Source organism: Dyadobacter linearis, assembly GCF_907165045.1.
In the GTDB taxonomy this organism is placed as follows: domain Bacteria; phylum Bacteroidota; class Bacteroidia; order Cytophagales; family Spirosomataceae; genus Dyadobacter; species Dyadobacter linearis.
On record NZ_CAJRAU010000005.1, the window covers coordinates 230,687 to 461,372 of the forward strand.

A 230,686-nucleotide genomic window follows, 5' to 3' on the forward strand; every position below is an offset into this window, starting at 1 on the left:
CGAGGCACTTTTGGAAAAATTTGGTGACCAGGTTTTTGATTTTGAAGAACCTTACGGGCTTCTGACACTTTCTACAACCCGGGAAGAAATCCTTTCGATACTTGGCTTTCTTCGGGACCATAAAACATACCAGGTTATTTTCATGACAGACCTGTGTGGAATACACTATCCTGACAATCAAGGCAAAGAATTTCAGGTAGTTTATCATTTACACAGCTTCATTCACAATTTCCGGCTAAGAATTAAAGTTTCTCTTGCTGAGTCGGATCTGCATATTCCTACTGCGACCGGGCTGTTTGCCTGCGCTAACTGGATGGAGCGTGAAACATACGATTTCTACGGTATTCTGTTTGACGGACACCCAAACCTGGTCAGGATTTTGAACATCGAAGAAATGGACTATTTCCCGATGCGAAAAGAGTATCCGATGGAAGATGCCACGCGTGAAGACAAAACTGATGCCCTTTTTGGCCGTTGACCTTATATTGAGTAAAATATGGCAGATATTGAATTATTACCTCATAACGTCCCTTCTCAAACCGAGCTGCCTGAACTGGTTGAAGAATTAACAACCCTTAACCTCGGCCCTACTCACCCCGCGACCCACGGTATTTTTCAGAATATCCTTAAAATGGATGGAGAAAAGATCGTTTCCGGAGAGCAGACGATTGGATATATACACCGCGCTTTTGAGAAAATTGCTGAAAGAAGGCCATTTTACCAGATTACGACGCTTACTGACCGCATGAACTATTGCTCTTCCCCGATCAATAACCTGGGGTGGCACATGACGGTTGAAAAGTTGCTGGGTGTGGAAGTTCCTAAGAGAGCGCAATACATTCGGGTAATCATGATGGAGCTGGCCCGGATTACGGACCACATCATTTGTAACAGTATCCTCGGCGTAGATACCGGTGCATTTACCGGTTTCTTGTATGTAATGCAGAAGCGCGAGGAAGTTTACGAGATTTATGAAGAAGTGTGCGGTGCACGACTTACTACTAATATGGGCCGCCTGGGTGGTATGGAAAGAGATCTTTCCAATACAGCAATCCGCAAAATCCACGAATTTATTAAATCATTCCCTGCGGTATTACGCGAGCTGGAAAAGCTGCTGAACCGCAATCGGATATTCATGGACCGTACCATTAACGTCGGTCCTATTTCAGCAGAAAGGGCATTATCATACGGTTTCACGGGGCCTAACCTGCGTGCTGCCGGTATAGACTATGATGTGCGTGTAATGAACCCTTACTCTTCTTACCAGGATTTTGAGTTTGATGTACCTATCGGCCAGTCCGGAGATACTTTTGACCGTTATATGGTTCGTAATGAGGAAATGTGGCAGAGCCTGAAGATAGTAGAGCAGGCAATCAATAACTTACCGGAAGGCCCGTATTACGCGGATGCTCCGGAATATTACCTTCCTCCGAAAGACGAAGTATACAGGAATATGGAGGCATTGATCTACCACTTCAAAATTGTGATGGGAGAGATAGATGCACCGGCTGGCGAAGTTTATCACGCGGTGGAAGGCGGAAACGGAGAGTTAGGATTTTACCTGATCAGTGACGGCGGAAGAGCACCTTACCGTTTGCATTTCCGTAGGCCAAGCTTCATCTATTACCAGGCTTATCCTGAAATGTGCAAAGGAAGTACACTTTCCGATGCGATTTTGACAATGAGTAGCCTCAATGTGATAGCCGGAGAACTGGACGCCTGAGTTTTTCTAAAACAGATTACATTTAAGAAATGACCGAAACACCCAATCTCGTAGCCTTTACACCCGAGCGGCTGGAGAAAGTAAAAGAAATCATTGCACGTTATCCGGAAGGCCGCCAGAAATCGGCCCTTTTACCTGTTTTGCACGTAGCACAGGAACAGTGGGGCTGGCTGAACAGCGAGGTTATGGATTATGTCGCCGGCATTTTGAGCATTCAACCTGTTGAAGTATACGAGGTCGCTTCATTTTACACCATGTACCATCTCGACCCGGTTGGAAAGCATGTGATCGAATATTGCAGGACAGGACCTTGCTGCTTAATGGGCGGGGAAGATGTATACGGACATTTGAAACAGAAACTGGGTGTAGAAGCGGGACAAACTACTGCCGACGGACTTTTTACATTGAAAGAAGTGGAATGTCTGGCAGCTTGTGGCTGGGGACCCGTTTTTCAGATCCGCGAGCAGTTTTATATGAACCTTACCAACGATAAGGTTGATCAAATAATTGAAGATCTAAGCAAATAGGCTTTAGGCTTAAAATAGTATCCTGAAAATGGCTAAGAAAATATTAACGGAGCACATCAATGTACCTGGTATAGAAACCTTCGATGTATATCGGAAGCAAGGTGGCTATACCGCCGTTGAAAAGGCTATTAAAACCATGACGCCCGAAGAGGTGGTGGAAGAGGCGAAGAAATCCGGTGTGAGAGGAAGAGGCGGCGCGGGTTTTCCTATGGGTATGAAATGGGGGTTTCTGGCCAAACCGGAAGGTGTACCCCGCTATCTGGTTTGCAATGCAGATGAATCGGAGCCGGGTACATTCAAAGATCACCATTTAATGAAATCGATCCCTCACTTGCTGATTGAGGGAATGATCATATCAAGCTATGCCCTGGGCGCGAACAAATCGTTTATCTACGTACGTGGTGAGCTGATGTACGTGATCCGCATTCTTGAAAAAGCAATTGAAGAAGCGAAAGCACAGGGTTTTCTTGGCAAAAACATCCTTGGTTCCGGTTATGATCTGGAACTGATTGTGCAGCCAGGCGGCGGTGCATATATATGCGGTGAAGAAACTGCATTGCTGGAATCTCTGGAAGGAAAACGTGGTAATCCGCGTAATAAGCCACCATTTCCAGCAGTAAAAGGCTTATACCAAAGCCCGACTGTTGTGAACAACGTGGAGTCCATCGCCAATATGTCGTGGATTATCAATAATGGTGGAGATGCTTATGCAGCGATCGGTATTGGTCGCAGCACGGGTACGAAACTGATTTCTGCCTCGGGACATATTGAGAAGCCCGGCGTGTATGAAATTGAGCTGGGTGTAAGTGTGGAAGAATTTTTGAATTCAGATGAATATTGCGGCGGAATCAGGAAGGGCCATCACTTGAAAGCATTAGTAGCCGGTGGATCTTCAGTACCCATTTTGCCAGCCCACCTGATCATGAAAACCGCCAATGGTGAAGACAGGCTCATGAGCTACGAGTCACTTTCCGACGGCGGATTTGCGACGGGTACCATGTTGGGTTCAGGCGGTTTTATTGTTTTTGATGAAACAGCTTGTATCGTCAGAAATACCTGGAATTTCTCCCGCTTTTATCACCACGAATCTTGCGGCCAATGCAGCCCATGCCGTGAAGGTACCGGCTGGATGGAAAAGGTACTGCACCGCATTGAACATGGTCACGGCAGTATGCACGACGTGGATTTGCTGGTAGATATTTCAAAGAAGATTGAAGGAAATACAATTTGTCCGCTTGGAGATGCTGCGGCCTGGCCTGTTGCCAGTGCGATACGCCATTTCCGCGACGAATTTGTTTGGCATATAACAAACCCTCACGAAGCTACGCAACCAGGGGCCGTTTACCGAGGTGAAATGGAGCTGGCGTAACAGCTTTGACCGAGACTTTTGAACATTGTTTGGAATGGAAGATATAAAACCCCAATTAGTAAAAATTACCTTCGACGGCATTGAGGTCGAGGTGGAACCTGGTACTACGATCATGCAGGCTGCGCGGAAAATTGCGGAAGCCGATGAAAGTCAGGCTGCGCTTGTTCCGCCGGCAATGTGCTATTATAAGCCGCTCAATGCCTCAGGAGGAAAGTGCCGGGCTTGTCTGGTAAAGGTGGCACAGGGATCGGCCAAAGACCCGCGGCCAATGCCAAAACTGGTTCCTTCTTGCATTACGCAGGTTCAGGAAGGAATGGTAGTGGAAAATACAACCAATCGGGGTGTATTGGATACGCGCAAAAGCATTGTTGAATTTTTGCTGATTAACCACCCGCTGGACTGTCCGATATGCGATCAGGCGGGAGAATGCCATTTGCAGGATTTTGCATTTGAGCACGGTTCCGCTAAAACCAGGTACGAGGAAGAAAGGAGAACTTTTGATAAAATTGATATCGGCCCGCACGTGCAGCTGCACATGACGCGCTGCATTCTTTGTTACCGCTGCGTTTACACGGCCGATCAGATTACTGACAAGCGTGTGCACGGTGTAATGAACCGCGGAGATGCTTCTGAGATCAGTACCTACATTGAAAAAGCGATTGATAACGATTTTTCAGGTAATGTGATCGACGTTTGTCCGGTAGGTGCATTGACCGATAAAACTTTCCGTTTCAAGCAAAGGGTGTGGTTTACCAAACCGGAAGACGCGCATCGGGATTGTGATAAATGCTGCGGAAAAGTGACCTTATGGTATCGTGGAGATGAAGTGCTCCGCGTAACTGCCCGCAAGAATACCTGGGGTGAAGTCAATGATTTCATTTGTAATACCTGCCGTTTTGACAAGAAAAAAACAAGCGACTGGGTGTTGGAAGGTCCGACTAAGGTGAAACGCAGCTCAGTGATCTCTGCCAACAAATACCGGGCTGATCTCGTTAAAAAGCCTGATTTCGCATTGAAACTGGCAGCTTCACAATACAAACCTGTGGACGATGACCGCGCTTATGTGACTGACGAAGATACGATCCGTCAACAAAGCATCGAAAATAATGACAAAGCGAACCACCGTTCGTTACTGGCGAAAAACAACTGATAAGCTGATTAATTGTTTATAAATGGATTTAACCGAATTTCTAGTTAAGACCGCAACGATATTCGTTGTTTTCGTGCTCACCCTGGTTATTGCAATGTATTCAACCTGGGCAGAACGTAAGGTTGCAGGCTTTATCCAGGACAGGATGGGCCCTAACCGCGCTGGCTGGGGAGGCTTATTGCAGCCGCTCGCTGATGCAGGTAAGATGTTTTTCAAGGAAGATTTTATCCCTGCTTTGGCAAATAAGTGGCTCTTTATCGCTGGGCCAAGCTTGGCAATGCTAACTGCTTTGCTGGCAAGTGCCGTAATTCCTTTTGGGAGTACTTTCCGGATAAATGGGCATGAAATTGTTCTCCAAGGCGTGGAATCGAATATTGGGATTCTTTACGTTTTCGGTGTGGTAGCACTGGGAGTTTATGGAATAATGGTCGGTGGCTGGGCTTCCAACAACAAATTCTCGCTCCTGGGTGCAATCCGCGCGGCTTCTCAGAATATCAGTTATGAAGTAGCAATGGGGCTTTCTCTGATCGCCATATTAATGATGAGCAGTTCCCTTTCATTGGGAGAGATCGTGGCTCAGCAGCACGGAATGAACTGGAACATTTTCTACCAGCCGCTCGGATTTTTGATCTTCATTACCTGCTCATTCGCAGAATGTAACCGTGTTCCTTTTGACTTACCTGAATGCGAAACTGAGCTCGTAGGCGGATATCACACGGAGTATGGAAGTATGAAGCTGGGTTTCTACCTTTTTGCTGAATACATCAACATGTTCATTTCGTCGGCGATTATTTCAGTGTTGTACTTCGGTGGTTATAACTATCCAGGAATGGACTGGGTTTACAGCCAGCTGACCAGCGCATTAGGATCAGAGACCGGACATAATATTGCGACATTGATCGGAACTGCTGTATTCTTTGGAAAAGCGTTGTTCTTCATATTCTTCTATATGTGGGTACGCTGGACAATTCCTCGTTTCCGTTATGACCAATTGATGAACCTGGGCTGGAAAAAATTGATACCTCTGGCCATTTTCAACATTATCATCACAGGTGCTGCTGTGCTTTTTCTTAAGCCGGTGATTACAGCCTGGTTGAACTAATATAAAAATACATTGCTATGCAATTGACAAATCGCTCCAAACAGGTTAGCAATAAAGAAATGACGCTGATGGAACGCGCCTACATCCCGGCAATTGCGACGGGTCTGGCAATTACCATTAAGCACTTTTTTGCTAAAAAAGTAACTATCGAATACCCAGAGGTAAAAAGATACCTGGGGCCGGTATTCAGGGGCAGACATATTCTGAAAAGAGATGAAGATGGTCGCGAGCGCTGTACTGCGTGCGGACTTTGTGCTGTGGCCTGTCCTGCGGAAGCTATTCAAATGGTGGCTGCCGAAAGAGAAAAAGGAGAGGAAAATCTGTACCGGGAGGAAAAATATGCGGCTGTTTACGAAGTGAATATGCTTCGGTGCATTTTCTGCGGACTTTGTGAAGAAGCTTGCCCAAAACAGGCAGTATACCTTCGTCACGACGAATTTGTTCCTGTTTTCACCGAGCGTGACCAGGTGATCTGGGGTAAAGATCTACTTGTTGAAGATATGACAAACCGTTATACCCGCGAAGCCTGGACGAAGGAAGAGGCACGTGCGCTGGACGCTAAAAGAGCGAGCGGCGAATCTACTAATGTTGTCCCAAGAGCTATCCCCTGAAAAGAAACCAGGCTGTCCGGCAGCACTACTACTATGAATTCAACTGTATCGTTTTTCTATTTCTTGTCCTTCCTCACCATCCTCAGCGCAGTGATGGTGGTAGTATCGCGTAATCCTATTCACAGTGTTCTTTATCTGATTCTGGCCTTTTTTACATTATCCGGCCACTATATCTTATTGAATGCGCAGTTTTTGGCAGCCGTAAATATTATCGTCTATGCGGGGGCAATCATGGTACTCTTTCTATTTGTGATCATGTTTTTGAATATGAAGCAGGATAATGAAGAAGCCAAGACCAACATTGCTAAAATTGCAGCGACGATTGTGGGCGGGACTGTATTTGTGATTCTTTTTGGAGCCTATCGCAAAAGCGCAATTCCTGCGTTCAATCCAGAAAATTTTGATTCTCAGGTTGGTATGATTGAAAATCTCGGACATATACTTTTCCGTGAATATTTGCTTCCATTCGAGCTGGCTTCCATTTTGCTGCTTGTGGCGATGGTAGGAGCTGTGATGTTGGGTAAACGAGAAATCGGAGAAAGACACTTTTAATATTTTCAATAAGACATAAAAAAACGGGCGGCACTGAAATTTCAGCGCCGCCCGTTTTCATTTATAACAGCTATTATTTACTCAACTTCAGAGTAGGCTTCAACAGGAATGCAAGAGCAGATCAGGTTACGGTCGCCGTAGGCACTATCGACGCGGCTCACACTTGGCCAGAACTTGTTGAAACGCAGATAAGGAAGCGGGAATGCAGCTTTTTCACGGCTGTAAGATCTTGACCAGTCTTCGCTTAACAATACGCGGGAAGTGTGCGGCGCATTCTTAAGTACATTGTCTGAACGATCCGCGGTACCATCTTCGATCTCCTGGATTTCTTTCCTGATCGAGATCATCGCATCACAGAAGCGATCCAGCTCAGCTTTTGACTCAGATTCAGTAGGCTCGATCATTAACGTACCAGCCACCGGGAAAGATAATGTAGGTGAATGAAAGCCGTAATCCATCAAACGTTTTGCCAGATCCTCAGCTTCCACACCAGCCGCCTTGAATGACCGGCAGTCGAGGATCATTTCATGAGCGCAACGTCCGTTTGTACCAGTGTAAAGTACATCAAAGTACCCGCTCAAACGCTCTTTGATATAATTTGCATTCAGGATCGCATATTTCGTAGCATTCGTCAAACCTTCTCCGCCCATCATTGCAATGTATGCGTAAGAAATAGTGAGAATACTTGCGCTTCCGTAAGGTGCGGCAGAAACTGCGCCCGCTTCTCCGTCAGGAAGATGTTCTCCCTGGGTATTGAAATTGACGTGCCCTGGCAAGAAAGGCATCAAATGCTCGGCAACTCCGATCGGGCCGACACCTGGTCCGCCGCCGCCGTGAGGAATACAGAATGTTTTGTGCAGGTTAAGGTGACAAACATCCGCACCGATCGTGGCAGGGCTGGTTAGTCCAACCTGTGCATTCATATTCGCACCATCCATATAAACCTGGCCACCGTGCGAATGGATCATTTCACAGATCTCAATGATACTTTCCTCATACACACCGTGCGTGGAAGGATAAGTTACCATTAAGCAAGAAAGATCGTTGCTATATTGTTCCGCTTTCGCTCTCAGATCGGCTACATCGATATTTCCACGCTCGTCACATTTTGTTACCACCACCTTCATTCCTGCCATTACCGCAGATGCAGGGTTGGTTCCGTGAGCAGATGAAGGGATCAATGCCACATTTCTGTGTTCTTCTCCCCTGCTCGCGTGATAAGCACGAATTGCCATTAAACCAGCATATTCGCCCTGGGCTCCTGAATTAGGTTGAAACGACATCGCCGCAAAACCTGTGATCTCGCAAAGCCAGATATTCAGCTCACTTACAAGCTGCGCATATCCTCCAACCTGATTCGTTGGCGCAAAAGGGTGAATTTCACCAAATTCCGGCCAGGTAAGCGGGATCATTTCGGCAGTTGCATTCAATTTCATAGTGCAGCTACCCAGCGAGATCATGGAATGAACCAGAGATAAGTCTTTGTTTTCCAGCGATTTCAGGTAACGCAGCATTTCGTGCTCCGTATGGTGGGTATTGAATATCGGGTGTGTCAGGTATTCAGATGTGCGGGTCAGGTTTTCTGGAAAAGAAAATTCTAACTCTTCATCAATCACCATTTCACCCTGAAAACCGGATACTTCTGCAAATACATTCAAAAGTGAAATTACATCGTCAAAACTCTTCGCTTCGTCGAATGCAACCGTAACACTTTCATCTTTATTATAACGTAGATTGATACCATACTTCAATGCCTGCTCACGCACTTTTCTGGTCAGCGGCGTCTTGATCGTTACTGTATCGAAAAACTCAGTTGTAACAACTTCGTAATGGAATTTCTTGATCGTATCTACAAACAAAGTAGCAAGACCGTGCACGCGCGAAGCGATCGTTCTGATACCTTCTGGGCCGTGATACACCGCGTAGGCGCCGGCAATTACAGCCAGTAATACTTGCGCGGTACATATATTGGAAGTTGCTTTTTCACGGCGAATATGTTGCTCACGCGTTTGCAGCGCCATTCTCAACGCACGATTTCCTTCTCCGTCAACAGAAACGCCGATAATACGACCGGGGATATTTCTCTTAAAAGCTTCTTTGGTTGCGAAATATGCAGCGTGCGGCCCGCCATAACCCATCGGAACACCGAAACGTTGGGAAGAACCTACCACTACATCAGCGCCCATTTCGCCGGGCGATTTCAATAATGCAAGTGCCAACAGATCGGCAGCGACAGCAACAGAGATATTTAGCTCGTGCGCCGCACTGATAAAGTCAGTGTAATCGATTACATCTCCATTTGTAGCAGGATATTGAACCAAAACACCATAAATATTTTCGTCTGTCAGGTCAACCGTCGCGTGGTCGCCCACTACTACTTCAATGCCGATCGGCCTTGCGCGCGTGTAGATCAGGTCGATCGTTTGCGGGTGACAAAGCTCGGAGACAAAAAACGTGTTGGCTTTCTTTCTGCCGCCCGCACGCAGGCTGTGCAGCATTGTCATCGCCTCAGCTGCCGCAGTAGCTTCGTCCAGGAGCGACGCATTTGCAATCTCCATCCCGGTCAAATCTGTCACAACAGTTTGAAAGTTAAGCAGCATTTCAAGTCTGCCTTGCGCAATTTCAGCCTGATAAGGCGTATAAGCAGTATACCAAGCTGGATTTTCGAGGATATTGCGGAGAATTACATTTGGCGTAATAGTATCATAGTAGCCTGTTCCGATATACGATTTCAAAACCGCATTCTTGCTGGCTATCCTTTTAATCCCTTCCAAAAATTCCCTTTCCGATTTTGGGTTGGGAAGATTAAGCGGCTTTTGCAGGCGTATTGCCGAAGGAAGCGTCTGGTCTATCAGTTCGTCCAGCGATGCAGCTCCTATCTTGTTCAACATTTCCTGTAATTCCTGCGCATCCTTACCGTGGTGACGGTTTTCAAATTTATCCTGGTTTCGAAGGTTAATTTTCATTCGAGTGAGACCGAAAACGTTCGTGTTGATTAGTTTTAAAATACAAAAGTAAGCAAATCCGACCGAATCTTTTTGTGATTGGCCTCAATGCTTACTCTTGAATATGTACAAATTTTGATAGTCTGAAAGAATCAATGATTAGGGCAGCCGCAGTCGCTTTTCCGCTTGAATATGCCCAGTATCTTTTTTGACTTAGGCTTCTTGTAGCCTTTGAATTTTTTCTTTTTCCCCATCAGCTCCATCTTGGAATTAACGGGCTTTGCATGGAGTTGCTCAATGCCGGAGAAGCCAAATGTCAGGCCGAGTATCAGAAGCCAGGGAGTGATTTTCTTCATCATTTTTATATTAGTCAACACAATGTCACTTATTCAACGTAGCGAATACAAATACCGTATAGCATCCGGCTGCATTCGCAAATATTATGCTTTTACTAACTCCAAGATAGTGATTTCAGGCAGGATACCCACTCTTCCAGGATAGCCTAGGTAGCCGAAACCGCGGTTTACATACAAAAACTGCTCATTTTGTTCATATAACCCAGCCCAGCGCTTGTACCTGTATTGTACCGGGCTCCATTTCAATTTCCCGATCTCGACACCAAACTGCATTCCGTGCGTGTGACCGGCCAGGGCGAGGTCAATGTCTTTGTATCGTGGCAAAACCTGCTGGTCCCAGTGACTGGGATCGTGTGAAAGCAAAATTTTAACGGGGTAGTCGGCTGTATTCTGGTATGCTTTTGCAAGATTTCCATATTTGGCAAAATTCCCCGCGCCCCAATTCTGAATGCCGATCAACCCAATTTCCTCTCCGTCGACGCGGATCGCGCGATTTTCATCCAGCATCAGATTCCAGCCCAAAAGCTTGTGCGCCCTTTGCAGATCGGCCAGGTTGTCGGTTTTCGCTTTCAGGTCAGGCCACTGGAAATAATCGCCGTAATCGTGGTTTCCAAGAATCGAATGCACGCCCAGCGGCGCCTTCACTTTATCGAATATGGAAATATAATCCTGCACTTCCTTCGCCCGGTCATTGACGAGGTCGCCGGTGAAAAAAGCAATATCCGGTTTTTCCTTCATCAACATTTCCACGCCGCCTTTCACAGCTGTTTTATTGAAAAAACTTCCTGAATGAATATCTGACAATTGTGCAATTTTGATTCCGTGAAAAGCGCGCGGCAAATTCTTTAAAGGCACCTTTACCCGCCGGATGCGGTAATCGTGAGCGCCCGACAAAATACCGAATGCAAACGTGCCAATTAATCCTGTCCCAGCCACTACTGCGGTGGTAGCCAGAAATTGCGAACGTGGAATAGTTGGCTCGCCTGTTTCAGGTGAAATTGTAGCTGCGGAAGGAAAGAAATAGCTCGCGATCCACTGTAAAAAGCGGCGAATATCATCCACCAGCAATATCAGTACCGCCAGCAGTTTCGACAAATATGGTATCGCTATGAATGCGACCACGAAAGTCCGGGTAGAACTTTTAAAATAATCGGCAGGTAGCAGCTGCATTCCCACGTAGGCTAAAAGTGTAAGCAGCGTAAAAGCCCAGTAGGCGCCTCCGATCCAGCGTTGTGTGACGGGAGAAAGATTGCGGATCGCAAATCTCAAACCTTGCCAAACATAAAAATCTATTGCAAGAAGGATGAAAGTCAGTAATAAAAAAAAGACGGATCTTGGCATTTTAAATATTCGTTTTCATATTGAATCGTAAACGTTTGTCCGGATTTTCTCGTTCGGTAAGTTTGTGCGATAATTTCAAGATCCAGTTTTATGCCCAATTACGATTTCAAGAGATTTCATATCCGTTCCATGAATGCGGCCTCGGCAGAAGAAAGGGCCGGCATTAATCAGGAGCTGAAAGAATTATACGATTCTCTTTCGGAGAGCGACAAAAAAGTATTTAATGAAGAGCTGCAATACTTTCTGACAAAGGAAGTAAGCAGAATTAAGTCGGATTATGAATCTGTAACGGGAATGGACCAGCCCAATTAAGTAGCCGCTAGTTTAGTCGGGGGTCGATCGGGTAATGCGCGATTGACTTGTATTCGCCTCCCATATTTCGCAGTACTTCGCGCCAGAAGTTGCTAGGTGGCGTCGAAAACAGGAAATCAGAGGTCGTGTTGGTGATAATCCAGGAATCCTGTTCGAGCTCATCGTCCAGCTGCCCGCCGCCCCAACCTGAATAGCCGATAAAAAAGCGGATATCTTGCTGCCCCAAAGTATTGATATTCAACAGCGTTTTCACACTCGTGAAATCTCCGCCCCAATACACACCATCCATAATTTCCGCCCCTCCATGAATCAGATCGGGCCGGCGATGAATGAAATGCAGCGTGTTTTTCTCAACCGGTCCGCCCAGGTGAAGGGTGATATCCTGGTAAATGGTTTCTTCGAGTACGTCGCCGAGATATAGTTCAGTAGTCTGGTTCAGCACAAATCCAAAACTTCCCTGCTCATTATGCTCGCACATCAGAATAACTCCCCTTTCGAAATTGGGGTCACCCAAAAATGGTTTTGCAATCAACAGGCTACCTTTCGCGACATTCATACTAGCAGACATATTCCCGGCTGAAATTTTAATACAAAACGAATATATTTATTTTTTGGTGACAATTTTGAGCGAAACAAGAATTAAAAGCTGAAAAAAGTTACCCGTTCTTCAACTGAAAAACGACCTCAATCATTACTCAATTTCTAAAATAAAATATGGCACTTATAAAATCGGTCCGGGGATTTCAGCCTGTTTTTGACGATAGCTGCTGGTTTGCAGAGAATGCAACGATTGTCGGTGATGTGGTTTTGGGAGAAAATTGTACAGTTTGGTTCAATTCGGTGATACGCGGCGACGTGAACAGTATTCGTATCGGCCACCATTCCAATGTGCAGGACGGCGCAGTTATCCATTGTACCTACCAGCGATTTGCGACTACGATCGGAAATTATGTTTCCGTCGCTCATAATGCAATCGTGCACGGCTGTACGATCGAAGATCACGTGCTGATCGGAATGGGCGCGATCGTGATGGACGGCGCTGTAATTGGTGAAGGTTCTATTGTGGCCGCCGGAGCGATCGTGACGCAGGGTACCAAAGTGCCGCCGGGGACTATCTATGCAGGAAATCCGGCGAAATATCTGAAAGACGTTTCCACAGAATTGAATGCAGCTATTGACAGAACTGCCAATAACTACATTATATATTCAGGTTGGTTTAGGGAAGAAGAATAGGGTTGAATCTAAAACTCAGCCCATTTCTTTTCTTGCATTCAAATATCCCTTAATCACTGTAAATGTGGTGATTGCGAGGAAGAAGAGAATGATATATTGCACGTAATCCACAATCCACGGGAATCTTTCACCGAAAAGAAACCCACCGCCAGTGAGCGTACCGATCCAAATTACTCCTCCTGCTACATTATTTAACAGAAAAGAAGGAAAAGGCATTTTCACAAGTCCGGCCAGGATAGGAGCAAAAGTCCTGACCACCGGCAAAAATCTGCTGATGATCAGGGTGCGGCTTCCGTACTTTTCGAAGTACTTCCGTGTAGTATCAATGTGTTTTTTCTTGAAAAAGAATGAATCCGGCCTATTTTCGAAGATATCCCCAAAATATTTACCAAAAATATAACCCACCAGAGAGCCCAGTACCGCGGCAGTGAACATACACAACAGCAAAATGCCGATCGGTACATCCAATATCCCTGTTCCGCAGAATACACCGGCCAGAAAAACCAGGTAATCGCCGGGCAGGAAAAAGGCGAAAAACAGCCCATTCTCAGCAAAAACGATAAATGTGATCACCAGCAGCCCGCCGGTACGGATGATTTCTTCTGAATTAAGTATATACTGGAAAAATTCGGTGATTGAATTCATAATCAGCTATTAAGAAATGAAGGGTAGTGAGCAAAGAACGTTACCGGCCAAATTTAAGCATTTTCCGATAGCTCAAGCCAGCGCATTTCCTTCTCCGCCTGGCTATCTGTAAGCTGCTCAATCTCCTTTGACCAGCTCGCCAGCTCGTCGTGCGTTCCGCCGCTGTTCAACTTTTTGACTAAAATCGCCTTCCTTTCTTCCATTTTCGCGATATCAGTTTCCAGCTGCTCCATTTCTTTCTGCTCCTTATAGCTCAGCTTTTTCTTTGCCGGCGCATTTGCAGCTGGAACAACCGGTGCAGGTACTTTTTCAGCCACAGGCGCCGGGGCAGTATTTACAGGTAATTTATTGGCCACTGATGAACTGGTTTTCTTGTCAGATTCCTGTTCGTCCTGGTAATCGCGCAGCTCTGTATAGTTTCCTGGAAAATCGCTGATCTTACCTTCACCTTCAAAAACAAATATGTGCTCTACCAGCCTGTCGAGGAAGTACCTGTCGTGGGAAACGATGATCAGACAGCCCGGAAAATTCATCAGGAAATCTTCCAATACATTCAGGCTCGCAATATCCAGATCGTTGGTAGGCTCATCGAGGATCAGGAAGTTGGGCTGTTTAATAAGAATCAAAAGTAATTGCAACCGCCGTTTCTCTCCACCGCTCAGCTTGGAAATAAAATCATATTGTTTGGAAGGCGAGAATAGAAATGCTTCCAGCAACTTACCTACTGTGACCGTTTCGCCGGTTCCGAGCTGCACTACTTCGGCTACATCTTTTACAATATCAATTACCCGCTGATTTTCGTTGAATGCGAGATCTGTCTGTTTGTAATACCCAAACTGCACGGTCTCCCCTTTTACGATCTGGCCTTTGTCGGGAGACAATTCGCCGGTGATCATATTCAGCAGCGTGGATTTGCCCATTCCATTTTTACCCACAATACCGATCCTGTCGCCTTTTCGGAATGTATATTCGAAATCGTCGATCAGCTGGCGCTCGCCAAATCCTTTGCTCACGTGTTCCAGCTCAATGATCTTGCTACCCAGTCTGGACGTCCGCACATTCAGTTCCAATTTGGTATCAAACTTCTTCTGGCTTGCTTTCTCTTTTAATTCCTCAAAAGCATCCACGCGGTATTTCGCCTTCGTGCCCCTCGCTTTGGGCTGTCTTCTGATCCAGTCCAGTTCTTTCCGCATTAAATTTCTGGCTTTATCGATGCCGGCTGCTTCCAGTTCTTCCCGCTCCGCCTTTTTTTCGAGGAAATAGGAATAGTTACCCTTATAGGAATATGCTGACCCGTGATCGAGTTCGAGTACCTGATTACAAACTGTATCGAGGAAGTACCTGTCGTGGGTTACTACTAATAATGTAGTATTGGACGTATTGAGATAGTTTTCCAGCCACTCCACGGTATCGAGGTCCAAATGGTTGGTCGGCTCATCTAGGATGAGCAGGTCCGGATCTTCCAGAAGAACCTTTGCCATCGCAACCCTTTTTTTCTGTCCACCCGAAAGTGTACCGAATGCATTATCGGTGTGGTGAATACCTAATCTGCCCAAAACCTCTTTCGTGCGGTACTCAAAATCCCACGCATTGTACTTGTCCATATCCTCCATTACCTCGGCAAGCTCGTCGTGGTCATCCGTTTCGATCGCGTGCTCGTAACGTTTTACAACCTGTGCTACGGGGTTATTGGAAGAAAAAATGACTTCGAGTACCGGCAAACTTTCGTCAAATGCAGGACTCTGGTCCAGATAACCAATGCGGATATCTTTTCTGAAACCGACTTCGCCTTCGTCGGGCGGCATTTTACCTGTGAGTATGTTCAGGAATGTAGTTTTGCCGGTTCCGTTCGTTCCGATCAGAGCCACTTTGTCTCCCCTGCTAATACCAAAACTGATGTTCCTGAATAACCATTTGTCACCAAATGATTTTGCTATGTTTTCTGCTGAAAGGTAATTCATAATGAATGCTAAAATTCGAAGTCTGCAAAGTTAGAACAGATATCAAACAACTAAGAAAAAATTCGTTTTCATTGGGTAAATAGGCTAATATTGCCGCTTATATTCAGTTAAATGGTACCAACCGACCCGTTTTATTATTATGTCTAAACAATCTCTTTTCTTACTCTCAACGCTTCTTTTTTGTTTTAATGCGCTTGCCCAGGATGCAAACTTCAAAAATTACACACAAAAAATTGGTGGCAGTCCCCAGGTCTATGAAATGGTCGCTATTCCGGGCGGTGAATTTATGATGGGCAGCCCTGCCGCAGAAAAAGGCCGCAGGGCCGACGAAGGTCCTCAGCACAAAGTGAAAATCGAACCATTCTGGATGGGGAAAACCGAAGTGATCTGGGACATTTATGATCTGTATTCTTTTAAAAATATGGAAAAGGAAATGGCAGCCCGCCACCCTGATCCAGACAAATCAGTCCAAAAAACGGATGCGAGCACGCGCCCAAGTCCGCCTTACGTAGATATGTCCTTCGGAATGGGAAGAGCCGGCTATCCTGCGATCAATATGACGCAATATGCTGCTATCCATTTTTGTAAATGGCTTTATGAAAAAACCGGGATCTTCTATCGTTTGCCGACAGAAGCGGAATGGGAATATGCGGCCCGGGCAGGTTCTAAAACCGCTTATTCATTCGGAGATGACGCTTCTAAATTGGGCGAATATGCCTGGTTCAAGGGTAATAGCGATGCGGCTTACAAAAAAACCGGACTGAAAAAACCAAATGCCTGGGGACTTCACGACATGCATGGAAATGTAATGGAGTGGACCTTGGACCAATATATTCCTGACTATTATGCTAAAAAGCCTGCTGGTGAAAAATTTGCGCCTGTAACCGAGCTTTACCCGAATTCAGTAAGAGGCGGATCCTGGGATGACGAGCCAACTGATTTGAGAAGCGCTGCGCGGATTCCTTCAAAAGCAGACTGGAAAATACTTGATCCGCAATTGCCGAAAAGCGAATGGTGGCTCACAAGTGCGTCTTTCGTTGGGTTCAGGGTTGTAAGACCTTTGAAAACACCTTCACCGGAAGAAATAAAGGCATATTACAGCCCTGCACTGATTGAAGACTATTGATCAACTTAAAACTCTTAATCTCTTAAAGAATGGAACAAAACCGACGTAATTTCTTGAAAGCATCTGGCCTCTTCGCGGGCGGTGCGCTATTGAATCCCCTCACGGGATATGGTTTCAATAGTTCTGTAAACGAAACAATCAAGGTCGCGCTGATAGGTTGCGGGGGAAGAGGTTCCGGTGCTGCTGCGCAGGCATTGAGTACTTCTCAGAATGTACAGATTGTAGCAATGGCGGACGCATTTAAAGACCGTCTGGATGATGCTTATAAGAATTTGACTTCAAAAAAATACAAAGACGCAACTGGAAAGATCGTTGACACGAAATTAAAGATCGATGTTCCTGAGGATCGCAAATTTGTCGGTTTTGATGCATTCAAAAAAGCGATTGCGTTGAAAGATGTTGACGTAGTTATTCTTGCTACTCCTCCGGGTTTCAGACCTTTACACTTTGAGGAGGCTGTTAAAAACGATAAGCATATTTTTATGGAAAAACCGGTAGCAACTGACGCTCCCGGAATTCGTAAAGTGCTTGAAGTAGCGGAAGAAGCGAAAAAGAAGAAATTGAACGTGGTAGTTGGTCTGCAAAGACACTATCAGGCTAATTATATCGAGGCGATCAAAAGGATCCACGACGGCGCGATTGGCGATGTAGTAGGCGGCCAGGTATATTGGGTAGGAAGCAGCCCCTGGATGAAGGAGCGCAAGCCTAACCAAACTGAAATGGAGTACCAAATGAGAAACTGGTACTACTTCAATTGGTTGTGCGGAGACCACATTTCTGAGCAGCACGTACACAATATCGACGTTGCAAACTGGGTGAAAAGAGCTTATCCAGTAGAAATTCAAGGAACCGGCGGTCGCCAGGTTCGTACCGGCAAAGCTTATGGTGAGATTTACGATCACCATACTTTGGACCTTATTTATGCTGATGGAACTGTCATTTCAAGCCAGTGCCGCCAGTTCGAAGGAACGTGGAACAGGGTTGATGAGGCATTTGTAGGAACAAAAGGCCGCATTGACAGCTTTGAAGGAAATAAGGCCGTTTTGAAAGATTACAAAGGAGGCGTTATTTATCAACACGATGGTAAAGCTGACAAAAACCCTTACCAAGTAGAGCACGACGAACTATTCGCTGCTATCGCAAAAGGAGAATATAAATTTGCTGATGCTGAAAACGGAGCGAAAAGTACGATGACTGCTATTATGGGACGTATGGCGACTTACTCCGGTAAAATGGTTACCTGGAAAGAAGCGCTTAACTCCGACATTAATCTATTCCCGGACAAACTTGCATGGGATGCTATGCCGAAAATTGTTCCAGGCGCAGATGGTCTTTATCCGGTAGCAGTACCAGGAAAAAGCCAGGTTATCTGAGAAAATAATTTTATTAAGAAACAAAAAATGGCTCCTCGCGAGCCATTTTTTGTTTCTTAACTATTTAAATATCAAACCAATCTTTCTATATTAGATAATAGATCCCCATGCTGGTTTTAATGTCGAACGAAACATATTGCTGGTGAAGCTTAGTCTCACAAATGCCGGACTTATTTTGCTCGCCGGGATGCTGGTTGTGTTAACCGGCGTGTTCTTACATTCTTCAAAGGCCGAAATGAGTAACCCCGTAATCCTTGGCGGACTTGCTATTGAATTTATCGGTACGATCTGGCTGGTATTAAGTTTGAATCAGCGTCGCAAAAAGCACCGGTTATAACAGGCTATATCTTGCTCGATTTATTCCGGAGATAGAAATCGGCCAATACTAATGCAGCCATTGCTTCTACAATTGGCACAGCTCTTGGCACAACGCACGGATCGTGCCTTCCCTTTCCCTGAACCACCACAATATTCCCGTCCTGATCCAAGCTTTCCTGATCCTGCATGATCGTCGCAACGGGCTTGAATGCGACATTGAAATAAATATCCTGACCATTTGAAATCCCACCCTGCACTCCGCCGGAATGATTGGTACGGGTACGAACAGCACCGGTTTCATCGGTATAGAATGCATCATTATGCTCGGAGCCGAGCAAATTCACTCCTTCAAAGCCGCTACCATATTCAAACCCTTTAACAGCATTGATACTTAGCATTGCCTTCCCTAATTCTGCATGCAGCTTGTCGAAAACCGGTTCTCCCAAACCAACCGGCGTACCGGTGATCACACAGCTCACAACCCCACCTACGGAGTCGCCAGATTTCCTGACGCTATCAATGTACTCGAACATTTGTTCGGCCATTTCAGGATCAGGGCAACGAACTGCATTCTCTTCCGCTTTGCGCAGGTCCAACTCCTGGTAAGGTTTTCCCAATTTCATCCCGCCAACCTGCGACACATAACCGGTAATTTCAATACCGATTTTCCTGAGTAACAATTTAGCCACAGCACCGGCTGCAACCCGCGCCGCAGTTTCACGGGCGGAACTCCGGCCACCTCCGCGATAATCTCGCACGCCGTATTTTTCCTGGTACGTAAAATCGGCGTGTGACGGGCGGTATTGCGTTGCAATGTGAGAATAGTCCTTGCTGCGCTGATCTTCGTTTCTGATGATCAATGCAATGGGTGTACCGGTTGTTTTTCCTTCGAATACGCCCGACATCACTTCGTATTCATCAGCTTCTTTGCGCTGCGTGGTAATCCTCGATTGCCCTGGCTTGCGTCTTGTGAGCTCACTCTGAATGAAATCAGCGTCAAATTCGAGCCCGGCTGGGCAACCCTCAATTATAACTCCGATACCCACACCGTGCGATTCGCCGAAGGTCGATATCTTAAAAATCTTTCCGTAAGTGCTTCCCATCAGTTTACTTTCTAAATACCCAGATCAGCGTGATCAACAATACAATCACAACTGCATTCGTAATTTCTCTTAATATCTTTTTGTAATCGAAACCTCTTTTACTACTGTCGAGGTTCTCGATATTATCGTACAGACCGGAAGATCCGGTTAATGACAAATTAGCAAGCTTATAATCTTCTCCTTTTACTTCCAGCGACTTTTCCGACCGCAAAGTGTCATATGCTGCCTTCTGCGAATTGAAAAATACCCACTGAAAATACCTTCCAAGCGGAAAAGTACCATCTTTCCGGGGCACAACAAAGTAGTCGAAAGTCTTTTCTCCCGTTACATTCTGGTAGCTTCGCTTGATAATCTGACTGACTTCCGGCGGATATATATCAAAATTCGAATTTCCCTGCACCGCCGGAGCTGGAATAGCCGCAATATTTCCGATTCCCTCGACCTTGAACATGTAGCGGATGCTTTCTCCGGGGTATACGAGTGTAGAGGAAAGCGTTTCTCTCAATGTATATTGCCCAACTGCTACCTGATCCCGCAGTGGATGTTCAGGTAGTTGCTTTACATTCACGATCATCGCCTTGGAGCGGAAAGTCCTGACTACCTTTTTCTCAACATTCACTGCGGCCGAATTATCAGTTACCAACATATCCAGCTTGATACTGGGGAACACTATATTCTCGGTCGTAATAGGAAATAGCCTGGCCTGGTACATGTTGTACTCGGTGTAGTTTTTCCCTTTTATCTTGATTTTTCTTTTAACAATTTCTTCAATTCCCACATTTTCCTCCCAACAATTCGCAGGACGTAAGGATTTCAGAATAGACTGAAGCTGGATATTAAATCTATAAAATTCCATTTCGACAGGCGCATTTTCTGCTATGTAAAGTGAAATGCGCAGTGCAAAACCCTCCCTGATAAATACAGTTTTCTTGTCAGTCAGAACAGAGAGAAATACTGCCTCGTTTATAGATTGAAATTCGTTTCCCTGCGCCTCAGGTGACGCCTCTCTCTCAGTTATTGTAGCAGCTTCGCCAAGTGCAAAAACCGCCATGGTTTCCTCGGAGTGGAGACGGTACCCATTTACAGTGATTGTGAATTTAGGAATCAGATAGTTCCCGGGCTTTGATGCATAATATTCCTGCGTGATAGTCTGGATAACAACTTTCTTCCCGTCTACCGTACTTATTGAGCTGGTAGCAGATTTGCTGCGCTTTTCCAGGTCTTTTATCTCCGGAAACAAAACAGCAGGCCGGTTTTCTGCATCTCTTAAAACTACGGAAATCGTGAAAGGTTGGTCGATTGACAAATTTTTCGGACCAAGCTCAATTGTTGCAGACTCATTTAAACCCTGGCAAAGAGCGATACCAGAATAACACAAAAAAATATACAATAACGCATATAATTTCATTAATATAATTCGTTATCTTTAATAGCAATTGCTACGTCCGGTCATTGATTGACCTTCCCTAAACCAAAATTACGTAATGATATGGCCTCGATGCTTGAATACATAAAAATTATTCTGCAAAAAGTTAGCTTCGATCGAAGACTCTTTGAAAAAGAATTGAGAAAGGCGATTCGGATGTTAATGCCATTTGAGGTAAAACGTTTGAAACAGTGGTGCTACGATAACTATGCAACAATGCATTTACCAGTTCTCAATACTTGTTTTTCACGAGTAGCTCCTATATAGGACAACTGATTGTTATTTGTTTATTAATCAAGCTAATATTTACTCTCCTCATTAACGAAAGTTGGTGAGGAGTTTTCTTTTCTGAGGTATCAAATTGGTAGACTCAGCATTGTTATAAAAAACAATAGCCGCCCGGAAAATCCAGGCGGCTATTATTTCTATATTGAATTATTACTTCTTCTTAGGTGCTGGCGCTTTCGCTTTTCCGGTAGTAGCTGCTGGCTGAGCCGCCGGCGTTGCTACCGCAAGGCCTAACGCTTCTTTCGCCGCAACGTTATCGGGGTCTACCGCGAGAAGCTTCTCCCAGTAAGTCTTGGCCTTCGCCGGATCATTTAACGTAGTCTGGCTGTAAAATGCCAGGTAGCTGTATGCAAGCTTCAAATAAGACTTGAATTTCGAAGGATCTGGATCCTTTTCAACAAGCTCAGTCAACTTTTGATAGTAAGGAGCAGAAATACCCTTATCTACGTTTTCTTGTCTGTCATAAGCGTTATACAATGAACTCGCTCTCCAATAGTAACCGTAAGGCCAATCTGGCAGTTTCTGCGTCACTGTTGCAAATATTGAATCCGCTTTCAGATACAGGCTCCTTTTGTCCATCGCGATTTTCGCACTGTCAGCAAAGTTAGAATCTGCTGCGGTTGGTACGATGAAGCTGGAAGCATATTGGAAGTTTGAAAGACCATTGTAATAATAATCATTCGCGCTTGCCTTCGCAGTATCTAAGGCTATCCCTTTTGCAAATGCAGTAGCTGCATTAGGGAAATCCTTAGCGGCAAAGTAAAGTGCTCCTACTTCCTTGTATGTTGTTGCAGCCTCAGCTTTGCTTGTATCCATATCAGCACCTTTCAGCATGTAAAGCACACCAGTTGAATCATAACCTTTTTCTCCACCTGCTTTCTGATTGTAAGCGCGACCAAGATATTTGTAGTCATCTCCAATTAACTTGTCAGGAGCAACTTTCATAAACTCGTTCAAGTTTTCAATCGCTTTGTCTGGATCATTTTGTTTGAAATATGACCAGCCATACATACGCAATGTGATCGGGTTATTGATCTTTCCTTTGATCTCATCAAGTAGCTGCAATGATTTTGTATAATCGTCAGCAGTAAATGCAAACTGAGCTGCACGCAATTTCATTTCAGGATCAGTAGTTCCGCTTTTCTGAATAAACAGATCGAAGTTTTCAGCAGCTTGCTTGTATTTCTGAGCAAAGAAATAAAGCTCAGCTAAATCTTTGTAAGCAGGTGCAAAATTCGGGTCAGCCTCAATTGCTTTTTTATAATTTTCAAGAGCCAGGTTATAGTTCTTTCCACGAAGATAAATCTGACCAATGCGATTATGAGCTACTGCATAATTTGGTTTTGCTGTCAACGCATATTCATAAGCAGTTACAGCATTTCCACCCTCATTACGAAGCATTAAAGCATCACCTTTTGCGATATAAGCGTCAGCCAGATTTTTGTCTCTTTTTACAGCTTCATCCAAAAGTCTGATCGCTTCGGCAGGATCGTTGTTCTTCTCGAACAGCGTGTAAGCTTCACCTATACGATAAAGAACTTCCGCATCTTTCTTTTTCTTCTTTTCAGCTTCGTCAAATAGCTCTTTTGCTTTCGCTCTGTCGCCTTTGCCCAGCGCTACTGCACCCTGACCTACTTTATTCAGATACGATTTATCATCTACCTGCAAACCTTTATCAAACGCAACTTGCGCTGAATCCAACTGGTTGGTTTTAAGATAATAATAACCAAGATAAAACTGGTTATCACCAGACGGTGTGCCTTGAGCAAGCTTTTTAAACAATGCGCCTGCTTCATTGTAACGTTCTCCGTGTATCAATGCTAAGCCATCCTGAACCGTTTGCGCCTTCAAATTCACAAACGCGAATAATCCAAATACCAGTGCAACTAATTTCAATCTCATGTTTCTGTTCATTTTTTACCCGGTTAAAATAGTGATAAAAAATTTGGCTTTTTCAATAACAAATCCAAATCTATTACAATTGTTTACTCTAAAAGTTCTTGCCAGTAGTGATTTCCAACTCTCTGGGATAAGGTATTGTCGGCAATAATCCCATTTTCTGAATAATCAAACCGCCCACGTCCCGCGCAATATAAGTCATCAGCCCACCACCTAATCCTGAATATCCCTCCCTGCTAATTATATATAAATCTCTGAACAAAGGATACCTTTTAAACTCTAATCCGCTCTGAAATGGCTGTATATAGTCCGATAGCGAATCTGGGTTTACTTTCTTGGCAACTCCCATTACATGAATTCCCTTTGATAGTTCCTCGGATGCGAGCGAATGACCGTCGCTTATCCAGTTAACCCCGATAAATCCAAGATGCAACGGATCTTTTCGCACATCCTCAATTACCTTTTCATTGGAACCTGCTGAAATTATCCTCAGTTTGCTAATATCCCTCACCTTAAACTTTTCAAGAATGTAGTTCAGGTTACTTGCATTTGCATTGTCGAATACCAGCGTGATAAGTCCCTTTTGATTTCCACCTTTTAGTTGGGACCAATCCTTAATCCTTCCTTCCATAATGGCCTGGATTTCGGACATCGTAATCAGACTGTCAGCGTTTCCCTTACTTATGACCAGCGCAAGTCCGTCTGTGGCAATATGCTGATACTTCTGACTTCCTTTTTGTCTTTTGATTATTTCCAACTCCTTCTCATTGAGCTGCCTGGTCGCGAAAATAATGCGGGCGCTGTCGTTGAGAAGTTGTCTGATTGCCTCCTGCTCAGGTTTGTAATCAATTTCAAAATGCGTATTTGGATAAATTCCCTCGTAAGCATTCGTGAGTGCGCTAACCAAAGGTTTGAAGGATTCGTCGGAAGCTATGGTAATAGTACCTTGTCTGGGATTGTCCAGACTCTCATTGCCAGAACTGCATTTCGTAAGTGCAAATACACCTATTAAGCCACACGCAAACAGTCCTATTACCCTTAATTTCATAGATCTTCCTGATTTCTGCGTCTCCAAACCCTATATCCTCTGTAAGCTCCGTACAAAATAAGTATGCCAGCAAACGCATACCTTTCAACACTTCCGATAGGTAACAACCTAAAAGACAAAGAGGAGAGGATCAAAAAGACCCCTCCTCCTATGTATGTCACAGCCATTACCACAGAGGTTAGATCACTGATCTTCTCATGCAATGGTTTCTCCTTCATGAGTTACTCCAGTTGGAAATTGATCGGCAGGTTGTACTTTACACGAACTGCACGTCCTGATTGCTTTCCTGGCTTCCACTTCGGCATTGCTTTCACAACGCGGATAGCTTCTTCATCGCAACCAAAACCAAGTCCTTTCAACACTGACACATCCTGGATACTTCCATCCGTATTAACTACGAATGACATAAAAACCCTTCCGGAAACGTTAGCACGAGAAGCTGCACTAGGATACTTAATATTTTTGCTTAAGTATTTATACATTTCTGTTGTACCACCTGGAAATTCTGGTTGCTGCTCAACCACTGTAAATACCTTTTCTGGTTCAGGTGCCGCTTCAACAACGGTTCCTTTACTTGGAGCTGCAACAGCTTCCGGCGCTACAATGATCTCGTTTGCATTAGGATCACCTTCGATTGTTTTGTCCGCAACAACAGCTTCCTTAATCTCTTCAACTGTTGGAGGTGGAACTTCCTCAGGTACTTCCTCATCCTTTTTAACTTCCGGAGGCAAGAACTTCACTGTGTTCACCTTAGGCTGCTCAACTGGCGGCGGTGGTGGCGGTGGCGGTTCTGCCGGGTCAATTGGCGGCGGTGGTATTTTCATTAAATCCACTTCAACCATCACTTCCTCTACCTCCTCACCCGCTGTCAATTTGTTTATGATTGACGGCGTAAACATTGCAAGAATAAAGAGTACAGCTCCGATTAGAGTAGCCTTCGTAACATCTGCACGATAGCCTTTACGAAGTTCAAATGCACCGTACGCCTTATTACGATCAGCAAACACTATATCATCAAGTGTTGCATTCGGGCCTAGTTCTGCCATGGCGCGTATTGATTGATAGTTAGTTAAATAATTATTGATCTGCTGGAACAATCTTGTCGCCCAATAGCTTCTTTTCCGAATCCGTCAAAGACTCTACTAACGCATACCTTTTTGATTTCGTAATCGCCATTTCGTCCAATACATCAACCATGTTCTTGTAAGTTGAAACCGGAGTCGGCTTGATCACGACCACAAATGGATCGTTCCCTTTTTCATCTTTTGGATTCGCTGCATTGATGCGTTTCTGTGAGGCAAAAATCACGCTTCTCAAATCAAATCCGTAACGGACAGTTTTCAAAGATGCTTCTGCTTTATCATCATCAGCTGCTACTCCGTCGAGATAGTAAACATCATCATTACTACCCATAAACAGGGTCAATACTTTTGATGCTTTTAAAGGTTCGGTTTTTTCCTGATCTTCCTTATCAGTCTTATCCGGCACAGCCAGCGACATGGAAGTAGGTTTCGACATGGTCGTTGCTAGCATAAAGAATGTAATTAGCAAAAATCCCAAATCTACCATTGGTGTCATATCCACACGGGTGGACATCTTTTTACCCCGAACCTTACCGTCGCCTTTGCCACCACCACCCGATTCTTCAATTGCTGCCATTTCTTGCTTTAATTAAAAATGATTACTAATAACAACCCTTAATCGTTGGTGTAGCCGGCAGGCGCCTGCTCACTACCTGTGATCAGGTTAAACTTGTTAATGTTCTGAGATTGCAAATTTGACAATACATCCTTGAAAACAGGGAATTTTGACAAATTATCTCCTTTCAGAGCAATACGAAGCTGGCTGTTAGCTTTACGAGCTGCATAAACCCAGTCAGCAAGTTCGCTGGCACCAGTCGAGTCCACCGGAATACCCGGTTGTTTCACATTAGGCATTTGCTCTTTTGACATGTTCAGCCAAGGCTTCAACTGATTCAAAGGAAATCCAAAGCTGCTCTGTAATGCAAACTTAGCTTTCTCTGTTTCAGTGAATGTAATGCCTTTGGATTGACCAATATTTTCAAGCATTGCCGCACGAACAGGTTTCGCATCCACTCCGAAGAACACTTTGCCCGCTTTGTCGATACTAATGACCATGATATCATCATCTGGAACCTTGATTTGCGAAATCGAAGATGGAGTAGTAATCTCAGCATCATTCGACTTAAAAGTCGCGGTCATAATGAAGAAGGTCAATAGTAAGAACGCCACGTCAGTCATCGCCGTCATATCCGTATGCGGGGCGTGCTTCTTAGGTCTTACCTTTGCCATATATCAAATATATAAGTTTTTTTTATATTAACGAAACTTCACTATTAAATAGTTCAAGGAACTATCAATAATGTGCAGCAAAGTTTGACTGAAGGCTCATGCCAATTTCGTCAATGCTGTAAGTAAGATCGTCAACACGGCTGTTCAAATAAGCGTATGAGATTGTTGCGATTGCAGAAGTACCAATTCCAAGTGCCGTGTTAATAAGGGCCTCAGAGATACCAGTTGCAAGTGCAGCAGAGTCAGGAGAACCAGAAGTACCAAGAGCCGCGAAAGCTTTGATCATACCGATTACCGTTCCAAGAAGTGCAAGAAGTGTAGATGCACCAGCAAGCGTTGCGATAATCGTCAGGTTTTTCTGAAGCATTGGAAGTTCAAGCGTAGTTGCCTCTTCGATCTCTTTCTGAAGAGCAGCGAGCTTTTGTTCTTTGTCAAGTGCAGTTTCAGTAGTTAGTTGTCTGTATTTCAAAAGACCAGCTTTAACTACGTTACCAACAGAACCTTTTTGTCTATCGCATTCTTTGATTGCTTCTTCGATTTGGTTTTTGTCAAGCAGAGTTCTCACTTTACGAACAAATGCATCGATGCTTCCTGAGCCACTCGCTTTGTTCAATGTGATCAAACGCTCGATTGTAAAAGTTAATACGATTAGGAAACAGGTCATCAAAATTGGTACGATAGGACCTCCTTTGTAAACGATTCCATAGTAATCACCATCTATTGGGCCTTTTGCGTGATCGCCATCTTTAAAGTGCTCGGGAGCTCCTAAAACGAAAATGTAAACGCATAATGCAATCGCAAATAGTAGAGGGATTACCAATGCCGGGTTTAAACCGCCTTTGCCTTTTGTTGCCGCCGCAGCAGGCTTTGGAGCAGGTGCCGGACTTGTAGCTTTCTTTTCCATCAGACTTACTTTTAAAGGTTAAATTGAGATTTTGGTTGTGAATTAAATAAAATTATTGGTAAAAACTGGATTTGGTAAAATAAAATTTCGATTGCCATTTTCAGTTATCGACATCTACAAAAGTATGAGTTTTCCTTTTAAAAAAAAGCAAGCATTTCGTCAGATTTTTTCTTCCTTTTTCGAACTGAGATATTCTAAATTGTATATTTTGAAGATTTGGCCGCAAGCAATTTTAGTAAAAATTCTAAGTTTAATACCCATTTGAGCCAAAATATACCGCAGTATCAAACAGTTACAAAATTGTACTCTTTAAGCGAAAGTCAGCCGACATGTTTTTCAAAGTGACAAATAGCGTTTCAAAATATTTCAAGATTAACTCAGAAAAGCAAATAATATTTTCCTCCTACTAAGTGTCTTAGCAACAATTTAAAATATGGAAGCCTGCAAGTCCCCTTCTTTCCGAGGATTTTGACAGAAAACAACATTGGGTACCGCTTTGACTTCCTCAACAATCGTCTTCAAAAATTTGAAAGCACGCCCTATAACAAGAGTCGTTTGACAAAAATGAGGTAAATTTGGGTTTCAGCTATGCCGAAGATCTTATCTTAACAAAACCTTAATACAATGAAAATTGACCGGGAAGCGCTTTATAAAGTTGCCCACCTTGCGCGTTTGGACATCCGGCCGGAAGAGGAGGATGCAATATTGAAAAGTATGGACTCCGTACTGAACTGGATGGATCAGCTGAATGAAATCGATACGGAGGGTGTTGAACCGCTCACACACATATCGGACGAAGTGAACTCCTGGCGCAGTGATAATGCTTCCAATACCCTTTCGAGAACCGAGGCGCTGGCTAATGCTCCTTTGAAAAACGAGCGGTACATTATGGTACCGAAAGTGATTGAATAAATTGATTGTGTGCTAACCTATTGTAAACTGATCTGAGTCAGCGAGCACGGGAAAGGAAGTACGGTATTCCTTCAAATCTGTTTTTGAGAAACGGGCGATCTTGATTACATCGCTATCGCCCAGCATACAGGCTGGCTCTCCAAGATAATCAAGCGCGGCAGAATCCCCCTGATATTTCAAACCGTTTCCATCTTCTCCTATTCGGTTAACTCCCGCCACATAACATTGATTTTCAATGGCGCGGGCTTTAAGTAAAGTATTCCACGCGTGGGCACGTTTTGAAGGCCAGTTGGCTACATATATTAACAGGTCATAAGGATCCGAAGCTGAGTTTCTGCTCCACACAGGAAATCTGAGATCGTAGCAGATCAGTGGCGTGATTTTCCAACCCTTCCAATCGACCGTGAGCCTTTTCATTCCCGGCTGAAATGCCAGATGCTCTTTTCCTAATGTAAATAAGTGCCTTTTGTCACTGTAAAAGAGGGTCGAATCGGGTCTCACACACAGAATCCGGTTATAAAAGTGTCCCGCTTCACTAACTGCAAAACTTCCTACAACCAGTGCCTGCGTTTGCGCCGCGATCTGTTTCATCCACTTTGTAGTAGTCAGGTTCATCGGTTCGGCCAGCGCACTATTCATCGTGAAGCCGGTATTAAACATCTCTGGCAGCACGATCACATCAACAGCCTCACCAATGCCCGCAATCTTTTCTTCCAGGGAAGATAGATTCGCTGTCACATCTTCCCAATACAGATCCGACTGGACCAATGCAATTCTCAGAATTTCTGTGCTGTCTTCAGACATTTGTCAAAGCTGAAAGATGTACTATATATATATGTACTATTTGCGATTTGGAAAACGCATTCTGTAATCTGCGTCCACGTTACCTTTCGAAATATCCGTCAATTTCTTTTTGATAAATTGCTTTTTCAGGACTGGCAGGTAATCAACGAAAAGCTTCCCGAGTAAATGATCATATTCGTGCTGAATGATCCTGGCAGCCATTCCTGAATATTCTTCTTCGTGCTCGTTCCATTCCACATCCCGGTACCTGATCCGCAGGTTCGACGGTCTGTACACATCGCCGCGAATACCCGGAATGCTCAGGCAGCCTTCTTCAAATGGCCACTCGGCACCACTTTCTTCCAGAATCTCGGGATTTATAAAAGTCTTCTTAAAGTCGACAAGTGTCAGATCCGGCTCATCGTCTTCGTCGTCGTCCTTCTCGCTGAACGGGGTTGCATCAACAACAAAAACCCTGATATTCAAACCGATCTGCGGAGCCGCCAGTCCGACACCATTGGCCGAATGCATGGTCGCGAACATATCCTCCGAGAGTTTTTTCAGATCAACCTCGTTTTGTTCTATAAAACGGGTTGCTTTTCTTAAAATCGGATCTCCGTAGGCTACAATTGGGTAAATCATCTTATTAAACTTGAATTGACATTATAAAAACCTCTTGCTATTAGCTCTGCTTTCCATAAAAGATTGCAGGATAATAGTCGCACTGATCTTGTCTATATTACCTTTTTCTCTCCTGTCACTTTTCTTCGAACCTCCCGAAATCATCGATTGCAGCGCCATTGAAGAGGTAAACCTTTCGTCGTGCGCGTGCACAGGTATTTCAGGAAAATCTTTTTGGAGCAATTTGATGAAAGCGGTAACACGGGCGGCATTCTCACTCGCTGTATTGTCCAGCTTTTTTGGCATACCTATAATGAACGCTTCCAGCTGCTCTTTTTCAGTGTATTTCTTTAAAAAATTCCTGAGCTCGTGGGTGGCAACGGTATCCAGCGCTGTTGCAATGATCTGTAAAGGGTCAGTAACAGCAATGCCGCTGCGTTTAGATCCAAAATCGATTGCAAGTAGTCGCCCCATATCTTAAAGAATGTTAACAGGTTGCAAAGATAAGACCTTTCAACTAGCTTTTCCTGTTGATCTAACGGATAATCGGAATTGAACAGGCGTGATATAATCCAACTATATTTGTCTTATGATTGATAAGCGCTGGATACACCATCCTGAATTTACGCCCGACGAGCAACGGATAGTCGAAGAACTCGCAGAGTCTTTAAAAGTAACTCCCGCTTTGGCTTCGCTGCTTGTCCGCCGCGGCATTCTGAATTTCGAACAATCCCGGAATTTCTTCCGTCCGGACCTGAGTCAGATACACGATCCATTCCTGATGAAAGACATGGATCTGGCGGTTGAGAGGCTGACCAAGGCGATCTCAAATGGTGAGAAAATACTGATTTACGGAGATTACGATGTAGACGGGACTACGTCAGTCGCCCTTTTTTATGGGTTTTTGAAAAAAATATATGCTAATCTCGACTACTATATTCCAGACCGCTATGAAGAAGGTTACGGAGTTTCCTGGCAAAGTATTGATTGGGCGGAGCAAAATGGCTTTTCTCTGATAGTAACCCTGGATTGTGGTATAAAGTCTTTGGATAAAGTAGAGCTGGCGGCGACAAAAGGCATTGACTTTATCATTTGTGACCACCACAGGCCAGGAAATATATTGCCTGCGGCAGCGGCTGTGCTGGATCCAAAAAGAGAAGATTGCCCTTATCCTTATAAAGAGCTGACCGGCTGCGGCGTTGGTTTCAAACTGTTACAGGCATTTTGCATTCAGCATGATATTGATCTTGAATCGCTCTATCAATACCTCGATCTGCTTGTTGTGAGCATTGCTTCGGATATTGTTCCTATTACCGGTGAAAACAGGATACTCGCTTATTATGGTCTGAAAAGGCTCAATGATTCTCCGCGAACCGGTATAAAAGCTTTGATCCAGGTTGCGGGCATAACCGGAACGCTGGATATTACGAATGTGGTTTTCGGACTGGGCCCGCGGATTAATGCGGCAGGCAGGATCAAGCACGCCAAAGAAGCTGTTGCATTGCTGCTTTCTGAAATTGATGAAGAGGCGCAGGAGTTTGCGATGGAAATTAACAAACACAACAGCGAGCGGCGCAATTTCGACACAAGTATCACCGAACAGGCGCTTTTCATGATAGAAAGCGATTCCTGGTCGGCCACCGCGAAGAGTACCGTTTTGTTCAAAGAAGACTGGCACAAAGGCGTGATCGGAATTGTAGCAAGCCGGTGCATTGAAAAATACCACAGACCAACCATTATCCTCACGCAATCTCACGGAAAAGCAGCAGGTTCGGCCAGGTCAGTTCCGGGATTTGATGTGTATGAAGCAATAGAGGAATGTGCAGATTTGCTGGAACAATATGGTGGTCACACCTTCGCGGCCGGCCTCACAATGCCGCTGCAAAATCTGGAAGCATTTAAGTCGCGTTTCAATGAAATCGTGAGCAGTCGCATTCTACCCGATCAGCTAGTGCCGATGATCAATATCGATATGCTGCTGCATCTGGAAGAGATCTCACCGAAATTTTACAATATCCTCAGACAAATGGGACCGTTTGGCCCGGGGAACATGACGCCGATGTTTGAGTCCACCTACGTTACACTGGCAGGCAAGCCTTCTCTAATGAAGGAAAAGCATATCAAATTCGATGTGAAACAGGGTAGCTCGCAGGTTTATACCGCCGTAGGATTTGGTATGGCACATTTTTATCCGGATATCAGTATGGGCAGGCCGTTTTCAATCTGCTATTGCCTGGAAGAAAATAACTTTCGCGACAAAAAAACGTTACAACTCTCTTTGAAAGACATTAAGCTGCACTGAAATGCAGGTCAGCTATTTGAAAAACCGCTCATGATACTCAGAACAGAAAACCTTGTCAAGAAATACGGGGTAAGGTTGGTTAATAATAATGTAAGCTACCAGGTTGAACAAGGCGAGATTGTGGGATTACTTGGGCCAAACGGAGCAGGTAAAACCACTTCCTTTTATATGGCTGTGGGACTGGTGAAGCCGAATAGCGGGAAAGTTTTTCTGGATGATAAAGATATCACCAATCTGCCGATGTATAAACGGGCGAGATTGGGATTAGGTTACCTCGCGCAGGAAGCATCTGTGTTCCGGTCGCTAACTGTGGAGGAAAATATCAAGGCGGTTCTGGAAATGACAGATCTTTCCAGAAGCGAACAAAAAAATAAAGTAGAGGAGCTGATCGAAGAATTTCACCTCGCCCATGTTCGGAAAAGTAAGGGTATGGTACTGTCCGGAGGCGAGCGACGAAGAACTGAAATTGCCCGTGCCCTGGCCGTCGATCCCAAGTTCATTCTACTAGACGAACCTTTTGCCGGCGTTGACCCGATCGCGGTCGAGGATATTCAGAGTATTGTGGCCAAGCTGAAACACAAGAATATCGGAATCCTGATCACCGATCACAATGTAAATGAAACACTTTCCATTACCGATCGTGCCTATCTCTTGTTTGAAGGAAAAATCTTGAAACAGGGATCTGCGGAGGAGCTGGCAGAAGATGAAGTAGTGCGCCGTGTATATCTGGGCCAGAATTTTGAATTAAAAAGGAAGGTTTAGCCCAAAATAGAAAAGGGAACGCTACAAGGCATTCCCTCTCTTATAATTATTCACCATGAACTGTATTACAATTTAATACGGCCCAACTGTCTTATTTCTTCGGGCATTTTTTACAATGCTTTCCCTTCTTTTTGTACTTCTCGCAGCACTTTTTGAATATACATTCCGAATTATCAGGAAATGATTTCATCCAGAGACTCGCTTGATCAGAAACCGTATTGCATTCGCTAATTCCAAAAACACTCATTCCGTCGACAGTTAAACCTGAGCAAATGTAATACCTATTTAGAATGATTCAAATGTTTGGAGATATTTGTTTTGAACAAATCTAAATAACCATGAACTTTTATTTGATTTTCTCCCAAATCTCATGGATCGCTTTCCCATCACTGCTCTTCCCGCTGTGATCCCACCGGCCGTTTTCGAGCTTGTGATTAAATGTAAGAGAGGTTCCTACCCTGTTGTTATCTTTCGAGAAAAACTGAATATTCTCAGTATACTTTCCATTCTTCACCGTATAAGTCCCGCCGCCGGTTGCATAAAATCCTTTCACCGCCGGGTCTATTGCAAACCATTGAAAACGGGTTGCTGATAATAATTTCAGCGTTTTCCTTGTTCCTTCCAGGTGAATCTTAACCAGTTCACCCCCTCCCGGCTCTGCGCGTTCGGTAATGTGCCACGCACCCGCCATCGGTGTACTCGCCGCATCATCGACCTGCATCCAAACCATCGCTTCTTCGTACCTCAGAGTTAATATCTTATCTTTTACAGTAACAGTAAATACAATAGGAATACCAATTTTGGCTGTGTCAGCAGAATTGAATTCCGGCGTATAAGTCATTTGATCGCCGCTCATGGTAAAAGGGCCACCTTCCGTGCGCTCGAAGTATTTGTTACCTACACTATAGGATGCAATAACCAGATAATTGTCAGCCACGATCAGTGTGGAAGCGCTACCAGTGGGCTCCTGCGATTTCCAGGCACCTTTGGGAACCTGTCCAAACGTAATTAATGAAATGAATAGCAGGGTGGTTGTCAGTATGTATTTCATTTTTGCAGCATTTAAATGTTGGTATATACGTTATCAAAATTATGCCAAGTCTGGTTGCGCCCGCGGCAGCTACCGCATAATTTCCCTTAACACTTCCAGCGATTTGATTTCCCCCAGACCGTCCATGTGGATTTTATAAAAGAAAATAAGCTTCTCTAAAATCCTCGTCCTGCGGGTTCTGTCGAGTGGAACAATAGTACCAAATTGGGAAACCAAAAGCTGCCTGGCTGCTTCCAGTTCAATAAGATCCATTGTTCGGGGATAATTATTTTCATTCAATTCATTTTCCAGATCCTCCCCGGTTTCGGTACCAAAGCCCAGGTAAGACGACAATTGGAAAAGAAATTGGATGTGAAAGTTCTCAAAATTGGCCTCTGCTTGATCCAAAAAGAGTACTGATTCCTGTATAAAATGAAATAAGGGTTCGTTGCTTTCTTCTTCCCGGAGTGTTTTACCCAAAATTTCAGTCACAAATAACGCAAGACTAGACTTGACCACGTCAAATGGGATCGATGCGAATGGCGCGTAACATTTTATTTCCGATAACCGGTGAATGGTGTCCTCTTTGCTTTTGTGGTAAACGACCATATCCAGCAGCGTAAGTGGCTGAAAGAAAGCGATTCTGTTCGTTTTTGACTTTGCGCTCCTAACCCCATTAACAATATAAGTCTGGATCCCGAAAGACTCCGTATATATTTTCGCGATGATAGACGATTCCCGATAACGAATGTAGCTCAGTGCAATCCCACGGGTTTTATGAAGCATATTGAATCACTTTTTAATCAAAAATACTTATCTTTCTGTTAGATAGATTCTCCGGCGGCCTCAATGCGATTGAAACTCAATTTATCCTGCGGCTGTCCCGAAAAATTTATCGGCGTTTCGAAGTGATCAGTGACGGGAGTAAAAATCCAACTGATTTTGAAGTTTTTTGAGCTAAAGGATTTGTACCTTTGTAAGAAATAACGAACTAAACAGCAGTTCAGATTCGTTGTGTTAACATTGAGGTAATACGCTTTGCATAGCTGCAAACATTCATATTTGTAACGCATTTCTCTTCCTATGAGCGACGCCATTAAGCATGAGTGCGGCATAGCACTTATCCGTCTTAGAAAGCCTTATCAATACTACATCGACAAGTACGAAACGCCCATGTACGCCGTACACAAGCTTTCGGTGATGATGGAAAAACAGGTAAACCGGGGGCAAGATGGAGCCGGTGTAGCCAATATTAAAATTGAAGTTCCTCCCGGCAAAAGATACATCAGCCGTTACAGGTCCGTTGAGCCACAGCCACTTACGGATATTTTCTCTAAAATACATAAGAAGTTTCGCAAAGGTTTGAAGAACCACCGCGACCGGGCTATGGACGCTAAATGGTTGCAGGAAAATCTTGCGTTCACCGGAGAAGTCTGGCTCGGCCACCTTCGCTATGGAACCCACGGGACCAACGAAGTGGAGAACTGCCACCCAATGCTTCGGCAGAGCAACTGGAGGAGCCGTAACCTGGTGATGGCGGGTAACTTTAATATGACCAATGTTGACGAACTTTTCGGAAAACTGGTGTCATTAGGTCAACATCCAAAAGAGAAAGTTGATACTGTGACGGTCATGGAGAAAATAGGACATTTTCTGGATGAAGAAAATCAGCGCGTATTCGAACGCTTCAAAGGAGTTTACGAAAATCCGACACTTTCGGACGTTATTGAAGATAATATTGACCTCCAACGTGTATTGTACCGTTCATGCCGTGATTTTGATGGCGGCTATGCCATGTGCGGATTGACGGGATATGGCGCCTCGTTTGTAATCCGTGACCCGGCAGGTATTCGTCCGGCATATTATTACGCTGATGACGAGGTTGTTGTAGTTGCATCCGAGAAACAAGCGATCAAAGCTGCATTCAATGTGGATTATGATCAAATTCTTGAAATTACGCCAGGATCTGCGTTGATCGTCGATAAAAACGGAGAGTACAATGAATTCCCAATTCTGCCGAAACTCGAAAAACGCTCGTGCAGCTTCGAAAGGATCTATTTCTCAAGAGGAACTGACCCGAATATATATTACGAAAGAAAGCAGCTCGGGAAATTATTGATTCCTCAGATCTTAAAGGAAATCGATTACGATCTCGAAAACACCATTTTCTCTTATATTCCAAACACTGCTGAAACCGCATTCCTTGGAATGATCGAAGGTTTGGAAGAATACCTTGCGAAGAAGCGCAAACAGGCAATTATGGAAGGTATCTTGTTCGAGGAGGATCTGGAAAAGGTATTATCTTTCCGGCCAAGAATTGAAAAGCTGGTTACCAAAGATGTAAAATCCCGGACATTCATTACAGCCGATGCTCTGCGTGACGATATGGTATCGAGTGTTTACGATACTACTTTTGAAGTGGTGCGTAAGAATGTAGATACCGTCGTGATTATCGACGACTCGATCGTGCGTGGTACTACACTGGAAAAGAGCATATTAACTATGCTTGACAGGTTAAAACCGAAGAAAATCGTTGTCGCTTCGTCGGCTCCGCAAATCCGTTTCCCCGACTGCTACGGTATTGATATGTCAAAAATGAAGGATTTTGTAGCATTCAGGGCCGTATTGAAGCTTCTGGAAGAACGCGATCTGGATTATCTGCTGGAAGATGTTTACACAAAAAGTGTAACTTCAATTGCTACCAAAAATCCTTATCATACAAACTTCGTAAAAGCACTTTACGAACCGTTTACAGACGAAGAAATTTCACAGAAAATAGCTGAAATTATCCGTCCAAAGGATTTGAATGCAGAAATTTCAGTTGTATTCCAGACTGTGGAAAACCTGCATAAAGCTTGCCCTGAGCATTTGGGTGACTGGTATTTCACTGGAAATTATCCTACCCAAGGTGGAAATAAAGTTGTTAACAAAGCATTCTCCAACTCGTACGAAGGAAAATTGGAACGTGCCTATTGATATTTGAGAATAAAAATTAGAAAATCAGCCGACCTGGAAACAGGGCGGCTATTTTTTTAAAGACCTGATTCGGCTAACTTGCCGGCTTAAAACTATCCTGTAACCAATGCTACATTTTAACAAAATCCGATCCGTTAAGATCTTTTCATTACTTTTTACATTCCTGCTTCTGGGCGGTGTTTCGAATGCGCAAACCGCCACAGGAACCCTCAATGATCTCAATTTCCTGGAAGGTCACTGGCTCGGAACATACAACGGCGGCCCGATCGAAGCTTCCTGGACTGCGCCGGCAGGTGGCAACATTATGGGATATATTCGAATGATTAAGGACGATAAGCCTGCACTTTACGAGGTTTTCGCATTTGAACAGACAGAAAAAGGACCGGTTGCGAGAGTTAAACATTTCAAACCCGGGCTTATCGCCTTGGAAGAAAAAGACGTTTCAGATACCTACAATTTTATTGAAGCAAAAAAGAACCAGGCATTATTTGAAAAAGATGATATCTCTGTGAGAATTATCTATGAGAGACGTTCTCAGAATCAACTGGTTATCCAGAGAGGAAAGATGGAGAACAACAAATGGGTATTTGTAGATCTTTTCGTTTTTAACAGAATCCCTTAATGTTTGCCCGAAAATAAAAAGAGGCGGCAAGTTGTATATTCAGCTGCCGCCTTTAATTTTTTATGATCAGGTAAACTCCTGCAACCAGTAATATCGCACCCATAATTCTCGGGAAAGAAATCTGATGAACTACAAAACCCTGCAAACCAAAATGGTCGATCGTCATCACCGCGACCATTTGTCCGGCCACTACCAGGCAGATCATATTCGCCGAACCAATGTGCCTCACGATCATAATTACGGTCAGAACGTAAAAAGCACCGAGCGCGCCGCCCATAAATCTGGTCCACGAAATTTGCTTTAAATCGCTGAGAGAAGGTACTGGATTTTGGTTAAAACAGGCAAACGCGATTAGCAGTATCACTAATCCAACAAAGAAAGAGCTGATCGCAGCGAGGATAGGATTGTTAATCGATTCGCGGAGCTGCACATTGACCCCCGACTGCACGGCATTAGAAATTCCGATCAGAAAAGCCAGAAACAGGAAAAGCCAATTCATTTATAAAGGATTTATACAGCTTCGCAACAAATGCATTGCCTATCTTTTCAATTCGTCCAGTTTGTCCGGGTCGACAGTCTTGAAATGACCATATACCCGCAATACAATCGCAAGCGCAACCGTAACTTCTGCGGCGGCAACCACCATCACAAACAAAGCGAAAAGTTGTCCGCTCAGCCGATCAGAATCATATCTGCTAAAAGCAACCAGATTCAGATTGACTGCATTCAGCATTAATTCAATACCCAATAAAATTCCGACAAAGTGCCGTTTTGTGATCGCCACAGCCAATCCTGTCGAAAACAGTATCGCAGCGACAATTAAGTAATGATATATGGAAATAGCGCTCATTGTGCCGGATTACGGTTTAGGGCAAGATAAGCAGCACCAATCAATGCTACAAGAAGTAAAATAGCGGCGATCTCAAAAGGTAACAAATGTGACGTCATTAATTCCACGCCGATTGTTTTGATCGTCGATTTCCGACTCACTGCGTCACCTGACATTCGGAAATTGGCGGAGAAAATGATTTTTGCAAGCACACCCACAATTCCGATTCCAATCACAAAACCCCACACTTTCCGAGTGATCGGTACCTCTACCCTATTGTGCCGGGAAGGTCCTTCCTGCTGAATGGCGCGTTGGGTTAACATGATTCCAAACATCAGCAATACAAGAATACCGCCTACGTAAATCATGATCTGGGCAACTCCCAGAAAATCAGCGCCCGCGAGTACAAACAATGCGGCAATGCCCAGAAAAGCAAGTAGCAATGCAAATGCACCATATATCAGATTTTTGGAAAACAGAATGAAAAGCGCGGCCAGAATCGCAAGTGCTGAAAATCCATAAAACGCGGCTACCTCCATTGTTTCCAATATATTAATCTCTTAAAACTACTTATTCCTTCGCTTTCGGCTTCATTGTTGGCTTAAAAGCCGGCTTCGCAGGTGCCGGCTTTTCCTCATCCTTCCCTGCGGCAACTACCTTCGGTTTCATCGATGGTTTGAATGCAGGCTTGGCTGCAACAGGTACTTCCGCCGGAGTCTCAGCCACGGGCTTTTCCTCTGCTTTTTCTTCCGGTTTTTCTGTCGGCACTACCCTCGGCTTCATCGATGGTTTGAATGCAGGTTTTGGAGTAGCAGGTGCTTCCGCCCGAGTTTCAGTGACGGGCTTTTCCTCTGCTTTTTCTTCCGGCTTTTCTGTCGGAACTACCCTCGGCTTCATCGATGGTTTGAATGCAGGTTTGGCAGCAACAGGTATTTCCGCTGGCGTCTCGGCAACTGGCTTTTCTTCCTCCTTTTGCTCAGAAACAACCTTAGGCTTCAAAGTGGGACGAAATGCAGGCTTCGCGACAGGCGCTTCTTCCGACTTTTCAGCCTCTATCTTCGGTTCACTATCTGCTACAGGAGCCGCGGGATTTTTCGGTTTAAAAATGGGTCGCGCAGCTGATTTTACTTCCTTAGCTTCTTCAATCGCAGGCGCAGGATTTTCATCACTTACTACTGGTTTGGGCTTTGGTTTAAATACCGGGCGAGTAGCAGGAGCTGCTGCGGCCGACGTTTCAGCCGGTTCAGGCTTGGCAGCAGGTTTTGCAGCAGCTTTCAGTGCTTCTTTTTCCTTTTGGAACTGATCAAGCAACTGGCGCTTTTCATCGGCTTGTTCGGCAGTCAGGTTGGAATAGTTGTAAACCATATCCCTTACATCGAACTCACTGTAATCAAAAGTCTTGGTCATTGTCAGACATTCCGTCGGACAAACTGTTGTACAAAGGCCACAGTAGCAGCACTTTGCCATATCAATGTCGAATTTAGCTGCGTAAAGCCGGATCGGGGAACCGTCAGACGCGCGGCCAACTTCTTCAATGGCGCGGATAGGCTCGATTTCAATGCAATCGACCGGACAAACTTTCACACATTTATCGCAAACAATGCAATCGTCCATCTCATTATGCAATCGGTAACGCCCGTTGTCAGGAATAGGAATACTTTCCTGCGGGTATTGGATCGTGACCATTCCATCCTGCTGATCGTAAAAATCGCCTGATCGAATGTCTACAAGGCTGCGTCGCTTCCGGGCATTCCAAAAATGCCGGAGTGTGAGGCGCATCCCCGTGACCGTGGTCGAGATCCCTTCTGATATATTTTTAAAGTAGGTTGACAAATCAATCTATATTAACACACTATCTATGCCCTGTGGCAAAGATAGAGTAACTGGTTTAATACTGTTTATTTAAAAACTTACTGATCCGCTTTTCGGTTCAATAATATTGCCTGATTTAGGTGAAATCAAAGGCTGAGAAACTCACCTTCGATCATTTGAATAATATGCGTCAAATACTGCTTTGCAATAACTTCCCTGTCAAAATGCTTTTTTGCAAATAAATATCCATTCATTCCGTGGCTTGCCGCCACGCTCGGGTCATCCATATAATATCTTATTTTTCCAGCAAGGTCCTGCGGATTTTCGGGCTCAACGAAAATTCCCGCATTGGCCGATTCAACCAGTTCACGGGAAGCGCCGTCGATCGCCAGTAAAACTGGTTTTTGACAGGAGAAATAATCGAAAGTTTTGTTGCTGTAAATCGTTTTGAAAATCTCCGCCTGCTTCAAAACCGACATTCCGGCATCCGCTGCACATATATATTTCAACACTTCAGGCTTTGGAAGCGGATCTATAAATGTAATATTGTTCAATCCTTTTGCGTGAGCTTCTGCGATCAAACTGCGTTTTTCCGGCCCGTCTCCAATCAATACGAAGTGTGCATTGGTATCAGAAAGCAAAGCTGCGGCTCGGAGAATTTGTGTCAGGCTATATGCGACACCGTGTGCACCCGCATAAATCAGCACAAAACGATTTTCCCAACCCAGGTTATTTCTAAATGCATTTCTGTCTTGCCCTACATGAATTTTATCTGCCAGAACAAAATCCGCTGCATTTGGGATCAGGATAATCTTCTCAGTGCTAACTCTTTTTGTATTGATTAAAAAATCCCTGAAAGCTGGTGTTACTACATTAATCAGGCTTGATTTTCTGTATAAAATCGCTTCCAGCCAAAATGATAACCGGATCAAAAGGCGATTTTTCAATACCCCCGTTTCTATCGCAGATTCCGGCCACAAGTCCCTGACTTCAAAAACAAAGGGAATGCGTTTCGCAATAGCAATCCACCAGCCTGCCACACCAACAAACAGAGGTGGAGAAGTCACGATTACAGCATCGCATTTGATTTTTACTAAAAATAAACCGGCGAACAATGCGCTCAATACGAAAGATAAGTAACTCCAAATCCGGCCCACAAAGCCGGAATGATACCCGGGCGCAACGTAGCAACTGATTACGCGCGCGCCACCGGCACTGATATATTCCGAAAACGCCGGCTGCCTTTCGTTACCCGGCCCCGACATATAATGTACATTTCCAGCCACAACAGTTACATTATGCCCGCTTTCGATCCAAATTCTTGTCATCTCGTTCCACCGAGCGCCGCCACCTTCGTGGTCTTTGAGAAAAAACTGGTGTATCAGAAGTATATGCATTGCGTCTAATCTAGCTTTCTGATTATCGTGCGGATATAAGTGCCGCGTAGTAAAAATGTCACCCTCGGAGTTTCCACTTTTTTTCCGTAAGTCTCTGAATACCAACCACACACCGTTTCTGGAATGACCTTATTTCCCGCAGCATCCTGAGCATAAATCGTGTACTGTTCAAAAAAACACTCTGCGGGGTGCCAGATCTGTCGCATCGGAATGTTCTCAGGGGCGTTTTCAAGCCAGTCCTCTACCAGCCAGGACAATTCATTATGTCGCTTTGAGACTTTTCTTTTGTGCACAATACCCTTTTTTAAAAAAGAATATCCCTCAAATTCGCCGTCAATAATCACAAGTCCATTCTCTTCGCTGATCGATCCTTTTGCTTTTCTGATCCAGTGCGTCCAGGTGAATCTGGGTCCTTTTTTCATTTGATTATTGTCGCCTAGCTGGATCGTATTATGAGAGGCAGTTCCGGCGAAATAGTGCGTCAGTTCAGGAGTGGTGTTATATAGATAAGTGCCCGCATCGAGCAGGATATTTTCGCCATTTACCCAAATATCCAGGTGCAGATTATCCGCCTGAAACGGGCGACTTGAATACTTTGCGCAACGTAAAAAGGTAGTACAGTGTGTATCGCCGGCAATATAATAGCCGCCGTCGGGATAGCTGAAAACTGCCTCAGTTGAACCAGTATGCACTTTCGGCAGGGCTGTCTGCTGTATGCCAAACCATTCACATTCCTCTTCCCAATCTCCTTGTGAATAACCCAGATCTAAATTCAGAATAGCAGCCAGCGCATTAAGTTGCGGTCGGAAATCGCGGAAATGAGATGTGGTGAGCGGGAAGAACAATGCGCCGTCATTGTTACCTGAATTGGGAAGCCAGCCGCTCGTTTTGTCCTGACAAGATGATAGAAAAGCCAGCGATTTTCGGGCCTTTTCGTAAACTTTTTGATCGAACTGGTCACCATTGATTTCACTCAGCCTCAGTGCCCACGAAAGCAACTGTACTGCGACCCGGTGATAGTTCATCGAAAATTGAATGTAAGTCCCATCTTCAAAAATTTGAGAGCAAATCTCTGATTCAAACCATTGTTTTCCATTCTTTTTCCAAACATAGCTTTCTTGAAAAAAAGGAAATAATAGGCCAGTTGTATACAGCCCAAGTGCCTCGGTGAGTGTGTGATTATTGTGTAATGCAGTCAGTGAAAAGCGCATATTTGAATACACATGACGCATTTGACAATAGATGCTGTAAGTAATTTTATTAAAGATCCGCTGATCTAGAATGGTTGAAAATTGATAATAGTGAAGCGCAAAAATCCAATTGAGTACCCTCAAAGAAATTTCCTGACTGCACTTCCAATTTGGTCCCAGATTTACGGGATTACTATCAATCCAATCTTCGATTCTGCTCAATACGAGCTCTGCCTGATCATCGGCAAAGTGATAATCGTAGCGGATCAGGTCGTATAAAAAGCAAAATCGTGACTTTTCCCAAACGTATTTGATATCTCCCGCCTGCTCCCGGAAATCAGGAATTCTGGTCCAGTGTATCCTTGGTTTATATGAAAAGCCGGATTTTGGATTAGTATGCCAGTCCGGCATTTGTAACCATTCGTGAGAAAAAAACAGGTATTGATTGTTTCTGATTCTTCCAACGCTCTCCTTCAAATTCCGCAGGTTCTGCTTTTTTGTAATATTCTCGTTTCTTGGATTGATAAAACACTTAACCTTCTGATCGCGCCACTTGGAAAGATCAATAGCATGAACTTCTCGATAGCTTTTCGGAAATCGTAGTGCTAACAAGCCTGTCCTACGTTGAATTTCGTAGCATATACGAAAGATTACGTAGCTAATTCCCATTAACCTAATCATTTGAAATGCAGCGCGAATGAGGAAAGGGTAATTCAAAGGTAGATCCAGCCGGATGTTGACAAACTTTCAACCGCGGCAAATGTTGCCCGGGTAGGATTAATGATATCCTGGCTTGATACAGGTGGGTTTTCACCGTTTTTAACACAACTTAAAAGCTGTGCAAACTGATTCTTGTGTCCCTTGTCCTGTGCCGATTTTATTTTACCAAATGATTTGAATCCATAACCTGTAAGGCATTTGAAATCATCTAAAATCAATGTGCGACCCATCGAGCTGACTTCAATCCGTTCCTTTTGATAATGGTGATGACCGTTTGAGAAGTAATTCACAACTCCCGTGGATCCGTTTTCCTGCCGCAGCAAAATGCTTACATTCTCGTGATCCTGCCCGGGCGATAGCGGAAATGCATTGCTGCACACGGCCGCAACAGGCGATTGGGTTAGGAATGCGATCAGATCAATGAAATGGCAGCATTCACCCAGCATGCGTCCGCCCCCAACCTGCCGGTCTTTCAACCAGGCGTTTTCCGGTAAATGTCCTGCATTAACGGAAATCGTCACATGCATTAAATTATTTCCCAACAACTCCCTCATTTTTACAACATAGGGAGAGAATCGGCGATTAAAGCCCACAAAAACCATTTTTTGAGAAGCATGCCAGGTTGCTATCACTTCATCCAGTTCGCTTGGAAAGATTGCCAGTGGCTTTTCTACAAAAACGTGCTTACCAGCGTTCAGAGCCTCTATTACTTGCCGCGCATGCTCATTGTGCCTGGTTGCAATCATCACCAGGTCGACCTCATTGTCTTCCAGAATATCCCGACTGCCAGTCGTCGCAAACGGTATCCTGTACTTTTGGGCAAGTTCAGAAGCAGTCAGCCCATTTGCACTGGATATGTACTTGATGGCAGCCCCTTTGAGCAGCGGCAGCATGGTTAGCCGGGTAAAATTCCCGGCGCCTATAATGCCAATAACCGCTTCCGTAGGTTTGAAAAACAACTGTTTCGGCGGCATAACACGCTCTTTTATCGAAGCAGGATAATCAATTACAGTGGCCAGATTGGATTGGAAATCATTTCCATAAATCAAAGGCGCATTTTCAAGAGTGATTGTTTCCGAAATCATTCCTTTTACATGGAGGGCGCCAGACTCAAACAAATGCAGTACCGACTGAAAATTCCGGTTCTCGGTCCAACGCACGTACGAATAGGGATAATCAACGCCCTGCTCTTCATATTGCCGGTCGTAGCGCCCCGGGCCGTACGAACAGGAAACCTGAACAGTCAGCTCTTTCTCATAAAAATCAGCCCGACGTATATTCATACCAACCGAACCAACAACAACGATTTTTCCGCGTTTTCTTGAAATCAGCGCGGCTTGTCGCAAGATCGAATCGGAAGTAGAGGTAGCAGTTATCAACACACCATCAACACCGTTTCCTCCGTTCAAACCTAAAATTTCGTTTTGAAGTGGATTCTTTGCCGGATTGATAACCTGCAATCCCCTGTCTCGCCCCAGCTGTATTCTTTTTTCATCAGTCTCCAAGCAAATTACCCGACAGCCGTTGATCCGAAGCAGCCCGGCCGTCAACAGACCTATTAAACCAAGTCCAATAACCGCTACCGTTTCGCCCAGTGCCGGTTTCAGCAGCCTTATCCCCTGCATTCCCACCGCAGCCATTACCGTAAAAACGGCATCTTCGTCGCTGACATTTTCTGGCACTTTCGCTACCAGATTGGTCGGAATGCACACTGCTTCTGCGTGGCAACCATTATTGACAACGCGATCGCCGACCCGAAAACCTTCCACGCCCTCTCCAATCGCTATTACCTCGCCAACCTGACAATAACCGAGCGGCATCAATTGATCCAATCTGCTTGAAAGCATATTCACGGTATTGATGAACCCGTGCGACCGGATTTTGGCAAATGCATCGTCCAGTTTCTCAGGCTGCTGGCGGATTTTGGAGAGTAGTGAAGATTTGCCGAAGTTGACCAGCGTCCGCTCTGTCCCGGCGGAGATCAGGCTTTTTCGGGTTTTGATCAGGATGTAACCTTTCCTGATGGTGGGCACCGGGACTTCCCGAAGGGTAACTTTTCCCGTGCGAAGGTTTAGCGCGAGCTGTTTCATAGTGTTTGTGTGTGATTTGTTTGCAGGAGGCGACTAATTTGTCTGCCAATACAATGAACTCTGCTTTATAATTTTCCTAAATTCCCCTTTCCATTTTCCAGTACAACTGACATTTTAATAATGAATAAACAGCTCAATATCGGTATTATAGGTTACAAATTCATGGGCCGTGCACACAGCAATGCGTGGCTGAAAGCGCCATTATTTTTTGATATTCCCGCTCATCCGGTACTCAAAGTTGCCTGCGGAAGGCAGCAGGAATCGGTATCAGATTTTGCTCAAAAATGGGGCTGGGAGGAAACTGAGACGGATTGGAGGCGACTTATTGAACGCCCCGATATTGATGTGATCGACATCGCATTACCCCAAAATCTACACTATGAAATTGCACTCGCAGCGGCCAAAGCGGGGAAGCATATATTTTGCGAAAAGCCGCTATCAATGAGCAGCCGGCAAGCTGAGGAAATGCTGAAAGTGTGCGAAGACAATAAAGTTGTCCATTATCTCAACCATAATTACCGGAGAGTACCCGCTGTTGCACACGCAAAAAAGATGCTCGAAGACGGTAAAATCGGCCGCATTTTTCATTGGCGTTGCTGTTACCAGCAAGACTGGATCGTGGACCCGGAATTTCCGCTTACCTGGCAATTGAAAAAGGAAGTGGCTCAGGCCGGGCCGCAATGGGATTTGAATTCACACGCCGTCGACCTCGCGCATTTTCTGGTGGGCGATATTTCGACTGTTTCCTGTTTAACCTCCAATTTCATCACTGAACGTCCGATTGCTAATGAAAATTCGTCGGGAAATTTGTCCGCGGAAGCATTGGGAAGTGAAAAAGGCGAAGTGACTGTGGAAGATGCGGCTCTAATGATGGTACGTTTCAAAAACGGCGCTGTCGGCTCTTTTGAGGCAACGAGGTTTGCTACGGGCAGAAAAAACCGACTTTCCTTTGAGATTTATGGAAGTAAGGGCAGTCTGGTTTTCGATATGGAAAAAATGAATGAGCTACAATACTTCTCACTTGCAGATCCGGAAGGCGACCAGGGATTCAGGACCATATTGGTAACCGAATCGGCGCATCCTTATGTAGGTAACTGGTGGCCGGCCGGGCATATTATTGGCTACGAACATGCATTTGTGCACGCAGTTGTGGATTTTGTAAAAGCGGTGGAAGAAAAAACGCCTATCAGCCCGGACTTTTCTGACGGTTTGAAAATCATGCAGGTATTGGAAGCCGGACTACAATCTGCTGAATCAGGTCGGCAAATTCTTTTATAACAAAAACAAAACCGGGATGAACAGGCGCAAACTCATGAGAAAAACAGCAGCATTTTTGATACAATGCATTCTTATATTAATGTTGATGCCAGGTTCATCCCAGGCTCAAAAAAGCGTTTTTCGGAAGGATAATCTGATCGCCTGGTGTATTGTCCCTTACGATAGCAAGAACCGGGGGCCGGTGGAGAGGTCGGAAATGCTTAATAAGCTGGGGATTAAAATGCTGGCTTATGACTGGCGTGAAAAGCATATTGCAGAGTTTGATGCTGAAATGGAAGCGCTTAAAAAGCACAATATCAAATTGCAGGCATTCTGGCTGCATTCGGGATCAAATCCGGAGAATGACAAAACGCTGCCTATCATACTGGACGTTTTGAAAAGGCACAATATCAAAACAGAGATCTGGTGCATGATCGCCGGGATTAAGGATCTCGATAAAATGACGCAACAGGAAAAGGTCGAAGCGCATGCAAAACCACTGACGTATATAGCAGACAGGGCGGCTGAGATTGGTTGTAAAGTGGGCGTTTACAATCATGGAGGCTGGTATGGAGATCCTGTAAATCAGTTGGAATTGATCAAATATGTGAACAGACCGAATATTGGCATCGTATATAACCTGCATCACGCCGAAGCTGACCTCGAAACTTTCCCCAAATTTTATCCCAAAATCCTGCCGCATTTGCTGGCAATTAACCTGGCTGGCTTAATAAAAGGTAATCCGGTTAAAGTGGTACCGGTTGGTCAGGGCGACTCGGAGCTGGAAATGATGCGGATCATTCATAAAAGCAGCTATCGTGGTCCGATAGGTATTATCAATGAGGAATTTGCGCCGGATGCAGAAGATGGATTGAAGATTAATATGGCGGGTTTGAAAGAGATATTGAAGGAGCTGGGAGATGAGGAAGGATTGAAAAGCTATTGAAATAAAAAGATTTAATATGATATAATGAATATAGTCAGTTATCGTTGACTGTTTATATTCCTCTTAATCAAATCCTTGGCCTCATGAAAAACATTATTCTTTTGCTCTGTCTTGGCTTTGTGGTAACAAGCGGCTGTAAACGATCTGGGCCCGCCGACCCCGAGTCATTTGAAATGCCTTATTTTAATCAGGTCAATATTATTTTTAGGGAAACTCAAATTCAATGCCTGCTGGATCATTGGTATGCGGAAACTTACAAAGAAGAGCAGCCGATCGTGTTCCGGGTAATTAATGATGTTGCGGCTTACAATGCATTTTTCAGCTGCAAACCTGGTTCCATAGTCAGAACCATAGATTTTTCTAAAAATTCTCTGTTGGTAGGGATGAAAGCTGATCTGGGAAAACCGGTTAATTCGCCGGTCAACATTCGTAAAATGGAGCAGAATCTTACTCAGGAAGCGAATGGGGATTACTTATTACAAGTTACCGTAACCGGCCGCCAAGGAGGATCAGCGGGAGGCGGCGAATGGTTCGGCTTTGCCTCGCTGGTGCCAAAAATTCAGAATGATGTGAAGTTGGAGATGAAGTATGAGTTTGATTGAGCTTTTAAGGCAGATGCTCTGACATTGTATCAGAAACGAAAAAAGGCGCTAAAACTAGCGCCTTTTGTAATCGTGGGAGTTGAGGGATTCGAACCCCCGACCCTCTGCTTGTAAGGCAGATGCTCTGAACCAACTGAGCTAAACTCCCTTTTCCCCGTCGTTTGGGAGTGCAAATATGTGCGACTAATTCTTCCTCTGCAAATATTTTAGACAAAAAAATTAAAAAAACTTGCAAATAACTGAGAATCAAATACCAATCATTCGAAGTTTAAATACAGTGTCACGGTATGTGTGGACAGTTTATTAATGCCGGAACCGATAGAATTTTTAGAAGGCTGAAACATATTCGTTAATCCATGAGAAAAACGAAGCTCCGGCGCAAACTTGAAGAACTCGAAAAACTGCTCATAACCTACACCATAATCTATTGAAAAATCGGTCGATTTCGTGTCCAGGCGCGAAGAGTTACCCCTACTTCTTTTCACATTCGTCTCAATTCCGAGCGTTACCCCGGCGACCATATACATTCTGGAATTGACGCGGCGGAGCGATTTATATTTAAGCAGCAAAGGCACTTCGATCCAGGTAGACTCCCGTTTTTCGACTTTGTCCGTACCATTTGGATAACTGAACTTAACCTGTCGCTCATACAAAGAGACCGATGGAGTAGTGCGCAGGTCAAAATGTTCGGTTAGGAATGCATTAACGGTAAAGCCCATGCGGAACGAAGCCTGGGTAGGCGACTGGATCACAAACGCCGAATCCTTTGCCAGGAAATCACTATTATGCTTGATATTAAATCTGGTAAAAGGCACCGCAAACAAAATCCCGTAATGGATTGGCTTGTCGTCGTAGTATTCCAGGTGTTTCCTTCTGTAACCAACACCCTGCGCCTTAATATCCTGCGCCGCGACCAATAGCAGCAGCATTCCGAAAACTATTTTTGCCCGATGTAAATGGAGCAGATCCCGAAGGTGAGTGATATGCATTTGGTATTAATAAAACCTGCTTTCTTATAAATTTCAAGGAAGGCTTCTCCATCCGGAAACGCCTGGACCGACTCCGGCAGATAAGTATACGCTGCGCTGTCCTTTGAGACGGTCTTTCCTATGATTGGTAATATGTATTTGAAATAAAAATTATAGAACTGCTTGAACGGGAAGCTGCGCGGCTTGGAAAATTCCACGACCACACAATTTCCTCCTGGCTTCATCACGCGGTTCATTTCTGTCAACCCTGCCAGCAAATTCTGAAAATTGCGTACTCCAAACGAAACGATTATGGCGTCAAAATAATTGTCTGCAAAAGTCAAACTTTCCGAATCGCCCGTTTGAAGGGATATAATGTCCTGTTTACCAATTTTAGCGATCTTTTCCCGACCAACTGCAAGCATTCCCTCCGAGATATCGACTCCAATAATTTTGTCAGGATTCAATGCCAGTGCCTCGATCGCGAAATCGCCTGTACCAGTGGCAATATCCAGAATAATCTTTGGCTGCTGTTTCCTCAGCAATTTGATCGCTCTTTTTCTCCAATAGATATCCACACCCGCGCTGAGGACGTGGTTCAGCAGGTCGTATTTGGGAGAAATATTGTCAAACATTTCTGCCACCTGCTCACGTTTGCTGCCTTCTTTGTCTTTATATGGTACTACACTCATTTCGTTTTCGGTAAATACAACTATGAACAAATCTAACAGATAATTGCGGTTCCGCGTTTACGGGCCGAGCTATATTACGGTAACTGGTTGACGAAAAGCGTAAACCGGCGTCTAAATAGGTAGATGGTCAATGCTAAAACCAATACCTATGCGACAATTATATTCCACTTTCCTGGCAATTTTTTTAACGGTCACACTCTACGGACAACCGGCTTCTAACCAGTATTCAACGAACGGTATTAGTGGCAAAAAGAGTTACGATCGAAAAGCAAAGCATCCTGTATTTGTGAACCTGCGCGGCGGTATGACGCAGTTTTTTGGTGAATTGAATGAACAGGATATGCAAACGGTGGTCGGGGTGAGTTTGGGGAAATGTTTGAAAAAAGAGTTTGCTATTCAAATAGATTACAATGCAGGTAAAGTCGGAGGCCAGAAATCGCGATTTTTCAACTCCTATTTTATCAATGAGTTTAATACAATTGAACTGCTGGCAAAGTGGGATTTGACGGAACAATTTAACAGGCTGGAACCCGGTCCGCTGCATTTGACAGTTTATGGAGGGTTTGGGCAAATCTATTTTTCTGCAAATGCATTCGATCTGGACAATAATGAAATTGTGCGGTTCACGAATAGTAAGTTAAGCGCACGAAATCCGCTTTTTCTGCGCTGGGGACCTGCAAGTGGCCCTCGGGGAATTAAGAAAACGCGGGAAGGTATATTGCCGGTCGGCACTACTTTGGAATTTTCCTTGTTGCCTGCTATGAAATTGAGCATCGATTACCGGTTCTATTTTGTGCGGACTGATAAAATGGACGCCACTTCGGGCCAGAGGCTGCTCAACCCGGAAGAAGCCGAATCTTATAGTAACACGCCCAACGACAAGTTCAGCTTTCTTTCATTTACTTTGAATTGTAAATTTGGGAAGCCAAAATAGCCAGAATATAACATCAACAAAATGCCATTTAACACCGTTAACTACAAGCTTTATCCGTCCTTACTGAACTGTTATGATCGCTTTGAAAAAGGCTATCTGACAGAACAAGAGCTGATTAACAGAGTTAACCGCGTGCCGACTCCGCAAACCGACGCGCAGAAAAAGGGAGTGTCTTTTGAAGACGCTGTGATCAAGGGTATTGATGAAGAAATGTTCGACCCGGAGATCCTGTCACAAGTCCGGGCGTTGCTCCCGCGCCCGATGTTACGCACTCAATTTTACTGCGAATATCAACTCAACGATGTGTTACTTTATGGTTATGTGGATGTTTTGGGAAAAATGTTAGCCGTAGATATTAAAACAACAAGCAACTATAAACCAGGCAACTACGCAGTAAATCACCAGAATTTTTACCTCCCAGCATTACGCCCGAAAGGTATCCGCAGCCTGCGCTACATTATCACTGATTTTACCCAGGTGTACGAAGAAGAATACGACCACTCCCTCGACCTTTCCCAACAAGAAATGCAGATCAAATCGTTTTGTGATTTTCTTGAAGCACACCGGGCGGAGATTACGGATCGGCGGGTTTTTGGGAGTTAGTTTGTCCAGATTTTCTCTTCTTTTAGACAGTTCTGTAAAAATTCTTTCGCCGACACTTCCGAATAATCTGCCACAAATCGTTGCGCACAACTCGCATTGTTAAATTTCGCCTGCGTTCCCAGCATTAACTCCGTTCCCGCGGAGTTAGTTACAAAAGTCTTGATACAAACAATTTCTTGCCCTTCTTCATTACAATCACGGTGGAGGCAGATTTCGGTTTGAGTTTCTGGGAGGGCGATGATTTTGAAGTTCATAGGATGTATAGTTTTAATTGGTTCACAAAGATAAGCATGCCACCCAGAATACAACGCATTCGTTGTGTAAATAGTGTAAATTTCCCTTGTCCTTTATCCGATATGGAAAATGATGCTTTACTAAAACAGCTTGGACTTAGAATACGCGAACTGCGTAAAGCAAAGAATATTACTCAGGCAGAGCTCGCTCATGCAATAGGGAAAGATCAGCAATCCATCCAGCGATTAGAGGCAGGAAAGATCAACCCGTCGTTTCTTTACTTACACGAAATTGCAATTGGCCTAGAAATGCCAATTCACGAGATCACGCAGATACCTTCATAAAGCTTAAAATAGCTCTTCTTAGTTTAGATATGTGCCCAAAAACTAAACTTACCATTTTCTTATTTTAGTTTTGAAGCCAAAATCTAAACTAAGTAAATTTTTAGTTTAGATTTACATCACTTTTCTAAACTAAGCAATTTGTTAGTTTAACTTTTGATGTCATGAAGAACTTTAAAGCAGGCGGGGTCACCAACCAGGGTTACTACAAAAGTTTTCAACCCGAAAACATAAATCGCGATTGGCAAGTAGATGATATGCAGCTACTTAGTCTGCTAAGCAAAGCCGACAGAGACCTTGGACGATTGGATATGTATTCTGAATACGTTCACATTGACCTGTACATTCGCATGCACATCGCAAAGGAGGCTACCCAATCATCCAAAATTGAGGGTACGCGAACCAATATGGAGGAGGCTTTTCTGGAAAAAGACGAAATTTCAATGGAAAAACGCGATGACTGGGAAGAAGTGCAAAACTATATCAGCGCGATGAATGAGGCTGTAAAACAATTGCAGACGCTCCCATTTTCGTCGCGGCTTATCAGGCAGACCCATAAAATTCTGCTTCAAGGTGTGCGAGGCAGGCACAAGCAGCCAGGCGAATATCGTACGAGCCAAAATTGGATTGGCGGGGCAAGTATCAACGACGCTGTATTTGTACCACCGGTTCATACTTCGATTGCAGACCTGATGTCGGATATTGAAAAATTTGCGAATGACGAACTCAATCCTTTACCTGATCTGCTGAAAATTGGGCTTATTCATTATCAATTTGAGACGATTCACCCATTTCTGGATGGAAACGGTCGGGTTGGCCGATTGTTGATTACACTATATCTCGTTAATAAAGGAATACTTAAACAGCCGATTCTTTATTTGTCGGATTATTTTGAGAGAAACAGGACTTTGTATTATGATAATTTGATGCGCGCGCGGACACACAACGATATTAATCAATGGTTAAAGTTTTTTCTGGTCGGTGTTATTGAAATCTCTAAGATAGGCGTGAAGACCTTTGATGGGATTTTGCAGCTAAAACGAAACCTTGAAATCAAACTTCAATCTTTCGGCACACGCGCCGCGGAAGCCAAGAAAATTGTAGAGTACCTATATGAGCAGCCGGTTATAGATGTGGCCAGAATTGAAGCGATTACCAGTAAATCGAAGGCAACTAATTACAAGCTATTAGCTGATTTTGAGAGATTGGAAATACTGCAAGAGGTTTCAGGTGGGCAGCGGAATAAGCTGTATGTCTTCAAAGATTATCTCGACTTGTTCCGGTAGTTGAAGCATTCACATTTGCTTCAAAACCAAACAAAAAAGCCGCTGCGATTGCTCGTAGCGGCTTTAAGTTGTGGTGATGGACGGAATCGAACCGCCGACACAAGGATTTTCAGTCCTTTGCTCTACCGACTGAGCTACATCACCAGGCTCAATTGGTTCCCTTTGGGACTGCAAAACTAGAAGTTTGGTTTTGCTTTACAAATTATTTGTGAAAATATTTCCGCGATATTATCGTGCCCATAAGTATTGAGCTGAAAATCTTTCTGTTACAAAATCAACTTCATATTTATTTTAAAACCATTTGCTTCAAAATACATTTTTGCCATATTTGCTATGGTATGCTTGCATACTAATTTACATGCAGATTACCATTTCTTATATGGCAGTATTACAGCAAGTTATCTTTATAGTTCTCCTTGCAGGCGTTTCGTGGCTGGTTTACAGGCGGGCGAATCTGATCCGGCGAACTATATTAATTGGCAAAAATGAGGACCGTACCGATGAGCCGGGAAAACGTCTGGCCACGATGCTACGTGTCGCATTCGGGCAAAAGAAAATGTTCGACCGGCCGCTGATCGGCTTCCTGCATTTTGCCGTTTACATCGGTTTTATATTGATCAATATCGAAGTCCTGGAAATTGTGCTGGATGGAATTTTGGGTACCCACAGGATTTTCGCGCCTACACTCGGAGGATTTTATTTGTACCTGATCGGCTTTTTCGAAATACTTGCATTCGGCGTTCTTACTGCGTGTGTCATATTTCTAATACGAAGAAGCGGCGTAAAAGTGGAAAGATTCCAGCCCGAAAGACACCGGGAAATGAACGGCTGGCCGCAGCTCGACGGTAAAATAATCCTCGTTTTTGAGATTGTTTTAATGCTGGCAATCCTGACCATGAATGCAGCTGACAGCGTTTTACAGGAAATGGGAAATCCGCATTATGCGCAGACGGGCAGTTTTGTGATCAGTCAGTTTTTTAAACCTTTATTCACCGGCTGGAACGAGAATACCCTTGTGATCTACGAGCGTTTTGCGTGGTGGTTGCACATTGCCGGGATTTTCGCTTTCGCGGTTTACCTCACCTACTCAAAGCATTTGCATATTGTCCTCGCTTTCCCGAATACCTATTATTCGAGGCTGTCGCCAAAAGGGAAAATGAACAATATGCCAGAGATTACCAGCGAGGTGAAAGTAATGCTGGGGCTGGAAAATCAGAATACAGAATCAGTAGTGCCGGAGCGTTTTGGGGCGAAGGATGTGATGGATCTGAGTTGGAAAAACCTGATGGACGCGTATTCCTGCACAGAATGCGGCCGGTGTACCGAAGCGTGCCCTGCCAATATCACTGGCAAAAAGCTATCGCCGCGCAAGATTATGATGGATACCCGCGACCGCCTCGAAGATGTGGGCCGGAATATGCAGGCAAATGGCGGAGAATTTGTGCCGGATAACAAAGCCCTGATCGGCGATTATATTCTGGAAGAAGAGATACTGGCTTGCACTACCTGCAATGCGTGCGTGCAGGAATGCCCGGTACTGATTAATCCGCTCGATATTATTTTACAATTGCGGAGGTATAAGGTAATGGACGAGGCGCAGGCGCCAGGTTCCTGGAATATGATGTTCCAGAATCTGGATACCAATCAGGCGCCGTGGAAATTTTCTCCTGCAGATCGTTTTAACTGGGCCGAGGGAGTTAAGTAAGGCTTTTAACTGGACTAAACGTCCTGGATTTTATGGATCAAGAAGTATATAAAGTACCTACAATGGCCGAAATGGCTGCCAGCAATGAAACGCCCGAAGTTTTGTTCTGGGTAGGCTGCGCCGGATCTTTTGACGATCGCTATAAAAGGGTGACCGTGGCTTTTGTCAAGATATTAAACAAAGCAAAGGTGAAATTTGCTGTACTCGGCACGGAGGAAAGCTGCACAGGCGACCCTGCGCGGCGGGCTGGAAATGAGTTTACATTTCAAATGCTCGCGATGTCAAACATTCAGGTGCTTGATATGTATGGGGTTAAAAAGATCGTAACTGCCTGCCCGCATTGTTTTAATACTTTAAAAAACGAATATCCCGAGCTGGGCGGCAATTATGAAGTGCTGCACCATTCGGAATATTTACAGCAACTTATTGACGAAGGAAGAGTGAGGCCTGAGAATGGGGAAACTTTCAAAGGCAAAAAAGTCACTTTTCACGATTCGTGCTACCTCGGTCGCGCGAATGACATTTATGAAGCGCCGAGACACGTTTTGGAAGCGCTGGACGCGGATTTGACCGAAATGAAAAGGTCCAAAGTAAAAGGACTTTGCTGCGGAGCGGGAGGCGGACAGATGTTTAAGGAACCCGAAAAAGGAAGGAAAGATATTAATATCGAGCGGATAGAAGAAGCGCTGGCTACCGGCGCAGACACTATTGCAGTAGCCTGTCCGTTTTGTATGATTATGATGACCGACGGGCTTAAAAATAAAGAAAAAGAGGATTCAGTGAAGATATTTGATATTGCCGAACTAGTCGCGCAGGCAAACGGGCTCTGAGTTTGAGGGTATTCTTGAGAACTTAGTCGCTCCGGCTGTTGTTGAAAAATACGAGCATAATGCTCTTTTAATTTGCTTAACATTTGTAGTATGTATATTCCATTTAGCGATATCGATCTTCAATCCAGAGTTTGGGTTTATCAGGCAAACCGAAAACTGACCGACTCTGAAACCGGCATTATCACAGAAACTTTAAAAGCATCTCTGGATTCCTGGGAAGCACACGGAAAGGCGCTGACAGCCTCTGGAAAGATATTTGAGCACCGTTTTGTAGTAATTGCGGTAGACGAAAGGAATGAGCTACCGAGCGGCTGCTCAATCGACAAATCGGTGCATTGGTTACAGGAAATAGGGAATCGCATGCAAATTGATTTCTTCGACAGGTCACTTGCCTATTTTGACACCAATGGAGAAGTACAGACCATACCTGTTGCCAAAATAAAAGCATCGGTGCAGGATGAAATCATTCAGCCTTCCACAACTGTTTTTGATCATCAGATAGTGACCAAAGCGCAATGGATGAACCGCTGGAAAATCCCGGCTTCCAATTCCTGGCTGAACCGTTATTTCAAAGAGCAGACCAATTTTTAGTAAAAATGGATAGTTTTGGAAGTTCAATCGCCGATCTCAAATGAAGTTTTCCGGAATTTTTGCCGTTTTATTGCTTTGCCTGTCTCTGGTTTCCTGTGATGATAGTATTGTTTATAAAGCACATGAAGATATTGATGACGGACTTTGGTATATCAAGAACAAACCTTCATTTAAAGTAGAGATAACGGACACCACGCAGGTCTACAATCTGTATTATTTGCTGAGAAACACACTTCAGTACCCTTATTACAATCTATATCTGACCCGGAATTTCACCGGCCCTGATCAAAAACTGATCTCTAATACGCTGGAAGAAGTGTATTTGTCCAATGAAGTTACCGGCAAACCTTACGGCCACGGACTAGGCGATCTTTTTGACCATAAAATACCTTTCCTGAAAAATTACCGCTTTTCGAAAGCTGGCATTTACACGATCACCCTATCACAATCGATGCGGCAAAATCCGCTTCCTTTCGTAATGAGCGTAGGTATTAGTGTTGAAAAAGTTAAAGCCAAAGAGTAATTACTAAACCGTGGGCGCATTGCCGGGATGAATTGGAGAAGTGCTTTCCGGTTTCTTTCTTGGCTTGTTACGGTACCGCCGGTAAGGCTTTTTCTTAAACTCCTGAACCGGTTGCTGCCGCTGAATTTCTTCTTTTTCCTCTGCCACCTCGTGTACCGGCTCGCCGAGTAGAAAGCCGTAAGGTTCAAGGCTTGGAATTGTGTCCATAATTACTTTCAGAATCGCTGTTACCGGCAATGCTAAGATTAATCCGGAAAGTCCCCAGAGCTGCCCGCCCAGAAATAAGGCGACAATTGCAGCCAGCGGATTCACACTTACTTTCGACCCGACTATATTAGGTGTAATAAAATTGCCTTCCAGAAACTGCACAAAACTCATAATACCGATAACACCGACCGCGTACCAGGGAGAGTCCATCGTGACAATACTCAGTAATGCAGGCAGTACCGAGCCGATCAGAATGCCGATATAAGGTATTAAAATAAGGAACCCGGCCAGGAAACCAAAGAAAATAGCGTGGGGAATCCCGAGTAGCAGCAAGCCAATGCTATTTAAAACCCCAACTATTAATATTACCAGGAAGAGACCCGACAGGTAACTCTGGATCACTTCATAGATTTTTCTCAATAAGAGATTCAAATCCTCATTCGGAACATTCTTCACTGCTTTATGTACGAACATCCTGAAAAAGTCGCGGTAGAGCATGAAAAAGAAAATGTACAGCGGGATTAAAACGAATGTGGAAATAGCGCCGGTTGTCGTTACAAGCGTATTTAACAAGAATGCGCGGCCTTCGGTCAAAGCATTCACCAGATATTTCTTTCCTTCACTTACCTGCTGGGTACGGCTGATATTGAGGTACCTCTCCCCCATTGCCAGCGTCTGGTCCATGATAATCTCCGCTTTTTCGGTAATGCGCGGCAGCTCTTCGGCGAAGCTGCCGATCTGGATCGAAACGACGTATAGCAGGATCACGATGACGACAAACAGGATCAGGATACTAATCAGAATTGCGCCTATTCGTGGTACCCTGCGCCTTTCCAGCCACGCACAAACGGGGTAGAGCAGAATGGCGAGAAGAATGGAGAATGCAAGCGGAATGATTGTTTCGCGAAGCACAAAAAGAATGTATACCGTCGCGATGAGCGCAACGAGTGTACTTGCTAACTTTATGTAAATCGGGGTTTCTCTATCTTTGTCAGGAAGAGGGCGTAATGTTGAACTCATGAATAAATTAATGTATGTATGGTTTGCTGTCAAGACACTGTTTTGTACCTGCCAGTCGGATCACAAAGTCAACAATTTCGAGAAAGTACGGTCTCAATACAAAATTAGCAAAATAGGCAAGCTTCCCAGCCTGATATCTGAAAGTTCAGGCTTGGCCAGGTCCAGTAACGAGCACATTTTCTGGTCACATAACGATAGCGGAGGAAAGCCAGCGCTTTACGGATTTGATCTTAATGGCAAACTTGTTTCAATAAAAACCATACCGCAGGCAAAAAACGTCGACTGGGAAGATCTGGCAGAAGATAAGGTCGGGAATATCTATATTGGTGATTTCGGAAACAATTCAAATACCCGCTCCAATTTGGAGATCTACAAGTTCAGTACGCTTGACTCCACTACCCAGGTGATCAAATTTAAATATGCAGAGCAGCAACGGAATAAGAGCCGCATTTTTGACTCAGAAGCATTTTTTCATCATAAAGACAACCTCTATCTTTTTTCCAAAAACTGGGAGAAAGGTGAGATTGTGAAAATGTATCAGCTTTCTGACAAAGCCGGCGACTATACGGTAAATGCGTCAGACAGCATTCCGGTTGACAGCCAGGTTACTTCCGCAGATATTAGTCCCGACGGTAAACGATTTGCATTGCTGACTTACGGTAAAGTGCTCTTGTTTGAAGTCTCCGGTGAGGGTATTAATTTTAAGAAGCCGCTGGGTTGTTTTCGTTTGGTAAAAAAGCAGAACGAAGCGATCCTTTTTTTGAACAATACCGATATGCTGGTTACAAATGAGCAGGGGGATATGTACCGCATTACTTATCGTTGATATTAAGTTTGTGTTAATATTGGCGGGACGCATGTAATCTGAACATCACATATTCTAATTTCGAACCGCGTTTTAATCATAAAAACAATGAGCACCACGAAATCCGCTGTTTCAGCACCGAAAGTACTAGTAGTGGATGATGATTCAGATATCGTTGAACTCCTCGAATATAACTTAACTAAGGAAGGCTACTCTGTTCAAACAGCCTCAAATGGCAGGAAAGCTATTGAGACAGCCAAGACATTTTTACCCGATCTGATCCTTCTTGATATTATGATGCCGCAGCTCGACGGTATTGAAACCGGCCGGATCCTGCGTCAAAATCCTGATATTAAAAATACTTATATCCTGTTTCTGACTGCACGCTCGGAAGAGTATTCTGAGGTAGCTGCATTTGACGTGGGCGCTGACGATTATATTACAAAGCCGATCAAGCCAAGAGCTTTGATGAGCCGCATTAATGCATTGTTTCGCCGGGAAGCTCAGAAAGCTGAGTCCGGAGATACGATCGAAATCCTGGACTTGTCCATTAACCGCAAAAATTACACGGTTACGCAGGCTGGTGAAAAAGCAACGGTACTGCCTAAAAAGGAGTTTGAACTGCTATTCTTTCTGGCACAAACGCCTAATAAAGTATTCAGCCGGGACGAATTATTGCAAAAGATCTGGGGCGCGGATATTTATGTCCTGGAAAGAACGGTGGACGTACATATCAGAAAGCTGCGCGAAAAACTGGGCGATAACTATATTAAAACGCTCAAAGGAGTTGGTTACATGTTCAGTAACGAGCCCGCCTGATCATTTTTCAATAGTAGCGGGGTCAATTTCGGGCTCCTCGTCTTTCTGCTTGTTTTTGTCACGTTTCCGACGAAAAGCCAGCTTGATATTCACTTCTCCATTTTCATCAATAGCCCTGAGGAAAATCTTGGATCCGCCTTTTTTCTCTTCATTATTAGGGTCAAGAACGTAGGTAGAATCCCGCTTTTTCAGATTACTGAGCGGGATTTGAATATTAATATCCGTTTTATTCCCGAAGCTGTAAATACCGTCGAGGTACAATGTGACCACATTGGATTCGATCTCCATAGGGTCGATTTCTATCTCCTGACCTCGCAGCCGGATATCATTTCGAATAGGCGCAAACTTGACGCGCTCGAAATTCCGCTTTTTGAAAATCAGCTTTTTCATTTTCATGAAGGGCTCAAAATCAATGATATAACCATTTGTAAGATCAAAATGCAGATCGCCTTTCATAGACGAAGGAATCAGTCTCACATTGTTATTCAAATTGGCTTCAAATTTGAAATCAGTATTGAGGATACCTTTAAGATTGTCGCTTGTAATCGTTTTTTGACCGAAATTATCGAACGAACTAAATACCGAATGCACATCCGCATTTGAAACCCTGCCGCTCACTGCCAGCCGAGGCTGCCCTTTTCCTGAATTGTCCATCACGCCTGAAACCCGGAAATTTCCACGTCCAAATGCCTTCATGACGAAGTATTCGATCGAAACGGCGTTTTCTTTAATAGTAAACTGACCCTTCACATCGCGCGCTGTAAAAAGCCGGTATTGCAGTTCCTTTGCATCTAATTTAGCGACTACCTCCATTTTGTCGATCGCATTGTCGAGCAAATCAGCAAGTTTGAGTTTCTGTCTTTTTTTCGTACTCACATTCGTCCTGGCGGCAAAAAGGCTTTCCAGCCAGGTCACCTTCCACTTGGGAATGTTAATATCCACATTGGCGCGCAGTGGCTTCGGAGAACCGAACAGATAAGGGATCAGATCCAGCAGCTGGCCGCGCAGATAAAGCATATTGTGCCCATCATGGAAATGCAGATCCTTAAAAACCACCGCTTTTTCATTAAATGTAAAATCTCCGTTGATCCTGGACAGCTTCACCTTTCGGGGTACATAGTCCATCGCAATATTGTTGAGAGAAGCTTTTCCAATTATCTTCCCGTCAAACCTATCCTTTGCCGAATTATAGAAATTTTTCAGGCTTCCGTTAAAATGGAAGTCGATCTTCGCTGTGCCGGATTTGAACTTATAGCGCGTCTCGTCAAGTAATGCGCCTAGGTTAGTGGAATCTGCATCGATTCTACCATCCAAAATTGCTCTCGGGTTCTCGAAATTTTTAACCGAAAATTTGAATGCGAAAGGGATTTTTTCAAAAAGCCCGGTAACCTTGGGAGCAATGAGGGTTGAGTTCCAAATTTCAGGAACGCGCGTAGTATCCGCCTGATTGGTAAACTTTCCGGAAGCTTTCAGATTTCGCAGAACACCCACCGGCAACTCGTAATTGAATGTATCTGTTTCAAATTCAACATCTACCCTTGCCTTATTCTGTGACGCCAGCTGGCCTATTACCTTCACCTTCGTGTCCACCTTCGCCTGAATTCCAAGCGAATCAATTTGGTTTCTCAATCGCTTGGTTAACAGCGGCACAGCATCTTTTACTGCAATTTTATTAGCCGTAAAATTCATACTGAAATTTCTGATCGTATCGGAAAAATCAAAATCTCCCGTGATCCCTATCTTATCGTGGGTAGCACTTTCAAGGATCGAGGGGTGGATTTTTAATTTCTTTTCATCAGAATCGTATGCGAGTGCCAACGCGATATTAGTCTCCTGATTTACCAGGAATCCACCTTTTTCGGGTTTGAATGTAAGCCCTTTAAACAAAACAGAACCCGCAAAGCTGGCATTAGTAGTAGTATCTGTCAGCGTGATGATATTGGTAGCATCATGGAAAAGCGCGCCATAGTATTTCTTTTTGACCGAATCAGCAAAAGCGACACTGAAATTGATAAATCGCAGGTTTCCAAGTTTATCCAGAATATCCCCGTTCCCTTCCTTTTTATCCTTCTTCTTATTATTTCCGGATTGAAAAATAGTGAGGTTGGAATAACCGTCGCGCATCGTGAACATATTCAGCGAACCATCCTGCAACACGAGATTTTTTACCCGGATATTTCCTTTATAAAATCCTTTCAGATCAAGGGCAACATGCAGCAGCTCGGCTTCCAGAAAGGGTTTATTATGCTTTTGATAGAGACTATCGGTCAGCCGTACTTTCGACAATGTAAAGTTCAGCCCCAGTCCGCCGTAAAAAGGCCGGAATTTGAAATCTCCTATTTCGAGATTTCCATTCAGGTTTTCATTCACTATTTCCTGTACACTCCGGAATATTTTTTCTCGGTTACGATACACCCAGATTTCGACAGCAGCGAAAATAAAAATAGCGCAAAGGGCAACGATCCCGAAGATTTTTAGAACTCTTGCAAACATGAACCGAGGGGTTTAACGCAATACTTGACAGCAGGCATGGATTGAGCCGACCCTGCTACCATATACGTTTATTAATAGTGTGCCAGCTTCTATGCATCAACCAAGTCTGGTTACTTAAAGGTTCATCTTCGCTATTCAAGGCAAAAAATCGTAGTTTTGCGGACTCTTAGGAGATCAGAATACACATAAATCATATTGCTGCAAAATGCTACTGAGCGAACAGGAAATATTGCGCCGCCAAAAGCGGGAGGATTTAATTAAGATGGGCATTGAGCCCTACCCGGTTGAGGAATTCGTGGTTGATACTTATGTATCGGACATTCTCAAAAATTACGAGAACAACAAGATAGACTATAAACGCGTGTCAATGGCAGGCAGGCTGATGGGCTTCCGGATTATGGGAAGTGCCGCATTTGCTGAATTCCAGGATAGCTCAGGGCGCATTCAATTGTATTTTCGCAGAGATGATCTTTGCCCGGGAGAGGACAAAACGCTTTATAATACTGTATTTAAAAAGTTGCTGGATATCGGCGACATTATCGGTATTGTCGGCTTTGTTTTCACGACTCAAACCGGTGAAATATCCATTCATGTTCAGGAATTCAAGATTTTGAACAAATCGCTGCGCCCGTTGCCTGTGGTAAAGCGCGACGAAGATGGAAATGTATATGATGGATTTACAGATCCCGAGCTGAGGTACCGCCAACGCTATGTGGACCTGATCGTAAATCCGGACATCCGCGATATTTTTATCAAACGCGCCAGGATTATTACGACCATGCGCGCTCATTTTGATTCCAATAACTGGCTCGAAGTGGAAACGCCCGTGTTGCAGTCGATCCACGGCGGTGCAGCAGCGCGCCCTTTTACAACGCACCACAATGCATTGGATCTGGGCCTGTACCTGCGCATTGCGACTGAACTGCATTTAAAAAGACTGATAGTAGGCGGTTTCGAAGGTGTTTATGAGTTTGGAAAGCTATTCAGAAACGAAGGTATGGACCGGACGCACAATCCGGAATTCACGACGGTTGAGCTTTACGTTGCCTACAAGGATTATATCTGGATGATGAAAATGACCGAGGAGCTGCTGGAAAAAGTAGCGCTCGCTGTCAATGGAACTACCAAAGCTACATTCGGAGACGTGGAACTTGATTTTGCCGGACCTTACCCAAGATTGAGCATTACCGATGCGATCCTGCAATATACAGGACTGAATGTGGACGAACTTGACGAAAATGCGATCCGCGAACAATGCCGGCAGTGGGGAATGGAAGTGAGCGAGAGTATGGGCAAAGGCAAACTGATCGATGAGATTTTTGGTGAAAAGGTGGAGGAGCATATTATCCAGCCTACTTTCATTACAGATCACCCCGTCGAAATGTCGCCGCTTACCAAAAAACACCGCACCAAGTCGGGAATGGTTGAGCGTTTCGAACTTTTTATCAATGGAAGAGAAATCGCAAACGCATACTCGGAGCTAAATGATCCGCTGGAACAGCGCGAAAGGTTTGAAGATCAGCTTAAACTGAAAGAACGCGGCGATGACGAGGCGATGGAAATGGATGAAGATTTCCTGCGCTCGCTGGAATATGGAATGCCGCCAAGTTCGGGTATCGGTATTGGAATTGACCGGCTCACAATGCTGCTCACTAACAATTCGAGCATTCAGGAAGTGATATTCTTCCCCCAAATGCGCCCGGAGAAGAAAGCTGAGGTTGCGAAAGAGTCAGACTATGTCGATGCTGGCGTGCCCGCTGTGTGGATTCCTGCTTTGCAGAAAATGAATATCCTGACGATCGAGCAATTGAAAGGCGCCAATGCAAACAAGATCTTCAATGATCTGGGCGGAATGCGGAAGAAGCTGAAAATAGACGAAAAAATGCCGCAGCTCGACGACGTAAAGTCCTGGGTTGAATAAAGTGAACAGGTTAGAAACTAGAAATGCCGCTCTCTCGAACGGCATTTTTGGTTTCATGCAAAAAAAATACAGTTATATCTTTTTTACCTGTACAGCGTTTAGTCCTTTTTTTCCTTCAACGACTTCGTATTCTACTTGGTCATTTTCACGGATTGTAAGTCCTCCTAATCCTGTCACATGGACAAAAATGTCTCTGTTTGTGTCGTCTTCAACGATGAAGCCGTATCCCTTAGCTTCATTGAAAAATTTTACAGTACCTGTTGGCATAATGTTGAAATAAAAAAATTGAAATAAGGTGAAAACACAAGAGAATTGTAAGCGTTTCAATAGAAACTAGAAGTGGCTTTACCAAATAATTGAGGGAGGCTCAACCCATTAGCAAAAGAAATTTTGGCAATTCTTGTTAAGACATCTTGATTATAATGAACAACTTACAAAATCTTTAATCACAAAGAAACAAAAATTGTTTGTAAAACAATTTATTTGCTTAAAGAATTTGCAAATTTAAGAGTTAGCGGTATTTTGCTTCACCGGCTCATTCGATAAAAAACAATCTGTTTGGTTGTTAATGCCCTTCAAAATTGTTAACTATGATCTAATAATCTAAAAAAGGCATGAACAAGCTTCGCTACTACGTTGAAGATCAGATATTTGGGGTTTGTGCGAAACTCGGGGAACGGCTCAACTTTCCTGCCAGCAGTATCAGGAAGTATTTTATTTACGCCACATTCATGACCTTCGGCTCGCCGATTATTCTATATCTGGTGCTTGCATTCTGGATGGAGATCCGCCAGCATTGGAGAAAGCACAATAGCCCTACGATCTGGGAGTTTTAACCGTTTCTTCTTTGGGATTCACGCCCGAAAGCTGGTCAAACCGGTGCTTGCCACGGACGAAATATTCCCACACAATACTCTTATAGTACAAAGGCGCCCGGTAATTATTCCGGGGAGTACGCTTCATGAGCGACGGTATCATTCTGTAAAACGCTAGATGCGCGCGCAGAATCGCGAATACGTCGGGCCACGCGCCAGTTGCCATAAACCGAACACTCGACAGGCCGTCGAGTACCAGGCGGATCAATACCGTTTTCCAGCGCCTTCCCTTTGGAAGGTTTTTGAAAAGCATGATCAGATTATTACGGTAATTCAGGAAAGTTTTACGGGGGTTTGACTTGTGCAATGTGCCGCCACCGACGTGATAAACCGTTGATTTCCCACAATATGTGATTCGATATTGCATATTCAGCAGCCGCCAGCACAAATCGATTTCTTCCATATGCGCGAAAAAAGTCTCGTCAAATCCGCCGGCTTTGTGAAACGCGGAAGCGCGCACGAACATACAAGCTCCTGTTGCCCAGAATACGTCGCCTTCATCGTCGAACTGGCCCAGATCTTCGTCACGGGTATCAAAAATCCTTCCTCTGCAAAACGGATAACCGAGATAATCCATAAAGCCGCCTGCCGCACCGGCGTATTCGAAGTGGGTAGGGAGATCGTAAGCGCGGATTTTGGGCTGACACGCTGCTATGCTTTCATCGGAATCCATAAAAGCGATTACGGGGTCGATCCAATTAGGAGTGACCTCGATATCCGAGTTTAGTAAAATATAATAATCTGCTTGAATGTGCCTCAGCGCTTCGTTGTAACCACCGGCATAACCCCTATTCTCATTGATTGACAATGTTTTAATGGTCGGAAAATGCATTTCTACCCAATCAAGCGAATGATCGGTTGAAGCATTGTCCGCTATCCAGATATCATAGCCTCCGGAATACTGTTGAATATTGGGAAGAAATTTTTCGAGATAGTGTTTTCCGTTGTAATTCAGGATTACGATCGCAACCGAAGAGGCCATTGAGAGCAATTATTTCATAAATCCGCTCAAATCCAGCCCTGGGATATTGGGTAATACACCCTCTGTCGCTTTTTGTAAATGCGCTTTGATTTTAGGTTCAATATTATCAAATGCCCTGTTCACAGCGGCTACAATCAGATCTTGCAGCATTTCCTTATCGTCCGGCTTAATAAGATCCTGATCGATATCCAGACTGATAAGTGCCTTTTGACCATTAACTGTCGCTTTTACCAGGCCACCGCCCGATTCCGCAGTTTCTGTGATAGTACTCAGCTGATCCTGCGCTTCTTTCATGCGGGCTTGGAGATCTTTCATTTTCCCCATCATACCCATCATGTCTGCCATATTTCCAAACATATCTAAACTGTTAAGTGCCAGCGTCTAAAAATTTCTTAAAAGACTTCTACCTTAAAAGCATAAAAGTACCACTTTTTTCAACTGTTTGGTTGATGTCATCTACGAAAGTCATTTTGTAAACATAAGATCCGACTGGGGCATTTTCACCTTTAATGGTACCATCCCAACCAGTATTAATATCCTCCGAATGAAAAACAACCTGGCCCCACCTGTTCATTACTGAAAACGTAAAAGCTTGAAGTTGTGTGGATTTTGCCTCCAAAACATCGTTATAACCGTCCCCGTTCGGGCTGAAAGCATCAGGAACAAATACTCCCGCACTTCTGCGGTAGTTGATAATATTGGAAAGGCTCTCAAAATCTCCGTCCGGGGAAGTAGCGCGGATCTGAAAGTTGTATTCAAGATCGCTTTGGGCATTCAGCTTGATCGTATAATTGGTATTCAGTTGGTTCGGAATAATTGTAGAACCGCTGGATGCAATCTGATTTACTTCATAACTACTCACTCCCTCAAGAAGTGGTGATTCAGGCGACCAGACTAATGTAGTTAGATTTTTCTTCAATAACATGGTGCAGAAAGGCTGCGTTACAGGAAGTTTTTGTCCACAGGAATTCTGATAATTGAGGCGGTAGCAATACGAAGTTTCACTGGTTTTTACATCAGGATCTGAATATTCATTCTGATTGTATAAAGTGATGATCTTTCGAAATGTGGGAGTCCCGGATTCCGCTTTTTCAATAGAAAGGTCATAAGTGCTGTTTGGTCCGGCGCCGGGTACATTTGCTTTAATCACAACAAGATTATCTCCGGAAACCGACACAGATGCCTGCAAAATTGGTCTTGCCGTAGAAACCTCGGTTTTCACACCCACGGGAGCCGAAGTTGATGTTACATCTTTTATCTTGGCAATTACCTGGTATTCCGAGTAGCTACCGCACGCAACATCTTCATCTGTGTAAGTTATTTCATCAATGGAATTAAAGGTCTTTATCAATGTGCCGTCCCTAAGCAGTTCATAACTTACAAAATCTCCATCGGCAGGATATTTGTTCCAGGTCAGTATGTTTTTTCCATCCTCAGACTTGCCGGCTAATGTCATGCTATTAATAGGTTTACTATCAGTCAGTCCCTGGCAGAGATCCTGAGAAGCTAGTTTCACCTGATAACTTTGACCAACATTTACATTATTAATATCGAACGGCTGCAAACCACCTGAGGATCTTTTTCCTGCGGTTGCAAAAGTGTTCCCGTCAGTACTGTACTTGATCTCGGTAGGAATTGCAGTAACTCCCAGATAGTTCACCCTGAGAATACCTCCGCCAAGCATTTCAAGTGATTTTACGGAAATATCGTTTAGCTGAGCTTGCTGGAAAGATATGGGAATAGAAGTAACTGCCCCCTGTGCACAGGATTTGCCTACATGCAACCCAGTAATGCTGACTGTCGGACTTGTACTCGTATTCGTATAATTATGTTCTAGAATGTAACTGTCACCTTTCGCCCAAAGAGCACTTGTGCCATCGCCCCAATCAATTCTCGCCTGGTCATAACCGGTAATAACGAGGTCTTCTGCTAGGATAAGTGTTATTTTTCCACCTCCACAGGAAGAATAGGCAGCAGTGAGCGGACGGCTTTCATAAACGGTAATTGTTTTACACGCATATACTTTTCCTTCTGCGACAACTGCTTGCTGCAGTAAAGTATATACCCCACGATTCCTATAAGTGACGGAAGAAACTTCTTGAATAGGCGGAGTATTTGACCGTCCATCGTAAGCAGCAGCATAGGTGAGGGATAACGGATTTGGAAGTGTATTCGTAATACGCACTGTGAGTGGTGCACACCCCTCAGAATTATCTACTTCAAACCCGCCCCCGCCGCGGTCACAAAGACCTTGCGCATCGGCGTTGGTTATCAGTAAGTTGAAGAGCAAAAATACAAATGAAGAAAGAGGTAACAGTAATCTCATAAGTGTGCAATATTTAGCTTCGGCTATTAAAGACAATCAATTAACACTGAGTGGTATGGAATGAAATCGTGTCGGGGAGATTCTAATGTAAGCGTCACAATTTACGCAAATAATTAACGGAAGAGTCTGGAAACTATTATCCGTACAATAAATGGATTAGAAAAATCCTATCTAATCAATAAAAAACTCCCTTTCTTGGAGAATTTGCGGCCAAAGGTATCGACCGCCTCGATCTGATAGATATAGTAGCCGCCCGCAGCATTCCCGCTGGCCACCTTCCCGTCCCACGTATCTGCGAGATTTTGCGAATGGTACACCACTTCACCCCAGCGATCAAATACCGACATTTGAAATTCTAAAATAAAATATGCTTTCACCTCAAACCGCTCATTATGCGTATCCCCGTTAGGCGTAAATGCATCAGGGACTAAAATAATAGGCTGGCTTCTGAAATTGAGCACATTGGAAGAACTTACCAGCGCGCCGTCCGCAGACTTCGCTTCAATCTGAAAAGAGCTGGAAGACTGCGACGCAAGATCTACGCCATGTGCAATCTGCAATTGTTTAGGGATTGTCTGCTCGATATTTCCCTGATCATCAAGCTGATGCAGATCATAATTTCCGACTGGCTCCGTAAAAGGTGAATCAGAAGTCCAGACGATTTCCGGCGTGCGGCTGGATAAAAGGATCGAGCAAATAGGCTGACTAAATCCGGGCGACCTCAGATTGCAGGCATTTTCATATTGAAACCGATAACAGTAAGAATTCTCATTCGTACTCACCGCATTGTCAACAAACTGCAAGCTCTGATTATCTGTCGGGGATACCTTTTGATAGTCCGAACTTCCGGCCAAAGCACGCTCGATGATCAGGTCGTAACTGCTTGTTAATCCTTCTCCCGACAACTGAACCTGCGTATTAATGACATTTTCGGCTTGCACGGTCACGCTGGCCTGCGTGACCAGACCTGGCGGCGCAGTTTTTGGTTCAATACTGATCGGTGCGGAATAGGAACGGACATCGTTTTCAATGATCGCGACGATCTCATATTTATAGGTATTGCCGCATTTTACATCTGTATCAAGATAGGAAAGCGCGTCTGACGATGTAAAAACCACCGATCCGTCCCTCTTTAACTGATATTGAATCAGATTTTCAGTATTTGCCAAATGCGCCCACGAAACAGAAATGATCTCGTCCAGCGATAAGGTGCCCTCCATTACATTCATGCTCGCCACTATCGGACTTTCGATCAGGTTGTCGCAGATATTTTTCGAAGATAACTTGAACCGATATTTCTGTTTTGGATCAAGACCGGGAACGGTTACAGATTGCGTACCGCCCGTTTGCCCCGACTTCCCTGTCGACACAAAATTCCCATCGCCGTTTTCTATCAATAATTCGCTGGGAATACCTTCAATTCCCTCGTAGAGGACTTTTGCTTCTCCGTTTTCCTGCAACGAGACGCTTTTGATCACAATAGTCGCAAGCGATTGCGGGCCGGAACCTGTGAGTGTCTTAGCCACTATTTTCTGCTGACAATCTGCATTTCGGTAGCGTCCGCGTATGGTCACAGCAGGTTTTGTACCGGCAGAGTAAGTATGGTCGACAAAAGGGGTATTGCTTTTTGGGTCAATACTTTGATTAGATCCGTCGCCCCAATTGATCACAATGGCATCGTAAGCTTTTGAAATACTATCATTTACCAGCATTAACCTCACTTTTCCACTCGGGCACACAATCAGTTCCGCATTGGGCGCGCGTGTTTCCTTTACAACAATATCTGTACACTGGCTGAAACCAGTCCCGTTCGCACTGCCGAACTGCAAAATTGTGTAATTACCGGGAAGTGCGTAAGTGTGGCTGGAATCCTGCGTGGTCTCCGATTGTGTTGGAACAGTAGTGCGCGAGCGATCGAAATCGAAGGCATAAGTAACGTTTTCAGACTTGGGAACCAGGTTTTTAACCGTCACCGAGAGTGGCGCGCAACCGGTTGACGGGGTGAGAGAAAACCCGCCGGTATTCCCGCAAAAGCTTTGACCAGTTACATACAGAGGCGCGAGAAAAACTACGCCCAGAATTAGTATGATCAACTGCCTGAAATTCATAAGTGAGTATAAATGTCCCGGAATAAGCCGATTTTCAATTTAAATACATTGAAACGGTAAAGGTAAATCCGTTGTTAAACATTCGGATAAGTTCAAAAATAGAACTTTCGATATTAACAATATACCTTTGCAAGGTAAAAACGAGTTTTGGTTTAAAACTATTTTTCAGCGACGCGATTAATGAATAGCAATAATAATCCGATTCAATTGGATTCCATAGAAGAAGCCATTGCGGCTATAAAAAGGGGCGAACTGATCATCGTTGTTGATGATGAAGACCGCGAAAACGAAGGTGATTTTATATGCGCCGCTGAGCTCGTAACCCCCGAAATCGTCAATTTCATGGCCCGTGAAGGCCGCGGTTTGATCTGCGTTCCGATTACAGAGGAAAGGTGCGAAGAGCTTCAACTGGAAATGATGGTGGGCACGAATACTGCCTTGCACGAAACTGCATTCACCGTTTCAGTCGACCTTTTAGGTAATGGTTGCACCACCGGAATTTCTGCCAGTGACCGCTCGAAAACGATCCAGGCGCTTGTAAACCCGGAAACCAAGCCTGAAGATCTGGGCAGGCCAGGGCATATTTTCCCGTTGAAAGCAAAAAAAGGCGGCGTTTTGCGCAGAACGGGTCACACCGAAGCTGCGATCGACTTTCCGCGCATGGCGGGATTATCGCCGGCTGGTGTTTTGGTGGAGATATTGAATGAAGACGGTTCCATGGCGCGGTTGCCGCAACTCAGGGAAATCGCAAACCGGTTTAACCTCAAACTGGTAAGTATCAAAGATTTAATTGAATATCGCCTCCGCGAAGAATCACTGATCAAGCGCGAGATAGGCGTGGATATGCCGACCAAATGGGGCCATTTTGACCTGATCGCATTTAGACAGATCAATACCGGAGATCTGCATTTAGCATTGGTTAAAGGTACCTGGGAAAAAGACGAGCCGGTTTTGGTTCGCGTGCATTCTTCCTGTGTTACCGGTGACATTTTCGGCTCGTGCCGCTGCGACTGCGGTCCGCAACTGCAAGCCGCGATGGAAATGGTCGACAAAGCTGGAAAAGGTGTGATTGTTTATATGAATCAGGAAGGCCGCGGCATTGGTTTACTGAACAAGCTGCGGGCGTATAAATTGCAGGAAATGGGCCGCGACACGGTGGAAGCTAATCTTGAACTCGGCTTTCCGATGGATGATCGCGATTACGGCGTTGGCGCGCAGGTATTGCGGGATCTGGACGTTTCTAAAATTCGCCTGATCACTAATAATCCCAAAAAACGTGCTGGTTTGATCGGTTACGGTCTTGAAATTGTAGATTCCGTAGCGGTGGAAATCCCTTCCAATCCCTACAACGAGAAATATCTTTTGACCAAAAGAGATAAAATGGGGCATAATTTAAGTAACCTCACAATGCCCGTCGACGAAGCATGATAGTCAGAGTTGCTGAAACTGAGCAGGATATATTAATGTGCCGCAGCGCTATTCAGGCGCTGCGGCCTTCATTGACCGACGAGCTGTACAACGAGGCCGTAAGGTTGACCTTGGAAGATAACCGGCAATTGATCTTCGTAGAAAGTGAAGGAGAAGCTGCGGCTGTGGCCGTTTTTGAAACCGGTTATAACCTGTTCAGAGGCAAATACATTTATATTGATGACCTTTCAACTTTACCTGCGCACCGCGGAAAAGGTTACGCCGGCGTTTTGCTGGACTGGATCTTTGACTTAGCAAAAAAGGGAAATTTTGACGAGATACACCTCGATTCGGGCGTTAACGAAGCCCGGACAGACGCACACCGACTTTATTTAAATAAAAGATTTCAAGTTGCAAGTCTTCATTTTGTAGCCAAGGTCTGATTTTTGAGTTGAGAAAACCCGATAATAACCGCGTACAATTTTTACAGATGAACATTAATCAGATATTTGAAGCATTCGATTCCCTGCGTGTATTGGTGATCGGTGATGTAATGCTGGATTCTTACGTTTGGGGCAAAGTAGACCGGATCTCTCCGGAGGCCCCAGTTCCGGTAGTGACAGTTCAAAAAAGAGAATATCGTCTCGGTGGCGCCGGTAATGTGCTATTGAATGTTCAATCACTTGGTGCAGAAGCTATTATCTGCTCGGTGATCGGCTCTGACAGCTCGGGAGATCTGCTTGAAAACAGTTTAAAAGAAAAAGGGCTGAACTGCGAAGGATTGATCCGCAGCGAGGCAAGGATCACTACAATTAAAGAAAGGATCATCGCCGGCTCTCAGCAGGTTGTACGCATTGATACTGAGACAGATAAGCCCATTTCCAAAGCGGAAACCGACAAGCTTGTTGAAAAAGCGAAAGAACTGATTCCTTCTTGTCAGGTAGTTATTTTTGAAGATTACGACAAAGGCGTTTTGACCGCGGAATCTATTTCAGAAATAACAGCTTTTGCCAATTCCCTGAATATACCTACGGTAGTTGATCCAAAAAAGCGCAATTTCCTTTCTTACCAGCATACCACGCTTTTTAAACCTAATCTGAAAGAATTGAGGGAAGGTTTGAAAGTGGAATTTAATGTAGATAAACCAGAAGAACTGCGCGCGACCGTGGAACAGCTTAAGGAAACGCTGCAAGTAAAAGGCGCGCTGATCACGCTATCCGAGCGTGGGGTATTTATTGATCTGAATGAAGAAATCCACCACTTACCGGCTCATATCCGTCAAATAGCCGATGTTTCCGGTGCCGGCGATACGGTGATCAGCATTGCGGCCTGCTGCGTTGCATTGAATTTACCTCCAAAAACGATAGCTGCGATTTCCAATCTGGGTGGCGGACTCGTTTGTGAAATGGTAGGGGTAGTACCGATTGATAAACAACTCCTAAAAACAGAGGCGGCCCGGTTATCCTAAAATAGCTTCCTAACTAATTCATTACCAGTTAATCCCGGCCTGTCCCAATCCCATTTTCTTGATAAATCTGGACGACAGGCTCGACCGGCTGGTAATGTAACGTACACTTGCGCCAATATAAGGAGTGGTTGCCGGCGTGTAGGAAGTTAGGTTTTCTCTCGCACTATTAAATGTCCGTAGCTGACGAAATGTGGTCACTCCTGCTTCCAGTGAGATATTTATCGCGGTAAAAAGATGCGCATTGGCAGACATTCCGATCTTGATATGTCTGTAATTTTCTCTCCTTAAAGTTTTTTCCTCAGGAGTTTGAAACTGGAAACCGCCGCTGTATCCATTCAACCCGGCGAACATATCCACATTGAACCACTTGGTAGCCTTATAATTTACATTCGCTACAAAAGGCAATAGTGCCGATGCCCGCCAATGTCTGCCTAAACCTTTATTTACCCCAAAAACCGGCACGAAACGCAACTTCTGATTGTAAGCGATCACCGAACCGTAGGCGATTTGTGTTCTTAATCCTAAAATGTGCATCCGCGCCGCACCTCCCCAGAAAAATGGCTGGGGGCTAAAAAACGTCTCGTTCGTCTCCGTCATTCCCAATCCGCCGCCATAAGCCCAAAGTCTGTCCTTGATGCTGGCCTGCAAACGTATGATACCCAGCGACAGCGTTTTATAGCCATTTGAAGGAATACTTGTGCCGTCGATTGTAGGTTGTATCTGTGTGTATTGTGCGATTGCGACGGTGTGCACGGCCCTGAGATCGAACTTTTTGCGCAAACTGTATCCAAGCTGAACTTCGCTTTGAAGGGGAATAATACCCAAAAAGCCAGTGCGCGAATAGCCGTAATCCCGTGTCCCGTCCAGACTGGAAGGAACAGTATAGTCAGCTTTTAAAGTAAGATTGGGATAAAAAAGCCGGCTTAATGCAAAATGTTGCGCATCGGCAGCATTTATTGTAAGGAACAAAATACAGGCCAAAAGGTACCGGGGATTTAGCATAGGGTAAGGTCAGCGGGTGCGGTGATCTGGCAGATAACGGGAAAGTGAAAAGGGGTATTGTGTTTGAACTTACGGCAGACTAATTTGACGCGGGTTTTGAGTGCCTCTATCACCTGTCAACAAATAGAAAAGCCATGATAAAATTACCTTCTCTTCACCATATAAGTGACCAGCTTACCAATACGATAAGACGCTTCCCGTGGGTAGTGGCGGTCGCCATTTGTAAAGCCGCCGTACTGTGGCGATATCTGGAAAGTACGGGTAACGAGGAGGAAATAAACCTGATGACGAGGCTGGCATATCCCCTCTTTCTGGCAACGCCATTGATGATCGCTATTGAGTTGATTGTAGAGCGAAAACAATTGAAAGCCTCCTGGATTATCGGTATCAATCTGCTGGTTTCCGCGATCCTCACACTCTATTTCTTCACAATCCCCGACGAACCCACTCCGCGCGATTATTACAGATTTATGCTGTTTATGGTCGCTTCGCACTTACTGGTAGCATTCTCGCCTTTTTTAAGTTCTGGTCAAACAAATGGCTTCTGGCAGTTCAATAAGACACTTTTTCTCCAATCTCTGAATGCGACGCTGTATGCTGTTACGCTGTACGTCGGGCTACTAATTGCGGTTAAAACAGTTGAATATCTGTTTGATATCACATACCTTATTAAAATCGAAGGCGACCTTTTTGTATTGATCGCCGTAGTGTTTCATACGCTATTCTTCCTCAGCAAAATTCCGGTAAACCTGATTGAGCTGGATGAAGAAACGAGTTATCCAGCTGGTCTCAAAATTTTCACGCAATATGTACTCCTGCCGCTGGAAGTGGTTTATATGGTCATTTTGTATGCTTATACATTCAAGATCATTTTTCAATGGAAGCTGCCCGACGGCGGCGTGGCGTACCTGATAATGGCGTTTTCAATCGCGGGCATTCTGGCTCTGCTCTTATTGCATCCGCTGCGGGAAATGGCCCGCGAAAAATGGGTCAGGCTATTTGGCAAGCGGTTTTACCTTGCGCTGCTCCCGCTCATCGTACTGCTTTTTATCGGTATTTTCAGGCGGATCAATGATTATGGTGTTACCGAAAATCGCTACATCATCGCTGTGCTGGCGTTCTGGCTGGCGGTTATTACCATCTATTTTCTGGTTAGTAAAATGGCAGATATCAGGTGGATACCGATATCGCTTTCTGTGATTGCCCTATTACTTGCAATTGGTCCGTGGAACATTTTTGTAGTTGCCAGGAACAGTCAGCTTCGCACTTTTGAAAAGATACTAACCGAAAATAAGCTCCTTAATGCAAATAGACAGATTTCGGGAAAGGTTTCTGTGCGTTCGCAGGATTATCAGCAACTTGAATCGATCATTCAATTTTTCCGGTCCCGGAAACAGAAAGGATTGGAAAAGTATTTCCCGGGGTTAAAAATGAAATATGGTACGGGGTATCAGCACTACGAACAAATGGATCAGATACTGGCGGAACATGTTGTGAATAAGCCTGATAATTTCAGATTTAATCCAAACTACGTCAATTATTCATCCAGATCTGCTGAAAGTGACAGTATTACCGTTCCCATCGCAGGATTCAACCGATTGAAGTTCTTTGCATTAAATAACATAACAGACTTAAAAACAGATCCTTACGGAATAGACCTTTCAGCAAAGGGGAGATTTATGAATCTTTACAAAAATGGGAACAAAGTTCAAACCTGGGACTTGTCCGAGAAAATACGTGCGTTAAAATCCAGTTACGGTATTTCGTCTGAAAAAGTCAAAGCGAGTGAAATGGTGTTAAAGTACACTACACCCAGTGACGACCTTATTATCATATTCTCTTCAATCAATCAAAGTGGAGATTACTATTCCGGCGAGGCGGTGCTTGTATTTAAGTAGGGCCAGGGTTTCACTCAATATTCGCCCTTCTGACCAGATCTTGAAAAGTCATTTCAAGCGGAGCATCATCAATAAAGGATTCAGAATAAATGATCTTTTCTACTTGTATCTTTTCTTTAACCAAATACTCGTAAAGGCGCTTTTCGGCAGGTGACAGTTGTTTGGAATTCTTTATCGCCCAATATGGACTTTCTTTATAGAACACAAGCTTCTGGCGGGGCAGATAGTAAAATACATACAACTGGTCCCATTCTTCTTTCTTTTCGGGATTGATTACGTAAGCCTTAACATCATTTTGTACCATATTTTGGTCGAATGTAATCAGCAACCCCTTTGCCTTTTGCACTTTCCAGATCGAATCCTGTTCCGAGTTCAATGCAAATCGGCGCTCTTCGGACAGAAATCCATTGCCTTTTGGTGCGATAAATTGCGTGTTTTTATCAAGTAGTCCGGGGAGCGGGGCTATTGAGGAAATACTACCTGAACAAAATACATTACGAATTTTTGTTTGTGTAAAATGCGCTGATATGGTAGAGAAAAACTTTTCTGCAATCGCTTCATGATTAATGGGTTCCATAAAAATGTCGAGCGTTTTCTCAGCATTTAGCCGCACCAGCGAACGGTGACTAAATTTGTTGCCGGATTGGATCACGACGTACAAACTGTCTCGCAGCGGAACAATTTTGAATCTTGCTCTCTCTTCATAAGTTCGCTCGGGCTTGAATGTATCGTCTGGGAAAGATTTGTTTATGCTTTTCCAATCAAGCATCTTTCTGATCGTCAGATCGCCTCTTGAAGTGATTTCTTCGAGCGACTTCGGCAACAATATCCCGCTAACGCGCTGGTAGTCCGAATACAAATAATAATCCTTGTAATATTCAGGCCCGTGTCCGATAAGCGGGTCGGTATCAACCCGCTGTAATACAAGCCGGGTTAGTAAAAGACCTTTTTTTGTAATATAAGTATCCACCCATTTCCCATCTATTTTCACCTGAATAATATGACTTTCCTCCTGGTCAACAAACGAGCTACCCGAATAATGCAGCTCCGTAGAATCGGCAACCATTAATTGCAGCAGGTATACCGGATTTTCAGTGTAAGGTTTTTGAAAAGGAAACGCGTTAACTATGCCCGAAACATTTCTTAAAGTATCATCGTAATTGCGTAATGAGTTCGGGATCAATCTTATAAAAACTACTTTTTGATGTGTAACATCACATAAAATCCGCTCCTGCATGCCTTTAAACATTTCAATGCGGTCGAGATATGTACTGATTTTAATACTGTCCCTTTGTGCCTCCAGACTTTTTTGAACCGAATCAGGAAGTGTTGGCATGATAGAATCCATCAACATTAAAAATGCATTTGGCTGCGTAAGTTCGACCGGATTTTCCCGCGGTTTATCATAGGTTATTTCCAGCTCGAAACTGGTCAGGCGTTTTTCGCCCGTCATTTTTTGCAGCGCGGCTTTTGCTATTTCACGCGCATTAGTTTTCTGCGCATTTGCCAGGGCCGGCGATAAAAACAGTAGAATCACTAGTACATAATTCTTCATGGCAGGTAAGGTTGTTAGTCATAAACTTAAACAAATGTAGGATGAACATAACACTGCTTTTGATAATGATCTGCGTTTCAACTGTTGCCTATTCGCAGGATAGCGGGCAGACTTATGCGGAGAAGCTGGGTTATCCGAAAGGTAAAAAAGTATTGATCATTCACGTCGATGATGTGGGGATGTCGTACGAATCCAACGAGGGCGCGATCCGGGCGATCCGCGAGGGAGTTGCCAATTCGCTAAGCGTGATGATGCCTTGCGGCTGGGTACCTGGTTTTGTTAATTATTGGAAAGAAAATAAAGACCTCGACGCCGGACTGCATTTGACTTTAACCTCCGAATGGAAAGACTATCGATGGGGACCTTTGGCCGGAAAGCAGCAGGTAAAAGGGCTGACAGATCCAGAAGGTGCATTGTGGCGCAGCGTGGCAGAAGTAGTGAAAAACGCCTCTCCCGATGAAGTAGAGCAGGAAATCCGTGCGCAGCTTGACCGGGCACGCACGATGGGTTTCGAACCCACGCACCTCGATTCGCATATGGGAACACTGTTCGCCACGCCAGAATTCATGGAAAGATATTTGAAGGTAGGAATGCAGGAAAAGATCCCGGTGATGTTTCCGGGCGGGCACAATACTGCTATCAAAGAGGTGGAGAAAATGATCAGCGATCAATTTGAGATGACGCAAAAGATCGGAAAACAACTCTGGAATGCGGGCCTGCCGGTACTTGACGATCTTGAAAACAGCAGCTACTGCTGGAAGGGGCCTGAAAATGGGGATAAGTCGGATAAAGCAATGCAGCAATACAAGACTGGCAAATACATAGAAGCATTCGGAAAGTTGAAGCCCGGACTTACGATGGTAATCATGCATTGTACCATTCACACGGAAGTTTTCCCAAAAATATCAGATTCGTGGCCGACGAGAGAGGGTGATTTTCTGGCGATGATCGACCCGGAGTTGAAGAAGTATATTGAGAAAGAAGGTATCGTGCTGACGACGTGGCGGGAGGCAATGCAGCGTCGGCAGAAAGTGAAGTAGCGGGTACTTTTAGACTTAATTGTCGATCTCTATTTCAGCATAAACAATCTTATAAAAATCGTCAGGAAGGAATGGTTTTATCAGATAATTACTAAAACCACTAGCGAGCGCACGTTCGCGCTCGTCCTCAAATGCAGAGGCGGTGAGCGCGACGATCGGGATATTCGCATCCTTTTCCCTGATTAACCTGGTTGCCTCAAAACCGTCCATAACCGGCATTCTCAGGTCCATGAAAATCAGGTTATAACGTGTTGAAAGGTATAAATCAAGAGCTTGTTTTCCATCCGACGCGATATCAAATGGAATGCTTTTTCTTTCGAGTAGCCTGGTCGCGAGCATTAAGTTCGTCGCATTGTCGTCAACCAGAAGTATCCTTGCGCTGGAAGAAATAGTTGGTACACTGCCTTTAACAGTGTTTTTTTGGGGCAAAATCGCTGGCAGCGAATAGGGTAGTTCGAGCTGAAATGAAAAGACGGATCCTTTTCCTATCTCACTTTTCAATCTCAGCTCGCCTCCAAACAACCGCACCAATTCCCTCGAAATAGCCAGCCCCAATCCTGTACCGCCGTCCTGCCGCTTCACCAGACTTCTTACCTGCGTAAATATCTCAAATACATGGGATTGCAGCTCTTCTGAAATGCCTATTCCACTATCTGCAACTGAAAATTCTAGCCGTATCTCGTTTTCCGTCCTGCCCGCTTCGGTCACCGAAACTTTCACAAATCCCTCATCTGTGAATTTAACTGCATTGTGGACAAGATTGGTGATCACCTGACTTAACCTTACCTGATCGGCGTGAATGAGCGGGAGCTGCTCGGGATGCTCAAAGTGCAGTTCCAGATTCTTCTCTCTCGCCCGGGGCAAAAAGCTGTTATACAGGTTTCTCAGCAACTCTTCCAGATCAAAAACAGCCGGGTGCAGCTTGACATGATTGGAATTGATCTTATTGAAATCGAGAATATCATTTACGACAGCCATTAAATGCGTCGAAGAAAATTTCAATGTTTCGATCAGCTCTTTTTCGTCTTCGCTTCTTGACTCATTTTCCTGCAACAAATGCACAATCCCGACGATACCATTCAATGGCGTACGGATTTCGTGGCTCATCGTCGACAAAAATTCCGACTTGGCCAAAGTTGCACTTTCAGCTATCTGCTTCTGTTTTTCCAGTTTCTCATTCTGCTCTGCAAGTGAATATCTGTAATAGAAGTCACGCTTATTCCGCTTGTCTGTAAAATACATGACGAAAGGAAAAAGCATTTGACCCAAAAAGAAAAACAGCCCTCCCTGCCCCATAAACTGATAAAAATAGGACGGATGCCCGAGATAAAGCGCGGATGGAAACAGCAGGACTACCAGCATTGTGACGATAAAAGCATCTTTCCCCGGCCACCTGAGTACGACGAATGAGAAGATAAGGCCAAGCGTCATATTGAAAGAGGCGCGATCGTAGGTAGTATGCGGAACGCAGGCCAGAATATACGCGTGTACCGGTAGTAGGGTCAGGTATACGAACAGCGATGCCCTTTGCGCCGTAATTTTTCCGCGAAAGTGCAGAAACAAAAAAATCAGCCCGATAGCGCTGAAAACGAGCTCAGCCCGCAAAATAAGCGGGAAGGCGGGATCATTTCTTAAATAATAGAGGAATGCGGTTGCCGGATAACCGATCAGGTAAGCAAAACAGAAGGTCAGATTGCTCCAACGTGACTTAATCTCGCTTTCGCTTTTCCACAATTCGTTGAAGTTACCTGTGTAATTAGCACTATTCAAGAATCAATTTTTTTAAACGCTGGGTATATCCGGCGGGCCATTTACTGCCCGACCACTTTCCAAATTTACATAATTCGACAAAAAAATAGGGTATCCAATTGAATGAATACCCTACGATTTTATCAAATTACTTCTTGCTTACAAGTCGATCGCTTCTCCGTAAGCAGCCTCAGTTGCGCCTTTAATCGCTTCTGACATGGTTGGGTGCGGGTGGATTGATCTTAATATCTCGTGAGAAGTAGTTTCCAGCTGACGCGCAACCACAACTTCAGCGATCATTTCAGTTACATTGGTCCCGATCATGTGAGCGCCAAGGAACTCGCCATATTTAGCGTCAAAGATCACTTTCACGAAACCATCTGTGGCTCCGGCAGCAGTCGCTTTTCCGGAAGCCTTGAATGGAAATTTACCAACTTTAATATCGTAACCTGCTTCGCGTGCTTTCTTTTCGGTGAAACCAACAGAAGCGATTTCAGGCTGACAGTAAGTACATCCTGGGATATTACCGTAATCCAATGCTTCTGTTTTGTGGCCTGCGAGTTTTTCTGCGCAAATGATACCTTCAACTGTAGCAACGTGGGCCAATGCAGGGCCAGGCGTACAGTCGCCGATCGCATAAAATCCCGGAACGCTGGTCTCATACCATTCGTTGACCGTGATCTTGCCTTTATCTGTTTTAATACCGGTTTCTTCCAGGCCGATATTTTCAAGGTTAGCAACAATTCCGGCTGCGGAAAGCACCACATCCACTTCGAAAGACTTCTGTCCCTCCGGTGTTTTTACTGAAACTACACAACCATTTCCGCTGGTATCTACTTTTTCAACCGTAGAATTCACGTAAGTATCGATGCCCAGTTTTTTGTATTGCTTCGCGATTTCTTTTGAAATATCTTCATCTTCAACCGGCACCAGATTTGGCAGGAATTCAACAACAGTCACCTTCGTGCCCATCGATGCATACACATAAGCGAACTCCATTCCTATTGCGCCGGAACCAACTACCAGCATCGAAGCAGGTTGTTTTTCCAGGCTCATCGCCTTGCGGTATTCGATTACTTTCTGTCCGTCGATCTTGATATTCGGCAGCTCACGTGCACGAGCGCCGGTTGCGATAATTACACCCTTATTAGCTGTGTAATCTACTTTTTTACCTTCTTTATCAGTTACCTCAACCGTTTTCTGACCTTTCACTTTACCGGCGCCCATGATGACGTCGATCTTGTTTTTCTTCATCAGAAAAGAAACGCCTTTGCTCATGGAATCGGCCACGCCGCGGCTGCGTTTGATTACGCCAGAGAAGTCGGCCGAAGCGTCGCTCACATTGATACCGTAATCTTTGGCATGCTTGATATATTCATACACCTGAGCACTTTTAAGGAGTGCTTTGGTCGGGATGCACCCCCAGTTAAGGCAAATTCCACCTAAACTTTCTTTTTCAACAATTGCCACTTTAAGTCCTAATTGGGAAGCACGAATAGCTGCGGGATAACCCCCGGGGCCGCTACCAATTACAATCACATCATATGTTTGAGCCATTTTCTGGTATTTTTATTTTACAAAATGGGTTGGAAAAACTTTGCTGCAAAGGTAATAAATAATGTTAGGGATGAGCGTTTTGTTGGGTCATTTACGGTCAATTGTAGTCATTCATTGTCATTTGTAGTCACTCCTTGTTTTTTAGCTTAAATAAATGTGAGGCCAGGCTGTTACTTTTTGCTGTTTTGACGTCCTAATAGAAACTTCGGTGGCGATGAAATTGGAAGACTTACAAATTTATCAGTTGAGTATGGAGTTATCGGACAGGATTTGGAATGTAGTACAGGAATGGAGCACGTTTAGTAGGGATACCATTGGAAAACAGCTTGTACGTGCAGCAGATTCTATTGGAGCAAATATTGCCGAAGGGTTTGGCAGGTATCACTTTAAGGAAAATATGAACTTTTGCTTTTATTCCCGAGGTTCTTTATATGAAACGAAAACATGGCTAACAAAAGCGCGAAGCCGGAATCTGATAGACCCTGAGATTTTCAAGTATTTAGTTAATCTTTGTGACACCTTGTCCTTAAAACTTAATAATTACATTAAGACAATAGGGAAAACGAATACGTCATCAAGCAGTCACCAAAACAATAAGTGACTACAAATGACAAGTAATGACCATAAGTGACAATCTTTTTTTTTAACAAAACTCAAACTTCAAATGACAGCAGAGCAATTGAAAGACTTGAAGGCCCGCGTAGAGGCTTTGGGGAGGTATCTTTGACTACGATAACCGAAAAAGACAGCTAGAAGATCTTGAACAGCAAACTGTTCAACCTGAGTTCTGGAGTGATTCAGATCGTGCCGAAAAAACAATGCGGGAAATCCGCGGACTGAAATTCTGGACAAATGGATATGAGGAACTGGCCCGGTTACGGGACGATCTGGATACCATCTGGGAATTTTATGATGCCAGCGAAGCTACCGAAGAAGAGGTAGACGAAGAAGGCAAAAAGCTCTCTGATAAACTGGAAGAAATCGAATTCCGGAAAATGATGGGGGAAGAGGGTGATGAGCTGCCCGCTGTGATCGAGATCAACTCGGGCGCAGGAGGAACAGAGTCACAGGATTGGGCTTCCATGCTCATGCGCATGTACATTATGTGGGCGGAGAAAAACGGATACAAGGTCCGTGAGGTGGATTTGCAGGATGGTGATGTGGCTGGAATAAAGTCGGTCACGTTGGAAATCGACGGCGAATATGCTTACGGAAACCTGAAATCTGAAAATGGCGTACACCGGCTTGTCCGCATTTCGCCCTTCGATTCGAATGCGAGGCGACATACCTCATTTACATCGGTTTATGTGTATCCGCTCGCCGACGATAATATCGAGATCGACGTGAACCTGGCCGATATTACCTGGGATACTTATCGTTCCGGTGGTGCTGGTGGACAAAATGTAAACAAGGTGGAAACTGCGGTTCGTTTGCACCACAAACCTTCCGGCATTATCATCGCCTGTCAGCAGGAACGCTCTCAGTTAATGAATAAAGAAGTGGCGATCAGGCTTTTAAAATCACGGCTTTATCAGATCGAGCTCGAAAAGCGTAACTCTGCCCGTGCAGAAGTGGAAGCTTCGAAACGCAAAATCGAATGGGGCTCGCAGATCAGAAGCTACGTTTTGGACGATCGTCGCGTAAAAGACCACAGAACAGATCACCAGACTTCCAATACAGAGGCAGTTTTGAATGGTGAGATCAATGATTTTATCAAGGCTTATTTGATGGAATCTTAATAGTACGATAAACCTCCAACCGCCGCAGGATAACGCAGGTTGGAGGTTTTAGTGTTTTTGGTTAATTTACTTTCAAATAGCAGAGATATGACTGGTATCAGATACATCACTAACGAAAAAGGTCAGAAAACCGATCTCATCATTAACTTGAAGGAGCACGGTGAAATCGTTGAAGATTTGCTGGATGCACTGACTGCGGAAGAAAGAAGAGGAGAAGATACAATTCCCTTCGAAGAGCTGATTGCGCAATTGAAATCAGAAGGAAGAATTAATGATTGAGCATTATCAAATCGTTGTTTCTAAAAGCGCTGCAAAAGAAATCCGCAAACTTCAAAAATTGGATCTACAAAGAGTCCTGGCAGCAATAGCTTCTCTCTCTGAAAATCCTCGTCCATTCGGATATAAAAAGCTGGTAGCTTCAAAAAATGTTAACCGAATCAGAATCGGTGATTATCGAGTCCTCTATTGGATTGAAGACACGATTCGGATAGTTGAAATCTCTGGCGTCAGGCATCGCCGTGAAGCTTATGACTAGTCTGCATTTCACCAGACTCGGCCGCGGCTCCTGCATTCTTCTTGCATTTCACGGGATTGGGCAGGACGGAATAAGCTGTTTTCAGACTCTGGAAAATACGCTGGGCGATCACTACACTATTTTTGCATTCGATCTTTTCTTTCACGGTAAAAGTGCAGATGCAGATCTGGAAATTGTTACCAAAGATCACTGGAAATCTGTTCTGGTGGACTTCTTAACCCAAAATAACATCTCAGATTTCGATGTAATGGGTTTCAGTATGGGCGGGAGATTTGCATTGGCTACGCTTGAAGCATTTCCCGACAAAATTAAAAACACTTACCTGGTCGCACCTGACGGGATTTCAGAAAACCCGCTTTATACGCTCGCGACTAGGAATGCGGCCGGTCGGGCATTGTTTCGCTGGACAATGCAGAAGCCTGCATTATTTTTCAAAACCATTCTGCTGTTGAAAAAGACGGGAATTGTGAATAACAGTCTGGTACGTTTTACCGAAAATGTGCTCAATACACCCTCGAAACGGCAGAATATCTTCAAATCATGGACTGCCTTTCGCGCCCTGCGTTTCACTATGCCTCAAATCATAGGGATCGCAAACCAAAACGATATCCGGATTTTTCACTTCACCGGCCAGTTTGATAAACTATTGACACTTAAAGCGGTCGACCCACTTGCAAAACTTCTTCCTAAAAATCAGATCGTCCATTTGAAAAGTGGTCACTCGCAATTAGTTGCCAAAGCCGGCGTGTGGATTTGTACTTTATTTGAGTAACTTGTCGAATACCATTTTACATGTATGGAGCAGGTTTTACCCAAGAATGACACGAACTGGCGACTAAAAGCGATCATCGGCGGCTCCGCCGGAAATTTAGTGGAATGGTACGACTGGTATGCTTACTCGGCCTTTTCCCTCTACTTTGCAAGCACGTTTTTCCCCGATTCCAACCCCACCGTACAGCTCATCAATACAGCCGGGATTTTTGCGGTGGGGTTTCTGATGCGGCCAATAGGCGGCTATATTTTTGGTAAACTGGCTGATACCAAAGGTCGCAAAGTAGCGATGACATTATCCGTTCTATTAATGTCGTTCGGCTCACTTTTAATCGCATTTCTTCCGGGTTACAATAGTATTGGTATTGCCGCGCCCGTTATGTTACTGATCGCGAGATTGTTGCAGGGACTGAGTGTGGGCGGCGAGTACGGCACGTCGGCCACTTACCTGAGCGAAGTTGCGACTGAAAAACGACGCGGCTTTTTTTCTAGCTTCCAATATGTGACTTTGATCGGCGGCCAGCTGATCGCGCTGGGCTTGCAATTGATTTTACAGAATATCTTCCTGACAGACCAGCAAATGCACGACTGGGGCTGGCGTATTCCGTTTGTTCTGGGCGCAATATTGTCGCTCGTCGCACTATACCTACGTGCGCATATGAATGAAACACAGGCATTTAAGTCAACAGAGCAGCAAGCGAAGAAGAAAGGTTCACTCAGAGAATTACTTAAACATCCGAAAGCGATCCTCGTCGTAATCGGGCTCACGATGGGCGGCACGCTGGCGTTTTACACCTACACCACCTATATGCAGAAATTTCTGGTCAATACCGTTGGGCTTTCCAAGTATCAATCGACCATGCTGACCTTCTGCTCGCTGTTCATTTTTGCAATGCTGCAACCCGTTTTCGGAGCTCTCAGTGACCGGATCGGCAGGAAGCCTTTGCTGATTTCGTTTGGTGTTTTGGGTACCATATTCACTTACCCGCTTCTTACCACGCTCAGTCACACTACCAATATGTGGTCTGCTTTTGGCTTGTTAATGGTCGCATTGATCATTGTGAGCGGATATACTTCTATTAATGCAGTTGTTAAAGCCGAACTTTTCCCCGTCGAAGTTCGCGCATTGGGCGTGGGCCTTCCCTACTCTATCACTGTCGCTATATTCGGCGGGACCGCTGAGTACCTGGCACTTTGGGCCAAAAATCTGGGTCACGAAAGCTACTATTACTGGTATGTGACCATTTGCATTTTCGCTTCTCTGATCATTTATGTGCGGATGAAAGATACGAAGCACACTTCCCTTATTGAGCAGGATTGATTCATAAGTAGCTCTTTGATAGCATAGTACTATAATCAGATCATTTCTGGTGAGGTTTTGTATAAATACTTCCGCTTGTATTCCAGGGGCGTCATATCCGTGACTTTCTTGAAATGCCGGTAAAAATTGGAGACATTATTGAAACCGCACTCAAAACAAATTACCTCAGTCGCCAGCTTGTCTTCAATCAATAACCTGCAAGCCTGACTGATCCTGATCTCCACCAGAAAATCATTATAGGTTTTCTTTGTCATTAATTTGAAATACCTGCAAAACGAAGTGATACCCAGATTTGCAATCGCCGCCACGTCCTGCAAAGAGATGTCGCTCCGGTAATTTGAAAGCGTATACGCGTATATCTTGTTCAGCCGCAGTGTTTCAGAATCATTCGATTTGTAGAATGCGTGCGCCGAAGCGATTGTTTCGTATTCCGAAGTTTCTGCGAGTATTTTCAGTATGGAAAGTAATGCGATGAGTCGGTCGAGGTTTTCGGCATCAACCGCCGCCCGCATGAGTGGCAGGATTTTTTCTTTGGCAGCGCCTGTGATCAGCAAACCGCGCTTGGCCTTTTCAAATAATTTGGGGATCTGATACGCTTCCGGCAGAAGCAGGAAATCAGCGCCCAGACAACTGGGAAGAAAATGGATGATTATAACCTCCACCGCCGCATCACTTGCACCTTCTTCCGCCCGCCAGGTATGCGGCAGGTTTTCTCCCAGCAATATCAATTCGCCGTCGGTAAAGTTGGTGATACTGTCTCCTATAAAACGTACTCCTTTGCCTTTGACCAGAAAATGCAGTTCCAGCTCAGGATGGTAGTGCCAGACTGTCCCAAAGCCCGCGTTCTTGTCATGCCGGATACTGAATGAAGTTCGCGAAGGTATCGGAACTTTGTGAAAATGAGGTTTCATTTAAATTGTCCTAAGACAGGGTTTAGGTTGCGCTGTCTTACTCAATTTAAAAAGGAAAAGTTCCCGTTATCTATCGGGGTAAAGTGAATAAAAATTGAAAAAATACTACAAAATATAGCTACTGTCCTGATAACACCTGTATTTTATCGACGTATTGCTGCCTGGCTGCGGGATCCTGGTACTTTTTCATTTGCACAAAAATCTGGTTTTTGAGGTTGGTAAATAGATAAGATTGGAAATTTTCCCTCGTTTCCAGATCCGACCGCTCTTCCCAGATCTTCTCAAATACATTCCGGATAACGAGCTCCGCTTCCTGGTCATCCTTTAAAATTACGGTACACAATTTGAATGCGGGAAGATGAAAATAGCCGCAAAGCTGCATGAATGCGGCTTCGTCTCCTTCGGTAATCCGATGTAAAATCTGTCGATCGGGGAAGTCCATAGTCAAATTGTTTGTGTGTATGCTAATCCTTCATTTCACCTGGCTCACCAGATTACCCTTGAATATATTCCTGATTCCCAGCTCATTTTGCAACGTTTCCACTTCTTCAAGAAGCTGATCCGCCCGGTGCTTAATATCTTCCGTCAATTCATCCACCTCTCTTCTGGTATAGGTCGAAATTGGAAAACCTCTTTTTTGCAGACAATATTTAGCGATTACAGGATAGGCAGTATGTACGATTTCCATCGAATCCACGAAAAATTCCTGCACCTTCTTTACATCATCTGCTCGCTCCGCATTGTCGTAATTCTCACAGATCCACACGACCAGCTCGGGATAAATATTTCCCTGAATGCAGGATAATCCGGCCGCACCTGCATTGAGCGAGGCGACCGCATTCACCATGTAAGCATCGTATAACCCAAACTTAAAACCCTGCGTAACCTCGATCCGACGAATCACTTCCTGAATATCCAGGCAGGTATCCTTATGATAAATCACACGCCCAGTTCGTACCAGCTCTGCAAGTAATGCACTATCTATCAAACGCTTATATGGTACCGGACATTCATAAAATCCGAGCGGGATGTTTTCAGTAAGGGATATTAACTTTCTGGCTTGCCAGGCAAAAACAGAATCCGGCTCATTTTCATCTGCCAATAAACCCGTGATTACGATAACGGCATCAACACCGGTATCGTATATACGTTTAACGTATTCCGCTTGCTCCTCAACGGCTCCTCCAAATGTGCCCGTTGCAACCACTGGTACCCTTCCTGCAACTTGCGTCACTACCGTAGCAGTAACTTCCAGTCTTTCGGATTCACTCAGTTCGAACATTTCGCTCGACAAACAGTTTGCGAAAAGTCCTGCTGCGCCTGCGTCGAGGTACATTTCGGTCAGCATTTTCAAACCTTCAAAATCAACCTTTCCTGATTCAAGGAATGGCGTGAGCATTACGGGAATAAATCCCTTTGGAAGCGAAGAGGAGAGTTTCGTGGCCGTCATAATAAAATGCTTTAAGAATATAATGTTGAGTAAAAAACATCGGCAAAACCAACCGGATGAAAACGATTTCTTAATTATCCAAAACCATTTCCTTTTCGATTGATGTCGGCTTTCTCAGTTTTGTCAGCAGCAGACCGATCAGGAAAATAGTAAGTGTTCCTACCACCATGATCATATTTTGATGGAGCGGATTGCGCAGAAAAGCATATTCGTCGGGCAGTTGATTCGAAAATGTCATCCAGATAATGACAGCAATTCCAATCAGCGTTGCAGTCAAAGCTTCCGCGTTTTTTGTTTGTCTTGAAATAATTCCCAGCAGGAACAAACCGAGCATTCCACCCGCGAAAATCCCAGAAAGCATCCACCACACGTCCAGCACACTTTTCACACCAATCATCGCAATGCCTGTAATCATCCCAAGCAGCCCGAAAACTGTGGTAGCAATGTAAAGCAGCCGAAGTGATTCTTTTGAAGTGAGATCCGATTTAATGTACTTCTGATAAATATCAATTGAAAAAACGGTCGCAGAAGCATTCATTCCTGAACTGATCGTACTCATCGCCGCCGACATAATAGCTGCAATAATGAGCCCCAGCAGCCCAACAGGCACTTTGTTAACCATAAAATGCGGCATTACCTTGTCGCCGTAATCGCCGGGAGTCAGTGTCGCGGCCAGATTACTGATCGCAGCCTGTGTCCCGCCTGGTAGCCGTTCGGCGGCAACCTGCATTTTGATCGTTTCAAGCAGTGCAGGCTCACTTTGATAATAGGCGTAAAGACATGAACCGAGGAAAAAGAATATGAGCGAAACCGGCAGATAAAGGTATACGCACAGCCAAACCGAGCCGGCCGCTTCCTTCACTGACGTAGTGGTATGGTAGCGCTGCACGTAATTCTGGTCCATTCCAAAATTATTAAGGTTCATGAAAAACCCGTACAGAAGCACGACCCAAAACGAGGATTGTGTGAAATCAGGCGCGAAACTACCCAGGCTAAATTTCCCCTCCGCATTTCCGACTGTCATAATTTTGGATAAGCCGCCTTCCATTCCGTCAACAACCAGATAAAGGATAACCAGCGCACCGACCGTTTTAATCACGCCCTGCACAACCTCAGTCCAGATAACCGCCTCCATTCCGCCCATTACCGTGTACAAGACAATGCAAACCCCGACAACCACCATTATTGTGGACATGTCGTAGCCGGTCAACGCTTGGAGACTTAATGCGATTCCAAAGAAAATCGAACCCATGCGGGCTAACTGCGTCAATAAAAAGCAGGCTACTGCGTAAGTCCTGGCCCAGGCCCCAAACCGGTGTTCGAGATGGGTATAAGCTGAAACTGCGCCCGTACTTCTGTAAAATGGAATGAAAAACTTCGTCGCAACCCAGGCTGCAAGTGGCATCGACAAGCTAAAAACGAATGAATTCCAGTTGCTGCCAAAAGCTTTTCCAGGAACCCCCAGAAATGTATTGCTGCTTAAAAATGTCGCGTAAATACTGATACCGATCGCCCAGCCCGGAATTTTACCGGAAGCTTTGGTGAATTGGTCCGCAGTCGTGTTTTTTCTGGAAAAATATATCCCGACACCGACCATTCCTGCCAGATAGGCTATTACAATGAAAAGATCAAGGAAGGGTAAGGATTTCATTCTATTTTTAGATCAAGTAGAACTTTACCACAAAGAAACAGGATGAAGTCAATGATTCTATATGGTTTCGTATCGTATTATTGTACGATCTTATCAAAATAGACAATTGTTTTCGAAGTTCCGGGCTACTTCTTTACTATTTTCTTTTCCTTAAAGAAATAGCCGATACCGACTGTTGAAACGATGATCAGCACGATCAATATAATCTTGGTTGCCAGTCCTTCATTGGGATGTTCGAGCAGATAGCGAATATCCTGCGCCTCTTTTCCCGCCCACACAGCAAGTACAGTCCGCGGGATCATCCCCAAAGTGCCGCCCGCAAGTACCTGCTTGAAGCGGGCGCCTGCCATTGCGAAAAACAGATTGGTGATCGCAAAAGGCAATACAGGTGACAGTTTTGCGAAGAATATCAGCCGCAGTTCATTCTTATAAAACCGGCCGAGCATGGTTCCTACCTGCGGATAAACCCGAGTTAAATGTTCCCTGATAGACGTGGCGTGGAGGTAGCGGGCCGAAATATAGATCAGTGCGATTGCGCCCAGATTCATTCCGAAAAGCATTGGTATTGAACTCCAACCCAAAAAATAACCGTAAACCAGCGCTACAAATGTGGGCGGAGTGAGTGCCAGTGAAGATGCGATTGTCAGTGCCAACGTGATTCCAAGCCACCATTCAAATGGCATTTCACGCAGCATTTTCTCGTGATTAATAGCCCAGGCAGTAAGAAGCGAGGTGGTTAATAGCGGAACTACCGTCATCAGCACACTGATAACTACTGGTAATGAAAACCGTTTCGGTGCAGACTTTTCCAAGGATAATATTGTGCTTTATATGCTCTCCCGCCACTTGAATAACCACTTGTTTAGGTAAAAGGTTTTTTATAACCTTACCTCCAACACGATTTACCCTAATTTTTTCGACATCAACAAGCTTCTGGCAAAATACAATTCTCAATGAAATTCGGAACAAAAGCAATACACGCGGGCGTAGCACCTGACCCTTCCACCGGTGCTATTATGACGCCGATTTACCAGACTTCTACCTACGTGCAAGAAAGTCCGGGCAAACACAAGGGTTATGAATATTCAAGAACACATAACCCTACGAGAACAGCTCTGCAACAGGCACTTGCGGCACTCGAAAACGGAGAATATGGTATCTGTTTCGCTTCCGGCATGGCGGCAACCGATGCAGTGCTCCGATTATTTCGACCTGGCGACGAGATCATTGTCACCAACGATATTTACGGCGGTACCTATCGCATTATGAAGCGCATTTACGAGGGTTATGGTCTGGTTTTCAACTTCATAGATATGTCAGACCCTGCCAATGTAGTACAGGCGATCACCGACAATACTAAAATGGTGTGGGTTGAAACGCCGACTAACCCGCTGCTTAGAATTATCGATATTGAACAAGTTGCGGGTATCTGCAAAGCGAGCGGCGTACTTTGTGTGGTAGATAACACTTTTGCATCCCCCTATTTGCAAAATCCACTGGATATGGGAGCGGATATTGTCATGCATTCGGTTACTAAATACCTGGGCGGGCATTCGGACACGGTCATGGGGGCGCTGATCACCAGCGACGCGGAGCTTGCAAAACAACTTGCATTTATCCAGAATGCGGCTGGTGCGGTACCGGGACCGCAGGATTGTTTTTTGGTATTAAGAGGAATAAAAACGCTGCATATCCGGATGCAGCGACATTGCGAAAATGCCTCGACCATAGCAAAATGGCTGACCGCACATCCCAAAGTAGCGACCGTGTATTATCCCGGCTTGCTCTCTCATCCCGGACACGAACTGGCCAAAAAGCAGATGAAGGATTTCGGGGGAATGCTTTCTTTTGAGTTAAAAGGAGACAATTATGAAGAAGCAGTGGCTGCGATGGAACGTTTGAAACTGTTTTCACTGGGTGAATCGCTGGGTGGCGTCGAGTCACTTTGTACGCATCCCGCGAGCATGACGCATGCGAGTATTCCAAAAGAAGAAAGAGAAAAGGTAGGTTTGAAAGATACGCTGATCCGCTTGAGTGTAGGTATTGAAGACGTGGAAGATCTGATCGAAGACCTGAAACAGGCGATCGGTTGAAAGGATCAGCTTGGCATTCCATAGCAAAAATCTTACTTTTGAAATCGCATTTTCAAACACTAAAAATCAAAATATAAATGGAATTAACGGGAACAGTGATCGCTTTGCTTCCTGAGGTGACCGGACAAGGCAAGAACGGAATGTGGCGCAAACAGGAATTTATCCTTGAAATACCTTCTCAATATCCCAAGAAAGTCTGTATCTCCCTCTGGGGCGACAAAATTGACCAGGCTGACTTGCAGATAAATGATTCGGTAACTGCCTCCATCGACGTGGAAAGCCGCGAGTATAATTCGCGCTGGTACACAGAAGTAAAGGCGTGGAAAGTTGACAAGAGCGGCGGCGGCGCACCTTCGTCGGGAAACAGCCCGCTTCCTCCTGTAACTACTTTCAGTGAAGATTCGGACGATCTGCCATTTTAATCTCCGCTGAATAAAGCAAATAAGCCGGTGGGACAATAGTCTCGCCGGCTTATTTGCTTTAATGGGATTGATAAGTCATCGACATAGTGAACTTATCGATCATTTCCTGCGGATGCACATCGAGGATCCTCGCCAGCACCATTACTACCAGCGTATTTGACGCGATTTTTCTTGGAATACCTGCCACAGTCGCAAACAGATCCACGGTAACCGACTGCTTTTCATCGAGCAGCTTCATCAGTTTCTGTTCCTTGTCTCCGTATTGAAAGCGAATATCCCGCTCTCCGCGCCCGCGCCGCATTATTTCCTTCATTTCTCGGCTGGCTTGGAGGGATTTATCCTCAACGCGGATGTAAGCCTGCTTCGCACCCGAATCGTCGACCACATAATGCGGTTTGTCGACGCTTCTGGGAATGGTCAGGATCAGCACCTCACGATCCGTGGTCACTGCAACCCGCTCTTTTTTGTAGCTTATTTTGGGGAAAATGTATTTGTCGATTGCGCGGCTGAGCGTAAACTCATCTTCATCTGCGTCTTTCAGCCCTTTGATGGTTTTATCGTCACCAACTCCGACAAACAGTTTGCCGCCGCCGCTATTGGCGAAAGCGACAACTTCGCGGACAATCTTCTCGGGATGACTGGATTTCAGTTTGAATTCCACATGCTCACCCTCGCCCCTCTTTACCAGTTCTTTTAACAATCGAAGTTCCATTAGTCGAATGGATTGATATCTGTGATGACAAACTCACCTTCGGTTATATCCTCGTCTCCCCTATCTTAACGCAAACAATTTACATTCGTTTTGCCGGATTAAAAAAATATTCGGGACGAGTTTCGTAAAAAAGCGGGCCTTATTTAAACAAAAAACGACACCTTTTCAGTGTCGTTTTTCTTAGTATTCGTCTTCGTTAAAAAAGAAATCATCTTTGGTGGGATAGTCGGGCCAAATCTCCTCAATGCTTTCATAAGGTTGACCATCGTCTTCCAGCTCCTGTAGGTTTTCAACTACCTCTAACGGAGCGCCTGTTCTGATTGCAAAGTCAATTAGCTCGTCTTTGGTAGCTGGCCAAGGGGCATCTTCAAGGTACGATGCAAGTTCGAGAGTCCAGTACATAATGTTTTCGCCTATTAATAGTTACTTTACTTTTTTGCAAAAGTAAAAAATTTGACATCTTTTAAAAGCTTAAAGCGAAAAAAAACAAAAATAATTGCTGATATAAAAACATTATTTTACTAACCTATATAACCAATTGTTTATCAACAGAATAGGCAAATCTGGTTTATCCAGAATTTTGTTTTGGATATAAATGTATACCCTATTTCGTAGCGTGCAGCATCATTTATAATCTACCCCACCCTTTCCCTAAAACCTTTTTGTAAATTCCCGCTTCGTTTTCAAATACAAATATTATGACCATTGAAGTTTGTGCCTATTCGCTTGAATCCTGTATTAATGCGCAGGCGGGCGGAGCCGGCAGGATAGAATTGTGCGGCGGCCTGGGCGAAGGCGGAACTACTCCAAGCGCCGGCCTTATCGAGATCGTTAAGCAACATATTGATATACCCGTTTATGTAATGATCCGGCCGAGGGGTGGCGATTTTGTTTATGATTTTTTTGAAGAAGAAATCATGAGAAAAGACATTGACCTCGCTAAAAAACTGGGCGCAAACGGCGTGGTACTGGGCGTGCTCACTGCCGACGGTCAGGTAGATGTAGCCCGCACAAAAGCATTGGTTGAATATGCCGCGCCAATGAAAGTCACTTTCCACCGCGCATTCGACCTTACTCCGGATCCACACAAAGCATTGAAAGCAGTAATAGCGACAGGCGCCGAACGAATATTGACCTCAGGCCAGCAACCTAATGCTCCTCAGGGTATTGAACTACTCGCAAGCTTATCAAAAGCCGCAGGTGGCGCGATTGAAATTATGGCTGGCGGTGGCGTGAATGCAGGTAACGCAGCCGAACTCGCAGCCGCCGGTGTGCATTCCCTGCACCTTACGGCCAAAGCGTTCCGGCCGGGAAGGCAAAAGTATTTCCCCGAAAACATTTCAATGGCCGGCGAATCGCCTGACGAGCGTTCCGTCTTGTATAGTGACCTGGGGTTGATAGAGGCTATTGTTCAAGTAGTTTCGTGATTTAGCGCCTTTTTTTTAAAAGCTTCCCTCTCTATGAAGTTTGTTAAAGCATTCATTTCTCTGGCCATCGCCATTGGACTTGTGTATCTTTTGGGAAAGCCGCTCGGCCCGGCTCCTGCGCTCGGCCCGTTTCTTAGTCCATTCTCAGGTTTTGGGCAAAATGGTGAGCGCCTTGCTGACCCGAAGAGTGAACTGATCTTAAAGCTCGACAGCTTGCAAAGTGAAGTAACAATACGTTTCGACGATTCGGGCGTGCCTCATATTTTTGCCAAAAATGACTTTGACCTGTTTTACGCACAGGGTTACATTACTGCAAAAGATCGTTTGTGGCAAATGGACCTGCAAACCCGCGCTGCGTCTGGCCGGCTGTCGGAAATTCTAGGGCGGGTAACAATTGAAATGGATCAGCAAAGCAGAAGACTGGGAATGGGTTACGGCGCGGAAGCGAACTTCAAAATTGCGATGAGCGAGCCCCAGTCCCGAACCGCTTTACTTGGCTACACGGCGGGAGTGAATGCCTATATTAATCAGCTTGCACCTAAAGACTACCCAATCGAATTCAAGTTGCTCGGTTACAAGCCCGAACCCTGGAAGCCGATCAATACCCTATATATGCTCGAACAAATGACGCTCACGCTGGCCGGCCGGTCAAACGAAGTCGCTATGACAGAGCTTCTGAAAAAATATGGAAAGGGCGTAATTGATCAAATTTATCCGAATTATCCCCTATTACAGGAAAGTCCGGTTATTCCCTCGGGTACAAAATGGGACTTTGAGCCGCTGACTATCCCTGAAAAAACGGATACTTCTGTTGTATTTCAGTCTGATAATTTATTCAAACGTCCACGCACGGCATTGCCGGAACGGACACCGAAAATAGAAGGGATCGGGAGTAACAACTGGGCGGTGAGCGCAAAAAAATCAATTACCGGCTACCCGATCCTCGCCAACGATCCGCATTTGGAACTCACATTACCGTCAATCTGGTACCAGGTACAGCTGCATTCGCCCGAAATGAATGTATACGGCGTGTCGCTGCCCGGGATTCCGAGTGTGATTATTGGTTTTAATCAAAATGTAGCCTGGGGTGTGACCAATGTGGATGCTGATGTTTTTGACCTCTATAAAATAAAATTCAAGGATGCTTCCCGGTCGCAGTACTGGCATGATAACCAGTGGAAACCGACCAGATCCAGGAAAGAGACGATCTACGTTAAGGGTGAAAAACCTGTGATCGAAGACGTTATCTATACTCATCACGGACCGGTAACAGATTTTGACAATACTGCTGAAAAACTTCCGAACCTTGCATTGAAATGGATCGGGCACGAGCCGGGAAATAGTTTTATGGCCTTTTACCAGCTTAATAAGGCAAAGAATTATGACGATTACCGCGCTGCGATGGCACGTTATGTGGGCCCGGCGCAGAACTTTGTATTTGCCGACAATAGCAAAAATATCGCATTGACGGTCAATGGGAAGTTTCCGGTTAAATATAAGGAACAGGGAAAATTTGTACTCGACGGTACTTCCCCATCAGAAGATTGGCAAGGCTGGATTCCAGCAGCGCAAAATCCATTTGTGAAAAATCCTGAGCGCGGTTTCGTTAGCAGTGCCAACCAGTCGAGTACGGATCCGACTTATCCTTATTATATCAACTGGGTTTTTGCGCCTTCCGAGCGGGGTATAAGGATCAATGAAAGATTAGCGGCGATGTCACAGGCGAATGCGGACAGTCTGCGGTCACTTCAAAACGACAATTTCAGTGTTTTGGCAAGAACCATTTTACCAAAACTACTCGATGTACTTGCTACGACTGCATTATCGCCCGGTGAAAAAGCCGCCAAGATCATCCTGACCAACTGGGACTATCAAAATACACCCAACTCCGTTGCGGCAGCCATCTTTGAAGAATGGGTTCCTGTTTTAAGGAATATGATATGGAGTGACGAGTTCGGCACAGAGCTCCCCACACGTGACCGCACACTGTACCTGATCTTGAAACAACCCAACGAAAAGTGGTTTGACAATATAAATACACCCGAAAAGGAAACGATGAAAGATATCGTTTACAGCAGCTTCAAGTCCACACTGAAAACATTAACCGAACAACACGGCAATATGAGCCCCACGTGGCAGTGGTCGAAAGTGAAAGGTGCGGAGATAAGGCATTTGAGCCGGAGTCTGAAAGCATTCAATGCGCCGCCGATCACGACGGGCGGTGGGAGCGGGATCGTAAATGCGACTACCAAAAGGCACGGGCCGTCGTGGCGAATGGTGGTAGAACTGGGCCCCACACCACGCGCTTACGGTATTTACCCAGGCGGGCAATCGGGCAACCCGGGTAGTCCGTATTACCTCAACCTTTTGGGTAAATGGGAAAAGGGAGAACTCAACGAACTGCTATTCCTGACTTCGCCCGACCAGCAGAATCCCCGCATAACATCCCGGATCACATTCAAAAAGAAATAGGTCGATTATGAATTTCATTATCATTTTGCTGGTCACCGCATTGCTGCAAGTGTTTTCTCCCTGGTGGGTAATAGCAGTGGTTCCTTTTGCAATCCATTTATGGCGACCCACTGCTGCATTCAACTCTTTCTGGATCAGCTTCCTCGCTGTGGGTGCACTTTGGCTGGGCTACGGTTACTATTTACATCTGGTTTCAAATGGCGCTATTTCTGACCGTATCGCGGAGATATTCTTTCTGCCAAACGGACTGCTTCTTCTGTTTGTAAGTGCCGCGATAGGCGGACTGGTAGCCGGTTTTGCAGGACTTTCAGGATTTTTGGTCAGGAATATTTTCACCCGGGAACAAGGTAGCTGATCCTGTAAAAACGATGGTTTTAAGGTCAGGTTTTATTCATTGTACTTAAACACAAATCCTTATCTTTGCGGCTCGTTCAAAAAATATAAACTTTAAAAACGTGAACAATAATACTTCGTTAATCTGGAACATAGTGCTTTCGTTGGCCGTAGCAGTACTTTTTTTCCTTCACTTTTCAGGTAAGCCGTCAGCCGATTCAGGTTCAGTTGCAGATGGTAATGTAGTAGCAGGCCGTAAAACAGTTTATGTTCAGGTAGACTCACTTCTGAAAAATTATGAGTTCTTCAAGGATACCAGAAAAGAACTTGAGAACAAGAATTTCCAACTGGAAAATGAACTGAATACCAAAGGACGTTCATTGCAAAATGAAGTGGCTTTCTTCCAGCAAAAGGCGCAGACTATGACGCCCGAGCAAGCAAGGTCCACAGAAGCGCAGTTGATGAAAAAGCAGCAGGATCTGATGGCATACCGCGATCAGTCGGCGCAGGCACTTGGTCAGGAAGAGGCTAAGAAAAATGAGGAGCTTTACAAAAACATCCGCTCTTACATTGACAAATACAATAAGGAAAATGGCTACGAATTCGTGCTTGGCTATTCGCTGGGCGGTGGTATCCTTTTTGCAAATCCTTCTTTGGATGTAACTCAGAAGATCCTTGACGGATTGAATAAAGAATACAAATCAGACGGTAAGCCAGCAGCAGCTGACTCGACCAAAAAGAAATAAAGATAAGTCTCAGGATAACAAAAAAGCTGGCGGTTCAAATGAACCGCCAGCTTTTTTGTTGGTACTAACTCTAAAAACTAAACTGCGGAAGATGAGAACTTCGCGCCGATATATTCTCTGTTCATACGTGCGATATTCTCCATACTGATCTCTTTCGGGCACTCAGCCGAGCAAGCTCCTGTATTGGTACACGCTCCAAAACCTTCTGCATCCATCTGTGCCACCATTTTCTCGGCACGAATGCTGCGTTCGGCCTGGCCTTGCGGCAACAATGCAAGCTGAGAGATTTTAGCAGAAACAAAAAGCATCGCAGAAGCATTTTTACAAGCAGCTACGCAAGCACCGCACCCGATACAAGCTGCCGCTGAAAATGCATCGTCAGCCGCTTCTTTTGGAATTGGCAAACTATTAGCATCCTGTGCATTACCTGTATTGACAGAGATAAATCCGCCCGCAGAAACAACCCGGTCGAATGCGTCACGGTCAACAACAAGATCCTTAATTACCGGAAAAGCCTGTGCTCTCCACGGTTCAACCACGATGGTATCCCCATCATTAAAGGAACGCATGTGCAGCTGGCAAACAGTAACCCCTCTCAGCGGACCGTGAGGCCGGCCGTTAATGTACATAGAGCAAGATCCGCAAATCCCTTCCCGGCAGTCATGGTCAAATGCCACCGGTTCTTTTCCTTCTTCAATGAGTTGTTCGTTCAACACATCGAACATTTCAAGGAATGACATATCAGGGGAAACGCTATCCAGCTTGTAGTTTTCAAAACCACCCGCTGTCTCTTTATTACTTTGCCTCCAAACTTTCAGAGACAAGCTCATATTTCCTTCCATATCTATCTATATTCTTTACGCTGTGAAAATTGTACACCCGGACAGGATCCGGCCTTATTAATTATTTATAACTCCTCTGGGCAATCTTGATGTTCTCATAGATCAGCTCCTCCTTATGCAATTCCCATTCCTCCGGTCCTTTATGCTCCCAGGCCGACACAAACATGAAGTTTTCGTCGTCCCGCATTGCCTCGCCTTCCTCAGTCTGGTATTCTTCCCGGAAGTGACCGCCACACGATTCATTTCTGGTCAGGGCATCAATGCACATCAACTCTCCTAATTCAATAAAATCGGCCACGCGGTTCGCCTTATCCAGCTCAGGATTGAAGTAGGTAGCTGTTCCCATTACCTTCACATCGCTCCAGAACTCTTCTCTAAGCTGGCGTATTTCTATGATCGCCTCTTTCAATCCCTGCTCGTTACGCGCCATTCCGCATTTATCCCACATGATCTTACCCAGACGACGGTGGAATACTTCAGGAGATGTTTTGCCCTGAATTTTCAATAGTTTTTCAATCCGCTCGCGAACTTCCTGTTCTGTTTTAACAAAAGCTTCGTGTTCGGTAGATATTTTCCCGGTCCTGATCTCATTGGATAGGTAAGATCCGATCGTATAAGGGATCACGAAATAACCATCAGCCAAACCTTGCATCAGCGCCGAAGCTCCCAGACGGTTTGCACCGTGATCCGAGAAATTCGCTTCGCCCAATGCATACAGTCCGGGTACAGTGGTCATTAAGTTGTAATCTACCCAAAGCCCGCCCATTGTGTAGTGAACAGCCGGGTAAATACGCATTGGAACCTGATATGGATCTTCACCTGTGATCTGCTTGTACATATCGAACAGGTTACCATATTTCTCTTTCACAACCGCCTTACCCCAGGCAATAATATCCGAATCGGAGGCATTATGAATGTTATTCTTATTGGCTTCCGCTTTACCATAACGTTCTACCGCGGCAGCAAAGTCAAGGAAAACAGCCAGTTTTGAACTACCTACTCCATAACCTGCATCGCAACGTTCCTTGGCAGCACGCGAAGCGATATCACGCGGCACTAGGTTACCGAATGCAGGGTAACGTCTTTCAAGATAGTAATCACGTTCTTCCTCAGGAATCTCGTTGCCGGGACGTGTATCGTTTTTAGCTTTTGGCACCCATATCCTGCCATCATTACGAAGTGATTCGGACATCAGCGTAAGCTTCGATTGATGCTCTCCTGATACCGGAATACAAGTAGGGTGAATTTGTGTAAAACACGGATTTCCGAAGAATGCGCCACGTTTGTGTGCTTTCCAGGCCGCCGTCACATTGCTACCCATAGCATTCGTCGACAGGTAGAAAACGTTACCATAACCGCCCGAGCAAAGCAATACCGCGTGTGCAGCATGTCTTTCCAGCTCGCCTGTAACCAGGTTACGGGCAATAATACCGCGGCATTTACCATCGATATTTACGATATCCAGCATTTCGTGGCGGTTGTACATTTTTACAGTACCCATACCAACCTGGCGCTGCAAACCTGAATACGCGCCTAGAAGCAGCTGCTGACCAGTTTGACCAGCTGCGTAAAATGTTCTTTGTACCTGGGTTCCACCAAATGACCGGTTAGAAAGCAAGCCGCCATATTCACGCGCAAATGGTACGCCGGCAGCTACGCATTGATCGATAATACTACCTGATACTTCGGCGAGGCGGTGCACATTTCCTTCTCTGGAACGATAGTCACCTCCTTTGATCGTATCATAAAAAAGACGGTAAACCGAGTCACCGTCATTCTGATAGTTTTTTGCTGCATTGATCCCTCCCTGTGCAGCAATTGAGTGCGCACGGCGTGGTGAATCCTGAAAACAAAAGGCTTTTACTGCATATCCCAGCTCTGCCAGCGTGGCAGCGGCAGATGCACCTGCCAAACCGGTTCCTACTACTATTATATCAAGATTACGTTTGTTCGCAGGATTTACCAGAGGTACGGAAGAACGGTATTTACTCCATTTAGTTTCCAGTGGGCCCTGAGGTACTTTGGCATCCAGACGAGAAGAAGTCGCCATATTATTTTTATTTAATCGAAATTTTGAAAAGAAAAAAGAATCACCGGCATTAACCGGCACTCGTTTTATTTAACCCACCCGAGATACATGGAGATTGGCATCAACGCAAAAAGTAGCGGAATAACGATTGAAAATGCTGTTCCTACAAACGAAATGATACCGTTGTATTTCACGTGGTTCCAGCCCAGTGACTGAAATGCGCTTTTGAAACCGTGCAGCAAATGCCAGAACAATGAGATACATCCGCCGACATAGATCAGCACCACCCAGATATTCTGGAAAATGTCCAGCATCATCTGATACAAATTGAGCTCTTCTCCGGTCGCAAACTGATTAGAACGGTTAGGAATCCAGAAATGTGCCGTGTGAATGACCAAAAAGATCAGCAGCAGCGTACCCAGCAAGCCCATACTTCTCGAATACCAGGTACTGTTCGCAGAACGGTTGTTGACAGCATAACCGATCGGACGCGCCTCCCTGTTATTTTTCCAAAGAATAAGACCGTCGGCAATGTGAATAAGGAAGCCGGCAACCAACACGATTTCGAGTGTGCGGATGATCGGGTTCGTACCCATAAAGTGACCCCAATGAGTGAAAGTTTCGCCCCCGTCATTGTAAAAGATCATCGCATTAATGGTCGCATGAATGACCAGAAAGCTAATTAAAAAAAGTCCGGTAAGAGCCATCAGAAGCTTTTTGCCGATAGAGCTCGTTAACGTTTGTGAAAACCACGACATATGAAACACAAATGGTTTTAGTGCAAAAAAATGAGGTATATTTAGAACCTTTCAAAGGTATATCACAAACCGTACCCAGGCAATAAAACGGGTTCATTTTTGCGTAGCAGGCTATTATTTATAATCATTATTGAGAAATTTTGAGTTGTATAAATCAGGTGCTAATCAATGTATTTACCATAGATTTAAACACATAAAAAACCGCGTTTGTTTCCTTTATTTACACACATTTTGAGTCAAATATTTCGTTGAGACTTATGATCAGGCAAAATTCCCAATCTCTATGTCACTTACTTTACGATCCCTCCTAACTTTTATCTGTTTTACAGTACTTCTTTTTTCAGTTTCACAGGTCAAAGCCACCCACTTTCGGGCGGGGGAAATTACTGCAAAACGCATATCCGGCCTGACTTACCAGATCACGCTTTCCGCCTATTTCGACGTCTCGCCTCCGGGTAAAACCGCGGCGGATGCAGCAACTTTTGTGGAATTTTATTTTGGTACAGACGGCCCCAAGAGAGTTGAACGGGGCACCGTTCGTAATATCGGCAATAATACTACTTACAACGAGTATGTCACCACATACACTTTCCCTTCTGCCAACCCTTACCAGATCTCCGTAAGAATGGAGAACCGGAATGCCAGCACTTTGAACCTCAATAATGGAGTTGCCACTGATCGACTTAACTTCTTCGTCCACAGCACATTGGAGATCAATGCACAGTTCGGCAGCAACCAAACGCCCGTCCTCCTGAATCCACCTATTGATGTAGCTGCGGTTGGACAACGGTATATTCATAACCCAAATGCATTCGATGCCGACGGCGACAGCCTAGCCTATAAGCTCTTCACACCCCAACAAAGCAGCGGGGGCGGACGTGGTGTAAATATTGACTATAAACATCCGAATTTGATTGGTGGTCCCGGACAGACTGAAAACGGCGCCACACCCGCTACTTTCACACTTGATGAAAGAACCGGCGATCTTGTTTGGGACGCACCGACTATGAAGGGGCAATATAATATAGCATTTATCGTGGAGGAATGGAGGGACGGTGTATTGATCGGCCAGATCGTCCGGGACATGCAGATATTGGTGGAAGACGCCCGTAACGACCGGCCTTTAATGGACCCGCTGCCTGACCTGTGCGTGGAGGCTGGTACTTTTATTAACCAGCAGATCAAAGCCACTGATAAAAATGGCGATCGGCTTACATTGACTTCAACGGGTGGGGTGTACCAAAATGGTTTGATCAAACCTGCTTTGGCCGCATTCAATGTGCCCCAGCAAGGTTCCCAGAATACGGTCACCGGCCAGTTTACCTGGCAGACTTCCTGCGACCACATCCGCCTTGAACCTTATGATGTGCTTTTCAAAGTAGAAGACTCGCCTGCCCCAGGAACGCCCAACCCAGGCCTGTTCCGAAAGCTGGTGGATATGACCACTCTGAGCATTAAGGTTTATGGGCCCAAGCCCACCGGCCTGCGGGCAGTGGCCGCTACCGACCCGGCAGGGACGGCTTACCGCCTCAACTGGGATGCCTATAAGTGCCTGGTGAACGGCGCAAGGGTTGTTATTTACAGAAAAGAAGGCTGTACCGATATTCCCGAAGACGTTTGTATCACTGGTATCCCTGCTGGTTCCGGGTATGAAGAAGTAGGGCGCGTGCCGGTTACCCAGACTACTTTTCTGGACAATAATGGCGGCGACGGTCTTCGCCCGGGCGTTTCTTACAGCTACCGCCTGGTGGTGCTTTTCCCAAGGCCGGGAACTACCGGTACTGAGCCGGGAAGCCTGGTAGGTGGCGGAGAAAGTATGGCCTCAGACGAATTCTGTCTCAAACTGCCTATTTTAATGCCGGTTATCACCAATGTTACCGTCGATTCTACCAGTGAGACAAGGGGTGTGATTACGGTTAAATGGATTAGGCCAGCTGCGCCTTCCGGCCTGCCAGCACAATACCGCCTGTTCCGCGCGACCGGCCAGAGCGGGACTGCATTTACACTGGTCTCAACGATCAATACCAATCTGGTAGCAGGCGCGCCCGATACCATTTTTGTCGACCGTGGATTGAATACCCAGGTCAACCCGTACAACTACAAGCTTGAATACTGGACTACACAAAACGGGCAGCTGGTCAAGTTTGATGAAACCGAAACAGCCAGCAGTGTCCGCCTTGAACAAGGCGCGGCCGAGCCGACCCGCGTTCGTATCAACTGGTCTGCGCTGGTCCCCTGGGACAACGCCAACCGCGTGCACAGAGTGTACCGCGAGGACAAAACCCGGCCAGGCACATTCAACCGCATTGCAGACGTGCCCGTGGGCCCGAGCCAGAACTTTACATTTACAGATGATGGCGTGGACAGGTATGCCGCCGATGGTACGGTCAATGTGACGATCGTCAACGATTCGACCTATTGCTACAAAGTAGAAACGGTGGGCTCTTACAACAACAGCCAGATCCGGCCGGCGGTACTTTACAACTTCTCGCAGATCCTGTGCGTGTCTTCTTCGGATACCACCAAGCCTTGCCCGCCGGTACTGGCGCTCGACCCGCTTAACTGCGATTCGCTCAATGCGCACCCGGATGCATTCTGCGACTCCCCTACTTTTACCAACCACCTTTCCTGGACTTATCCTCAGCAGGTGGACGGAAAAGAATGCGACCCGAACGTTTCGGCTTACAAGGTCTACTATGCCCGTTATGAAGATGAAACGCCGGGCCTGATCGCCACGGTCACTATCCCTCCTGCGCCGCTGGCCACCACTTACGACCACGCCGGGCTTACTTCTTTTGCAGGGTGCTATTATGTGACGGCAGTCAACAGGTTTGGGACTGAGAGCGCGCCGAGCAATATCGTCTGCAAGGACAACTGCCCGATGTATGTGCTGCCCAATGTGTTTACGCCAAACGGGGATTCTAAAAATGACATCTTCCAGCCTTACGAATGCCCCGCATTTGTGCAGTCGCTCGAATTCAGGGTTTTCAACCGCTGGGGGGCAAAAGTGTTCTCGACCAATGACGTCAATATCAACTGGAATGGGAAAACCAATGCTGGAAAAGACCTTGCGGCGGGACAGTACTACTACGAAGTGACCGTCTATTTTGAATCTTCCAAAAAACAAAGCGACCCCACTACCATCAAAGGATGGGTGCAGCTGCTCAGGTAGGAATTCCTAGATATCAGGTTTAAGAGGTCGGGTTTGGTTGATGAAGCTATTTTATAAGTGTACATAAACACATATATTCGCTTCGGAGGGTGCACATTTTTGCTTTAAATTTTCGTTCATAAGAACAGTTGAAGGATTATTTAACGGTACCTGGCAACCTCTATCCAACTAGCTTGATTCTGATATCTATGCGCTCTTCTTTACGAATCTTAACATATATCTTTTCAATTTGTCTGTTGCTGACGAGTTTTGAAGCAATGGCAACGCACATCCGGGCCGGCGAAATTACAGCCAGAAGAATTTCAGGCCTGACTTATGAGCTCAAACTGACTGCATATTTCGATATGCAAAACGGTGAAGGTGCTGCCGACGCTCAGAATTCGATATTCTTTACAATTGGAAATGTTCGGTCTACCGGCACACCTGTGATCCTGGAAGCGCCGCGCGTTGAACGTGTGCCACCGGATATTGGCAACAATACGACCCGAAATACTTACATTCTCAACTACACTTTCCCCACTGCGGCAGCCTACCGGATATCATTTGAAGAGGATAACCGGAACAATGGGATTCTTAATATCGGCCCGCCTCCGACGCAAAGTCTTAACTTTTATGTAAGTACTATTCTTGAAATCAATCCGCAGTTCGGCGCAAATCAAACGCCCGTTCTTCTCAATGCGCCTATTGATTTGGCAGCTGTGGGACAGCGGTATATCCATAATCCAAATGCATTCGACGCCGATGGGGACAGCCTTGCCTATCGTCTTTTTGTTCCACAGCAAAGCGGCGTAAACGGTGCGGGAGTTAATTTACAATATGTAAATCCAAATCAGATCGGAGCTCCCGGCCAAACGGAAGGTGGTGCATCGCCTGCCACATTCAGCCTCAACGAGGTAACCGGTGACCTGATCTGGGATGCGCCTGTTACGAAGGGATATTATAATGTGGCTTTTACCGTAGAAGAATGGCGGGACGGGGTTCTGATTGGGCGGATTGTAAGGGATATGCAGATCATCGTCGACGACGCCCGTAACGACCGGCCTTTGATGGACCCGCTGCCTGACCTGTGCGTGGAGGCTGGTACTTTTATTAACCAGCAGATTAAAGCCACTGATAAAAATGGCGACCGGCTTACATTGACTTCAACGGGTGGGGTGTACCAAAATGGTTTGATCAAGCCTGCTTTGGCCGCATTCAATGTGCCCCAGCAAGGTTCCCAGAATACGGTCACTGGCCAGTTTACCTGGCAGACTTCCTGCGACCACATCCGCCTCGAACCTTATGATGTGCTTTTTAAAGTAGAAGACTCGCCTGCCCCAGGAACGCCCAACCCGGGACTCTTCCGGAAGCTGGTGGATATGACCACTTTGAGCATTAAAGTGTACGGACCCAAACCCACCGGCCTGCGCGCTGTGGCCGCTACCGACCCGGCAGGGACAGCTTACCGCCTCAACTGGGATGCCTATAAGTGCCTGGTGAATGGCGCAAGGGTTGTTATTTACAGAAAAGAAGGCTGTACCGATATTCCAGAAGACGTGTGTATCACTGGTATCCCTGCTGGTTCCGGGTATGAAGAAGTAGGGCGCGTGCCGGTTACCCAGACTACTTTCCTGGACAATAATGGTGGCGATGGTCTTCGGCCGGGCGTTTCTTACAGCTACCGCCTGGTGGTGCTTTTCCCAAGACCGGGTACTACCGGGACTGAGCCGGGAAGCCTGGTAGGTGGCGGGGAAAGTATGGCCTCAGACGAATTCTGTCTCAAACTGCCTATTTTAATGCCTGTTATCACCAATGTTACCGTCGATTCTACCAGTGAGACAAGGGGTGTGATTACGGTTAAATGGATCAGGCCAGCTGCGCCTTCCGGCCTGCCAGCGCAGTACAGACTGTTCCGCGCGACCGGTCAGAGCGGGACTGCATTTACATTGGTTGCTACGATCAATACCAACCTGGTAGCAGGCGCGCCCGATACCATTTTTATCGACAGGGGTTTGAATACCCAGGTCAACCCATACAATTACAAGCTTGAATACTGGACTACACAAAACGGGCAGCTGGTCAAGTTTGATGAAACCGAAACAGCCAGCAGTGTCCGCCTTGAACAGGGCGCTGCCGAACCTACCCGCGTGCGGATCAACTGGTCTGCGCTGGTCCCCTGGGACAACGCCAACCGCGTGCACAGGGTGTACCGCGAGGACAAAACCCGGCCAGGCACATTCAACCGCATTGCCGACGTGCCCGTGGGCCCAAGCCAGAACTTTACATTTACTGATGATGGCGTAGACAGGTATGCCGCCGATGGCACGGTCAATGTGACGATTGTCAACGATTCGACCTATTGCTACAAAGTAGAAACGGTGGGTTCTTATAATAACAGCCAGATCAGGCCGGCAGTACTTTACAACTTCTCGCAGATCCTGTGCGTGTCTTCTTCGGATACCACCAAGCCTTGCCCGCCGGTGCTGGCGCTCGACCCGCTCAACTGCGATTCGCTCAATGCGCACCCGGATGCTTTCTGCGACTCCCCTACTTTTACCAACCACCTTTCCTGGACTTATCCACAGCAGGTAGACGGAAAAGAATGCGACCCGAATGTTTCGGCTTACAAGGTATATTATGCCCGTTATGAAGATGAAACGCCGGGCCTGATCGCCACGGTCACTATCCCTCCTGCGCCGCTGGCCACCACTTACGACCACGACGGGCTTACTTCTTTTGCAGGGTGCTATTATGTGACGGCAGTCAACAGGTTTGGGGCTGAGAGCGCGCCGAGCAATATCGTCTGCAAGGACAACTGCCCGATGTATGTGCTGCCCAATGTGTTTACGCCAAACGGGGATTCTAAAAATGACATCTTCCAGCCTTACGAATGCCCCGCATTTGTGCAGTCGCTCGAATTCAGGGTTTTCAACCGCTGGGGGGCAAAAGTGTTCTCGACCAACGATGTCAATATCAACTGGAACGGGAAAACCAATGCTGGAAAAGACCTCGCGGCGGGACAGTACTACTACGAAGTGACAGTCTATTTTGAATCATCCAAAAAACAAAGCGACCCTACTACCATCAAAGGATGGGTACAGTTGCTTAGGTAGGTGATCTTTTTTCTTTCGAATGCAATTATTTCCTTTGTAGCCCGCACAGCTTGTGCGGGCTTTTTATTTTCGTTGTAAACAAACTAAAATCCAGCACGATGAAGAGGGCATATATCTTTCCCGGACAGGGATCTCAGTTTAAAGGAATGGGGCTTGATCTTTACCAGTCGTCCGATTCGGCAAAGGCGCTTTTTGAAAAAGCCAATGAAGTATTAGGCTTCGATATTACCAAAATCATGTTTGAAGGAACCGATGAGGAGCTCAAACAAACGAATGTGACGCAGCCTGCGATTTTTATACACTCCGTGATTTTGGCAAAGATCAATACCGATTTTAACCCAAAGATGGTAGCCGGGCATTCACTGGGCGAGTTCTCCGCATTGGTAGCTGCCGGTACGCTTTCTTTCGAAGAGGGACTTGAACTTGTTGCAAAACGCGCGGACGCTATGCAGAAAGCCTGCGAGATCCGCCCGTCTACAATGGCTGCTATTCTCGGGCTTGCTGACAATGTGATCGAGGAAATTTGTGCAGGCATTACGCATAAGATTGTCGTACCTGCTAATTACAACTGTCCCGGCCAGGTCGTAATATCCGGCTCGGTAGAAGGTGTTGAAAAGGCTTGCGAACTATTGAAGGCAGCGGGCGCAAAAAGAGCATTGATTTTGCAGGTAGGCGGCGCTTTTCACTCGCCATTGATGGAGCCGGCACGACAAGAACTGGCAGATGCGATCCACGCAGCGCAATTTGAACCCCCTATTTGCCCTGTTTACCAAAATGTAAATGCGAAACCTGCAACAGAAGTTACGGTGATCAAAGAGAACCTGATCGCACAGCTGACTTCCCCTGTAAGATGGACGCAATCCATTGAGCAGATGGTCGCTGACGGTGCAGAAGTGTTCATAGAATGCGGCCCTGGAAAGGTGTTGCAAGGCCTGGTAAAGAAGATCGCAAATACGGTCGAAGTACAAAGTATTTAATTTTTTTTACGCAAAAGCTTGACAACTTAGTCTCGTCACATTACTTTTGCACCACTGTTTACGGTTTTGGCCGATGGTGTAATGGTAACACAGGACATTTTGGTTGTCTTATTCAGGGTTCGAGTCCTTGTCGGCCAACAGTAACTTAAAGAGCTCAGTTTTCTGAGCTCTTTTTTTGTGCCTTCCTTTTTAAGAATGTGTACAAATTAGAATATGAAATCCCCCACTACGAGCCAGAAACACGCATTCTAACGAAATTTAGCGGTATTAGGATACGAATATCAAGTTTCGGTGACTTGTAGCATTTGGATTGTATAAAATTTCCAGATGAAATATTACATTTATATGTTTTAACCTAAATGCACCCCGTATGAAAATTGAAAAAGTTAAGAAGCGCGACCGCGAGCGCACCAAGAGCAAAATCCTTAAAGCTGTTGGCGAAGTAATTGAACAGCACGGTACCGAAAAGGTTGGCGTGAACCTTATTGCCCGCACGGCCGGAGTAAATAAAGTGCTGATTTACAGGTACTTCGAAAGTGTCGACGGCCTGATGGAGCAATATGTGAGATCGGGCGAATACACTTCGACGACAAGTATGGATTACATCGACAATATCCCTACACTGAGCCCCGAAGAGCGTGGAAAAGCACTTAATGACCTAATGCAGACTTTTTTAAAAGACCTGCGTGAAAGGAAAGCGACGCGCGACCTGCTAAGATGGGAGATCGGTACGGGTAAGTCGATGTTGTCTGATGCGCGAAACCAGGTCGCAGCCAAGATCCTGACCAAGATCGGCGATCTGCCGAATTACAGCGATACCAACGCGCTCGTATCATTTCTGTCGGCCGGAATCTATTTCATGACCATTTCTACCGACTACCGGCAAAAAATGATCGATGTAGACCTGCATTCCGACGAAGGCTGGCAGCGTATCGAAAAGGTTATTGAGCATATCATCATGGATATCCGGGAATAGCATAGTTACAGTTAATCCCTATTATAAATTAACCGTAAACTATATTTGCGCATCAATATGATAATACCGATACCTTTTGATTAAAGCCTGTGCATTGCACGAAAGGCTACGGGCTGAAAAATATGAGTGTTCTTAAAAAATTAGCTGGTGAAACTGCCACATACGGTATCAGCACAATGCTGGGCCGGTTTCTGAATTACCTGCTGGTAGCACTTCATACAGACCTGTTTGAGCCCGACCAAATTGCAGCACAGGGACAAATGTACGCCTACGCCGGCCTGGCTATGGTACTTTATACATTTGGAATGGAAACCGCTTTCTTCCGTTTTGCACGTCAGGAAGCCGATAGAACAACCTACTATAATCTCATTTTAAGCGCAGTAATGATTGTCAGCCTGTTTTTTTCCGGGCTGATTTTCATTTTTGCGACGGATGCAGCCCAAGCGATCCGATACCCTGAAAGCGTATCCATTGTCAGGATGTTCGCTATCATTATGGCGATTGATGCGATCGTGGCAATTCCATTCGCCAAGCTGCGACTGGAAGGGAAGGGTAAAAAATTCGTGGTAGTGCGTGTCGCAAATATCCTTGTCAACATCTTCCTCAATATCTTTTTCCTGATTATTTGCCGGGATATTCACGCCGGGAAATATCTGGATTTTTTAAAGCCTTTCATCGACCTTTTCTACAATCCCGAACACGCCCCGGATTATATTGTTTTGGCCAATCTGATCGCTAACCTACTTTTCTTCTGGTGGTTACGCCAGGAATTTTACGGATTTCGGTTTGTATTCAACAAAACACTTTTTCAGCCGGTCTGGGTGTATGCATTTCCGATTTTGATCATGAATGCAGGCGGGATCCTGAACATGCTTTTTGACAGGACATTTATCCAGTTCCTGCTACCAGAAGGTTTCTATCCTGGACAAAGTAAAAAAACGTCGATCGGGATCTATGTGCAGTGCTATAAGCTCTCTATTTTCATGAACCTGGCGATCCAGGCATTTAAATATGCCGCAGAACCTTTCTTTTTCTCACAAGGAGAAGACAAAAATGCGCCGCCGATATTCGCGAAGGTTACCAAATACTTCATCATTATCTGCACGCTGATGTGGGTCGGGATCTCGCTCAACCTGGATCTTTTTGCAGAACTGTTTTTGAAGCAGAAAATCTACCACCAAGGCTTGCCAGTTGTGCCGTGGCTGCTGGCTGGGTATCTGTTTTTGGGGGTATATTACAATGTGGCAACGTGGTTTAAGTTGACCGACAACACGCAGTTCGGCACCTGGTTTACGCTGATTGGCGCAGGTATTACAATCGCATCAAGCTTTTTGCTGGTGCCACGGATCGGCTATCTGGGTTTTGCGATTGCATTCGCATTGTCGGGCTTTGTGATGCTGGCGCTTTGCTATTACTACGGACAAAAGTATTATCCGGTGCCTTACGATGTAAAATCGGCTTTGGGTTATTTTGGAGTAGGTACACTGCTGATCTGGGCTTCTTCGCAGTTCAGTATTGCGGAGCTGTGGATGTCAGTAACTATCCATATTGGATTGTTCGCAGTATTTGCCGCCTTCGTTTTTATGATTGAAAGAAAGAATCTCCCATTTTTCAGAAAGCAATAATGCTGATCAACGCTCCATTTCCCTGAGCAGCTTATTGGAGAAGAGAAATTCTTTCAGTTCGGGTACATCGGTTTTAATAATATCAGAACTGATTCCTTCCCACAATTTATCTCCCTGGTACAAAAACATGATATTCTGCCCGATCTCCATTACGGAGTTCATATCGTGCGTGATGATGATCGTGGTGATCTGATACTCTTCGGTAATCTCCGCGATCAGCTCGTCAATTTTTACAGATGTAAGCGGATCGAGGCCGGAGTTGGGCTCATCGCAAAAGAGGTACATCGGGTTCATAACGATCGCGCGCGCGATGCCTACCCGCTTTTTCATCCCGCCGCTGATCTCCGAGGGCATTCTTTTGGCGGCAGCTTCCAAACCTACGCGCTGCAAGCAGAATGCAACCCTGTCCTGCTTTTCCTGAACGCTCTGATCCGTCAGCATATCCAATGGAAACCGCACGTTCTCTTCGACTGTTTTAGAATCAAAAAGCGCCCCGCCCTGGAAAAGTACGCCCATCTCCCGGCGGATCGATTGCTGCACTTCTTTATCGCTATTGTAAAAATCTCGGCCATTGTACAGCACATTCCCCTTGTCGGGTTTCACGAGGCCGATCATGCATTTCAGTAAAACGCTTTTCCCGGTACCACTGCCGCCAATAATCAGGTTTGTTTCACCTTTTTTAAAAGTGGAAGTGATTCCCTTTAAAACCTCTTTACCATTGAAAGACTTACTGATATTATTTATTTCAATCATTGTCTACAAAAATGAGCGTTCCGGCTATTACAGAAGCAATTGCGCAAGCAGGTAATCTGCAACTAAAACAGAAATACAGCTATTTGTAACCGCACCCGTGCTCGCTTTCCCTACTTCCAATGCGCCGCCTTGTGTGAAATAACCCTTGAATGAAGATATTGTCGCAATCAGGAAACCGAAAACAAACGGTTTTACACACATAAAAAAGATATTATACGGAACAAAAGAATCCCGGATCCCATTCAGATAATCCCTCTCCGTGATCACCCCAGTCAATGTTCCTGCCATGTAACCGCCGAAAATATTTAAAAACCCGGCGAAAATAACGAGCATAGGAAACGTCAGCATCGCGGCTAGCACCTTTGGCAACACGAGATAAGACGCTGAGTTAATGCCCATTACTTCCAATGCGTCCACCTGCTCGGTGATCCGCATGGTACCCAGTTCACTGGCGATATTGGAACCCACTTTTCCCGCGAGAACGATACAGGTGATGGTCGGCGCAAGTTCAAGTATCGACATATCGCGCACAATCAACGCCACCGTGGAAATGGGGATGATAGGACTAACAAGGTTATATGCCGTTTGGATACACGAAACCGCCCCGATAAATGTGGAAACGATAGCTACAATGAAAACAGAACTCACCCCGATGCCCACGCACTCTTCCATCAGCCGCCGCCAGTAAACCGACAGCTTTTCTCCCTTCCCGAAGAGCATTCCTAAAAAAATAAAGTATTTCCCGATTACGGACATAATCTTAATAGTATTCAATATTTTCGGGAAAATTAGGCAAAAAAAGAAGCATTCAGAAAAATGAATCCATTAGCGGTAGTTACCGGAGGAACAAAAGGAATCGGGCGGGCGGTAATTGAGCAATTTTCGGCGGAGGGATTTGATATTATTACCTGCGCAAGAGACGAAAACGACTTGCAGGAACTGAAAGAAGCACAGACTTCAAAATATCCGCATTCACAGCTTTTCATATTCCGCGCCGACCTATCGGTAAAGGAGGAGTTGAATGCATTTATTGATTTTATTAAATCGAAAAACCGTGCGGCAGACGTACTAATTAACAACACCGGCGTATTTATTCCGGGCCAAGTCCACAACGAGCCGGACGGGATTTTGGAAAAGACGATCGAGACGAATGTGTATAGTGCATATTACCTCACACGGGCTCTTTTATCGGAAATGATGGACAGGAAAAAGGGTCATATTTTTACACTCTGCTCCACCGCCAGCATCATTGCATACCCCAACGGAGGCTCCTATTGTATCTCGAAATTTGCGCTTTACGGTATGACAAAAGTGCTCAGAGAGGAAATGAAGCCACATCAGGTAAAGGTCACCGCGGTACTTCCGGGCGCGACGCTTACCGACAGCTGGAAAGGCACCACGTTGCCGGAAGACAGGTTTATTGACGCCAAAGATGTGGCGGAAGCGATCTGGTCAACCTATTCACTTTCGGGGCGCACGGTGGTGGAGGAAATTTTGATCCGGCCGCAGCTGGGAGACCTTGATTGATAGTGTACGTAGCGCAATTTTTACTAAATTGCCACATTTTTAAAATTATTTATTAAACCTCTAACTTGTTTCATGGAACAATACCTCGGCATAGACGTGGGCGGTACTAACGTAAAAATGGGAATCGTTGACGCTACGGATGGGAGAATTTCAAATTTTTACAGCCATGATACCGCCAGCTGGCGCACCTCAGGACATTTCATAGAACGTTTAGGTGATGCGATCGCATTGCAGCTTGTCGAATATCCCGAGGTAAAGAAGGTAGGAATCGGTGTTCCGGGGCTCACAACCCGAGATAGAACTACACTGATCGAAATCACTGCAATTCCTGAAATTGACGGTATCGCAATCGTTCCTGACCTGAAAACAAGATTTCCAAATCACGACTTTTATCTGGAAAATGACGCCAACGCAGCTGCTTTGGGCGAATATTATTTTGGAGAAGACAAACTTCCTGAGGACTACATTTTCGTAACACTCGGTACCGGAATCGGCGGCGCGGCTATTATTGACAAGAAAGTATTCAAAGGCGGCGGCGGTAACGCGATGGAACCCGGGCACGTACCTTCGAAAAACGGCAAGGTTTTAGAGCGGAATATCGGCAAAAAGGAACTGCTTGACCTCGCCAATACCATGCGCGCCAACTATACAGGTACCACACAGTTACCAGCAGACGGTACGATTTCTACCACCGGCCTGGTTGCTGCGGCTTCCGGCGGCGATGAACTTGCAAAGCAGGTTTTCACTGAAATGGGCTACCTGCTCGGCGAAGGTTTGGTTTCAATGGTGCGTATCCTCGACATTACAACTATTTTGATCGGCGGTGGTATTTCTGCTTCGTTTGAATTTATTTTGCCCGCCATTAACGAACGTTTCAAATACTGGCTAACTCCATATTATTTGAAAACCATTACAGTGAAACGCGCTACCTTAGCAAATGATGCGGGTCTGCTTGGCGCTGCTTCTCTGTGTTTTGATTAAGAAAAGAGCCATTTAAAATAAAAATATCAATTCTAGGCATTTAATTCCGGATGAAATTATCAGTAATAGTTCCTGCTTACAACGAAGAAAAAACAATCTGGAAAGTACTGGATAAGCTTAAATCTGTTGAATTAATAAGTGGCTTTCAAAAAGAAATTGTGATCGTGAACGATTGCTCTTCGGACAATACGGAGGGAGTCGCGCAGCGGTTCATCGCTGAAAACCCGCAATTGGAAATCAGCTATTTCCGCCACGAGGTCAATCAGGGGAAAGGCGCTGCATTGCATACAGGCTTTCGTCGTGCGACGGGCGACTACATTATCGTGCAGGATGCAGACCTTGAATATGATCCGCAGGAGTTTAATATTTTGTTAAAACCGGTTGTCGACGGATATGCCGACGTGGTTTACGGTTCCCGGTTTATGGGAGGCCGGCCGCACCGGATCCTGTTCTTCTGGCACACGATTGGCAACAAATTCCTGACGTTTCTGAGCAATATGTTTACCAATCTGAATCTCACAGATATGGAAACATGTTACAAACTATTCCGCTCAGATTTATTGAAAAACCTTTCACTCCACGAAAAAAGATTTGGTTTTGAGCCTGAGGTAACTGCGAAAATTTCCAAGATTCCAAAGATCAGAATTTACGAAGTAGGTGTATCTTATTATGGTCGTACCTACGAAGAAGGGAAGAAAATCAACTGGAAAGACGGTTTCCGCGCCTTGTACTGCATTGTTCGGTACGGGCTGGGAAGTTAAGGTTCTTGTTCAGGTAAATATTAAAGTACGAATAGAAACGCCGGATTCCTGATCAGTTTCCGGCATTTTTGTTTGTACTATCTTGAAGAAATGGGACTCAGATCGAAACGTCCGGTTCTATACGCTATCCGATATACGTTAGCCGGAACTATTGTTTGATGATTTTTTGGCTGATCGGGTTCTTCCCTGACTGATCAACTGATAGAATATAAAGTCCCGCGGGTAGAAAAGTTACATTGGCTTGATAATGATTTTCAGACTTCAATTCCGCTGAATGCACCGCTTTTCCTGCCGCATTGAAAAGCGAAATCGTTCCAGTGACAGGATTTCTAAATTCAACACTCAGAAAATCAGCAACAGGATTTGGGTATATCTTCCAAAACAACGCATTTCCCGAAGGCTCAACCGAAAGCAGCGGAAGCATTTTCACGGAAGTAGTTTTTACCTGAGATTCCGAAGCCTTGCTAAATGCCTGAATACGATAGCTGTACGTTTCGTCGGGAGCTACATTTTTATCTTCGTAAGAAAGTGCTTTCCCGTCATAATCCTCAACCGGAGCATAGCCAGCATCTCCCGGACCTTTTCTTTCGAAAACGAAACTTTCAGCGCCGGCTGATTCCCACGAAACAATTACAGTTCCAGCGTCAGACTCTTTTGCTTGAAAAACAGGAAATATCAGTGCATCTGCAATAGGAAGCTCCTGAAATGAAAATGCGCCGAGATCGCGCTTATTTTTCAAAAACGGTCCGTAGTAGGTATCGACTTTCTCTCCTTTGTAAGCAGGCAAATACGTTAGGTTCTTCGCTGCTGAGGCACTATTTAATTTTAAAATAACAACATTTTTGCTGGCTGTACCCGAGGTAATATCCGCTGGTTTGGTCTCATCACCGTCAAAGAAAAAAACGTCTTTCAGACCTTTCAAAAACTTAGAACCTTTTACATCCTCCACAAGGGTATCTTTTGGCCACACCAAACTTTGTCCGGCGTCGAAATAGAGCTTGATCTCATCCTTTTTCTCAGAAGAATAGAACACTTTCTGCACATCCGGACAAGCGACATTGCTGGTGTCGGTAGATCCGTAATACATTGGCTGGATAAATTCAAAAAACCTTCTTCCCATTTCCTGGTAGCCCGCCAAACTGTAATGGATACCATCAAATCCGGGCATTCCATTTACATTAAAATGGTCGGTTTTGGGGTAGATATATTTCGTTTTCCGCTGAAACTCGCGGATTTTACCGGCTTCATAAAACGGGTTGAACAAAACCGGAATCTGTACGACAATGTATTTTTCTACCTCAGGATAATCCGTTTGCCAGTATTTGAAAAGTTTATCATACTGCTGGTCGTAATTTTTAATATCCTCAATCGCTTCCTGTTCGCCCTGGTACCAGAAAAATGCGCGGATACGCTTCGGCCTCGCCGCTTTGATTCTTCGGTAAAGCAGCCCATATAAGGTAGCCGAAGCAGGATCCTGCGCGTTTCTATCCACGTGGTAAGAAATATATGAACCCGGCAAAGCGCCATTGATCACGCAAGTGGGGATACTGTCTTTTTCGAGAATGCGTTTTTGCAATTCCACTCCCCACGCGCCGGCATAGGGCCACGACCAGGAGGAAGGAATCCACAAAGTATCGCCTATTCCTATTGACGGATTCCCGTCGGGAATGCGGGCGATTGTACGCGCATATTTGTTTGTCCAGCTTCCAAAATGTGTGGCAGCTGCATTGGATTGGCCGCTGATCACATAAAAATCTCCCGCCACTACATCCGTTCGCTTGACGATCAGCACCGAATCCGCGGATTTGCAGGCGTAAATGGCAAAATCATAATCCGCCATTTCTGCTTTGATCGTCGGTTTCATGTCGAATGAAGCCGAGCTCTGTCCGCCGTAAATCAGCGTATCCTTGTGGTAACCAATGCGTTTGTTGTTTCGGAAAGTAACCACCGACATGTGTTCCCAGCCCGTCGCTTCGATCTTTCCTGCAATCTGTACTTCGGCAGTATTATCATCTTCCCGCGCATACAGCTGCATATCTTTCGGGAGCTTATTAAATGCGACTGCAAAAAATCGCTGACCGGATGCTATTTGCGAGCTAAAAATCAGCAGCAAGAGCAAAGTGAAAAGTTTGTGTGTAAAATTCATCTCATTCAAAAACTCTGGTAGTTCTAAAATGTATTATCAATAAATCTGATTCTATTACTTGCTACTCAATGCCAATTCTTCCGACCTTGAAAGAGACCAATGTGCATTAAACATTGCAAGAAACCACAATGCCATGATAACCGGCAAGGAATATTTATCCCACGACAGCTGTGCTTTACCTAACAGCAAAATATTGAATGCGACCATCCAGCTGGCGAGATTAAAATGAGGCGAGAAAAACCGCATTAAAGTGATCAGTGCCAGCAACCCGAAGCAGATTTGCTTTAATAGCCCACTTATCCCCACAGTCATAAAAGCCTGATCTATATAACCCATATATGGCCACGTGAAGTATGGATTGTAAGCCTGTTTGGCAGGAGAGAAGAATATGATCGAAGCGATCAGCAGAATGAAGCCGATAAATAACTTAGGATATACCCTTGGAAACCGAACCAGGTAACGCAACTTTCCAGTCACCAACATTTCAGGGATCACATAATATACCGCGATCACGACCGAGGAATACAGCAGGTAGCCGAAATTATATTGGACCAGCTTATCAGAATCATAATGCTGCTGCGCCATCACGGCGGCCGGCGCCGGGCCTTTCCATAAAATCACCCAGGGTACAATGCTCAACACAGCCAAAACATAGTACAGCCAGGTTTTTTCATTGAAAATGCTTTTTATAAGCAAACCAATATCAGTAGTCTTTTTGAACCGCTCGAAAATTTCATAAGCAACAACAGCAGCCGGAAAAGCAAGCATATATTGCCGGCAGCACACCGCGGCGATGAACAATAGCATTCCCGCCCAATGCGCGCGTTTCAAATAAGCGACGGTTCCGGCGAGTACAAAAAACATCGCAAAAATGTCGGTATAATAGTAAACACTCACGAGGTAATAGTTGGGAAAAAGCAGCAATCCCGCAAGACAAAGCCAGAAACGCCTGCTCTGCCCGGGGCTATTCCACACGAAAAGCATAAGTAATGCAAAGCTTGTGAATGCAGTGAGCAACCGCAACGGCTGAATAGCCTCACCAAACAAGTTAACAATCCAGCCTCCCAGAATAAACGGAATAGGTGTATTGAGCTCATTATAGCTTTTCAGCAGGTCGAGCGAAGGAACAGGTTCGTTGCTGAAAAAGATCGCAGCAGGCAGATAGTGGAATTCATCCTGGTATAACCCTACTGTAAATCTGTCTTTTATAAAAAAAACCGCGACGAAAAGTGCGACAAGAAATATAGTTACGTAAAGCTTTCTTGAATTCATAAATCAAATGAAATTAACCTCTGCATTCAGGGAGATCCCAAATTTAGATTTTACAGACTCCTGGATTTGCTCAGACAACTGTTTGATTTCGTGACCGGTACCACCTCCGTAGTTGACAAGCACAAGCGCCTGCTTTTCGTGAACACCTACATTGCCTGTCCGGTAACCCTTCCAGCCCGCCTGCTCGATCAGCCAGCCCGCAGGTACTTTAACAGTCTGATTATCAACAGGATAACCTGGTATATTGGGATTGTTTTTTCTCAATTCTTCAAATACCCCAACTGGAATTTCCGGGTTCTTAAAAAAGCTGCCTGCGTTGCCTATTTTAGCAGGATCAGGTAGTTTGCTGCGCCTGATCTGCATGATCGCCTCGCTCACATCGCGGATCGTCGGCTCGGTGACGTTCATTTCAAGCAGCGTTTTCTGCACATCGCCGTAACCTACATTGAGATTCGGTTTTTTAGACAAAATAAAATTAACGCCTGTAATCACATATTGATCCTTTGCCTCTTTTTTGAAAATGCTTTCGCGATAGCCAAAGCGGCACTCTTCTTTCGAAAATATCCTGGTTTCGCCCGAATCTATGGAAACTGCCTCGACAGATTCAATGACATTTTTAACCTCAACACCGTAAGCACCAATATTTTGCATTGGTGCAGCGCCGACACTTCCGGGAATCAGCGAGAGGTTTTCCACGCCGGCATACCCTTTTTCCACACAATACATCACGAATGCATGCCAGCCTTCGCCCGCGCCCACTTTCAGCCGGATATTGGCTTCATCTTCGCTTATTTTCTCGATTCCGGTGATCTGCACGTGCAGTACGAGGGCATTTATATTTTGGGTAAATAAAATATTACTGCCGCCGCCCAGAATAAATTTTGGCTTTTGTTTCCACTCGGGATCGGTCAGAATCGCCTTTAATTCCGTTAAAGAAGTGACCTCCGCAAAATAGCCCGCAGTCGACTCGAGGCCGAAAGTATTGTAATTGCGAAGCGGGTAATTGGCTTGAATTTGCATTGATAATGTGAATAACGTTGGTAAAGTTAGGTATTACATTCAAAACTATGTGGTATGGCGATTCATCCTTTTTTGCTTAAGTTTGCGGGTTCAGTCACCACTATTGGCTATATGAAGCTGAAAAAGAATCCCTTATTAGTATTGCTGCTTATCGTCCTCGCCGCTTCCGGATGTGCTAAAAAGACGGTCGTGAGTGCTTCCAGCGGAGAGTATAAAGAGGATCTGTCAGCAGTGCGGCCGCGCTATGAATATGTTGAGCCGGTGTTCGAAAAACCAGAACCGGAAGCTGCACCCAGGAAAAACACTGCACCGAAAACAGACGTCGATAAGCCGCTGTATGTCAATAAAAAACTGGAAACGGCGCTCGATACCCTTTCAAAGCACAACAAATCTGTCCGGTACATTAATGGTTTCAGGATTCAGATCTATGTCGGCAATGTGCGGCAGGAAGCTGACGGGGCCAAAACTTACATTTACCAGACTTTTCCCGACCTCAATCCATACGTTTCCTATTCTCAACCTACCTACCGCGTGAAGGTTGGGGATTTTATGTACCGAAGTGACGCAGAGCAATACCTTGATATGATCAAAGACCAATACGCATCCGCAGTGATACTTGCCGATCGTGTTGATATCAAGAGAAGCCTCATGGTGAATCCATCTGCGGAAAGAAACTAACCGAATTTATCTGTTTAACACGGATTTTTTGTCCATTTATTCATTCTAGTAAGGCCTAATGAAAAAAGCATTAATTACCGGGATCACCGGTCAGGATGGTGCCTATCTTGCTGAACTCCTTTTGAGCAAAGGATACGAGGTGCACGGTATCAAACGCCGCAGCTCTTTGTTCAATACCCAGCGGATCGACCATATTTATGAAGATCCGCACGAGAAGGATGTGCGTTTCCACCTGCATTACGGTGACCTGAGCGATTCTACCAACATCATCCGCATTATCCAGGAAGTACAACCTGACGAGATATATAACCTGGGTGCGATGTCGCACGTGCAGGTAAGTTTTGAAGAGCCTGAATATACCGCCAATGTGGACGGTATCGGTACGTTGCGTATCCTGGAAGCAGTTCGCCTGCTTGGTCTAACCAAGAAAACGAAGATCTACCAGGCTTCCACTTCCGAGCTTTACGGATTGGTACAGGCAGTGCCGCAATCTGAAACAACTCCATTTTACCCGCGCTCGCCTTATGCAGTTGCGAAACTGTACGGGTATTGGATCACGGTCAACTACCGCGAAGCTTATGATATGTTTGCTGTAAACGGTATCCTTTTCAACCACGAATCGCCGCTGAGAGGTGAAACATTCGTGACAAGAAAAATTACCCGCGCAGTTGCCCGTATCGCATTGGGCTTGCAGGATAAAGTGTATCTGGGTAACCTGGATGCACAACGCGACTGGGGCCACGCCAAGGATTTCGTAGAGGCGATGTGGCTGATATTGCAACAGGAAACGGCCGAAGACTTTGTGATCGCGACAGGTGTTACAACCCGCATCCGTGATTTCGTCAGAATGGCATTTGAAGAAGTGGGTATTGAAGTGGAATTTTCCGGCGAAGGAGCTGGCGAAACTGCGAAGGTTGTGAAATGCAACAATCCAGATTTCCAGATCGAAATAGGCAAAGAAGTAGTTGCAGTTGACCCACGCTATTTCCGCCCGACCGAAGTGGAGCTATTGATCGGTGATCCAACTAAATCAATGACCAAACTAGGCTGGAAACCTAAATATGATCTGAAAGCATTGGTGAACGATATGGTTACAGCAGATGTAACCTTGTTCAAAAAAGACAGACTTCTGGAAAGCAGCGGTCACCGCGTTCCGAATTACTACGAATAAGCTATTACCCACAAATACAAAAGCCCCGGAAGCGATCTGCTCCCGGGGCTTGTTTTTTTTATATCGGTACTAAACGGTTCTTTTCTTCCCAGCCGGTTTTTTCAAAGAATTCCCTGTCTTGATCAGATCTTCGGCGGTAGTGTATCCCAGCACTTTTTTCACCACTTTTCCATTTGGGTTGATAAAAAACAGGGTTGGATAACCTTGTATCGGATATTTGCCCGCCAGCTTAGGCCCTTCGCCGCTTTCCATATCAAATTTTACATTGATAAAATTCGCATTGAAAACCTTGGCTACATCTTCTCTTGTAAAAACATTTTTTTGCAACAGCTTGCAAGGCCCGCACCAGGTTGTGTATGCGTCAAAAAAAATGATCTTGTTTTCAGCTTTCGCTTTTTTCAGGATCGAAGCCCAGTTGCCTTCGGTAAATTGAATGCCTTTCTCTGCTGCTTTTACTTCCTTATCGCCTTTTTCAGCATTTGCGACATTAAAAGACAATGCTATTACAGCGATCAGCAGACCTAATTTCTTGAAATTTCTCATTACTTGATTGATAGTTACGCGTAGATCCTAATAACGAAAATAACGATTGATCTTGTTCAGACAATCCATTGTTAAACATACGATTAAGCTTTTGCAATGGATTTGCGGGTCAAAAAAGATAACTTCGCAGCTTCATTAACATATATTTTTTATGAAAGTTCAGGAAGCCAGGTACGTAATGAGCAATTCAGACTATTTGAAATGCCCGGAGCCGGACCTGCCTGAATATGCGTTTATCGGCCGGTCGAATGTGGGCAAATCGTCGCTTATCAATATGCTGACCGGCAAAAAAGCTTTGGCCAAAACCTCCCAGCAGCCGGGAAAAACGCAGCTGATCAACCATTTTATCATTAATGAAACGTGGTACCTCGTCGATTTACCGGGTTATGGTTATGCCAAGGTATCGAAAACGGAGCGGGAGAAGTGGGAGAAAATGATCAATGATTATTTATATAACCGGCCGAACCTGATCTGCACCTTTTTACTGATAGATGTAAGGCACAGTGCACTGGCTGTCGACCTCGAATTTATGGCGCAGCTGGGCGAGGCGGGTATTCCTTTTCATATCATTTTTACGAAGGCAGATAAGCTAAAATCCGGGCAGGTCAACACGCAGGTGGAGGCTTACAAAGCTAAACTTGCTGAAATCTGGGAAGAAATTCCGCCGGTATTTGTGACCTCCGCAGAAAAAAACGAAGGCCGGGATCCCGTTTTACAGGCAATAGAGGCTTACAACCGCGCGTTTCAAGATAGACAGGGCGCCTGAGGTTGTTTCGCGAAGTATCTTTGCGTTATTTTGCCGGAAAATCAAGAGTTTTCCCCACACAATATTCAAATTCAGAAATATCAAATATTAAAAAAGGATGAGTGAAAAAGTAGAGTCTACAGGAATGGAGCTGTTGAAGGAAATAGCAAATGTTTCAGGTAAGGGCGGACTGTTCCGTATTCTCAAACCAAGCCGCGCCGGAGTTATCGTTGAAAGTCTGGATGAAAAACGCGAAAAAACGTTGATCGGACCCACCGCGCGGGTTTCTGTTCTGAAAGATGTATCTATTTTTACAGAAGGCGAGGAAGAATCAGTTCCGTTGGAAGACGTTTTTACGAGCATCCGTGAAGCGCATGGTGAGCAGGTGGAATTGCCTGTGAAGACCTCTTCGGACAAAGAATTGATCGAATTCCTGAATAAAATTCTGCCTGATTTTGATCGTTCGAAGGTGTATGTATCTGATATCAAGAAAATTATCACCTGGTACAATTTGCTTTCGAAATACCTGCCTGAGCTGTTCATCGTTTCTGAAACAGCAGCGGAACCCGCAACTGAGGAAGTAAAGGAAGAAGCGGAGGATACTGAGAAGAAATCAGCGAAAAAAGCACAAAGCAAAGCCTGATTTCAGGACAAATCATATTGAGAACCCTGTCGCAATGACGGGGTTTTCTTTTTTGACGCCCCAAAAATTATGAACGCACTCTCCTCTTACATCGACCACACATTACTGACCCCGGTAGCCAGCGAAACGGATATCAGAAAGATCTGCGAAGAAGCCTGGATCATGCAGTTCAAGGCGATTTGCGTCGCGCCTTCCTATGTTCCCTATGTGGTAGAAATGATGGAGTTTTGTCCCATTAAAATTGAGATTGCGACGGTGATTGGCTTTCCGCTTGGTTATGCGGTCACTGCTACCAAGGTCGCTGAGGCCGAAACTGCATTGCGGGACGGTGCTACCGAGTTGGATGTAGTTATGAATCTTTCCCGGTTCAAATCGATGGCGTATCTGAGCGTCAGGGAAGAATTGCAGGAGCTATCCCAACTCGCTCACAATGCCGGCGCATTGATCAAAGTGATTATAGAAACGGGCTATCTGGATTCATTTGAATTGTACACCGCCTGCGAGATCTGCGCCGAGTCGGGTGCTGATTTCGTTAAAACATCTACTGGTTTCGCCCCTGTCGGTGCTGAGGTTGGGGTGGTGAAAACGATGCGGCAGATATTGCCTCCGAACGTCAAAATCAAAGCCTCAGGCGGGATTAAGACTGCCGAACAGGCGATCTCGATGATCGAAGCGGGTGCTGAGCGGATCGGGACTTCTCACGGCGCTGCTATTATGGGCCAAGTATGAAACGGGTGATGTTACTGAGTACTGTTCACCCGCCGGCCGATCCGAGGATCTTTTATAAAATAGCGCCTGCGCTGGCCGAAATGCATGATTTAACCTGCATTTTACCTGGTTTGAACAGAGATTCAGCGAATGCATTCCGGACAGATTCAGTACCTTTTTTCAAAAATCTATTGCCGCGCATATTGATTTCGCATCCTGTTTTGTTACTTAAATGCTTATTGAACAGGCCGGATATTGTTCACATTTTTGTCCCGGAGCTTATTCCTGTTGCATTGATTTTACAGCAGTTCGGCACGAAGGTGATTTATGAAGTACAGGAAAATCTTTACAAGAAATTCAAGATAAAGACCTATAATAACGGATTGATTTTCAGAAAGCTTTTCCATTATTTTGACCATATTGCCCGCAAAAGATTTCACTTTGTTTTCACAGAAAAAGCTTATCTGAAAGAATATAGTAAGCTAAAATATCCTTTTTCAACAATCCAGAATTTCGCCCATCTTCCACTGATCGACAGTTTTTCCAAGGTTCCCAGAAAAGTAACGCGACCAACGTTTTTCTATTCCGGGGTAATATCGCTGGAAAGGTCTTTTGATGTGATGGTAGCGGCATTTTCAGAGCTTAAAGATCTATTTCCCGATTTTCACGTACATATATTTGGAACAGTCAGGATAAGCGAAAAGGTGATCTCCGCCTTACCAGGTTTCGATCGCATCCGACAAAACCTGACTTTCCATGGCTACACGGACCAAAAGATCGCATTTGGTTATGCCGCCGGTTGCATTGCCGGAATTGCATTGCTGAAACCCGTGGGCGATTACCAGGATTCCTATACCACAAAGTTGTTTGAATATATGGCGCTGGGATTGCCGGTTATTACATCCGACTTTCCGTCGTACCGCCAAATTGTAGAACCTTCTCAATGCGGTTTTTGTATTTGTCCTAACAACAGTAAGGCGCTATACGAGAAGCTGGTTTTTCTGATTAAGAACGAAAAAGAAAGGCTAGCAATGGGGAAAAATGGTCGGAGCTGCGTCGGTCGGCTCTACAACTGGCAAACAGAACAGACCAAACTGCTCGCCTTTTACAAGTCAGTGCACTTATCTAAGTAAAAATTCGCAAGTGTACTGACTATTATGATTTTATAAATTTATTGTTGAATTGTTCAAATATTTAGTACTACGATTTCTATGAAATATTTAACTTTCGGAATTAAAAGGAATTGTAGTTTGCGGAGTCAACTTCTCAATCATGTATATTAATACAGTTAGTCATTATTTGCCAAGCGAAGTTATTGGTAATGAATATTTTACAAATATTAACAATCTGTCCCACGAGTGGATTGTAGAACGGACCGGAATTTCAGAAAGACGTAAGGCATCAGCGGAAGAAAATACTTCCACCATGGCAATCAAAGCGGTTGAGTCCTTACTTGAGAGTATCCCTTACAGCAAAAATGAAATCGATTTGATCATTGGAGCGACTTATACTCCCTATGATACCATAGTTACGCTTGCACACGCGGTACAGCATCAGCTTCAAATCCCCGATATTCCTGTTGTCAGCATTTCGTCGGCTTGTTCCTCTCTTTTGAATGCGATCGAGATTGTCGAAGGATATTTCGCGCTGGGTAAGGCTTCCAAAGCACTGGTGGTGGTCTCCGATCATAACACTGCTTACTACAATGAAATGGACACCGTTTCGGGCCACCTCTGGGGCGACGGCGCTTCGGCGCTGCTGATCTCCAAAGAGCGGCAGACAGATTCGGATATGCACATCAAAAAAATCATCACAGGCGGGGCTGCTACAAGCGGCAAAGCGATCGAGGCGGTGGTTTTGAGGCCGAACGACCGGGGCGTGATCATGCCTTTCGGACGTGACGTTTTCCAGAATGCGTGCGTGTATATGCCCAAAGTAAGCCAGCAGGTGTTACATGCGTGCGGACTTTCGATCGATGATCTCGATTACCTGATCCCGCACCAGGCCAATCACCGGATCAGTCTGAATGTGATCAATACCCTGGGCATTCCAGTTGAAAAGTTGATCTCGAATATTCAGTATCTGGGAAATACAGGCTGCGCAGGCTGTGCGATCGCACTTTCCGAAAACAAAGAGAAATTTAAAAAGGGTGAGAATATTGTGATTACCGTATTTGGAGGAGGTTACTCTTACGGCGCAATGCTCATTACTATTTAGTATAAAGGATAAAAAAAAGCTTCCGGCCGAACACTTGTTCAGCCGGAAGCTTTTTCTATGTACTACAATATCAGTTCACTTCGGGCTCCGCGTACATCACCGGCTTCCAAATATTGTTCGAAGGGTTAATATCCGGCAGACTGCGTTCCGGATCTATTGTGACCGAACGAATAGGCTGGTCGGTAGCGGCTTTGAAAGTCCAGCTTCCGCCTCTCTGCCAGATCTCGACAGGCAGCTCCACCCGCGTTTTTTTACCACTTACTTCTTCAATATCCACTTTCACCGGCATTGCCAGCTGATCCAGGTTTTCGATTGTGACAAATGATCCTTTTTGCGGGTTTTGCTCCACATAGCTCACATCTTTCACCGCCTGATCCAGTTTATAATTCTCAAAAAACCAGCCTTTCCAGAACCAGCCCAGATCTTCTCCGGCTGCATCTTCCATCGTGCGGAAGAAATCGTACGGAGTCGGGTGTTTGAATGCCCAGCGTTTTACATATTGTTGAAACGCGTAGTCAAAACGCTCTTTACCTAAAACCTGCTCACGCAACATTTTCAATCCCAATGCCGGCTTGTAATATGCTTCCCAACCCAGGTTAGCCGCCTGGATCACGTCGGGGGTAGTCATAATAGGGTCTGCTTTCGGACGGAAAATGATCGGCGCCAATCTGTGCAGATCATTCATCTGCGTGGTTTTGTATTCTCCGTTATTGAAGTTATCCGTTGAAAGGAAATTGATGAAAGTATTAAAACCTTCGTCCATCCAAGCATATTTCCGCTCGTTGTTTCCCACGATCATCGGGAACCAGTTGTGACCGAATTCGTGGTCAGTCACGCCCCAAAGATCGTCTTTGCGACTCTTGCTGCTGCAAAATACGATTCCAGGATATTCCATACCGCCCACAATTCCAGCTACGTTGGTCGCCACAGGGTAAGTATATTCATGCACATAGCTCGAATAAAATTCAATGCAGCCTTTTACATATTCCGTAGATCTTCCCCAACCGTCCAGTCCGCCGTCCTCAGCCGGATATACCGATTGCGCGAGTGCAGTTTTTCCTTTGGGTAAATTCATTTTTGCCGCATCCCACACGAATGCTTTCGAGGTAGCCCATGCAATATCGCGCGCCTGCTGGCAGCGGAACCGCCAGGTAAGTGTACCAGATTGCTTCGGGCGTGAAGCAGGGCTTGAAACCTCCTCCGCCGAGCGGATCATCACAGTTTGGTCACTTTTGGCTGCATTCGCCAGTCTTTGTCTTTGCTCTGCGGTTAATACTTCGCCGGGATTAAGCAGCTCGCCTGATCCTACTACAATATGGTCCCAGGGAACAGTGATGTTGTAATCAAAGTCTCCGTATTCCAGGTAAAACTCGCCAGCGCCCAGGTAGGGCAGCAGGTTCCAGCCTTCGATATCGTCAAAAACAGCCACGCGCGGATACCATTGGGCCATTTCGTAAACGATCCCGTTCTTGGTTTCCAACGTTCCCATTCTGTCTGATCCATATTCAGGGATCTTGAATGAATAGGCAATTTTGATTTTGATCACGTCGCCGTTTGGCTTCACAGGAGTCGCCAGACGGATCTGCATGCGGGTATCGGTGATCTTGTAAGTTGCGTCTACAAACTTATCTTTTCCCTGCTGTACCGAAACCGATCTGATAGAATCGCCGCCGTCGAATCCGGTATTACCAAACCTTCCGCCCGTTACCGGCGTGGTTTTGCCACCTCTTGAATGACTGCTGAATGCATTCTGATCGAGTTGTAGCCAGATGAAATCCAGACTTTCTGGACTGTTATTTTTGTAAGTAAGCTCAATATCGCCGGCTACTATTCCTTTCGCCTCGTCGAGTGCCACGTTGATTTTATAATCCGCCTTGTTTTGCCAGTATTTTGGCCCCGGAGCGCCGCTGCCGGTACGGTATTCATTACCCGGCTGGAAATTGAATAGTGGGTGAAACAGCACGTGCGCGTCATACGCCCCCTTTCCAGCCTGCTGCGCCATCGTATTTAAAAAGCCCAGGCTGCATATTGCCAGCAAGCCCAAACGATACATCGAAATTTTCATTCTGATAATTAAAATTGGAAATTATAGGATTGTAAACGAGCAATATACACCTTTTCGCCTTTTTACGGATAAAAAGTTTAATTTTTACAAACCCAAACAAGACCCTTAACAAGGCAGGTATTTAACCCAAAATTATGCGTGAGCGCCTTTCTTCTGATACTTATATTGACGGAATCCTAGCAGGTGACAGGGTTATCCTGAGCCGGGCAATTACAGTGGTTGAAAGCAGGCTTGCGGAAGACAAGTTACTCGCGCAGGCTATTCTGAACGGTATCTTACCTCAAACCGGACGCTCGCTCCGGATTGGGATAACCGGCATTCCGGGAGTAGGAAAAAGTACATTTATAGAAGCTCTGGGGATTTACCTAACTTCGATCAACAAGAAAGTAGCAGTACTCGCTGTGGATCCGACGAGCAGCAAATCGGCCGGGAGTATTCTGGGGGATAAAACGAGAATGGAAGAGCTTGTGAAAGATCCGCTTGCATTCATCAGACCATCCGCCACCGGACTTTCACTGGGCGGCGTGGCCCGCAACACGCGTGAGGCCATGCTTTTGTGCGAGGCAGCGGGCTATGAAGTGATATTGATCGAGACTGTGGGCGTGGGACAATCGGAGATATTCGTAAAGGGAATGACTGACTTTTTCCTGCTGCTCGCATTGCCGGGCGCGGGCGACGAGCTGCAAGGTATCAAGAAAGGCATTGTGGAAATGGCAGATGCGGTGGTTGTCAATAAGGCCGACGGACTTTTCGCCGACGAAGCCGCTCAGGCAGCAGCTACCTTCGAAAATGCATTGCATCTGGCACAGGCCGGGGAATCGGGCGTGGCGGTGAAGGTACTGACTTGTTCGGCGCTGGAAAACAGAGGGATTCCGGAAGTCTGGGAGACCGTTCAGCAATATGTGGCTACTACGGTTAAGAACGGGTTTTTCTCAAAAAACCGGGCGGCGCAGCAGGTGGACTGGATGCATGAAATAGTGCGGCAGAAGCTGGAAGACCTGTTTTATCAAAATAAAGAAGTGAAAAAGCAGCTGCATGGAATAGAGGAAGAAGTAGGAGCCGGTAAAATGCTCCCGGCGGAGGCGGCCCAGCTACTATTGAACCTGCTATTCAAAATATAAATTATCCCAGATAAACCACTCAAAATTTGGGGTAAATGCATTTTTAAGGTAGGTTTGAACGTTCGATTTTAACGTATAACAAAAACAGGCTCAACTTTTTACTGACAAATGATGAAAACCCCTCACTACCTTACCCGCATCTTCTACTTTGCACTTGTTTGCCTTACGGTTTTCGCCGCATCTTGTAAAGACGATGAAAAGGAGCCGGAACCAGAACCAGTTGATAAAAACCCGATTGTTGGAACCTGGGAATTGACCGCGATCACTCCCGAAGTTGCCGGCACTAACATTCCTGCACTGGCATTAATACCTCAATTTGCTCCCTGCATTTACGATCTTAAATTGACTTTTAACGCGAACAATACGATTACCACAGCTGATTGTCCAGCGGCAGTAACTGCAATCGGAGCTTTTGCGCCGGTTGGAGCAGAGGCAAAATGGAAAGTGAATGGTGATAAGCTTACTTTATCAGACAAAAATCAAAGTCAGGAATTAAAAATTACGCAGAACGCAACCGATCTTAACGTGATCGTAAATACTGAGACCGTAGCAACGAAGCCGCCAGTAAATGCAGTTTTGCAGTTTAAGCGCCTTTGATCTTCAATTAAAGCTATTTCGCAGCCGGGCAATTTGTCCGGCTTTTTTTTATCCGCTGGTATGGTCGCAAACCACCACCCATTTTCCGCTGATCTTTTTGAACAGCAGCGTGTAGTGGCCTTCCAGATCACCTTTTTCTGGGCGGGTAAGGTGAAACTTTCCTACTACGAATGCGACGCCGGGGCCGGGGAATGAGAAATTGAGGTAAGTGAATTTGAGCTTGCCCATCGTTGCGCGGTCAGGATAGCGTTTCAGGTAACCTTCGTAGGTAGACTTGTAGCCGTAAGTAATACCGCTTTTTCCGACAAACATCAGTGAATCCGATTCCCAGTATCCGTTCATAAAAGACTTGATATCGCCTTTGTTCCAGTCGGAAACCTGGCGGTCGAGTATGGCGAAAATCTCCTCTTTGTCCTTCCCCGACTGCGCGGAAACAATGCCGGAAGTAGCCAGCAGGAACAGAGTAAAGAGCCAGTTTCTCATATTTTTTGTGGATTTTTGTAAAACGGTTTTCAGGTATTCAATATAATGAAAGATTTGATCGGCCAGAGAATTAGTCCTCATCAAATCAGTGAACAGCAAGAAATGGGAAAGTTTAATGACTTCTTCAAAAGTTTGGACCGCCAGAAATATCCCTTCATTGACGGGCTCTACTACCTGTTCATGATCGTTTTTCTCCTCGTACTATTCCTTTTCTTCGCCTGACCAGTGCCTGGATCCTACCTTTTTATCTTAAATCCAAATTCGGGTACCTCAACCGGAAAAAGGACGAGCTATATCGTCGATAAAATCCAGGCGATTGCCGGTAAGTACGATTGTGAAGCTGTGATTCTTTTCACCAAAGAACGCGGCCACGCAACTGCGCTGGTATCTGAAAACGCGGGTCTGCGCGATTGGAAGGCTATTGTGGCTGTCGGCGGCGACGGTACCATCAACGAAACTGCACAGCCGCTTGTCGGCACAGATACGCCTGTCGGTATTATTCCGCTGGGTTCTGGAAATGGTTTGGCGAGACATTTAGGTATTCCTATTGCGCTTGAAAAATCCCTGATACGGCTTTTCACCGGCGATCCGATTACGATCGACAGCGCGACACTGAACGATATTCCCTTTTTCTGCACCGCCGGAATAGGTTTCGACGCGTACGTCGGGCATTTGTTCAGCAAACAAAAAGTGCGCGGGCTTGCTTCTTACGTGAATGTTTCATTTCGTGCGTATTGGACTTATAAACCGCAGGTACTCAAACTCAACGGATTGAATACCAATGCGTTCTCCATTTCATTTGCGAATGCAGGACAGTTTGGGAACAATGCCTGGGTAGCTCCCGAAGCCAATCTGCAGGATGGAAAGCTGGATATCTGCACGATCAAACCTTTTCCGAAATGGTACGGCACTTCCCTCGCCTACCAGCTATTTACAAAGCAAATGAAAGCCTCCCGGTTTATCGACTACCAAAGTGCGGAATACGCGGTAATAGATACAGAAACGCCGCCGATGATCCATTATGACGGCGAGCCGCTGCAACTGAATACAACGAGGATCGAGGTGAAGATCAAGCCGCAGAGTTTGCGGGTGATTGTTTAAATTCACGAAATCAATAAAGAAATTCAAATGTCAAAGAAGAACCGTTCCGGGATCATTTATTCAACAAATCCCGAATTTGAGTTTAACGATTCAGACGACGAAGCCGAGACTTTGGCGCCGCAGCACCAGGACCTGCGCATTTGGCTCGAAAGAAAAGGCGGCGGCAAGGTAAGTACTGTAATTAAAGGATTTGTGGGGAAAAATTCGGATCTCGAAGTATTGGGCAAATTGCTCAAAAACCTCTGCGGAAGCGGCGGGACCGTGAAAGACCACGAAGTGCAGATCCAGGGCGACCACCGGGACAAGGTGATCACCTGGCTGATCAGCAAGAATTATAAGGCAAAAAAAGCCGGAGGTTAGTCCGGCTTAAAGTACTTCATTGGTATCTATTTCGGTAGGCGAAGGCAGCGGAGCCGATGGCACTGGATTCACAGGCTGGCGCATACTATCGAGTACCTCCACATTGGTCACGAAATATTTGGTATCCCCGTTCCAGGGCAGAGTAAAGAACTTCTCTTCGTAGGTAAGCGAAACGCGCTGGCCGTTTTTGATCGCTTCTTCCAGTTTGCTGATCGCGTCCTTGTTTTTTGCGCTTACAGAAAATACCCATTCCGAAGAGTTCATGGTACCGTCGCCTTCATAAAGGCCGCCCATTCTCAACTCACCTTCATAAGTTTTAAATAAATATCCTTTGTTGCTGAGCTTTGTGATAAAACCGCCCCGTTTGCCTTCACTATAATACCCAAAAGTAAGATAATACAGGATCCCGAAGATGACAGCCAGGAATATGGCGAATATGACCCATTTACGCATTGTGAATTCAGTGTTTATGATGTGAAGCTAACTTCGGAAAAGCGTTTCATTTTTCCTATTATTTCGCCCTGATTGCAGTTACCGGGTCCATTCGTGCTGCGAGCATTGCCGGTATAATTCCCGACAAAACGCCGATCACGCTGGAAACCGCCAGTCCAAGCAGGATATTTCCGGGGGTCAGCAATATTTCAAGCGTTCCCATTGGCATAAATGACAAAAGGTATACCAGGAATATCCCGACCACGCCGCCCACGAGGCTCAGCATCACTGCTTCAAACAGGAATTGGAACAGAATTGAATAGTTTTTCGCGCCCAGCGACTTCTGAATGCCGATCAGGTTAGTTCTTTCTTTTACCGAAACAAACATAATATTAGCGATCCCGAAACCCCCGACCAGAATTGAGAAACTGCCAATTACCCAACCTGCGACGGTCAGTACGGCAAATAATCCCGCGATTGCCTGCGCCGCTGCTTCGGGGCGATTGAGTGAAAAATTGTTCCCGTCGCGTGGCTTAATACCTCGTTTCGTTCTCATCAAACCCGTGATTTCCGCCTCCACTTCCTGCATTCCCTCGTCTTCGGGAAATCCCTTCACCACGATGTCCGCACTTCTTCGCCCGGATTGAAACAGTTTTGAAAATGAAGCAAAGGGGATAATGCAGTTTTTATCCGGACTTCCGCCAAAATCGACCAGACTCTCCCCTTTTCTGACCTGCACACCTACAATTGTAAACTTATTGCCCGCCAGCTTAAACGGTTTACCCACCGGGTCCTGCCCGGGATACAGCGCCGAAGCAATATCCGCTCCCACTACCGCCACATTCCGTGCATTGCTGGTTTCGAGGGGAATGAAGTAGCGACCGGTTTCGATCGGAATGTCAGAAATCTGATTGTATTCGTATGAAACGCCCTGAATCTGCGCGGTAATGCTGTTTGAGCCGTTTTTTAAAGTTGTGTTTCCTCTAAAATCCATCACGGCCACTGCGCTGGCACTTTCCATGTTTTCGTACAGGTATTTATATTCCGCGAAAGTGGGCTCGGGCCACTGGAAGTATTTCCACCACTGATATTCTCCCCCAAATCCCCACGGCCATTTCTGCACATAGATCACTTTGTCGCCTATGAAACTTAAACTCTCCTTGATGTTTCTTTCCAGAGAATCTACAATCGTAAAAACGGCCACGATCGCGAATATCCCGACCGTTACGCCAAGCAGCGACAAGATCGTTCTCGTAATATTTGATTTTAATGCCTGCCAGGCAAATCTGAAACTCTCTAATACTTGTCGTAAAAATTTCATAATCACGGTGGGGACAAATTCAGATCAAAAGTTAGCTTTTAAGTGGCTGGTCGTGAAATAAATTGGTACAAAAGGTAATAAAAACGCCTCGATTTAATAAATTACAAACTAACCTTACCACTCCTATATGCATTTACGCTACCTGCTTTCCTTTTGTTACATCCTGATTTCGGGCCTTGCTTCGGCTCAGAAACCTGTTCAGGAATCGACGGGATTTTACCAGTTTTTATCTGACGATCCGAACCAGAAAGCATTTTTTAGCGACCGGAAAGGTGTGGTCGCTAAAAACGGAATCGTAGCCTCCGCACATCCCGAAGCTTCGAAAGTGGGTATTGCTATATTAAAGGCTGGTGGAAACGCCGTCGATGCGGCGGTGGCGGTCCAGTATGCATTGGCGGTGGTGCATCCTTCGGCGGGTAACCTGGGCGGCGGCGGGTTTTTGGTATTGCGGGATAAAAGCGGCAAGAGCTTCAGTATTGATTTCCGTGAAAAAGCGCCTGCCAAAAGTCACGCGGATATGTATCTTGACAAAGATAAAAACGTCATCCCGGATGCAAGTACGCTGGGCCGGCTGGCTTCGGGCGTACCTGGCTCGGTGGCCGGAATGGCAGAAGCGCACGCGAAATACGGGAAACTTCCGTGGAAGCAATTGTTACAACCTGCAATCGACCTGGCGATGAATGGTGTGATTCAAACGCAGCGGGAAGCGAGGGCATTGAATGCTGTGAAAAAAGATGTGGTGAGATTGAATCCAGGCACGAAATACTTTCTGAACCCGACCGGGAAAGACTGGGCGGAAGGTGATTTGCTGATCCAAAAGGATTTGGGTAAAGTTTTGAAAAGAATACAAAAAAAGGGGCGCGACGGATTTTATAAGGGAAAAATCGCCCGCCGCATTGTAAAGGATATGAATGCAAACGGAGAAGGCATTATCAGTAAAAAAGACCTCGCCGATTACAATGCGCAGTGGCGCGAAACGATTTCTGAAACCTACAAAGGCTACAAAATCATCACAATGGCGCCTCCTTCCAGCGGCGGGATCGCATTGGTGCAGCTAATGCGGCTCACGGAGCCTTACCCGCTCCGCAAATGGGGCTGGCACAGCGACTCGACGGTCCAGGTGATGATCGAGGCAGAACGGAGAGTGTACGCCGATCGCGCCAAATTCCTCGGGGATCCGGATTTTGTAAAAGTGCCGCAGGAAACGCTCATGAGTAAGGATTATCTGGCAAAACGCTGGACAGATTTTGACTGGAACAAGGCTAGCGACAGCAAGAATATCAGCGGAGGAGCAGTTCCGGGATATGAAAGTCTGGAAACGACACACTTTTCGGTGGTGGACAAAGAAGGCAATGCGGTTTCGCTTACTACCACTTTAAATGGCGGATATGGAAGTCGGGTGGTGATCAAAGGCGGCGGATTTTTTATGAATAATGAGATGGACGATTTCAGTATCAAAGCCGGCGCGCCGAATATGTATGGTCTGATCGGAAATAAAGCCAATGCAATCGCGCCGGGCAAAAGAATGCTTTCCTCTATGACCCCGACGATTGTGGAAAAAGACGGAACACTGTTCATGGTAGTCGGTACTCCCGGAGGCTCGACGATTATTACGGCAGTGTACCAGACCATATTGAATGTGCTGGAACATGGGATGAGCATGCAGCAGTCGGTTAATGCATTGAAATTCCACCATCAGTGGCTGCCTGACATGACCACTTTTGAGGCAAATGCATTTTCGGCAGGTACGATCAAAAAGTTGCAGGACAAGGGATTCAAACTGGAACAGCAACGTAATACGATCGGCCGGATGGATTGCATTCTCGTACTGCCCGACGGTACGCTCGAAGGCGGCTCGGATCCGCGGGGGGACGATACCAGTATAGGATACTGACCGCGCTGCTCTGAGATTTTAGCAACAAATACTTGTATTTTGCTTGTAATAAGACTTAAATTCGAATTGCGAAGTATCCGCCGTAATTCTATAACTGCCATGAAAAAATCCATGTTTGCCCTGCTTCTCCTGATCGGTTTTATGACAGGATGCAAGAAAGATCAGATCATTGAAGCTGAGCCCGAGCCGGGACCAGAGAAAGAGTCGACCGCCGGACAATTTTTGAAATCTCTGAGTGTTACCGGCGTTCAGGAAATAACGTTCGATTCTGTCAGTAACAGCTTTTATGTGAGCCTGCCTGATACTTACAATGAAGCCGCAGCTGAGGTAAAAGTAAATATGCAGCCAGATATTGTGCTTGCCGACAGCCTGGAAAAGCCAACAACAGGCAATACCATTCTTTATCCCTATAAAGGCACGCCACCATTGCGTTTTCAATTACGGGACAAAACCGATAAGAAATGGTTTTACTTCAATGTGTATTTCAACTTTTCCGGAACTCCCGAGATCGAGCTTCTGCAAAAGGAAATCCCGATCAATGCATCCGGCGTGAATTTGCCGCTTCGTTTTAATGCAAAAGTCGGCAGTATCCCCTCTTCTGTGGAGCAGCTGGGCCCAACTGTAAAGATCAGCAACAAGAAAACGGGCTTTTTCATGGAAAGCAGCTACTACGAGCTGACTGCCCCGCTCTATCTCGGCGCAGTCCAGGAACTGATTACGACTGATCCGCTTACCCTTGAATTCAAGTTTTTTAACCAGACTCCTGTTGTTTTTGAGGGCGTTAAGTTTGTACGCGGTGTGCCGAATCTGTACCAGATGCCCATGTACAAATTTCAGTATAACTATAAGGACACGCTGAAAGCCGGGGGCGGCTTTTTCATCCCACAGGAAAAATATACGGTCAAAATTTCGAGTGACTTTCTGAGTACGCCTGTTACCGCTGCGGTTCAGGTGAAAGATCCGCAACAGCTGACGCTCGACAAAATCCCGGCAAACCTGCCGGAAGGCTCCTATCTGGTATCTTTTTACGAAAAGGAAACGCTATTGGGTAAAACGAGTGTCCACCTTTCAAACTTCGAATCCAACTGCCTTGAAACTATCTGGAAAGGTGACGTAAACGGCGCGCTGGACCGGAATGTAGAACCGCTTGCATTTAGTAAGGGAGATGTTTTTTATGCAAAATCATTGCCGCTTGAGTTCGGAACAGCCAATACGAATTTTGACGTGAACAAACTGCCGCGGCTGCGCCTGAAATCGCCGGGTAAAACTGTCGATCTTGCTCCAAAACTTGTTGTTTACAGCTGGGCAGTAGCAGGGACAAGTTATTCCCTCGGGCAGTATACGGTTCCTTCCGACCTTCCAGCCGGTGAATATGCGGTCTCAGCTATTTACACCAACCGCTATGAATCGCAGCCTTACTGGTCGAAGCTCAAAGTGAAATAGTCGATATCAATCTATTCTTGTCAATTCCCCGATCAGCTCGCTGAATTCGGGGAATTCTGCTTTTAATATCTCTCTATCAGCCATCTCAAAATCCTGAAAGTCGAAGCCCGGCGCCACGGTACAGCCTACCAATGCGTAAGTGCTTCCTTTCGCAGGCCGCGAGCCAAACCAGGTACCTGCCGGAACGACCGCCTGGAATGTTTCTCCATTCTCAGGATTATTCCCCAGCCTAATGATTTCAAGCTGCCTCGTTTTCGTATTGATCACAAAGACTTCCAACGCTTCTCCTGCGTAAAAATGCCACATTTCATCCGCCTGAATCCGATGGAATGCGGAGAAATTATGACTTTCAAGCAAAAAATAAATCCCTGTCGAAAATGTCCTTGCTCCGCCGAAACGTGATGGTAATGCCTGTTGCGCAATAACTTCCGCCGACCGATAAGTTTCCGCATAATAGCCTCCTTCCGGGTGCGGCAGCAGATTGTATTTCTCGATCCAATAGGTTGCTGGTATCATATTATTTAAAGTAAGGCCCAATATAATACAGGCGGCCGGTTAATAACTAAATATATAATGTCCGCCGCAGGCCTGCTTGAATATTTAACAACTCACCCTACATTTGATCAATAATAATCTTAATTAATCAATTCTAATCATTATGGACACGCAGATAAGAAATGTTGAAGAAGAGGTACTATCAGATAATTGGTACACTTTGAGGAAATACAATTTCGAATACCAGCGACCTGACGGAAAATGGGAACGCCAGAGCCGCGAAGCTTATGACCGGGGAAACGGCGCAACTATTTTACTTTATAATACTGAAAAAGAAACGGTTATCCTCACACGCCAATTCAGATTGCCGACATATACCAATGGAAATGAAAGCGGAATGCTGATAGAAGCTTGCGCGGGCCTGCTTGATAAAGACAATCCGGAAGATTGCATTAAACGGGAAACGGAAGAGGAAACGGGTTACAAGCTGAATGCGGTCAGAAAAATTTTCGAAGCTTATATGTCTCCGGGTTCAGTTACCGAGATCCTGTATTTTTTCGTAGGTGAATATTCAGAAGATATGAAAGTGAGCAGCGGTGGCGGTGCAGAAAATGAGCAGGAAAATATTGAAGTGCTGGAAATACCATTTTCCGAAGCGATGAATATGATCGCTACCGGCGAGATCCGGGATGCAAAAACGATCATGCTCCTGCAATATGCGCAGTTGAATGGGTTGGTAAAAACAAAACAGGGTGCAGGTCAACAACCGACCTGCACCCTGTTGTTATCTTTCTAAACCGGAACCTACGAGATCGGGTCCGGGATTGGCGTTGTTTCGGTAGTAGTAGAACCGGTACTTTTGTTTCCTACAAACTTCTCGTAAAGGTCTTTAAGAAAAGTCTCCACATCGGGAAAATTGCCTTTCAGCGTTTCGGAGCCTTTGGTTTTGAGCTCTTCGAAATACTCAGGAGCTTTATCAAATGCGCCTTCGGCCTCGGCTTTCAGACTATTTGCTTTGGTCTTCAAATCTTCCAAAAGTTTCTCTCCTTCTTCTGTTTGAAGATACTTGTGAGCAGCGACTCCCGCCGCGGCGCCAAGAATGAACGTGGCCAGATGTTTTGAATTGATGCCCATGATTTTCAGTTACTTAGTTTAGCTTGAAGTTAAATAACCATTCCTTTAATCCCAAGAGGCTTTCTCTTTTGATGCGACTGATTCCAAAAAATTATGCCCGCAACGAGGCGGGCATTCGTATTTATTTGATTTCAAAAGCTGCCTGCATGCGGTAACTGATCTTGATCTTCTGGTATTGCACATCACTGTCGGTCACAGCATCGGCTGATTCCGCTGAAAGCGAGCGCATATTGGCTTTGGCAAACATCGGTTGTGGGAAAACCAGATTTTCGTCCAGTTCCTTAATTGACAGCACTTTACCTAGTTTTTGATCCAGTGAAGCTACCAAATATTCAGCTTTCACTTTGGCCGCTTTCAATGCGTCGATCTTCACCTGTTTTTTAAATTCTTCTCTTTTAGAATGGTCTACGCGGGCTACATTCGCATATTGAATACCGCGGCTTTCCACTTTTGCCATAATCCCGTCGAGCTTCTCGGCACTGCTGACTTTTAACTCATATTGTTTGTTTTCGAGAAATGTCGCAGGCTTTTTCTTTTTATCAACATAATTCTGATACCCGCCTACGCCGCTGATCGACAAGCTTTCTTTCGGCAAACCAGCGTCGGCCACTGCTTTGATCAGCTGCTTTTCCAGCGTACTGATATTGACCTTATCCTTCTGATTTTTTTCATCTGTAAAATATTCCCGGAGCGACACACTGAAATAAATCTCGTCAGGAACGACTTCCATTTCGGCGAAGCCGGCAACGTCAATGTTCGGGACCTGGATAAGTTGTTCGGATTGAACTTGTGAAAATGCCGGAACCAATGCTGCTGCGGCGAAAAGGATACTTGCAAAAAATGCTTTTTTCATGGCTTTTTTAAAGAAAAACGATTTGATAAAACTGCGTTGAGCTATTCAACGTGACGAAACGTATAAACGTTTCAATGCAGGTTAGATGCAAAAGGACGGGAGAAGGTTTAAGTCCGTTTGCAATTCTTAACAATAAAAAATGGAAGACCATCTGTATCGACAGTCTTCCATTTTACTATTTAGCTGGCAGGATTCAGGTAAAATTCTGATAAATAGAATCCATAATCCTTACAAAATGTTGATAGTCAGAATCATTAAGACTGCCCCAGCCTTTTCGCCGGATATCAGCAACAATAGGGAATGCTTTGTTATAAAGAGATTCGCCTGTTTTGGTGAGGGATAAATTAAACTTCCTGCGATCGCCTGCGGCTGGTCCGCGTTCCACAAGACCCTTTTTTTCGAGCAGATCGATGATCCGGGTCACAGTCGGCGGATCTTTAAACGTCATTTCAGCCAGCTCATTCTGACTGATTCCTTGTTTTCGAAATATGTGATCAATAAGGACCCACTGGTCTACGGTCAAATCAAAACCTGCTTCTGTCAATTGTTTTTGCAGGGCGTTACGAATTTTTTTGATAGTCGTATCTATTTTAAAAAAATAGGCACGATGATCGGAATGATGTGTCATGTGGAGAAAGTTGAAGTTTAGTCATTGAGTATATTGAAGATATAAGTCCAGCCAACTATTCGTCTACTAATTATTGCAGCAAAAAATCACGCATTCCTTCCGTTCGTCCTCAACTTCCTGCCTTCTGATAATTTCCAAGCTTCTACCTCAGCGAAGCACTTTGTTATTCCTGGAAATAATAGAACATTTCGATCAAAATTGTTCTATTAATCCTCCATACATCTTCTACTTATGCGGATATCCTTTACGGTTTTAACAAGAAAGTTTGCGGCAAATCTGCTGTTTTTGGCACTACTTCCCACCCTAATTTTCGCACAGCATAGTAATTTCATTGACCCTGTTGCTGATCAGGAAATACCTGAATCGCGTGAAATGGAAGATCACAAATCGCGGCTCCGGAAAAATCCTAACATAGCCGCATTTCAGTTTGTAAAGCTGAATGCATTAGCTACTTCTCAGCGGGACGGAGTACTGCTGCTGCGGGTCCCAGGCATCACAAACCCTATCGCCGCCGAAGCGACCCACGTGGAATACCACGATGAGCTCAACTACGAATGGATTGGAAAGACGGACGATGGACTTGGGACTGTGATTGTATTGTCAAAAGAAGGCCGGATATGCGCCCACATCTCCACGCCGCAGGGCGTTTACGAAATCTTTCCGGCTCCCGGCAATCTGTATTCCCTACAAGAAATTGACCCGCTGAAAGCCGGCGACGTAGGTTGTGCGACGACAAGCGAGGACCGAACGGGAGGTCGCGAAAATGCAGAATATATCCCAGCGGCACCGGAGCCCACTCAATCCAACCCGATCGCCGATGCGAATGCAAAATTATATCCCTGCCAGCCGCTTGTGAACCCCCGGGTGCTGATTCTGTACACAGCAAAAGCATTGCAGTTAGCTGGGAATGTAGCTACTATAACAGACCAGGCAAACTTGTCTATCGCCCAATTCAATAGTACCATTTACAACAGTGGAATAACAAGTAATGCAGTACTTACATTAGCTGGCGTAGCCGCTTTGGATCTCCCCGAAACTAATAACAGCATGAATGGCGATGTCACTAAATTGACGTCAAATGCAACTGCTCAAAATTTAAGAAATCAGTATCAGGCCGATTTGGTCGTGCTGTTTACCAATGGGAACTACATTCCACGAGGTGTAACAGCAGAACCGTTTTTCAATAATTCGACCGCATTCGCAATTGTCCAAATTTTAAATGCAGTATCTAATAAGACGTTTGCGCACGAAGTGGGCCATATTTATGGCTGCAGGCACGATGGAGAATCTGGTAGTCCACAATATGCGCAGGGGCATAATATGAAAAACGGATTAGGTATCGTGACGGATCGCACAATGATGAGCACCAACACTGCTGATGGAAGTAATCGACTCCTCCACTTTTCAAATCCTAATATTAGCGTAAGTGGGAAAGCAACAGGCACTGTCGCGAATAATAATAACGCAAAGCGGATTAGTGAAACACACCTGACAGTCGGAGATTTTCGACCAAACCCAGCTCCACCGCTGGTAGCTTACATTGACGGCCCCACTTATGTTACTACCCAGGGAGGAAAAAATTATGAACTAAATTATAGCTGTGGCATCGCTCCGTACTCCATTGCCTGGCAATACAGTTACGATGGCGTCAATTACACCATGTCCAACATCACAACAGATATTTTCACTTGGTACTTTTATCAGAATCAGAAAATATATCTGAAAGGTACCGTGACGGCCGGCGGAAAGTCAACCACCGCGTTTATCGCAATTACCGCCCAGATGCCAAGTCCGTTTAAACAGGGGAATGCAAGTGTTGACAGCCTCGTATTCTATAATTCGGATCTCATGATAACACCGAATCCTGCTGCCGATGAATTGAAAATTGGGTACAAGCTGGAAACTGATTCTTTTGTCCAACTGGAAATAATGGATTTGTTTGGAAATCAGAGGGAAGTTTTACTCCCGCCAAACACAATGCAAAATAAAGGGGTGCATTCGGTATTGTGGACAAGCCGCGGAAATGCAAATGGAAGCTATTTGATTCGCTTGACTATAAATGGAAAAGCCGAAGTGAAACGCCTAATCATTGAAAGATGAAACTCATTATCAGACTTCTCTTACTGCTCCTGTCTCAGTATTCATTGGTAGGTTGTTACAAAATAAGTCCATTGCCAATCGGACCTTCCATTGGATATTTTAAGATTGATTTGAATGGGAAAGATTGGAACAAGACTTACAATAACGCTTACCAGACTGTTGAATCTGCATTGATTCCATATTCTGGGGCTTACCCGTGCATTGAGGATCACCTGGATGTTTTTACCGAGCTATTTTCTCCGGAAGGCTATCTCCGGCAATCACTTTATTTAACGAAAATCCCGAAGACCGTAGGAACGAGCAAGATTATCGCGGCCCCTGCTTTTCATTGTGATGAGACAGATCCGGTGTATTCAGAGCTATATACTATAACTCAAGATGGTGATGTTGTGGGAGATGTTTACCAGCCGTTGGAAGGAGCTGACAATTATCTTCATGTTGAGATATACAATAGCAAAACGGGTGAAATCAAGGGGACCTTTCAAATGACTATGGTAAAGACCAGAGATGGCGGAACGCCGGCTCTTCCTGATACACTGCGTTTCACCAATGGTAGGTTTCATACCCGATTTATAAGGGACTATCATTGAATAGACTGTCAAACCTTCCTCATGAAATCAGAAACCCAATAAGTGCAAATGACCTGGAATACGAAACTTCTCCGAGCATCTATTATTTCCATTTCTTTAATCGTCTTATTCGTTGGCTGTGAGAAATCTAGACCAATGCCGAAGTATTCGTGGGGCTACTTAGAGGCAGATGTAAATGGAAAGCAGTGGGGAAATCTTTATAAGAATGCCTACCAAGCTGTCGTGGCACAAATCGGACAAACTGGTAATTTGCTTCCATGCAAAGAGAAGGCGCTTTCAATATCAAGTTATTTATATAATAACGACATGTATCAACGAAAGCTGCTGACTTTTTACAATCTGTCTTTGAAAAAGGGAAGATATTCAGTAGTCGCATTTGATAGGAATTCTTGCATGGTTTCTGATACAATCTACTCCGATTTAAATCTTTCAGGGGACGATGGCGATGTTTTCGCAGGATATTACAATGTATTAGAGAGCGAGAACAATTACCTTTTAATTGACGACTACAATCCAAAAACGAAGGAGATCAAGGGTCAGTTTCAACTGACATTAGTTTTTGGCGGAGAAGATAACCAAACACAATGGCGGGATACACTACGGTTCGCTAATGGAAAATTCCACACCAAAATAATCGATTAATACAAAAGCCGGCCAGTCGGGATTAATTCCACTGGCCGGCTTCTCTCTATTTAAGTATACTACGCCGAATTCCGCGCCGCATTAATAATACCAAACATCGCCCGCATGATCAGCTGGTTGTATGTTTCCACATCCACCGGCAGGTCTTTTGGATCGCTGGCGAGCATTTGAAGTGCGTATTGCTGGATCGTGATCAAAGGCAATACGATTCTTTCGCGCGTTTTGATAGATACTTTCGTGACGTTATTGCTGTCCAGCAACTCTTTTTGACCTGAAACATCCAGCAGCAAATCGCGGGTCAGGATAAATTCATCGTACATTTTATCCCAAAACTCCCGATACTCTTCTTCATCACGGAGGTACTTGGTAGCAGGGAAAAACGCTTTTGAAAGCGACTGCATTGAATTTTCAATGAGCGTCCGGAAAAACAGTGATTTTTTATAAAGCTGCTTAATATCCTCAACTTTGTTTTCACCTTCCATTTGCCGGATTGCAGATCCAAAACCATAAAAACCAGGTACATTCTGCTTCATCTGCGCCCAAGAACCGACGAACGGAATAGCCCGCAAATCTTCAAATTTAAGGCCCTCGTCGTCATTTCCACGCTTGGTTGGGCGGCTGCCAATGTTTGTCTGACCGTAAAAACGCAGCGGCGTTTTCTTGTCCAGGTACTTCACAAACATCGGGTGATTTTTCAGGTCGAGGTACGATTCGTACGCAGCGGCTGCCATTTCCTCAATCAGTATTTTGTCCTCAGCGCTCAGTTCATCCTCAGCCCGGTTTCCACGGAACAAATGATTTTCCAGACCTGCTGTAAACAGCCTTTCCAGATTGTACATAGCAGTGGTAACCGTTCCATAATTAGAGCTAATAGTCTGGCCCTGAACAGTTAACTGAATTTCCTTGTCTTCAATTTCAGATCCAAGAGATGAATAGAAGTTGTGGTTGTTTCCGCCGCCACGTGCAGGAGGTCCGCCCCTTCCGTCGAAAAACGTTACTTTAATCCCAAACTCCCGCGATACTCTTGTCAACTCTTCTTTTGCACGATAGATCGACCAGTTGGCGCGAAGATATCCACCATCTTTTGTTCCGTCAGAAAACCCTACCATGATCGTCTGGTGGTTTTCGCGATTTTGCAGGTGATTCCGATAAAACTCGTTTTGATAAAGTCTCGTCATAATCTCCGGCGCATTCGCAAGATCGTCCACCGTTTCAAACAGCGGCACTACGTCCAGCGCAAGTTTACCGTCTTCGTCTGCGATCAGGTTTTTTGCGAGTGCAACTACCTGCATTACATTCAGCGCGGAGGTATTATTGCTGATCACATATCGGTGAGCGCCTTTTTCACCATTCTTTTGCTGGATCGTTTTGATCGCCCGGACAGAGCCCAGAATATCTTTCGTCAATTCATCTTCGTAATCTTCATCGCGCAACGGGATATTGAGCGACAGCAGCATTTCAATTTTCTTTTCCTCATCCCAGCCTTCGAAATCGCTGTACTTCAGAAGCGGAATTTTCTTTTCCAGTCTTTTAAGAATATCCTCCCAAGCCTTTGCATGCTTTCTGCTATCCTGGCGAACGTCGAGACTGGCGAAGAAGAAACCGAACAGATTCAGTTTCAGAATAAAATTATCCAGCAGCTCCACAAAAAGGCCCTGATGCTTGGTCACCAGCGTTTCGCGGGCCATTAACAGCTCGTCGATCAGCTCCTGTGCATTCGCATATCCCTGGTCAAACGGCCCGAATATGGTACTATTCATTTTTCTTTCAGCCAGAGACACCGCCTCGTCGACCCCTTTGAAAGTAAGTCTCCGTTTTAATGTCCGCAAATCGCGGTAATAGCTGCGCAAAAGGGTTTCCCGTAGCCTGTCGGCAACTTGCAGGGTGATGTCAGGATTCACAAAAGGATTTCCGTCGCGGTCGCCGCCTGGCCAGAAGCCGAGTCGGAACAAGTTGGGGTAAGGCCAGTCATGAACGCTCATTCCCAGCCCGTTAATTAGTTTTTCTAGAATGGACGGGATTGCGTCGTAATATACATTTTCGAGGAACCAGCAAAGACTGACCGCCTCGTCAAATGGGGTAGGTTTTTCGTGATTGATAAAAGCGGTTTTCCCAAGTTGCAGAAGCAGCTGGTTTACCTCTGTAAAGTCATTTTCCTTAATCGCGTCTTCGAGATCATTGATAATGCCGAGCACTTTTCCCGAGTAAAACTGGGTTGGGTGGGCAGTTAATACGATCCTGACACTGAAATCTTCCAGCTTGGCGAGCAGTTTCTTTTTCAGCTCATCGTTATCGAGCCGCTCGGTAAGATAGGTAACAGAACCTTTCCCCGTGAGATCGTGCGTCTGATCGAAAGCGGCGTCTTCAACAGAATCAAATAATACTACCTGTCTTTCAATGTATTGAATAAACAAAAAGAGCAGATCGGTCCTTTCCTTGGGCGTGGCAGTTTCCAGTAACTCTGAAAAAAAATGCTCAATAATTTCTTTGGGCGATTTCCCCTCCTGAAATCCTGTTTCACTTTGCTGAGTCAGTATGGGAAGTAAAGAGCCTGTCTGAAATATGCCCCTATAAGGCAAACTCAGGAAAAGGCTGTTGAAAATATTATACTTCGTTACAACTGCGTCCTGAAAACTGTTATTCATAATGTTGTGACCAAATTATATTCTGAGACCGTCAATAGAGGTCAAATATAATCTTAAAAAACGGCTTTCAGGCTTTTGGATGGGCTTGCTGATGTGATTTTTTCAGCTTTTCGATGGAGTTATGCGTATAAATCTGGGTTGCAGCCAGGTTAGCGTGCCCTAGCAATTCTTTGATAGCATTTAGATCCGCGCCCCGATTCAGCAGGTGTGTAGCGTAGGTATGCCGCAAAACGTGAGGGCTTTTTTGACCGAGAGTTGTGACCGCAGACAAGTGTTTTTTCACCAATCTTTGAATAAAAACCGGATATGCTGCTTTCCCTGAATCAGTTATGATCAGATTATTCGTCTCAGCAACCTTTGCTCTTTCTATAAGATAAGTAGAGAGAAGCTGGGCGAGAGAAGCGGCGATCGGTACAATGCGTTCTTTTGCCCTTTTTCCGAAAACACGGATAGTACGGGCTGGCAGGTCCAGATGTTTCACTTCAAGATCCAGCAATTCGGCCAAACGGATGCCACTTCCGTAAAGCAATTCCAGCACGACCCTATCGCGGATACCAGCAAAATCCTCAGTAAAAAAATCCTCCTGAAAAAGCATTTCCATTGCCTTTTCCTCCACGAATGCGGGAAGTTTCTTGCGGGTTTTCAGCGCAGAAAGAACTTTGGTGGGATCCTTGACGATCAGTTGTTTGCGTCTTAAAAAACTATAAAAGCTGCGAAGTGCGGCAATTTTTCGGTTTACGGAAGTCGGATTCAACCCTTCTTCCATCAGGCTGACAATCCACGATCGCAGCATAACCGGCTGGGCCGTTTCGGGGGTATTGCAATCGTATTGAAATAACAGATACTTCTGAAACTGATCCAGGTCCGTCTGGTAAGACTTCACTGTGTGCACGCTGGCGCGCTTTTCAAATGTCAGGAATTCCAGAAACGAGGCTATCATAGCGGGCAATATACGAAAAAGAGCTATCTGAAATCAGACAGCTCTTTTTCGTATGGATACAATGATCCTATCATTTCATTCAGAAACCTTTCTAATAGACTAGTCTTCTAAATGACCGTAAGTTTTTTCCTTGTAAACGGCACGCAGAACTTCGAAACGACGTCTAACAGATGGTTTTTCGAAAGCTGTACGGGCACGTAACTGGCGCATTGTACCGGTTCTTTCAAATTTTTTCTTGTAACGCTTAAGAGCGCGGTCAATCGATTCGTTGTCTTTAATGTTGATAATCAGCATGTTTATTTATCGTAATGTTTTTTGAATTGGTTTCTGAAATTGGACTGCAAAGAAAAGTCTTATTCAACAGAAAATCAAGAAATAACTCATTAAAAATTAGGTTATTTTTGCAATCATTGTCATGGTAAGAAAGCAGCGACCCAAACAGGCAGCCGAATATGAGCGAAAGACTCGGGATTATTGACTTAGGAACAAACACTTTTCACCTTTTGATCGTCGAAAAAAAGGGGGAACAATTCGCAACTGTCTTCCATGATAGTAAGCCGGCGCGCATTGGGCTGGGTGGGATCAATAAGAAAATAATCACCACCGAAGCTTTCGGAAGGGCCGTTCAAGTGCTCCAACATTTCAGAGAAAAGCTTGACGAATTCGCGATAACGCCGGAAAAGACGTTCGCATTTGGCACGAGTGCGATCCGTAATGCCGAAAACCAGGCGGAATTTTGTGAGGAAATTCTTGACAAAACAGGGATCAGTATTCAGGTTATTGATGGAAACAGAGAAGCGGAATATATTTACCGCGGCGTGAGATTCGGGACTAACATTGGTCCTGCGCCTGCGCTCATCATGGATATTGGCGGTGGGAGCGTTGAGTTTATTATTGGCAATCAAAAACAGATCTTCTGGAAGCAGAGTTTTGAGATCGGCGGGCAGCGGCTCATGGAGAAGTTTATGCGTAATGATCCGCTTTCCATGGGCGACAAAAGGAATCTCTACAACTACTTTGACGAAAACCTGATCCCGCTGGCTAACGCAGTGCACCAATATGCGCCCGAGAAGCTGGTCGGCTCCTCCGGAACATTTGACACGCTGGTCGACATTGATTTTCATTTTCGCACAAATCAGGCTCCGCCGCGCGACCAGACTGACTTTGAGTTGCCCGTTCAGGAATTTTACCGCACATACGATATTCTTCTTTCACATAACCATGACGAGCGAATGCGCATTCCGGGCATGATCGAACTGCGCGTGGATATGATCGTAGTGGCTGTATGCCTGGTCGACTATGTGCTTAAAACGCACGGAATCCAGAAAATTCAGGTTTCCAGTTATGCATTAAAAGAAGGCGTATTGGCCGAGCTGCTATCGCTCTGAAAAGATATTGAACCAAAATTTACCCTTGAACTCTTCTATTTATCTTCATTTAATTTATCCAAACCCTATGAAATTATTTCGCTACCTGCTTTTGACAGGACTAGCCCTTGTGTATCTGACGGATGCAAATGCTCAAAGAAAAAAAAAGAAACAAGAGGATGTGAAGATTGACAAGGCCGTTGACGCAATGGCCAGCGCGGTGAAAGACAAGCTAAAAGATGATAAGCCGAAAAAGGGGCCGAAGCCTTTTAAAGAACTAATTGATACAAGTGCAGTGAGCCAGAAAGGAATGATTTCTGTCCACAAAAAGGATGATAAATGGTACTTTGAAATACCGGATTCGCTACTGAACCGCGATATTATGGCGGTTACACGCTACTCGAAAACTGCTGCGGGCGGCGGAATTTTTGGTGGCGAGGAAGTGAACCGGCAAATGATCCGCTGGGAAAAAGGAATGGACGATAACCTGCTGCTCCGCTCGGTAACTGTTGTACTGACAAGTCCGGACAGTACAAAGCCGATTTTTCAGGCTGTCAAAAATTCTAATTCAGATCCTATTATCGGGGTATTTGATATTAAAGCTGTTAAAAAAGCGCCGGACGTAAAAGCCTCGGTGATTGATGTGACCGAGTTTTTCAATGCTGATAATCAGGTTTTTTCACTAAGCTCAGTAAACAAACAGCTGCTCAAACTAACCACTTTTAAGAAAGAAGCTTCATTTATTGAGGAGATCAGGACTTACCCTATTAATACCGAGATAAGGACGATTAAAACGTTCTCGGTAACGCCGCAAATGCTCAGTACTTCGCCTACACCTTCTATTGGTCAATATCTTCCTTCTGGACTTGATGCGGGTGTGGTGACTTTTGAAATGAATACTTCGCTGATATTGCTCCCGGCCAAACCTATGCAAAAAAGGCTTTTTGACAGTCGGGTGGGCTATTTTGCAAATCAATATGCCGTTTTTGGAGAAGAATCGCACCGCTCGGATACGGAGGTATTTGCAGTGAGGTGGCGCCTCGAACCTAAAAATGCAGAAGATGCAGCGAAGCAGAAAAACGGTGAATTGATTGAACCCAAAAAACCAATCGTCTATTATATTGACCCGGCAACTCCTGAAAAATGGCGCAAATATTTGAAAGAAGGCGTCGACGACTGGCAGATTGCATTTGAAAAAGCAGGCTGGAAGAATGCGATCCGCGGAGAATACTGGCCGGAAAAGGACACCACTATGAGCCTGGAAGATGCGCGCTATTCGGTCATACGCTATTTCGCAGCAGATATTCAGAATGCTTACGGCCCGAATGTGCACGATCCGAGGAGCGGCGAAATTCTGGAAAGTCACATTGGCTGGTACCATAATGTAATGCGTTTGCTTAGGAACTGGTACATTGTCCAGGCTGCGGCAGTGGACCCTCAGGCGCGGAGAAAGAAGTTTGATGATGAACTGATGGGGCAACTGGTTCGGTTTGTTTCATCCCACGAAATCGGTCACACGCTTGGTTTGAGGCACAATATGGGTGCAAGCTCCGCTACTCCGGTTGAAAAACTGCGGGACAAAGACTGGATCAAGGAACACGGGCATACCGCTTCCATTATGGATTATGCGCGTTTTAATTATGTAGCACAGCCTGAGGACGGGATTTCAGACCTTTTTCCAAGAATAGGAGATTACGATAAATGGGCGATACAATGGGGTTACAGTTATTTCCCCGATGTAAAAGATCCCAAAGCTGAGAAAGCAATGCTGAATACTTTGACAAAAGAGGCTTACAAAGACACGCGCCTGCATTTTGGAACAGAAATCAGTCCCTACGATCCGCGTTACCAGACGGAAGATTTGGGTGATAATGCGATGAAAGCTTCCGAATATGGTATTAAAAACCTGAAACGCATTGTTCCAAATCTGATCGAGTGGAGTAAAGAAGAGGGAGAAAGCTATAAGGAACTGGATGAATTGTACAGCAATGTAAATTCGCAGTACCGGCGTTATATCGGGCACGTGATGAAAAACGTGGGCGGGATTTACGATGATCCGATCACTTATGATATGGAGGGACAAACTTTCACGCCTGTTCCGAAAGCGACTCAAAAAGAAGCAGTTGAGTTTCTTAACACCCAACTTTTCAAAACGCCGACCTGGCTTTTGGACCAAAATATACTGAGCAAGATCAAACCGGAAACCGGTGTGGAAGCGGTAAAAGCATTGCACGAATATGCGATCACTACGCTATTTGCGGGCGACCGGGCTGTGCGGTTGATGGAAACCGGACTTACCTCGAAAAACTATACTTTGGACGAGCTTTTTACAGATCTTGAAACGGGAATCTGGTCAGAAACTAAAACTGGAAAGAGTATTGATCTGTACCGGAGAAACCTTCAAAAGGTTTATACTGAGAAACTGATCGATCTGCTGAAACCCGGAAAAGCGAATGTGCAGTCAATTCCGGTTGGTATAACCTATGGGTTTTCTACCCGGGTTGTTGAGCTGGAAAAAACAGACCTGCCTTCGATCGCCAGGGCGCATTTGGAAGCGATCAAAAGCAGCGTTACCTCGGCAATTCCGAAAACGACGGATAAGATTACCAAATACCATCTACAGGACGTTTTGCAGCGGATCAAGCAGAGTCTTGATCCTAAGTAAGTGTGAATCACGAATGCCAGGCCGAGTGTCTGGTATTTTGTTTTTAAGCATAAAAAGTATGTCGAACCTTGAACTTACACTTGCCGGATTTCACCACTTTTCGCAGGTCATTCAAACTGATAAGCCTTTCAAAAAGCTCGATTTCTCGGCAGCCAATGCGGCACTTCTGAGTCGGGACTTATCCGAAACGGAAGTGTTTACGAGTTTTGTTTTCGATGAACTGTTGCAGGAGAATAAATATGCGGGTATCGGCGGTTACGGGGAAAACCGGGTTATTTACCGGCATAGGAAGCATTTCGAGGGAGATTCAATTAATCCAAGAAGCATTCATCTGGGAACCGATATTTGGGTAGCTGCGGGAGAAGCTGTCTTTGCTCCGCTTGCCGGCAAAGTCCACAGTTTTGCATTCAACGATAATTACGGCGATTACGGCCCGACGATCATCCTTACTCACGAGCTTTCGGGCAATACATTTCATACCCTTTACGGACACCTATCCCTTGCTTCGCTGGATGGATTGGTTGCGGGGAAAAATATCAATGCCGGAGAACATTTCGCATCCGTCGGTAACTTCCCGGAAAACGGCGACTGGCCGCCGCACCTTCATTTTCAGATCATTACAGATATTGGGCACTACAATGGTGACTTTCCCGGCGTGAGCAGCATTGCAGATCGCAATTACTATCTTTCCATTTGTCCGGACCCTAATCTGATATTGGGGATAGCGGAAAATGCGTAACAATTTTATCTAGTTTTATGCGTATAACTAGAAATGAATGCGCATATTTATAATTATGAAAACGCGACTGAACATCACTATCGAGAATACAATTTTGATGCAAGTGAAAGCTTATGCAGCCTCCAATCACATGAGCATCTCACAAATTGTAGAAGACCATTTAAAGATGATCGTAAAGACCTCTGCAAGAAATCGAAGCATATTAGATGAAGTTGACCAACTTGAGTCACCTCAAAATACTGATTCAGAGAAAAACTTAAAAAACGATTTTTACGAGGAAAGGGCAAAGAAATATGGCTTTTAAAGTCTTTCTTGATGCCAATATCATTCTTAATCTGTTCATTAGTAGAGATAAGAAATTACAAACCTCAGCACTAAATCAGTTGCCAGTTTACGATACTTCCGAATTTTTAAAGCTGATGTAAAATATTACTTCCGATAAATCGTAGTCGCCGCTGATTGTGCGCTGGCTAGAATGGTAATATCTGCAATAGTAACCCTGTCCGGGGCATTTACTGCGTATAAGATTGCATCGGCAATATCGCCGGCCTGCAACGGATCAAATCCTTCGTACACCTTTTCAGCCCGCGATTCGTCTCCTTTGAAACGAACCAATGAAAATTCAGTCTCCACAGCACCGGGCGCCACATTGGTAACCTTAATTCCGTGCTGCGTCAGTTCGAGACGCATTCCTTCGCTGAGCACTTCTACGGCCGCTTTGGAGGCGCAATACACCGCTCCGTTGGCATAAGTTTGCTTACCGGCAATGGAACTGATATTGACAATATGACCTTTTCCTTTCTCCAATAACAATGGAATAACTGCTTTGGAAACATACAGCAGCCCTTTCACATTTCCGTCGATCATCGCGTCCCAATCTTCGGGATCACCTTCGTCGAGCGAGCCTAGACCATGTGCATTTCCTGCATTATTAATCAGAATATCAATATTTTTCCAGTGATCCGAAAGCGAATTGATCATCGCAAGCACAGCTCCTTTGTCACGAACATCGAAAAGCAGCGTTGTTACCTGGACTTTTGAAGACAGCTTTTCAGCAATTTCATCCAGTTTTTCCTGGCGCCTGCCGCAAAGAATGAGGTCAATTCCAGCGTCTGCGAACAATTCGGCAGTGGCTTTTCCTATTCCTGAAGTGGCTCCGGTAATTAATGCAATACGGGACATTGAGTCAATTTTAATGTTACTGCTACTGCTGTCTGCTAGTCCGCTTTTCTCGGAATATTCAAACTGCTGAATTTGCCTTTTTCGAGCTGGGCTGCCTGGTTAAACATCTGGACAGCCTGCTGAAATACATTATCGGTAGGATTTAGAACCTGGAATACTTCATTATTAAGACCGCTTTTTTGCTTGCGGCCCCAAACGTAGCGACCGATAATTGCTTTGGTCTGAGAAGTAATGATTGGTTTTGAAAGATTCAATTCCGTCGGATTTGGTTTGATACCCGACTTGGAAGCATCTTTCACCATATCTGCGATCATCGCATCCGACACATCGAAGGTTTTCACGAACTCGTCAAAAGTTTGTTTTTCGAGTTTTTTCTGATTGTTGTTCGCATACCTTAAAGCATATTCTCTGATTATATTCTTTGAATACAGCTCGAAAAGGTATTTGCTGTTCATTACGGTATCTTTTGGAACAAAAATGTCAGGAGTAATACCGCCGCCACCGTACACAATGCGGCCGCCGTCGGTTTTGTAAACCTTGCTTTTATCGAACTTAATGCTGTCTACATTAAAGAGCTCACCACTTTCGTATCGGTGCGACAGATCCTGGCTGTAATCGTCTCCTTTGCCAAGTTCATAAGGTTTTTGAATGCTTCTGCCGCTCGGCGTGTAATATCTTGAAATGGTCAGACGCAGTTCCGATCCGTCATTCAATTTGATCGGCATTTGAACTAGCCCTTTTCCGTACGACCTCCTCCCTACTACCAGTGCGCGATCATGATCTTGCAACGCGCCTGCCAGGATTTCGGAAGCGGAGGCACTACCTTCGTCTACTAATACAATCAGGGGACCTTGCTCAAAAAGTCCGTCGACGTGCGAACGTGTTTTTCTGTCAAAGCGGCTGTCTTTTCCTTCTGTGTAAACCAAAAGTTTATCTCCCGCAATAAATTCGTCGGCCATACTGGTAGCCCTCTCCATGTAGCCGCCAGGGTTACCTCGCAAGTCCAGTATCAGGTTTTTCAGTCCCTGTGTTTTCAAGGTTTTTAATGCTGATTTAAATTCTTCGAATGTAGATTCCGAGAAGCGGCTTACTTTAATGTACCCAATTTCCTGATCAACCATATAAGAAGCGTCTACCGAAAAAGTAGGAATTCTGTCACGCACAACCGCGAAATTCATCTTTTCTTTCAAACCAACCCTCTCAATCGCCAGATCAACTTTCGTCCCTCTTTTACCACGCAACAATTTGTAAACCTGAGCATTAGTAACCCCGGGTCCTGAAAGGTTTTCTTTATTAACAGAAATGATCCTGTCACCACTCTGGATACCAGCCGTTTCCGACGGGCCTCCGCTAAGTGGCGTTACTACGTAAACTGTATCGTTATAAATATTAAACTCAACCCCAATTCCATCAAAACCCGATTCGAGTTGAGATCTTGCTGCGGTCGCTTCTTCTGCATTGAAATAGGCCGTGTGCGGATCTAGCTTTTCGAGCATTTTGGAGATAGAATAGTCAACCAGCTCCTCGGTATTGACTGAATCGACATAATTGTTTTCTACCAAAGAAAGTACTTCCCTGAATTTGTTAAACCCTTTTGCAACGTCAGACAGTTTTTTTCCCCCGCTAAAAAAAGTGCTTCCCAACAGCACGCCGGCGGCCAGCGTAATTCCGATAATGATCGGCAACCGCACGACCGATTTCGGATTATTGATCGGTGTCTGTGATTTTTCTGAATTCATGCTGTGATATAGGAAAAGGAGCAAATTTGCCCGGGCGGATAACTTCTATCTAACGTGAAGTAAAAGAATTTGGTTGCTTATTCCAAGCGGGTTAACAGGAAAAACTACTACACAAAAGACTTCAAAGATTCGGGGTTTCGCATGGTATCCAGGTTAATGACTTTTTCCGGATCCTGGCCCATCAATATCCTTTTCATAGGCGCCTCCATCTTTTTTCCATTGATAGTATAAGGAATATCGTCGACCTGCTCGATGGTATCGGGAATGTGACGCGGGCTATATTGTGTGCGAAGTGTCTCCCTGATCTCAGCTTTCAGTTCGTCGGTCAATTGTTTGTCTTTCCCCAAAACAACAAAAAGCGATATCGTACCTTCCCCGTTTGACTTTTCCAGATAAACGGCGAGGCTGTCTTTCACCGCGGGGATACTTTCCACGGCGCGGTATATTTCAGCGGTACCAATGCGCACTCCGCCACGGTTGAGGGTAGCATCTGAGCGGCCATAGATAATCACAGATTTCCGGTCAGTAATCTTGATCCAGTCGCCGTGGCGCCACACATTCGGGTACATTTCAAAGTAGCTTCCGAAATATTTTTCCTGATCTTCATCATTCCAAAAATAGATCGGCATGGAAGGCATAGGCTGCGTGATCACCATTTCACCCATTTCATTAAAAACAGGATTACCCTCTTCATCAAAAGCTTCGATCCGGCAGCCCAGCATTCTGCATTGGATTTCACCAGCATAAACCGGCGTGATCGGACAGCCGCCTACAAATGCGCTGCAAACGTCGGTACCGCCGCTCAGCGAGATCAGCCAAACATCTTTTTTCACCTGCCGGTACACCCACTCAAAAACTTCCGGCGGTAATGGCGAGCCGGTTGACCCAATAGTTTCCAAATGCGAAAGGCGCTCTGATGTAATACTGACGCCATTTTTCATCGAAGTAATATAAAATGCTGCACCGCTGCCGAAGTGCGTGATCTTGGCTTGCTCTGCCAATGTCCAGAGAACCTGGGACGACGGATAAGTAGGTGCGCCATCGTAAAGGACCAATGTAGCGCCGCATAAAAGTGAGCCCAATGCATAGTTCCACATCATCCAGCCGGTAGTGGAATACCAGAAATACCGGTCGCCGGGCTTGACATTCTGATGTAATATCAATGCTTTCATGTGTTCGATCAGGCAGCCGCCGACACTGTGCGTGATCGCTTTCGGCGCGGCAGTGGTTCCCGAAGAATACAATATCCAGATAGGATGATCGAAAGGTACCGGCTCAAAGTCGATCCCGAAATTTTGTAAATGGAGAATATCTTCCCAGGAAGTATATCTGTCCGGCCTGGAATCCGAGCCGATATTATTGATCAATACAACATCCTTCACCGAGCGCAGCGACATTGCTAATTCCTGTGCAAAGGAAGTGAGATCGTGCGTTTTCCCATTATAATGATAACCGTCGGCGATGAACAAAACCTTGGGTTCAATCTGCAAAAAGCGCTCTATCAATGCTGTTTTACCAAAATCCGGAGAGCAGGACGACCAAACGGCCCCTATTGAATTCGCAGCCAGAAATGCGATGACAGATTGGGGGATATTGGGCAAAACGGCAGCTACCCGGTCGCCGGGCTTTACGCCTATTTGTTTGAGCCAGGTAGCTACTGCCGCCACTTCTTCTTCCAGCCTTTCCCAGGAAATTTCTTCCGGCCCGCCTTGTTCTGACTGGAATATAATAGCGGGGCGATCTTTGTTTTTATTACGGAAAATATGCTCGGCGTAATTGAGTTTCGAGCGGGTAAACCACTTTGTTCCGATCATGCCGCGCTGCGGGCGTTGCAGTACTTCAAGGTACAGATCGTGCGATTTTATATGAAAGTAATTCCAGAGACTTTCCCAGAAATCTTCCAGATCAGTAACCGACCATTCCCACAAATCGTGATAAGATCGAAAATAAAGGCCTTTTTTGACAAACAGCCAATCCATATATTTTTTCAGATTGGACTGTTCCATTAATGTCTTTCCCGGTTTCCATAAAGGTTGATTCTGTACTTCGGCTGACATATTTAATTCATTACAGTGAAGATTTAGATCGCAAATGCTCTGAGAGGCATTTTGCTGATAGTACTAATAAACGTTGCGTTATCACTTTTGACATAAACAGCAACTGAAATATTTAGTCGAAAAAATTGACGTATCTTTGCCGGCTAATATAATTACAATCAATACTTTCTGATGATCAGATAGGCTGGCTGACAGAAAACAACTTTCAGTTAGAAGCAATTTGTTAAGAGGAAATAACTCCAGTAGTGATACTGCATTCCTAAAATGAGAAAAAGAACAAACGATTCAAAGCCTGGCAGCTTAGGCTCATCCAGTGGCGGAGACAAATCATTCCGTAAAAGCAGCGGCGGTGGCGGCAATTCATTCAGAAAGCCAAAACCAGAAGTAGAAAGCCGTTTCAGCAAGCCGAGCATCAAAAAATCCAGTTTGAGAGCCGCCAGCGGCGACAACAAACCAACCAAAGCACGTCCGAGCTTCGACCACGAAAAACCACGCGACGACAGGCCGCGTTTCGATAAACCACGTTTCGACAGACCTGAACAAGGTGGTTTCCGCAAAGACAAACCTTTCGAAAAATCGGCTCGCCCATTCGGGAATAAAGGTTTTCAAGGAGAAAAAAGCTCCTTCCGCAAGCCAGATCCAACAGGCGACGCCCGGCCATTCAGACCACGTACCGGAGACGAACCAACTGAAAGAAGACCTTATTCTGATAGAGGAGAAAAGCCGCGTTTCGAGAGAGGTACCGATAGAGGAGACAAGCCACGTTTTGAAAGAAGTTCAGACAAAGGAGAGAAGCCACGTTTTGAAAGAAGTGCGGATAGAGGAGACAAACCGGCTTTTGACAGAAATTCAGAAAGAGGTGAAAGACCGGCTTTTGACAGAAATACAGAAAGAGGCGAGAGACCTGCTTTTGGTAGGAATACAGAAAGAAGTGAGCGGCCCCGTTTTGATAAAAAAGACTTTAAACCAACCGGAAAACCGGCATACGGTCGCAAGGCTGAGGGCGAAAGCCGCCCGGTAAGAGAGCCCCGTGAGAATTTTGCCAAAGAGGAAAAAGCCCCGGAAGCAGAGGATCGCAGTGGTTTGGACAGGAGAGTAGGACGCTTTGAAAGTGCCCCGCGTTACAACCTGAAAGAATACGAGAAGAAAAACGCTCCAAAAAAAAAAGAGGAAACCGGTGAGATAAGGCTTAATCGCTATATCGCAAATGCCGGTATTTGCTCGCGCCGCGAAGCTGATGATCTTATTTCGGGCGGCCAGATTTCAGTAAATGGGAAGGTCGTGACTGAAATGGGGCATAAGGTGAAAATGTCCGACGTTGTCAAATTTGGCAAGAAGGCGTTGAATCCTGAAAAAATGGTCTATATACTGATCAATAAGCCGAAAGATTACATTACTACCACAGACGATCCGGAAGAAAGGAAGACGGTTTTGGACCTGATCAAAGGAGCTTGTCACGAGCGCGTTTATCCCGTCGGTCGCCTCGACCGGAACACAACAGGATTGCTGTTATTGACAAATGACGGCGAGCTGGCTGAAAAACTGACGCATCCTTCGAGCGGTATCAAGAAAATTTATCAGGCTGAGCTCGACAAACCCATCACAACGGAAGATTTCGAAACTTTGCAGCACGGTGTTGAGCTGGAAGATGGATTTATCCACCCCGACGAAGTAGGTATCGTAACTCCTGATGCGATGGTTGTAGGGCTGGAAATTCACAGTGGCCGCAACAGGATCGTTCGCCGGATGTTTGAGCACTTAGGTTACGAAGTTCAAAAACTCGACCGTACAGTATTTGCCGGACTGAACAAAAAAGACCTCCCCCGCGGAAAATGGCGCTTTTTGAGTGAGAAGGAAGTGGTTAAGTTGAAGTATATGCTTTGAGTTTCATTTGAAAAAGACATAAAAAAACCGGCAACGAATTCGCTGCCGGTTTTTTTATGTTTCAATCTTATAATCTAAATCCAAAAGAGAATACATCGTAAGGTGCATCAGGATACAATCCTTCAAAAGTCACCATTGATTCTTCTTTTCCAGCGATCGCTGCTTCGAATTCTTTCACTGTTTTAACAGCTTTTCCATTCACTTTGGTGATGATGAAACCTTCTTCGACTTGTGATCTCGCAAACTTACCGCCTTCAATAGCCAGCACTTTTACGCCACCTTCTACTTTGTACCGGGACAGTCTTTGTTTTTCCTGATCACTCAGGTTACCAAACTGCGCACCAAGTACACTCATGATCGCCGCAGTTTCATCACGTTTGATGATGTCAGAACCACCTGTTCTGTTCCGTAATGTAATGCTAAGTTCTCTCTCTTTGCCATCGCGGTTCACAGTAAGGTTCACTTTGTCGCCAGGCTTGTGCAAGCCGATTGACTGTTGCAACTCAGGAACAGAGTGAATATCGATTCCGTCCACTTTAACAATCACGTCGCCTTTGTTGACACCGCCAGCCTTAGCTGCACTGTTTTCTGTGAATTCACGCACATAAACACCGTCATTTACCTTCACGCCGTATTCTTCTGCTTTTCTGCTGTCTAGGTTATCCAGTTGAATACCCAGGTATCCTCTCTGCACATTACCAAATTTGATCAGGTCGCTTGACACTTTTTTAACGATACTTGAAGGCACCGCAAATGCATATCCTGCAAAACTTCCTGTCGGGCTGGCAATCGCGGTATTGATACCAATCAATTCTCCTTTCAGGTTAACCAATGCACCACCACTGTTTCCAGGGTTAACTACCGCGTCTGTCTGAATAAAAGATTCCAGAGGCGAGTCACCTGCTGTTGCAGCTGCCGGAGTTACGCCATTACGACGGCTTGACGAGCCGATAATACCTAATCCACGACCTTTTGCACTTACAATACCCGCAGTTACGGTCGATTCCAGGTTAAACGGATTTCCTACTGCTACCACCCATTCTCCTACCTTCACCGCGTCAGAATTACCCAATGTTACAGCCGGAAGATTTTTGGCTTCAACCTTGATAACCGCGATATCCGTAGATGGGTCAGTACCAACAACTTTCGCGCGGTACTTACCTTTATTGTGCAATGTAACTTCCAATTCCTGAGCGCCTTCTACTACGTGGTTATTTGTAACAATATATCCGTCAGAAGTTAAGATCACTCCGGAACCCGACGCTTCCTGAGACTGAGGTCCGCGCTGTCCGCCACCGAATTCATCACCAAAAAAGTCCCTGAAAATATCCGGTATCTGCTGACCTCCTCCGCCGCCGCGATAAGCCTGACGAGTTGACGTCGACTTAATGTGCACTACGGTAGGGGTTGTTGCTTCGGCTGCGTAAACAAAGTCGCCCGGTGCACCAACTGGCGCTCCGGTTGAGGTGAAGCGTGCAATATTCTCACCCGCCGCCTCCTTAATAATTACATCTTTATCATTATCAGTGCCTAAGAGTTTAAAGCCGGCGAGAGTTGACGCACTTGAAATCAACCCAACCAACACTAAACTTTTCCAATTTGTTTTCATAGATATATGTTGGAGTTTTTATTTTGTAAATGAATAACGCAAAGCAAACAACAAACTATTCCCGTAGCAGGCTCATTTAACATATTTTAACAAAGGTATTTGATTTCAATTTTTACTAAACAATCCTGCCAGAAGAACTTTGTCGTTTACCAGCTCTACCATAAAAAAGGCGTTATTTGTTCAATAACGCCTTCTCCAATTTGATCAGTTCATTAAGCGATTTCGATCTGACGGGCAGGCTTTTCTTTCGCCTCTTCCCTCTTCGGCAAAGCGATGCTCAGGATCCCTTCGGAATAGTTCGCTACTACCTTTTCTGCATCAACAGAGTTTGGTAGTGTAAATGTGCGTTGGAAAGAAGTGTATTTGAACTCCCTGCGCGTGTATTTTTCTTCATTTTCCTCTGACTTCTGTTCCTTCTGAGCAGAAATGGTCAGCTGGTTTTTTTCAAGATTTAATGTGAAATCTGATTTCTGCAAACCTGGTGCAGCGACTTCTATGCGAAAACCTTCGTTGCTTTCTACCACATTTACAGCTGGTACGCTGCCTGAAAACGCTGGTGTGTTAAATTCTGGAAACAGATCTTTGTTGAAAAATCCGTTTAAATAGGAAGGAGTTGCGAAATGGGTTTTTACTAACGTGCTCATTTTATGGAATGTTTGATGTTTGAGTAAAGTTTAAACCTCTTGGGTTTTGCTTCTTTAATAACAACTTCCATTCCCGTAAGAAAAAAGCATATTAATTATGCCATTATGTCACTTATTTTCAATAAAATTGCAATTCACTGACATTGTGTCACATATCAGTTAGAAAATAACGAACATTCTGACATTTTTGATGTCAGATGATATATACCCATTATTGTCTAGCGTAGTTCGAGGATAGCGCAAGCTTGCTCTGAGGCAGATTGCTCGGCTTTTTTCTTCGTAAAACCGTTGCCGGTTGCGAAAGGCTCCTCGTTGACAAGGATTTGTGAGATGAATTCGCGGTGGTGGCGGGTACCTCGTTCTTCGATAATCTCAAAACGGATTTCCTTACCTTCCCGCTGCGCCCATTCAATGATGAGGCTTTTGAAGTTCGCATTGTTCTGAATAATACTATCCAGATCATAATGCGTAATAAGCTTGCTGATGATAAATGTGCGCGTGAAGCGGAAACCTTTATCCAGGTAAATTGCGCCTACAAATGCTTCGAGCGCATCGCCGTACATGGAAGATCTTGGCGACATGCCGCGACGGTTGCCGTCGTATTCAATCAGATTGTCAAGACCAAGTTTGCGGGAAATTTGGTTTAACGATTCCCGGTTTACGATCCGCGATCTGATTTCGGTTAAAAAACCTTCGTCCTTGTAGGGGTATTTGGTAAAAAGAAATTCTGCCACGACCATTCCTAAGACTGCATCTCCCAGGTATTCAAGTCGTTCGTTTGACTCACGAAATCCTTTGATGGCCGTTTCTTTGGAAGCGGAGGTGTGGCGAAAAGCGAGCTGATAAACACCCAGATTAGAGGGACGGTCGCCAATTATATGCGCGATAGACTCCTTAAATTTTTTATCCTCAGCACTTCCGGTTCTGAAAAGAGAAAGTATCGGTATAAGAATTCGCTTTGCCAATTGTAGAAAGTTTATCAGTCTTCATATCTTTTGAAAACGACTGATGCATTATGACCTCCAAATCCAAAAGTGTTACTCAAGGCGATATTCACCTTTCGTTTTTCTGCTTTATTAAAAGTAAGATTCAGTCTTGGATTAATTTCCGGATCGTCCGTGAAATGATTAATTGTAGGGGGAATGATTTGATCTTTGAGCGCCATAATGCAAGCGGCAGCCTCAATCGCACCTGCTCCTCCGAGCAAGTGTCCCGTCATTGATTTTGTTGAACTGATGCTCAGATTATAAGCGTGTTCCCCAAAAAACTTCTCAATTGCCTTGATTTCCTGCGGATCACCAATCGGCGTCGATGTTCCGTGGGTGTTAATGTAGTCAATATCAGTTGCCTTGATCCCTGCGTTTTCGATCGCATTCCGCATTACTATGAATGCTCCAAGTCCCTCTGGGTGTGGGGCAGTAATGTGATAGGCATCGGAAGACATTCCTGCACCGATCATTTCAGCGTAAATTTTTGCTCCTCTTGCTTTGGCGTGCTCATATTCTTCAAGGATCAGCGCAGCGCCTCCCTCTCCAAGTACGAAACCATCGCGATCCTTATCATAAGGCCGGGAAGCAGTCTCAGGACTGTCGTTTCTTTCCGAAAGTGCCTTCAATGCATTAAATCCGCCTACACCTGCAATTGTGATAGCAGCCTCAGACCCGCCGGAGATACATACATCCATCATACCTAATTTGATATAATTGAATGCGTCTATTAATGCGTTGGTAGCTGATGCGCAGGCAGATACGGTAATGAAGTTCGGGCCGCGGAAGCCGTAGCGGATCGAGAGAACTCCCGACGCGCTGTCCACAATCATTTTAGGGATGAAGAAAGGATTGAAACGGGGCGTTTTGCCATTTTCGGAGAAGTTCATCACTTCTTCCTCAAACGTTTTTAAACCCCCTATTCCGGTGCCCCAAATTACACCGGCTTTGTCGAGATCAAGCTTATCTACGTCAAAGCCGGCGTCTTTCATGGCTTCGTCTGCAGCAATAACCGCGTACTGTGTAAACGGGTCCATTTTACGTGCTTCCTGTCGAGGGATGTAATTGTTGATGTCCAATCCCTTGACCTCACAGGCAAAACGGGTCCGAAACTTTTCAGCGTCGAATCTGGTAATCGGCGCAGCGCCGCTTACCCCCGCAACCAGATTTGTCCAAAAGGTAGAAACATCATTCCCGATGGGCGTTAATGCGCCCATTCCCGTAATCACAACTCGCTTAAAACTCATAAAAAAGGACAGAAATAGAAGATGATACTGGTATAAGAACCGAATTACTTCACGTTCTCTTCCAGGTATGCAACAGCTTGGCCAACTGTACCAATGTTCTCCGCCTGATCATCAGGGATAGATAGATTGAATTCTTTTTCGAATTCCATAATCAATTCAACGGTATCTAGAGAGTCTGCTCCCAAGTCGTTCTGGAAGTTTGCTTCCGGTGTAACCTCCGACTCTTCTACGCCGAGTTTCTCGACGATAATTTGCTTAACTCTTTCTGCAATTGCTGACATTTTATAATCACTTTTTGGTTAAAATCGCAACAAAGAAAGATATTCTAGTTCACTTTTTCAAAATTTTTTTACTCAGCCCTTTTTATTGTAATATCTCATTCCAAAATAAAAAAAGGACTAAAACGGACACTTGTTGGTTATACGTTTTTTGATTTCTTTCGATAATCTGCAGAACATCCGGTATAAGTGTACATTCACCAAATTTTAATAAGAAACGGCCATTTTAATATGATTTCGATACCAAAACTAAAAAATACAGATTCCGGGCAGTTCTTTCTCCTAGCAGGTCCGTGCGCCATTGAAGGCCGCGATATGGCGCTCAGAATAGCAGAAAAGATCGTTACAGTTACTGAAAGACTTCGGATCCCATACATTTTCAAAGGCTCTTACCGAAAAGCGAATCGCACCAAAATCGACTCATTTACAGGTATTGGTGATGAAAAAGCATTGAATATCCTGAGAGAAGTTTCACAAACATTCGGGATACCCACTGTGACGGACATTCATGAATCACACGAGGCGGCGATGGCGGCCGAATATGTGGATGTTTTGCAAATACCCGCGTTCCTCTGCCGGCAGACTGAACTACTGGCTGCAGCTGCAAAAACGGGGAAGGCTGTAAATGTAAAAAAAGGGCAGTTTTTATCGGGCGCGTCCATGAAATTTGCCGCTGAAAAGATCCATGAGGTCAACCCGCAATGCCAGGTAATTCTCACAGATCGTGGTAATAGTTTTGGGTACGGCGATCTGGTCGTTGATTACCGTAATATTCCGGAAATGAGTGCATTTGATGTGCCTGTGGTGATGGACTGCACGCATTCGCTGCAACAACCCAACCAGAGTTCGGGAGTAACCGGAGGCAAGCCAAAGCTGATCGAGACCATCGCAAAAGCTGCTATTGCAGTGGGCGCCGACGGACTTTTTATCGAAACGCATTTTAATCCCGCCGAAGCAAAATCCGACGGCGCAAATATGCTTCCGCTGGACCAATTAGAAGGTTTATTGGAAAGATTAGTTCGGGTGAGAGAAGCGATATTATGATATTAAAAGCTGCCCGTAACCAGATTTTTGTATTGCTGATATGCTGCAACCTGCTGCCTCAGTCGGTCAGCGCGCAGCGCGATTCCACTCTTTGGAGAGTGAAGGCGGGTGACATTATCCCGCCGGTTTCACTCGCCGTCGCCGGGCTGGTCGTGCAGGGGAAGATCAGCCGCAGCCTGCAGAGGGAAGTCCGGTCGCAATATCCTTCATTCCGCACGAATGCTGACGATTTTCTGCCTTACGCGCCGGGTGTTGTGAGCCTTACCCTGGCCTCGGCAGGTGTAAAAGGCAAGCATTCTCTTGGCGACCAACTGATACTTGCTTTATTATCTAATATCGGCGCGCAAGTGGTTACGCAGGGCGTCAAACGCATTTCAAAATATCCGAGACCAAATGGGGAAGACAACCATTCTTTCCCCTCCGGGCACACCACCACGGCCTTTGCGAATGCAGAGATATTACATCAGGAGTACGGCAACAGAAGCGTTTTGTATAGTATCGGAGGGTACGGAACTGCCTCTGCCGTGGGCGCGATGCGGATTTTAAACAATAAACACTGGCTGGCAGATGTATTAATGGGCGCCGGGATCGGAATCGGGGCGACGAAAGTGTTTTATATCAGCTACCCTTGGCTCAAACAAAAATTCCCCCGCAAGAAAAAAATTGCAGTTCCCAAATAGCTGCTGACAAAGGGCTGTCACAGGTACCTTTTTTATTTGCCCTATTACTTAACAGACAGCCCGATGCAACTTAAGATCATTCAACCGATCCACGTTCTCTATTTTGAGACAGAAACCACTTTAAACGATATTTTCCAATATGTCAGGCTGGTAGCCCGGCGGCTGTATCGGGATGCGGTTCAGCACGATATGGAAATCACCGGTCCAGTATACTGGATTTATGAAGGCGCCGATGGTAACCCAGACACCGTTTTCAAACTCACGATCGCATTGCCTGTTAGTCCCGCTGCGCCTGCTTCCAGCTCAGAATTCGAACAAAAATTGCTGGAACCATATAAGTGTATTTCTCACGAATTACAGGGAGATTGGAATGGATTAGGGAATGTTTACGGTGAAATTTTTGCCAAAATAGGCGAAGGAAATCACGCGCCTTCCGGTCAGAACCGTGAAATTTATATCAATATGGACTTTCAGAATCCTGCGGGAAATACCACGGAAGTACAAGTTGGTATCTTTTAAAATTTTAAACTCACCAACTCACTATCAATGTCTTACTGCGATTATATAAACAATAATATCTCCGAGCTATCTGATTTTCTCTTAAATAAAGAGTACCACGATAATCACTACGGTTATCCGATCGACGATGATGATGAACTCTTCGGGCGACTGCTGCTGGAAATAAACCAGGCGGGGCTGAGCTGGACTTTAATGCTGCGGAAGCAACATTCTTTTCGTGAAGCTTATGCTGGTTTTTCGATTGAAAAAGTGGCGGCTTTTGATGAAAATGACCGCGAGCGGCTCATGCAGGATGCAGGTATCGTCAGAAACCGGCTGAAAATCAACGCGGCCATTGTGAATGCGCAGAAGATTCTGGAACTGCAAAAGGAATATGGTTCTTTTAAAGGCTGGATCAATGCTAATCACCCCCTTACCAAGCCCGAGTGGATCAAACTTTTCAAGAAAACATTCAAGTTTACTGGCGGCGAGATCGTGAACGAATTTTTAATGAGTACCGGATATTTACCCGGCGCGCATTCGCCGGATTGTCCTATTTATCAAAAAATTGAGCAGTTGGCAGGCTAGCCGACGTTCGTTTTAATGTCCTTTTAAATAAGTGAGCAAATGCGCCGGCTGGTCGGTTTGTAATCCCTGAACTCCTTTGTCAAGTGCTTCTTTCCACGTCACCGGGCCTTCGGACGGATTTTGTACATCCAGCCAAACTTCCACGCCGTTTTCATTCGCTGCTTTGATCAATTCAGGATCTTTCAGATTGTCCAGGATCTGAACGTGTGTTTTTTTCAAAAACCCTAATAATTGCTCTTTGCTGGTGACATCTTTTGGCAGACTTGTCATCAGCGGAATATGCGGCGCTAGCTCTTTCCATTGCCGGTACTGGCGCTCATCGTTGAGGTAAACTATCACCTGATTTTCCATTCCCGCAGCTTTTATCTGCTTCCAGGCTTCCTCAATATTTGCTTCTTTACAATCCAGATAGATATTGATCTTGTCTTTGCACAAGGCCAGCATTTCCTGGAATTCAGGGATCCGGTGTGTTTTTTTATTTCGGTTAAATACCTGCAATTTCCGCACTTCCGACAGATTCATTTCTGAAATGCGGCCGCTCCCATTCGTGGTACGGTCGACTTTACTATCGTGCAGTACTACGAGTTTCCCGTCTTTTGTAGTCCGGAGATCGACCTCGACATAATCTGCGCCGCATTCGATCGCATCCCGGCAGGAAGCGAGCGTATTTTCAGGGGCCGCAATATGATTCCCGCGATGGGCGATCACAACCGTTTTATTTTTACACTGAGGTAACTTTACCTGCTGTGCCTGTGCGCCAGCTGCAAGTCCCAGGATGGAAAACAGAATAAAGAAGTTTTTGCCAATCATAATCTGAAAGATAAAAGTCTACAAGTGCAGTGAATAGCTCCGCACTCATAGACTCATCAACTCTAAACTAAAAATTACTGTATCTCAAAGCTGCTCAGATTCACAAATTCCTGAACCCGCGCATTGATTTCCTCACGTGAAAGATTAACCAAACGCTCCGTACCAAATTTTTCAACACAAAAAGAAGCCATCGCCGAACCATAAATAACCCCGCGCTTCATATTCTCGAATGAAATATCATTGGTACTGGCGAGGTAACCTATAAATCCACCTGCAAAAACGTCACCAGCGCCGGTTGGGTCAAAAACCTCTTCAAGCGGCAACGCCGGTGCAAAGAAAATACGGTCTTCCTGGAAAAGTAACGCACCGTGCTCTCCTTTTTTAATGATCAAAGTTTTCGGGCCCATTTCCATGATCTTCTTCGCCGCTTTACGAAGCGAATATTCACCTGACAGTTGGCGGGCTTCCTCGTCGTTAATCGTGATCAGATCAACCATTTTTAAAACCTCTTTCAAATCGTCCATCGCAATATTCATCCACAAATTCATGGTATCGAGCATGATCAGTTTCGGACGTTTCGCCATTCTTTCGATCACCAGTTTCTGCGTAGCCGGAACTGTATTTCCCAGCATCAGAAATTCGGTACCCTGGTAAGAATCAGGTATAGTAGGGTCGAAATGCTCCATTACATTCAGTTCGGTCACCAATGTATCGCGGGTGTTCATATCCTCGTGGTACTTGCCCGACCAGAAGAAAGTTTTTCCGTCCTGAACGATTTCCAATCCTTCGGTATTAATGCCGTGGTCTTGCAAAAGCGTGATCATTTCCTTTGGAAAATCGCCGCCTACTACGGCAACCAGATTATTATCCTTTGTGAAATAAGAAGCGGATAGTGTGATGTAAGTGGCGGCGCCTCCGATAATTTTATCTGTTTTTCCAAAAGGCGTTTCGAGCGCGTCGAATGCAACAGACCCTACGGTTAGTAAGCTCATAGATAATTACTGTGTTGATTTTAAGTTAGTTTCAATCTTTGTTTTAATACCAAAAAACGCTGCTAAGATAGTCAAAACAGCCGAATAGCATATTTCCTACCCTGCATATTAGGCAGCCGGCGAATCTATCATCTGTTATTTGCTATTTTTGTTGATCAGCTTTTTATTTATTCACTATAAACACATACTAACAAATGGAAGCAGTTTCCGAAGCACGCAGGCATATTGATAATGCGAAAGATTTTTTAAGTAATAATGCAAAAAAAGAGGACGGACTTTATCACGACAAAAAGTACGTCAAGATAGCCGGCCACACCGCTTACACAGGCATATTGCTGGTGCTCAACGAGCTGCTCGGAGAGAAAAACAGGAAAACACCGAAAAGCGTGGAATGGTACCAATATGAGCTCAGTCGGATAGATAAAAGTTTGCTTGCCAACTTTACCACAGCTTACCAGATCCTGCATATTGATATGGGATACCAGGGCACTAAAAGTGCAAAACTCGCTTCTGTCGGGTTACAGGAAGCAGAGAAAATAATCAGGTGGGTGGAAACCCGCCTCGAAAAAAAGATGATCAGTTAAAAATTAATTTTCAGTAAGTACCGGATAAATGACCGACCAAACTTTCCAGCCTCTTAAGATATTCAATACACTTACGCGTAAGAAAGATGTATTTGTACCGATCGCCCCTCCTTATGTCGGGATGTACGTCTGCGGGCCGACGGTCTATAATAATGTACACTTAGGAAATATCCGCACCTTTCTGGCATTCGATATTCTCTACCGGTACCTCACACATATCGGCTACAAAGTGCGCTATGTGCGGAATATCACGGACGTGGGCCACCTGGTAGGTGACGGCGATGAAGGGGAGGATAAAATTGGCAAAATGGCGAAGCTGCAAAAGCTGGAACCCATGGAGATCGTGCAGCGGTACACCAATGATTTCCACGATGTTACAGCCATATTTAACCTGCTAACTCCCAGCATTGAACCTACTGCCACCGGCCATTTGATCGAACAGATCGAGGCGGTGCAGACGCTGATCGAAAAAGGCGCCGCGTACGAATCAAACGGTTCTGTCTATTTTGATATTAATAAATACCAGGGCGCGGGAAATGAATATGGAAAGCTTTCCGGCCGCATTATCGAGGACCTTTTAAATGAAACGCGGGAGCTCGACGGGCAGGCAGAAAAACGCAATCCACTCGATTTTGCATTGTGGAAAAAAGCCAGTCCGGAACATATTATGCAATGGGATTCTCCCTGGGGAATGGGCTTCCCAGGCTGGCATTTGGAGTGTACCTGCATGAGTAAGAAGTACTTAGGCAAGCAGTTCGATATTCATGGCGGCGGAATGGATTTAAAATTTCCCCACCACGAATGCGAGATCGCGCAGGGAAAATCGCTCACCGGCGAGGAACCTGTGCGTTACTGGATGCATACCAATATGCTGACTGTGAACGGGCAAAAAATGTCGAAATCGCTGGGTAACTCCTTTCTGCCTTCCGAGCTTTTTGCAGGTAGCCACGAGCTGCTCGACCAGGCTTACAGCCCGATGACCGTGCGGTTTTTTATGTTGCAAAGTCAATATCGGAGTACGCTTGATTTTTCAAACGATGCTTTAAAAGCGGCACATAAAGGCTACAAAAAGCTGGCAAACGGGTTAAGGAATGCGAAACTGCTGACCTATTCTGCCGAAGAAGAAATTGCTATTGACGAAGCAAAAAAAGCCGATATTCAAAAATCAGTCGACGGTTTTTACGCCGCGATGAACGACGATCTGAATACCGCAGTCGCATTTGCCAACCTTTTTAATTTGCTCAAATACATCAATATGCTCAATATGGGGCAGCTGAAACCTGCGGCAATTGGTGAGGATACATTTAATCTGCTGAAAGAAAAATTCGTTGTTTTCTTCGAAGATGTACTCGGCTTGCAAGAGGAGCTGGCGGAAGGTTATGCGATACTGGACGGAATGCTGAACCTTTACCGCGAATTTAAAAAATTGCAGAACTACGAAAAAGTAGACGAAATCCGTTCTTATTTCAAAAATCAGGGTCTGGTAATCCGCGACACGAAAGTGCGGGTGGACTGGGCTTACGAAGAATAACCATGAAAAACCGGCAATCGATCATCGCTTATATTCTGTTGGGCGTGTTTCTACTGGGTGGGGCGGCTTATTATCTGGTCCCGTTTATCACCACTAGTAAGGTTGAACCAATCAATCTGAATGTTCCGGCCGAAGCGCCAAATTTCGTAAAGGAAGGTGAGGTAACCTTTTTGAAAAACGGCAAAGTACATTTGAAGATCGACGTTGAAATTGCAGAGAACGAAAACGAGCGTGCAAAGGGGCTGATGTACCGTTCCTCCATTCCCGACTCGGTGGGTATGCTTTTCATTTTTGACCGCCCGGAGCCGCAGAGTTTCTGGATGCATAATACGAGCATTCCACTCGATATTATGTATGTGGATGCCAACAAAAAAATCATTTCCATCGCAGCCAATACCGAACCCTATTCCGACGAAGCGGTGCCTTCACTCGGTGATGCGCAATATGTGGTAGAAGTAAATGCCGGATTCAGTGAACGTAACAATATCAAAACAGGAGATGCTATTTCTTTCTAGGAGCCTATTTTTCAAGAGATTCACTTATATTTTTTCTCTTACACTATTAATTTACGGCTGCAAGAGCAATACCAGCTCCGAGCAAACCAGCGAACAGGCGGTCAAGCTGGTCGCCAGCCCGGCATTTAATCCTGACTCTGCGTATGCATTCGTTCAAAAGCAAGTCGATTTCGGCGCACGCGTTCCCAATTCCAAGCCGCACCAGCTTTGCGGCGATTACCTTGTCGCAACTCTGAAAAAATACGGTTTGCAAGTTACCGAGCAGCCTTTTACACCGACTACTTTCGACGGCACCAAGCTAAATGCACGTAATATCATTGGTAGCTTCAATCCCGCGGCTTCAAAACGCATTTTGCTTGCTGCACACTGGGATTCCCGCCCGTTTTCAGATCAGGATTCAGTTGTAAAAGATAAGCCGGTACTCGCCGCAAATGACGGAGCGAGTGGTGTAGGTGTGTTACTGGAAGTGGCCAGAGTACTTTCTTCACAAACTACCAAACCGGATATCGGCGTAGATATTATCTTCTTTGATGCCGAAGACTGGGGCAGCTCAGATGAGCCTACCAAGATGGAATACAGCGGATTTTGCCTCGGCTCTCAATATTGGTCCGCCAACAAACATACTCCCAATTACACGGCCTACTTTGGTATTTTGCTGGATATGGTAGGTGCAAAAGGCGCTACGTTTTTGAAAGAAGGACATTCCGTGCAGGTGGCAGAAGAGGTGGTAAGGCAGGTTTGGACTACCGCGAGCCGAATCGGTTACAACAATTACTTTATCGACGAAAGAGGCACTTCCATTACCGACGACCATTGGCCGGTGAACAAGGTAGCCGGCATTCCGATGATCGATATTATCCACACCAAACAAAACAGCCTGGCACTCACCTTTTTCCCTCAGTGGCACACCAGCCATGATACGATGGAAAACATTGACCCGAATACTTTGAAAGCCGTCGGGCAGACATTGATGCAGGTACTGTACCAGGAGGCCGCGGGGCAGGCGTTGTAAGGGTCATTGGTGGTCACTGGTTGTCATTGATTGTCATTGTGGTCATTGATTGTCATTGGTGGTCACTGGTTGTCATTGATTGTTTGGGGTGGTTCGAAGTGGATCGGGTGGTTCGGGTGTTGTTCGGGGTGGTTTGAAGTGGATCGGGATGGTTCGAAGTGGATCGGGATGGTTCGGGTGTTGTTCGAAGTGGATCGGGTAGTTCGGTATTGTTTGCTTTTGACCTAGAACCGAGCGAAACAAAAATGACCACAAATGACAATAAGTGACCACAAATGACAACCTCGAACAACCCCGAACAACCCCAAACAACCCCGAACTACCCCCGAACAACCCCTACATCCTTCGCACCATAACCCAAACATCCGAATTCCGTCCCTTATCGTCGCTGCATGAAATCTTTACCCTTCCCATTGGCGGGGTGATGAAAATGGGTTCTTGCGGTTTGGCTTTTTTGGTGAGCTTATCATTGATATACCAAAAAACTTCCTCCACATCGTTTGCCGCCTGACACGCCAGCTGTAATTGCTGCGGCTCTTCTTTTTGAATGTAATACTCGCTACCCTCATTCGGACTCACAATAAGCGGCGCGCCTTCGTGAAAAACGCGCTCGCATTTCGGGTTGTGCGGTGGAATCTTCTGATAAGGGATTTTTTGTAGTTCGTTAAATGCAATCAGCTCGGGCGCGAGATTGGAATATGCTTTTTTCTCGAAACCAGTCTCAGGGAGACAATAGGTACAATAAGATATTCTGCCGGCAGGATCTGTAAAAACCCAGCGCAAATGCTGGCACTTTTTATAATTGGAAACACCTACTATATATTGATCGGGAATCGCGTGCGGACAAAAATCGGAAGGAATATCACCTGTCTCCGGGCATACCTGCCGGACTGAAATGTTGGCGGGAGACTGGTACCAGCCTTTTGTGGAATTGTAATCGAGTGAATTGAATATCGAGAAAAGCAACGGGGTCGCCGTATTGGCGCCACTTAACTCAGGTACGCCTTCCCCGGAAAAATTCCCGACCCACACTCCTACCGTGTACCTTTTATTATAACCAATACTCCACGCATCCCGCTTTCCATACGAAGTGCCCGTTTTCCACGCGATTTTGGGTAAATGATAAGTATTGTCAAAATTCGTAGGCAAATCCGGCCGGGTAATCTGGGTGAGAATATCCGTGACCAGAAATGTAGCTTCTTCCGAAACAATCTCCTGTCCATTCGCCGCAGACTTCGATTGTGTGTATTTCAATGCATTCAACTTTCCATTATTTGCAAATGCAGCAAACAGGCGCGTCAGTTCTTCCAAAGTAACCCCGCAACCGCCAAGAATCATCGATAAGCCTAGATCCTTCGCCTGCTTGTCGATCGTTTTAAAACCAGCTTTTTTTAGTTTACCAATAAAAAACGGAGTGCTGACATCCTTCAAAATCCGCACCGCGGGGATATTCAGTGAATTGGCCAAAGCAAAAGTTGTCGTAACCGGACCATTGAAACGCAGGTCAAAGTTTTCAGGCTCATAACCGCTGAAATTTCCGGGAACATCATTCAATACAGATTTGGGTGTGATAATTCCTTTATCAAATGCGGCTGCATACAAAAGTGGTTTCAAAGTACTTCCCGGTGATCTTACTGCTCTCACGCCGTCCACCTGCCCGCCGTCGAAAGGATTATCAAAATCGGCGGAACCGATATAAGCTTCCACCTCCATCGTTTCATTATTGACCACCAAAACCGAGGCATTGTGGATATTCATCATTTTCCGGCGGTTGATGAAATTCCGGACCTGCTCTTCGATCTGCTTTTGTGCCTGGATTTTAATAGTAGTCGCAATAACAGGCTGGTCGGGATACTGCTGTTTGAGCCGGATCGATAAGTGCGGTGCATTGCGCGGAGCCTGTAACCTTTTTACCTGCAAAGGCTCGTTTAATGCGTCTTCAATAGTATTTTCCTCAAATAACCCCTCCTTTTCAAAGTGCATCAACCATTCATTTCTAGCCAGTTTCAATGCGTCGTTCCTGGTTCCTGGCCGCAGGCTGGAAGGTCTGTTCGGGATAATGGTCAATGCAGTAATTTCTGCCAGACTAAGCAGCTGAGGCGGTTTTCCGAAGTATAGTAAGGCAGCAGATTTGATCCCCTCGATATTCCCGCCGTACGGAATCAGGTTCACATACATTTGAAGGATTTCCGTTTTGGTAAAATGCATTTCCAGCTGCAATGCGCGCGCCATTTCAATGATTTTATTAAAATAAGTCCGTTCGCGAGGCTGGGTTAGCCTTACTACCTGCATTGTAATTGTAGATGCGCCAGAAGTTCTTTTTCCCGTAAAAACATTCCTGAATGCGGCCCTGGCTATTGCCAAAGGATTAATTCCGGGATGATAATAGAAATATTGGTCTTCCTTATAAAGCAGCGTTTTGCTGAGCAGCGGCGTGATTTCGGGCAATGCAGTTTGTAGCCGCCACTTATCATCGCCGCTCAGAAACGCATGAATTACAGTTCCCCGGTGATCGGTGATCTGCGTAGCATATTGGATTGTGGGTTTGAAAGGAAATATGAAATCAAGTACCAGAAACAGGAAAACAACGACTGCGGCAGTCACCAAAAGTTTTCTGAACGGTACGCGTTTCATATTGGAGGTGTGTAAATCGGGTAGTTGCCGACAAAGATAAAATTAGATTCTGTTTTGCCGCGATCAGTTAATTTTCACTACTTACTGACTTTACTTCTAATAAAGCCAATCAAAATACTATTATGTCCAAATATATCGCCGCTATTGACCAGGGTACTACCAGCACACGCTGCATTCTTTTCGACCACAGTGGAAATATCATTTCTGTCGGGCAAAAAGAGCACGAGCAAATTTACCCGCAGCCGGGCTGGGTGGAACATAATCCCGTTGAGATTTGGAAAAATACACTGGAAGTGATCGCAATAGCAAGGATCAATGCATCGGCGACGGCGGCGGATATTGCGGCGATCGGTATTACCAACCAGCGCGAAACGACGGTTGTTTGGAACAAAAGAACAGGAAAACCTTACTATAACGCGCTCGTTTGGCAGGATACGAGAACGACGGAACTGGTCGCCAAATACGAGCGGGAAGGCGGCCTGAACCAGTTCAGGGATATTACCGGCCTGCCGGTTTCAACCTATTTCAGCGGTTTGAAATTGAAGTGGCTGCTCGATAATGTAGAAGGATTGCGGGAAGATGCAGAAAAGGGCGAGGCGCTTTTTGGAAACATCGATACATTCCTGATCTGGCATTTGACGGGAAGCACGCAAAGCGGCATTCACGTGACCGACGTGTCGAATGCAAGTCGCACGCAGCTCATGAACCTGCGCACTTTGCAGTGGGACGCGAGCATGCTGGAAGCTTACCAAATCCCCGAAAAAATGCTGCCCGCCATTAAAAGCAGTAGCGAAGTGTACGGTCACGTGACCAACGAAATTCTGCCTGGTGTACCTGTCGCCGGCGACCTCGGCGATCAGCACGCCGCATTGGTTGGACAAACCTGCTTTGAGCCGGGAATGGCTAAAAATACGTATGGTACCGGCTGTTTTTTGGTGATGAATACAGGGAATGAGCTCAAAACTTCGGAAAACGGATTGCTTACTACCATATCCTATCAGTTTGGTAATCAGCCGGTTCAATATGCATTGGAAGGTAGCGTGGCGGTAACAGGCGCGCTGGTGCAGTGGGTTAGGGATAATTTAGGATTGATCAAAAACAGCAGTGAAATTGAAAGTCTGGCCAAAACCGTGGAAGACAACGGAGGCGCCTATTTCGTCCCCGCATTCTCCGGACTTTACGCACCTTACTGGCGAAACGACGCGCGCGGCGTGATCGCCGGGCTGACCAGGTATGTCAACAAAGGCCACATTGCCAGGGCAGTTTTGGAAGCAACCGCCTACCAGACCGTGGACGTCGTACGCGCCATGGAACAGGATTCAGGTATCGAGCTCGCTTCACTTCGAGTAGACGGCGGAATGGTTTCGAACCAGTTACTAATGCAATTTCAATCCGATATACTTAATACCCAGGTAGTTTCCCCGGCCGTAGCCGAAACGACCGCATTAGGAGCCGCCTACGCCGCCGGACTAGCAGTAGGCTATTGGAAAAACACCGAAGAACTGAAACGCAACTGGGCAATAGCGCATACGTGGAATCCGGATATGGAAGAGGAAACACGTAGCAGATTCTACAAAGGATGGCAAAAAGCTGTTACGAAGTCCTACGACTGGATGGAATGATCCGGGGCGAAACCCAGACTTTTTATAATCTTTCCAAACAACTGCCTTTCTTGCGCTATGTGGGCTTATGGCGTAACTTCGGGTCGCTAAATAAATTAGAGTTGCCTTATGCATACCCTCCATCTGAAAAAGCCCCTCGCTTTTTTTGATCTTGAGACCACGGGAGTCAATATTTGTCGGGACCGGATTGTGGAAATATCAGTGGTCAAAGCTTTGGTGAATGGAGAAACCGAGATCCGTACCAGGAGAATCAATCCTGAAATGCCGATCCCGCTTGAAAGCAGCCTGATCCACGGGATATACGACGAGGACGTAAAGGATTCTCCGACTTTCAAAAGCATTGCCAAAAATCTCTCGACATTTCTTGATGGTTGTGACCTCGCCGGGTTTAACAGCAATAGGTTTGATATTCCAATGCTGGTAGAAGAATTCCTGCGTGTAGGTGTCGATTTCGATGTTAAAAATCGGAAAATGGTTGATGCACAGCGCATTTATCACATGATGGAGCCTCGTAACCTGGCAGCTGCTTACAAATTTTATTGCGGCAAAACGCTCGAAAATGCGCACAGTGCCGAAGCAGATACGATCGCTACTTTCGAAGTATTGCAAGGTCAGATCGCTAAGTATGAAGGTGTTATCATCACAGACAGTCACGGGAAAGAAACCGAGCCGATCAAAAATGACGTCGGCGCGCTGCACGACCTGACTGCCTCCCGTGTGATCGATTTCGCGGGCAGAATGGTGTTCAATGATAAGGGCGAAGAGGTTTTCAATTTCGGGAAACACAATGGTAAAAAAGTGGTGGATATCCTCAAAAATGAACCTTCTTTCTTTGACTGGATGATGAAAGGCGAATTCCCGCTGGACACCAAGCGGAAACTGACAGAGATCAAGCTGAGAGGACTTACCCAGCGCTGAGATAAACTTTCGAACTGGTTTGAGTAAGTAGTATTTATACCTATTTTTGCCGGAAATCTATTTTTGAATATTTAACAGAATATCCTATAAGGTAAATCTGATATGATTCCAAACCCTAATATTCCAGAGGTTAGCATACCGTCGGTTATTCAAAATATCCCTCTTCAACATTACCTGATCCTCAGTACTTTACTCTTCGTGATTGGTATCATCGGAGTTCTCACCAGAAGAAACGCGATCATCATTTTCATGTCTGTGGAGCTGATGCTGAATGCGGCCAACCTGTTGTTGATCGCCTTTTCTTCTTACAGATCAGATCCTTCCGGTCAGGTTTTCGTATTCTTTATTATGGCCGTCGCCGCCGCCGAAGTAGCTGTGGGACTTGCTATTATCGTAATGATTTACCGCAATACCCGAAATACAGATATTGGTTTTCTCAATAAATTGAAGTGGTAGGTTTCCACCTGTAAATAATTATGTCTGCATCATTACTCATCCTGATTCCGCTATTGCCGCTCATCGGCTTTCTGATCAATGGAATCGGATTTAAAACAATACCCAAAGGAGCTGTCGGAATAATTGGCACGCTGGCTGTTGTGGCCAGTTTCGTTATTTCGGTCATGACTTTCAACGATTTCGTCGCATCCGGAAGTCAGCCCCTCGTGGTTCCACTCTTCGAATGGATTACAGTTGGCGACCTGCGCATTCCCTTTTCATTCCAGATCGATCAGCTGTCATTGCTAATGCTGATGATCATCACGGGCGTAGGTTCGCTGATCCATATTTATTCGATCGGCTACATGCACCACGACGAAGGTTTTGGCAAGTTTTTCGCTTACCTCAACCTGTTTTTGTTCTTCATGCTTTTGCTGGTGCTCGGGTCCAATTATGTGATCATGTTTATCGGCTGGGAAGGTGTCGGATTGTGTTCATATCTGCTAATCGGGTTTTGGAATAAAAACACAAACTACAACAACACCGCCCGCAAGGCATTCATTATGAACCGTGTAGGTGACCTTGGCTTTCTGCTAGGCATTTTCACGATCATCGCCACTTTCGGTTCGGTTGAATACACGGAAGTATTCGCACAGGCCAGCAGCTTTTCGCTGGAAGATCCCGTAATCGTTACAATTTGCCTCTTCCTATTTATTGGGGCAATGGGTAAATCTGCACAAATTCCATTGTACACCTGGCTGCCCGATGCAATGGCCGGACCAACGCCCGTTTCCGCATTGATCCACGCCGCTACGATGGTTACAGCTGGAATTTATATGGTGATCCGCTCCAACGTCCTCTATTCGCTTGCGCCTTCCGCACTGGAAATCGTGGGTATTATAGGTGGTTTGACGGCGATCTTTGCAGCGTCAATTGGTCTTTTACAAAATGACATTAAGAAAGTACTGGCCTATTCGACTGTAAGTCAGCTGGGTTATATGTTCATGGGCCTTGGCGCAATGGCGTATTCGGCTTCCATGTTCCACGTAATTACCCACGCGTTCTTCAAAGCATTACTTTTCCTCGGCGCGGGTAGCGTGATCCACGCGATGTCCGACGAGCAGGATATCCGAAATATGGGCGGGCTGCGCAAAAAGCTGCCGATCACGTTCATTACGTTCCTGATTGCAACAATTGCAATTGCAGGTATTCCACCATTTGCAGGGTTTTTCTCCAAAGATGAGATCCTTGCCCACGTATTTGAGCACAACAAATTGCTTTGGGTAATCGGTGTGATCGGATCGCTGATGACTTCCTTTTATATGTTCCGCCTGCTCTTCCTTACCTTTTTTGGAAACTTTCGTGGTACGCACGAACAGGAACATCATTTACACGAGTCACCTGCTTCCATGACGATTCCGCTCGTTATCCTGGCTGTACTTTCGGCAGTTGGAGGCTTTATCGGAGTGCCTGAGGCTTTGCACGGAAGCCACCATTTGGCAGAATTCATGAGCCCGCTTTACGATGCTGCCCGGCAGGCCAATCCAGCCGGTTTTGAACCAACTACTCTTTCACATTCCGAAGAATACCTGCTAATGGGCGTTTCAGTAGCTGTCGCATTGATTTCGGCGGTGGTAGCGTATGTAATGTACGTTCAGAAAGCTTCTGTACCTGCGCCTGACTCGGCCGAAAAATCCGGCTTGCAGCGACTGGTTTACAACAAGTATTACGTGGACGAATTGTATGATAATGTTTTTGTCAAATCAACCAAAACACTGTCGAATATCCTGTACAGTTTTGGTGAATTTTTCATTGACCTGTTTGTAAATGCGGCTGTAAGGCTGACCAGCTTCTCTGCCAAAATGCTTAGAAAAACGCAAACCGGCTCGACTGGCGACTACGTTTTTGCAATGGTACTGGGAATCGTCGCGATCCTTTTCTGGAAGCTTTTACTTTGATTTATTAACATCCGTTCACCATTCACTGCTGACCGTTGACTTAAAATATGCTTACTCTTCTTTTAATACTTTTACCGATTGCGGCAGGAATTATTACTCTCTTGTCAGGGGAGCGTCTCGCCAAACAGGTTGCACTGATCGGCGGGCTTGCATCGCTTGGTCTGGCAATATTTGTGTGGCAGCAATTTGATCCGATGGCAGGTACGCAGTTCGGTTTCAAATATGCGTGGCTGGCAGCAAGCGGCATTTCATTCGCCGCTGGAATTGACGGTATCAGCCTGTTACTCGTGCTGTTAACTACTTTTCTGACACCACTGATCATTCTTTCAGCATTCAAAAACACCTACAAATCCACCGCCACTTTCTATTCGCTGATCCTATTTATGGAATCGGCATTGATCGGGGTATTTACGGCTACTGACGCATTTCTATTCTATTTGTTCTTCGAAGCGGCGCTGATTCCGGTATATTTCCTTTCAGCAGTGTGGGGTGGCGAAAATCGTTTGAAAGTCACATTCAAATTTTTCATTTACACCATTTTCGGGAGTCTGTTCATGCTCGTTGCGCTGGTTTACTTATACTACCAGACTCCCGGCACGCATTCATCGGAAATCACTGAGTTTTACAGACTGCAACTTACCCCCGGCGTACAAGGATTTATTTTCTGGGCATTCTTCATCGCTTTTGCGATCAAAATGCCTCTCTTCCCTTTTCACACCTGGCAGCCAGATACTTATACAGAATCCCCTACGCCGGCTACCATGTTGCTTTCGGGTATTATGTTAAAAATGGGGGTTTATGGTCTGATCCGCTTTTTGCTCCCTATTGTTCCTTCGGGAATGGAAAACTGGGGTTTAATGGCTATGATCCTTTCCGTAATCGGAATTATCTACGGCTCTATCATCGCGATCCAGCAAAGTGATATGAAACGCCTCATAGCCTATTCATCGTTTGCTCACGTGGGCTTAATGGCCGCAGGTGTTTTCTCTTCTTCTTTAAATGGTTTGCAAGGCGCGCTGATACAAATGCTTGCGCACGGGATCAATGTAATAGGGCTTTTCTTTATTGTTGATATTATTTATTCCAGAACAAAAACACGCTATCTGGATCAGCTAGGCGGCATTTCGCAGACTTCGCCGCATTTGAGCGTATACTTTATGATCCTGCTGCTTGGTAGCGTGGCACTTCCGCTTACCAATGGTTTTGTGGGTGAATTCTTGCTGCTTTCAAGCGTTTTTCAATACGATGCGATACTAGGAGCAATCGCCGGTCTCACGATCATTTTAGGCTCTGTTTATATGCTGCGGCTTTTTCAGAAATCCATGTTTGGGCCGAAGTCGAAGTGGGTGGAAGGTTTTCAGGACCTGACCGCCAGCGAGCGCGCTGTTCTTTTGCCTTTAATTATCATGGTTTTCTGGATCGGTATCTATCCAAGTACATTTCTGAAACTAACCGAACCTGCTGTAAGTCAACTTTTACAACTGGTAAATAACTAAGTATAAATATGTACCCCATTGTTTTATTATCATTTTTTGGAATCGTAACGCTCTTTCTGGGCTTTTCGAAATCAAAGAATATTCTTCTCCCGGCTACGCTGCTTTTCCTGATCATTGCCCTGGCCGGCAACTTTCTGGAATGGAACAAGGGACCATTATTGTACTTCTACGATATGCTTCGGGTGGATAATGTCACCCTTGCTTTTAACGGAATTATACTATTATCGGCTTTCATGATCTTCGCCATTTCCGGCGGTTTTCAGGATAATCCTGATTCAGAGCCTGCCGAATATTTTGGTTTGATGCTGTTCTCACTGGTAGGCGCATTGATGATGGTGGGTTTCCAGCATCTGATCATGCTGTTTATTGGTGTTGAGATACTGTCTGTCGCGATGTATGTGCTCACCGGAAGCAACAAGCGTAACCTGCGCTCCAATGAAGCTGCATTGAAATACTTCCTGATGGGCGCGTTTGCGACAGGATTTATGCTTTTCGGAATTACGTTGCTTTACGGCGCGACCGGCTCTTTCAAACTTGAACAAATTCAGGGATTTGCCTCTAATATGCAGGTAGGTTCGGAATCATATATCCTCTACGCCGGCTTGCTTTTGCTGTTGATCGGTATGCTTTTCAAAGTCTCAGCAGCGCCGTTCCACTTCTGGACTCCTGATGTATACGAAGGCGCGCCGACGATCTTTACAACTTTCATGTCGACGGTTGTTAAAACAGCAGGTTTCGCTGCCTTGTTCAGACTTTTAAGCGGATCTTTCACCGGAGTATACGGTTTCTGGTGGATTGTTATTGCAGCGATCGCGGTACTTACCCTGCTTGTCGGAAACATTGGTGCAACCAGCCAGAACAGTTTCAAGAGAATGCTCGCCTATTCGGGTATTTCGCACGCAGGTTACCTGCTTATTGCATTAACTGCATTAAGCAAGCCTTCGCAAAACGCGATTATTTTCTATTCCCTTGCCTATTCACTTTCCACGATCTGCGCATTTGGGGTATTAATGTTGGTCTCAAAAGAGAAAACAATTGGAGGTCAGCCGAACGAATATTACGATGCATTCAACGGTTTGGCCAAACAAAACCCGCTTCTTGCATTTGTATTGACTGTTTCAATGCTTTCACTGGCGGGTATCCCGTTAACAGCCGGCTTCTGGGGGAAATTTTTCATCTTCACAAGTGCTGCCGAGCGAGGGATTATTTGGATCACAGTTATAGCAGTTTTAATGTCGACGGTCGGTATTTACTATTATTTCCGGGTAATTATTTCTTCATATTTAAAAGAGGGTGATTTAGTAAAAATCCGCGTTGCGCCTTTCTATAAGGTCATTTTAGTACTCGCTACGTTCCTTACAATCCTGTTTGGCCTTGCCCCTGGTATATTCGAAGGACTAATTTAAAGCTACAATATTTACTTAGTAGAAAGAGCTGCACGATTTGCGGCTCTTTTTTTGTTACCTCCATCCGCTTCTTGCGTCTCAACGATATTTCCGTACTAAAAATATCGTTGATGAAATCACCTGTTTCCAAAAAGTGCATAGACAGCAAGTCGGCTTTCGCCATTTTTTTGAAAAACCTATCCCGCGAGCCGATCTGTACTGATCATCAAAATTCCACCAGCCAGATCGCAGACAAAAAAGTATTAATAACCGGAGCAGCCGGCTCGATCGGAAGTGAGCTGGCGACACAGCTTTGTGCCGCTTCGCCGGCGTTGCTGGTTTTGATCGACCAATCGGAAACTGCATTATTTGAGTTGGAAACGACAATAAGAAACGCATTCCCGGATATTCGAATCGAATTGTATGTAGCAGATATTACGGATCTGAACAGAATGGAAAGGATTATTTCGGCAATGCGGCCCCATATTATTTTCCATGCTGCCGCTTACAAGCACGTTGCCGTGATGCAAAAACATCCTTATGAAGCATTGAAAGTCAATTTCTTTGGCACCAAAATACTGGCCGACCTGGCAGTAAAATATGCAGTAAGCTGCTTCCTGCTCGTTTCGACAGACAAAGCAGTGAGGCCGGCGAGTGTCATGGGCGCTACCAAGCGGCTCGCGGAGCTTTATATCCAGCATATTCACCCTACTTCACACAGTACAACCCGCTTTATCACTACCAGATTCGGGAATGTACTCGGTTCTAGCGGCTCATTCACCAACATCCTGCAAAGCCAGATTGAAAAGGGAGGGCCGGTGACCATCACACACCCTTTCGCAACGCGCTATTTCATGACTTCCGCGGAAGCCTGCCAACTGGTACTGCACGCTTTCGCTACGGGTGAAAATGGCAATATTATGTTCTTCGATATGGGCGACCGCATTTCAATCGTCTCCATTGCAGAACAGATGGTCAGTGCATACGGATTGCTACCGCACAGAGATATCGAGATGATATTCACCGGATTACGCCCGGGGGAAAAGCTTCACGAAGACCTGCTGAATGATAATGAGACGGTTAAGCCAGGCAGCCATTCTAAAACAAGAATAGCTGTTTCTGAACAAGTTCCCGCAGCTGCTTTTGAAGAAGTAACTTCATTACTCGAAGACTTAATGCACCGTGGAACCGATTCACAAATCAGCGCCGCGCTACGATATGTGTTTGTTTATCTGTCTGGTCAGGCCAATGCGGTGAATTCTATATTGAAACATTCGCCAGTCAGGTCGTGATATTATTTCTGAGGTAGAATTCCATTCGTTTGCATCCAGTGCTTGCACCTTCCAAACCATTCTTCGAAAGTTGGGACTTGCAAATACCCGTGTTCTCCTTTGGAATAAATGTGCAGATCGGACGGAATACCTTTGGCATTCAATGCTTCATAAAACTGAATACTATTTGAAATAGGAACCACGGTATCGTCGCCGGCGTGGGTGAGGTATGTCGGCGGAGTAGTGTTTTTCACCTGCAAGTCGTTGGAAAAATATCTTACTTTCTCCATTGTCGGAGACTGGCCCAGTAAGTTGGCGGCCGAACCTTTGTGACCAATTTTTTCAAGAAAGCTGATCACCGGATACACCAATATCATGAAATCCGGGCGCAGACTTGTCTTTTTTGGATTATCTATAAAACTGCTGTCATAATGCGTACCGGCAGTTGCAGCAAGGTGCCCGCCCGCCGAGAAACCCATAATTCCGATCTTTTTCGGGTCAACTTTCCATTCCGCCGCATTTTCGCGTACAGTTTTAATAGCCTGCTGCGCGTCCTGCAACGGGCCGATGGACTTATCCTTCATAATTTCGTCGGAAGGCAATCGATATTTTAAAACAATTGCAGCTACTCCGATTTTGTTGAGTTCTTTGGCAACCTGATACCCTTCCCGGTCGATCACCAGCACGCCATAACCACCTCCCGGACAAACAATTACTGCCGTCCCGTTTGCAATAGCAGGATCTGGTAAAAAGACTTTGATCGTCGGCTTGGAGACATTTCTTACTATAAAATCCTTGATCGTTTCCTGATCCGGCGCATTGGTCGCATTGGGGATCTTACCGGGATAAAGAGGCATTTCTTTTTGCGCCCGCGCCGCCGGTAGAACTGTTGAAAGTAAGATCAGAGCAAACAAAAGGCTTCTCATTGATACTGTTGTAAAGCGTGATTTTGTAATAGGAATCATAGTCTTTTTAATATTTTTCTAATGCGATTCAAGGTTATTTATAAGTAACTTTCCGTTGATGTAATGCTATTACTACAATTTTGCAGACTTTTGCTTTGTTGGCTGAGCAGAATACAGAGTGAAGGCTTTAAAAGCCGGAATATACCTCTCAGTTCAGATGCGAGTGGCAAAAGGTTTCCGGCGAAATTGTATCTATCAATGCCAATTGTCGGCTTATTATTATATTAATATAATATTTACAAGAATATCAATTTGGCTATGTTACTTTACACACTGAACGAATTGAAAAAATAAGTAGTTTTGTAGAGTAACCAAATCATTCATTACTTTCTTTCTTAAGTGATAATTAGTACTCACAACTATTTTTTGCGTTACGAGTTTCATAATCGACAATCCACAACAGAATGAAATACCCAATACATGCAGAAGGCAGGTTTCAGTTTATCGATGAAGGGAAAGGCGAAACGTTTTTGCTTTTGCATGGACTTTTCGGTGCATTGAGTAACTGGGATGGTATTATTGATCATTTCTCCGATCGTTACAGGGTTATTATTCCACTGCTCCCAATCTACGAGCTGCCTCCGCGAGAAGCGGGACTGGATGCCTTGCTGCTGTTCCTGGAAGATTTTGTAGAATTCAAGAACCTGACAAATGTGACGGTGATCGGCAACTCGCTGGGCGGGCATATCGGGCTTCTTTACACACTCAAAAACCAAAGTAACGTCAACAAGCTCGTTTTGACAGGAAGTTCAGGCCTATTTGAAAACTCAATGGGAGGCTCTTTCCCGAAACGCGGAAGCTACGATTATATCAAGGAACGGGTTGCTTACACTTTTTATGACCCAGCAGTAGCTACGAAAGACCTGGTAGATGAAGTTTTTGAGACAACTTCCAGCATTCCCAAATGCATGAGCATTGTTGGTATTGCAAAATCTGCGCAGCGACATAATCTGGCCAAAGATCTGCATGAGATTCAGGTACCTACACTTCTGGTTTGGGGGTTAAATGATACCATTACTCCGCCTCACGTAGGGTATGAGTTCAATCGCCTGATCGCCAACTCGGAGCTTTATTTCATTGATAAATGCTGTCATGCACCGATGATGGAACATCCCGGAGAATTTAACGTTATCCTAGAGAGCTTCCTTGAGAAACAAGTATCCGTGCAGGTTGCATAGACCCCCGGCCGCAGAATTTCTTTAGGTGCGAAAGTTGATAGATATATAGTTTTTTTATAGATTCGAAAAACGACGTTCCGAATATATGCTTGCCATTTCTCTCATAAATCCAATGATTCCCGTACTTAAACCGACTGATTCGGTGAGTACTGCATTGGACTGGATGGACGAATTTGGTGTTAAGCAGCTGATCGTTGCCGATATGGGCATTTATGAGGGTATTGTTTCCGAAGATATTCTTTTTGAAATCCACGATACTTCGGAGATTCTTGCCCGCATCATTATTCAGCACAAGGATATTTTCGCTTCCGAAGACCAGCATCCTTACGAATTGCTACGGCTTGTCAATCAGTTCGGGCTGCGCATTATCCCCGTTTTGCACGACGACCGCACTTTTGCAGGAAGTATTCTGGCCAACGATCTGATCGAACATTTCGTAAACGAGCTGGGTGTGCAGGAAAAAGGCGCGGTACTTGTTCTGAAAATTGCTGAAAGGAGTTATTCTCTTTCCGAGATCAGCCGCCTGATCGAATCCAATGGTACCAAAATCCTGAGCAGCTATTATTCGTCAGGGGAAGTGTACGATCCTACAAACGAAGCGCGGCTTACTCTCAAGCTCAACCGCACGAATATTACCCCCATTATCGCGACACTGGAACGATTTGGGTACGATATTGAAGAAGCACACGCCAACGACCCGATCGAGAGCTTCGACCAGGAGCGTCTGGATATGCTTTTGAGATACCTCGCTACGTAGCCGTTCACTGGCTAATTACAATCCTGCTTTTGAAACCGCCCGTTTGTCGCTTATCTTTCGGAAGGAACCATCTGTATTACTACTTTCTTCATGAAAATAGCCATTCATGGACGCAACTTTAATGAGTCCGCACGTCCGTTTATTGAGAATATGTTCAATGAACTGAAGCAACGGAAAATTGAAGTACAACTCTCCAAGCAATTTCGTGTTTTTCTCGACCAGATCGGTATTCAGCATTACTCGGAGCTGGTTTATGAGCGGCCTGAGGAACTGTTCGATGCGAAGCTGATCGTGAGTATGGGCGGAGATGGTACGTTGCTTGAAACCGTGTCCCACGTGGGCAGAAGGGTAATTCCGGCGGTGGGCATCAATACCGGCAGGCTAGGCTTCCTGGCTACCGTTCCTCCCGAACGAATTGCAGATATGATCACTGCGCTGGAAACGAACGAATTCCGGGTCGACGAGCGTACATTAGTAGCGATCGAATCCAATCTGGATCTTTTCGATGGCTTGAATTTCGGTTTAAATGATTTTACGATCACTAAAACCGATACTTCCTCCATGATCACTGTACATACGTATCTCAATCACGAATTTCTGAATTCGTACTGGGCCGACGGTCTCATCGTTTCGACACCTACCGGCTCAACCGGCTATTCGCTGAGCTGCGGCGGGCCTGTGTTAATGCCTCATTCCCAGAACTTTATCATTACCCCAATCAGTCCGCATAATCTGAATGTACGTCCATTGATCGTGGAAGATACCGCCGTGATCAGGCTGGAAGTGAAGAGCCGGAGCAACAACTTTCTGGTTTCGCTGGACGCGCGGTCGACCATCGTGGATGAGAATACGCAGCTTACCGTAAAAAAAGCCGATTTCACCGCAAAACTGATCAAAATGAAAGATGACAGTTTTTTGAATACATTAAGGAGCAAACTTTCCTGGGGCCTCGACATGCGCAACTGATCACCAATCCTTCAATAGCTTTCTCAATGAAGTTACTGTACCACACTTTCGACCTGCATTTAAAACATACCTTCACCATTGCCCACGATTCCCGCGATATTCAGCAAACGCTGGTAGTGCAACTTGTGGAGGGAGATCTGACCGGACTCGGAGAGGCTACTGCCAATCCCTATTACGGGATAACGATCGATAATATGATCGCGGCGCTCGAAGGTGTTCGGGCTATAGTGGAAAAAGGGAATTATCAATCCGCTGAGGAACTTTGGGATCTTGCGCACACTGCATTAAGCTCCAATCCATTTGCGCAATGCGCATTGGACGAAGCTGCTCATGATTATTTTGCCAAAAAGAATAACAAGAAACTCTACGAAAACTGGGGACTTGCCCTGCAAAATATCCCCCTCACCAACTTCACGATCGGCATTGATACCGTTGAAAAAATGGTTTCTAAAATGCAGGAGCTGCCGTGGCCGATTTACAAGATCAAGCTGGGTACCGCTGACGATCTGCGCATTGTGCAGGAATTAAGAAAAAATACCGAGGCTATATTCCGTGTTGATGCAAACTGCGCCTGGTCGGCTGAACAGACCATTTCTTTTGCACCAAAACTAAAAGAGCTGGGCGTCGAGTTTATTGAGCAGCCTCTTCCTGCCGATGATCGGGAGGGAATGAAAAGGGTATTCTCAGAAAGTGCATTGCCTGTCATCGCCGACGAAAGTTGTATTGTTGAAAAAGATGTAAAAAACTGCCACGGGCTATTCCACGGCGTTAATATAAAGCTGACCAAATGCGGCGGGCCTACTGCTGCCAGGCGAATGATCTCGGAGGCTAAATCTCTGGGAATGAAAACAATGGTCGGCTGCATGACTGAAACGAGCGTAGGTATTTCTTCTATTGCGCACCTCCTCCCTCTTCTTGATTATGTGGATATGGACGGTTCGCTGCTGATCAAAAATGATCCTGCCGAGGGAGTTACTTTTGATTTTGGAAAGGTTATTTTCCCTGAAAGAAATGGAAGCGGCGCAATCCTGAAATCTTCTTCGCACTGAAATAAGTGACTACATTCCTGACAAATAAACTTCCCGGCCGGACTGTACGAACACTGGACGGAAAGGAATACCTGTGGTTCAGCGGCACAGACTATCTCGGAATGGCCTACAACCTCGACTTTCAATCGTTCCTGAAAGAAGGTTTTGAAAACTACGGAACGCATTTCGGCAGTTCAAGAAACGGAAGTCTCAGACTCAGTATTTACAGCGAAGCAGAGGAAAGATTTACCAACTGGCAGACTGCTGAATCCGCGTTGCTGATTTCGTCCGGAATGCTTGCCGGCCAGCTGCTTATGCTGGAAATCGATTCCATAATCCATCAAATTGATAAGCCCGATCGCATTATTTATCACTACGCACCAAAAGTCCACCCGGCGATCTGGGGTACTGACTATCAGCCCAACACCCTTGAATGGAACGAGTGGGCAGCGGCTACCGTGACCAAAATCAATGCGGATATCTCTGGTACGCAGCATATAATCTGCTCCGATGCGATCGGTTCGCCGCTGGTAGAGCAGTTTGACTTTTCAATTTTCAATAAAATCATCCAGCCTGACAGCTGCCGGTTTATTATTGACCAGTCGCATTGTCTGGGTGTTTCAGGAGAAAACGGTACTGGAATTGCCGGGCAGTTTGAGAATTCGCTTGGCGACCGGCTCATTTTTGTTTCTTCTTTAAATAAAGCTCTGGGAATACCTGCGGGCGTGATTTGGGGAGAAAGGAAGATCATAGACCTGTTGAGCAAGTCACCACTTTTTGCAGGTGCGTCGCCTTCGGCACCTGCCTATATATTCGCATTTAATAAAATGCTGGAAACTGGTTGCTATGCTAAGTCAAGCGCGGAGCTGATTCAAAATGTCAGCCACTTCAACAAGCAGCTTCAAAATGTAGAAAATCACTTCGTCACAATTCCCAACTATCCCGTTCTCTATAACGTTAACCCCGCATTGTTCGATTTTTTGCTTGAAAGCGGCATTATGGCTTCCTGCTTTTCCTATCCCCTACCAAGCGACCAGCCGGTTACCCGCATTGCGATCAGCGCGGCGCATCAAAAAGAAGACCTCGACTGGTTAGCCGAGGTCTGCAAACGTTTCATTTCCTGATTATCAGAATTCCGGATTACCTCCCAGCGAAGCCAAACGCTTCTCTTCACGTAATTTCTCACGCTCCACTCTTGCGGCTACGATGATACTTACTTCGTACAATACAAATAATGGTATCGCAACCAGTACCTGGCTGTAAATATCAGGAGAAGGCGTAATAACCGCGGCTACTATCAGGATCACAATAAATGAATGCTTCCTGTATTCGCGCATAAAAACGGGAGTCAGCACGCCAACTTTTGCCAGAACAAACACTACAATTGGTAACTGAAATGCAATTCCGCAGGCAAGTGTCAGCGTGGCAACAAGCGAAATATACGAGGCAAGACTGAATTCGTTGATAATCGATTCATCAAGTGTATAATTCGCTAAAAAGTTGATTGCCAGGGGGCTAACCACGTAATAACCAAAAAGCACCCCGGAGAAAAACAGAAATGTCACATAAAAGACAGCTCCGCGGGCAGAGCGCCGTTCCGCTGGTTTCAGGCCGGGTTTGATAAACCGCCATATTTCCCAAAATGCATAAGGAAAAGCGAAGATCAAACCGGCAATTACGGCAGATGTCATACTCATCGTAAACGAGTCGCCCATTCCGATCACCTGAAGTTTGAAATTCAAAGCTTTTACACAAAGCTCCTCATAACCAACTGCATCCCCCAGTTTACATAACATCCTGTAAGTCCAGAAATCTGGTCGTGACGGGGCAATAATTACGTAGTGGTAGATTTCTTTGATGTAAATAAATGCGAGAATGGCAAAAACAAGAATTGAACCTACCGCACGGATTACGTGCCACCTTAATTCTTCAAGATGCCCGATAAAAGACATCTCCTGGCCTTCTTCTTCCTCTTCTTTCTCAAAATCCTGGTCCAAGGGCATATTTTTAAACTATTACTAAAATTCTATCTACGTAAAAAACCAAAAACAGGATCATACTTGCTTCCCAAAAGCTAAAATTACCTAAAAAACCCGTCGAAGTATTCCGGCGGGTTTTTCTAACAAATTTTTCTGGTCAGATCAGTCCATTATAAATGGGTAATCTGTCTCGACATATACATCTGTGTAAGCTTCCTTAGGATCCGGGAATTCTGATTCCTCGGCAAACTGAACAGATTGTGCTACTATTTCTTTTACTTTTTTGTCAATTTCTTCTAATTCCTCCTCAGTCGCGAAGTTGTTTGAAGTAATCACCGAGCGGATCTGCTCGATCGGATCTCTGTGTTTGTACTCTTCAACTTCTTCTTTCGAACGATATTTCTGAGGATCCGACATCGAGTGACCGCGGTAACGATACGTGCGGAATTCAAGGAATGTTGGTCCGTCACCTTTGCGTGCACGTTCAGCAGCGCGGGAAACAGATTCGTGAATAGCTTCCACGCTCATTCCATCGACAGGCTCAGAAGGAATATCGTAAGCTTCGCCCAGCGTATACAGTTCAGTTACATTGGATGACCGGGCTACCGAAGTTCCCATCGCATATCCATTGTTTTCAACCACAAAAATCACAGGCAGTTTCCAGCTCATCGCCATATTCAGCGCCTCGTGGAATGCACCCTGACGAATTGCACCGTCACCGAAGTAGCAAATGCAAAGGTTATCTGTCTTATTGTATTTCTCAGCGAACGCAATACCTGCTCCCAGAGGAATCTGAGCACCTACGATCCCGTGACCACCTACAAAGCCTTTTTCCTTATCGAAAATGTGCATAGAACCACCCTTACCTTTGGTTGTTCCTGTCTTTTTTCCGTAAAGCTCAGCCATAATTGCATTAGGCGAAGTGCCCAGTGCCAGCGGAATACCATGATCACGGTAAGCAGTAATGTATTTATCACCCTCTTTAAGCGCAGTTACAGCCCCGGAAGAACACGCTTCCTGACCTATATACAAATGGCAAAAACCACGGATTTTTTGCTGACCATACAGCTGGCCCGCTTTTTCTTCAAAACGACGCTGCAAAAGCATGTTCTCGAACCAGAACAAATAACGCTCTTTTGAATGCTGTAATTTTTTTGGGGCAGAAGATTTCTTTTTTTCAGTAACGGTGGCCATGTATTTGGTTCTCGTTTATAAAGACAGAACTTTGTCTTAATGTTATGGTTTGAACAGAGTCTGTTTTTTGCCGTACTCACGCAATGATTTGCGAAAATAAGCATAAACTAAATAACAAAGAAGTTCATGTGGCTAGAAAAGCTCCACCTTACATACTTTAAAAGTTATGAGGAGAAAGCCTTTACATTCGGTGAACATGTGAACTGTCTGGTTGGGGAGAATGGCAGCGGGAAAACGAATCTGCTCGATGCGATCTATTTTCTGACCCTTACCAAAAGTGCATTCCACAATCAGGACGCACTCGGCATTCGCCACAACTTCGATTTTTTCGTGATCGACGGTATTTTTAGTGACCGCCAGCGACATACTCAGATCACTTGTAGTTTTCAACGTGGTCAGCGTAAGGTTTTTATGGCCGACAAGAAAAACTACGAGCGACTGAGCGACCATATCGGCCTTTTCCCATTGGTACTGATCGCGCCCGACGATACTGACGTGATCCGTGAAGGAAGTGAAGAGCGGCGACGGTTTTTTGATGGCGTTTTATCACAGGCTGCGCCGGGTTATCTCGACGATTTTTTGAAATACAACAAGATCCTTAACAACCGGAATGGACTGTTAAAACTTTTTGCCGAACGAAATTATCTTGACGAAGATCTGCTCGAAACTTATAATGAGCCGCTGATCGTACTTTCCCAGCGCATTTACGAGCACCGAAATGCGTTTATGCAGCGTTTCCTGCCTTTGTTCCAGAAATACTATGCGTTTTTAAGTAGCGGAAAAGAACAGGTCGATGTGATCTACGAAAGCGAAGTAGCCAGTCCGGATTTCGCAGCAGAATTCAGAAAAAACCGCAGCCGCGACTTACATGCACAACGCACCGGCAAGGGGATTCACAAAGATGAGTATGTATTTGAAATTGATGAAGTTACGCTCAAAAAATTCGGCTCGCAGGGACAGCAAAAGTCCTTTCTGATCGCATTGAAGCTGGCACAATTTGAGTTATTGAAGGAAGAAAAAGGGAAAACGCCAATCCTTCTACTAGATGATATCTTCGACAAGCTCGATGACCATCGCATTCAGAAACTGATTGAATTAATCGATACCGGTTTCCTGGGCCAGGTTTTCATCACCGACGCCCGCCCCGAACGCTCCCAAAAGATATTGGAAAATGTTAAGGCTGATGTAAGGTTTTTTGAGATTGAGAAGGTGAGGCCTGGCTAATTATTTTAAGCGCCTATTGTCGCGGATATTCATCAATACAACCGTATTGTCAAAAACGGTATAGCACAGCGTTTGATGCTTTCCCAGAACAAATTCATGAACAGAACTAAACGTTCGATGCCTTTTACCCATGAATGGATAGTCACTCAGCAAATCCAGCTGAAATTTGAGTTTGTCAGTAAAATAATCCGCTGATTCAAATCCCCATTGATCATATAAATAGGAGATTATTTCGATGTAGTCACTCCTTGCATCTGCCGTCCATTTAATTTCGTAAGCCACTCTTTGCCTTCTTTAAGTACTTGTTCATTCGGGATTAAATTTCCTTGTTGAGCTTGTTTTAAAGATTCTGTTAAGAGCCGGTTGAGTTCGGCAGGATCTATCTCGATCGATTCCGCATTTTGCTGTTCTACTAAACTATTGAGCATCTTCAACAGATCTTCCATTCTGTCTTCGTCAATTTCTTTAACGATCCGAATCGCTTCCGCTCTAAGTTCTGATGTTGACATATCCTAGCTTTGACAGTGTATTATAAAGTTAACTGTATAAAAACAAAAATGCCAGACTTAGAGCCTGGCATTTTTCTAACGGTAAACTCTTGCATACTAAACGTACTTCGGACTCAACTCCTTCGCCTGCGCTACGAACTCTTTCACTTTCTGCTCTTCGTCTTTCTTGCAGATCATCAGAACGCCGTCATATTCGGCGACGATATAACCGTCCAAACCACTGATTACTACCAGTTTGTCTTTTGGTGTTTTGATGATTGAGTTGGTTGTATTATATAGTAACAGATTTCCGTCGGTTACGTTTTCATTTTCATCTTTTTCCGAAACTTCATAAAGCGACTTCCAAGTTCCGAGGTCGGACCAGCCGAAGTTACTTAGTACAACGTGCACGTTATCAGCTTTTTCCATAATCGCATTGTCGATGGAAATGCTGCCGCAATGTGCGTAAGCCCGCTGCACGAATGAATCTTCCGTTTCCAGGTAATAGTGATTATTTCCTCCTCCAAAAATATCCGCGATCTCTGGCTGAAATTCAACGAGCGCCTTTTTGAATGCATTGATATTCCAGACGAAAATCCCGGCATTCCAAACGAAATCACCACTATCCAAAAATTGCAATGCAAGCTCTAAATGTGGTTTTTCGGTAAATGATTTCACTTTTTTTACCGTCAGCTTGTCGGGGATATATTGAATGTAGCCGTAGCCGGTATCAGGGCGCGTCGGCTGAATTCCAAGTGTAACCAGGATATCTTCATTCCGCGTCGCTCCCAGTGCCACTCTGATCGTGTCTTTGAAATTATCTTCCTTTAATATGATATGGTCGGCTGGCGCTACTACAACATTGGCATTCGGGTTGCGGGCCGCGATCTTGTAGCAAGCGTAAGCAATGCAGGGCGCAGTATTACGCCTGTTTGGTTCCAGCAATATCTGATCGTCGGTCAGCGTAGGAATCTGCTCTTTGACAAGTTCTTTATATTCCTGACTTGTAACAATATATACGTTTTCTATCGGGCAAACACCATTAAACCTTTCCACCGTCTGCTGCAAAAGCGTCTGGCCGGTGCCCAGCACATCATGAAATTGTTTCGGGAAATCGGTCCGACTGAAAGGCCAGAATCTGGTTCCTACTCCGCCGGCCATGATAATCACATAAGTATCCTGCATTATAAAAGCGATTTGTATAAGCGTTAAGTAAAGCTCTTCAAAACTAGTGATAAACGACCAGTATGCCCGGCCCGGAAAGTCAAAAACATCTTCAAAATTAGCAGAAGGCGCGTTTACAGGTTTAAGCAGCAGATTTTCATGCAAATCACAAATTTAATGTTTAATAGTAACAACAGTTTTTTTACTAATATTTATTAAAACATTCCAAGAAAAACTTGTACATTAAACTAAAAACAGCGCACATTTAAAATAACTCCCACTATGACGAAAAACTTTACTGTTCTAAAAACTTTACTGCTCTTTATCTATCTGACTTCCAACGCCTTTGGTCAGATTACCTTGCAGGGTAAGGTTACCGAATCCTCGACTGGTGAGCCGCTGGCGGGAATCAGCATTCAGATCAGAGGAAAGGTAACCGGCACGATCACAGACAATCAGGGAAAATTTAATTTAAATACAACCTCAAATCCGCCGCTCACTCTAACGATTTCTTCCGTCGGTTTTCAAACGCAGGAGATCAATGTCACTTCCGGCCAGACGAATCTGGATATCAAAATGGTGGAGCAGGTAACCCTTGGCGAAGAAGTGGTCGTATCTGCCTCCCGCGTGGAAGAATCCGTGATGCAATCACCCGTAGCGATCGAAAAAATGACCCTCCGCGATATGCGCGACACACCTTCTGCAAATTTCTACGACGGCTTGAATAACCTGAAAGGTATCGATATGGCCACGCAGGGATTTTTGTTTAAATCTATCAATATGCGCGGGTTCGGCAGCACGGGTAACCCCCGAACAGTCCAGATGATCGATGGAATGGACAATCAGGCACCGGGACTCAATTTTCCGCTCGACAATATTATCGGTATTCCCGAACTTGATGTTGAAAGTGTGGAAGTATTGCCGGGCGCAGCTTCCGCTTTGTACGGGCCCAATGCAGTAAACGGATTGATCTTACTTAATAGCAAAAGCCCGTTTTTATACCAGGGATTAAGTGCGAGTGTAAAGAGCGGAATCATGCATGAAGAGCACAGATCGAAAGCTACGACACCCTTCGTAGATGCTACAATCCGCTATGCCAAAGCATTTAACAACAAAATTGCATTTAAAACGAGCGTATCCTTTATCCGCGCGCAGGACTGGGAGGCGACCAACTATTCCAATCTCAATGTGGGCGGAAACGCGGATCCGGCCCGCGGCGCTGGTACTGCGCTTGATTACGATGGGGTGAATGTATATGGAGATGAAATTCAGACGAATATCAATGCAGTAGCCCAGTCGCTTGCAACGGCGGGAAGTATTCCACAAGGCGCTGTTTCGCTGGTGCCCAACACTTTTGTGAGCCGCACCGGTTACCTGGAAAAAGATCTGGTGGATTATAAAACGAAGAGCTTTAAGGCGAATGCAGCCGTGCATTACCGGATTAATGAGAAGATGGAGGCAGTGGCGCAGGTGAATTACGGATACGGAACTACGGTATATACCGCAACCGGCCGCTACGCGCTACGAGATTTCAATTTAATGCAGGCGAAGCTGGAACTGCGCGGCGATAATTTTACAGTGCGCGCCTACACAACCCAGGAACGTTCGGGTAAATCTTACTTATCCGGGCTGGCAGCAGTTGGTATGCTTTCCGATTTTAAGCCGAATAATGTTTGGTTTGGTCAATATGTGGGTGCGTTCGCTACGGCCCGCGCGGCTGGTACCGCCGAGGCCGAATCTCACCTGCTGGCGCGACAAACTGCGGACGCAAATATGCCACAGCCTGGTTCAGCCGCATTTACGCAGCTTTTGGATAAATATAGAAATATGCCGATTGTAAACGGTGGGGGCGGTTTTGCAGATAAAACCAACCTTTACCACGCAGAAGGATTTTACAATTTTAAAAACCAGATAAAGGTGGTGGAAGTGCTGGCCGGCGCAAATTTCAGGCAATATCAGCTGCGCTCGGCAGGTACTTTATTCGCCGACCAAAAGGAAGGCCGCTCGGGTACTATTCCTATTAATGAATGGGGCGCGTTTGTGCAGGCAGGTAAAAATTTGCTTTCCAATCACCTGAAACTGACCGGCTCGATCCGCTATGATAAAAATGAAAATTTCGCAGGCCAGTTCACACCAAGGGTTTCGGCAGTAACTTCGTTTGGCGACAACCACATCCGGCTTTCCTATCAAACCGGCTTCCGCATTCCCACAACCCAAAACCAGTATATCGACCTGAGAACTCCGGCCGGAACATTAATAGGCGGCCTGCCTGAGTTTGACTCCCGTTACGGCCTTTCAAATGGAATCTTGCGGCAGAATTTATCCCCACAGGCAATATTACAGGTAATTAACAGCGACCCAACTATTATCGAGAAGGCCACAACTTATGCAAAAGCAGTAGTGACCCAGCAGGCTACCGCGGCTATTACGCAGGCTGTCACTGCGCAGGTGACAGCAGCGGTGAACCAGGCGGTCGCCGCCGGCCAGATCCCGAACGAGCCGGCTGCAATTCAAGCTGCGGTTACGAATGGGGTGAACGGTGCACTTCCGGGCGTGCTTTCTTCGCAGCTTCCCGGCATATTGGCGGCGCAGGTTCCGGGCCTCGTCCCTACCCTGGCACAAGCCTACGCATTGGAAAAATTGCCCAAATACAAACCAAGGAAACTGGCGCCCGAGCGCATTGCCTCTTACGAAATCGGCTATAAAGGAGTGATCGCGAAAAAGCTGTTCATCGACGCCTATTATTATGTCAGCCAATACAAAAACCTGATTGGCGGGGCTGTGATCGTGGTTCCTACTGCGGCGGCGGCACCTGGGCTGCCTATTGAATCGGGAATTGGTGTCGGGAATTTCAATGGATATTCGAGAGTAGTGAATACGACAGAAACGATTACTACGACAGGCTTCGCACTTGGTTTGAACTACGCATTACCCAAGGGTTTTAATGTAGGTGGTAACGTGGCAAATAACGAGCTCAGAAATTTCGAACCGTCGCCGGAAGTGCAATATTCGCAGTTCAATACGCCCAAATACCGCTATAATCTGAGTTTTGGGAAAAGGATTACGAGTAGCAGTACATTTGGTTTTAATGTAGTGTACCGGTATCAGCAGGCATTTTTGTGGGAATCGAGTTTCATTTTACCGACTACTACCGGCGTCCCGATATTCTCTAACACCCGGGTTCCGGCGATTAATAATCTCGATGCGCAGGTGAGTTACAAGGCCGCGCCGATCAAATCGATCATTAAAGTAGGCGCGACCAATCTTTTTGGAAAATCATACATTCAAGCGTACGGAAGCCCGAATATCGGTTCTACTTATTATGTGAGCATCACTTTTGATGAACTGCTAAACTAGTACGTTTACTTTTCTCCGTAAGCAAGGTCCCCGGCGTCGCCGAGCCCGGGGACTATATAATATTGTTCATTGAGCTTCTGATCGACAGCACCGAGCCAGAGCCTGCATTGCGGCATTCTGTTTTGTAAAAATTCCACACCTTCCGGGCTCGCTATTACAGAGGCAATATGCGTTTGCGAAGGAATACCGAAGCGAAGTAATGCGTGGTAAACTTTTTCCATCGACCGCCCGGTAGCCAGCATAGGATCAATCAGGATAAGTATTTTTCCAGTGAGATCCGGGCTGGTGATATAGTCCATTTCAACCTCAAACTCCTCTTCCTCATTAATATGGTGTCCCCGGTACGCACCGATAAATGCATTGTCGGCACTATCGAATATATTGAGAAACCCCTGGTGCATCGGAACGCCGGCACGCAGGATCGTCGCCAGAACGATGGGCTGTAATAAGGATCGCGAAGGCGCTGTACCTAGCGGTGTTTCCACTTTGGCTGGCCTGAATGTGAGCGTTTTCGATAATTCGTAAGCAAGCAGCTCCCCCATCCGCTCCATATTCCGCCTGAATCTCATCCGGTCTTTCTGAATATTTACATCTCTCAATTCGGCCAGATAGTGATCGGCAATGGAAGGTTTCTGGGTCAATAAAAACATAGGATCGTTAGTTTTTCAGCTGCTCCATGCAAGATAATACAAATTCATTGACGTAATTTGGAAGTATAATTCTAAAAATTCTCCGCAAAAGCTCGATTTGTGTGAACAGTAGATTTTGTTTGCCTATGGTTCCAGGAATAAGCCGGTATTTGAAAACATTGTTGATCATACTGGTATCCCTGCCATATTACGGACACGCGCAGAGCTCTTTTATCCCCTTCAACGACGATTACTACCACCTGATAGACCGCCTCGAAATCAAAAGGGGCAAGTTTTCAGAAGGTCTGCATTACAATACGAAACCGTTTGAAAGAAAGGCAGTTGTTGCATTAACTGACTCCATTTTAAAAGAAGGAACGATCAACCTGACCGACCGCGACTGGGAAACGATCGACTACCTCCGGGAAGACAGCTGGGAATGGACAAAAGGAATGGTCGCGACCGACTCGGCCAAATACGATCAGCTGGCCAGGCTGCATTGGTTTAAGCTTCCGCCTCCGGGCCAGAAAAGAAAATTTTTCGCGCATCCGGCTGATCTATACAGCATTCATAATAAGGATCTGGACCTGCATTTTAACTTCACTACCACCAATTTTATAGGAAACGATCGCAGAAACGATCTTGCTTCCCCTTCCGATTCTACTTTATGGTACACAACCCGCGGCGTAGAGATCAGGGGAATGATCAATGAAAAGCTGGGTTTTTATACTTACGTAGCTGATAATCAGGGTCGCTTTCCAAGATATGTGAATCACTCTGCGCCTCAGTATAGCTTCCCCGGCGAGGGTTTGGCGAAGGTAACGCGCAATAATGGACGGGATTTCCTAACCGCGCGCGGATACATTACATTCCGTCCGTTGAAAAGCATTAATGTCCGCTTTGGCCACGATCACAACACTTTTGGCAGCGGCTACCGTTCGCTGATCCTTTCGGACAACAGCAGCCCCTATTTGTTTTTAAGGCTGGATACCCAGCTCGGCCGCTTTCATTATACCAACCTCTGGACCAGCATGATGAATGCCGGGGAGAACTCATTTACGGAAGGTTTGAGAAATAAAAAGTTCGCGGCTATTCACCATCTGAGCGTGAACCTGACTGACCGTATCAACTTCGGGGTTTTTGAAGCTGAAATATTCAACAGGGATACTGTCGGCGGCGGCTATGATCTTAACTATCTCAACCCGATCATTTTTTACAGATATGTGGAATCCTATATCGGAAGCCAGGATAATGCATTGCTGGGATTTGATTTTCGGTGGTTAGTTGGAAGGAAAGCTTCTATATACAGCCAGTTTGTTTTGGATGAGTTTTTGACGAGATATCTCTTCAACGGCAGCGGATCCTGGACTAACAAATACAGCTTTCAGCTAGGCGGTAAATACGTCGACGCTTTCGGAGTGCCTAATCTCGACTTACAGGCAGAATATAATTTGGTGCGACCATATACCTATTCGCACAAAGATGGCGGGCGAAATTACATGCATTACGGGCAGTCACTGGCCCACCCGCTCGGCGCGAATTTCAGGGAATATCTGGGAATTATCCGCTACAAAGTAACTCCGCGGCTCTCGGCTTATGGCACAATTATGATGGCCACGCAGGGAAAAGATCCTTCTTCCGGCCCTCCTATGAACTTCGGGGGCGATATTTCTAAAAATTATGACGAGCGCAGCGTAAACCGCGACGGGGAGCTTGGACAGAAGATCGGACAGGGAATAAAGGCCTCCACGGCATTCACAGACCTTCGTCTATCCTATTCACTCGCCCACAATTTGTTTCTCGACGGGCGCTATCTGGTCAGAAATATCAAATCGGACGATGTGAAGGTTGCGTCCAAGTACAATGTTTTTACATTCGCGATTCGCTACAATATGGCTTACCGCCAGCAAACGTTCTGATAATCAATACCATCATGGAAACTAATCCGCATGAACTTCGCAATCTGATCCGGCTTGCATTGCTGGAAGATATTGGCGACGGCGATCATTCGTCCCTTTCAAGTGTACCCGAAAATGCCGTGAAACGCGCGAAGTTGCTCGTGAAGCAGGATGGTATCCTGGCGGGCGTGGAGGTTGCCCAGCTGATCTTCGACGAGACCGCTACCTATTATAATGATCCCCCACTGAAAATAGATGTGTTACTTTTTGACGGAACCGACGTCAAAAGCGGAGACATTGTTTTTATTGTGGAAGGAAGCGCGCGCCTGATCCTGAAAGCGGAAAGACTGGTGCTGAATACCATGCAGCGGATGAGCGGCATTGCCACTTACGCGCGGCAAATGTCTGCATTGATCGACGACCTGCCTGTAAAACTGCTGGATACCCGCAAAACGACGCCGAATTTCAGGCTATTTGAGAAAATGGCGGTGAAAATCGGTGGCGCGGTGAACCACAGAATGGGCTTGTATGATATGATCATGCTGAAAGACAACCACGTCGATTACGCCGGTGGTATCGAGGCGGCTATTACCAATGCGCGCAAATACCTGGCTGAAACGGGCCGGGACTTGAAAATTGAGATTGAAACGAGGAATCTGGCAGAAGTGGAAGAAGTGCTGAGAGTAGGCCAGGTGGATATTATTATGCTTGACAACTTTTCGCTGGACGATCTGCGGGAGGCTGTTAAAAGGATCGGGGACCGGTTTGAGACCGAAGCCTCGGGTAATATCACTGAAAAAACGTTGCGCGCCGTGGCTGAAACGGGCGTAGACGGGATTTCGAGTGGTGCATTGACGCACCAGGCGCGAAGCCTGGATTTAAGTTTAAAAGCCTTCTAACCCTTATCCCCATACCGAAAGCGTATGCAGCATACAGGATATTTTGCATACGCTTTTTACAAAAAAAGCCTTTGGCTGCTCCCGCGTGCGCTTTTCCTTCTCGTAGTATTTGTTTTCTTTTCTCCAAAAATCACCCTCGCTCAGGCGCCTCCGCGACAGGATATTGATATTAACCAGTTTGTAGCAAGCCTCTTCCCAGTTCCTTCCGAGGATATTGACTACTCAGAGCTTTTCGAATCGCTGATACAGCTTTACGCCAATCCACTCGATATCAATATAGTTACCGCCGATGAACTGTCTGGCACCCTGATACTTTCTGATGCACAGATCCGCGCTTTGCTGCAATATCGGGAGCAACTCGGCCCATTCATTTCCCTTTATGAATTGCAGGCAGTGCCGGGTTTTGATATGCCTACCATCCAGCGGTTACTTCCTTTTATTTGTTTAAATCCCAAACCTGTCTCTTTAAAAAACGCATTACAAAGCCCGAATCAGCACTTTTTGCTATTACGCTCAGGCAGGATACTGGAAACGCAAAAGGGATTTTCCCCCCTGGATTCTACTTCAAAAGCTGTTACCAGATATCTCGGAAATCCATATAATGCATTTTTAAGATACAGGAACGCGCGGACGGGCTATTACAGTTTCGGGGTCACTTTGGAAAAAGATGCGGGAGAAAAATGGCTGGCCTGGAAGCCGAAAAGGCACATTCTCGGAACCGATTTCACTTCTTTTCACGCACAATTACTGAACCGGGGGAAGATAAAAAATCTGATCATCGGTGACTATCGAATGCAAACCGGCCAGGGAATGGTGATGGGCGCCGTTTTTTCATTAGGTAAAGGTTCGGAAGTAATTAAAACAGCCTATCGCAGCACATTGGGATTCAAACCTTACACTTCTTCCGGGGAAGCCGACTTCTTTCGCGGTGCTGCATTGACACTCAGAATTGGCAAGAAAACGGATTTTTCAATGATGTATTCAAAAGTAAAAAGGGACGCGACGCTGGATATGGGCGCTGAAGGAAAAATATTCGCGACTTCGCTACCCCTTACCGGCTACCACCGCACACTTACTGAAAATGAGAAACATAACAACTTTTCGGAACAAAATGCGGGCGTACATTTTCTGCATCAGTTCCCATCCGAAAAAGGGCAGGTCGGGATCACGGCGCTGCATACTTACTACGAAGCCCCGATCCGGAAAAGGGGTGCGCTGTATAATGAATTTGAATTCTCAGGAAAACAAAATCTGATCGCTGGCATTCACGGCGATTACCGCTGGCACAACTATCACTTTTTTGGAGAAGGCGCATTATCCGGCGGAAAAGGTACCGGTATTACAGCTGGCGGTATCGGGAGTTTTGGCAGGAAATGGGACGCCACCTTTCTTTTTCGACATTATGCAAAGAATTTCCATACATTCTATGGTAACCCGATCAGTGAAGCAACCCGGCCGTCGAACGAAAGTGCGGTTTATGGCGGGTTACGGTTTATGCCCGGAAAGCGCTGGCAGCTGAGCGGGTATTTCGACCGGTTTTGGTTCCCCGGGCTGCGTTACCAGGTGGATGCACCTTCGAAAGGATTTGACTATTATCTGCATTTTTTATTCAAACCCAATAAGCGGCTGAATGTGTACGGGTTAATGCACGAAAAGCAGAAACAAAAGAATGATCCTGAAAATAAAGAGCAGCAGAATCGCCTCATAACTTCGGTTCGTCGCACTGCGATGCTTAATTTTGAATATGAAGTACCTCTGCGCTATGCGATTCGCACGCGGTGCCAGGTGGGCGATTCAGGTGAAAAACACGCCGCCCGGTCGAAAGGGATAACAATTTTGCAAGATCTCACCTGGCATTTTCCCAAGATCGAACTCAGCACCCGGTTTGCCTGGTTTAATACCGACGATTACGACAGCCGCCAGTACGTTTACGAAAAGGATATGCTTTACGCATTCTCAATTCCAGCTTACTACGACAATGGTACGCGGCATTATCTGATGCTGAGATACAACGTTTTCAGGAATATGAAAATATGGGCGCGCTGGTCGCAAACGCGGTACAAGGATTTGCAAAAGATCAGCTCGGGACTGAATGAGATCAAAGGAAATAAACGCAGCGAGCTCAAAATGCAGGTGATTTACCAGCTTTAAAACTATACATATTGAACACAACAACATTGAAAGAACAGGAAATGGCCCTCGATAAAAAAGAAGCATTAAAGAAGTTTTTCGGTTACGACAGTTTCAGGGAACACCAGGCGGAAATCATCGACACCGTTTTGGCCGATAATGATTGTTTTGTACTAATGCCGACAGGCGGCGGTAAATCGATCTGTTTTCAGATTCCCGCAATCCTGAGAGACGGGCTTACGGTCGTAATTTCTCCTCTGATCGCGTTGATGAAAGACCAGGTCGAGGCGCTGCTGGGCAATGGGGTTTCAGCGGCTTATCTGAACTCGACATTATCATCCGCCGAGCAGGACCGGATCATGTGGCGCGCGAAAACGGGCGACCTCAAATTGCTATATATTGCTCCCGAGCGGCTTTTTTCCGGAAATACATTCGAGTTTTTAAAAGAATGGAACGTCGGACTTTTTGCAATCGACGAGTCGCATTGCATTTCTTCGTGGGGCCACGATTTCCGGCCGGAATACAGGCAGCTGAGTTCATTAAAGATCCGTTTTCCGCAAGTCCCGGTGATCGCATTAACCGCGACGGCAGACAGGGTTACCCGCCGGGATATCCTCAAACAATTACGCATTGAAACCGCACAGACCTTTTTAACCAGCTTCGACCGGCCTAACCTGAGCCTGAACGTATTGCCAGGCCGAAAGCGCATTCAGCAAATACAGGACTTTATATCCAGGCGGCAGAATCAGGCGGGGATTATCTACTGTCTCAGCAGAAAAAGTACAGAAACGGTAGCGGCCAGTTTGAAAAAAGCCGGCTTAAAAGCGGAACATTATCACGCTGGTTTACCGGCCGAGCAACGCTCCCGAGTGCAGGAGGCATTTCTACGAGACGATCTTCAAGTAATTGTCGCAACGATCGCATTTGGAATGGGGATCGATAAATCGAATGTGCGCTGGGTGATCCACTACAATCTGCCTTCCAATGTGGAAAGTTTTTACCAGGAAATAGGCCGGGCGGGGCGCGACGGGCTGGCGGCGGATACTGTGCTGTTTTACAGTTACATGGATATTATGACCCGACAGGATATGATCAATAATTCGGATCAGTCGGAAGAACAGAAGGAGCTGTTGCATGCGAAGCTGAACCGGATGAAACAATATGCGGAAACGGACATTTGCCGGCGGCGGGTATTGTTGAATTATTTCAATGATGCATTCGACAAAGATTGCGGGAATTGTGATGTGTGTAAAAATCCGAGAAGCCGTTTTGATGCCACGGTAATCGCGCAAAAAGCACTGTCGGGCATTGCCAGGACCGATCAGAAAGTAGCAATGGGGATGCTCATCGATATTTTGAGGGGTAGTAAAAACAGGAATGTGTTGCAGCACGGCTACGAACGGCTGCCGACTTTCGGCGTGGGCGGCGAGCTGAAAGGTGAAGAATGGACCGAATATATCGGGCAGCTTCTCAATTCGGGCGCCATGGATATTGCCTACGACGAAGCACACGCTTTCAAGCTGAATGCAGTGAGCCGGCAGATATTGAAAGGCGAACGAAAAGTGGAGCTCGTCAAATTTATTCCTTTGAACGAAAGAAAAGCGAAGGAAGAAGAGCTGGCCCCTCGCGAAAAACCAAAGAAAGAAGTTGTACGCGACGCTTTGTTTGATCGTCTGCGCACATTACGCAAGCAACTTGCCGACGCGCTCGGTGTACCCCCTTACGTCGTTTTCAGCGATGCCACTATTTCGGAAATGGCGCAGAAAAAGCCCGTTTCCGAAATGCAGATGAAATCGATTTCTGGCGTGGGCGCTGAGAAGTTCAGGCGTTACGGAGAGACTTTTATCAATGAGATACTGGATTTTGCGCGGGAAAACTTCAAACCGGGGACGAAGGCGGTTGCGGGAATGACATTTATCGAAACGCTTACCCTATACAAATCCGGCGCTACCATACAGTCGATCGCCGAGCAGCGGAACCTTAGTACCACGACCATTATATCCCATTTGCTTAGGCTGAAAGAAGAAGGAAATGAAATCGACCTGCCATCCCTTATTGACAAGCGCGCGTACGACACGATCATTGCGGCCGCGGAGGAAATGCAGGTTCGGCAAAACGATCCGTTAAAACCACTTTTTGAGTTGCTAAATGAGCGATTTGACTACGGCCAGATCCGGCTCGCATTAGTAATATGGGGTGAAAAAAATGGGTTTTCTTAACAGTGAGCAGAATAGGACATAACTCATATTGGCTCTTTGAAAATCCACTTAGAAAAATTTATTTCAAATATTTTTTCGATTACAACCTTTTGGCTCAAAAATTGCTCTTTCAAGCGTATATGGCTCTTTTTCCAGATCCCAGATATTACGCATAACTATGAAAAATCAACGTATCCTAATCATTGCCTCTATTTTATTGATCCTTTGCGTTTTCGAGAAGCAGGCACGTTACAAAGCAGTACGGGGTGTAACTGTGGAAAAAATGTACAGTATTCCTGAAAGGAGTGAGTTAGATGTCCCAGTATATACTCAAAACGAGCCAAATGTATCTGGCGAAAATAAATCTTTATACGATCCTGCACAGCTGCTTGAACTCGTTTCCAGCGATACCACTTATAATAATGGTTTTAAACTGACCGACGAAAGATCACTTGACATTTCATCGGCCAATACACTTTCCAGTTACTAATATTCTTAACTGAAAAGCCCCATAATATCTTCCTGGCTTAGCTTCTTGATAAAGCCGGATTCGCCCCCCACCAGATCTTCCGCGAGGTCCTGCTTTCTCTGCTGAAGCAACAGGATTTTTTCCTCAATCGTATCCTTGCAAATCATCTTATAAGCGAACACCTTCCGCGTTTGTCCGATACGGTGGGTTCTGTCAATTGCCTGCCGCTCGACAGCCGGGTTCCACCAGGGATCAACGAGGTATACGTAGTCGGCCTCCGTTAGGTTCAGACCAACGCCGCCAGCTTTCAAACTCATCAAAAATACCCGGCAAGTCTGGTCGCTTTGAAAACGGTTAACCCTTCCTGCGCGGTCCACCGTCTGCCCGTCGAGGTACTCGTACGGAATTTTCACTTTTTCGAGATGCTGGCGTATCAGATCGAGCATTCCGAGGAACTGACTAAATATTAATATCTTGTGATTCGACGCATTCTCCTCGATCTCCCTCGTGATCTCTTCCAGCTTCGCGGATTCATTTCCAAAATCTTCGTCGCCTGACAGGATAGAAGGAGAATCACAGATTTGTCTGAGCTTTAATAATGCTTCCAAAATCAGGAAACTGCTTTTGTTCAAACCCTCCGTTGCCAGTTTTTCGGCGATTTCCTGCCGGTATCTTTCCCTGAAAATCTCGTAAACCTTCCGCTGCTTCTGGCCCATTTCGCAGAACAGAATAGTTTCCGTTTTGTCGGGAAGATCGGTTGCTACCTCCTCTTTTGTTCTTTTCAACATAAAAGGATACACCAGCTTGCGCAGCTCAGCGGCTTTTTCCTTATCCTGATATTTATCGATCGGTGTCGCATATTCACTTCTGAAAAAGTCGGCGTGACCGAGCATTCCCGGATTCAGAAATTCGAATTGTGAATACAAATCAAAAGTATTGTTCTCAACCGGGGTACCTGTCATCGTAAGCCGGTTCTTGGCACGAAGCAGGCGGGATGCTTTTGAAGTGAGCGAGTCCGGATTTTTAATAGCCTGCGCTTCATCAAGAACGATGTAATTAAAATCGAACTTCCTGAGAAGCTCTACGTCACTCCGCATGGTACCGTAAGTAGTGAGGATAATGTCGTATTCCTGAAAAAAGTCGATCTCTTTTTTCCTCGCCATTCCCCGGTGTACATACAATTTCAGGTCGGGCGTAAATTTCTCTGCCTCTGCCTGCCAGTTGAATATCAGTGTAGTAGGAACTACGACAAGATTCGTATTAGCTGGATTCAAGTTTTTCTGTTGTTGAAGAAAGGTCAGCATCTGCAACGTTTTCCCCAGCCCCATATCGTCGGCCAAACAACCTCCCCAACCGAATTCATCGAGGAAATGGATCCATTTATAACCCTCTTCCTGGTATTGGCGAAGTGTTGCCTGAATGTTCCCCGGAAGCGGTACATTTGGTATTTCCTTGAAGTTCAGCAGCTTCTCTTTCTTTTCCTGTAATTCCCTGAAAACCTCTTCATTATCCACCTCCGAGATCATTTCATCGATCAGCGAAAAGTGTATTTTGGATAAATGGATCTGGTCATTATCGACCCGGCCAAACTGCATGATCGGTTCCAGCTTAGCAATCCATTCTTCCGGCAGCATACCCAGCGATCCGTCGCTTAGCTGCACATAATTTTGTTTCTTCAAAAAGGCTTTTTTCACCTCGGCAAGCGATACTTTCTGATCGCCGAATGTGATTTCAATGGTCATATCAAACCAGTCGATACCCGAAGAAGCTTTCACTTTCACGGAGCCACGGTTTGGATTGAAACGCATTTTTTTAAGATCATTGAAGCCCAATACATCGTATTGCTTCTTTTTGGCACCTTCCACAAACTTGAAGAGCCAACCGTCTTTCATTACCTGATCGAACGGAATGTAGAAAAATGGCTGACCAGTTTGTTGTTCAAATGAAGGATGCAGGGATTTCAGCCACTGCCAAACCGCATTTTCTCCCAGCAGATCCCTTTCCAGCATTGTAATCTCATTGTCTCTGAAACTGCTGCTGGTGCGGCGCTGGTCATGGAAATATTCGGTAGTGCCCGTCTCGTTTTCGTAAACGTAGGCAGGGACGATCAGCAAATTCGCATCATCCTCCCGGAGATAGAGATTCGGCTTTTTAAGTGTGAGCGGGTGCGTGGTTACCTGGTGGCGGGTTTGAAAAATAACATCAAACTGCTCGGTCACAGGAATAATCCAGTCCGAAAGAAAGGTATCTGCAAATTCCTTTTTAACCCTGATCTTAAATCCGTTCTGGCTCAGATAAACGACCATTTCGGCCTCATTTACACCGGCCCAGCGAAATAGCGTTTTCTCATTGTGTAGCCCGAGCCAGAAGCTGTCCAGCGACATCACCTTTTGAAGTTCGATCGGAACGCCGGGTTTTAATTCGATATATGGATTAAGGGTAATAAATTCTTTGTCCTCAGTCAGAACAAAAAAGAGTTTGACCGGGTCGCGGTGAAGTTCGAGCTGGGTTAGCTGGTTGTTACTGGTCACGTAATCGCCGTCTGCCAGGTAAACCCGCTCAGAATCAAGGTCATTGAATACCCGGTTGATCTGTTTTCCTACATAAGTCCGCGCCTCAATCCGCTGGTTGTTACTTACATCGTCGAAATGCAGGTAAGCATTGTAAGCCCAGCCCTGCTTGCGGATGAATTTTTGCAAACCTTCCTCCCAATGCTTTGCAAGTCTTACCAGACGCGCATCGGCTTCGGTCAGTACCGGTATTTCGTCGGCCGCATAATAGTGGCTGGATCCGCCGGCTATATTGCGGATGCTCGTGAGCTTCTCGGATTTAGTACTGTATTTGACAGAAAAAACACCGAACCCAACGTCCAGCAGATGATTTCTTCCTTTTGACCAAAAAACAAAAATAGAAACCCTGTCCTCTTCGTCCTGCGCGTTTTCCGCATTGGCTACTGTAAATGACAGGCTTTGCTGCGGGATAATCCGCTCCTTCAAAGCTTTCCAATTCTGGTATGAGCCGATTTTCTGGATCGCCGGATCGAGTTTGATCAGCTGTAAGCCCCCGTCTTCATCCAACCGGAAATCAAATTTATCTTTAAACTGATCTTGTAGTGAATATCCGTATTCTGCGAGCAGGCTGTTCTTTTCAGCTGTCAGGTCGCGCATTACGTCAAATGCTTTCTCTCCCAGCTCTTCCCGCAATTTGAGCAAGCCGGCAAGCTTATGTTCGCATAGCGGCACCCAAAGTTTTTGTCCGCAGGTACAGGAAGTATGAATCTGCCTGGTATTTGGTACCCTGCTAAATTTTGTATGGTAAATAGTTTCCTGATCGGTAACTGCGCATTCCGCCTCTCCTTCCCGTGCAGCCGTAATTTCGACTTCCTTAATAGCCTCTTTATTGCGCCAGGTATCATCTAAAACCAGGCTGCGAAGCTGGAATTCACGAAGCTCGGCCAGCTCGATCACCGAGTCGGCCATGTCGTAAGTTACCTGCTTGATCGTCGGCATTTTGTCGAGGATATACAGGATAGCCGCGACCCTGTGTTTACAGAGCCCCGCTTTGTCAGGACAAGTACATTCGGTGATGATCTGGGGAGTAAGAAAATCCCGGATATTGATCTGATAGAAGTGGATCGAATAGTCGCTTTTGACCTTAAACTCCGCATTCCCGGGACCATTATATTCCAGCTTTGATACTTTTAAGCCGCCACTGCTATAAATGGAACGCCCTCTTGACAATACGTCCTTCTCTGTTCGCTTTAACAAGAAGTTAGATAATTTCTCCTTCTTTTCGTTTTCCATTTACCCGCTACCTTGTGAAAACGCAAAAGTACGGGATGTTTAGGTTTTATAGAAATCGCGAAAGGAGATATCCCGCTAATTTCAGCTGGCGATATACGGCTGTCGTATTACACCAATGTGCGGGCGGGCGAGTTCGTCCCTATAAAAGCTGGTGATCTGTTCGCCTACATTGGGATAGAGCAGGTTGTCTGACAGTGTATCGATTGGAAGCCATACGATCCGGAGTGCGGTTGTGTGTTCAGGATTTAATTTGGGTTCGCCCGAAGAAATAGTTGCTTCAAACACCATGTGCAGCGTTTCTTTCTTAACCTGCGGCCATATTACCTCGCCGCAGCAAACCATTTCCCCTATGTTTGCCTCGATCTGAATTTCTTCTTCGAGCTCCCGGAACAGCGCCTCGGACAAACTTTCTCCCGGATCAGGATTGCCGCCGGGCAGACCGTATACTTCTGTCTGGCCGTAACAATAACAAAGTGTTAATATCGAGTTGTCCCGGATTATAATTGCGGATGGACGTACGTTCATGCAGGAATAGGGGTCAGTAACGGAGTGATTTAATATAGTGTTGGTGGAAATTTTGTTAATCCTGCAAAACCATTTTCTCAATCAAAAGCATGAAAATGTGAATTACCTTAATATGTATTTCCTGAATTCTGTCGGCGTAGCCAAAATGTGGGACTCTGATCTCCACGTCGGCGAGTCCGGCCAGTTTGCCACCATCTTTGCCTGACATAATGATTACTTTCATTCCCTTCGCTCTCGCCGCTTCGGTTGCATTAATAATGTTAGTAGAATTTCCGCTCGTACTCAGTCCAAAAAGCACGTCGCCGGCTTGTCCCAAACCTTCAATAAACCGTGAGAACACAAAATCGTACCCAAAATCATTACTTACGCAGCTCAAATGACTTACATCCGAAATAGCGATTGCTGGCAGTGAGCGGCGATTATCGCGGTACCTGCCGGTAAGTTCCTCGGCAAAATGCATGGCGTCACAATGTGAGCCGCCATTTCCGCAGGAGATTATTTTCCCATTTGCAAGAATTGCGTCGGCCATTAAGCGGGCACCTTTTTCTATCTTTTCAATTTGTACCGGATCATTCAGAAACTGATCCAATACAGCCTGTGCTTCTTGCAATTCCTGACTAATAATACTCTTATAATCCATTATAAATAAGATTGTTAAAGTTTGATGGCTTTCAAAACGTGCGTTTTCCGGCCTGGTCCTTTGTGTCTTTGTACTTCAAAACCGCCTGCCCGCAATGCGCGTTTCACAATTCCTTTGGAAGAATATGTTACCAATACGCCGCCTTGCCTTGTTTGGGCTGCTATTTGCGAAAATATTTCGGCAGTCCATAACTCCGGCTGGGCTCGGGGATCAAAAGCGTCGTAAAAGATCACGTCAAATACCTCGTCGCTGCGGAAATCCTGCAACTGCGTGCTTTCTTTGGTTATTGTAAAAAAATCGGACAAATGTGTTGGCGCAGACCACGGGGCCTGGTGCAGCCGCATAAAGCCGCTCTCGCCGGTTTCCTGTTCGTAGTTGAGCAATTGCGCCTCGGTCTCGGAAACCGGATAAGCCTCTATCGTTGTGTAAAAAACAAATTTTTGCAGCCTGTCTGCCAGCTTCCACGCAAGGAAAGCATTTAGACCGGTTCCGAAACCCATTTCAAAAACGTGTATAGGAACTGTGGAATCTTGCAGGATCGGAAGCAGGCCGAGGTTGATACAAATGTGCTCCGCTTCCATGAGGGCACCTTGCAAGGAATGGTACTGCTGGCCAAACTGTAAACTGTATAGAGAATGCGAACCGTCTTCAGTGACTAAAAGCCTTTCCAAATAAGCCAGGTGTTTTGTTTGGCTTAAAAATAATTAAATCATTCTGCGCAGGGTAATCTGCGTGAAGAAAATATCCCCTTTGCGTTTCACAAGCAGGTCGATATTCTTACCGTCGCCGCGCTGCATGAGCTTGTAGATCTCGCTTACATTAAGATCTGAGGCAGCATGATCGTCTATAAACAGCAGCTGATCGCCTTCCACCAAACCTGCTTTGGAAGCTGGCGATTCGTCTACAATGTGGTTGACAATGTACGATTTCAGGTCCCTGCCCTCAGCGCGGATTTCCATCCCGCTCATATCGTGCTCGAATTTCTCGCGGAGGCGGCTTCTCACAGGTTTGAGCACCATGTATTGTTCCTGGTAGTTCATTGTTACCTTAAACCGGCGCAACAACTCGCAACCGATATTTCCCTGGCGCTCGGTACCCATTTTTATTTTCGCCCCAAATCCCGCACTGTCGGGAAAGGAAGCCACGATATTGTCCATTTGGAATCTTCCCAGGCGCACTTTATCAATACGTCCCAGATTTCCATTGATAACCCCGTTCAGTCCACGTCCCAATTGTGCGCGGATCACTTTTTCAGGAAGCCGGAAAGTTTCTTTTCTGGTATTGTTGAGCAACAATGCGTGTCCGGCGCCTGTATCGATCAATACCCGGATCGGGTGCTCACGACCGTCGGCAAACAAGGTCACAGCGTCGGTAAATGGCTTGGTATCCTCAATGATCAGCGGGTGTTTATCGCCTTTTTTGGATTTGTACTTGTATTTATCCGGCCGCATCAGAACCAGCTCTTTTTTCGAAAAGTCGATGGTGACGACGAAGTTGTTGAATACCTCATAACCGAAAATCCCGTGAACCGGCACGCCCACATATTCTGACAATTTTAAAAAATCTTCTTCGAGTACGACGATATTCTGGTGATTCGCTCTGAGCCGGCCCATCGAAAATTTATTGTCAATCGCCACGTGAGCTGATATGGACTTACCTTCCCCTGCCCCGGTGAGGTTAACCTTCCGGGTTAAACGCAGCTTGTCTGGTTTGAGGATATAAGGATCGGTAATGATAATGGAGCTGACGCCGGTATCCAATATAAAACGCAGGGAATCAGTATCGTTGATCTTGACGTAAAGCAAGATCAGATTGGAGTGCAGCTCAAAAGGTATGCGGGCGGATTTATGGTTTTTGTCAAGATAATAACCATATTTTTCCTCGGAAACGGGGGGAATATCTTCTGTACGAGCGAATGTATTGCGGCTTACGAAAAGTATGATCGCTACTATTAACCACTTAGACGTTTTCATCGTGGCCTCCTTTCTTTTAATCTAGATTTAAAATCATTCTGTCAGTACTAACAACACGTTGATCATAAATGGCCTGATTCTGTCTTTTATTCTCTTCTGTGTACACAAAGTATCAAATTCACGGGGCTGTCAAGTGGGTAAATTTAATCTATTTTATATTAATTAAACACAAAAAAATCTTTATATGTAAAAACTTTTTGCCTTTTGATTTAACACAAATCTTTAATCGGGTAAATGACAGAAATATGATAATTTTGTTGCGTCAAATGATGTTTTTCCACAATTAAAATTTTCTCATGCGAAAAAAAATTGTTGCCGGTAATTGGAAGATGAATAAGGTTCTGGATGAGGCAGTTGCGCTCACTTCTGAATTAGTGAATATGGCCAAAGATGAAGTGCAAAATGATGCCAAAATTATCCTTTGTCCACCTGCCATTTACCTGACCACTATTAAAAAATATATCGAGGACGCGCCTAATTTTTCATTGGCTGCTCAAAATTGTTCAGATAAAGTTTCGGGTGCATTTACGGGAGAAATCTCTGCTCAAATGCTGCAATCGATCGGTGTGGAATATGTGCTGATCGGCCACAGCGAGCGTCGTCAATACTTTAATGAATCCAATGCAGTATTGGCTGAGAAGGTTAATACGGCACTTGCAAATGGTGTTTCTCCGATATTCTGCTGCGGAGAATCTTTGCAGCAAAGACAAAATGAGGATTACGTTGGTTTTGTGAAGAACCAGCTGACAGAAAGTCTATTTCACTTGTCGGAAGAGCAGTTATTATCGGTAGTAATAGCTTATGAGCCAATCTGGGCGATCGGTACCGGGCTGACTGCAAGTGCGCTGCAAGCGCAGGAAATGCACGCTGCATTGCGCGAGCACATTGCTTCCAAATATGGGGCTAGTGTTGCCGAAGAAATTTCGATCCTGTACGGCGGAAGCGTAACAGCCGCCAGCGCAGCCGAACTCTTCGCATCCCCAGACATCGACGGCGGACTGGTAGGAGGCGCTTCTTTGAAATCGAGGGAGTTTACGAATATTGTTAAGGCTAGGTAGTTGGGGGTTTGGTCGTTTTTGTCATTAATGGTCATTGGTGGTCATTGATGGTCATTGGTGGTCAGGTATTGTTTGATATAATAGCTGACCGCTAATGACCACTCACAACAACAAATGACTACCAATGACAAAAATGACAATCAATGACCACCAGTGACAATAAATGACTACCAGTGACCAAAACGCCCCCAGTAACAACAAATGACCCACGTCAAACCTCCGTCACCACAAACTCCACTCGCCTGTTCCTGGCTCTTTCTTCGGGGGTACCTTTTGTGACTGCGCGGGTGCCGCCGTATCCTTTTGCTTCTATCCGGCTTTTTTCAATACCTTTTTCGACCAGGTAAGCCTGTACTGATTCAGCTCTTTGGCGCGATAATTCGAGGTTTTTGTCAAAATCACCTACGTTGTCGGTGTGGCCTTCAATGCGGATGCGGATGTTTTTGTTTTCTCTCATCATATCCACGAGTCTGTTCAACTCGGCGTAGGATTCGGGCAGCAATGCATATTTGGAGGTTTCGAAGTAGATATTCGGCATGGTGATCGTTTCACCGACTGCCAGCGGATTAAGGTAAAAATCGTGCGTGAATGCACCTTTTCCGGCAGAATCAGCTGGACTGAGGCTTAATGCGGTCCCATAATATCCTTTCGCCACGATTTTCAAATCGTACTTTTCAGCCGGATCAAGCCCCAGCCGGTATTTGCCCGATGAAGACCTGATCTGCAATGAATCGCCCTTTTCCACATATTGTATCTCAGCCGCTATTGGTTGTTTTGTTTTTGCATTGAAGACATTGCCCCGCAGTACTGCAACTCCACTTTCTGCTGCCGGCTCTTCCACCGGAGTTTCTTCTTTTTGAGGAACAACCGCTTTTTCTGCCGGTTTCTTGACAGGCGGCGCCGCTTTCGCAGTTATTTTAGGGGTTTTTTGAACCGGCTTTTTCAGCGGATTTTTAATGTGAATACCATAAAAATTCCACGATTGTGTTCCCTGCGAGCTGCGCCCTTCATAAAAATCAAATTCCTCAATGCCGGGGCTCAGCCGCTCGAAATAGGCTACAAAATCAACCTTTTCGCCCGCTGTAACTTCCTTGGTAGCGTTCGTTGGGATATTTTCTGCTTTTATAAGCTTGAATTTTTTCTCGATCTCTCCTGGTTTGTACAACCTCGTTTCAGGATCCAGCCAGATCTGGTTTCCCCCCTGAATAGGTCCCTGCCCTCGTTTGAACGGCAAATTAAATCCCTTCGGAACCTGGGGCACATTTGATTTTTTTTCAACAAATTCGAGGGATATGATCGTATACTGATCGGTCAATTCTACGCGCTTGATCTTGACATATTCGGCAGACTGCTCGTCTACTTTTGGGTTCTCAGTAACTTGTCCAAAGGCGTAGTTCAGCGAAAGTGTGATGGCGAAGGCAAATGCCAAAAACGTTCTGCATTTCATGGTTCTTAACTTTTACATTTTTAATAACTGCAAGAACGCCCTAAACGCCCTCATAGTTTGTTAAAAATTGTTAAAGTACTTAAACCTATTGATTTACAGAGATAAAGCCGGACCAGAATGCGGGATCGTAACGTTCCCAGGCGTGGCAGGCGAATGGAAGCTGGTGATTCGTGAGCTCGTAAGTGGCCGCCGGGCTTTTTTCAAAAGCAAATTGAAGTGCCTCTTCCCAGGCAGGCAATTTCAGAAATAATTTCATAGGGATCAGGCGTGTCGCTTCCTGCGAGAAGAGCATATCTTCATTTCCTTTCCATTGAGGATAAAAGAAATTGTAAATTTTGAGATACCGGATAAAAGCTTCCACGCGCCGCAAAGAAAAACCCCCATTGAGCACTACCCTATTGGCAGACAATGCATCGGCAAATTCCTTTTTTGAATCGGGACCCAGTGCATCATACTTCGGCTGGTGCAGCGATGGGGCTCCGATATAATCGTATCCCTTTTTACACCAAACTGCCAGCTCGTCACGAAAAACGTAAGCATCGAGCTGGCAGATTAATATGTATTGATAGGATAAAAATCTTTCGTAAAAAGTCAGAGAAGTCAGCAGCCGGTTGTACGCGTCGATTCCGTTGAAGTAATCGTCCGGAAAAGATACCTGCTGAATGGAGGGAAATGCATTGAAATCGCTGCCAAGCTCCATTTTTTCGGGCTTGACGATGATGATCGGGTAGTTTGATAAAACCTGAATACATTGTTTCAAGGAAATCAGCTCGTTCGGTGTCAGGTCCGGGCGGTAAACCGGGACTACAATCGCAACAGAAGCATTTTCCTGACCAATTTTCACGCTATAAACATTTCTTATTCCAATAAATCGCCGATAGCAGGCAGCCACCAGTCTTTGCTGCTAAACTTGTAATATCCTCTTAAAACCTGATTAATTACCGGCGTGAATCGTTTTGCGCGATTTTCAGGCAGGGAAGCGCGGCTGTAAAAATGCTTTTGCGACAAATATAGCTTAATCAGCTTTTCTCTCGGCACAAATGGAATAGCGCGCAGCAGCTTATATAATTCGTGCAGCTTATCTGCTTTTTCCACCAGTGGGACCAGTTTTTTCTTTCTGTCCCGCACAAAACGGTCTTTCAAGTGCACCTTTTCCACCTTACCCCCAAAACCGACCTGCTGGCTGGCGTGCATCCGGTAATTGATCAGCGGCTCTTCGATGAAATCTATTTTGTTTTCCAGACTCAATACCACAGCGATCCAGGCATCGTGAATCAGATCGGGTACGTGGGTTGGGAATGGGGTCAGTCTTTCGAGGCACGATTTGCGGATCGCGAGCGTGGCGCCGGTTACTACAAAGCCATTGAACAAAATCTCGTGCGGCTTTCCTTTCTTCCACTTGTTGCGGCCCCGCTCGTCGAATTCGATTTCCTCCCAAATATTTCTTCCGATCGGCTTTGAATCGTCGTCGACCATGACTGCATCTGAAAATACCGCGTCAATATCCGGGTGTTCGCTCAGGTACTTGACCTGCGTTTCCACTTTGTCGATGCGCCAGAGATCGTCCTGGTCACAAAGAAAAACAATATCGCCGCCGCAAAGCAGCATGCATTTTTCAAAGTTCCTGGTTGAGCCCAGGTTCGTTTCATTTACATAAATCCTGACCGGAAAAGCGCTCGTTTCTGCGAATGCTTTAATCACCTCAATGCTATTATCCTTAGACCCGTCGTCACAAACTACGAGCTCGTCAACCTGCATGGTTTGATCAGCAATGCTCCTCAACTGCTCAGGCAAGAACTTCGCCCCGTTGTAAGTGCACATAGCTACTGAAATCATAGTAATGTGTATAAAAATTTAGCCGACAAACGCGGCAATTTAACATTTAACCTCTCCTTTTCGCAACACGATTTGCGATTTTCACTTAACACCATTTGTAAACTAATTTGTTTTTGCGGGAATAATTACCACCTTTTTACTAATCGCCCAGCTTAAAATTTCCGAATATGGATACGCTTCCCTGTAATATACCAACCGGGTACCGGGGTTGGATTCCCACTTTTGTATAGTAGCCACGATCTCCGCATTGTGTTTTTGCAGATCCGTCCGGTTATTATAAAAACCAAAACCCCAGATCACAAGAACAATGCCCGCAATGTATTTTAAATGCTCTTTTTTGAGAATTTTGAGATCGAGCAATATCAGTACCAGAAGTACCGGGATCGTTGCAGTGAAAAACATATAGCGGGGCGCAATTCCTCCCGCAGCTTTGGATTCGAACCGCGAAACAGCGACGATTATTCCTGAAAGTATAGGCAGCGAAAGCAACGAGAAAAGAAGCGGGTTTTTGGAAGCATAACCCTTCCAAAACAGCCAGGCCCAGATGATCAGTACCGAAAGGCCCATTAACATACACACTATAATATTCACAGATTGCCCGGTCGCAGGATTGATATACAAGTAACTTCCCAGAAACGTTAGCAATAAACGCGCCATCCACTCTGCATTGAAACTTGCGCCTGCCGCGCTTTTTATTTCAGGGAGTGGTAAAAAGGTAAGGTATAACAGTACTGCTGCGCAAATAACCCAGATACCCAGCATAAGCCACTTCCTCTGTATCAACAAGATAAATGCAGCCAGGAACAACGCAAGAAAACCATTTCCAAATGAGAGAACAGCCAGTAATGCCGCCAAAAGTCCCAGAAAAAAACTGGCACTCAGGGGTTGTTTTGCATTATTAACCGCGAATAGGGTCAGAAATGAGAAGAAAAAAACTGTATAATGTTGAATCCCTCCCCAATAGTAAAACGTCACCTGCCAGAATGCAAGACTGAACAAAAACAGGCAGGTGATCAGGAGCATTTCGGGAGTTAGCTGCTTGTTCTGCCTGATCACCGCAATCATCAAACCAAAAAAAGAAAGCAGAAAGATATTCTGAAAAATAATCAGATGGCGGAAATTGAGCTGTCCGAAAATGGCGTAGTAAATAGCGGCGCAGGATTTGGAGAACAGGATCCGGTGTTCGTTGTGCCGGCTTAGCAGGATATCCTTGCGCATTTTGAAGGATTCGGTATCAAAATAATACCGCCTGATAAAGTTGATTGTCGTATCGTAATCATCAAAGGAAGGAGCATTCAGCGCATTTTCGAAAAGCGTAAAGAGAAAGATTAAAAAAACGGCTGCGCTGAGTGTGATGAATAGATATTTACGCATATCTGATATTTTTGTCAAAAACGACCCGGGATTTGTCGCCGCCAGGATTAACTGCGGATTCCCGGAATTTACTCAAAGTTACTAATCGCATTTGAATGGCCTTACCAGATCAGCTCAAAAAGGCAATTATCCAGATGCCGACCAAAGAAAAGGATAGATTGCTGCTCCGGCTTATTACCAAAGACAAAACGCTTGCCGACCGGCTCCATTTTGAATTGATCGAAGACAGCCTGACCATACCGGAAAGGCGCGAGGATATTGCGGCGACGATCACCCGCACGTCGAAATTTAACCAGAATACACCCGGCTGGATTTTAATGGACCTGCGAAATCTGAGCGGCGATATTGCCTATCACGTAAAAGTTACCAAAGACAAGATCGGGGGAATGGAGCTTAACTTGTTTATGCTCAATACGTTTCTTGAAAACTATTCCGATATCCTGAAAACCTATTCTTCGCGGGCGGATACCTGCGCACTTTACATTGCGAAAAAGGCGCAGGTGATTTTGAATGCATTCAATAAGCTGGATGAAGATTACCGGGTGGACTATTTAAAAGATGTGAACCGGATGCTGAAACTGGTTTATAGTCTTTGCTCCAAAATGTATGCAAGACAAATGGAACTGCCGCAGGAGATCGAATAGTTTCTATCTCAAACCCACTATCAATGCCGGATCATGAAAAAGACTGCCTTACTGATTATCGACGCGCAATATGATTTCTGCAACCCAAAGGGAACATTGTTTGTGCCGGGTGCGGAGGAAGATATTCAAAGGATCGCCAGATTGATCTCGCTCGACGGCGACAAGATCGACAGCATTTTCGTCACGTTGGACACGCACAAAGTCCTCGATATTGCGCACCCGCTGTTTTGGGAAGATCAGAATGGAAATACCGTGGCGCCTTTTACATTGATCACGGCCGCGGCTGTTAAAGCTGGAAAATGGATTCCGCGCTATCATAAGGAATATGTGCTGAAATACCTGGAAAAACTGGAAGAGCAGGGTGAATTCAAACATTTCATCTGGCCGGAACATTGCTTGATCGGCTCAAAAGGCGCTTCTCTTGACGATACGTTATTGAGTGCAATACTCGCCTGGACGCACCAGACTGGCCGGGATTATGTAGCTGTTTCAAAAGGTATAAATCCGCTGACTGAACATTTCGGGGTTTTCAAAGCGCAGGTACCTGTTGACAATGCGCCGGAAACTGACCTGGACCGTGCTTTTCTTTCCCAACTTACTGATTTTGAACAAATACTGATTGCAGGAGAAGCCCGCTCGCATTGCGTGGCTACGAGCATTCAACAGATCGTGAAATATGCTCCGGAGCTGATTCCGAAGGTTGTCGTACTTTCGGATTGTATGTCCGACGTGCCCAATTGGGGCTATCTGGCCGATGATATATTCGAAGAAGCCGCCGAAAAAGGAATGACTTTTTTAAAGGCCAATTCCGTTCGTTTTTAAGAGCTCGGTTCCCAATTTCACTTTGCAAAAGCCAAACTAAATAGGTTAGGTTTTGGTTTATATTTAGATCGGTCATTAACCAACTTGAACCCGATATTTCCCATATTTCCTTTATATGACGCAATTAACCGTAGCCAGGATTGAAGCTTCCCAATTTGATGATCTGGATCCGAGAGAATACATTCTGATCAAAGGTGCCCGAGTTAATAATCTTAAAAATATTGATGTTGCAATTCCCCGTAACAAGCTGGTAGTCATTACAGGTTTGTCGGGTTCTGGTAAATCTTCCCTTGCGTTTGATACCCTTTTTGCAGAAGGCCAGCGGATGTATGTGGAGAGTTTGAGCAGTTACGCGCGCCAGTTTCTGGGTAGAATGGAAAAGCCGGAGGTAGAATATATCAAAGGTATTTCACCTGCTATTGCAATTGAACAAAAGGTAAATACCCGAAACCCGCGCTCGACTGTGGGGACTTCTACTGAGATTTACGATTACCTGAAATTACTTTTTGCCCGCATTGGTCACACTTATTCCCCGGTTTCAGGCGAGCTGGTAAGGAAAGATTCTGTGACCGACGTGGTCAATTACCTGCTTTCGCACGAGGAAGGTACCCGCGTAATGGTATTGGCGCCGCTGCATATTCGCGAGGGCCGCACACAGAACGAGGAGCTTACTATTTTACTTTCAAAAGGTTACACCCGAATCGTGATGAACGAAGAGGTACTTTCCATTGAAGATATCCTCGAAAATCCCGACGATTATTCCCAGGCTGGCAACCAGGTTTTTATATTAATAGATCGCGCGGCTGTGAAGGCCGACGATGAGGATACCCAGTATCGGCTTTCTGATTCTGTCCAAACTGCTTTTTTCGAAGGCGAGGGTGTTTGTATTACCCAGGTTGTGAATGGAGAGCGGCGCGTTTTTTCTGACAAATTCGAGCTCGACGGGATTACTTTCGAAGAGCCGAGTGTCAATTTATTCAGTTTTAATAATCCTTTTGGTGCGTGTAAACGTTGTGAGGGTTTTGGTAAAATACTGGGGATCGATCCGGATCTCGTGATTCCTGACAAAAGTCTGTCGGTTTACGAAGGTGCTATCGCCCCCTGGCGTACTGAGAAAATGAGCGAGTGGCTGGTGCCGCTTGTTCGAAACGGGATCAAGTTCGACTACCCTATTCACCGGCCTTATAAAGATCTCACTACTGCTGAAAAAGAGCTGTTATGGACTGGTAATCAATACTTTCAGGGTATTAATGATTTTATAGCCGAACTGGAATCTCAAACACACAAAATACAATATCGCGTCATGCTTTCGCGGTTCCGTGGACGTACCGTTTGTCCAGATTGCCGCGGCTCGCGTTTGCGGAAAGATGCTTCGTTTGTAAAAATCGGCGGCGCATCGATCACAGACCTGGTATTAAAGCCGATCAAAGATGTGGCTGTCTTTTTTGAGAATTTGGAAATAGGCGAGCACGACCGGCAGATTGCCAGACGCGTTTTAACAGAAATTACTACCAGACTGGATTACATGAACCGCGTCGGCCTGGGATATTTAACTTTGAACAGGCTTACAAGCACATTGTCCGGCGGTGAATTTCAGCGCATTAAGCTTGCTACTTCACTCGGAAGTGCATTGGTTGGTTCGATGTATATTCTGGACGAACCGAGTATCGGGCTGCATCCGCGGGATACGCAAAGGCTGGTTGGTGTACTCGAATCGCTGCGTGACCTGGGCAATACTTTGATCGTCGTAGAACATGAAGAAGAGGTAATGCACGCGGCCGATCAAATTATCGATATTGGTCCCGAAGCAGGAACCGGCGGCGGACACGTGGTTTTTCAGGGTACTCAGGCTGATATTGCCGCATTGAAAGCCAGTGGCAGCGAATATAATACCGATCCGGAAACCCGGTCGCATACGATTGATTTTCTTTTGGGAAATGATTCGATACCAGTTCCTTCCGTGCGCAGAAAAGCACTTCATTTTCTTGAAATAAAAGGCGCGAGGGAAAACAATCTGAAAGAGCTGGACGTAAAAATCCCTTTGAATGTACTCACAGTGGTTACCGGCGTCAGCGGCTCGGGTAAATCGACTTTAATCCGAAAACTGCTTTATCCTGCCTTAATGCGGATGAAAGGTGAATTCAGCGAGGAGGTAGGACGTTTCGACGAGCTTACCGGCAGCGTGGATCGGATTGAAGCAGTGGAAATGATCGACCAGAACCCGATCGGAAAATCGTCGCGGTCGAACCCGGTTACCTATATTAAAGCGTACGATTACATCCGGCAAATGATGGCCGACCTGCCGTTATCGAAGGCGAGGAGCTATAAACCTTCGCATTTCTCATTTAATGTCGACGGCGGAAGGTGCGAGATCTGCCAGGGCGAAGGTCAGGTGAAGATCGAAATGCAGTTTATGGCTGACATTTACCTGACTTGCGAAGGCTGCAATGGAAAACGTTTCAAGCAGGAAATCCAGGAGGTTAAATATCATGATAAAGATGTAGCCGAAATCCTGGATATGACCGTTGATGAAGCTATTGAATTCTTCCGCGCCTCTGAACCCAAGCTGGTCGACAGACTGCTTCCATTGCAGGAAGTAGGGCTGGGTTATGTAGGTTTGGGACAATCGTCCAATACGCTTTCAGGCGGTGAGGCTCAGCGGGTTAAGTTGGCTTCTTTCTTGGGAAAAGGTTCTTCCAGCAAAGGCAAAATGCTTTTCATTTTTGACGAACCAACTACCGGACTTCATTTTCATGATATTAAAAAACTGCTGAAAGCGATCAATGCATTGGTGGACCAGGGTGATACAGTGATCATTATCGAGCACAATATGGAAGTGATCAAAAGCGCAGACTGGATCATCGACCTTGGCCCGGAAGGTGGCGACGATGGCGGGCTGCTCACCTTCGCCGGTACTCCCGAGGAGATGATCAAGATTGAAAACAATTATACGGCTGAATTTTTGAAGGGTAAGATTTGATCTTTGACAAAAGTCACTTATATTTAAGACATAATTCACTAATTGAAAGTTATGTCGGCACCCGTTAGCATGTTTCACGAAGACTTTGTTCCCTATGGATCAAAGCATTCATCTGATTTCAGTCTGATCCGGATTTCACGCGAAGGCGTTTTGCGCGCCACTGCTGATGAAGTTTCGGATCTGGTTGGATTGACGGACAATGAAGTTGCCTATGTACTGGGCATGACGCCGCGTAATTTGCACCGCATTCAGGCTGATAAAAAACTGGGAACCGACGCTTCCGAGCGGCTGCTGCTTTTGAAAAATGTATTAAACCATGCCCTCGACACATTCGACGGCAAAAGTAATACAGTGCGGAACTGGCTGCGCACACCTCTGAGTGAGCTTGACGACCAATCGCCGTTACAATTAATGGATACGATTACCGGCTTTGGGCTGGTAGAAGATGTACTCGGCCGCCTGGATTACGGCCTTCCAGCCTGACGCTGCAATTATGGCTGTTGTTTACAGGATCATTCGGGAAAAATTTAAAGAAAACCCACTTTCCACTGAAGGCAGCCGCCTGTTCGGTGCGCGCTGGAATCCAAAAGGTATTGGTGTATTATACACGACCACTACCCCCGAACTAGGACTGATCGAGACGCTGGCGCACGCGCCGGGAGTCCGATATGAAGATTTGCCGCTTTACTGGCTTTCATCCATTAATATGCCCGATGATATCCGCTATTTTTCAAGAGCGGAAATGCCCGATTTCTGGCAGGACAGGAACTACGATCGTACGCAATTCTGGCTTCACCAGTGGCTGACAAATCCGGATACGCTGGCAGTGGGGCTCCCTTCCGTAATTGTACCTTTTTCCTTCAATATCATTATTCATCCCCGGCATCCTAATTTTGAACAGGTAACCTTGCTTTCACAGGAGAGAATTCCCATCGACCGCCGGATCTGGAAGGGTTGATTGCATTTCAATTCAATAGCCTAAACTGACTTTCAGGGCGTAATTCACAGTAAAGAAGATGTTCCAAAGCCTTATTGAGGCAAAAAATTGCTTTGTATTATGAAATTATATAAAACAGAAAACGGCATTATTCTTGAAAAAGAAGACGTTTTTTATCGACTGCACGAAACGGACTGGGATATTGCTGTAAACCGGGATAACCTGTACGAGTGGCTTCAAGTTCAGACTGAGCAGTTGATCCCGATCGTGTTTACGGACGATCTTCCGATGCCCGAAATTTTGGCACCTATTGGTTCTCAGGAAGTTTGGGCTTCGGGAGTTACTTATTTCAAAAGTCGGACTGCGCGCATGGAGGAATCCGAAAAAGCAGGTGGCGGCAGTTTCTACGACCGCGTTTACGAGGCCGAGCGACCAGAGCTTTTTTTCAAATCCACCGCCTGGCGTGTAGTAGGAAATCATGGAACTGTGCGGATCCGCCGCGATTCTACGTGGGATGTTCCTGAACCGGAACTAACATTGTTCGCCTCTTCGTCGGGAACGCTCGTAGGCTATACGATCGGGAACGATATGAGCTCGCGTAGCATTGAGGGAGAGAATCCTTTGTATTTGCCGCAGGCCAAATCTTACACCGGAAGTGCCGCATTGGGACCCTGCTTATACGTGCCTGAATTTGCATTGACGGACGACACCGTGATCGATCTTTCGATTGTGCGCGATGGGGAGGAAGTTTTCAATGGGGAAGTTACGCTGGCACAAATGAAACGGAAACCGGAAGAACTGCTGCATTATCTTTTCCTGGAAATGTCATTTCCGCACGGCGCCTACCTGATGACGGGTACGGGCATTGTGCCTTCCTCCGACTTTACACTACAAAAAAATGATACTGTGCACATTACGATCGAGCCGATTGGCACATTGACCAATGTAGTGGGATAAAATGTAAGGAGCTGCCATTGCTGGTAGCTCCTTACATTTAAAGATAGAAGTTATGGCTACGAATTGCTGACGGGAGTGAGGCCGACAAATGCATATAACATGCAGCGAAAGGCTCCGATTAACTTGTGAACAATTGATTTGTCTGAGTTTTCGCTTTTTTCACTATCGAAAAAAGAAGCGGGCCCCTCTTCCAGAATCCTCTCATTCAACGTAGCAGATTCAGCAACCTGAGTCGACAGGCTTGCATTCAAAAAGCTTGCGTTTTGTTTCGCCTGAACGGCAGGTTTTGATATTTTAATCGCTGACTTTCCTTTTTTAGTGGCGATTTTTTCATTTACCACTTCTTTTCCTGATTGTAACTTTCTGTGCGCGACGAACATGTTGTGAACATATCCGGTCGCTTCCGCCTGAAAGCTGAAAAGAGCTAGAAATATTAAGAGTTTGATCGTTTTCATGGCATTGCTGGTTTCAGTCTTTCAGAAAATCCTTTCAGAATTGTTGTAACTAATTGACTCTACAAATATATATGTTTTGTTAGGTATCTTGCAATACATAGTACCTTGTTTTTAACAAAAATTATGAAAAATTTTTGGGTACGCTCGAAAGAGAATTTTCCTAACTGATTTACAGATGTAAAGTTAGTTGCGAAAGTTGCATGCGGAATACAAAAAAGACGAAACTCGGGATTATGCGCCTGAACCGTAGCGGGCCAGGGATAAAACGAAAACGCCGGCTCCTAAGAGTCGGCGTTTTCAACATTATAACTATTTAAGATCCTTATTTTTCCCGGAAGAAAATGGTGATTGGTACACCAGAAAAATCGAAATTCTCTCTCATCCTGTTTTCAAGATACCTCAAATAAGGCTCTTTCACGTGCTTTGGATTACTGCTGAAAAACACGAATGTCGGTGAAGGCGTAGGTAGCTGGATCATATATTTAATATTAATATACTTTCCTCTGTGCGCCGGCGGCGGATATTTCTCGATTTCCGCCTGCATTACGTCATTCAGTTTTGAGGTAGTGATCTTCTTAGTTTTATTCTGATAAACCTCCATTGCTTTCTCCATCACTTGGTGAATGCGCTGCTTTTCAACTACCGACGCAAAAATGATCGGCATATAATTCATCGGAGCCAGCTTTTCAAGCAATGCTTTTTTATATGTATCAGCAGTCTTCGAGTCTTTTTCGACCAAATCCCACTTGTTTACCATAATCACAATCCCTTTTTTCGCCCTATCCGCCTGACCGATGATATTCATATCCTGGCCTTCCAGACCTAAAGTCGCATCGAGCAAAATGATACAAACGTCCGATTCTTCCATTGCTTTCACCGAACGCAGAGTCGAATAGAATTCAATATCCTCCTTCACACGCGATTTCCGGCGGATTCCGGCTGTATCGGTCAGGATAAATTCCATTCCGAATGCGTTGTAATGCGTGTGGATCGCGTCGCGGGTAGTTCCTGCAATATCGGTCACTATACTCCGGTCAGTTCCCGTCAAAACGTTCAGGAATGAAGATTTACCAACATTCGGGCGGCCCATAATTGCAATGCGGGGAATACCTTCTTCTGGATTTTCAATTCCGTTTGTTTCAAAATGGCTGATCACTTTATCAAGTAATTCACCCGTTCCGAAACCTGTTTGAGAGGAAATTGCAAAAATCTCGTCGCCAAGACCTAATTCATAAAACTCCGCTGCCGATTGATAACGTTCCTGCGTCTCCGCTTTATTAGCAACCAGATAAACCGGTTTGTTAAACCGTCTCAGAACATTTGCGAAATCTTTATCCAGGTCTGTTAAACCGGTCATTGTATCAACCATAAACAATACAACGGTTGATTCTTCAATAGCCAGTTCCACCTGATCGCGGATCGCGCCTTCAAAAATATCCTCCGAACCGACTACATATCCGCCGGTATCTATAACTGTAAAGTACTGGTCAGTCCACTCTCCATAACCATAATGGCGGTCGCGCGTCACGCCGCTCTGGTTGTCCATAATAGCCTTGCGGCTTTCAGTAAGACGGTTGAACAAGGTAGATTTACCTACATTCGGGCGTCCCACTATTGAAATAATATTTGCCATTTTACTTATTTGATCTGGTCCAAACGATATGATTTATACCGTTTTTCATTCATTTATATTAATCTTCATATCCGAACTGGCGGAGCTTATTTTCTTTGCTTCTCCAATCGGGTTCAACTTTCACGTGCTGTTCCAGGAAAACTTTTTTACCAAAAAAAGCTTCGAGATCGTGACGCGCCTGGGAACCTACTCTTTTAAGCATTTCCCCTTTTTCGCCGATCAGGATACCTTTCTGGCTTTTACGTTCAACTAAAATCTCTGCACGGATAACGATAATATCGTCCTTTTCCTTAAATTCTGTGATTACTACTTCGGAGCTGTATGGAATTTCCTGGCGATAATTCAGAAAGATCTTTTCGCGGATCATTTCGGAAGCAAAGAAACGCTCCGGCTTGTCGGTTAGTTCGTCCTCCTGAAAATACGGCGGGTGGAAAGGCAAGCGGGTTATTACAGCATCAAATAACGTAGCGATATTCGCATTTTCCAGCGCAGAAATAGGAACGATAGCCGAAGGCTTAATTTCAGCTTCCCACTCTGCCATTTTTGCATTCACATGCTCCTGGTCCGACAGGTCAATTTTATTCAATACCAAAATTACCGGTGCATCGGTACGCTTCAAAAGCGGCAAAACTTCGTGTTCCGCAACTTTCTCTGCTACTTCAACCACAAACAAAACTACGTCGGCATCTTCCAAAGAACCTTTTACAAAGGTCATCATCGAATCGTGCAGCTTATAAGCTGGCTTAATTACACCCGGCGTGTCCGAATACACTAATTGAAAGGGAATTTCTTCATGCGTTCCGTTCAATATCCCTAAAATACGATGTCTGGTCGTCTGCGCTTTTGACGTGATGATCGACATTTTCTCCCCTACCAACACATTCATCAGCGTGGATTTCCCCACATTTGGTTTCCCGATAATGCTGACAAAACCGGCCCGATGATTACGCAGGGGAGCTTCTTGATTTTCTTCCATAACCTATATTAATACATAACTGGAATTAGAAATTAGCAGAAAATTCTCAGAAATCGCTGACAATTAAGGGCTTCATCCTAATTTGAGTGCAAAACTACGGTTTTCCCGGCAGCATATTGTTATAGAGGAGAGAGTATTCACAAAGAGAATTTTGAAATAGTTGTAAATTTTTTTCGAAAAAAGCTGGTATCTTAAAATTTTAGACGTATGTTTGCACTCCAATTCAACGCCGCGGGATGGAGCAGTTGGTAGCTCGTTGGGCTCATAACCCAAAGGTCGCTGGTTCGAGTCCAGCTCCCGCTACTCGATTAAAGTCGCTAACCAGTTTAGCGACTTTTTTATTTAAAAGGTTTACAAGCAGGCTTTTGCAAAAAAGAATTTAAACTTTGACATAATTTAATTTTTTGTCTACCTTTGCAAGCCCAAATTACGGGCAGACAGAGATTTATATCGCAATAATTTGATACTGAGATGAAACGTACCTTTCAACCATCGAATCGCAAGAGGAGAAATAAGCACGGATTCCGTGAGAGAATGTCCACTCCAAATGGACGTAAAGTAGTTGCCGGCCGCCGCAAAAAAGGTCGTTGGAAACTGACAGTCTCTGACGAAAAACGTCACAAGCAATAATCAAGGTTTGATTGGTTTGGGTCTGGGACGCAAGGTCTTTCATAGTCTGATAAGTTTGACCGATCAAACTTATCAGACATTTTTTTCTATAAAGACTTGAAACAAACATTTGGTAAAAATGAGCGTTTAAGCAGCCACAGCATCATCGGCAGGCTTTTCAAAAAAGGTAGTTCGGAGGTCCACACGTTCTACCTTTTTCCTTTTAGGGTACTCTATATATATGATCAGAGTCCCGTTTCTCCACTCCCACAAGTACTTTTCTCGGTCTCCAAGAGAAATTTTAAAAAAGCTGTCGATCGGAATCTGATCCGTCGCCGCTGCCGCGAAGCCTACCGGCTCAACAAAGAATCCCTGGTTACATTAACCCCGGAATCAAGACCTTCCTACATTGCTTTTTTATATCTTGCAAAAGAAATAATGTCCTACGACGTTATTGAAACGGCTATGAAGCAATCGCTTACCAAACTGGAAAAGCTGCCGGCCACCCATCGAAAAATCCATCCTAATTCCTGAATGCAGATGAAAAAGTATATTCGCTCCATCTTGCTGGCTCTGCCCGTTATAGGCGGCCTGGCCTTCGTGTCTTTCCGGCAAGACGACCGTCTGTTTGAAATCGCGCGTAACCT

The 230,686-nt window shown here is 45.3% G+C and carries 215 protein-coding genes and 4 tRNA genes (2 of these 219 cut by a window edge); 120 read left to right on the plus strand and 99 right to left on the minus strand.

Annotated features, from left to right (window positions below):
• The 8 genes in view from KOD92_RS17945 to KOD92_RS17980 are tightly spaced (at most 34 nt apart) and all read left to right on the plus strand, a layout consistent with a single transcriptional unit that may run on beyond the window.
• A protein-coding gene (locus tag KOD92_RS17945; protein WP_215234970.1) for an NADH-quinone oxidoreductase subunit C crosses the window boundary here: on the plus strand, positions 1-478 show its 3' portion. The gene continues 23 nt to the left of window position 1, outside the view; only the last 478 of its 501 coding nucleotides appear in the window; the start codon falls outside the window, past its left edge; it ends in the stop codon at positions 476-478.
• 18 nt (positions 479-496) lie between these two features.
• On the plus strand, positions 497-1,723 hold the full coding sequence (nuoD, locus tag KOD92_RS17950) for an NADH dehydrogenase (quinone) subunit D (RefSeq protein WP_215234971.1): 1,227 nt from the start codon (positions 497-499) through the stop codon (positions 1,721-1,723).
• 29 nt (positions 1,724-1,752) lie between these two features.
• Positions 1,753-2,250 carry an NADH-quinone oxidoreductase subunit NuoE family protein gene (locus KOD92_RS17955; protein WP_215234972.1) on the plus strand — a complete coding sequence of 166 codons (498 nt, stop codon included), beginning with the start codon at positions 1,753-1,755 and terminating at the stop codon, positions 2,248-2,250.
• 28 nt (positions 2,251-2,278) lie between these two features.
• Positions 2,279-3,619, plus strand: a complete 1,341-nt coding sequence (gene nuoF / locus KOD92_RS17960) for an NADH-quinone oxidoreductase subunit NuoF (RefSeq protein ID WP_215234973.1) — start codon at positions 2,279-2,281, stop codon at positions 3,617-3,619.
• 34 nt (positions 3,620-3,653) lie between these two features.
• On the plus strand, positions 3,654-4,769 hold the full coding sequence (locus tag KOD92_RS17965; RefSeq protein WP_215234974.1) for a 2Fe-2S iron-sulfur cluster-binding protein: 1,116 nt from the start codon (positions 3,654-3,656) through the stop codon (positions 4,767-4,769).
• Positions 4,770-4,791: 22 nt separating this feature from the next.
• Complete coding sequence (gene nuoH, locus KOD92_RS17970; RefSeq protein WP_215234975.1) at positions 4,792-5,871, plus strand: NADH-quinone oxidoreductase subunit NuoH; 1,080 nt, start codon at positions 4,792-4,794, stop codon at positions 5,869-5,871.
• A gap of 17 nt (positions 5,872-5,888) precedes the next feature.
• Positions 5,889-6,482 (plus strand): NuoI/complex I 23 kDa subunit family protein, encoded by a 594-nt coding sequence (locus KOD92_RS17975; protein WP_215234976.1) that lies wholly within the window; start codon positions 5,889-5,891, stop codon positions 6,480-6,482.
• A 33-nt stretch (positions 6,483-6,515) separates the two neighbouring features.
• A complete protein-coding gene (locus KOD92_RS17980) occupies positions 6,516-7,034 on the plus strand; it encodes an NADH-quinone oxidoreductase subunit J family protein (protein WP_215234977.1) in 519 nt (172 codons plus the stop codon).
• Positions 7,035-7,111: 77 nt separating this feature from the next.
• Here the strand turns inward: KOD92_RS17980 and gcvP are convergent, their stop codons facing one another.
• From gcvP to KOD92_RS17995, 3 genes are all read right to left on the minus strand, one after another.
• Positions 7,112-10,000 (minus strand): aminomethyl-transferring glycine dehydrogenase, encoded by a 2,889-nt coding sequence (gcvP, locus tag KOD92_RS17985; protein ID WP_215234978.1) that lies wholly within the window; start codon positions 9,998-10,000, stop codon positions 7,112-7,114.
• A 131-nt stretch (positions 10,001-10,131) separates the two neighbouring features.
• A complete protein-coding gene (locus KOD92_RS17990; protein WP_229254736.1) occupies positions 10,132-10,338 on the minus strand; it encodes a hypothetical protein in 207 nt (68 codons plus the stop codon).
• Between the two features lie 81 nt (positions 10,339-10,419).
• Positions 10,420-11,676: a metallophosphoesterase gene (locus tag KOD92_RS17995; RefSeq protein WP_215234979.1), complete on the minus strand. Its 1,257-nt coding sequence runs from the start codon at positions 11,674-11,676 to the stop codon at positions 10,420-10,422.
• A gap of 90 nt (positions 11,677-11,766) precedes the next feature.
• On the opposite strand from KOD92_RS17995, the gene KOD92_RS18000 reads away from it, so the two are divergent.
• Entirely contained in the window at positions 11,767-11,988 is a 222-nt protein-coding gene (locus KOD92_RS18000; protein WP_215234980.1) for a hypothetical protein, read from the plus strand.
• Between the two features lie 7 nt (positions 11,989-11,995).
• Here KOD92_RS18000 and KOD92_RS18005 read toward each other — a convergent pair whose 3' ends face one another.
• A complete protein-coding gene (locus KOD92_RS18005) occupies positions 11,996-12,556 on the minus strand; it encodes a YqgE/AlgH family protein (RefSeq protein ID WP_215234981.1) in 561 nt (186 codons plus the stop codon).
• Between the two features lie 146 nt (positions 12,557-12,702).
• Here KOD92_RS18005 and KOD92_RS18010 point away from each other — a divergent pair, with 146 nt between their 5' ends.
• Positions 12,703-13,221: a gamma carbonic anhydrase family protein gene (locus tag KOD92_RS18010; RefSeq protein ID WP_215234982.1), complete on the plus strand. Its 519-nt coding sequence runs from the start codon at positions 12,703-12,705 to the stop codon at positions 13,219-13,221.
• 15 nt (positions 13,222-13,236) lie between these two features.
• Here the strand turns inward: KOD92_RS18010 and KOD92_RS18015 are convergent, their stop codons facing one another.
• Both KOD92_RS18015 and KOD92_RS18020 read right to left on the minus strand, forming a co-directional pair.
• Entirely contained in the window at positions 13,237-13,866 is a 630-nt protein-coding gene (locus tag KOD92_RS18015) for a DedA family protein (protein ID WP_215234983.1), read from the minus strand.
• A gap of 53 nt (positions 13,867-13,919) precedes the next feature.
• A complete protein-coding gene (locus KOD92_RS18020; RefSeq protein ID WP_215234984.1) occupies positions 13,920-15,827 on the minus strand; it encodes an ABC-F family ATP-binding cassette domain-containing protein in 1,908 nt (635 codons plus the stop codon).
• Positions 15,828-15,966: 139 nt separating this feature from the next.
• Here KOD92_RS18020 and KOD92_RS18025 point away from each other — a divergent pair, with 139 nt between their 5' ends.
• The 3 genes from KOD92_RS18025 (at position 15,967) to KOD92_RS18035 (ending at position 18,663) form a co-directional block, all read left to right on the plus strand.
• A complete protein-coding gene (locus tag KOD92_RS18025) occupies positions 15,967-16,953 on the plus strand; it encodes a formylglycine-generating enzyme family protein (protein WP_215234985.1) in 987 nt (328 codons plus the stop codon).
• Between the two features lie 29 nt (positions 16,954-16,982).
• Complete coding sequence (locus KOD92_RS18030; RefSeq protein WP_215234986.1) at positions 16,983-18,326, plus strand: Gfo/Idh/MocA family protein; 1,344 nt, start codon at positions 16,983-16,985, stop codon at positions 18,324-18,326.
• A 142-nt stretch (positions 18,327-18,468) separates the two neighbouring features.
• Entirely contained in the window at positions 18,469-18,663 is a 195-nt protein-coding gene (locus KOD92_RS18035) for a hypothetical protein (RefSeq protein ID WP_215235231.1), read from the plus strand.
• 4 nt (positions 18,664-18,667) lie between these two features.
• Here the strand turns inward: KOD92_RS18035 and aroC are convergent, their stop codons facing one another.
• Both aroC and KOD92_RS18045 read right to left on the minus strand, forming a co-directional pair.
• Entirely contained in the window at positions 18,668-19,747 is a 1,080-nt protein-coding gene (gene aroC, locus KOD92_RS18040; RefSeq protein ID WP_215234987.1) for a chorismate synthase, read from the minus strand.
• A 4-nt stretch (positions 19,748-19,751) separates the two neighbouring features.
• Entirely contained in the window at positions 19,752-21,053 is a 1,302-nt protein-coding gene (locus KOD92_RS18045) for a BatD family protein (RefSeq protein WP_229254737.1), read from the minus strand.
• Between the two features lie 183 nt (positions 21,054-21,236).
• Between KOD92_RS18045 and KOD92_RS27445 the strand changes: the two genes are divergently transcribed.
• Positions 21,237-21,440, plus strand: a complete 204-nt coding sequence (locus KOD92_RS27445; protein ID WP_229254738.1) for a hypothetical protein — start codon at positions 21,237-21,239, stop codon at positions 21,438-21,440.
• Between the two features lie 171 nt (positions 21,441-21,611).
• On the opposite strand, the gene KOD92_RS18050 is transcribed toward KOD92_RS27445, so the two are convergent.
• From KOD92_RS18050 to KOD92_RS18075, 6 genes are all read right to left on the minus strand, one after another.
• On the minus strand, positions 21,612-23,375 hold the full coding sequence (locus tag KOD92_RS18050) for a tetratricopeptide repeat protein (protein WP_215234989.1): 1,764 nt from the start codon (positions 23,373-23,375) through the stop codon (positions 21,612-21,614).
• A gap of 76 nt (positions 23,376-23,451) precedes the next feature.
• Complete coding sequence (locus KOD92_RS18055) at positions 23,452-24,408, minus strand: substrate-binding domain-containing protein (RefSeq protein WP_215234990.1); 957 nt, start codon at positions 24,406-24,408, stop codon at positions 23,452-23,454.
• A 221-nt stretch (positions 24,409-24,629) separates the two neighbouring features.
• Entirely contained in the window at positions 24,630-25,454 is an 825-nt protein-coding gene (locus tag KOD92_RS18060) for an energy transducer TonB (RefSeq protein WP_215234991.1), read from the minus strand.
• A gap of 31 nt (positions 25,455-25,485) precedes the next feature.
• On the minus strand, positions 25,486-26,067 hold the full coding sequence (locus tag KOD92_RS18065; RefSeq protein ID WP_215234992.1) for an ExbD/TolR family protein: 582 nt from the start codon (positions 26,065-26,067) through the stop codon (positions 25,486-25,488).
• Between the two features lie 38 nt (positions 26,068-26,105).
• On the minus strand, positions 26,106-26,720 hold the full coding sequence (locus KOD92_RS18070; protein ID WP_215234993.1) for an ExbD/TolR family protein: 615 nt from the start codon (positions 26,718-26,720) through the stop codon (positions 26,106-26,108).
• A gap of 64 nt (positions 26,721-26,784) precedes the next feature.
• Positions 26,785-27,624 carry a MotA/TolQ/ExbB proton channel family protein gene (locus KOD92_RS18075; protein ID WP_215234994.1) on the minus strand — a complete coding sequence of 280 codons (840 nt, stop codon included), beginning with the start codon at positions 27,622-27,624 and terminating at the stop codon, positions 26,785-26,787.
• Between the two features lie 624 nt (positions 27,625-28,248).
• Here KOD92_RS18075 and gatC point away from each other — a divergent pair.
• A complete protein-coding gene (gene gatC, locus KOD92_RS18080) occupies positions 28,249-28,536 on the plus strand; it encodes an Asp-tRNA(Asn)/Glu-tRNA(Gln) amidotransferase subunit GatC (protein ID WP_215234995.1) in 288 nt (95 codons plus the stop codon).
• 12 nt (positions 28,537-28,548) lie between these two features.
• Here gatC and KOD92_RS18085 read toward each other — a convergent pair whose 3' ends face one another.
• The 3 genes from KOD92_RS18085 to ruvX are packed head-to-tail and all read right to left on the minus strand — an operon-like array spanning position 28,549 to position 30,414.
• The gene (locus KOD92_RS18085; protein WP_215234996.1) at positions 28,549-29,340 is read right to left on the minus strand and encodes an amidohydrolase; all 792 of its coding nucleotides are present in this window, start codon (positions 29,338-29,340) and stop codon (positions 28,549-28,551) included.
• 36 nt (positions 29,341-29,376) lie between these two features.
• The gene (def, locus tag KOD92_RS18090; protein ID WP_215234997.1) at positions 29,377-29,961 is read right to left on the minus strand and encodes a peptide deformylase; all 585 of its coding nucleotides are present in this window, start codon (positions 29,959-29,961) and stop codon (positions 29,377-29,379) included.
• Between the two features lie 21 nt (positions 29,962-29,982).
• Positions 29,983-30,414 (minus strand): Holliday junction resolvase RuvX, encoded by a 432-nt coding sequence (ruvX, locus tag KOD92_RS18095; RefSeq protein ID WP_215234998.1) that lies wholly within the window; start codon positions 30,412-30,414, stop codon positions 29,983-29,985.
• Positions 30,415-30,529: 115 nt separating this feature from the next.
• Here ruvX and recJ point away from each other — a divergent pair, with 115 nt between their 5' ends.
• Both recJ and lptB read left to right on the plus strand, forming a co-directional pair.
• Positions 30,530-32,242, plus strand: coding sequence for a single-stranded-DNA-specific exonuclease RecJ (recJ, locus tag KOD92_RS18100; protein ID WP_215234999.1), 1,713 nt, complete (start codon positions 30,530-30,532; stop codon positions 32,240-32,242).
• Positions 32,243-32,272: 30 nt separating this feature from the next.
• Positions 32,273-33,004 carry an LPS export ABC transporter ATP-binding protein gene (lptB, locus tag KOD92_RS18105; protein WP_215235000.1) on the plus strand — a complete coding sequence of 244 codons (732 nt, stop codon included), beginning with the start codon at positions 32,273-32,275 and terminating at the stop codon, positions 33,002-33,004.
• A gap of 346 nt (positions 33,005-33,350) precedes the next feature.
• Here lptB and KOD92_RS18110 read toward each other — a convergent pair whose 3' ends face one another.
• Positions 33,351-34,055, minus strand: a complete 705-nt coding sequence (locus KOD92_RS18110; RefSeq protein WP_215235001.1) for a hypothetical protein — start codon at positions 34,053-34,055, stop codon at positions 33,351-33,353.
• Positions 34,056-34,124: 69 nt separating this feature from the next.
• Entirely contained in the window at positions 34,125-34,820 is a 696-nt protein-coding gene (gene recO / locus KOD92_RS18115; RefSeq protein WP_215235002.1) for a DNA repair protein RecO, read from the minus strand.
• 297 nt (positions 34,821-35,117) lie between these two features.
• On the opposite strand from recO, the gene KOD92_RS18120 reads away from it, so the two are divergent.
• Both KOD92_RS18120 and KOD92_RS18125 read left to right on the plus strand, forming a co-directional pair.
• Positions 35,118-37,010: an amidophosphoribosyltransferase gene (locus tag KOD92_RS18120; protein WP_215235003.1), complete on the plus strand. Its 1,893-nt coding sequence runs from the start codon at positions 35,118-35,120 to the stop codon at positions 37,008-37,010.
• Between the two features lie 106 nt (positions 37,011-37,116).
• The gene (locus KOD92_RS18125) at positions 37,117-37,632 is read left to right on the plus strand and encodes a DUF6265 family protein (protein ID WP_215235004.1); all 516 of its coding nucleotides are present in this window, start codon (positions 37,117-37,119) and stop codon (positions 37,630-37,632) included.
• 52 nt (positions 37,633-37,684) lie between these two features.
• Here KOD92_RS18125 and KOD92_RS18130 read toward each other — a convergent pair whose 3' ends face one another.
• The 7 genes from KOD92_RS18130 to KOD92_RS18160 form a co-directional block, all read right to left on the minus strand.
• Positions 37,685-38,131, minus strand: a complete 447-nt coding sequence (locus tag KOD92_RS18130) for a DMT family transporter (RefSeq protein ID WP_215235005.1) — start codon at positions 38,129-38,131, stop codon at positions 37,685-37,687.
• Between the two features lie 39 nt (positions 38,132-38,170).
• Positions 38,171-38,482 (minus strand): NADH-quinone oxidoreductase subunit NuoK, encoded by a 312-nt coding sequence (nuoK, locus tag KOD92_RS18135; RefSeq protein ID WP_215235006.1) that lies wholly within the window; start codon positions 38,480-38,482, stop codon positions 38,171-38,173.
• A complete protein-coding gene (locus KOD92_RS18140; RefSeq protein WP_215235007.1) occupies positions 38,479-39,000 on the minus strand; it encodes an NADH-quinone oxidoreductase subunit J family protein in 522 nt (173 codons plus the stop codon). Before KOD92_RS18140 ends, nuoK (KOD92_RS18135) begins: the two co-directional genes overlap by 4 nt.
• Before the next feature lie 31 nt (positions 39,001-39,031).
• On the minus strand, positions 39,032-40,294 hold the full coding sequence (locus KOD92_RS18145) for a 4Fe-4S binding protein (protein ID WP_229254739.1): 1,263 nt from the start codon (positions 40,292-40,294) through the stop codon (positions 39,032-39,034).
• A gap of 125 nt (positions 40,295-40,419) precedes the next feature.
• On the minus strand, positions 40,420-41,670 hold the full coding sequence (locus KOD92_RS18150) for a glycosyltransferase family 4 protein (protein WP_215235008.1): 1,251 nt from the start codon (positions 41,668-41,670) through the stop codon (positions 40,420-40,422).
• A 5-nt stretch (positions 41,671-41,675) separates the two neighbouring features.
• A complete protein-coding gene (locus tag KOD92_RS18155; protein ID WP_229254740.1) occupies positions 41,676-43,472 on the minus strand; it encodes an alginate lyase family protein in 1,797 nt (598 codons plus the stop codon).
• A 101-nt stretch (positions 43,473-43,573) separates the two neighbouring features.
• The gene (locus KOD92_RS18160; RefSeq protein ID WP_215235010.1) at positions 43,574-45,670 is read right to left on the minus strand and encodes a bi-domain-containing oxidoreductase; all 2,097 of its coding nucleotides are present in this window, start codon (positions 45,668-45,670) and stop codon (positions 43,574-43,576) included.
• A 120-nt stretch (positions 45,671-45,790) separates the two neighbouring features.
• On the opposite strand from KOD92_RS18160, the gene KOD92_RS18165 reads away from it, so the two are divergent.
• The 3 genes from KOD92_RS18165 to KOD92_RS18175 all read left to right on the plus strand — a co-directional run bounded on the left by KOD92_RS18165 (position 45,791) and on the right by KOD92_RS18175 (position 48,475).
• Entirely contained in the window at positions 45,791-46,948 is a 1,158-nt protein-coding gene (locus KOD92_RS18165) for a Gfo/Idh/MocA family protein (RefSeq protein WP_215235011.1), read from the plus strand.
• A 34-nt stretch (positions 46,949-46,982) separates the two neighbouring features.
• Positions 46,983-47,873 carry a sugar phosphate isomerase/epimerase family protein gene (locus tag KOD92_RS18170; protein WP_229254741.1) on the plus strand — a complete coding sequence of 297 codons (891 nt, stop codon included), beginning with the start codon at positions 46,983-46,985 and terminating at the stop codon, positions 47,871-47,873.
• Between the two features lie 83 nt (positions 47,874-47,956).
• Positions 47,957-48,475 carry a hypothetical protein gene (locus tag KOD92_RS18175; RefSeq protein ID WP_215235012.1) on the plus strand — a complete coding sequence of 173 codons (519 nt, stop codon included), beginning with the start codon at positions 47,957-47,959 and terminating at the stop codon, positions 48,473-48,475.
• A gap of 73 nt (positions 48,476-48,548) precedes the next feature.
• Here the strand turns inward: KOD92_RS18175 and KOD92_RS18180 are convergent.
• The 3 genes from KOD92_RS18180 to ubiE form a co-directional block, all read right to left on the minus strand.
• A tRNA-Val gene (locus tag KOD92_RS18180) sits at positions 48,549-48,623 on the minus strand.
• Between the two features lie 109 nt (positions 48,624-48,732).
• The gene (porT, locus tag KOD92_RS18185) at positions 48,733-49,404 is read right to left on the minus strand and encodes a type IX secretion/gliding motility protein PorT/SprT (protein ID WP_229254742.1); all 672 of its coding nucleotides are present in this window, start codon (positions 49,402-49,404) and stop codon (positions 48,733-48,735) included.
• Positions 49,405-49,412: 8 nt separating this feature from the next.
• Positions 49,413-50,135, minus strand: coding sequence for a bifunctional demethylmenaquinone methyltransferase/2-methoxy-6-polyprenyl-1,4-benzoquinol methylase UbiE (gene ubiE, locus KOD92_RS18190; protein WP_215235014.1), 723 nt, complete (start codon positions 50,133-50,135; stop codon positions 49,413-49,415).
• A gap of 148 nt (positions 50,136-50,283) precedes the next feature.
• Here ubiE and KOD92_RS18195 point away from each other — a divergent pair, with 148 nt between their 5' ends.
• Positions 50,284-51,069, plus strand: a complete 786-nt coding sequence (locus tag KOD92_RS18195) for a hypothetical protein (RefSeq protein ID WP_229254743.1) — start codon at positions 50,284-50,286, stop codon at positions 51,067-51,069.
• A 21-nt stretch (positions 51,070-51,090) separates the two neighbouring features.
• The gene (locus KOD92_RS18200) at positions 51,091-51,672 is read left to right on the plus strand and encodes a hypothetical protein (protein WP_215235015.1); all 582 of its coding nucleotides are present in this window, start codon (positions 51,091-51,093) and stop codon (positions 51,670-51,672) included.
• On the opposite strand, the gene KOD92_RS18205 is transcribed toward KOD92_RS18200, so the two are convergent.
• Positions 51,669-51,926, minus strand: a complete 258-nt coding sequence (locus KOD92_RS18205; RefSeq protein WP_215235016.1) for a hypothetical protein — start codon at positions 51,924-51,926, stop codon at positions 51,669-51,671. The two genes, KOD92_RS18200 and KOD92_RS18205, sit on opposite strands and share 4 nt — an antisense overlap.
• Positions 51,927-51,962: 36 nt before the next feature.
• Between KOD92_RS18205 and KOD92_RS18210 the strand changes: the two genes are divergently transcribed.
• Positions 51,963-52,250, plus strand: a complete 288-nt coding sequence (locus tag KOD92_RS18210; RefSeq protein WP_229254744.1) for a helix-turn-helix transcriptional regulator — start codon at positions 51,963-51,965, stop codon at positions 52,248-52,250.
• Positions 52,251-52,411: 161 nt separating this feature from the next.
• A complete protein-coding gene (locus KOD92_RS18215; protein WP_215235017.1) occupies positions 52,412-53,533 on the plus strand; it encodes a Fic family protein in 1,122 nt (373 codons plus the stop codon).
• A 71-nt stretch (positions 53,534-53,604) separates the two neighbouring features.
• Here the strand turns inward: KOD92_RS18215 and KOD92_RS18220 are convergent.
• Positions 53,605-53,677: transfer RNA gene (locus tag KOD92_RS18220), tRNA-Phe, on the minus strand.
• Positions 53,678-53,912: 235 nt separating this feature from the next.
• Between KOD92_RS18220 and KOD92_RS18225 the strand changes: the two genes are divergently transcribed.
• The 4 genes from KOD92_RS18225 to KOD92_RS18240 all read left to right on the plus strand — a co-directional run bounded on the left by KOD92_RS18225 (position 53,913) and on the right by KOD92_RS18240 (position 57,182).
• Entirely contained in the window at positions 53,913-55,238 is a 1,326-nt protein-coding gene (locus KOD92_RS18225; RefSeq protein WP_215235018.1) for a (Fe-S)-binding protein, read from the plus strand.
• 32 nt (positions 55,239-55,270) lie between these two features.
• Complete coding sequence (locus KOD92_RS18230; RefSeq protein WP_215235019.1) at positions 55,271-56,068, plus strand: (Fe-S)-binding protein; 798 nt, start codon at positions 55,271-55,273, stop codon at positions 56,066-56,068.
• 90 nt (positions 56,069-56,158) lie between these two features.
• Entirely contained in the window at positions 56,159-56,659 is a 501-nt protein-coding gene (locus tag KOD92_RS18235) for a hypothetical protein (RefSeq protein WP_215235020.1), read from the plus strand.
• 40 nt (positions 56,660-56,699) lie between these two features.
• Positions 56,700-57,182 (plus strand): gliding motility lipoprotein GldH, encoded by a 483-nt coding sequence (locus KOD92_RS18240; protein ID WP_215235021.1) that lies wholly within the window; start codon positions 56,700-56,702, stop codon positions 57,180-57,182.
• Positions 57,183-57,185: 3 nt separating this feature from the next.
• Here KOD92_RS18240 and KOD92_RS18245 read toward each other — a convergent pair whose 3' ends face one another.
• Positions 57,186-58,409, minus strand: coding sequence for an AI-2E family transporter (locus tag KOD92_RS18245; RefSeq protein WP_229254745.1), 1,224 nt, complete (start codon positions 58,407-58,409; stop codon positions 57,186-57,188).
• On the opposite strand from KOD92_RS18245, the gene KOD92_RS18250 reads away from it, so the two are divergent.
• Positions 58,408-59,235 carry a hypothetical protein gene (locus tag KOD92_RS18250; protein WP_215235022.1) on the plus strand — a complete coding sequence of 276 codons (828 nt, stop codon included), beginning with the start codon at positions 58,408-58,410 and terminating at the stop codon, positions 59,233-59,235. The two genes, KOD92_RS18245 and KOD92_RS18250, sit on opposite strands and share 2 nt — an antisense overlap.
• Positions 59,236-59,322: 87 nt before the next feature.
• Positions 59,323-60,033, plus strand: coding sequence for a response regulator transcription factor (locus tag KOD92_RS18255; protein WP_215235023.1), 711 nt, complete (start codon positions 59,323-59,325; stop codon positions 60,031-60,033).
• On the opposite strand, the gene KOD92_RS18260 is transcribed toward KOD92_RS18255, so the two are convergent.
• A complete protein-coding gene (locus KOD92_RS18260) occupies positions 60,034-62,526 on the minus strand; it encodes an AsmA-like C-terminal region-containing protein (protein ID WP_215235024.1) in 2,493 nt (830 codons plus the stop codon).
• A 205-nt stretch (positions 62,527-62,731) separates the two neighbouring features.
• Here KOD92_RS18260 and lysS point away from each other — a divergent pair, with 205 nt between their 5' ends.
• Entirely contained in the window at positions 62,732-64,447 is a 1,716-nt protein-coding gene (gene lysS, locus KOD92_RS18265; protein WP_215235025.1) for a lysine--tRNA ligase, read from the plus strand.
• A 72-nt stretch (positions 64,448-64,519) separates the two neighbouring features.
• Here the strand turns inward: lysS and KOD92_RS18270 are convergent, their stop codons facing one another.
• A complete protein-coding gene (locus tag KOD92_RS18270) occupies positions 64,520-64,714 on the minus strand; it encodes a cold-shock protein (protein WP_026629450.1) in 195 nt (64 codons plus the stop codon).
• A 347-nt stretch (positions 64,715-65,061) separates the two neighbouring features.
• Here KOD92_RS18270 and KOD92_RS18275 point away from each other — a divergent pair, with 347 nt between their 5' ends.
• Complete coding sequence (locus tag KOD92_RS18275) at positions 65,062-65,283, plus strand: PspC domain-containing protein (RefSeq protein ID WP_215235026.1); 222 nt, start codon at positions 65,062-65,064, stop codon at positions 65,281-65,283.
• Here the strand turns inward: KOD92_RS18275 and KOD92_RS18280 are convergent.
• The 4 genes from KOD92_RS18280 to KOD92_RS18295 all read right to left on the minus strand — a co-directional run bounded on the left by KOD92_RS18280 (position 65,264) and on the right by KOD92_RS18295 (position 70,738).
• On the minus strand, positions 65,264-66,304 hold the full coding sequence (locus KOD92_RS18280) for a glycosyltransferase family 2 protein (protein WP_215235027.1): 1,041 nt from the start codon (positions 66,302-66,304) through the stop codon (positions 65,264-65,266). The genes KOD92_RS18275 and KOD92_RS18280 overlap by 20 nt on opposite strands.
• Positions 66,305-66,313: 9 nt before the next feature.
• The gene (locus KOD92_RS18285; protein ID WP_215235028.1) at positions 66,314-66,661 is read right to left on the minus strand and encodes a YbaB/EbfC family nucleoid-associated protein; all 348 of its coding nucleotides are present in this window, start codon (positions 66,659-66,661) and stop codon (positions 66,314-66,316) included.
• A gap of 46 nt (positions 66,662-66,707) precedes the next feature.
• Positions 66,708-68,630, minus strand: coding sequence for a T9SS type B sorting domain-containing protein (locus tag KOD92_RS18290; RefSeq protein ID WP_215235029.1), 1,923 nt, complete (start codon positions 68,628-68,630; stop codon positions 66,708-66,710).
• Positions 68,631-68,797: 167 nt separating this feature from the next.
• A complete protein-coding gene (locus KOD92_RS18295) occupies positions 68,798-70,738 on the minus strand; it encodes a T9SS type B sorting domain-containing protein (protein ID WP_215235030.1) in 1,941 nt (646 codons plus the stop codon).
• 180 nt (positions 70,739-70,918) lie between these two features.
• On the opposite strand from KOD92_RS18295, the gene KOD92_RS18300 reads away from it, so the two are divergent.
• Genes KOD92_RS18300 through KOD92_RS18310 form a run of 3 tightly spaced genes read left to right on the plus strand, consistent with a single transcriptional unit; the run spans position 70,919 to position 73,613 of the window.
• Positions 70,919-72,166, plus strand: a complete 1,248-nt coding sequence (locus KOD92_RS18300; protein WP_215235031.1) for a bifunctional 3,4-dihydroxy-2-butanone-4-phosphate synthase/GTP cyclohydrolase II — start codon at positions 70,919-70,921, stop codon at positions 72,164-72,166.
• Entirely contained in the window at positions 72,163-72,588 is a 426-nt protein-coding gene (locus tag KOD92_RS18305; protein WP_215235032.1) for a GNAT family N-acetyltransferase, read from the plus strand. Before KOD92_RS18300 ends, KOD92_RS18305 begins: the two co-directional genes overlap by 4 nt.
• A gap of 47 nt (positions 72,589-72,635) precedes the next feature.
• On the plus strand, positions 72,636-73,613 hold the full coding sequence (locus tag KOD92_RS18310; RefSeq protein ID WP_215235033.1) for a bifunctional heptose 7-phosphate kinase/heptose 1-phosphate adenyltransferase: 978 nt from the start codon (positions 72,636-72,638) through the stop codon (positions 73,611-73,613).
• Positions 73,614-73,634: 21 nt separating this feature from the next.
• On the opposite strand, the gene KOD92_RS18315 is transcribed toward KOD92_RS18310, so the two are convergent.
• Complete coding sequence (locus tag KOD92_RS18315; RefSeq protein WP_215235034.1) at positions 73,635-74,615, minus strand: hypothetical protein; 981 nt, start codon at positions 74,613-74,615, stop codon at positions 73,635-73,637.
• Between the two features lie 134 nt (positions 74,616-74,749).
• Between KOD92_RS18315 and KOD92_RS18320 the strand changes: the two genes are divergently transcribed.
• On the plus strand, positions 74,750-76,513 hold the full coding sequence (locus KOD92_RS18320; RefSeq protein WP_215235035.1) for a DUF4153 domain-containing protein: 1,764 nt from the start codon (positions 74,750-74,752) through the stop codon (positions 76,511-76,513).
• Between the two features lie 10 nt (positions 76,514-76,523).
• Here the strand turns inward: KOD92_RS18320 and KOD92_RS18325 are convergent, their stop codons facing one another.
• The gene (locus KOD92_RS18325; RefSeq protein ID WP_215235036.1) at positions 76,524-78,068 is read right to left on the minus strand and encodes a hypothetical protein; all 1,545 of its coding nucleotides are present in this window, start codon (positions 78,066-78,068) and stop codon (positions 76,524-76,526) included.
• Between the two features lie 41 nt (positions 78,069-78,109).
• Here KOD92_RS18325 and KOD92_RS18330 point away from each other — a divergent pair, with 41 nt between their 5' ends.
• Positions 78,110-79,108 carry a polysaccharide deacetylase family protein gene (locus KOD92_RS18330; protein WP_215235037.1) on the plus strand — a complete coding sequence of 333 codons (999 nt, stop codon included), beginning with the start codon at positions 78,110-78,112 and terminating at the stop codon, positions 79,106-79,108.
• Between the two features lie 15 nt (positions 79,109-79,123).
• Here the strand turns inward: KOD92_RS18330 and KOD92_RS18335 are convergent, their stop codons facing one another.
• Positions 79,124-80,878 (minus strand): ATP-binding protein, encoded by a 1,755-nt coding sequence (locus tag KOD92_RS18335; protein WP_215235038.1) that lies wholly within the window; start codon positions 80,876-80,878, stop codon positions 79,124-79,126.
• A 138-nt stretch (positions 80,879-81,016) separates the two neighbouring features.
• The gene (gene lpdA / locus KOD92_RS18340; protein ID WP_215235039.1) at positions 81,017-82,414 is read right to left on the minus strand and encodes a dihydrolipoyl dehydrogenase; all 1,398 of its coding nucleotides are present in this window, start codon (positions 82,412-82,414) and stop codon (positions 81,017-81,019) included.
• Positions 82,415-82,628: 214 nt separating this feature from the next.
• Between lpdA and KOD92_RS18345 the strand changes: the two genes are divergently transcribed.
• The 6 genes from KOD92_RS18345 (at position 82,629) to KOD92_RS18370 (ending at position 86,780) form a co-directional block, all read left to right on the plus strand.
• Positions 82,629-83,015, plus strand: a complete 387-nt coding sequence (locus KOD92_RS18345) for a four helix bundle protein (RefSeq protein ID WP_215235040.1) — start codon at positions 82,629-82,631, stop codon at positions 83,013-83,015.
• Between the two features lie 63 nt (positions 83,016-83,078).
• Positions 83,079-84,153, plus strand: a protein-coding gene (gene prfB / locus KOD92_RS18350) for a peptide chain release factor 2 (RefSeq protein ID WP_215235041.1) whose coding sequence is annotated in 2 segments (ribosomal slippage) — positions 83,079-83,138 and positions 83,140-84,153 — 1,074 coding nt in all. Because the reading frame shifts where the segments join, the coding sequence is not laid out codon by codon here.
• An 87-nt stretch (positions 84,154-84,240) separates the two neighbouring features.
• Positions 84,241-84,432, plus strand: a complete 192-nt coding sequence (locus KOD92_RS18355) for a hypothetical protein (protein WP_215235042.1) — start codon at positions 84,241-84,243, stop codon at positions 84,430-84,432.
• Positions 84,425-84,688: a type II toxin-antitoxin system RelE family toxin gene (locus KOD92_RS18360; RefSeq protein WP_215235043.1), complete on the plus strand. Its 264-nt coding sequence runs from the start codon at positions 84,425-84,427 to the stop codon at positions 84,686-84,688. Before KOD92_RS18355 ends, KOD92_RS18360 begins: the two co-directional genes overlap by 8 nt.
• The gene (locus KOD92_RS18365; protein ID WP_215235044.1) at positions 84,681-85,460 is read left to right on the plus strand and encodes an alpha/beta hydrolase; all 780 of its coding nucleotides are present in this window, start codon (positions 84,681-84,683) and stop codon (positions 85,458-85,460) included. The genes KOD92_RS18360 and KOD92_RS18365 overlap by 8 nt, the downstream gene beginning before the upstream one ends.
• A gap of 24 nt (positions 85,461-85,484) precedes the next feature.
• Positions 85,485-86,780: an MFS transporter gene (locus KOD92_RS18370; RefSeq protein WP_215235045.1), complete on the plus strand. Its 1,296-nt coding sequence runs from the start codon at positions 85,485-85,487 to the stop codon at positions 86,778-86,780.
• Positions 86,781-86,815: 35 nt separating this feature from the next.
• On the opposite strand, the gene KOD92_RS18375 is transcribed toward KOD92_RS18370, so the two are convergent.
• From KOD92_RS18375 to KOD92_RS18395, 5 genes are all read right to left on the minus strand, one after another.
• The gene (locus KOD92_RS18375; RefSeq protein ID WP_215235046.1) at positions 86,816-87,691 is read right to left on the minus strand and encodes an AraC family transcriptional regulator; all 876 of its coding nucleotides are present in this window, start codon (positions 87,689-87,691) and stop codon (positions 86,816-86,818) included.
• A gap of 118 nt (positions 87,692-87,809) precedes the next feature.
• Entirely contained in the window at positions 87,810-88,133 is a 324-nt protein-coding gene (locus tag KOD92_RS18380; RefSeq protein WP_215235047.1) for an RNA polymerase sigma factor, read from the minus strand.
• 30 nt (positions 88,134-88,163) lie between these two features.
• Positions 88,164-89,141, minus strand: coding sequence for a dihydrodipicolinate synthase family protein (locus KOD92_RS18385; protein WP_215235048.1), 978 nt, complete (start codon positions 89,139-89,141; stop codon positions 88,164-88,166).
• A 70-nt stretch (positions 89,142-89,211) separates the two neighbouring features.
• A complete protein-coding gene (locus KOD92_RS18390; RefSeq protein ID WP_215235049.1) occupies positions 89,212-90,792 on the minus strand; it encodes a sodium:solute symporter in 1,581 nt (526 codons plus the stop codon).
• Positions 90,793-90,917: 125 nt separating this feature from the next.
• A complete protein-coding gene (locus KOD92_RS18395) occupies positions 90,918-91,604 on the minus strand; it encodes a TVP38/TMEM64 family protein (RefSeq protein ID WP_229254746.1) in 687 nt (228 codons plus the stop codon).
• Positions 91,605-91,745: 141 nt separating this feature from the next.
• On the opposite strand from KOD92_RS18395, the gene KOD92_RS18400 reads away from it, so the two are divergent.
• The gene (locus KOD92_RS18400) at positions 91,746-92,885 is read left to right on the plus strand and encodes a cystathionine gamma-synthase (RefSeq protein WP_215235050.1); all 1,140 of its coding nucleotides are present in this window, start codon (positions 91,746-91,748) and stop codon (positions 92,883-92,885) included.
• 77 nt (positions 92,886-92,962) lie between these two features.
• A complete protein-coding gene (locus KOD92_RS18405) occupies positions 92,963-93,307 on the plus strand; it encodes a DUF3127 domain-containing protein (RefSeq protein ID WP_215235051.1) in 345 nt (114 codons plus the stop codon).
• 58 nt (positions 93,308-93,365) lie between these two features.
• On the opposite strand, the gene KOD92_RS18410 is transcribed toward KOD92_RS18405, so the two are convergent.
• A complete protein-coding gene (locus KOD92_RS18410) occupies positions 93,366-94,019 on the minus strand; it encodes an AlbA family DNA-binding domain-containing protein (protein ID WP_215235052.1) in 654 nt (217 codons plus the stop codon).
• 180 nt (positions 94,020-94,199) lie between these two features.
• Positions 94,200-94,421 carry a DUF2795 domain-containing protein gene (locus tag KOD92_RS18415; protein WP_013927448.1) on the minus strand — a complete coding sequence of 74 codons (222 nt, stop codon included), beginning with the start codon at positions 94,419-94,421 and terminating at the stop codon, positions 94,200-94,202.
• Positions 94,422-94,717: 296 nt separating this feature from the next.
• Between KOD92_RS18415 and KOD92_RS18420 the strand changes: the two genes are divergently transcribed.
• The 4 genes from KOD92_RS18420 to KOD92_RS18435 all read left to right on the plus strand — a co-directional run bounded on the left by KOD92_RS18420 (position 94,718) and on the right by KOD92_RS18435 (position 98,997).
• Complete coding sequence (locus tag KOD92_RS18420; protein ID WP_215235053.1) at positions 94,718-95,446, plus strand: copper homeostasis protein CutC; 729 nt, start codon at positions 94,718-94,720, stop codon at positions 95,444-95,446.
• A 33-nt stretch (positions 95,447-95,479) separates the two neighbouring features.
• A complete protein-coding gene (locus tag KOD92_RS18425) occupies positions 95,480-97,918 on the plus strand; it encodes a penicillin acylase family protein (RefSeq protein ID WP_215235054.1) in 2,439 nt (812 codons plus the stop codon).
• A gap of 7 nt (positions 97,919-97,925) precedes the next feature.
• Complete coding sequence (locus tag KOD92_RS18430; protein ID WP_215235055.1) at positions 97,926-98,273, plus strand: hypothetical protein; 348 nt, start codon at positions 97,926-97,928, stop codon at positions 98,271-98,273.
• Positions 98,274-98,373: 100 nt separating this feature from the next.
• Entirely contained in the window at positions 98,374-98,997 is a 624-nt protein-coding gene (locus KOD92_RS18435) for an OmpH family outer membrane protein (RefSeq protein ID WP_215235056.1), read from the plus strand.
• A gap of 77 nt (positions 98,998-99,074) precedes the next feature.
• On the opposite strand, the gene KOD92_RS18440 is transcribed toward KOD92_RS18435, so the two are convergent.
• The 3 genes from KOD92_RS18440 to KOD92_RS18450 all read right to left on the minus strand — a co-directional run bounded on the left by KOD92_RS18440 (position 99,075) and on the right by KOD92_RS18450 (position 102,626).
• Positions 99,075-99,827, minus strand: coding sequence for a succinate dehydrogenase/fumarate reductase iron-sulfur subunit (locus tag KOD92_RS18440; protein WP_215235219.1), 753 nt, complete (start codon positions 99,825-99,827; stop codon positions 99,075-99,077).
• Between the two features lie 73 nt (positions 99,828-99,900).
• Positions 99,901-101,889, minus strand: coding sequence for a fumarate reductase/succinate dehydrogenase flavoprotein subunit (locus KOD92_RS18445; RefSeq protein WP_215235057.1), 1,989 nt, complete (start codon positions 101,887-101,889; stop codon positions 99,901-99,903).
• 65 nt (positions 101,890-101,954) lie between these two features.
• Complete coding sequence (locus tag KOD92_RS18450; RefSeq protein WP_215235058.1) at positions 101,955-102,626, minus strand: succinate dehydrogenase cytochrome b subunit; 672 nt, start codon at positions 102,624-102,626, stop codon at positions 101,955-101,957.
• A 283-nt stretch (positions 102,627-102,909) separates the two neighbouring features.
• Here KOD92_RS18450 and KOD92_RS18455 point away from each other — a divergent pair, with 283 nt between their 5' ends.
• The 6 genes from KOD92_RS18455 to KOD92_RS18480 all read left to right on the plus strand — a co-directional run bounded on the left by KOD92_RS18455 (position 102,910) and on the right by KOD92_RS18480 (position 112,468).
• Positions 102,910-105,798, plus strand: a complete 2,889-nt coding sequence (locus tag KOD92_RS18455; protein WP_215235059.1) for a T9SS type B sorting domain-containing protein — start codon at positions 102,910-102,912, stop codon at positions 105,796-105,798.
• Positions 105,799-106,055: 257 nt separating this feature from the next.
• Complete coding sequence (locus KOD92_RS18460; protein WP_215235060.1) at positions 106,056-108,890, plus strand: T9SS type B sorting domain-containing protein; 2,835 nt, start codon at positions 106,056-106,058, stop codon at positions 108,888-108,890.
• A gap of 98 nt (positions 108,891-108,988) precedes the next feature.
• Positions 108,989-109,867 carry an ACP S-malonyltransferase gene (gene fabD, locus KOD92_RS18465; protein ID WP_215235061.1) on the plus strand — a complete coding sequence of 293 codons (879 nt, stop codon included), beginning with the start codon at positions 108,989-108,991 and terminating at the stop codon, positions 109,865-109,867.
• Positions 109,868-109,934: 67 nt separating this feature from the next.
• A tRNA-Gln gene (locus KOD92_RS18470) sits at positions 109,935-110,005 on the plus strand.
• Positions 110,006-110,237: 232 nt separating this feature from the next.
• A complete protein-coding gene (locus KOD92_RS18475) occupies positions 110,238-110,843 on the plus strand; it encodes a TetR/AcrR family transcriptional regulator (protein WP_215235062.1) in 606 nt (201 codons plus the stop codon).
• A gap of 122 nt (positions 110,844-110,965) precedes the next feature.
• Positions 110,966-112,468 (plus strand): lipopolysaccharide biosynthesis protein, encoded by a 1,503-nt coding sequence (locus KOD92_RS18480; RefSeq protein ID WP_215235063.1) that lies wholly within the window; start codon positions 110,966-110,968, stop codon positions 112,466-112,468.
• Between the two features lie 6 nt (positions 112,469-112,474).
• Here the strand turns inward: KOD92_RS18480 and KOD92_RS18485 are convergent, their stop codons facing one another.
• Positions 112,475-113,221: an ABC transporter ATP-binding protein gene (locus tag KOD92_RS18485; RefSeq protein WP_215235064.1), complete on the minus strand. Its 747-nt coding sequence runs from the start codon at positions 113,219-113,221 to the stop codon at positions 112,475-112,477.
• Positions 113,222-113,248: 27 nt separating this feature from the next.
• Positions 113,249-113,977, minus strand: a complete 729-nt coding sequence (locus tag KOD92_RS18490; protein WP_215235065.1) for an MlaE family ABC transporter permease — start codon at positions 113,975-113,977, stop codon at positions 113,249-113,251.
• A gap of 60 nt (positions 113,978-114,037) precedes the next feature.
• Here KOD92_RS18490 and KOD92_RS18495 point away from each other — a divergent pair, with 60 nt between their 5' ends.
• The 3 genes from KOD92_RS18495 to KOD92_RS18505 all read left to right on the plus strand — a co-directional run bounded on the left by KOD92_RS18495 (position 114,038) and on the right by KOD92_RS18505 (position 116,490).
• Entirely contained in the window at positions 114,038-114,748 is a 711-nt protein-coding gene (locus KOD92_RS18495; protein WP_215235066.1) for an SDR family oxidoreductase, read from the plus strand.
• A gap of 72 nt (positions 114,749-114,820) precedes the next feature.
• Positions 114,821-115,729 carry an ROK family protein gene (locus tag KOD92_RS18500; protein WP_215235067.1) on the plus strand — a complete coding sequence of 303 codons (909 nt, stop codon included), beginning with the start codon at positions 114,821-114,823 and terminating at the stop codon, positions 115,727-115,729.
• A 50-nt stretch (positions 115,730-115,779) separates the two neighbouring features.
• Positions 115,780-116,490, plus strand: coding sequence for a glycosyltransferase family 2 protein (locus tag KOD92_RS18505; protein ID WP_215235068.1), 711 nt, complete (start codon positions 115,780-115,782; stop codon positions 116,488-116,490).
• A gap of 148 nt (positions 116,491-116,638) precedes the next feature.
• On the opposite strand, the gene KOD92_RS18510 is transcribed toward KOD92_RS18505, so the two are convergent.
• Genes KOD92_RS18510 through murB form a run of 3 tightly spaced genes read right to left on the minus strand, consistent with a single transcriptional unit; the run spans position 116,639 to position 120,928 of the window.
• Positions 116,639-118,636: a T9SS type A sorting domain-containing protein gene (locus KOD92_RS18510; RefSeq protein WP_215235069.1), complete on the minus strand. Its 1,998-nt coding sequence runs from the start codon at positions 118,634-118,636 to the stop codon at positions 116,639-116,641.
• A gap of 54 nt (positions 118,637-118,690) precedes the next feature.
• Entirely contained in the window at positions 118,691-119,908 is a 1,218-nt protein-coding gene (locus KOD92_RS18515; RefSeq protein ID WP_215235070.1) for a Dol-P-Glc:Glc(2)Man(9)GlcNAc(2)-PP-Dol alpha-1,2-glucosyltransferase, read from the minus strand.
• 3 nt (positions 119,909-119,911) lie between these two features.
• Complete coding sequence (gene murB, locus KOD92_RS18520) at positions 119,912-120,928, minus strand: UDP-N-acetylmuramate dehydrogenase (RefSeq protein WP_215235071.1); 1,017 nt, start codon at positions 120,926-120,928, stop codon at positions 119,912-119,914.
• Between the two features lie 54 nt (positions 120,929-120,982).
• Here murB and KOD92_RS18525 point away from each other — a divergent pair, with 54 nt between their 5' ends.
• Positions 120,983-121,606 (plus strand): SPOR domain-containing protein, encoded by a 624-nt coding sequence (locus KOD92_RS18525; protein WP_215235072.1) that lies wholly within the window; start codon positions 120,983-120,985, stop codon positions 121,604-121,606.
• Between the two features lie 58 nt (positions 121,607-121,664).
• Positions 121,665-122,777 (plus strand): GDP-mannose 4,6-dehydratase, encoded by a 1,113-nt coding sequence (gene gmd / locus KOD92_RS18530; protein WP_215235073.1) that lies wholly within the window; start codon positions 121,665-121,667, stop codon positions 122,775-122,777.
• A 69-nt stretch (positions 122,778-122,846) separates the two neighbouring features.
• Here the strand turns inward: gmd and KOD92_RS18535 are convergent, their stop codons facing one another.
• Positions 122,847-123,320, minus strand: a complete 474-nt coding sequence (locus tag KOD92_RS18535; RefSeq protein WP_215235074.1) for a thioredoxin family protein — start codon at positions 123,318-123,320, stop codon at positions 122,847-122,849.
• Positions 123,321-123,471: 151 nt separating this feature from the next.
• Here KOD92_RS18535 and yihA point away from each other — a divergent pair, with 151 nt between their 5' ends.
• The 5 genes from yihA to KOD92_RS18560 all read left to right on the plus strand — a co-directional run bounded on the left by yihA (position 123,472) and on the right by KOD92_RS18560 (position 127,633).
• Entirely contained in the window at positions 123,472-124,086 is a 615-nt protein-coding gene (gene yihA / locus KOD92_RS18540; RefSeq protein ID WP_215235075.1) for a ribosome biogenesis GTP-binding protein YihA/YsxC, read from the plus strand.
• Positions 124,087-124,183: 97 nt separating this feature from the next.
• Positions 124,184-124,708, plus strand: a complete 525-nt coding sequence (locus KOD92_RS18545) for a DUF5606 family protein (protein WP_215235076.1) — start codon at positions 124,184-124,186, stop codon at positions 124,706-124,708.
• Between the two features lie 69 nt (positions 124,709-124,777).
• Positions 124,778-125,437: a deoxyribose-phosphate aldolase gene (deoC, locus tag KOD92_RS18550; RefSeq protein WP_215235077.1), complete on the plus strand. Its 660-nt coding sequence runs from the start codon at positions 124,778-124,780 to the stop codon at positions 125,435-125,437.
• The gene (locus KOD92_RS18555; RefSeq protein WP_215235078.1) at positions 125,434-126,549 is read left to right on the plus strand and encodes a glycosyltransferase; all 1,116 of its coding nucleotides are present in this window, start codon (positions 125,434-125,436) and stop codon (positions 126,547-126,549) included. Before deoC ends, KOD92_RS18555 begins: the two co-directional genes overlap by 4 nt.
• Before the next feature lie 139 nt (positions 126,550-126,688).
• A complete protein-coding gene (locus KOD92_RS18560; protein WP_215235079.1) occupies positions 126,689-127,633 on the plus strand; it encodes a 3-oxoacyl-ACP synthase III family protein in 945 nt (314 codons plus the stop codon).
• Between the two features lie 70 nt (positions 127,634-127,703).
• On the opposite strand, the gene KOD92_RS18565 is transcribed toward KOD92_RS18560, so the two are convergent.
• Entirely contained in the window at positions 127,704-129,698 is a 1,995-nt protein-coding gene (locus KOD92_RS18565; RefSeq protein ID WP_215235080.1) for a M1 family metallopeptidase, read from the minus strand.
• A 134-nt stretch (positions 129,699-129,832) separates the two neighbouring features.
• Between KOD92_RS18565 and meaB the strand changes: the two genes are divergently transcribed.
• Together meaB and KOD92_RS18575 are read left to right on the plus strand one after the other, a co-directional pair.
• Positions 129,833-130,819: a methylmalonyl Co-A mutase-associated GTPase MeaB gene (gene meaB, locus KOD92_RS18570; RefSeq protein WP_215235081.1), complete on the plus strand. Its 987-nt coding sequence runs from the start codon at positions 129,833-129,835 to the stop codon at positions 130,817-130,819.
• Positions 130,820-130,927: 108 nt separating this feature from the next.
• The gene (locus tag KOD92_RS18575; RefSeq protein ID WP_215235082.1) at positions 130,928-131,416 is read left to right on the plus strand and encodes a lipocalin-like domain-containing protein; all 489 of its coding nucleotides are present in this window, start codon (positions 130,928-130,930) and stop codon (positions 131,414-131,416) included.
• Positions 131,417-131,464: 48 nt separating this feature from the next.
• On the opposite strand, the gene KOD92_RS18580 is transcribed toward KOD92_RS18575, so the two are convergent.
• On the minus strand, positions 131,465-131,899 hold the full coding sequence (locus KOD92_RS18580) for a YybH family protein (protein ID WP_215235083.1): 435 nt from the start codon (positions 131,897-131,899) through the stop codon (positions 131,465-131,467).
• Between the two features lie 225 nt (positions 131,900-132,124).
• Here KOD92_RS18580 and KOD92_RS18585 point away from each other — a divergent pair, with 225 nt between their 5' ends.
• Together KOD92_RS18585 and KOD92_RS18590 are read left to right on the plus strand one after the other, a co-directional pair.
• Positions 132,125-133,000 (plus strand): diacylglycerol/lipid kinase family protein, encoded by an 876-nt coding sequence (locus KOD92_RS18585; protein ID WP_215235084.1) that lies wholly within the window; start codon positions 132,125-132,127, stop codon positions 132,998-133,000.
• Positions 133,001-133,027: 27 nt separating this feature from the next.
• Complete coding sequence (locus KOD92_RS18590) at positions 133,028-133,360, plus strand: translation initiation factor (protein WP_215235085.1); 333 nt, start codon at positions 133,028-133,030, stop codon at positions 133,358-133,360.
• A gap of 6 nt (positions 133,361-133,366) precedes the next feature.
• On the opposite strand, the gene KOD92_RS18595 is transcribed toward KOD92_RS18590, so the two are convergent.
• Positions 133,367-133,813 carry a hypothetical protein gene (locus tag KOD92_RS18595; protein WP_215235086.1) on the minus strand — a complete coding sequence of 149 codons (447 nt, stop codon included), beginning with the start codon at positions 133,811-133,813 and terminating at the stop codon, positions 133,367-133,369.
• 58 nt (positions 133,814-133,871) lie between these two features.
• Positions 133,872-135,113, minus strand: coding sequence for an ABC transporter permease (locus KOD92_RS18600; RefSeq protein ID WP_215235087.1), 1,242 nt, complete (start codon positions 135,111-135,113; stop codon positions 133,872-133,874).
• Positions 135,114-135,240: 127 nt separating this feature from the next.
• Between KOD92_RS18600 and ggt the strand changes: the two genes are divergently transcribed.
• Both ggt and KOD92_RS18610 read left to right on the plus strand, forming a co-directional pair.
• On the plus strand, positions 135,241-137,007 hold the full coding sequence (gene ggt / locus KOD92_RS18605) for a gamma-glutamyltransferase (RefSeq protein WP_215235088.1): 1,767 nt from the start codon (positions 135,241-135,243) through the stop codon (positions 137,005-137,007).
• A gap of 99 nt (positions 137,008-137,106) precedes the next feature.
• On the plus strand, positions 137,107-138,450 hold the full coding sequence (locus KOD92_RS18610; protein WP_215235089.1) for a hypothetical protein: 1,344 nt from the start codon (positions 137,107-137,109) through the stop codon (positions 138,448-138,450).
• Positions 138,451-138,456: 6 nt separating this feature from the next.
• Here the strand turns inward: KOD92_RS18610 and KOD92_RS18615 are convergent, their stop codons facing one another.
• Positions 138,457-138,966 carry a cupin domain-containing protein gene (locus tag KOD92_RS18615; RefSeq protein ID WP_215235090.1) on the minus strand — a complete coding sequence of 170 codons (510 nt, stop codon included), beginning with the start codon at positions 138,964-138,966 and terminating at the stop codon, positions 138,457-138,459.
• A gap of 142 nt (positions 138,967-139,108) precedes the next feature.
• Between KOD92_RS18615 and nudK the strand changes: the two genes are divergently transcribed.
• Positions 139,109-139,741, plus strand: a complete 633-nt coding sequence (gene nudK / locus KOD92_RS18620; protein ID WP_215235091.1) for a GDP-mannose pyrophosphatase NudK — start codon at positions 139,109-139,111, stop codon at positions 139,739-139,741.
• A gap of 8 nt (positions 139,742-139,749) precedes the next feature.
• Here nudK and KOD92_RS18625 read toward each other — a convergent pair whose 3' ends face one another.
• The 3 genes from KOD92_RS18625 to KOD92_RS18635 all read right to left on the minus strand — a co-directional run bounded on the left by KOD92_RS18625 (position 139,750) and on the right by KOD92_RS18635 (position 141,560).
• Complete coding sequence (locus tag KOD92_RS18625; protein ID WP_215235092.1) at positions 139,750-140,079, minus strand: YtxH domain-containing protein; 330 nt, start codon at positions 140,077-140,079, stop codon at positions 139,750-139,752.
• 121 nt (positions 140,080-140,200) lie between these two features.
• On the minus strand, positions 140,201-140,932 hold the full coding sequence (locus tag KOD92_RS18630; RefSeq protein ID WP_215235093.1) for an SIMPL domain-containing protein: 732 nt from the start codon (positions 140,930-140,932) through the stop codon (positions 140,201-140,203).
• 193 nt (positions 140,933-141,125) lie between these two features.
• Positions 141,126-141,560, minus strand: coding sequence for a MarR family winged helix-turn-helix transcriptional regulator (locus KOD92_RS18635; RefSeq protein WP_215235094.1), 435 nt, complete (start codon positions 141,558-141,560; stop codon positions 141,126-141,128).
• A 231-nt stretch (positions 141,561-141,791) separates the two neighbouring features.
• Between KOD92_RS18635 and KOD92_RS18640 the strand changes: the two genes are divergently transcribed.
• The 3 genes from KOD92_RS18640 to KOD92_RS18650 are packed head-to-tail and all read left to right on the plus strand — an operon-like array spanning position 141,792 to position 144,892.
• The gene (locus KOD92_RS18640; RefSeq protein WP_215235095.1) at positions 141,792-143,660 is read left to right on the plus strand and encodes a M12 family metallo-peptidase; all 1,869 of its coding nucleotides are present in this window, start codon (positions 141,792-141,794) and stop codon (positions 143,658-143,660) included.
• On the plus strand, positions 143,657-144,250 hold the full coding sequence (locus KOD92_RS18645; RefSeq protein ID WP_215235096.1) for a hypothetical protein: 594 nt from the start codon (positions 143,657-143,659) through the stop codon (positions 144,248-144,250). Before KOD92_RS18640 ends, KOD92_RS18645 begins: the two co-directional genes overlap by 4 nt.
• Positions 144,251-144,298: 48 nt before the next feature.
• Entirely contained in the window at positions 144,299-144,892 is a 594-nt protein-coding gene (locus KOD92_RS18650; protein ID WP_215235097.1) for a hypothetical protein, read from the plus strand.
• A gap of 59 nt (positions 144,893-144,951) precedes the next feature.
• Here the strand turns inward: KOD92_RS18650 and KOD92_RS18655 are convergent, their stop codons facing one another.
• From KOD92_RS18655 to rpsU, 3 genes are all read right to left on the minus strand, one after another.
• Entirely contained in the window at positions 144,952-147,537 is a 2,586-nt protein-coding gene (locus KOD92_RS18655) for a phosphoenolpyruvate carboxylase (RefSeq protein WP_215235098.1), read from the minus strand.
• A 67-nt stretch (positions 147,538-147,604) separates the two neighbouring features.
• Positions 147,605-148,477, minus strand: coding sequence for a tyrosine-type recombinase/integrase (locus tag KOD92_RS18660; RefSeq protein WP_215235099.1), 873 nt, complete (start codon positions 148,475-148,477; stop codon positions 147,605-147,607).
• Between the two features lie 99 nt (positions 148,478-148,576).
• Positions 148,577-148,771 (minus strand): 30S ribosomal protein S21, encoded by a 195-nt coding sequence (gene rpsU / locus KOD92_RS18665; RefSeq protein ID WP_026629542.1) that lies wholly within the window; start codon positions 148,769-148,771, stop codon positions 148,577-148,579.
• Between the two features lie 158 nt (positions 148,772-148,929).
• Here rpsU and KOD92_RS18670 point away from each other — a divergent pair, with 158 nt between their 5' ends.
• The 4 genes from KOD92_RS18670 (at position 148,930) to KOD92_RS18685 (ending at position 153,552) form a co-directional block, all read left to right on the plus strand.
• Positions 148,930-149,865: a Ppx/GppA phosphatase family protein gene (locus KOD92_RS18670; protein WP_215235100.1), complete on the plus strand. Its 936-nt coding sequence runs from the start codon at positions 148,930-148,932 to the stop codon at positions 149,863-149,865.
• A 67-nt stretch (positions 149,866-149,932) separates the two neighbouring features.
• Positions 149,933-152,509: a zinc-dependent metalloprotease gene (locus KOD92_RS18675; RefSeq protein WP_215235101.1), complete on the plus strand. Its 2,577-nt coding sequence runs from the start codon at positions 149,933-149,935 to the stop codon at positions 152,507-152,509.
• 58 nt (positions 152,510-152,567) lie between these two features.
• Positions 152,568-153,248, plus strand: coding sequence for a peptidoglycan DD-metalloendopeptidase family protein (locus KOD92_RS18680; RefSeq protein WP_215235102.1), 681 nt, complete (start codon positions 152,568-152,570; stop codon positions 153,246-153,248).
• A 55-nt stretch (positions 153,249-153,303) separates the two neighbouring features.
• Positions 153,304-153,552 (plus strand): DUF6364 family protein, encoded by a 249-nt coding sequence (locus KOD92_RS18685; RefSeq protein WP_215235103.1) that lies wholly within the window; start codon positions 153,304-153,306, stop codon positions 153,550-153,552.
• A gap of 125 nt (positions 153,553-153,677) precedes the next feature.
• On the opposite strand, the gene KOD92_RS18690 is transcribed toward KOD92_RS18685, so the two are convergent.
• From KOD92_RS18690 to KOD92_RS18700, 3 genes are all read right to left on the minus strand, one after another.
• Positions 153,678-154,430 carry an SDR family NAD(P)-dependent oxidoreductase gene (locus tag KOD92_RS18690; RefSeq protein ID WP_215235104.1) on the minus strand — a complete coding sequence of 251 codons (753 nt, stop codon included), beginning with the start codon at positions 154,428-154,430 and terminating at the stop codon, positions 153,678-153,680.
• 35 nt (positions 154,431-154,465) lie between these two features.
• Entirely contained in the window at positions 154,466-156,169 is a 1,704-nt protein-coding gene (locus KOD92_RS18695) for a S41 family peptidase (RefSeq protein WP_215235105.1), read from the minus strand.
• 107 nt (positions 156,170-156,276) lie between these two features.
• The gene (locus tag KOD92_RS18700; protein WP_215235106.1) at positions 156,277-158,226 is read right to left on the minus strand and encodes an acetoacetate--CoA ligase; all 1,950 of its coding nucleotides are present in this window, start codon (positions 158,224-158,226) and stop codon (positions 156,277-156,279) included.
• 264 nt (positions 158,227-158,490) lie between these two features.
• Here KOD92_RS18700 and KOD92_RS18705 point away from each other — a divergent pair, with 264 nt between their 5' ends.
• Positions 158,491-160,110 carry a pseudouridine synthase gene (locus KOD92_RS18705; protein ID WP_215235107.1) on the plus strand — a complete coding sequence of 540 codons (1,620 nt, stop codon included), beginning with the start codon at positions 158,491-158,493 and terminating at the stop codon, positions 160,108-160,110.
• A 67-nt stretch (positions 160,111-160,177) separates the two neighbouring features.
• Here the strand turns inward: KOD92_RS18705 and KOD92_RS18710 are convergent, their stop codons facing one another.
• The 5 genes from KOD92_RS18710 to KOD92_RS18730 form a co-directional block, all read right to left on the minus strand.
• Positions 160,178-161,719 carry a Do family serine endopeptidase gene (locus tag KOD92_RS18710; protein WP_215235108.1) on the minus strand — a complete coding sequence of 514 codons (1,542 nt, stop codon included), beginning with the start codon at positions 161,717-161,719 and terminating at the stop codon, positions 160,178-160,180.
• 212 nt (positions 161,720-161,931) lie between these two features.
• The gene (locus KOD92_RS18715) at positions 161,932-162,363 is read right to left on the minus strand and encodes an Hsp20/alpha crystallin family protein (protein WP_215235109.1); all 432 of its coding nucleotides are present in this window, start codon (positions 162,361-162,363) and stop codon (positions 161,932-161,934) included.
• Between the two features lie 218 nt (positions 162,364-162,581).
• Positions 162,582-163,328, minus strand: a complete 747-nt coding sequence (rnc, locus tag KOD92_RS18720) for a ribonuclease III (RefSeq protein WP_215235110.1) — start codon at positions 163,326-163,328, stop codon at positions 162,582-162,584.
• Positions 163,329-163,342: 14 nt separating this feature from the next.
• Positions 163,343-164,596: a beta-ketoacyl-ACP synthase II gene (fabF, locus tag KOD92_RS18725; protein WP_215235111.1), complete on the minus strand. Its 1,254-nt coding sequence runs from the start codon at positions 164,594-164,596 to the stop codon at positions 163,343-163,345.
• Between the two features lie 44 nt (positions 164,597-164,640).
• Positions 164,641-164,877: an acyl carrier protein gene (locus KOD92_RS18730; protein ID WP_015813362.1), complete on the minus strand. Its 237-nt coding sequence runs from the start codon at positions 164,875-164,877 to the stop codon at positions 164,641-164,643.
• 228 nt (positions 164,878-165,105) lie between these two features.
• On the opposite strand from KOD92_RS18730, the gene kdsA reads away from it, so the two are divergent.
• The 4 genes from kdsA to KOD92_RS18750 all read left to right on the plus strand — a co-directional run bounded on the left by kdsA (position 165,106) and on the right by KOD92_RS18750 (position 167,684).
• On the plus strand, positions 165,106-165,918 hold the full coding sequence (gene kdsA, locus KOD92_RS18735; protein ID WP_215235112.1) for a 3-deoxy-8-phosphooctulonate synthase: 813 nt from the start codon (positions 165,106-165,108) through the stop codon (positions 165,916-165,918).
• On the plus strand, positions 165,915-166,598 hold the full coding sequence (locus tag KOD92_RS18740; protein ID WP_215235113.1) for a phosphatase PAP2 family protein: 684 nt from the start codon (positions 165,915-165,917) through the stop codon (positions 166,596-166,598). Before kdsA ends, KOD92_RS18740 begins: the two co-directional genes overlap by 4 nt.
• A 63-nt stretch (positions 166,599-166,661) precedes the next feature.
• On the plus strand, positions 166,662-167,117 hold the full coding sequence (locus tag KOD92_RS18745) for a GyrI-like domain-containing protein (protein ID WP_215235114.1): 456 nt from the start codon (positions 166,662-166,664) through the stop codon (positions 167,115-167,117).
• Positions 167,118-167,144: 27 nt separating this feature from the next.
• A complete protein-coding gene (locus KOD92_RS18750) occupies positions 167,145-167,684 on the plus strand; it encodes a DNA-3-methyladenine glycosylase I (RefSeq protein WP_215235115.1) in 540 nt (179 codons plus the stop codon).
• Between the two features lie 12 nt (positions 167,685-167,696).
• Here KOD92_RS18750 and KOD92_RS18755 read toward each other — a convergent pair whose 3' ends face one another.
• Positions 167,697-168,494 (minus strand): glycerophosphodiester phosphodiesterase family protein, encoded by a 798-nt coding sequence (locus KOD92_RS18755; RefSeq protein WP_215235116.1) that lies wholly within the window; start codon positions 168,492-168,494, stop codon positions 167,697-167,699.
• 74 nt (positions 168,495-168,568) lie between these two features.
• On the minus strand, positions 168,569-169,486 hold the full coding sequence (locus KOD92_RS18760; protein ID WP_215235117.1) for a PfkB family carbohydrate kinase: 918 nt from the start codon (positions 169,484-169,486) through the stop codon (positions 168,569-168,571).
• 194 nt (positions 169,487-169,680) lie between these two features.
• Here KOD92_RS18760 and KOD92_RS18765 point away from each other — a divergent pair, with 194 nt between their 5' ends.
• From KOD92_RS18765 to KOD92_RS18780, 4 genes are read left to right on the plus strand one after another with little or no spacing between them, the layout of a single operon-like run.
• A complete protein-coding gene (locus KOD92_RS18765; RefSeq protein ID WP_215235118.1) occupies positions 169,681-170,070 on the plus strand; it encodes a DUF5618 family protein in 390 nt (129 codons plus the stop codon).
• Between the two features lie 28 nt (positions 170,071-170,098).
• Positions 170,099-171,601, plus strand: coding sequence for a cysteine--tRNA ligase (gene cysS / locus KOD92_RS18770; RefSeq protein ID WP_215235119.1), 1,503 nt, complete (start codon positions 170,099-170,101; stop codon positions 171,599-171,601).
• A 2-nt stretch (positions 171,602-171,603) separates the two neighbouring features.
• Entirely contained in the window at positions 171,604-172,116 is a 513-nt protein-coding gene (locus KOD92_RS18775; RefSeq protein ID WP_215235120.1) for a DUF192 domain-containing protein, read from the plus strand.
• Positions 172,100-173,128 carry a M28 family peptidase gene (locus KOD92_RS18780; RefSeq protein ID WP_215235121.1) on the plus strand — a complete coding sequence of 343 codons (1,029 nt, stop codon included), beginning with the start codon at positions 172,100-172,102 and terminating at the stop codon, positions 173,126-173,128. The genes KOD92_RS18775 and KOD92_RS18780 overlap by 17 nt, the downstream gene beginning before the upstream one ends.
• 336 nt (positions 173,129-173,464) lie before the next feature.
• On the opposite strand, the gene pbpC is transcribed toward KOD92_RS18780, so the two are convergent.
• Positions 173,465-175,762 carry a penicillin-binding protein 1C gene (pbpC, locus tag KOD92_RS18785; protein WP_215235122.1) on the minus strand — a complete coding sequence of 766 codons (2,298 nt, stop codon included), beginning with the start codon at positions 175,760-175,762 and terminating at the stop codon, positions 173,465-173,467.
• Positions 175,763-175,884: 122 nt separating this feature from the next.
• Here pbpC and glpK point away from each other — a divergent pair, with 122 nt between their 5' ends.
• The 7 genes from glpK (at position 175,885) to KOD92_RS18820 (ending at position 184,868) form a co-directional block, all read left to right on the plus strand.
• Positions 175,885-177,384 (plus strand): glycerol kinase GlpK, encoded by a 1,500-nt coding sequence (gene glpK / locus KOD92_RS18790; RefSeq protein WP_215235123.1) that lies wholly within the window; start codon positions 175,885-175,887, stop codon positions 177,382-177,384.
• Positions 177,385-177,492: 108 nt separating this feature from the next.
• The gene (locus KOD92_RS18795) at positions 177,493-178,302 is read left to right on the plus strand and encodes a 3'-5' exonuclease (protein WP_215235124.1); all 810 of its coding nucleotides are present in this window, start codon (positions 177,493-177,495) and stop codon (positions 178,300-178,302) included.
• A gap of 102 nt (positions 178,303-178,404) precedes the next feature.
• Positions 178,405-178,758: an NADH-quinone oxidoreductase subunit NuoK gene (gene nuoK / locus KOD92_RS18800; RefSeq protein ID WP_255700693.1), complete on the plus strand. Its 354-nt coding sequence runs from the start codon at positions 178,405-178,407 to the stop codon at positions 178,756-178,758.
• A 20-nt stretch (positions 178,759-178,778) separates the two neighbouring features.
• On the plus strand, positions 178,779-180,695 hold the full coding sequence (gene nuoL / locus KOD92_RS18805; RefSeq protein WP_215235125.1) for an NADH-quinone oxidoreductase subunit L: 1,917 nt from the start codon (positions 178,779-178,781) through the stop codon (positions 180,693-180,695).
• 47 nt (positions 180,696-180,742) lie between these two features.
• Positions 180,743-182,191, plus strand: coding sequence for a complex I subunit 4 family protein (locus tag KOD92_RS18810; protein WP_215235126.1), 1,449 nt, complete (start codon positions 180,743-180,745; stop codon positions 182,189-182,191).
• A gap of 8 nt (positions 182,192-182,199) precedes the next feature.
• Positions 182,200-183,597, plus strand: a complete 1,398-nt coding sequence (locus KOD92_RS18815) for an NADH-quinone oxidoreductase subunit N (protein ID WP_215235127.1) — start codon at positions 182,200-182,202, stop codon at positions 183,595-183,597.
• Between the two features lie 110 nt (positions 183,598-183,707).
• Positions 183,708-184,868, plus strand: a complete 1,161-nt coding sequence (locus KOD92_RS18820; protein ID WP_215235128.1) for an SDR family NAD(P)-dependent oxidoreductase — start codon at positions 183,708-183,710, stop codon at positions 184,866-184,868.
• A 2-nt stretch (positions 184,869-184,870) separates the two neighbouring features.
• On the opposite strand, the gene KOD92_RS18825 is transcribed toward KOD92_RS18820, so the two are convergent.
• Positions 184,871-185,773 (minus strand): alpha/beta hydrolase, encoded by a 903-nt coding sequence (locus KOD92_RS18825; protein WP_215235129.1) that lies wholly within the window; start codon positions 185,771-185,773, stop codon positions 184,871-184,873.
• A gap of 443 nt (positions 185,774-186,216) precedes the next feature.
• Between KOD92_RS18825 and KOD92_RS18830 the strand changes: the two genes are divergently transcribed.
• The 5 genes from KOD92_RS18830 to KOD92_RS18850 all read left to right on the plus strand — a co-directional run bounded on the left by KOD92_RS18830 (position 186,217) and on the right by KOD92_RS18850 (position 190,865).
• On the plus strand, positions 186,217-186,990 hold the full coding sequence (locus KOD92_RS18830; protein WP_215235130.1) for an alpha/beta fold hydrolase: 774 nt from the start codon (positions 186,217-186,219) through the stop codon (positions 186,988-186,990).
• Between the two features lie 85 nt (positions 186,991-187,075).
• On the plus strand, positions 187,076-187,747 hold the full coding sequence (locus tag KOD92_RS18835; protein ID WP_215235131.1) for a CBS domain-containing protein: 672 nt from the start codon (positions 187,076-187,078) through the stop codon (positions 187,745-187,747).
• 90 nt (positions 187,748-187,837) lie between these two features.
• Positions 187,838-188,713, plus strand: a complete 876-nt coding sequence (locus KOD92_RS18840; protein ID WP_215235132.1) for an NAD kinase — start codon at positions 187,838-187,840, stop codon at positions 188,711-188,713.
• A 26-nt stretch (positions 188,714-188,739) separates the two neighbouring features.
• Positions 188,740-189,762: a dipeptide epimerase gene (locus KOD92_RS18845; protein WP_215235133.1), complete on the plus strand. Its 1,023-nt coding sequence runs from the start codon at positions 188,740-188,742 to the stop codon at positions 189,760-189,762.
• A gap of 5 nt (positions 189,763-189,767) precedes the next feature.
• Positions 189,768-190,865: a PLP-dependent aminotransferase family protein gene (locus tag KOD92_RS18850; RefSeq protein ID WP_215235134.1), complete on the plus strand. Its 1,098-nt coding sequence runs from the start codon at positions 189,768-189,770 to the stop codon at positions 190,863-190,865.
• A gap of 3 nt (positions 190,866-190,868) precedes the next feature.
• Here the strand turns inward: KOD92_RS18850 and tatC are convergent, their stop codons facing one another.
• Together tatC and pdhA are read right to left on the minus strand one after the other, a co-directional pair.
• A complete protein-coding gene (gene tatC / locus KOD92_RS18855; protein ID WP_215235135.1) occupies positions 190,869-191,744 on the minus strand; it encodes a twin-arginine translocase subunit TatC in 876 nt (291 codons plus the stop codon).
• A gap of 138 nt (positions 191,745-191,882) precedes the next feature.
• Positions 191,883-192,914 carry a pyruvate dehydrogenase (acetyl-transferring) E1 component subunit alpha gene (gene pdhA, locus KOD92_RS18860; RefSeq protein ID WP_215235136.1) on the minus strand — a complete coding sequence of 344 codons (1,032 nt, stop codon included), beginning with the start codon at positions 192,912-192,914 and terminating at the stop codon, positions 191,883-191,885.
• A 126-nt stretch (positions 192,915-193,040) separates the two neighbouring features.
• On the opposite strand from pdhA, the gene recF reads away from it, so the two are divergent.
• On the plus strand, positions 193,041-194,138 hold the full coding sequence (recF, locus tag KOD92_RS18865) for a DNA replication/repair protein RecF (RefSeq protein WP_215235137.1): 1,098 nt from the start codon (positions 193,041-193,043) through the stop codon (positions 194,136-194,138).
• On the opposite strand, the gene KOD92_RS27750 is transcribed toward recF, so the two are convergent.
• The 3 genes from KOD92_RS27750 to KOD92_RS18880 all read right to left on the minus strand — a co-directional run bounded on the left by KOD92_RS27750 (position 194,139) and on the right by KOD92_RS18880 (position 195,811).
• The gene (locus KOD92_RS27750; protein ID WP_215235138.1) at positions 194,139-194,420 is read right to left on the minus strand and encodes a type II toxin-antitoxin system RelE/ParE family toxin; all 282 of its coding nucleotides are present in this window, start codon (positions 194,418-194,420) and stop codon (positions 194,139-194,141) included.
• Positions 194,366-194,647: a hypothetical protein gene (locus tag KOD92_RS18875; RefSeq protein ID WP_215235139.1), complete on the minus strand. Its 282-nt coding sequence runs from the start codon at positions 194,645-194,647 to the stop codon at positions 194,366-194,368. Before KOD92_RS18875 ends, KOD92_RS27750 begins: the two co-directional genes overlap by 55 nt.
• A 96-nt stretch (positions 194,648-194,743) precedes the next feature.
• Complete coding sequence (locus KOD92_RS18880; protein ID WP_215235220.1) at positions 194,744-195,811, minus strand: mannose-1-phosphate guanylyltransferase; 1,068 nt, start codon at positions 195,809-195,811, stop codon at positions 194,744-194,746.
• A gap of 261 nt (positions 195,812-196,072) precedes the next feature.
• Between KOD92_RS18880 and KOD92_RS18885 the strand changes: the two genes are divergently transcribed.
• A complete protein-coding gene (locus KOD92_RS18885; RefSeq protein ID WP_215235140.1) occupies positions 196,073-199,147 on the plus strand; it encodes a carboxypeptidase-like regulatory domain-containing protein in 3,075 nt (1,024 codons plus the stop codon).
• A 5-nt stretch (positions 199,148-199,152) separates the two neighbouring features.
• Here the strand turns inward: KOD92_RS18885 and upp are convergent, their stop codons facing one another.
• Complete coding sequence (gene upp, locus KOD92_RS18890; protein WP_215235141.1) at positions 199,153-199,797, minus strand: uracil phosphoribosyltransferase; 645 nt, start codon at positions 199,795-199,797, stop codon at positions 199,153-199,155.
• A 125-nt stretch (positions 199,798-199,922) separates the two neighbouring features.
• Here upp and KOD92_RS18895 point away from each other — a divergent pair, with 125 nt between their 5' ends.
• From KOD92_RS18895 to KOD92_RS18915, 5 genes are all read left to right on the plus strand, one after another.
• Positions 199,923-201,695: a capsule assembly Wzi family protein gene (locus KOD92_RS18895; RefSeq protein WP_215235142.1), complete on the plus strand. Its 1,773-nt coding sequence runs from the start codon at positions 199,923-199,925 to the stop codon at positions 201,693-201,695.
• A gap of 14 nt (positions 201,696-201,709) precedes the next feature.
• Positions 201,710-202,573, plus strand: a complete 864-nt coding sequence (gene nadC, locus KOD92_RS18900; RefSeq protein WP_215235143.1) for a carboxylating nicotinate-nucleotide diphosphorylase — start codon at positions 201,710-201,712, stop codon at positions 202,571-202,573.
• A 24-nt stretch (positions 202,574-202,597) separates the two neighbouring features.
• Complete coding sequence (locus tag KOD92_RS18905) at positions 202,598-204,724, plus strand: ComEA family DNA-binding protein (protein WP_215235144.1); 2,127 nt, start codon at positions 202,598-202,600, stop codon at positions 204,722-204,724.
• Between the two features lie 41 nt (positions 204,725-204,765).
• Positions 204,766-206,922 carry a DNA helicase RecQ gene (gene recQ, locus KOD92_RS18910; protein WP_215235221.1) on the plus strand — a complete coding sequence of 719 codons (2,157 nt, stop codon included), beginning with the start codon at positions 204,766-204,768 and terminating at the stop codon, positions 206,920-206,922.
• 157 nt (positions 206,923-207,079) lie between these two features.
• Entirely contained in the window at positions 207,080-207,391 is a 312-nt protein-coding gene (locus tag KOD92_RS18915; RefSeq protein ID WP_215235145.1) for a hypothetical protein, read from the plus strand.
• A gap of 5 nt (positions 207,392-207,396) precedes the next feature.
• Here KOD92_RS18915 and KOD92_RS18920 read toward each other — a convergent pair whose 3' ends face one another.
• From KOD92_RS18920 to KOD92_RS18940, 5 genes are all read right to left on the minus strand, one after another.
• Positions 207,397-211,173 (minus strand): SNF2-related protein, encoded by a 3,777-nt coding sequence (locus tag KOD92_RS18920; RefSeq protein ID WP_215235146.1) that lies wholly within the window; start codon positions 211,171-211,173, stop codon positions 207,397-207,399.
• Positions 211,174-211,254: 81 nt separating this feature from the next.
• Positions 211,255-211,698, minus strand: a complete 444-nt coding sequence (locus KOD92_RS18925; protein ID WP_215235147.1) for an NUDIX domain-containing protein — start codon at positions 211,696-211,698, stop codon at positions 211,255-211,257.
• Positions 211,699-211,753: 55 nt separating this feature from the next.
• Positions 211,754-212,338, minus strand: a complete 585-nt coding sequence (gene lpcA, locus KOD92_RS18930; RefSeq protein ID WP_215235148.1) for a D-sedoheptulose 7-phosphate isomerase — start codon at positions 212,336-212,338, stop codon at positions 211,754-211,756.
• A gap of 14 nt (positions 212,339-212,352) precedes the next feature.
• Positions 212,353-213,009, minus strand: coding sequence for a tRNA (5-methylaminomethyl-2-thiouridine)(34)-methyltransferase MnmD (mnmD, locus tag KOD92_RS18935; protein ID WP_215235149.1), 657 nt, complete (start codon positions 213,007-213,009; stop codon positions 212,353-212,355).
• Between the two features lie 33 nt (positions 213,010-213,042).
• Entirely contained in the window at positions 213,043-214,311 is a 1,269-nt protein-coding gene (locus KOD92_RS18940) for an aspartyl protease family protein (protein WP_215235150.1), read from the minus strand.
• Positions 214,312-214,607: 296 nt separating this feature from the next.
• Between KOD92_RS18940 and tpiA the strand changes: the two genes are divergently transcribed.
• Positions 214,608-215,369 carry a triose-phosphate isomerase gene (gene tpiA, locus KOD92_RS18945; RefSeq protein WP_215235151.1) on the plus strand — a complete coding sequence of 254 codons (762 nt, stop codon included), beginning with the start codon at positions 214,608-214,610 and terminating at the stop codon, positions 215,367-215,369.
• A gap of 211 nt (positions 215,370-215,580) precedes the next feature.
• On the opposite strand, the gene KOD92_RS18950 is transcribed toward tpiA, so the two are convergent.
• The 4 genes from KOD92_RS18950 to KOD92_RS18965 form a co-directional block, all read right to left on the minus strand.
• Positions 215,581-216,816, minus strand: coding sequence for an OmpA family protein (locus KOD92_RS18950; protein WP_215235152.1), 1,236 nt, complete (start codon positions 216,814-216,816; stop codon positions 215,581-215,583).
• Between the two features lie 85 nt (positions 216,817-216,901).
• On the minus strand, positions 216,902-217,660 hold the full coding sequence (locus tag KOD92_RS18955; protein WP_229254748.1) for a DUF5672 family protein: 759 nt from the start codon (positions 217,658-217,660) through the stop codon (positions 216,902-216,904).
• A gap of 14 nt (positions 217,661-217,674) precedes the next feature.
• Positions 217,675-218,652, minus strand: a complete 978-nt coding sequence (locus tag KOD92_RS18960) for a glycosyltransferase family 2 protein (RefSeq protein WP_215235153.1) — start codon at positions 218,650-218,652, stop codon at positions 217,675-217,677.
• Between the two features lie 102 nt (positions 218,653-218,754).
• Positions 218,755-220,026, minus strand: coding sequence for a hypothetical protein (locus KOD92_RS18965; protein ID WP_215235154.1), 1,272 nt, complete (start codon positions 220,024-220,026; stop codon positions 218,755-218,757).
• A 95-nt stretch (positions 220,027-220,121) separates the two neighbouring features.
• Between KOD92_RS18965 and KOD92_RS18970 the strand changes: the two genes are divergently transcribed.
• From KOD92_RS18970 to KOD92_RS18995, 6 genes are all read left to right on the plus strand, one after another.
• Positions 220,122-220,670, plus strand: coding sequence for a hypothetical protein (locus KOD92_RS18970; protein WP_215235155.1), 549 nt, complete (start codon positions 220,122-220,124; stop codon positions 220,668-220,670).
• A gap of 33 nt (positions 220,671-220,703) precedes the next feature.
• Positions 220,704-221,492: a cysteine hydrolase family protein gene (locus KOD92_RS18975; protein ID WP_215235156.1), complete on the plus strand. Its 789-nt coding sequence runs from the start codon at positions 220,704-220,706 to the stop codon at positions 221,490-221,492.
• A gap of 115 nt (positions 221,493-221,607) precedes the next feature.
• On the plus strand, positions 221,608-224,472 hold the full coding sequence (gene uvrA, locus KOD92_RS18980) for an excinuclease ABC subunit UvrA (RefSeq protein ID WP_215235157.1): 2,865 nt from the start codon (positions 221,608-221,610) through the stop codon (positions 224,470-224,472).
• Positions 224,473-224,523: 51 nt separating this feature from the next.
• Positions 224,524-224,955: an antitoxin Xre/MbcA/ParS toxin-binding domain-containing protein gene (locus tag KOD92_RS18985; protein WP_229254749.1), complete on the plus strand. Its 432-nt coding sequence runs from the start codon at positions 224,524-224,526 to the stop codon at positions 224,953-224,955.
• A gap of 10 nt (positions 224,956-224,965) precedes the next feature.
• Positions 224,966-225,430 carry an RES family NAD+ phosphorylase gene (locus KOD92_RS18990; RefSeq protein WP_215235158.1) on the plus strand — a complete coding sequence of 155 codons (465 nt, stop codon included), beginning with the start codon at positions 224,966-224,968 and terminating at the stop codon, positions 225,428-225,430.
• 99 nt (positions 225,431-225,529) lie between these two features.
• Complete coding sequence (locus tag KOD92_RS18995) at positions 225,530-226,366, plus strand: fumarylacetoacetate hydrolase family protein (RefSeq protein ID WP_215235159.1); 837 nt, start codon at positions 225,530-225,532, stop codon at positions 226,364-226,366.
• A 56-nt stretch (positions 226,367-226,422) separates the two neighbouring features.
• On the opposite strand, the gene KOD92_RS19000 is transcribed toward KOD92_RS18995, so the two are convergent.
• The 3 genes from KOD92_RS19000 to era form a co-directional block, all read right to left on the minus strand.
• The gene (locus KOD92_RS19000; protein WP_215235160.1) at positions 226,423-226,821 is read right to left on the minus strand and encodes a hypothetical protein; all 399 of its coding nucleotides are present in this window, start codon (positions 226,819-226,821) and stop codon (positions 226,423-226,425) included.
• 322 nt (positions 226,822-227,143) lie between these two features.
• Positions 227,144-228,454 carry a ribosome biogenesis GTPase Der gene (gene der, locus KOD92_RS19005; protein WP_215235161.1) on the minus strand — a complete coding sequence of 437 codons (1,311 nt, stop codon included), beginning with the start codon at positions 228,452-228,454 and terminating at the stop codon, positions 227,144-227,146.
• Between the two features lie 58 nt (positions 228,455-228,512).
• Entirely contained in the window at positions 228,513-229,430 is a 918-nt protein-coding gene (gene era, locus KOD92_RS19010; protein WP_215235162.1) for a GTPase Era, read from the minus strand.
• Between the two features lie 230 nt (positions 229,431-229,660).
• On the opposite strand from era, the gene KOD92_RS19015 reads away from it, so the two are divergent.
• From KOD92_RS19015 to KOD92_RS19030, 4 genes are all read left to right on the plus strand, one after another.
• A tRNA-Met gene (locus KOD92_RS19015) sits at positions 229,661-229,733 on the plus strand.
• Positions 229,734-229,901: 168 nt separating this feature from the next.
• On the plus strand, positions 229,902-230,060 hold the full coding sequence (rpmH, locus tag KOD92_RS19020) for a 50S ribosomal protein L34 (RefSeq protein WP_149640067.1): 159 nt from the start codon (positions 229,902-229,904) through the stop codon (positions 230,058-230,060).
• Positions 230,061-230,156: 96 nt separating this feature from the next.
• Positions 230,157-230,573: a ribonuclease P protein component gene (rnpA, locus tag KOD92_RS19025; RefSeq protein ID WP_215235163.1), complete on the plus strand. Its 417-nt coding sequence runs from the start codon at positions 230,157-230,159 to the stop codon at positions 230,571-230,573.
• Positions 230,574-230,579: 6 nt separating this feature from the next.
• Positions 230,580-230,686, plus strand: partial view of a S41 family peptidase gene (locus KOD92_RS19030; protein ID WP_215235164.1) — the beginning only. Its footprint extends 1,546 nt past the window's final position; the window shows 107 of its 1,653 coding nt (coding positions 1-107); the start codon lies at positions 230,580-230,582; the stop codon falls past the right edge of the window.

What these genes read in the sequence shown, in the direction of transcription:
- nuoD (WP_215234971.1), top strand. Translation starts at nt 497, where the DNA reads ATGGCAGATATTGAATTATTACCTCATAACGTCCCTTCTCAAACCGAG.
- KOD92_RS17955 (WP_215234972.1), top strand. Translation starts at nt 1,753, where the DNA reads ATGACCGAAACACCCAATCTCGTAGCCTTTACACCCGAGCGGCTGGAG.
- nuoF (WP_215234973.1), top strand. Translation starts at nt 2,279, where the DNA reads ATGGCTAAGAAAATATTAACGGAGCACATCAATGTACCTGGTATAGAA.
- KOD92_RS17965 (WP_215234974.1), top strand. Translation starts at nt 3,654, where the DNA reads ATGGAAGATATAAAACCCCAATTAGTAAAAATTACCTTCGACGGCATT.
- nuoH (WP_215234975.1), top strand. Translation starts at nt 4,792, where the DNA reads ATGGATTTAACCGAATTTCTAGTTAAGACCGCAACGATATTCGTTGTT.
- KOD92_RS17975 (WP_215234976.1), top strand. Translation starts at nt 5,889, where the DNA reads ATGCAATTGACAAATCGCTCCAAACAGGTTAGCAATAAAGAAATGACG.
- KOD92_RS17980 (WP_215234977.1), top strand. Translation starts at nt 6,516, where the DNA reads ATGAATTCAACTGTATCGTTTTTCTATTTCTTGTCCTTCCTCACCATC.
- gcvP (WP_215234978.1), bottom strand. Translation starts at nt 10,000, where the DNA reads ATGAAAATTAACCTTCGAAACCAGGATAAATTTGAAAACCGTCACCAC.
- KOD92_RS17990 (WP_229254736.1), bottom strand. Translation starts at nt 10,338, where the DNA reads ATGATGAAGAAAATCACTCCCTGGCTTCTGATACTCGGCCTGACATTT.
- KOD92_RS17995 (WP_215234979.1), bottom strand. Translation starts at nt 11,676, where the DNA reads ATGCCAAGATCCGTCTTTTTTTTATTACTGACTTTCATCCTTCTTGCA.
- KOD92_RS18000 (WP_215234980.1), top strand. Translation starts at nt 11,767, where the DNA reads ATGCCCAATTACGATTTCAAGAGATTTCATATCCGTTCCATGAATGCG.
- KOD92_RS18005 (WP_215234981.1), bottom strand. Translation starts at nt 12,556, where the DNA reads ATGTCTGCTAGTATGAATGTCGCGAAAGGTAGCCTGTTGATTGCAAAA.
- KOD92_RS18010 (WP_215234982.1), top strand. Translation starts at nt 12,703, where the DNA reads ATGGCACTTATAAAATCGGTCCGGGGATTTCAGCCTGTTTTTGACGAT.
- KOD92_RS18015 (WP_215234983.1), bottom strand. Translation starts at nt 13,866, where the DNA reads ATGAATTCAATCACCGAATTTTTCCAGTATATACTTAATTCAGAAGAA.
- KOD92_RS18020 (WP_215234984.1), bottom strand. Translation starts at nt 15,827, where the DNA reads ATGAATTACCTTTCAGCAGAAAACATAGCAAAATCATTTGGTGACAAA.
- KOD92_RS18025 (WP_215234985.1), top strand. Translation starts at nt 15,967, where the DNA reads ATGTCTAAACAATCTCTTTTCTTACTCTCAACGCTTCTTTTTTGTTTT.
- KOD92_RS18030 (WP_215234986.1), top strand. Translation starts at nt 16,983, where the DNA reads ATGGAACAAAACCGACGTAATTTCTTGAAAGCATCTGGCCTCTTCGCG.
- aroC (WP_215234987.1), bottom strand. Translation starts at nt 19,747, where the DNA reads ATGGGAAGCACTTACGGAAAGATTTTTAAGATATCGACCTTCGGCGAA.
- KOD92_RS27445 (WP_229254738.1), top strand. Translation starts at nt 21,237, where the DNA reads ATGGCCTCGATGCTTGAATACATAAAAATTATTCTGCAAAAAGTTAGC.
- KOD92_RS18050 (WP_215234989.1), bottom strand. Translation starts at nt 23,375, where the DNA reads ATGAACAGAAACATGAGATTGAAATTAGTTGCACTGGTATTTGGATTA.
- KOD92_RS18055 (WP_215234990.1), bottom strand. Translation starts at nt 24,408, where the DNA reads ATGAAATTAAGGGTAATAGGACTGTTTGCGTGTGGCTTAATAGGTGTA.
- KOD92_RS18060 (WP_215234991.1), bottom strand. Translation starts at nt 25,454, where the DNA reads ATGGCAGAACTAGGCCCGAATGCAACACTTGATGATATAGTGTTTGCT.
- KOD92_RS18065 (WP_215234992.1), bottom strand. Translation starts at nt 26,067, where the DNA reads ATGGCAGCAATTGAAGAATCGGGTGGTGGTGGCAAAGGCGACGGTAAG.
- KOD92_RS18070 (WP_215234993.1), bottom strand. Translation starts at nt 26,720, where the DNA reads ATGGCAAAGGTAAGACCTAAGAAGCACGCCCCGCATACGGATATGACG.
- KOD92_RS18075 (WP_215234994.1), bottom strand. Translation starts at nt 27,624, where the DNA reads ATGGAAAAGAAAGCTACAAGTCCGGCACCTGCTCCAAAGCCTGCTGCG.
- gatC (WP_215234995.1), top strand. Translation starts at nt 28,249, where the DNA reads ATGAAAATTGACCGGGAAGCGCTTTATAAAGTTGCCCACCTTGCGCGT.
- KOD92_RS18085 (WP_215234996.1), bottom strand. Translation starts at nt 29,340, where the DNA reads ATGTCTGAAGACAGCACAGAAATTCTGAGAATTGCATTGGTCCAGTCG.
- def (WP_215234997.1), bottom strand. Translation starts at nt 29,961, where the DNA reads ATGATTTACCCAATTGTAGCCTACGGAGATCCGATTTTAAGAAAAGCA.
- ruvX (WP_215234998.1), bottom strand. Translation starts at nt 30,414, where the DNA reads ATGGGGCGACTACTTGCAATCGATTTTGGATCTAAACGCAGCGGCATT.
- recJ (WP_215234999.1), top strand. Translation starts at nt 30,530, where the DNA reads ATGATTGATAAGCGCTGGATACACCATCCTGAATTTACGCCCGACGAG.
- lptB (WP_215235000.1), top strand. Translation starts at nt 32,273, where the DNA reads ATGATACTCAGAACAGAAAACCTTGTCAAGAAATACGGGGTAAGGTTG.
- KOD92_RS18110 (WP_215235001.1), bottom strand. Translation starts at nt 34,055, where the DNA reads ATGAAATACATACTGACAACCACCCTGCTATTCATTTCATTAATTACG.
- recO (WP_215235002.1), bottom strand. Translation starts at nt 34,820, where the DNA reads ATGCTTCATAAAACCCGTGGGATTGCACTGAGCTACATTCGTTATCGG.
- KOD92_RS18120 (WP_215235003.1), top strand. Translation starts at nt 35,118, where the DNA reads ATGAGCGACGCCATTAAGCATGAGTGCGGCATAGCACTTATCCGTCTT.
- KOD92_RS18125 (WP_215235004.1), top strand. Translation starts at nt 37,117, where the DNA reads ATGCTACATTTTAACAAAATCCGATCCGTTAAGATCTTTTCATTACTT.
- KOD92_RS18130 (WP_215235005.1), bottom strand. Translation starts at nt 38,131, where the DNA reads ATGAATTGGCTTTTCCTGTTTCTGGCTTTTCTGATCGGAATTTCTAAT.
- nuoK (WP_215235006.1), bottom strand. Translation starts at nt 38,482, where the DNA reads ATGAGCGCTATTTCCATATATCATTACTTAATTGTCGCTGCGATACTG.
- KOD92_RS18140 (WP_215235007.1), bottom strand. Translation starts at nt 39,000, where the DNA reads ATGGAGGTAGCCGCGTTTTATGGATTTTCAGCACTTGCGATTCTGGCC.
- KOD92_RS18150 (WP_215235008.1), bottom strand. Translation starts at nt 41,670, where the DNA reads ATGCATATACTTCTGATACACCAGTTTTTTCTCAAAGACCACGAAGGT.
- KOD92_RS18160 (WP_215235010.1), bottom strand. Translation starts at nt 45,670, where the DNA reads ATGAAACAGCTCGCGCTAAACCTTCGCACGGGAAAAGTTACCCTTCGG.
- KOD92_RS18165 (WP_215235011.1), top strand. Translation starts at nt 45,791, where the DNA reads ATGAATAAACAGCTCAATATCGGTATTATAGGTTACAAATTCATGGGC.
- KOD92_RS18170 (WP_229254741.1), top strand. Translation starts at nt 46,983, where the DNA reads ATGAGAAAAACAGCAGCATTTTTGATACAATGCATTCTTATATTAATG.
- KOD92_RS18175 (WP_215235012.1), top strand. Translation starts at nt 47,957, where the DNA reads ATGAAAAACATTATTCTTTTGCTCTGTCTTGGCTTTGTGGTAACAAGC.
- porT (WP_229254742.1), bottom strand. Translation starts at nt 49,404, where the DNA reads ATGCTGCTGCTATTGGTCGCGGCGCAGGATATTAAGGCGCAGGGTGTT.
- ubiE (WP_215235014.1), bottom strand. Translation starts at nt 50,135, where the DNA reads ATGAGTGTAGTACCATATAAAGACAAAGAAGGCAGCAAACGTGAGCAG.
- KOD92_RS18195 (WP_229254743.1), top strand. Translation starts at nt 50,284, where the DNA reads ATGCGACAATTATATTCCACTTTCCTGGCAATTTTTTTAACGGTCACA.
- KOD92_RS18200 (WP_215235015.1), top strand. Translation starts at nt 51,091, where the DNA reads ATGCCATTTAACACCGTTAACTACAAGCTTTATCCGTCCTTACTGAAC.
- KOD92_RS18205 (WP_215235016.1), bottom strand. Translation starts at nt 51,926, where the DNA reads ATGAACTTCAAAATCATCGCCCTCCCAGAAACTCAAACCGAAATCTGC.
- KOD92_RS18210 (WP_229254744.1), top strand. Translation starts at nt 51,963, where the DNA reads ATGCCACCCAGAATACAACGCATTCGTTGTGTAAATAGTGTAAATTTC.
- KOD92_RS18215 (WP_215235017.1), top strand. Translation starts at nt 52,412, where the DNA reads ATGAAGAACTTTAAAGCAGGCGGGGTCACCAACCAGGGTTACTACAAA.
- KOD92_RS18225 (WP_215235018.1), top strand. Translation starts at nt 53,913, where the DNA reads ATGGCAGTATTACAGCAAGTTATCTTTATAGTTCTCCTTGCAGGCGTT.
- KOD92_RS18230 (WP_215235019.1), top strand. Translation starts at nt 55,271, where the DNA reads ATGGATCAAGAAGTATATAAAGTACCTACAATGGCCGAAATGGCTGCC.
- KOD92_RS18235 (WP_215235020.1), top strand. Translation starts at nt 56,159, where the DNA reads ATGTATATTCCATTTAGCGATATCGATCTTCAATCCAGAGTTTGGGTT.
- KOD92_RS18240 (WP_215235021.1), top strand. Translation starts at nt 56,700, where the DNA reads ATGAAGTTTTCCGGAATTTTTGCCGTTTTATTGCTTTGCCTGTCTCTG.
- KOD92_RS18250 (WP_215235022.1), top strand. Translation starts at nt 58,408, where the DNA reads ATGAATAAATTAATGTATGTATGGTTTGCTGTCAAGACACTGTTTTGT.
- KOD92_RS18245 (WP_229254745.1), bottom strand. Translation starts at nt 58,409, where the DNA reads ATGAGTTCAACATTACGCCCTCTTCCTGACAAAGATAGAGAAACCCCG.
- KOD92_RS18255 (WP_215235023.1), top strand. Translation starts at nt 59,323, where the DNA reads ATGAGCACCACGAAATCCGCTGTTTCAGCACCGAAAGTACTAGTAGTG.
- KOD92_RS18260 (WP_215235024.1), bottom strand. Translation starts at nt 62,526, where the DNA reads ATGTTTGCAAGAGTTCTAAAAATCTTCGGGATCGTTGCCCTTTGCGCT.
- lysS (WP_215235025.1), top strand. Translation starts at nt 62,732, where the DNA reads ATGCTACTGAGCGAACAGGAAATATTGCGCCGCCAAAAGCGGGAGGAT.
- KOD92_RS18270 (WP_026629450.1), bottom strand. Translation starts at nt 64,714, where the DNA reads ATGCCAACAGGTACTGTAAAATTTTTCAATGAAGCTAAGGGATACGGC.
- KOD92_RS18275 (WP_215235026.1), top strand. Translation starts at nt 65,062, where the DNA reads ATGAACAAGCTTCGCTACTACGTTGAAGATCAGATATTTGGGGTTTGT.
- KOD92_RS18280 (WP_215235027.1), bottom strand. Translation starts at nt 66,304, where the DNA reads ATGGCCTCTTCGGTTGCGATCGTAATCCTGAATTACAACGGAAAACAC.
- KOD92_RS18285 (WP_215235028.1), bottom strand. Translation starts at nt 66,661, where the DNA reads ATGTTTGGAAATATGGCAGACATGATGGGTATGATGGGGAAAATGAAA.
- KOD92_RS18290 (WP_215235029.1), bottom strand. Translation starts at nt 68,630, where the DNA reads ATGAGATTACTGTTACCTCTTTCTTCATTTGTATTTTTGCTCTTCAAC.
- KOD92_RS18295 (WP_215235030.1), bottom strand. Translation starts at nt 70,738, where the DNA reads ATGAATTTCAGGCAGTTGATCATACTAATTCTGGGCGTAGTTTTTCTC.
- KOD92_RS18300 (WP_215235031.1), top strand. Translation starts at nt 70,919, where the DNA reads ATGAATAGCAATAATAATCCGATTCAATTGGATTCCATAGAAGAAGCC.
- KOD92_RS18305 (WP_215235032.1), top strand. Translation starts at nt 72,163, where the DNA reads ATGATAGTCAGAGTTGCTGAAACTGAGCAGGATATATTAATGTGCCGC.
- KOD92_RS18310 (WP_215235033.1), top strand. Translation starts at nt 72,636, where the DNA reads ATGAACATTAATCAGATATTTGAAGCATTCGATTCCCTGCGTGTATTG.
- KOD92_RS18315 (WP_215235034.1), bottom strand. Translation starts at nt 74,615, where the DNA reads ATGCTAAATCCCCGGTACCTTTTGGCCTGTATTTTGTTCCTTACAATA.
- KOD92_RS18320 (WP_215235035.1), top strand. Translation starts at nt 74,750, where the DNA reads ATGATAAAATTACCTTCTCTTCACCATATAAGTGACCAGCTTACCAAT.
- KOD92_RS18325 (WP_215235036.1), bottom strand. Translation starts at nt 78,068, where the DNA reads ATGAAGAATTATGTACTAGTGATTCTACTGTTTTTATCGCCGGCCCTG.
- KOD92_RS18330 (WP_215235037.1), top strand. Translation starts at nt 78,110, where the DNA reads ATGAACATAACACTGCTTTTGATAATGATCTGCGTTTCAACTGTTGCC.
- lpdA (WP_215235039.1), bottom strand. Translation starts at nt 82,414, where the DNA reads ATGGCTCAAACATATGATGTGATTGTAATTGGTAGCGGCCCCGGGGGT.
- KOD92_RS18345 (WP_215235040.1), top strand. Translation starts at nt 82,629, where the DNA reads ATGAAATTGGAAGACTTACAAATTTATCAGTTGAGTATGGAGTTATCG.
- KOD92_RS18355 (WP_215235042.1), top strand. Translation starts at nt 84,241, where the DNA reads ATGACTGGTATCAGATACATCACTAACGAAAAAGGTCAGAAAACCGAT.
- KOD92_RS18360 (WP_215235043.1), top strand. Translation starts at nt 84,425, where the DNA reads ATGATTGAGCATTATCAAATCGTTGTTTCTAAAAGCGCTGCAAAAGAA.
- KOD92_RS18365 (WP_215235044.1), top strand. Translation starts at nt 84,681, where the DNA reads ATGACTAGTCTGCATTTCACCAGACTCGGCCGCGGCTCCTGCATTCTT.
- KOD92_RS18370 (WP_215235045.1), top strand. Translation starts at nt 85,485, where the DNA reads ATGGAGCAGGTTTTACCCAAGAATGACACGAACTGGCGACTAAAAGCG.
- KOD92_RS18375 (WP_215235046.1), bottom strand. Translation starts at nt 87,691, where the DNA reads ATGAAACCTCATTTTCACAAAGTTCCGATACCTTCGCGAACTTCATTC.
- KOD92_RS18380 (WP_215235047.1), bottom strand. Translation starts at nt 88,133, where the DNA reads ATGGACTTCCCCGATCGACAGATTTTACATCGGATTACCGAAGGAGAC.
- KOD92_RS18385 (WP_215235048.1), bottom strand. Translation starts at nt 89,141, where the DNA reads ATGACGGCCACGAAACTCTCCTCTTCGCTTCCAAAGGGATTTATTCCC.
- KOD92_RS18390 (WP_215235049.1), bottom strand. Translation starts at nt 90,792, where the DNA reads ATGAAATCCTTACCCTTCCTTGATCTTTTCATTGTAATAGCCTATCTG.
- KOD92_RS18400 (WP_215235050.1), top strand. Translation starts at nt 91,746, where the DNA reads ATGAAATTCGGAACAAAAGCAATACACGCGGGCGTAGCACCTGACCCT.
- KOD92_RS18405 (WP_215235051.1), top strand. Translation starts at nt 92,963, where the DNA reads ATGGAATTAACGGGAACAGTGATCGCTTTGCTTCCTGAGGTGACCGGA.
- KOD92_RS18410 (WP_215235052.1), bottom strand. Translation starts at nt 94,019, where the DNA reads ATGGAACTTCGATTGTTAAAAGAACTGGTAAAGAGGGGCGAGGGTGAG.
- KOD92_RS18415 (WP_013927448.1), bottom strand. Translation starts at nt 94,421, where the DNA reads ATGTACTGGACTCTCGAACTTGCATCGTACCTTGAAGATGCCCCTTGG.
- KOD92_RS18420 (WP_215235053.1), top strand. Translation starts at nt 94,718, where the DNA reads ATGACCATTGAAGTTTGTGCCTATTCGCTTGAATCCTGTATTAATGCG.
- KOD92_RS18425 (WP_215235054.1), top strand. Translation starts at nt 95,480, where the DNA reads ATGAAGTTTGTTAAAGCATTCATTTCTCTGGCCATCGCCATTGGACTT.
- KOD92_RS18430 (WP_215235055.1), top strand. Translation starts at nt 97,926, where the DNA reads ATGAATTTCATTATCATTTTGCTGGTCACCGCATTGCTGCAAGTGTTT.
- KOD92_RS18440 (WP_215235219.1), bottom strand. Translation starts at nt 99,827, where the DNA reads ATGAGCTTGTCTCTGAAAGTTTGGAGGCAAAGTAATAAAGAGACAGCG.
- KOD92_RS18445 (WP_215235057.1), bottom strand. Translation starts at nt 101,889, where the DNA reads ATGGCGACTTCTTCTCGTCTGGATGCCAAAGTACCTCAGGGCCCACTG.
- KOD92_RS18450 (WP_215235058.1), bottom strand. Translation starts at nt 102,626, where the DNA reads ATGTCGTGGTTTTCACAAACGTTAACGAGCTCTATCGGCAAAAAGCTT.
- KOD92_RS18455 (WP_215235059.1), top strand. Translation starts at nt 102,910, where the DNA reads ATGTCACTTACTTTACGATCCCTCCTAACTTTTATCTGTTTTACAGTA.
- KOD92_RS18460 (WP_215235060.1), top strand. Translation starts at nt 106,056, where the DNA reads ATGGCAACGCACATCCGGGCCGGCGAAATTACAGCCAGAAGAATTTCA.
- fabD (WP_215235061.1), top strand. Translation starts at nt 108,989, where the DNA reads ATGAAGAGGGCATATATCTTTCCCGGACAGGGATCTCAGTTTAAAGGA.
- KOD92_RS18475 (WP_215235062.1), top strand. Translation starts at nt 110,238, where the DNA reads ATGAAAATTGAAAAAGTTAAGAAGCGCGACCGCGAGCGCACCAAGAGC.
- KOD92_RS18480 (WP_215235063.1), top strand. Translation starts at nt 110,966, where the DNA reads ATGAGTGTTCTTAAAAAATTAGCTGGTGAAACTGCCACATACGGTATC.
- KOD92_RS18485 (WP_215235064.1), bottom strand. Translation starts at nt 113,221, where the DNA reads ATGATTGAAATAAATAATATCAGTAAGTCTTTCAATGGTAAAGAGGTT.
- KOD92_RS18490 (WP_215235065.1), bottom strand. Translation starts at nt 113,977, where the DNA reads ATGTCCGTAATCGGGAAATACTTTATTTTTTTAGGAATGCTCTTCGGG.
- KOD92_RS18495 (WP_215235066.1), top strand. Translation starts at nt 114,038, where the DNA reads ATGAATCCATTAGCGGTAGTTACCGGAGGAACAAAAGGAATCGGGCGG.
- KOD92_RS18500 (WP_215235067.1), top strand. Translation starts at nt 114,821, where the DNA reads ATGGAACAATACCTCGGCATAGACGTGGGCGGTACTAACGTAAAAATG.
- KOD92_RS18505 (WP_215235068.1), top strand. Translation starts at nt 115,780, where the DNA reads ATGAAATTATCAGTAATAGTTCCTGCTTACAACGAAGAAAAAACAATC.
- KOD92_RS18510 (WP_215235069.1), bottom strand. Translation starts at nt 118,636, where the DNA reads ATGAATTTTACACACAAACTTTTCACTTTGCTCTTGCTGCTGATTTTT.
- KOD92_RS18515 (WP_215235070.1), bottom strand. Translation starts at nt 119,908, where the DNA reads ATGAATTCAAGAAAGCTTTACGTAACTATATTTCTTGTCGCACTTTTC.
- murB (WP_215235071.1), bottom strand. Translation starts at nt 120,928, where the DNA reads ATGCAAATTCAAGCCAATTACCCGCTTCGCAATTACAATACTTTCGGC.
- KOD92_RS18525 (WP_215235072.1), top strand. Translation starts at nt 120,983, where the DNA reads ATGGCGATTCATCCTTTTTTGCTTAAGTTTGCGGGTTCAGTCACCACT.
- gmd (WP_215235073.1), top strand. Translation starts at nt 121,665, where the DNA reads ATGAAAAAAGCATTAATTACCGGGATCACCGGTCAGGATGGTGCCTAT.
- KOD92_RS18535 (WP_215235074.1), bottom strand. Translation starts at nt 123,320, where the DNA reads ATGAGAAATTTCAAGAAATTAGGTCTGCTGATCGCTGTAATAGCATTG.
- yihA (WP_215235075.1), top strand. Translation starts at nt 123,472, where the DNA reads ATGAAAGTTCAGGAAGCCAGGTACGTAATGAGCAATTCAGACTATTTG.
- KOD92_RS18545 (WP_215235076.1), top strand. Translation starts at nt 124,184, where the DNA reads ATGAGTGAAAAAGTAGAGTCTACAGGAATGGAGCTGTTGAAGGAAATA.
- deoC (WP_215235077.1), top strand. Translation starts at nt 124,778, where the DNA reads ATGAACGCACTCTCCTCTTACATCGACCACACATTACTGACCCCGGTA.
- KOD92_RS18555 (WP_215235078.1), top strand. Translation starts at nt 125,434, where the DNA reads ATGAAACGGGTGATGTTACTGAGTACTGTTCACCCGCCGGCCGATCCG.
- KOD92_RS18560 (WP_215235079.1), top strand. Translation starts at nt 126,689, where the DNA reads ATGTATATTAATACAGTTAGTCATTATTTGCCAAGCGAAGTTATTGGT.
- KOD92_RS18565 (WP_215235080.1), bottom strand. Translation starts at nt 129,698, where the DNA reads ATGAAAATTTCGATGTATCGTTTGGGCTTGCTGGCAATATGCAGCCTG.
- meaB (WP_215235081.1), top strand. Translation starts at nt 129,833, where the DNA reads ATGCGTGAGCGCCTTTCTTCTGATACTTATATTGACGGAATCCTAGCA.
- KOD92_RS18575 (WP_215235082.1), top strand. Translation starts at nt 130,928, where the DNA reads ATGATGAAAACCCCTCACTACCTTACCCGCATCTTCTACTTTGCACTT.
- KOD92_RS18580 (WP_215235083.1), bottom strand. Translation starts at nt 131,899, where the DNA reads ATGAGAAACTGGCTCTTTACTCTGTTCCTGCTGGCTACTTCCGGCATT.
- KOD92_RS18590 (WP_215235085.1), top strand. Translation starts at nt 133,028, where the DNA reads ATGTCAAAGAAGAACCGTTCCGGGATCATTTATTCAACAAATCCCGAA.
- KOD92_RS18595 (WP_215235086.1), bottom strand. Translation starts at nt 133,813, where the DNA reads ATGCGTAAATGGGTCATATTCGCCATATTCCTGGCTGTCATCTTCGGG.
- KOD92_RS18600 (WP_215235087.1), bottom strand. Translation starts at nt 135,113, where the DNA reads ATGAAATTTTTACGACAAGTATTAGAGAGTTTCAGATTTGCCTGGCAG.
- ggt (WP_215235088.1), top strand. Translation starts at nt 135,241, where the DNA reads ATGCATTTACGCTACCTGCTTTCCTTTTGTTACATCCTGATTTCGGGC.
- KOD92_RS18610 (WP_215235089.1), top strand. Translation starts at nt 137,107, where the DNA reads ATGAAAAAATCCATGTTTGCCCTGCTTCTCCTGATCGGTTTTATGACA.
- KOD92_RS18615 (WP_215235090.1), bottom strand. Translation starts at nt 138,966, where the DNA reads ATGATACCAGCAACCTATTGGATCGAGAAATACAATCTGCTGCCGCAC.
- nudK (WP_215235091.1), top strand. Translation starts at nt 139,109, where the DNA reads ATGGACACGCAGATAAGAAATGTTGAAGAAGAGGTACTATCAGATAAT.
- KOD92_RS18625 (WP_215235092.1), bottom strand. Translation starts at nt 140,079, where the DNA reads ATGGGCATCAATTCAAAACATCTGGCCACGTTCATTCTTGGCGCCGCG.
- KOD92_RS18630 (WP_215235093.1), bottom strand. Translation starts at nt 140,932, where the DNA reads ATGAAAAAAGCATTTTTTGCAAGTATCCTTTTCGCCGCAGCAGCATTG.
- KOD92_RS18635 (WP_215235094.1), bottom strand. Translation starts at nt 141,560, where the DNA reads ATGACACATCATTCCGATCATCGTGCCTATTTTTTTAAAATAGATACG.
- KOD92_RS18640 (WP_215235095.1), top strand. Translation starts at nt 141,792, where the DNA reads ATGCGGATATCCTTTACGGTTTTAACAAGAAAGTTTGCGGCAAATCTG.
- KOD92_RS18645 (WP_215235096.1), top strand. Translation starts at nt 143,657, where the DNA reads ATGAAACTCATTATCAGACTTCTCTTACTGCTCCTGTCTCAGTATTCA.
- KOD92_RS18650 (WP_215235097.1), top strand. Translation starts at nt 144,299, where the DNA reads ATGACCTGGAATACGAAACTTCTCCGAGCATCTATTATTTCCATTTCT.
- KOD92_RS18655 (WP_215235098.1), bottom strand. Translation starts at nt 147,537, where the DNA reads ATGAATAACAGTTTTCAGGACGCAGTTGTAACGAAGTATAATATTTTC.
- KOD92_RS18660 (WP_215235099.1), bottom strand. Translation starts at nt 148,477, where the DNA reads ATGATAGCCTCGTTTCTGGAATTCCTGACATTTGAAAAGCGCGCCAGC.
- rpsU (WP_026629542.1), bottom strand. Translation starts at nt 148,771, where the DNA reads ATGCTGATTATCAACATTAAAGACAACGAATCGATTGACCGCGCTCTT.
- KOD92_RS18670 (WP_215235100.1), top strand. Translation starts at nt 148,930, where the DNA reads ATGAGCGAAAGACTCGGGATTATTGACTTAGGAACAAACACTTTTCAC.
- KOD92_RS18675 (WP_215235101.1), top strand. Translation starts at nt 149,933, where the DNA reads ATGAAATTATTTCGCTACCTGCTTTTGACAGGACTAGCCCTTGTGTAT.
- KOD92_RS18680 (WP_215235102.1), top strand. Translation starts at nt 152,568, where the DNA reads ATGTCGAACCTTGAACTTACACTTGCCGGATTTCACCACTTTTCGCAG.
- KOD92_RS18685 (WP_215235103.1), top strand. Translation starts at nt 153,304, where the DNA reads ATGAAAACGCGACTGAACATCACTATCGAGAATACAATTTTGATGCAA.
- KOD92_RS18690 (WP_215235104.1), bottom strand. Translation starts at nt 154,430, where the DNA reads ATGTCCCGTATTGCATTAATTACCGGAGCCACTTCAGGAATAGGAAAA.
- KOD92_RS18695 (WP_215235105.1), bottom strand. Translation starts at nt 156,169, where the DNA reads ATGAATTCAGAAAAATCACAGACACCGATCAATAATCCGAAATCGGTC.
- KOD92_RS18700 (WP_215235106.1), bottom strand. Translation starts at nt 158,226, where the DNA reads ATGTCAGCCGAAGTACAGAATCAACCTTTATGGAAACCGGGAAAGACA.
- KOD92_RS18705 (WP_215235107.1), top strand. Translation starts at nt 158,491, where the DNA reads ATGAGAAAAAGAACAAACGATTCAAAGCCTGGCAGCTTAGGCTCATCC.
- KOD92_RS18710 (WP_215235108.1), bottom strand. Translation starts at nt 161,719, where the DNA reads ATGAAAACAAATTGGAAAAGTTTAGTGTTGGTTGGGTTGATTTCAAGT.
- KOD92_RS18715 (WP_215235109.1), bottom strand. Translation starts at nt 162,363, where the DNA reads ATGAGCACGTTAGTAAAAACCCATTTCGCAACTCCTTCCTATTTAAAC.
- fabF (WP_215235111.1), bottom strand. Translation starts at nt 164,596, where the DNA reads ATGAGTTTTAAGCGAGTTGTGATTACGGGAATGGGCGCATTAACGCCC.
- KOD92_RS18730 (WP_015813362.1), bottom strand. Translation starts at nt 164,877, where the DNA reads ATGTCAGCAATTGCAGAAAGAGTTAAGCAAATTATCGTCGAGAAACTC.
- kdsA (WP_215235112.1), top strand. Translation starts at nt 165,106, where the DNA reads ATGATTTCGATACCAAAACTAAAAAATACAGATTCCGGGCAGTTCTTT.
- KOD92_RS18740 (WP_215235113.1), top strand. Translation starts at nt 165,915, where the DNA reads ATGATATTAAAAGCTGCCCGTAACCAGATTTTTGTATTGCTGATATGC.
- KOD92_RS18745 (WP_215235114.1), top strand. Translation starts at nt 166,662, where the DNA reads ATGCAACTTAAGATCATTCAACCGATCCACGTTCTCTATTTTGAGACA.
- KOD92_RS18750 (WP_215235115.1), top strand. Translation starts at nt 167,145, where the DNA reads ATGTCTTACTGCGATTATATAAACAATAATATCTCCGAGCTATCTGAT.
- KOD92_RS18755 (WP_215235116.1), bottom strand. Translation starts at nt 168,494, where the DNA reads ATGATTGGCAAAAACTTCTTTATTCTGTTTTCCATCCTGGGACTTGCA.
- KOD92_RS18760 (WP_215235117.1), bottom strand. Translation starts at nt 169,486, where the DNA reads ATGAGCTTACTAACCGTAGGGTCTGTTGCATTCGACGCGCTCGAAACG.
- KOD92_RS18765 (WP_215235118.1), top strand. Translation starts at nt 169,681, where the DNA reads ATGGAAGCAGTTTCCGAAGCACGCAGGCATATTGATAATGCGAAAGAT.
- cysS (WP_215235119.1), top strand. Translation starts at nt 170,099, where the DNA reads ATGACCGACCAAACTTTCCAGCCTCTTAAGATATTCAATACACTTACG.
- KOD92_RS18775 (WP_215235120.1), top strand. Translation starts at nt 171,604, where the DNA reads ATGAAAAACCGGCAATCGATCATCGCTTATATTCTGTTGGGCGTGTTT.
- KOD92_RS18780 (WP_215235121.1), top strand. Translation starts at nt 172,100, where the DNA reads ATGCTATTTCTTTCTAGGAGCCTATTTTTCAAGAGATTCACTTATATT.
- pbpC (WP_215235122.1), bottom strand. Translation starts at nt 175,762, where the DNA reads ATGAAACGCGTACCGTTCAGAAAACTTTTGGTGACTGCCGCAGTCGTT.
- glpK (WP_215235123.1), top strand. Translation starts at nt 175,885, where the DNA reads ATGTCCAAATATATCGCCGCTATTGACCAGGGTACTACCAGCACACGC.
- KOD92_RS18795 (WP_215235124.1), top strand. Translation starts at nt 177,493, where the DNA reads ATGCATACCCTCCATCTGAAAAAGCCCCTCGCTTTTTTTGATCTTGAG.
- nuoK (WP_255700693.1), top strand. Translation starts at nt 178,405, where the DNA reads ATGATTCCAAACCCTAATATTCCAGAGGTTAGCATACCGTCGGTTATT.
- nuoL (WP_215235125.1), top strand. Translation starts at nt 178,779, where the DNA reads ATGTCTGCATCATTACTCATCCTGATTCCGCTATTGCCGCTCATCGGC.
- KOD92_RS18810 (WP_215235126.1), top strand. Translation starts at nt 180,743, where the DNA reads ATGCTTACTCTTCTTTTAATACTTTTACCGATTGCGGCAGGAATTATT.
- KOD92_RS18815 (WP_215235127.1), top strand. Translation starts at nt 182,200, where the DNA reads ATGTACCCCATTGTTTTATTATCATTTTTTGGAATCGTAACGCTCTTT.
- KOD92_RS18820 (WP_215235128.1), top strand. Translation starts at nt 183,708, where the DNA reads ATGAAATCACCTGTTTCCAAAAAGTGCATAGACAGCAAGTCGGCTTTC.
- KOD92_RS18825 (WP_215235129.1), bottom strand. Translation starts at nt 185,773, where the DNA reads ATGAGAAGCCTTTTGTTTGCTCTGATCTTACTTTCAACAGTTCTACCG.
- KOD92_RS18830 (WP_215235130.1), top strand. Translation starts at nt 186,217, where the DNA reads ATGAAATACCCAATACATGCAGAAGGCAGGTTTCAGTTTATCGATGAA.
- KOD92_RS18835 (WP_215235131.1), top strand. Translation starts at nt 187,076, where the DNA reads ATGCTTGCCATTTCTCTCATAAATCCAATGATTCCCGTACTTAAACCG.
- KOD92_RS18840 (WP_215235132.1), top strand. Translation starts at nt 187,838, where the DNA reads ATGAAAATAGCCATTCATGGACGCAACTTTAATGAGTCCGCACGTCCG.
- KOD92_RS18845 (WP_215235133.1), top strand. Translation starts at nt 188,740, where the DNA reads ATGAAGTTACTGTACCACACTTTCGACCTGCATTTAAAACATACCTTC.
- tatC (WP_215235135.1), bottom strand. Translation starts at nt 191,744, where the DNA reads ATGCCCTTGGACCAGGATTTTGAGAAAGAAGAGGAAGAAGAAGGCCAG.
- pdhA (WP_215235136.1), bottom strand. Translation starts at nt 192,914, where the DNA reads ATGGCCACCGTTACTGAAAAAAAGAAATCTTCTGCCCCAAAAAAATTA.
- recF (WP_215235137.1), top strand. Translation starts at nt 193,041, where the DNA reads ATGTGGCTAGAAAAGCTCCACCTTACATACTTTAAAAGTTATGAGGAG.
- KOD92_RS18875 (WP_215235139.1), bottom strand. Translation starts at nt 194,647, where the DNA reads ATGTCAACATCAGAACTTAGAGCGGAAGCGATTCGGATCGTTAAAGAA.
- KOD92_RS18880 (WP_215235220.1), bottom strand. Translation starts at nt 195,811, where the DNA reads ATGCAGGATACTTATGTGATTATCATGGCCGGCGGAGTAGGAACCAGA.
- KOD92_RS18885 (WP_215235140.1), top strand. Translation starts at nt 196,073, where the DNA reads ATGACGAAAAACTTTACTGTTCTAAAAACTTTACTGCTCTTTATCTAT.
- upp (WP_215235141.1), bottom strand. Translation starts at nt 199,797, where the DNA reads ATGTTTTTATTGACCCAGAAACCTTCCATTGCCGATCACTATCTGGCC.
- KOD92_RS18895 (WP_215235142.1), top strand. Translation starts at nt 199,923, where the DNA reads ATGGTTCCAGGAATAAGCCGGTATTTGAAAACATTGTTGATCATACTG.
- nadC (WP_215235143.1), top strand. Translation starts at nt 201,710, where the DNA reads ATGGAAACTAATCCGCATGAACTTCGCAATCTGATCCGGCTTGCATTG.
- KOD92_RS18905 (WP_215235144.1), top strand. Translation starts at nt 202,598, where the DNA reads ATGCAGCATACAGGATATTTTGCATACGCTTTTTACAAAAAAAGCCTT.
- recQ (WP_215235221.1), top strand. Translation starts at nt 204,766, where the DNA reads ATGGCCCTCGATAAAAAAGAAGCATTAAAGAAGTTTTTCGGTTACGAC.
- KOD92_RS18915 (WP_215235145.1), top strand. Translation starts at nt 207,080, where the DNA reads ATGAAAAATCAACGTATCCTAATCATTGCCTCTATTTTATTGATCCTT.
- KOD92_RS18920 (WP_215235146.1), bottom strand. Translation starts at nt 211,173, where the DNA reads ATGGAAAACGAAAAGAAGGAGAAATTATCTAACTTCTTGTTAAAGCGA.
- KOD92_RS18925 (WP_215235147.1), bottom strand. Translation starts at nt 211,698, where the DNA reads ATGAACGTACGTCCATCCGCAATTATAATCCGGGACAACTCGATATTA.
- lpcA (WP_215235148.1), bottom strand. Translation starts at nt 212,338, where the DNA reads ATGGATTATAAGAGTATTATTAGTCAGGAATTGCAAGAAGCACAGGCT.
- KOD92_RS18940 (WP_215235150.1), bottom strand. Translation starts at nt 214,311, where the DNA reads ATGAAAACGTCTAAGTGGTTAATAGTAGCGATCATACTTTTCGTAAGC.
- tpiA (WP_215235151.1), top strand. Translation starts at nt 214,608, where the DNA reads ATGCGAAAAAAAATTGTTGCCGGTAATTGGAAGATGAATAAGGTTCTG.
- KOD92_RS18950 (WP_215235152.1), bottom strand. Translation starts at nt 216,816, where the DNA reads ATGAAATGCAGAACGTTTTTGGCATTTGCCTTCGCCATCACACTTTCG.
- KOD92_RS18960 (WP_215235153.1), bottom strand. Translation starts at nt 218,652, where the DNA reads ATGATTTCAGTAGCTATGTGCACTTACAACGGGGCGAAGTTCTTGCCT.
- KOD92_RS18965 (WP_215235154.1), bottom strand. Translation starts at nt 220,026, where the DNA reads ATGCGTAAATATCTATTCATCACACTCAGCGCAGCCGTTTTTTTAATC.
- KOD92_RS18970 (WP_215235155.1), top strand. Translation starts at nt 220,122, where the DNA reads ATGGCCTTACCAGATCAGCTCAAAAAGGCAATTATCCAGATGCCGACC.
- KOD92_RS18975 (WP_215235156.1), top strand. Translation starts at nt 220,704, where the DNA reads ATGAAAAAGACTGCCTTACTGATTATCGACGCGCAATATGATTTCTGC.
- uvrA (WP_215235157.1), top strand. Translation starts at nt 221,608, where the DNA reads ATGACGCAATTAACCGTAGCCAGGATTGAAGCTTCCCAATTTGATGAT.
- KOD92_RS18985 (WP_229254749.1), top strand. Translation starts at nt 224,524, where the DNA reads ATGTCGGCACCCGTTAGCATGTTTCACGAAGACTTTGTTCCCTATGGA.
- KOD92_RS18990 (WP_215235158.1), top strand. Translation starts at nt 224,966, where the DNA reads ATGGCTGTTGTTTACAGGATCATTCGGGAAAAATTTAAAGAAAACCCA.
- KOD92_RS18995 (WP_215235159.1), top strand. Translation starts at nt 225,530, where the DNA reads ATGAAATTATATAAAACAGAAAACGGCATTATTCTTGAAAAAGAAGAC.
- KOD92_RS19000 (WP_215235160.1), bottom strand. Translation starts at nt 226,821, where the DNA reads ATGAAAACGATCAAACTCTTAATATTTCTAGCTCTTTTCAGCTTTCAG.
- der (WP_215235161.1), bottom strand. Translation starts at nt 228,454, where the DNA reads ATGGCAAATATTATTTCAATAGTGGGACGCCCGAATGTAGGTAAATCT.
- era (WP_215235162.1), bottom strand. Translation starts at nt 229,430, where the DNA reads ATGGAAGAAAATCAAGAAGCTCCCCTGCGTAATCATCGGGCCGGTTTT.
- rpmH (WP_149640067.1), top strand. Translation starts at nt 229,902, where the DNA reads ATGAAACGTACCTTTCAACCATCGAATCGCAAGAGGAGAAATAAGCAC.